Genomic DNA, 229,203 nt, shown 5'->3' with positions numbered 1-229,203 from the left:
CCACAACCGGGGCGGACATCCTGATCCTCTCCCTGCTGATGGTGCAGTGCGCGCTGGGCCTGCTGACCATTCCGTTCTCGGCGCAGCATATGGACGGCAGCGAAATGATGAAGCTGGTCGGCTGGGCGCAGTCCGTGGTGACCTTCCACGGCGGAGCATCTTCACACCTGGACGGCGTGGCGTTTATCTTCCGCGTTCACCTGGTGCTGGGGATGACGCTGTTCGTGCTGTTCCCGTTCTCTCGTCTGGTGCATATCTGGAGCGCGCCGGTGGAGTACCTGACGCGCAAGTACCAGATTGTACGCGCCCGTCGCTAATTTGCCGTTTTGATACCAACCCCGCACTCGCGGGGTTTTTTTTCGCCCCAGCCCAGGTTGTTGCCCGCTGCTGCAAACAGGATCAGCGCACCGCCCGCCAGCTGCGTCAGGTTCAGCGAGTGTCCGAATACCAGATTATCGACAATAATCGCCACCACCGGATAGATAAACGACAGCGAGCCGGTAATAGGCGTAGGCAGCTTTTGAATGGCGCTATAGAGCAGCTGATACATAATGCCGGTATGGACGATGCCCAGCGTCAGCAATATTGGCCAGGGAAAATCGCCGGAAAATGAGGGCATGCGGGCAAACGGCAGAAGCATCACTACGCCGGTCAGCACCTGAATAAAGGCAATATGCTGTGGCGCAATTGACTTGAGTTTGCGGGCGATGATGGCCGTCACCGCATAGAAGAAGGCTGCGGCCATTGCCAGACCGATTCCGGCGAGCCAGTCAGCGCCGTGTGCTCCGGTTAGCTCGCTGGAGAGCAAAATAACCACGCCGCCAAAGGCGAGGAACAGCCAGCCCCATTTTACCAGGCTGACGCGCTCGCCTAAAAACATCCCCATCAGTACCAGCATAAACGGCTGGGTGTTATATACCACGGTCGACAGACCAATCGAGATCCGTTCATAGGCAGCGAAGAGCAGCAGCCAGTTCACCACTAATGCCACACCGCCAAGAATAGCCAGCAGCAGCGTTGCTCGGGTGAGGGGGCTAAAAGGCTTTGGGCTTATCCGGATAAAAATAAAAAGCGCCATTGCCCCGATAAGGCAGCGCCAGAACACCACTTCCGTCACTGGCAGACCGGAAAGTAATACAAATGCGCCAATAGAGCCGGAAATTAACATCGCCAGGCTCATCTGCCAGACGCCTTTATGGAAATCACGCATCATCCACCTCCTGATTAATGACGCTATTGTCGAAAATTGCTGACGGGTTTTACAGGGGTGATATAAGGTTGAATACGTAAATGGCTTTTTAAAATTAGGTGAAAACGATGGAATACCTTCTTGATGATATCGACCGACAAATTTTGGCCTGTCTGGTCGAGGATGCGCGCATGTCCCTGAAGGTGCTCAGCGGGCGTATCGGTCTGACGTCACCCAGCACGGCAGAGCGCCTGAAAAGGCTGGAAGAGCGCGGCGTGATTCAGGGGTATGGCGCACGGGTGAATCTGGCGGCGTTAGGGTACACCCTTCAGGCGCTGGTGCGCGTACGGCCGCTGCCGGGGCTGTTGCATAAGGTTGATAAGTATATTCAGGCGATGCCGGAGTGTATTGAGAGCGACAAGGTGACCGGTGAAGATTGTTTTGTTATCCGGCTGGTGGTGCGGTCAATTGAGCAACTGGATGTGCTGCTGGACGGACTGGCGGAACATGCCCAGTGCAATACGTCGATTGTGAAGAGTTCACCCGTGACGCGACGCTTGCCGCCGATGTAGCAGTCTGTTGCCGGGTGACGGCTGCGCCTTACCCGGCCTACGAAGGTGGACTCGGTTCGATTTTGTTATGATTTTTAAAAGTGATGGTGGTGGGGGAAGGATTCGAACCTTCGAAGTCGATGACGGCAGATTTACAGTCTGCTCCCTTTGGCCGCTCGGGAACCCCACCACGGGGTAATGCTATTTACTGGCCTGCTTCCTGCTGGAAGCGGGGCGCATCATATCAAATGAGACGCCCCTGTAAAGCATTCCTTTAGCGAAATGAAGCTGTTTGCCTGCTTTTTATCCGTAAAGGTGCAAAGCTAATCAATTCATTTCTCTGGGATTAAAGAATAATGGTTCTGTTGCCGTAAACGAATACCCGCTGCGCCAGCACCTGATAGAGCGCGCGGCTGAGTACGTTCTTCTCGACGTCACGTCCGGCGCGCATCATATCTTCAGCGGTGTAGGTGTGATCAACATGAATGACGTCCTGCATGATGATAGGGCCTTCGTCCAGGTTGTCATTCACGTAGTGCGCGGTAGCACCGATGATCTTCACGCCGCGCTCGTATGCCTGATGGTATGGGCGAGCACCAATAAAGGCCGGCAGGAACGAGTGGTGAATGTTGATGATCTTGTTCGGGAAGCGGGCAACGAAGGATGGCGTCAGCACGCGCATATATTTCGCCAGAACAACGTAGTCCGGGTTATGTGCTTCAATAGCCTGCGCCATCAGATCGTCGTGTTCCTCACGGGTATGGCCTTCGTGGCTGACCAGCTCGAACGGAATATCAAAACGCTCGACCAGCGTGCGCAGCGTCTCGTGGTTGCCGATAACGGCAGCAATTTCGACGTCCAGACCACCGTAGTTTGCTTTCATCAGCAGGTCGCCAAGACAGTGTGCTTCTTTGGTCACCAGAATCACGACGCGGCGTCGGCCGGCGGGAGTCAGTTCGCGCACGGAACCTTCCGGCAGCGCGCTGTCCAGATCGGCAAGCAGGGTGTTGTCGTTGAAAATACCTTCCAGTTCGGTACGCATGAAGAAACGACCGGTACGGTGGTCAACGAACTCGTTGTTCTGCACGATATTCAGTTCATGTTTGTAGCAAATGTTGGTAATTCGTGCGATCAGTCCTTTTTGATCGGGACAGATGGTGCGCAGAACTTTACGTTGTAATGATTGCATCGCCGGGAAATCCTGTTTGTATTTGCGAAGTCTGGGTTGTCAGGCGTTACTGCCCGCAACACTTTTTAAATTTTTTACCTGAACCACAAGGACAGGGATCGTTACGACCAAACTGTGGACGCGTTCCGTCAATATAATACCATTGCCCGCTTTCCCGTAAGAACCGGGAACGTTCAATAATGGCTCCGGGCTTATTATTCTCGCTAAAGCGGGCAACAAAGCTGACATAGCCTTCATCTGCATGACTCCCGGTTGAGGATTCATAGACGGTAAGGCCAAGCCACTGCGTGTTCGCGAACCCGGCTTCGATGTCCCGTCTGAATTCGGCCATGTGGCAGGACGGGTGCCAGGTTTTGATCAGGTAGTCTGCGTCTTTGATCACAAAAGCAGTGTACCGTGAACGCATGAGGTGTGACGGGTCTGGTGCAACCTGATCGCCAGAAAGATATCGCTGGCAACATAGGCTATACTCCAGAGCGCTACCACAAGGGCAGAGTTGAGACACGATTCTCTTCCTGGAAAAAAAAATAAGGGCGTAAAACGCTTCGGGTAGCACTATGTTAACTGAGGCGTTGCGTTGACGCTATGTCAGGAATCCAGGGGACGTAAAACAGGGCTAATGAGAAAGGTTAAAATTGGACTGGCGCTGGGCTCAGGTGCAGCCCGGGGATGGTCACACATCGGCGTGATTAATGCTTTAAATCAGATGGGTGTTGACGTCGATATCGTTGCAGGGTGTTCAATAGGATCGCTTGTCGGCTCCGCTTACGCGTGCGGGAAGCTGCCGGACCTTGAAACCTGGGTGCGCTCCTTCAGTTACTGGGACGTGCTTCGTCTGATGGACCTCTCATGGCAGCGCGGCGGGCTGTTGCGCGGCGAGCGCGTCTTTAACCAGTTCCGCCAGGTTATGCCTCTTGAAGACTTCACGGATTGTCACATGCCTTTCGGCGCCGTTGCGACGAACCTCAGCACGGGTCGCGAACTTTGGCTAACCGAAGGGGATATCCATCTTGCCGTGCGTGCCTCCTGCAGTATGCCGGGGTTAATGGCGCCTGTCCCACACAACGGTTACTGGCTGGTTGATGGTGGCGTCGTGAACCCGGTGCCCATCTCGCTCACGCGTGCAATGGGGGCTGACATCGTCATTGCCGTGGACCTGCAGCACGACGCTCACCTGATGCAACAGGACCTCATGCCGGTCAACCTCCAGAGCGAAGACGCAGAGGGGGAGAAACTGGCCTGGCATGAGCGCCTGCGCGGAAGAATCGGGCGTATGGCCGCGCGACGCTCGGTTGCTGCCCCGACGGCGATAGAAATCATGACCACGTCAATCCAGGTCCTTGAGAATCGCCTCAAGCGCAATCGTATGGCAGGCGATCCGCCAGATATTCTTATTCAACCGTACTGTCCGCAAATCTCTACCCTTGATTTCCATCGGGCTGAGGCCGCCATCGCAGCGGGCTCGCTAGCCGTCGAAAAGAAAATGGACGAATTGTTGCCTTTTGTGCGAACAGCACGCTAAGCACTTTTTTTGATTACTTCAGCAAAATCTGACAGGCGATAGTGCCGATCGCATGCCACTATTTAGTTACTGTCAGCCAGGGGAGGAAACATGACGCAACCATTGGCCGGAAAACACATTTTGATTGTAGAAGACGAGCCCGTTTTCCGATCGCTACTGGATTCGTGGTTATCCTCACTGGGGGCAATCACTTCACTGGCTGAAGATGGCATCGACGCGCTGGAAAAAATGATCAGCATTACGCCCGATTTGATGATTTGCGACATTGCGATGCCGCGTATGAACGGACTGAAGCTGGTTGAACATCTGCGTAACGAAGGCAACCAGACGCCGATTCTGGTGATATCTGCCACAGAGAACATGGCCGATATCGCTAAAGCGTTACGTCTCGGGGTGCAGGATATTCTGCTTAAACCGGTCAAAGATCTGAACCGGTTGCGGGAAACGGTGTTAGCGTGCCTGTATCCGAATATGTTTAATTCCCGGGTAGAGGAAGAAGAGCGCCTTTTCCAGGACTGGGATGCCCTGGTAAGCGATCCGCCTGCCGCGGCGAAACTTTTGCAAGAGCTTCAGCCGCCCGTTCAGCAAACCATTTCGCATTGCCGAATAAATTATCGCCAGCTGGTGGCCGCAGACCAGCCTGGACTGGTGCTGGATATTGCACCCCTCTCTGATTCCGATCTTGCATTTTATTCCCTCGATGTCACCCGGGCGGGGGATAATGGTGTATTAGCGGCGTTACTCCTTCGTGCGCTATTTAATGGTTTATTGCAGGAACAGTTATCGCATCAGGGGCAACGGCTGCCAGAGTTAGGCAGTTTGCTCAAACAGGTAAACCAGCTTTTTCGTCAGGCGAATTTACCCGGACAGTTCCCGCTGCTTGTCGGTTATTACCACAGCGGTTTAAAGAATCTTATCCTCGTTTCCGCCGGCCTCAACGCTTCCCTGAATACCGGAGAACATCATATTGAGGTAAGTAACGGTGTGCCGCTTGGAACATTGGGGACGGCGTATCTTAATCAAATTAGCCATCGCTGTTCCTCCTGGCAGTGCCAAATTTGGGGGGCCGGGGGACGACTGCGCTTAATGTTGTCCACGGAATAAGCAAATGGATCGTAATTTTAAGATTGCTTTACCTGTGTTTTACGGGGAGTGCTACTATCGCTGCCCAGATTCATGCGTATTTATCCTAATTGATCGGCAACGCGTTCTTTTCAGACCCGGACTGTGGGGCGAGGCTGATATACTTAACGCGTTATTTATTGCATAAAAGTTCAAAACTTGAACAGCTCAGGAGAATTTGAATGGCTGCCCTAAATTCGAAAGTCAGAAAGGCCGTCATCCCGGTAGCGGGATTGGGGACCAGGATGTTACCAGCAACTAAGGCGATTCCGAAAGAAATGCTGCCTCTGGTTGATAAGCCATTAATCCAGTATGTCGTTAATGAATGTATCGCTGCCGGCATCACAGAAATTGTGCTGGTTACACATTCATCAAAAAACTCTATCGAAAACCATTTCGATACAAGCTTTGAACTTGAAGCCATGCTGGAAAAACGCGTTAAGCGTCAGCTGTTAGAAGAAGTTCAGTCTATTTGCCCTCCGCACGTTACCATTATGCAGGTTCGTCAGGGGCTGGCTAAAGGTCTGGGCCACGCTGTGCTTTGTGCACATCCTGTTGTGGGTGATGAGCCTGTGGCGGTAATTCTGCCTGACGTTATTCTGGACGAATACGAATCCGATCTTTCTCAGGATAATCTGGCTGAGATGATCAAACGTTTTGACGAAACAGGCAGCAGCCAGATCATGGTTGAGCCTGTAGAAGACGTGACGGCTTACGGTGTGGTTGACTGCAAAGGCGTTAACCTTAACCCGGGTGAAAGTGTCCCGATGATTGGCGTGGTAGAGAAGCCTAAAGCCGACGTAGCGCCTTCAAACCTGGCCGTAGTAGGTCGCTATGTCCTGAGCGCTGAAATCTGGCCTCTGCTGGCGAAAACGCCTCCAGGAGCAGGTGACGAGATCCAACTGACGGATGCCATCGATATGCTGATCGAGAAAGAGACCGTTGAGGCTTACCATATGAAAGGTAAGAGCCATGACTGCGGTAATAAGCTCGGTTATATGCAGGCATTTGTTGAATATGGCATTCGCCACAATACCCTTGGCGAAGAATTTAAAGCCTGGCTCAAAGAGAGCGCAGGTATTAAGAAATAAGCCACGACAGCAGATGTTAGAAACCGGTGAGGCGTTGCCCACCGGTTTTTTTATGCCCATAACACACCGGAAGCCTGCCTGAAAGTAAGCGCCCTGAAATAGCTGAATAACGCTTTATGACAGAGTGTAAGGGGATGTTTGCGATAAATTTTGGTTAAAAAAAATCCCGCATTATGCGGGATTTTTCTGAATGCGGCTTGATTAATCCTTGATCAGGAAGTCATCCAGCTGTTTACCTTGCTCATCCATGGCTTTCTTGATAACAGCAGGAGTACGACCCTGGCCAGTCCAGGTTTTAGTTTCGCCGTTCTCGTCAACGTAGCTATATTTAGCAGGACGGGCAGCACGCTTAGCTTTAGTACCAGTTTTAGCTGCAGCCATGCTGTTCAGCAATTCATTTGGATCGATACCATCAGCAATCAGCATTTCACGATATTGCTGCAGTTTACGAGTACGCTCTTCGATTTCAGCAGCAGCAGCGCTTTCTTCTTCGCGACGTTCATTAACTACAACTTCTAATTTTTCCAGCATTTCTTCAAGCGTTTCGAGGGTGCATTCTCTTGCCTGCGCACGAAGAGTACGGATGTTGTTCAGAATTTTAAGTGCTTCGCTCATTGTAGTAATCTCAAACTTATAATGGGGGGTGGTTTGTTGACCTAATAATAGAGCCATAAATTCAGTTGTGCAATAGCCAGGAATGTAAGGAATTCAAAAAATACTAAATAATGCCGCTATTATTAATTACGCTAACTTAAATTTCATCACCCGACAGTCTCGCTTGTTATCACGTAAACCTGCTTAACCCGGTCGCTTGCATCTTTTTTTTGTGACATTTACCGCAGGAATTATAGTTGCGGTGGAGAAATATCAGCCTTTCGTATTAGTTCCCATCAGTGATGTTAAGACAGAAATAGTTAATAAATAGTGAATTTTAATGAACGGTGATTCCACTATAAAAAGAAGTGTTATGTTTGGTGGAACTTATAACATATTGGCCTGGCAAAATGAGTTTACTTCCTGTTTTAACGGATTATTTTTGAAAACAGAAGGCCCGGATTTCAGCTGCGAACCGCATCGTGTGTGCGCTGTATCGCTGATGACCCGACAAAATATGGTACAATCAATCATTGGGAATATTACACATTGATTAGGGTTTTACGGCCAATGGCACAACTTTATTTCTACTATTCGGCAATGAATGCCGGGAAATCCACCGCATTGCTGCAGTCCTCGTACAATTACCAGGAACGAGGGATGCGTACCGTTGTTTATACGGCTGAGATAGACGATCGCTTTGGTGCAGGGAAGGTGAGTTCCAGAATAGGCCTCTCGTCGCCGGCCAGGCTGTTTAACCCGAAAACTGACCTGTATGAGGACATTCGTACAGCGCATGCCGCTCAGCCCATACACTGTGTCCTGGTGGATGAGAGCCAGTTCCTGACTCGTGAACAGGTGCATGCGCTGTCAGAGGTGGTCGATGAGCTCGATATCCCCGTTCTTTGTTACGGGCTGCGCACGGATTTTCGCGGTGAGCTCTTTGCCGGCAGTCAGTATTTGCTCGCCTGGTCAGATAAGCTTGTTGAACTGAAAACGATCTGTTTTTGCGGCCGCAAAGCCAGTATGGTGCTTCGTCTCGACCAGGCTGGAAAACCTTATGCAGATGGCGAGCAGGTGGTGATAGGCGGGAATGAACGCTATGTTTCGGTCTGTCGTAAGCATTATAAAGAGGCGTTGTCTGTAGGCTCACTGACGGCGATTCAGCACGACAACAGAAAGTAACGTCAGCTTTATTATTCGGATTATTCAGACATAAAAAAACCCGCCATACAGGCGGGTTTTTATTATTAGACTGTCAGTTAAGCGCTTTTCTTCGCTTTCTTGTCAGCTTTAATAACTGGAGCTTCTGTTTTCACAGCGGCAACGTCGTTTTCTTTGAACTCACGGCCGTAGAAGGTATCCAGCAGAATCTGTTTCAGCTCGGAGATCAGCGGGTAGCGCGGGTTAGCACCAGTACACTGGTCATCGAACGCATCTTCAGACAGCTTATCTACGTGAGCGAGGAAGTCAGCTTCCTGAACGCCTGCTTCGCGGATAGATTTAGGAATACCCAGCTCGGCTTTGAGGCTTTCCAGCCATGCCAGCAGTTTCTCAATCTTCGCAGCAGTACGGTCGCCCGGTGCGCTCAGACCAAGATGGTCAGCGATCTCAGCATAACGACGACGTGCTTGCGGACGGTCGTACTGGCTGAAAGCAGTCTGCTTGGTTGGGTTGTCGTTCGCGTTATAACGGATAACGTTGCTGATCAACAGGGCGTTCGCCAGACCGTGAGGAATGTGGAACTGTGAGCCCAGCTTGTGCGCCATTGAGTGGCAAACACCCAGGAAGGCGTTAGCAAACGCGATACCGGCGATAGTTGCTGCACTGTGAACGCGTTCACGAGCAACCGGGTTTTTAGAACCTTCGTTGTAAGATGCTGGCAGGTTTTCTTTCAGCAGCTTAAGCGCCTGCAGAGCCTGACCGTCAGAGAACTCAGACGCCAGGACAGAAACATATGCTTCCAGGGCGTGAGTCACGGCATCCAGACCACCGAACGCACAGAGTGACTTAGGCATCTCCATGACCAGGTTCGCATCAACGATAGCCATATCTGGCGTCAGTGCATAGTCAGCCAGTGGATATTTCTGACCCGTTGCATCATCCGTTACAACCGCAAACGGTGTAACTTCTGAACCGGTACCGGAAGTGGTCGTTACCGCGATCATCTTCGCTTTCACGCCCATTTTCGGGAACTTGTAGATACGTTTACGGATGTCCATAAAGCGCAGCGCCAGCTCTTCGAAGTGGGTTTCCGGATGTTCGTACATAACCCACATGATTTTCGCGGCATCCATTGGGGAACCACCACCCAGGGCGATAATCACATCAGGCTTGAAGGAGTTAGCCAGCTCAGCACCTTTACGCACAACGCTCAGGGTAGGGTCAGCTTCAACTTCAAAGAACACTTCAGTTTCAACGCCAGCCGCTTTCAGCACAGAGGTGATCTGGTCAGCGTAGCCGTTGTTGAACAGGAAACGGTCAGTCACGATGAGCGCACGTTTGTGGCCATCAGTAATCACTTCATCCAGCGCGATTGGCAGAGAGCCACGGCGGAAGTAGATAGATTTCGGAAGTTTGTGCCACAACATGTTTTCAGCTCGCTTAGCAACGGTTTTCTTGTTGATCAGGTGTTTTGGACCAACGTTTTCAGAGATGGAGTTACCACCCCAGGAACCACAACCCAGAGTCAGGGAAGGTGCGAGTTTGAAGTTGTAAAGGTCACCGATACCACCCTGGGAAGCAGGGGTGTTGATCAGGATACGCGCAGTTTTCATCATCTGACCGAAGTGAGCGACGCGTTCTGGCTGGTTATCCTGGTCGGTGTACAGGCAAGACGTGTGACCGATACCGCCCATGGCAACCAGTTTCTCGGCTTTTTCTACCGCGTCTTCGAAATCTTTCGCACGGTACATTGCCAGCGTAGGAGACAGTTTTTCGTGTGCAAACGGCTCGCTTTCGTCGACAACTTTCACTTCACCGATCAGGATTTTGGTTGTTGCCGGAACGGTAAAGCCTGCAAGTTCTGCAATTTTGTATGCTGGCTGACCTACGATAGCGGCGTTCAGCGCGCCATTTTTCAGGATGATGTCCTGAACCGCTTTCAGCTCTTTGCCCTGCAGCAGGTAGCCGCCGTGGCTGGCGAAACGTTCACGAACGGCGTCGTAAACGGAGTCTACGACAACAACAGACTGTTCGGATGCACAGATAACGCCGTTATCGAAGGTTTTAGACATCAGTACGGAAGCAACAGCGCGTTTGATGTCAGCAGTTTCATCGATCACAACAGGTGTGTTACCTGCACCCACACCGATAGCAGGTTTACCGGAGCTGTATGCTGCCTTAACCATGCCAGGACCGCCGGTCGCCAGGATCAGGTTAATGTCCGGGTGATGCATCAGCGCGTTGGACAGCTCTACAGAAGGTTGGTCGATCCAGCCAATCAGGTCTTTTGGTGCGCCGGCAGCGATAGCGGCCTGCAGGACGATATCCGCAGCTTTGTTGGTCGCGTCTTTCGCACGTGGGTGTGGAGAGAAGATGATTGCGTTACGGGTCTTCAGGCTAATCAGCGATTTGAAGATAGCAGTAGAGGTTGGGTTAGTTGTCGGAACAATACCGCAGATAATGCCGATAGGTTCAGCGATGGTGATAGTACCGAAGGTGTCGTCTTCAGACAGCACGCCACAGGTTTTCTCATCTTTATAGGCGTTGTAGATATACTCTGAAGCAAAGTGGTTTTTGATCACTTTATCTTCAACGATACCCATGCCGGATTCGGCAACGGCCATTTTAGCGAGAGGAATTCGAGCATCTGCAGCAGCCAGTGCGGCCGCGCGGAAGATTTTATCAACCTGTTCTTGGGTGAAATTGGCATATTCACGCTGGGCTTTTTTAACGCGCTCGACGAGGGCGTTCAGTTCAGCGATATTAGTAACAGCCATAATGCTCTCCTGATAATGTTTAAACTCTTTTAGTAAACCAGCGCTCGATACGTCACTCAGTATAGTCAGAGCCGATACCACTTGCGTAACACAAAGTAAAACAAAGAGTTACTTTCTGCTTCAGCACACTAATTTACTAAAAGAGCCTTACCTTAGCATCATCCATTTTTGTCAGGCGATCTCCCTGGGGGCGTAACCAAGATTACTCACTTCTGAGTACCGAAATCATGATCTGCGTCAATTTTTCACCAAGCTGATACCTTTCAGCAGGGTTATTTTGTTGTGATTTTTCCAGTGTTAAATAATTACGTAAGTATTGGAAGTGGCGCTATCATTGATTATACATATGTTTAACATCCTGAAATGATAACGTTTTGGCACAGATTTCAAGTGAAGTATGCTGATAAAAAGGGTATCTTCAGCGCGATTTCTCATGACACATTCTCAGTCCCGGGCATATGTATAAGCGGAGCAAAACGTGATCCAAACGCTCTTTGATTTTCCAACGTACTTTAAATTTTTTATTGGTTTGTTTGCCCTGGTCAACCCGGTGGGGATCATTCCTGTCTTCATTAGTATGACGAGTTACCAGACGGCAGCGGCCAGGAATAAGACCAACCTCACCGCTAACCTGTCTGTGGCTATCATATTGCTGACCTCCCTTTTTCTGGGGGATGCCATTCTTCAGCTCTTCGGGATTTCGATCGATTCTTTCCGCATCGCGGGTGGGATCCTGGTGGTGACTATCGCCATGTCCATGATCAGCGGGAAGCTGGGTGAAGATAAACAGAACAAGCAGGAGAAATCAGAAACCGCCATCCGGGAAAGCATCGGCGTGGTGCCTCTGGCATTACCGCTCATGGCCGGTCCTGGCGCTATCAGTTCAACCATTGTCTGGGGCACGCGTTACCATAGCCTGATGCATCTGATTGGTTTTTCAGTCGCCATCGCTCTTTTCGCGCTCTGTTGTTGGGGCGTATTCCGTATGGCGCCGTGGCTGGTGCGCTTGCTGGGGCAGACGGGCATTAACGTCATTACGCGTATCATGGGCCTGCTGTTGATGGCGTTAGGGATAGAATTTATTGTCACGGGGATTAAAAGCATTTTCCCCGGCTTGTTACACTAATATTTCATATGAAAGAACGGAGCGTCGGCTCCGTTTTTTTTTACGTGATTATCAGCAAATCATATAACTAAAGTTGAAATGCTCACATATCATAATAAATTCTACTAATAATGTTCATCTCTTGTATTTCAACAAGTTATTAATTCCGCCTCAACCCGCCTGCACATAAAACCTTCGATCGCTCTGTTATTTTACTCACATGATACTCTGGGGCTTGCTGAGAGATAACCGAAATGATATTAGTAATTTCAACATTCCCTTAGATGAATGTGCTAAATAATAACCAGTTGTTAAATTTTTGTACAAAATCACCCGATGATGGCGCAGCGACGCGCTTATAGAGAAAATTCTCTCTATCATATTGAATATCATATGTTTTTGATGGTGTTTGATGTCTGGCAGGGCTGCCCCCAAAGATACGGTGTTCACCGTAAAAGAGAATTGCTTAACAAATTTGCAAAATGTATTGGCGCGCGTTTACGCCATTTGATACTTTCCGGCCTAATATTTTGCAGCATAAAACAATCAGATGAGAATTATTTTCATATAGTTCTCTTCTCAGATATCCAGCACGGGTCTCAGACAGGGGAGGCCGGTGAAGAATCGACGCAAGACGGCCATACGAGCGGTCAGTAATAAAAAAAGTCGGTGATAGCAAGCAGTAAAAGAAGAACCTGACAGCAGCAAAAAAAACTCCTGCGCTGTACAGGCCCCAACAGGGGATTACACAGCTGGCGAAGGCCAGTAATTATAATGAGTGGAGTACCAACACAATGTCCATCATCACAAAAAAAAATCTGGTAGCGGCGGGGATTTTAACTGCGCTAATCGCGGGCAACGCTGCAATGGCTGCGGACGTTCCTGCAGGAGTTCAACTGGCCGAGAAGCAGACGCTGGTTCGTAATAACGGTGCGGAAGTTCAGTCTCTTGATCCGCACAAAATTGAAGGTGTTCCTGAGTCTAACGTTAACCGCGACCTGTTCGAAGGCCTACTGGTGACGGACGTAGACGGCCACCCGGCACCGGGTGTGGCAGAGAAATGGGAAAACAAAGATTTCAAAGTCTGGACCTTCCATCTGCGTAAAGATGCGAAATGGTCCGACGGTACCCCGGTTACGGCCGAAGATTTCGTTTATAGCTGGCAGCGCCTGGCGAACCCAAACACCGCCTCCCCGTATGCGAGCTACCTGCAATATGGCCACATCGCCAATATTGATGACATCATCGCGGGCAAAAAGCCGGTTACCGACCTGGGCGTCAAAGCGATTGATGCGAACACCTTTGAAGTGACGTTGAGCGAACCTGTTCCGTACTTCTATAAGCTGCTGGTTCACCCGTCCGTCTCTCCGGTACCAAAATCCGCCGTGGAGAAATTTGGTGAAAAATGGACGCAGCCTGCCAACATCGTGACCAACGGCGCCTATAAGCTGAAAGACTGGGTGGTCAACGAACGCATGGTTCTCGATCGTAACCCGCAGTATTGGGACAACGCGAAAACCGTGATTAACCAGGTGACCTACCTGCCAATTTCTTCCGAAGTGACTGACGTTAACCGCTACCGCAGCGGTGAAATCGACATGACCTATAACAACATGCCGATTGAACTGTTCCAGAAACTGAAAAAAGAGATCCCGAAAGAAGTTCACGTCGATCCGTACCTGTGCACCTATTACTACGAAATTAACAACCAGAAAGCACCGTTCACCGACGTGCGTGTACGTACTGCGCTGAAGCTGGCACTGGATCGCGATATTATCGTGAACAAAGTGAAAAACCAGGGCGATCTGCCGGCGTACAGCTATACCCCCCCATACACCGATGGTGCAAAACTGACTGCGCCAGAATGGTTCAAAGAAACGCAGGAACAGCGTAACGCAGAAGCGAAGAAACTGCTGGCCGAAGCGGGCTACACCGCTGACAAGCCGCTGACCTTCAGCCTGCTGTACAACACCTCCGATCTGCACAAAAAACTGGCTATCGCCGTTGCCTCAATCTGGAAAAAGAACCTGGGCGCAAACGTGAAGCTGGAAAACCAGGAGTGGAAGACCTTCCTCGACAGCCGTCATCAGGGCACCTTTGATGTGGCGCGTGCAGGCTGGTGTGCGGACTATAACGAACCGACCTCCTTCCTGAACACCATGCTGAGCGACAGCTCAAACAACACCGCGCACTATAAGAGCCCGGCGTTTGACAAGCTGATTGCTGACACGCTGAAAACCACTGACGAAGCACAGCGTACCGAACTGTACTCTAAAGCTGAGCAGCAGCTGGATAAAGATTCCGCGATCGTTCCGGTTTACTACTACGTTAACGCCCGTCTGGTGAAACCGTGGGTAGGTGGGTATACCGGTAAAGACCCGATGGATAATATCTACGTTAAAAACTTGTATATTATCAAGCATTAATGGCAATGAGTGGGGCGAGCATGCTCGCCCCACGGTGTCTAACCAACGTCACATTATATAGGCACACGCCAGAAGGTACGGGCAATGTTGAAATTTATCCTGCGTCGCTGTCTTGAAGCGATTCCAACGCTTTTTATTCTAATTACGATTTCCTTCTTCATGATGCGTCTTGCACCGGGAAGTCCATTTACCGGTGAGCGTACGCTGCCGCCAGAAGTTATGGCGAATATCGAAGCGAAATACCATTTAAACGATCCTATCTCCACCCAGTACTTCAATTATCTGAAGCAGTTGGCCCACGGTGATTTTGGACCGTCATTTAAATATAAAGACTATTCCGTTAATGACCTGGTGGCGTCCAGCTTCCCAGTTTCGGCGAAATTGGGTGCTGCGGCATTCATTCTGGCCGTCGTTTTCGGGGTCGCCGCTGGCGTTATCGCCGCGCTCAGACAAAATACCAAATGGGATTATGCCGTAATGGGGGTGGCGATGACCGGGGTAGTTATACCCAGCTTCGTTGTCGCGCCATTACTGGTAATGATATTTGCCATCACGCTGAAGTGGCTGCCTGGCGGCGGCTGGAACGGCGGGGCATTAAAGTTCATGATTTTACCGATGGTGGCATTATCCCTGGCGTACATCGCCAGTATCGCGCGTATCACCCGTGGTTCAATGATTGAGGTGCTGCACTCGAACTTCATTCGTACCGCGCGCGCAAAAGGGCTGCCGATGCGCCGGATTATTTTCCGCCACGCGCTCAAGCCGGCGCTGTTGCCCGTGCTCTCCTACATGGGGCCTGCCTTCGTCGGGATCATCACCGGTTCAATGGTTATCGAAACGATCTACGGTCTGCCGGGCATTGGCCAGCTGTTCGTTAACGGCGCGCTCAACCGCGACTATTCGCTGGTGCTGAGTCTGACCATCCTCGTCGGTGCGCTGACCATTCTCTTTAACGCGATCGTCGATGTGCTGTATGCCGTCATCGATCCGAAAATCCGTTACTAACGCTGGAGCACGCCATGATGTTGAGTAAGAAAAACAGCGAGGCGCTGGAAAACTTCAGTGAAAAACTGGAAGTAGAAGGCCGTAGCCTCTGGCAGGACGCGCGCCGTCGCTTTATGCACAACCGTGCAGCGGTCGCCAGTCTGGTTGTTCTGGTAATTATCGCGCTGTTTGTGACCCTGGCGCCGATGCTGTCGCAATTTACCTATTTCGACACCGACTGGGGCATGATGTCCAGCGCGCCGGATATGGAATCCGGCCACTATTTTGGCACGGACTCTTCCGGACGCGATCTGCTGGTGCGCGTCGCTATCGGTGGCCGTATCTCGCTGATGGTGGGTATCGCAGCCGCGCTGGTGGCGGTGATCCTGGGCACGCTTTACGGCTCACTTTCCGGCTATCTTGGCGGCAAAGTGGACTCGGTAATGATGCGTCTGTTGGAAATCCTGAACTCCTTCCCGTTTATGTTCTTCGTCATCCTGCTGGTGACCTTCTTCGGCCAGAACATCCTGCTGATCTTTGTGGCCATCGGGATGGTTTCCTGGCTGGACATGGCGCGTATTGTTCGCGGCCAGACGCTGAGCCTTAAACGTAAAGAGTTTATCGAGGCCGCGCAGGTAGGGGGCGTCTCTACCGGAAATATCGTGGTTCGTCATATCGTTCCCAACGTGCTGGGCGTGGTGGTGGTGTACGCCTCACTGCTGGTACCAAGCATGATTCTGTTTGAATCCTTCCTGAGCTTCCTTGGGCTGGGTACGCAAGAACCACTGAGCAGCTGGGGCGCGCTGCTGAGCGATGGCGCAAACTCAATGGAAGTCTCACCGTGGCTGCTGCTTTACCCGGCGGGTTTCCTGGTCGTCACCCTGTTTTGTTTTAACTTTATCGGCGATGGCCTGCGTGATGCCCTCGACCCGAAAGACCGTTAAGGAGCGCCGTCATGACAATTATTGAAACGGCCACTGCGCCACAGGCGCAACAGCAGAGCAATCTTCTGCTGGATGTGAAAGACCTCCGCGTGACCTTTAAAACGCCGGACGGGGATGTTACCGCCGTCAACGATCTCAACTTCAACCTGCGTGCGGGCGAAACGTTGGGGATCGTGGGTGAATCCGGATCGGGTAAATCCCAGACCGCCTTTGCGTTGATGGGGCTGCTGGCATCGAACGGTGTGATTGGCGGTTCCGCAAAATTCAACGGCCGTGAAATCCTCAACCTGCCGGAGCACGCGCTGAACAAGCTCCGCGCCGAACAGATCTCGATGATTTTCCAGGATCCGATGACCTCGCTTAACCCGTATATGCGCGTTGGCGAGCAGCTGATGGAAGTGCTGATGCTGCATAAAGGCCTGGGCAAAGCAGAAGCCTTTGAAGAGTCCGTTAAAATGCTGGATGCGGTGAAAATGCCGGAAGCGCGTAAGCGTATGCGCATGTTCCCGCACGAGTTCTCCGGCGGTATGCGTCAGCGCGTGATGATTGCGATGGCGCTGCTGTGCCGGCCAAAACTGCTGATTGCCGATGAGCCCACCACCGCGCTGGACGTCACCGTTCAGGCGCAGATCATGACCCTGTTGAACGAGCTTAAGCGTGAGTTCAACACGGCGATTATCATGATCACCCACGATCTGGGCGTGGTTGCGGGCATTTGTGACAAAGTGCTGGTGATGTATGCCGGTCGAACCATGGAATACGGAAACGCGCGCGATGTGTTCTATCAGCCTGCGCATCCGTATTCAATCGGCCTGCTGAATGCGGTTCCGCGTCTCGATGCGGAAGGGGAAGCGCTGCTTACTATTCCGGGCAACCCGCCAAACCTGCTGCGCCTGCCGAAAGGCTGCCCGTTCCAGCCGCGCTGTCCGCACGCGATGGAAATCTGCAACAGCGCGCCGCCGCTGGAAGAGTTTGCACCAGGCCGTCTGCGCGCCTGCTTTAAGCCGCAGGAGGAGCTGGTATGAACGCATTAGATGAAAAACGCAACGTGCTGCTCGAAATCGCAGACCTTAAAGTGCATTTCGACATCAAAGACGGCAAACAGTGGTTCTGGCAACCGCCAAAGACGCTGAAAGCGGTGGATGGCGTGACGCTGCGCCTGTACGAAGGGGAAACCCTGGGCGTGGTGGGCGAATCCGGCTGCGGTAAATCGACATTTGCGCGAGCGATTATCGGTCTGGTAAAAGCCACCGGCGGCAAGGTGGCCTGGCTGGGTAGAGATCTGCTGGGCATGAAGCCGGACGAGTGGCGCGATGTGCGCAGCGATATCCAGATGATTTTCCAGGATCCGCTGGCGTCACTGAACCCGCGTATGACCATCGGTGAGATTATCGCCGAGCCGCTGCGTACCTATCATCCGAAGATGCCGCGTCAGGAAGTTCGCGATCGTGTTAAGGCGATGATGATGAAAGTGGGCCTGCTGCCTAACCTCATCAACCGCTATCCGCACGAATTCTCCGGTGGCCAGTGCCAGCGTATTGGTATTGCGCGCGCGCTGATCCTGGAGCCGAAGCTGATCATCTGTGATGAGCCAGTTTCCGCCCTGGACGTGTCCATTCAGGCTCAGGTCGTAAACCTGCTGCAAAAGCTGCAGCGTGAAATGGGGCTGTCGCTGATCTTCATTGCGCATGACCTGGCCGTGGTGAAACACATCTCCGACCGCGTGCTGGTGATGTACCTGGGCCATGCCGTGGAGCTGGGCACCTACGATGAGGTGTACCACAACCCGCTGCACCCTTACACCAAAGCGCTGATGTCTGCGGTGCCGATTCCCGACCCCGATCTGGAAAAGAATAAAACGATTCAGCTTCTGGAAGGGGAATTGCCCTCGCCGATTAACCCGCCGTCGGGCTGCGTCTTCCGTACGCGATGCCCTATGGCCGGGCCGGAGTGTGCGAAAACGCGACCGGTTCTGGAAGGCAGTTTCCGACATGCGGTTTCCTGCCTGAAAGTAGACCCGTTATAATCGCAAGGGCTGACATGATGTCAGCCCTTATTTTTTGCGAGGTTACTGTGTCGCGTTTATTCACGTCAGCCCGTCGGCGGCTTTATCATTTATTATTCGATCCTGAAACGGTATCCGGACGACGCTTCGAAGGTCTTTGTGGTTTATTTGCGCTCCTCAGCGTGGTTGTCATCTTTATTGAATCGGGTGCCGGGACGCAATATCACCTGACGTTTGACGAATGGCATATCTTTGTCTGGCTTGAGCTGGCGATAACCCTGGTCTTTACCGCTGAATACATCCTCAGAGTGGTTACCTGGCCTAACCCGGCCCGATATGTTTTCAGCTTTTGGGGGATTATTGATTTAGCCACCATCCTGCCGCTCTATGTGATGTGGCTGTGGCCGGAAATCAGCCTGAGCTATGTCTTTGCCTGGCGCGCGATGCGCGTTATTCGGGTATTACGTATTCTGAAATTACTGCGGTTTATGCCGTCATTGCGCATATTCTGGAGTGCGATCGTTAGCGCGCGACATCAGCTTATTCTGTTCTATTCTTTTATTGCCATCGTCATGATTGTTTTCGGCGCGCTGATGTATTTAATAGAAGGGCCGAAATATGGCTTTACGACGCTCAATGCGTCGGTGTACTGGGCGATTGTGACCGTCACGACCGTGGGCTACGGCGATATCACGCCCCATACGCCACTGGGCCGCATTGTGGCGTCAGTGCTGATCTTGATTGGATATTCGGTGATTGCGATCCCGACGGGACTCATTACTACGCACATGAGCAACGCATTTCAGAGTCGCAAGCAGCAGCGTAAATGCCCGAGCTGCCATCAGGGCGAACATGAACACAGCGCGCGGTTTTGTAACCGTTGCGGAAGTGAATTGCCGGAGTAAATAAAAAAGGCTGCAATCGCAGCCTTTTTTATTATTCGCGCCAGAGAATATGGCACAGCTTGTGGTCTTTCTCGCGACACAGCAGGACGCGGGCGAAGATGTCGTTAATTTCACCGCCATCTTCATCGGCCAGCCCAATCACCACTTCGGCAAAGAAGTCAGGATTAAGGTCAAAATCCACGTGCTCAGCCCAGTCTTCTGACGGGTCGAACAGTTCAGCGCCGCCGCGCTCTTCGAACTGCAAATTAAAGAGGATCACGTCTGCGGGATCGAGGTTATCAACCGCCAGTTCGAGAAAAATGTCATAGGCCTGCTCGAGCGTTTCGTCTTCGGTCAGGCGATTGTTCAGATCCATTTCCATGATGACTACCTGTTTAACATCGTTGGGCACGTTTTACAGCAACGGACTAAAGAAGTAAAACAGTCGTTCGGCAATTCTCTGCCACAGCGGACGTTTTACCCACAGTCTGGCATCCAGCAGCCGCGAGCGGGAGATATAATCATCCTGCACCGCCGCGAGATCGCCGCCAAAGCCGGCATCATCAATGACCAGCGTGATTTCAAAGTTTAGCCACAGGCTGCGCATATCCAGGTTGACCGTCCCCACCAGGCTCAGCTCACCGTCGACGAGAACGCTCTTGGTGTGGAGCAAGCCGCCCTCAAACTGGTAAATCTTCACCCCCGCGGCCAGCAGTTCGCTAAAGAATGCGCGGCTGGCCCAGCCCACCAGAAGGGAGTCATTTTTGCGTGGCAAAATGATGCTTACATCGACGCCGCGCTGCGCGGCGGTGCAGATTGCGTGCAGAAGATCGTCGCTCGGGACAAAGTAGGGCGTCGTCATGATCAGATATTCACGCGCCGAGTACGTTGCCGTCAGCAGTGCCTGATGGATCAAATCCTCCGGGAAGCCCGGCCCGGAGGCAATGGTATGAATAGTGTGACCGCTGGCCTCCTCAAACGGCATAATATTGCCGTCCGGCGGCGGCGGCAGAATACGCTTGCCGGTCTCTATCTCCCAATCGCAGGAGTAGACGATGCCCATGGAGGTGGCAATCGGCCCCTCCATGCGCGCCATCAAATCCACCCACTGGCCAACGCCCGAGTCCTGCTTGAAGAAGCGCGGGTCAACCATGTTCATGCTGCCGGTGTAGGCAATATAGTTATCGATCATGACCATCTTACGATGCTGGCGGAGATCCATCCTGCGCAGAAATACGCGCAGGAGATTCACCTTCAGCGCCTCTACCACTTCGATACCGGCATTGCGCATCATGCCCGCCCACGGGCTGCGGAAGAACGCCACGCTGCCCGCGGAGTCAAGCATCAGGCGGCAATGAATGCCGCGCCGCGCGGCCGCCATCAGCGACTCAGCGACCTGGTCGGCCATGCCGCCGGGCTGCCAGATGTAGAAGACCATCTCGATATTATGGCGAGCCAGCTGGATATCACGGATTAACGCCTGCATAACGTCGTCGGACGAGGTCAGGAGCTGGAGCTGATTGCCTTTTACGCCGCCAATCCCCTGGCGCAGCTCGCAGAGCTTAAACAATGAGGAGGCGACGCTGCTGTTCTCCTCAGCAAAGATATGTTTGCAGGCTTTAAGATCGTGGAGCCACTTCGCGGTCGAGGGCCACATGGCGCGGGCCCGCTCGGCGCGGCGTTTACCCAGATGAAGCTCACCGAAAGAGAGATAGGCAATAATTCCCACCAGCGGCAGGATATAGATTATCAGAAGCCAGGCCATGGCAGAGGGTACGGCTCTGCGCTTCATCAGGATGCGTAACGTCACACCCGCGATTAACAGCCAGTATCCCAAAATGACCAGCCAACTCACCACGGTGTAGAAGGTTGTCATAGGTAAAAAAATCCTTTTGAAAGCGTATTGTTAAGAGTGTACGCATCAGGATTCATCTGGCAAATAAAAACGCCAGGTAAAAGCGCTGGTTTGCTGCCGGGTTGGGTTTATAATGGCCTTTCTTTAAGAGAAAAAGTGTTAGAGAAAGAGTTGTAAACATGAAGCGCAGTAGAACAGAAGTAGGGCGCTGGCGCATGTTGCGACAGGTGAGTCGTCGCAAGGCTCGTTGGCTGGAGGCACAATCCCGCCGCAATATGCGTATTCACGCCATCAGAAAATGTGGAATCACCAGACACCGTAACGCGTTGCTGTTCGCAGTCCAGGATATCTGAGAACCATGAGGGCACCGTAATGGTGCCCACTGTTTTTATAGCATCTGATTTTTGGGAATAGCGTATTTGCAGCGATATTCCCGTTGTGTTTAGCAAAAGGAGGGAGAAGTGTTTGCGGAGTTTGGTGTACTGAATTTCTGGACGTACGTCGTCGGCGCATTTTTTATCGTGCTGGTGCCGGGGCCAAATACCCTGTTTGTGCTGAAAACCGGGATCGGTCACGGCGTTAAAAAAGGCTATCTCGCCGCGACAGGGGTATTTATCGGCGATGCGGTACTGATGTTTCTGGCCTGGGCGGGCGTGGCTGCGTTAATCCAGACCACTCCGGTGCTGTTTAATATCGTGCGCTATCTCGGCGCTTTCTATCTGCTGTGGCTGGGCGGTAAAATGCTCTGGTCGGTGATCACCCGGCAGAATCATGCTCACGAGAGCGGAACCGAGCCTGCCAGTGCGATCATGAAACGCTCGCTGGTATTAAGCCTGACGAATCCAAAAGCGATTCTATTCTACGTATCGTTCTTCGTTCAGTTTATTGACGTGAATGCTGAGAACACAGGTACCTCTTTCCTGATCCTCGCCACCACGCTTGAATTGATTAGCTTTATGTATATGAGCTTCCTGATCTTCTCCGGCGCGTTTGTGACGCGTTATCTGAAAACCAAAAAGAAACTGGCAAAGCTGGGGAACGGGCTGATAGGGCTGCTGTTTGTCGGGTTTGCGGCGAGGCTAGCGTCGCTACATTGATTGAATGAAAGTCTCCTGAGGGAGCCTTTTTAATTCTGTTTGACAGCTCCTCACTATTTAGTTGTATAGTACAACTAAATAGTGAGGGCATAATATGCACACCGAAAATCCTGTAGTCAGCGTTATCCGTAGTTCCTCGCGTCTGATGGTGCGAGAGTTAGGCTTTATGGCTTCCACTCTGGCCTCAACCCATTATTCACCCTCGGCCGTGCACACCCTCGTCGAAATCGCATTGCGCAAGGAAATGACGGCGGGTCAACTGGTGCAGCTGCTGGGTCTGGAAAAGTCCAGCGTCAGCCGAATGCTGGCTCGCCTGATTGCCGCGGGTGAACTGGAAGAGGTGGTCTCCGCTGAAGATGCCAGAGCAAAATGTCTCCGGTTGACTGCGAAAGGCCATGAGACGGTCAAAAAAATTAATACCTACAGCAACGAGCGAGTTGTCTCAGCGATAAAGTCCCTGAAGCCCGCTCAGCAGCAAACCATCTCTCAGGGATTATCCCTTTACGCCAACGCGCTGCTGGCGTGTCGTGAGACGACTGTCGATACCCGCCCCGACGAGCTTAAGATTGTGCAGGGCTATCTACCCGGCATGATTGGCCGCATTGCCGAAATGCACGAGTGCTATTACGCCCGAGAGCATAATTTTGGTCGCTTCTTTGAGGCCAAAGTGGCCGCAGGTCTGGCTGAGTTTAGTGGTCGGCTGGACAAACCCTGTAACCAGGTCTGGCTGGCGGTGATGAACGACAGGATCGTGGGGTCGGTGGCAATTGATGGCGAGGACTTAGAACAAGGCGAAGCCCACCTGCGCTGGTTTATTATCGACGACGGCTGTCGGGGCCATGGCGCGGGAAGAAAATTACTTACCGAAGCCATGCGTTTTTGCGACAGCATCGGGTTTTCAGCCGTGCATCTCTGGACGTTTAACAAGCTGACCGCCGCCCGGCGGCTGTACGAATCGTTTGGGTTTACGCTGATGAAAGAGTGGGAAGGCGACCAGTGGGGAAGCCTTATGACGGAGCAGCAGTTTACCCGGCACAGAGACGCGTAGCCGCCGCCATAAAAAAGGCTCCTTTCGGAGCCGCTTGGTATCAGAACACTTTCTTATACGGTCGAACCGTCACCTTCGCATACACGCCCGCAGCAACGTACGGGTCAGCGTCAGCCCAGGCCTGAGCGGCTTCCTGGGATTCAAACTCGGCAATGACCGTGGAGCCCGAAAAACCAGCGGCACCCGGATCATTGCTGTCAACCGCAGGCATTGGGCCAGCGGTCAGTAACCGGCCTTCATCCTGGAGCAACTGCAAACGCGCGAGGTGGGCAGGGCGAACAGACTGGCGTTTTGCGAGTGAATCAGCAACATCTTCAGAGTAAATCACGTAAAACACGGCGAAGCTCCTTAACCGGTAAAAGTGTCAGTTACGTTATGTGAAAGGGCAAACGACTGCAATGTAAAATAAAAACAATGTTAATGTCCTGATCTGAATGCGCCTTTTTTGGCCTCTTATGCGCTAAAGTTGCGCCAGAGCAAAGTGTCTTATTGAATATGATTGCTATTTGCATTTAAAATCAGTGTTCGGTTTTTTAACGTTGATGATTATGACTTCGATGACCCTTGATTTACCTCGCCGCTTTCCCTGGCCGACGCTGCTTTCCGTCGTGATTCACGGTGCCGTTGTGGCGGGTTTGCTGTATACCTCGGTTCATCAGGTTATTGAAATGCCAGCACCCGCGCAGCCGATTTCGGTGACGATGGTATCGCCAGCGGATCTCGAACCGCCGCAGGTTGCACCTCCGCCGCCACAGCCGGTTGCTGAGCCGGAGCCAGAACCCGAGCCCGTTCCGGAGCCGCCGAAGGAAGCCCCGGTGGTTATCCATAAGCCTGAACCGAAGCCAAAACCTAAGCCGAAGCCAAAGCCGGTGAAGAAGGTCGAAGAGCGTCCGAAACGCGAGGAGCGCCCGGTTGAACCGCGCGCGACCCAGCCGGTTGAAAATGCAGCACCTTCACGTCCGGTAATGAACAATACCGCAACGACCGCAAAGCCGACGGTAACCGCGCCAGCGGGTCCGCGTGCCCTGAGCCGCAATCAGCCTCAGTATCCGCCTCGCGCTCAGTCCTTACGTATTGAAGGCCGCGTGCGGGTGAAATTTGACGTCACGGCGGAGGGGCGCGTTGATAACGTGGAAATCTTGTCGGCTCAACCGTCTAATATGTTTGAGCGAGAAGTGAAAACGGCTATGCGCAGATGGCGTTATGAGCCCGGCAAGCCTGGTAATGGGCTGATAGTGAACATTGTTTTCCGCCTGAACGGCGGGGCGCAGATGGAATGAAAAAAGCCTCCTGATGGAGGCTTTTTTTTGCCTGTCGATCAGGCCTGCGGAAGCTGACGAGGTTTACCCTCGCTGTCCACTGCGACGTAAATAAACAGCGCTTCGGTGGCCTTGTAGCGCTGCCCAATCGGCTCAGATGAGACTTTTTTGACCCATACTTCAATGTTGATTGAAATAGAGGTGTTGCCGCGCTTGACGCAGCGCGCGTAGCAGCAAACCACATCACCCACCGCAACCGGGCGCAGGAAGGTCATGCCATCCACCCTCACGGTGACCACACGCCCATGGGCGATCTCTTTTGCCAGAATTGCGCCGCCCATATCCATCTGCGACATCAGCCAGCCGCCAAAAATATCGCCATTGGCATTGGTGTCAGCGGGCATTGCCAGTGTGCGTAAAACCAGTTCGCCCTGAGGGGCGTTAGTTGTTGTCATTGTTTTAACTCGTAACGGAAGACTTCAGGCGGGATGCTACTATGATTTTGAGGCGGAGAGAATAGACCAGAACGCCTGTCGTTAACGTCCTGGTCAGTCATTAATCAGTGCTTGTCGTCCTGCGGCATGTGGCGATAGATATAGACGCCGCTTAACAGCGTGAAGATAAGCGTCAGCGCGGTCAGGCCGAAGACCTTAAAGTTGACCCAGATATTCTGCGGCAGCCAGAAGGCGATATAGATGTTGGCGAGGCCGCAGAGAATAAAGAAGACCGCCCAGGCGATATTCAGACGCGACCAGACTTCCTGAGGCAGGGTCAGCTCCTTGCCCAGCATGCGCTGGATCAGCGGCTTTTTCATTACCCACTGGCTGATTAGCAATGCACCCGCAAACAGCGCGTAAATCACGGTCACTTTCCACTTAATAAATTCATCGTTGTGGAAGAACAGAGTAAGCCCGCCGAACACGGCGACCAGGACGAACGTTATCAGCGCCATTTTTTCGACTTTACGATAGCGAACCCAGCTGTAGATCAGTACAACAGCGGTCGCAACGATCAGCGCAGTGGTCGCGGCATAAATGTCATACAGCTTATAAAAAGCAAAAAAGACCACGAGCGGTAAAAAATCAAGAAACTGCTTCATTCTGTGATTCCATCTTCTGAGCGGGGCGGGAGACAGCGATGTCCCCGCCGCAGGATTACTGACGAATTAACATATACAGGCGGAACAGGTAGACCAGCAGTACCGCTGAAATCAGATTGCTCAGCGTATTCGCCACCACTGCGCCAACGTTTGGCGTCAATACCGCAAAATTCGGTGCAAACAGTAACAGGAGCGTTTTGGCGAGCAGCCAGCCGATCACGGCGGGAGCCACCAGACGCATATTAGCCCATGCCAGTCTGATGCTGCTGCGCATCGCGGTAAAAATACCCATTTTGTCCTGCACAACCATGACCGGGGCAAAGGAGAGCACGATAGCCAGTAACACACCCGGCACCACGACCAGCATAATCCCCATTTGCACCAGCAGGGTGGTTAAAAAGATCAGGATAAACAGCTTAGGCAAGACCGGTGCGCTGGCACCAATCGCCCGTAAGGCGCTGACCCGGTGACCCGCCGATACCAGCTGAATCATCAGTAAAACGCCGCCCGCCAGAACCGCATTACCAATAAGTCCTGAGAACGTGGATGCAGCAGAGGCCCGCAGCAGAATTTGTTGCTGCTCCGGCGTCATGTTTTGCACCAGCTCAAACAAACCCACGCTTCCCGCAAGATGGTCGCCCTGGCTCAGGCTGGCAATCTGTTCTTCACTCGGTGAGAACGCATGACCCAGCACCACCGTGATAAAGGCGCAAAGCAACGCGATCAGTAAAAAGGTTATGAACTGATTGCGGAAAAAGTTTCCCGTGTCACGGTAGACAGACTTCGCCGTGATAGACATGCACTCTCCTTGAGTATTGCAGGTGTTAATTAGCCGGCAATTGTACACCGGATGCGCCTGCTGTGGCAGCATCAAGGCTTGTATGGAAAAGCATATCTTTGTAAAGCGGCGGTAATCCAACGCGCGCCCGGGCGCGATTGCAGGATTCATTGACCTGCCCATCTTCTCCCGACATGGCAAATTCCCGGCACGGGCTGGGACGATCCTCATAGATAGAACACCGGGTAGAAACCCCGGGCTCACCCTGTAGTGCCGCACAGCGGACCTGTTTTTGGTTCGTGCCGCTCATGCAGCGCAGAAACGGCGTTAGCGGCTCTGTGAGATGAACCGGAACGGTACCGCCGCCATCGCTGGCTTCGGCCCAGTAGAAAGAGACTCGAAAATACGCACAACAGGCTCCGCACGTCATGCACGGGTTTTTATCACTCATGGCACACCTGCAAATGAAGAACGCATCAAATCAACTTGTGAGAGCGCTAAATTATCCAGCCGCCAGAGGAAGAGCAAGAGGGTGAAATGAGATAATTTTGTAACTGTGGAATGCCAAAAATTGACATGGAAACAACTTATTGCTTTGCGATGCGCCACAAAAAATTAACCCAGATCAATGAATGTTAACTTACTGGTTTTAATGTGATCTGTGGCAGATCACTTATTACTCATTTGTGAGTATATTCTCACCCGCGATTAAAACCACAACGATGGAGCGGATATGAAAAAATTAGCGGTGGCAGCCCTTGTATTAAGCAGTCTCTCTGGCGGCGCGTATGCGCATGAAGCAGGCGAATTCTTTATTCGTGCCGGTTCGGCTACGGTTCGTCCAACTGAAGGTTCTGATAACGTGCTGGGGATGGGCGGTTTTAACGTCAGTAATAACACCCAGTTAGGGTTAACCTTTACCTATATGGCGACGGATAACATTGGTGTTGAGCTTCTGGCCGCAACGCCTTTCCGTCATCGCGTAGGTCTTGGACCAACCGGTGATATCGCCACGGTGCATCATCTGCCGCCAACGCTGATGGCGCAGTGGTACTTTGGTGATTCAAGCAGCAAGGTGCGTCCTTATATTGGCGCGGGCGTGAACTACACCACCTTCTTTGATGAGAAGTTTAACGATACCGGGAAAGAGGCCGGTCTGACCGATCTCAGCCTGAAAGATTCGTGGGGGATGGCAGGGCAGGTCGGGCTGGATTATCTGATTAACCGCGACTGGTTAATCAACGCCTCCGTCTGGTATATGGATATTGATACCGACGTACGCTTCAAAGCGGGCGGTCAGCAGCAAAGCATCAGCACTCGCCTCGACCCGTGGGTATTTATGTTCTCTGCGGGTTATCGTTTCTGATCTCCCGTCAAACTGGCCACGCGGTGGCCAGTTTGTTTTGCACGCTTCAAAACGACGGATACACCGGTCGCTCATCAAGTTTTACGCAATGCCTCAGGACCTTTTCCCCATCATATAAATAGCTGAAAGCGTCGCTGGACGTGGAATGGAAAAGAATATCGCCATTCGCAAACGGGATAATTTCGGTATCTCCCGCGCGCTTGTGTCCCGCACCGGTTTCGAAATGACCGCGCCACCTTTCCTGCGTATGGTCGTAAACGTGCAGAATAATCTCGACGAGCCCTCTTTCCGGACAATTAAGGCGCAGGAAGGTAGATGAGAAATTCAGGGAGAGTGCGTGAAAGGGAATCAATAGGGTGAAAACCAGTAAAGCTCGTAAATACATCAAACCGCTAAAACCTCCTTTAAAAGGGATATAAGATTTTACTTAAGTCGAAGGTTTGGGTTTTGCCGTGGATCAACACGCCTTACAATTCAAAGCGATAAAGGCCCCTTACGAGGCCTTCAGCGATCATTTTTGAATCAAATAGCGAATGGTCGGGCCATCCTGCTGGATGTCCAGCACGGTGTAGCCGTGATTTTTGGCATCCAGCGGAATGTTGTTAATGGACTGCGGGCAGTCGCTCACCACTTCCAGAATTTCACCTTTTTTAAGCTGCGGGAGCGCTTCAAGCGTAGCGACGGCCGGGTAAGGGCAAGGTTCACCGACCATATCCAGGCGGTAGTCAGGCACGATATCTTTCATGCAGCATTCTCCTGCGTTTCAGTTTTGACGGTGGCACGACGAAAGAACCGTTTCTCCTGCGCGACGACCAGTAAAAAAGCGACAAGCAGCAGGCCATAGGTGACCAGCAGGCCGCCGAGCGGACCGAAAGTGCTTAGCAGGTTGACCTTATCCCAGCTAGTAGCCAGAGCCGGGGAGAGATCGTCCCAGAAGTACGCCAGGATCGTTGAGCCAATAACATTCCCCAGGCCCACCCACCAGTAGTGCACCTGACCTTCAACAGCGCGGTACATCCAGCCAGTTTCACACCCGCCGGCCAGCACAATTCCGAAGCCAAACAGCAGACCGCCAATAACCGCGTTAGGACCGGCCCACATGATTTTGGGTTCGACGCCTAGCTGAACATAGCTGAAAATCCCGATGGCGCTGACCGCCATCCCGGCGATAATCGCCTTCGCCATCATCGTGCGGCCGGTGATCCACATATCGCGAAACGCTGAGGTGAAGCAGATCTGCGCGCGTTCAATGAGCAGGCCAAAACCCACGCCGAACAGCATTGCCAGACCGAGTTTGGGCTGGTTCATGGCCGTACACAGCGCCCACGCCACCATAGCCAAAAACACCAATATACCGAGGCGGAAACGGCGACGCGCCTGAGAGGGCTTTTGCGTCAGCGGCGACGCGGCGCTCACTTTGACCATTTTGACGGGAATACGAAACAGCGGCAGAAGGGTAAATTTAGCGCCAAAGTAAGAGCCGATGGTCGTAGCGACAGCAAAGAACCAGGCATGCAGCGAAAACTGAGGGATCCCGGTAAAGAAGGCGGCAAGGTTACACCCCATCGCCAGGCGCGCGCCGAATCCGGCAATGATACCGCCGGCAATCGCCTGCAAAATGCGGATCCGGCTTTTGGGCATCCTGAGCTTGACGTTATTTGCCCACAGCGCAGCAGCAAAACAGCCGCCGAACATGCCGATGATCATCATGCCGTCGATGCGGGTTAGCGGCGTGCCGTCCAGATGAATGAGTTTAAAGTATCCCCACTCTTCGGTATGCACGCCAGCCAGTTGCAGCAGTTGCCCACCCCAGCGGGTGAACTCGCCGGTAACTGCCCAGAAGGTGCCTGTAATGCCGAAGTAGTAAGTAGAGAGAATGCCCGCCGCAATGACGGCCGGGACAGGTGACCAGAACTTAACCAGGTAAGTCTGTTTGAAGTATTGCCATGACATGAATAAGCCTCTGAACTCAGAAGGTGTATGTTGTTTTAACGGACTGGAATATATAACTTTTTTCCTTACGCTAAAACCTCGCTGATGTCTTTCTCTAAAATACCTGTCTTTTTAATGACCTCAGTCATTAAACTTTGCAGTTCCCTATACATGAGCATAGTCCCGCAATTCATACAGCAAGCATGCCCCATTGCTCATCATGATCTTTCATTGTAGATGTCAGTCGTAGCATAATCATTGGTTGTTATGTGCCTATACTTCGAACGGGGATAACGCCAGAGACGGGAGATAGGTTCTCACATTTAAAGGTGAAAGTAGTAATAAATATTTTCTAGGAGGGGGGTATATATAAATGAAACTTTTTTTCATTATAAAAAACCAGGGAAAGCTGAACTTCCGGCGCTCAGGCGCCGGAGATGATTACTTACTATAAGCTTTTTTATTAATGCTGCTGAAATTCATTTTCTTTATGAAAGGTCTTTCAATAAAGTGATAAGTAAATGCAGAGAGAAGGCATATTGCTATGTACGATAAGACCAAGGTAACAAAAATACGTGTACTTAATTCTAACTTACCGTTTGTTTGTAAGTGAAGGATTACAGGAAATAAAATTAACCCTTGCGTTAAATATAAACTGTAACTTATTGCGCCAAGGCGAATAGCTGCTCTTGTAATTAAAAAGCCAAAAAGATTTGCACCTGAAACCACAGAAAAGAATATAATGCAGAGGAATAGTTTCTCGGGTGGGCCGTAAAGTGTAGGTTGCGCTAATATGGTGATAATTATCATGAATGCCAATATAGCGTTAGCGGATTTTTTTGTAATGACTACTCTATCCTTGACTTCACTGCATAACATCCCAGCGAAAAAATATGACCATAGATATGCATCGTTAGTAAAGCCGGGAAGGAAATATACGGAGAAAGCAAAAAGAGAAATGGTTAACTCGAATGACCATTTTTTAAACATAAATAACAGTGGGAGAGAAAAGTAAAAAATCCACTCCCACCGAAGAGTCCACGTCACCCCAGCCAGGGCCATAAAAGGATACTGGAATGATGTGACAGGCGGTTTGTCATTCCAGAGTCCGATATCAAACCAAGAGAGCGCATTTGTTACTACACCGACAGAAAACTCCTTCCGTTCGGTTAACAATAAAAGTAAACATAAAGCAACTAAAGAACAAAATATTGATAAAGGAGCAATTCTATATATTCGTTTTTTATACAGATCAACCCAGTCCACATCATTTACTCTTTTGACTTTCCCCCAGAACAAGAAAGCCGTAATCATGAAAAATAAGGCAACCCCATATTTCCCTATATAAAGCAATAAGTCTGAGGTGGGAGCCCAATTGCCTTTTGTTATATATGTATAAGCACAGTCCATATGATGAAATATTACAAATGAAGCAAGCACGTATCTTATTCCATCTATGCTGTTTGACCTTGCTGGATCAGTATCTTCATCTATAAATTTGAATAGCGGTAGGCTAAAAATCACAATTGCCGATGCTAAGCATGTTAAAACCAGGCAAATCGAAAAATATAAATCCATCATCAAACCTTACGGATATTAATATAGAAAAAATAGTTGGGCTTTACCTGACCCAACACTATTCTATCATTGCTTTATGTAATCGTCGAGACAACATAATTTATTAAATTTTATCCAAAATTTGTGGTTTATTTAACCTTAGGCTTTAACATACCCAAGAGCGCATGCAACAATACGCTAAATGAATTTGTCAGAAGTTATTGCACCGCAGGGACCTATCTCATCAGGTTCTTTCGGGACTTCTTCCTAAGACAACCATTTCCGTGCAGGGTCAGATGACGGTACTAACGAGCGCAGGCTATGATTATTGGCCAGCCCTTTATCAGTTGCAGACGTCAAAATGATAAAACCTTATACTTGATCTATTCTTCGAACGGAGTGCTATTGATAGCTGTGAAGAAAGTTTGTGTACCGACTAATCAGTGAATGAAGTAAGACTTTTTTCTGGTTACCTGCTTTTTCCGCCCTTCCTAAACCAGCCGGGGCGCCGGTCAGGGATGCAGGCTCAAGATATAGTTGCTCTTCGTGTTCAACCTCTGAAGTCGACAGCACAGGCGTTGAATAAATATTTAAATAGTTAATGTTATGTTAAAGTATAGTAGAACTCGATGCAGGCGTTTTCAATGGCGAAAACTGACTCTATAACCACTGATGAATTCATGATCATTCATCAGAAGTTGTACCGGATTTCAAAGACGTGGGGTGATTTATGGTTAACATTATTTTTTTACGCGCTGAAAGTTGTCGGGTTGTCAGCATAAATACAGTGATATCAACGATGATTTATTGCATCTCGCGGCAACACCAAAATTTGAGTCGCGGACAGTAAGGCTGTGCAAGATACTGCGGCAATTATTTAATAAAAGAAAGCTGGCTAATCTCCTAGATATCTATGTTTTTCAGAGTAAATCAAATCGCGTAAAAGGAGTTGCAAAACCAGTAACAACGGTGGCGATGAATATAGCTCTTAAAGAGGCTGCCAGAGAAATTGCAAACAAAAATGTCACTATGAAAAGTGCTCAGCAGATAAGGGGCTAAGGAATTTGCAAAGTTCCTGGTGGTCGTACGATTATTTTTTATAAGACGTGTAGGTAAGGTACGTCATGAAATATCATTAAAATACACATCTCAAAGGAACAATGTTACACCACTGTTTTTTATACTCCATCCCGGTGAAGTATTTTCCCAATGAAAATATGATTTGTTTGTCATTTTGCTCACACAGTTCTCGGGCTCGATTGTAATTTTCCCAAAGCAAGATGCTCCCCGCACCAATGTCATTATATTGGGGAGCATATCCACCATTGATATCATCGAAATAGATCCATTCGGGGCATTCAATTTTGAATATTAAATCAATTGCTATGATTTTCTTATTGAATGCGAGCGCAGAGCCAAAAACCATATGCCTCAGATTTTAAATAGCATCAAGCAGGTTCTCACTTGGATAGGGCGATATCTTGCCGCGCCAGCGCGCATTAAATAAGTTTATGTAACTGTCACAAATGTCTTCGACAGAAAGATTATTTACATCCAGTATTTCCCCGCCAAGTTTGAGGAAACGATTCCTTTCGCCATTTCTTTTCTTAGTCGTCTTTGTAGAAAATACAGGTTTCATATGACATATCTCATCGTTCAGCATTTTACTGCTGAACGAATTGATGAACGCGTGTTTCTGTAATGGCGAAAGTTTTTTTGTCCTGATCGGAAGGAAAGATTTTGAATGAGGGGCTCTGGGTAATAATTATACCCTCAAAAACAAACGGGTGTGATTTTGAATAGAGATTCAGAGAACCACTGATGGAGTAAGTTGATGAGACAATCACCCCATCTTTTTTTCTACAGAAAAAAGAATGTCTTTTTTTCGTTTTTTTGCCAGATAGGTAACACATCCGGGTGTGTGCATACACTTCCGCCACAAACTGAATAAGCTTGGCGGTAAATGCTCAGGTCACACTCTTCACATCCACAAATAAAACTTCTCAACATGTTGTCCAGAGATTTTTGCAATTACAAATATACGCATACTTTATACATTCCTTACAGTATGTAAATCGACAAAGAGATATTGTTGACTACTTGTTTAGTGAAGGGGGGATTAAGTACTGGTGTGCTATTTATTGCAATTGATATTAATGCTGAAAATGAAGAAAGTGTGTAATAAAAGAAGAGAACCGTCTGACTGGGATGCCAGACGGTCGAAAGATTAGGCTTTACGCGTCGCTGCTTTCATTGCAGCCACGAAAGCTTTTAACTCAGCCAGCATCTGCTCTGGCTTGTCCACGTTCTTCTCAATGATTTTGACGATAGCAGAGCCGGAGATCGCACCTGCCGCTTTCGCCTCAATCGCCGCGGTGACCTGATCGGGAGATGAAATACCGAAGCCCTGCAGCGGAGGTGCAGCGTGGTATTCAGCCAGCTTTTCCACCAGATGATGCAGCGGCAGCGCCGCCTTGTTCTCAGCACCGGTCACGCCCGCGCGGGAGAGCAAGTAGGTATACCCGCGTCCGTAAGAGGCAATCTGGCGCAGCAGCTCGTCATCAGCGTTAGGTGGGCAGATGAAAATCGGGGCGACGTTATGGCGCATCGCCGCCTGGCGGAATGGCGCAGATTCTTCAACCGGCACGTCGGCTACCAGCACCGAGTCAACGCCCACCCGCGCGCACTCGGCATAAAATTCGTCGATGCCGCGGTTAAACACCAGGTTAGCGTACATCAGCAGACCAATAGGAATGGTCGGGTGCTTCTGGCGGATCGCGGCCAGCATCTCGAAACACTGGGTTGGCGTCACGCCCGAAGCAAATGCGCGCAGCGTCGCGTTCTGAATGGTTGGGCCATCCGCCAGCGGGTCAGAGAACGGAATACCCAGCTCGAGTGCATCAGCGCCGGCTTCAATCAGGGTGTCAATAATCTTCAGCGACTGTTCCGGGCCCGGATCGCCCAGAGTGACGAAGGGAACGAACGCGCCTTCCTGGCGGGATTTTAGCTCTGCAAATACGTTATCGTAGCGTTCCATCAGATTTCCCCTCGTGCTTTCAGAATATCGTGAACGGTGAAGATATCTTTGTCACCGCGGCCGGAAAGGTTCACCACCAGCAGCTGTTCTTTTTCCGGGTTTTCTTTAATCATTTTTAGCGCATGTGCCAGCGCGTGCGAAGATTCCAGCGCCGGGATGATCCCTTCGCTGCGACACAGCGTTTTGAACGCCTCCAGGGCTTCGTCATCGGTAATGGAAACGTAATCCGCACGACCGGTGCTGTTCAGGAAGGCATGCTGTGGCCCAACAGAGGGGAAATCGAGACCGGCAGAAATAGAGTAAGACTCTTCAATTTGGCCTTCATCGGTCTGCATCATTGGCGCTTTCATACCGAAGTAGATCCCCACGCGGCCATGCTTCAGCGGCGCGCCGTGTTCGCCCGTTTCAATTCCGTGGCCGGCGGGTTCAACGCCGATCAGGCCCACGCTGGTGTCGTCAATGAAATCGGCAAACATGCCGATGGCGTTAGACCCGCCGCCAACGCAGGCGATAACGGCATCCGGCAGGCGACCCTCTTTTTCGAGGATCTGTGCTTTGGTTTCTTCACCGATCATGCGCTGGAATTCGCGCACGATGGTCGGGAACGGATGCGGACCCGCAGCGGTACCCAGCATATAGTGCGCGGTCTCATAGCTGCCAGACCAGTCGCGCAGCGCTTCGTTACAGGCATCCTTCAGCGTGGCGGAGCCGCTGTGCACCGGGATCACTTCGGCGCCCATCAGACGCATGCGGAACACGTTTGGCGACTGACGCTCAACGTCTTTCGCGCCCATGTAGATGCGACACTTCAGGCCGAGCAGGGCGCTGGCGAGCGCGGAGGCGACACCGTGCTGGCCCGCGCCGGTTTCAGCGATGATTTCGGTTTTGCCCATACGCTTTGCGAGCAGCGCCTGGCCAAGAACCTGGTTGGTTTTATGGGCACCGCCGTGCAGCAGATCTTCACGCTTCAGATACAGCGTGGTTTTCGTGCCTTCCGTCAGGTTACGGCATTTTGTCAGCGCCGTTGGGCGGCCTGCGTAATTTTTCAGCAGGTCGGTAAATTCAGCCTGAAACGCCGGATCTTTCTGCGCGCTGACAAAGGCTTCTTCCAGCTGGCGCAGCGCGGGCATCAGGATTTGCGGGACGTACATCCCACCAAACTCACCAAAGTACGGGTTAAGTAATGTCGTCATCTTCTCTTCCTTAATATGCACGCAGAGTTTTAAACACTGAGGCCAGTTTGCTGGCATCTTTTATGCCGGGTTGGGTCTCTACGCCTGAATTGAAATCAAGGCCTGCGCAGCCGGTTTTGGCGGCTTCAACACAGTTATCCGGGCTTAATCCACCCGCCAGCAGGACGTTGTCCAGCTTTTCGCCGTTCAGCAGCGACCAGTCAAATCGCTGGCCCGTGCCGCCCTGGCCGTTATCGAGGACGTATTTGTCCACATGGCTCAGGTTTCGCGCGGGCAAGGTATCGCCGACGCTTTGTGCTTTCCAGATCTGCACCTGAGGCGCGAGAGCGGTTCGCAGGGCATCGATATACGCCTGATCTTCGCCACCGTGGAGCTGCACCGCGCTCAGAGATAACGCCTCGGCTTTTGCCACGACCTCTGCGATATCCGCATTGCGGAACACGCCGACATAGCTGAGAGGGGCCGCGGCGATCACCTTACGCGCCTGCTCTTCGCTCATCGCCCGAGGGGAGGTATCCACGAAAATCAGTCCGCCGTAAATGGCACCTGCTTCATACGCGGCCTGAGCATCCTGTTCGCGGGTTAAGCCGCAGACTTTGTTTTCACCCAGCAGCACGCGGCGCACGGCAGCATTGAGATCGTCATGCTCCATCATGGCGGAGCCAATCAGAAAACCGTTGGCAAAGTGGCTCAGCTCTCGCACCTGGGCGTAGCTGTTAATCCCGGACTCGCTGATAACGGTTACGCCGGCGCCCAGGCGCGGCGCCAGCTGGCGCGTGCGGTTGAGGTCAATCGACAGATCGCGCAGATCGCGGTTGTTGATCCCGACAACTTTGGCCCCGAGTTGGATGGCGCGTTCGAGCTCCTCTTCGTTGCTTACTTCGGTCAGCACGCCCATATTCAGGCTGTGCGCGACGGCAGCGAGCTGGCGATACTGTTCGTCATCAAGCACCGAAAGCATCAGCAGGCAGGCATCAGCCTGGTAGAAACGCGCCAGCCAGATCTGATACGGGTCAATAATAAAGTCTTTGCACAGGATCGGCTGCGGCGCGATGCCGCTGACGATCGGCAGAAAATCGAAGCTGCCCTGAAAATATTTTTCGTCCGTCAGCACCGAGATAGCTGACGCATGATGCTTATAAATGCCGGCAATACGCGCCGGGTCGAAATCGTCACGAATAACGCCTTTAGACGGGGACGCCTTTTTGCACTCAAGAATAAACGCGGTGCGCGCCCCCTGCAGGGCGTCATAGAAACGACGGCTGCTCGGGACGACGTCGTTCTGGAAACTGGCAAGCGGCTGCTGTTGCTTGCGGGCTTCCACCCAGATGGCCTTGTCGGCAACGATTTTCGCTAAAACGGTCTGCATTCTTTACCCTCTTGCCGCAAGTGCGGTAACGCGATCGTAAGCTGCACCGGAGCGCAGTACATCCAGAACTTTTTGAACGTTGGCCTTCAGGTCTTCCTCACCGTGCAAACGCATCAGCATGGCGACGTTGGCAGCAACGGCGGCCTCATGGGCGACCTCACCCTTACCTTGTAATAAGCGCGTCAGAATGTCACGGTTTTCTTCCGGCGTACCGCCTGCCAGCGCTTCCTGATGATACGGCGCAAGGCCGAAGTCGGCAGCGTCCAGCTGGTAGCTCAGAATCTCACCGTCGCGCAGTTCGGCCACCAGCGTCGGGGCATGCAGCGACACTTCATCCATACCGCCGCTGTGCACCACGGCGGCACGCTGGTAGCCCAGGACGCGCAGCGTTTCTGCAATCGGCAGGACCAGCTCCGGGCTATAGACGCCAATCAGCGCCAGCGGCGGGTGAGCCGGGTTTATCAGCGGCCCCAGGACGTTAAACAGCGTGCGGGTTTTAAGCTGCTGACGAACCGGCATCGCGTGGCGGAAACCGGTGTGATACTTCGGCGCAAACAGGAAGCAGACGCCCAGATCATCCAGCGCTTCACGGGAACGCTCGGCGTTCATATCGAGATTAATACCGAATGCGGCGAGCAAATCAGACGAGCCTGACCGGCTGGAAACGCTGCGGTTACCGTGTTTCGCGACCTTCAAACCACACGCTGCCGCCACGAAGGCGCTGGCGGTGGAGATATTGATGCTGTTACTGCCGTCACCGCCGGTGCCGACAATATCGGCAAACTGATAGTCCGGGCGCGGGAACGGCGCGGCATTTTCCAGCAGGGCCGTGGCGGCGCCGGCGATCTCCTGTGGGCTTTCGCCGCGCACTTTCATGCTCACCAGCGCGGCAGCCAGCTGCTCAGGCTTCAGCTCGCCGCGAACCACCGCGGAGAAGAGCTGGTGGCTCTCCTGCTGGCTCAGGGTCTGCGCCTGGTACAGTTTTTCCAGAATTGGCTGCAGGGTGTTGGTCTGCTCCAGCTTCTGTAACGCCCAGTCCAGGGTCTGTTCCAGCAGACGGGCACCGTGGGAGGTCAGGATCGATTCCGGGTGGAACTGCATGCCGCAGACGCGGTCAGCGTCGTGACGTACCGCCATCACCATTCCTTCAAACGAGGCGTTAATGGTCAGTCCGGCGGGAATGTTGCTTCCGACCAGCGAGTGGTAGCGCGCAACCGGAAGCGGATTCGGCAGCCCGGCAAACATCGCCTGGCCGTCATGTTCGATGCTGGACGCTTTACCGTGCAGGATCTCACCCGCCTGGCCGACGTAGCCGCCGTAGGCTTCAACGATGGCCTGATGGCCCAGGCAGATGCCGATAATCGGCAGCTTGCCGCGCATGCGGGTCAGCAGCTCGGGCATACAGCCCGCTTCGCTCGGTGCGCCGGGACCCGGGGAGAGCATCAGCACCGGGTTTGGCATGGTTGCCAGACGGTCAATCAGGGTCTGCGCCGGTACATGGTTGCGATAGATAACGACGTTATGACCATTCGCACGCAGCTGATCTGCCAGGTTATAGGTAAAGGAGTCGATATTGTCGAGCAGCAGAATATCAGCCATCAGAATATCTCCTGTGCATGGTGTGCGGTTGCAATGGCGCGAAGGACCGCACGCGCTTTACTGCGCGTTTCGTCAGCTTCAGACTGCGGAACAGAATCAAGAACAATCCCGGCTCCCGCCTGTACGGTAGCAATACCGTCTTCGACATAGGCGGAGCGGATCACGATGCAGGTATCGAGGTCACCGTGGGCCGTGAAGTAGCCCACCGCGCCGCCATAGCTTCCGCGACGGCGCCCTTCGGCCGCGGCAATCAGCTGCATGGCGCGCACTTTCGGCGCACCGCTCAGGGTGCCCATGTTCATGCAGGCGCGATAGGCGTGCAGCGCGTCGAGATCGTGGCGCAGCTCGCCGACCACGCGGGAGACCAGGTGCATCACGAACGAATAACGGTCAACTTTGGTCAGGTCCGCCACGTAGCGGCTGCCCGGGGTGCAAATGCGGGCCAGATCGTTACGCGCAAGGTCAACCAGCATCAGGTGCTCGGAGAGCTCTTTGTGGTCGGTACGCATTTCAAGTTCGATGCGGCTGTCCAGATCGCGATCCAGGGAGCCGTCGGCACGACGCCCGCGTGGACGGGTTCCGGCAATCGGGTAGATCTCAATCTGGCGGCTGGTGGCGTCATATTTCAGCGAGCTTTCCGGCGACGCGCCAAACAGCGTGAATTCGTTGTCCTGCATAAAGAACATGTACGGGCTTGGGTTACTCTTCTTCAGCACGTCATAGGCCGCCAGCGGGGACGGGCAGGGCAGTGAGAAGCGACGGGAAGGCACCACCTGGAAAATTTCCCCGGCGCGAATCGCCTTTTGCATCTGGCGAACCACGGCACCGAACCGATCGTCCGTCTGGTTTACATCGCATGTCATTTTTTCCACGCGCTGCACCGGCAGCGCAGGTGGCGCTTCGCGCATCTGCTGTTCCAGTTGTGCGATACGGTGTTCGAGGCGTTCTTTCTCCGCGCTGGACGGCGTGAACAGGCTAGCCTGAATGCGGGTGTACTTTTTCTGATGGTCGATCACCAGCAGGGTTTCAGCCAGATAGAAGCAGTAATCCGGGCAGCGGTTGCCCTGTTCCGTTTCCGGCAAATCTTCGAAACCGGCAACCAGGTCGTAAGCAAACAGCCCGCCAAAGAACATCGCTTCACGTTCCTCTGCCGGCACGGTGACCAGATTCTGCAGCAGGCGGAAGGCATCGAAAACGGAAAGAGAGCAGAGCCGCGCGTCTTCGTCCAGCAGCTGGCTGACCGCCGGGAAATGCAGAATGCGCATTTCCGGGTGGCGTTCATTTTCAATACCTGAAGGCAGAGCGGCATCCAGCAGCGGCAGAAGCGATGCGCCATTGTCCGACAGCGCCTTGATCGTGACGGTATCACCTAACGCGGTAATGCGCAGTGCGCTATCAACCAGCAGCAGACTCTTGAGATCGTCCTTGCTGTCGATATCCGCAGATTCCAGCAGCAAGGTCGCCGGACGGGCACCGCACACCTGATGAAACAGGGCAGTAGGGTTGTGACGATAGGCCGCCTCGCAGGTCAGCAATTCGAGGTGTGGTTTGGCTGTTTGCATTATGTTGTTCTCATTTTCTGTTCAAAAAAAAGCCCGCTTGGTAGCGGGCTGGGTATCTGTTTGCATTTCGCAGACGTGTGACACTGCCCGAAGATCAGGAAGTACGCCACCAACCGTGCAGAGTGAAATGTGCTGTCATTTTCAGATACCTTTCTCGTGTGAACTTGCGTACTAGTTAACTAGTTCGGTGGCGTATTGTCAACCCTTGATTTCAGAATTTCGCGTTAAGTCGGTATCATGGTGGTTTCGGATGTATCCAACCTGTGATGGGAAGTGCTTTGAGCGATACTACCTACGCCATTATTTATGATTTACACAGCCATACTCAGGCCTCTGATGGCCTGCTGACACCCGAAGCCCTGGTTCATCGTGCCGTTGAAATGCGCGTTGGCACGCTGGCGATAACCGATCACGATACGACAGATGCCATTCCGGCGGCGCGCGCCGAGATTGCCCGCAGCGGGCTGGCGCTGAACCTGGTCTCCGGCGTCGAGATATCCACGCTCTGGGAAAACCACGAAATTCATATTGTTGGCCTGAACATCGACATAGAACATCCGGCACTTCGTACGTTTTTGCAAGAACAAAAAACGCGCCGCAACCAGCGTGCAGAGATGATCGGCGAGCGTCTGGAAAAGGCGCATATTCCGGGCGCGCTGGAAGGCGCGCAGAAGATGGCGAACGGCGGGGCGGTGACTCGCGGCCATTTCGCCCGTTTTCTGGTTGAGGCAGGCAAAGCAACGACCATGGCGGATGTCTTTAAAAAGTATCTGGCACGGGGGAAAACCGGATACGTTCCGCCACAGTGGTGTACAATAAAACAAGCTATTGATGTGATTCATCATTCTGGCGGTAAGGCCGTGCTGGCCCATCCGGGACGGTATAATCTTTCTGCTAAATGGCTGAAAAGACTGCTGGTACACTTTGCCGAAAGCGGCGGTGAGGCGATGGAAGTCGCCCAGTGTCAGCAGGCGCCCAACGAGCGTGCGCAGCTCGCGACCTATGCCCGCCAGTTTGGCCTGCTTGGGTCACAAGGGTCTGATTTTCATCAGCCCTGCGCCTGGATCGAACTGGGGCGCAAGCTCTGGTTGCCCGCTGGCGTTGAACCTGTCTGGCAGCTCTGGGAACAGCCGCAGCAAATTGAAGAGAGGGAAGTATGAGTCAGTTTTTCTATATCCATCCGGATAACCCGCAGCCGCGCCTGATTAACCAGGCCGTGGAGATCGTCCGCAAAGGCGGCGTGATCGTCTACCCGACCGATTCAGGCTACGCGCTGGGCTGCAAAATTGAAGATAAAGGGGCAATGGAGCGCATTTGCCGTATTCGCCAGCTGCCGGACGGCCATAACTTTACCCTGATGTGCCGCGACCTTTCTGAGCTGTCGACCTACGCCTATGTCGATAACGTGGCGTTTCGCCTGATTAAGAACAACACGCCGGGTAATTACACCTTCATCCTGAAAGGGACAAAGGAAGTGCCGCGTCGTCTGTTGCAGGAAAAACGTAAAACCATCGGCATGCGCGTGCCGTCGAACCCGATTGCGCAGGCGCTGCTGGAAACCCTCGGTGAACCGATGCTCTCTACCTCGCTGATGCTGCCGGGAAGTGAGTTTACCGAGTCCGATCCGGAAGAGATCAAAGATCGTCTGGAGAAGGTAGTCGAGCTGATTATCCACGGCGGCTATCTCGGCCAGCAGCCGACCACCGTCGTCGACTTAACCGAAGATGCCCCGGAAGTGATTCGTGAAGGCGTGGGCGACGTAAAGCCTTTCTTGTAAAGGTATAAGCAGATATACTACGCGGCCATCAAAGCAGGGCGCGGCCCTGTTTTGACCTGATTCGACGCCTGTGAAGGCGACACCTGAGGAAGCTCAATGAGCGAGAAGTTACAGAAAGTGCTGGCGCGCGCCGGCCACGGTTCACGCCGTGAAATCGAAGCCATTATTGAAGCGGGCCGCGTGAGTGTGGACGGTAAAATCGCCACGCTGGGCGACCGCGTAGAAATCGTACCGGGGCTGAAGATCCGCATCGACGGTCATCTTATCTCCGTAAAAGAATCCGCTGAGCAGATCTGCCGCGTGCTGGCTTACTACAAGCCGGAAGGCGAGCTGTGCACCCGCAACGACCCGGAAGGTCGCCCGACGGTGTTTGACCGTCTGCCAAAACTGCGTGGCGCTCGCTGGATTGCCGTCGGTCGTCTGGACGTGAACACCTGCGGTCTGCTGCTGTTTACCACCGATGGTGAACTGGCGAACCGTCTGATGCACCCGAGCCGTGAAGTGGAACGCGAATACGCCGTGCGTGTATTTGGCCAGGTTGATGAAAATAAACTGCGCGATCTGTCGCGCGGCGTTCAGCTGGAAGACGGTCCTGCGGCGTTCAAAACCATCAAATTTACCGGTGGGGAAGGCATTAACCAGTGGTACAACGTGACGCTGACCGAGGGCCGTAACCGCGAGGTGCGTCGTCTTTGGGAAGCGGTGGGCGTCCAGGTTAGCCGTCTGATCCGCGTCCGCTACGGCGACATTCTGCTGCCAAAAGGTCTGCCGCGTGGTGGCTATACCGAATTGGATCTGACGCAAACCAACTACCTGCGCGAGCTGGTTGGCCTGACGCCAGAAACCACATCTAAAGTGGCGGTAGAGAAAGATCGTCGTCGCATGAAGGCGAATCAGATTCGCCGTGCGGTGAAGCGCCACAGCCAGGTGAGCAGCAACCGCCGCTCCGGCAGCCGTAACAACAACGGTTAAAAACGAAAGCCCGGTCAGTGACCGGGCTTTTTTTTAATAATCAATCCCGATTTGCGCTTTGATGCCCGCATCGAAGGCGTGTTTCACCGGACGCAGTTCGCTGACGGTATCTGCCAGCTCCAGAATATCCCGATGACACCCGCGCCCCGTGACGATAACCGTCTGATGCGCTGGGCGGTTTTTCAGGGCTGTCAGCACGGCCTCCAGCGGCAGATAGTCGTAGGCGACCATGTACGTTATCTCATCCAGCAGAACCATATTCAGCGTGGGGTCAGTCAGCATTCTTTTGGCGTGCTCCCAGACGGCGAGACAGGCTGCGGTATCGGTTTCCCGGTTCTGCGTGTCCCACGTAAACCCGGTCGCCATCACCTGAAACTCTACGCCGTGAGGCTCAAGTAAATTTCGTTCGCCGTTGGGCCATTCGCCTTTGATAAACTGGATAACGCCGACTTTCTGCCCATGGCCAACCGCGCGGGTGGCAGTACCAAACGCGGCAGTGGTTTTCCCTTTGCCGTTGCCGGTAAACACGATGACGATCCCACGCTCGTCCTGCGCTGCCGCGACGCGTGCGTCGACCTGTTCTTTCAGACGCTGCTGGCGCTGCTGATGACGTTCTTCACTCATTGCGAAATTCCCGGTTTACGGCCCGGCTGGGCGTCAAAGGTCATCCCGGTCTTGCGGCGGCTGTCGTCGCCCATCAGCCAGAGATAGAGCGGCATAATATCGGCCGGGGTTTTCAGCTTCTGCGGATCTTCGCTCGGGAACGCGCTGGCGCGCATTTTGGTGCGCGTACCGCCCGGGTTAATGCAGTTCACGCGAAGATGACGGCTCTGATACTCCTCCGCCAGCACCTGCATCATGCCTTCGGTGGCGAATTTTGATACGGCATAAGCACCCCAGTTTGCGCGCCCTTCGCGGCCTACGCTGGAGGAGGTAAAGACCAGGGAGCCTGACTCGGATTTGAGTAATAAAGGAAGCAATGCCTGGGTGAGGAAAAACGTGCCGTTGACGTTAACCTGCATCACCTGTTGCCAGATATCCGGATCCTGTTCATCCATTGGCCGCACCTCTCCAAGCAGGCCGGCGTTATGCAGCACGCCGTCGAGCCGTGGATAGTGGGTGCTGATGCGTCGGGCTAATTCCTGACACTCCGCGGGCGTACAGGTAAGTAAATCGAGCGTATACCACGGAACCGGAGTGCCGTATGCGGCCTCAATCTCCTGAGCGACGCTTTTCAGTTTTTCTTCGTTGCGCCCTATCAGAATAACGTTCGCGCCGTACTCGGCGTAGGTCAGGGCTGCCTCGCGGCCAATCCCATCGCTGGCACCGGTGACAAGAATGATCCGGTTCTGCAGCAGATTTTTTTGCGGTTGATAATGCACGGTGGCTCCTCAGGTGCCCGGTGATTCAGTGGCACCTTCATAATGACTTTTCGGCTTTATGCCCGAATTAGCATGAGAATTCAATCAGTCTACAGGACGCATTACTGTAAAATTAACAATTTGCAAATATTTAAACTACATGCCGGGGATTCCTGAAGGCGGCTCGCAGAGGTAATGTCACGAGCGAGACGCATGGGCAGGGCTGTTGTACACTGCCGTGAAAGATTCGTGGTTAAATCAAGGTGGAACGCGTGGAATTACTTTCTCAATATGGGTTGTTTTTGGCCAAAATCGCAACGGTGGTGATTGCCATTGCGGTGATTGCCGTTCTGATTGTCAACCTGACGCAGCGTAAGCGTCAGCGTGGGGAGTTACGCATCACCCGCCTGAGCGAGCAGTATAAAGAGATGCAAGAAGAGATGTCTCTCGCGCTGCTTGATAGTCATCAACAGAAACTGTGGCTGAAGGCACAGAAGAAAAAGCATAAACAGGATGCCAAAGCGGCAAAGGCAAAAGCGAAGCTCAACGTGCCGCAGGATAAGGCCGCGCCACGCGTTTACGTGCTCGATTTTAAGGGCAGTATGGATGCACATGAAGTTTCCTCTTTGCGGGAAGAGGTCACCGCCGTTCTGGCCGTGGTGACCCCGCAGGATCAGGTTGTTGTGCGTCTTGAAAGCCCGGGCGGTGTAGTTCATGGCTATGGGCTGGCAGCCTCGCAGCTGCAGCGCCTGCGTGAAAAACAGATCCCGTTGACCGTTGCCGTGGATAAAGTGGCGGCGAGCGGGGGGTATATGATGGCCTGCGTGGCGGACAAAATTGTTGCCGCGCCGTTCTCCATTATTGGTTCAATCGGCGTGGTTGCACAAATACCGAACTTTAACCGCTTCCTGAAAAATAAAGAGATTGATATCGAACTTCACACGGCGGGCCAGTACAAACGCACCCTGACGCTGCTGGGGGAAAATACGGAAGAAGGGCGTCAAAAATTCCGTGAAGATCTCAACGAAACGCATCACCTCTTTAAAGACTTTGTGCACCGGATGCGCCCAGCGCTTGATATCGAACAGGTGGCGACGGGTGAGCACTGGTACGGGATCCAGGCGCAGGAGAAGGGGCTGGTGGATGAAGTCGGGACCAGCGACGACCTGCTGCTCAACCTGATGGAAGGCCGGGAGCTGGTTGGTGTGCGCTTTACCCAGCGTAAGCGACTGCTGGATCGCTTTACCAACAGTGCGGCAGAGAGTGCGGACCGCCTGCTGCTCCGCTGGCTGCAGCGCGGACAAAAACCGCTGCTGTAAACAAAACGCGAGGCATATGCCTCGCGTTTTGCATTAATCGATCAGGTGATATTTCTCTGAAAGCGTATGCGCCAGGTATTTAAACATGTTAAACACGGCGGTGCTTTTCGGGGTTGGTAACCCCTGTTCGTCAAGGAAGTATTCGCCGCTGAAAATCAGCACCCCATTACGCTGCTCTACGCCGGTGGCTTCAATGCCCGCCAGCGTATCTTCATGGTCACGGATAAGCTTGTTTGCTTCGATAAGCAGAGAGGCTCGGTCAATAGGTTGGGTCGTATTCTGCATAATCCACTCCTTAAACAGTGACAATAGTCTACGCCGAGGGCGCTTTGGGGGCAAATTTTCCCTGTAATGTGAGGGGATAAGGTACCGGGACCTGGCTGGCAGGATTTGCTTTTGCATGCTAATAAAGTTGCGTAACGAATTTTATCAGGTAGAGTGTGCGCTTTCGTCATTCTGGCAACAGAATTGCTTGACATTCAACCTGGAATTCGTCACGAATTACACGAGATGTGAGAAAAATACCCGAAAACTCAATCACCTGGGCGTTTTTTGTTTGACGCTCAGTAAGTCAAAGGGGTTGATATCTCCTGACGCAGTCGCAATATCATTGGCTCGTCGTCAGCGGAAGGGAAATCAACGTGCGGCGTATTCCTGGAAGAATTAAATTAGGTAAAGGTGAATATGGGTAAAGCTCTCGTCATCGTTGAGTCCCCGGCAAAAGCCAAAACGATCAATAAGTATCTGGGTAATGACTACGTGGTTAAGTCCAGCGTCGGTCATATCCGCGATTTGCCGACCAGTGGCTCAGCCAGCAAAAAGAGCGCAGACTCTACCTCCACCAAAGGGGCTAAAAAGCCTAAAAAGGATGAACGTAGCGCGCTTGTCAACCGCATGGGTGTTAACCCATGGCACAACTGGGATGCACAATATGAAGTGCTGCCCGGGAAAGAAAAAGTCGTTAACGAGCTGAAGCAGCTTGCTGAAAAAGCAGACCACATCTATCTCGCAACCGACCTTGACCGCGAAGGGGAAGCCATTGCGTGGCACCTGCGGGAAGTGATCGGTGGTGATGACAAACGCTACAGCCGTGTAGTGTTTAATGAAATTACGAAGAATGCGATTCGTCAGGCTTTTGAAAAGCCGGGCGAGCTGAATATCGACCGTGTAAACGCACAGCAGGCACGTCGCTTTATGGACCGTGTAGTGGGTTACATGGTTTCTCCATTGCTGTGGAAAAAGATTGCCCGTGGGCTGTCCGCAGGTCGTGTGCAATCGGTCGCAGTGCGTCTGGTCGTTGAGCGTGAACGCGAAATTAAAGCCTTCGTGCCGGAAGAGTTCTGGGAAGTCGATGCCAATGTGACCACGCCGGGCGGCGACGCTCTGCCGCTGCAGGTAAGCCACCAGAACGACAAGCCTTTCCGTCCTGAAAACCGCGACCAGACCATGGCCGCCGTAGCGCTGCTGGAAAAAGCGCGCTATCAGGTGCTGGAACGAGAAGACAAACCGACCAGCAGTAAGCCTGGTGCGCCGTTTATTACCTCGACGCTGCAGCAGGCTGCAAGCACGCGTCTGGGCTATGGCGTGAAGAAAACCATGATGATGGCCCAGCGCCTGTATGAAGCGGGTTACATCACCTATATGCGTACCGACTCAACCAACCTGAGCCAGGACGCGGTGAACATGGTGCGCGGTTACATTGGTGACAACTTCGGTAAGAAATACCTGCCGGAAACTGCTAACCAGTTCGCCAGCAAAGAGAACTCTCAGGAAGCGCACGAAGCGATTCGTCCTTCCGATGTCTCTGTGTTAGCCGAATCGCTGAAAGACATGGAAGCCGACGCCCAGAAGCTGTATCAGCTGATCTGGCGCCAGTTCGTTGCGTGTCAGATGACGCCAGCGCAGTACGACTCCACCACGCTGACCGTCGGTGCGGGTGATTTCCGCCTCAAGGCGCGCGGTCGTATCCTGCGTTTCGACGGCTGGACGAAAGTCATGCCAGCGCTGCGTAAAGGTGATGAAGACAGAACGCTGCCGGCGGTTAACAAAGGTGACGAACTGTCTCTGGTTGAACTGATCCCGGCTCAGCATTTCACTAAGCCGCCTGCGCGCTTCAGCGAAGCCTCTCTGGTAAAAGAGCTGGAGAAACGCGGTATCGGTCGTCCGTCAACCTACGCATCCATCATCTCGACGATTCAGGACCGTGGCTACGTACGTGTTGAAAACCGTCGTTTCTACGCGGAAAAAATGGGTGAGATCGTCACTGACCGTCTGGAAGCCAACTTCCGCGAGTTGATGAACTACGATTTCACCGCGCAAATGGAAGACAGCCTCGACCAGGTCGCCAGCCATCAGGCGGAATGGAAAAAGGTGCTCGATAGCTTCTTCAGCGACTTTACCGACCAGCTTGAAAAAGCGGAGAAAGATCCTGAAGAGGGCGGCATGCTGCCTAACCAGATGGTACTGACCAGCATCGACTGCCCAACCTGTGGCCGTAAGATGGGGATCCGTACTGCCACGACGGGCGTTTTCCTCGGATGCTCCGGCTACGCGCTGTCGCCAAAAGAGCGCTGCAAAACCACCATCAACCTGGTGCCTGAGAATGAAGTTCTCAACGTGCTGGAAGGTGACGATGCGGAAACGAACGCTCTGCGTGCCAAACGCCGCTGCAAAAAATGCGGCACGGCAATGGACAGCTACCTGATCGATCCAAAACGTAAACTGCACGTGTGCGGTAATAACCCAACGTGTGATGGATATGAGATCGAAGAGGGTGAGTTCCGCATTAAAGGCTATGACGGCCCGATTGTGGAGTGCGAGAAGTGTGGTTCTGAAATGCACCTGAAAATGGGGCGTTTCGGTAAGTACATGGCGTGCACCAACGACGAGTGTAAAAACACGCGTAAAATTCTGCGTAACGGTGAAGTGGCGCCGCCGAAGGAAGATCCGGTTCCGCTGCCTGAGTTGCCGTGTGAGAAATCCGACGCGTACTTCGTGCTGCGTGACGGCGCTGCGGGTGTCTTCCTGGCCGCCAACACCTTCCCAAAATCGCGTGAAACGCGCGCGCCGCTGGTTGAAGAGTTGCATCGTTTCCGCGATCGTCTGCCTGAGAAACTGCGCTATCTGGCCGACGCGCCTCAGCAGGATCCGGAAGGCAACAAAACCGTGGTGCGCTTTAGCCGTAAAACCAAGCAGCAGTATGTTGCGGCGGAAAAAGAGGGTAAAGCGACCGGATGGTCAGCCTTCTTTGTCGATGGCAAATGGGTTGAAGGCAAGAAATAATCTTCCCTTACCGTAACTTACCTGTAAAAGGGCCGGACTTCCGGCCCTTTTTTATTGCCTTGTTATTATTTTTTGTTCCGTACTATACAGTCAGGCTATAAATGATATAGTGGTTATAGTTAACCTGTTTTTTATTATTAAATCGTCTTAAGCGATTGACCGCGTGCGCTAAATCGGATGGTCTGGCATGAAATTACAGCAGCTTCGTTATATCGTTGAGGTGGTGAATCACAACCTTAACGTCTCTTCCACCGCCGAGGGGTTATATACCTCTCAGCCGGGCATCAGCAAACAAGTTCGTATGCTGGAGGATGAGTTAGGTATCCAGATATTTGCCCGCAGCGGGAAACACCTCACCCAGGTGACGCCAGCAGGGCAGGAAATCATCCGCATCGCGCGGGAAGTCCTCTCTAAAGTCGATGCGATTAAGTCTGTCGCAGGGGAGCATACCTGGCCGGATAAAGGCTCGCTGTATATTGCCACCACGCATACTCAGGCGCGCTATGCGCTGCCGGGTGTTATTAAGGGCTTTATCGAGCGCTATCCCCGCGTCTCTTTGCATATGCATCAGGGCTCGCCAACGCAAATTGCGGAGGCGGTATCGAAGGGCAACGCGGACTTTGCTATCGCGACGGAAGCCCTTCACCTGTATGACGATCTGGTAATGCTCCCGTGCTACCACTGGAACCGTTCGATTGTCGTGACGCCCGATCACCCGCTGGCAGGCAAGGGGTCGGTGACTATCGAAGAGCTGGCACAGTATCCTTTAGTGACCTATACGTTTGGCTTCACCGGGCGGTCTGAGCTTGATACGGCTTTTAACCGGGCAGGATTAACGCCGCGTATTGTCTTTACCGCTACCGATGCCGACGTTATTAAGACCTATGTTCGGCTTGGTTTGGGGGTGGGCGTTATTGCCAGCATGGCGGTCGACCCGGTGTCAGACCCTGACCTGGTGCGCCTTGACGCGCATGATATTTTCAGCCATAGCACCACAAAAATTGGGTTCCGCCGCAGCACCTTCCTGCGTAGCTATATGTATGATTTTATTCAGCGCTTTGCCCCTCATTTAACACGTGACGTGGTTGATACCGCCGTTGCATTACGTTCAAATGAAGATATCGAAGAGATGTTTAAAGATATCAAACTCCCTGCAAAATAATCACACCCGGTATCTTTCCCTCACGGAAAGATACCGAAATAACCCCTCAAAGCTAAATTAGAATTATCTTCATCTACGCTTCCTGTCATATAATGTCAGTATCCTTTTAATTGGTGTGGTTATAATGTCGTGAATTGGCGACAAAAGTAGAAACTAATTAACGGCTACGCAAATTTTTCTTTTCAATTATTTATTTCTGGTCAAAAGAATGAATATTTCCTGGGTGCCGGTGCGTAAATTCACTGGCTTTTCGGCTAAAGTTTCTTTAGGATTTATCTCAACAGATGATTAATTGTACCAATTGTTTGGTCCTAAATGATAAGCGATATCGATTGTATGAGGTTAGCAATGCCTTCAGGAAGTGAAGAACCGCAAAGGGATCCTGCGCTCAAGCGTAAAGCCTGGCTGGCGGTCTTTCTCGTTTCCGCCCTGTTTTGGGTGGCAGTTGCTCTCCTGGCCTGGAAATATTGGGGTTAAATATGGCAGTGACGGTTCGTACAGCAACGGTAAAACAGATGTGTCAGCATCGTGACAATGGTCACAGAGGGCGTAAAGCACCTGCGACTGTTGTACCCGCGTCCTGGAAACTGACGCCGCAGCAGCAAGCGTTTATTGATGTGTTCGCAGAAGACGAACCCAAAAAACAATAATTTAGTTTATTGCCTAATGGTGCAAATAGTGTGAATAACGACTCTGCACTTTTGTACTCTTTAATAAATACACATCAGCAATACAGCACTGAGGTCTAACCTCGGAACTTTTTATAAATAATGCCTGGTGTCCCTATGATGAATAACATGACGTCTCACAAATACTGGTCATGGATCGGCGTTTTTACCGTGTCGATTCTGTTCTGGAGTCAGCTCATCTGGTTGGCCCTCCACTAAATTGTAAAACCTCGCTACGGCGGGGTTTTTTGTTTCTCCCCCTCTGGACCAATCCGAAATTTATCAATTTGGGTTGTTATCAAAACGTTACGACATCTTTGTGTTATCTTTAATTACGGCCCTGATAATTGTCAGGGCATCTCTGTGATTAAGGAGGAGCTTATGTCGTTAACCCTACGCGAAGCCAGTAAGGACACATTACAGGCAGAAAATAAAACCTGGCATTACTACAGCCTGCCGCTGGCTGCCAGAACGCTTGGGGACATTTCGCGTTTACCCAAGTCATTGAAGGTTTTACTGGAAAATCTGTTACGCTGGCAGGACGGTGACTCCGTTACCCTCGACGATATCCAGGCGCTGGCCGGGTGGCTTGAGAATGCCCATGCCGACAGAGAAATTGCCTACCGCCCGGCGAGGGTCCTGATGCAGGACTTTACTGGCGTTCCTGCCGTGGTTGATTTAGCCGCGATGCGCGAGGCCGTTAAGCGTCTCGGCGGTGATACGGCAAAAGTGAATCCACTTTCCCCTGTTGACCTCGTCATTGACCACTCCGTCACCGTTGACCACTTCGGCGACGATGATGCCTTTGGTGAGAACGTGCGTCTGGAGATGGAGCGTAACCACGAGCGCTACGTATTTCTGAAGTGGGGGCAACAGGCGTTCAGCCGCTTTAGCGTGGTTCCACCGGGTACCGGTATTTGTCACCAGGTTAACCTTGAATATCTGGGCAAAGCCGTCTGGAGCGAACTGCAGGATAAAGAGTGGGTGGCCTATCCGGACACGCTGGTGGGCACGGACTCCCATACCACCATGATCAACGGTCTGGGTGTGCTGGGCTGGGGTGTCGGCGGTATTGAAGCGGAAGCCGCCATGCTCGGCCAGCCGGTTTCCATGCTCATCCCGGATGTGGTGGGCTTCAAGCTTACCGGTAAACTGTCTGAAGGCATTACCGCTACCGATCTGGTGCTCACCGTCACCCAGATGCTGCGCAAGCATGGTGTGGTAGGCAAGTTTGTTGAATTCTACGGCGACGGCCTGGATTCGCTGCCGCTGGCCGACCGCGCCACCATCGCCAATATGGCGCCGGAATATGGTGCAACCTGCGGCTTTTTCCCTATCGATGACGTTACGCTGGAGTACATGCGCCTTAGCGGTCGTAGCGAAGAGCAGGTGGCGCTGGTGGAGGCGTATACCAAAGCGCAGGGCATGTGGCGAAATCCGGGCGATGAACCGGTCTTCACCAGTTCGCTTGAGCTCGATATGGGCAGCGTCGAGGCGAGCCTCGCCGGGCCTAAACGTCCTCAGGATCGGGTTGCGCTAACTGACGTGCCGAAAGCGTTCGCTGCCAGCAATGAGCTGGAAGTGAACGTGGCGAAGAAAGACCATCGTCCAATCGACTATGTTCTGAACGGTCATCAGTATCAGCTTCCGGACGGGGCGGTGGTTATCGCAGCCATTACCTCCTGCACCAATACCTCGAACCCCAGCGTGTTAATGGCGGCCGGTTTACTGGCTAAAAAAGCGGTAGAGCTTGGGCTAAAACCTCAGCCGTGGGTCAAGGCCTCGCTGGCACCGGGCTCCAAGGTGGTGTCGGATTACCTGGCCCAGGCCAGGCTGACGCCGTACCTCGACGAACTGGGCTTTAATCTCGTCGGCTACGGCTGTACGACCTGTATCGGTAACTCCGGTCCGCTGCCTGAACCCATTGAAACTGCAATCAAGCAGGGCGATCTGACGGTTGGCGCAGTCCTTTCCGGTAACCGAAACTTTGAAGGGCGAATTCATCCGCTGGTAAAAACCAACTGGCTCGCCTCGCCGCCACTGGTGGTGGCTTACGCCCTGGCAGGGAACATGAATATCAACCTGGTGACCGATCCGATTGGTCACGATCGCAAGAATGACCCTGTCTACCTGAAAGATATCTGGCCGTCATCGCGTGAAATCGCCCTGGCCGTTGAAAAGGTCTCGACCGAAATGTTCCGCAAAGAGTATGCGGAAGTCTTTGAAGGTACGCCGGAATGGAAAGCCATTAACGTCGCAGGTTCGGATACCTATGACTGGCAGGATGACTCGACCTATATCCGTCTGTCGCCGTTCTTTGATGAGATGCTGGCCGAGCCGGCACCGCTTAAGGATATCCACGGCGCGCGCATCCTGGCGATGCTGGGGGATTCGGTCACGACCGACCATATCTCTCCGGCGGGGAGCATCAAAGCCGATAGCCCGGCAGGCCGCTATCTGCAAAGCAGGGGGGTGGAACGCCGTGATTTTAACTCCTACGGTTCGCGCCGCGGTAACCATGAAATCATGATGCGCGGCACGTTTGCCAACATCCGCATTCGTAACGAAATGGTACCGGGTATTGAAGGAGGCATGACGCGCCATCTGCCGGGGACGGAAGTCGTGTCGATTTATGATGCGGCCGTGAAATATCAGCAGGAAGGAACGCCGCTGGCGGTGATCGCTGGCAAGGAGTACGGTTCCGGCTCAAGCCGTGACTGGGCAGCGAAAGGTCCGCGCCTGCTGGGTGTTCGTGTGGTTATCGCCGAATCGTTCGAACGTATTCACCGCTCGAATCTGATCGGTATGGGGATCCTGCCGCTTGAGTTCCCGCAGGGCGTGACGCGCAAAACGCTGGGCCTGACCGGAGAAGAGCAGATTGATATCAGCGATCTGCAAAACCTGAAGCCGGGTAAAACGGTGCCGGTGAAGTTAACGCGGGCTGACGGGAAAACCGAGGTGCTGGAATGCCGGTGTCGTATCGATACGGCAACCGAGCTGACCTATTACCAGAACGACGGCATTTTACATTATGTGATTCGCAAGATGCTGGATTGATGAAGCGAGCCCGGCACCCGTGCCGGGCTTTTAACGTTTACTCGTTCAGGAGATGGCCCATTTTGGCCGCTTTGGTATCTAAATAATGGGCGTTTTTCGGGTTACGGCCGACAATCAGCGGGACACGCTCAACGATATTGATCCCGGCTTCGGTCAGGATCTCCACTTTTTTCGGGTTATTGGTCAGCAGGCGAACTTCATCCACGCCCAGCAGCTTGAACATATCGGCACACAGGGTGAAGTCACGTTCGTCAGCGGCAAAGCCGAGTTGGTGGTTCGCTTCAACGGTATCGTAGCCCTGATCCTGAAGCGCGTAAGCGCGGATTTTATTCAGCAGGCCAATATTACGGCCTTCCTGACGGTGATAAAGCAGTACGCCGTGACCTTCTTCAGCAATATGAGAAAGGGCCGCTTCCAGCTGGAAACCGCAATCACAGCGCAGGCTGAACAACGCATCGCCGGTAAGACACTCTGAGTGTACGCGGGACAGCACCGGCGTCTGTCCTGAAATGTCGCCGTACACCAGCGCGACATGATCCTGTCCGGTTGCCAGTTCTTCAAATCCGACCATCAGGAAATCGCCCCATGGGGTTGGCAGTTTGGCTTCTGCCACACGTTTAAGCTGCATGTGATTCTCCAGAGTAGGCTGACACGTTTCGCGTCTTTGCCCTGTTTTGCTTTCTGTATCAGTTCATTTTGCCACAAGCTCAGCATGTTCGCCTAATGGGCGCCACGCTATATGAACGTTAAACGCACGATCCGACATCTCCACCCAGCGAATAAATTTCAGTTATGATTGTGGCGCTTAGCGAAAAAGGAGAAGACATGCTTTCGATCGCCAGACGTACGGCAGCAGGTGCGGCCATTTTATTGATTATGCCTCTGGCCGTATGGGCCTCAGGGTGGATGTGGCAGCCCGGGCAGAACGCCACGTGGCTGAAATCGTTATACTGGATAACGGAAACGGTCACCCAGCCGTGGGGGATCATTACCCACGTGCTTCTCTGCGCCTGGTTCCTGTGGTGTTTGCGCTTTCGTCTGCGCGCGGCGCTAATGCTTTTTGCGATCCTCGGTGCTGCCATTGTTATTGGCCAGGGCGTAAAGTCCTGGGTGAAGGATCGCGTTCAGGAGCCGCGTCCTTTTGTCGTCTGGCTGGAAAAAGCGCATCATGTTCCGGTAGATGAGTTCTACAATTTAAAGCGTAAAGATCGCGGTGCATTGGTAAAAGAACAGCTTTCGGAACAGCAGGATATCCCGAAGTTTTTGCGTAAGCACTGGCAAAAAGAGACGGGGTTCGCGTTTCCTTCCGGTCATACCATGTTCGCGGCCAGTTGGGCGTTGCTGGGGGTTGGGCTGTTATGGCCAAGACGTCGAACGGTCACTATCGCGATTTTGCTGGTCTGGGCTACGGGGGTGATGGGCAGCCGCTTGCTGCTGGGTATGCACTGGCCGCGGGACCTGGTTGTCGCTACGCTTATTTCATGGCTGCTGGTGACGCTGGCGACCTGGCTTGCTGAACGATTCTGCGGCCCGCTAACACCACCGCCAGAAGAGAAAGAAGAAATAGCCGAAAGGGAGCAAAGCGACGCCTGACGGTTGATATTCCGTGTTTCGCCCATAAATCCATGGCTGGCGCGTTACTTTTTCCGTTTCGCGCCCGTCACTAAAATGGTAGTTTATAAGGCTGATTGCGGTGAGTTGAACACACTTTATTCGCTTGAACCACATAACGGGAAGTAATGTGAAATATTTACTCATTTTCTTACTGGTATTGGCGATTTTTGTCATTTCAGTCACATTGGGTGCACAGAACGATCAACAGGTGACGTTTAACTATCTGCTGGCCCAGGGCGAGTATCGCGTGTCGAGCCTGCTGGCGGTCTTATTTGCTGCGGGCTTTGCCATTGGCTGGCTGGTTTGCGGTCTGTTCTGGTTAAAAGTCCGTGTCTCTCTTGCGCGCGCTGAACGTAAAATTAAACGACTCGAAAATAACATTGCGCCTGCGTCCGACATTCCGGAAAGCTCCGGTGTGCCGGTCGTGAAGGAATAATCGACTATGCTGGAGTTGTTGTTTCTGCTTTTGCCTGTCGCCGCAGCCTATGGCTGGTACATGGGCCGCAGAAGTGCGCAACAAACAAAACAGGATGAGGCCAATCGTCTCTCCCGCGACTACGTTGCGGGGGTGAACTTCCTCCTGAGCAATCAGCAGGACAAAGCGGTAGATCTGTTCCTCGACATGCTGAAAGAGGATACCGGTACTGTTGAAGCGCATCTCACCCTGGGTAACCTGTTCCGCTCGCGCGGTGAAGTCGATCGCGCCATCCGTATCCACCAGACCCTGATGGAAAGCGCCTCACTGACCTACGATCAGCGTCTCCTTGCGGTGCAGCAGTTGGGGCGTGATTACATGGCTGCGGGGCTGTACGACCGCGCTGAAGATATGTTCTCGCAGCTGGTGGATGAAACGGATTTCCGTATCGGTGCGTTGCAGCAACTGCTGCAAATTTATCAGGCTACCAGCGACTGGCAGAAAGCCATTGATACGGCTGAACGACTGGTGAAGCTGGGTAAAGATAAGCAGCGCGTTGAGATAGCTCATTTCTACTGCGAGCTTGCCCTTCAGCAGATGGGCAATGACGACATGGACAAAGCCATGGCATTGCTGAAGAAAGGAGCCGCCGCAGACCGCAACAGCGCGCGTATTTCCATCATGATGGGGCGTGTCTTTATGGCGAGTGGCGATTACGCCAAAGCCGTTGAGAGCCTGCTGCGCGTCATTGATCAGGACAAAGAGCTGGTCAGTGAAACGCTGGAAATGCTGCAAACCTGCTACCAACAGCTTGGCAAGCAGGAAGAGTGGGTGGCATTCCTGCGTCGCTGCGTGGAAGAGAATACCGGTGCGACCGCGGAACTGATGCTCTCAGACGTGGTGGAGCAGTATGAGGGAAGCGACACCGCGCAGGTTTATATTACCCGACAGCTGCAACGCCATCCGACCATGCGGGTCTTCCATAAGCTAATGGATTACCACCTGAACGACGCTGAAGAAGGGCGCGCCAAAGAAAGCCTGATGGTGCTGCGCGACATGGTTGGCGAGCAGGTGCGAAGCAAACCGCGCTATCGTTGCCAGAAGTGTGGTTTTACCGCCTATACGCTCTACTGGCATTGTCCTTCCTGCCGCGCATGGTCCACCATTAAGCCAATTCGTGGCCTGGACGGGCAGTAATTTTTTAAAACCCCTCACTTTAGTTACAACATACTGTTTCTTCTCTCACATCTTCAGGCTCCGTGCGCTTTGCCGGCCTGGCAGGAAAGCAAATGGGTTCTGTCAATTTGCGGCGACGGCAGGTAGAATGCTCGCCGTTTATCTGTTCCGCGCCGCTGCGCGCCCATAGACGAAAAGGGCTGGTCATGACGTCTGTTACATCCTCCACTTCCCGCATAATTACGGATTCTCCTGTTGTTGTTGCGCTTGATTACAATAAGCGTGACGCTGCACTGGCGTTTGTCGACGGTATCGACCCTCGCGATTGCCGTCTGAAAGTTGGCAAAGAGATGTTCACGCTGTTTGGACCGCAAATCGTTCGCGATCTGCAGCAGCGCGGCTTTGACGTTTTCCTCGACCTCAAATTCCATGATATCCCGAATACTACAGCGCACGCCGTGGCTGCAGCCGCCGATCTGGGCGTATGGATGGTTAACGTCCATGCATCGGGTGGGGCGAGAATGATGACGGCTGCCCGTGAAGCGCTCCTGCCGTTCGGCAAAGATGCGCCACTGCTGATTGCGGTCACCGTGCTGACCAGTATGGACGAAAGCGACTTACGCGACCTCGGCGTGACGTTGTCACCTGCCGAGCATGCCGAGCGTCTCGCGCGTCTGACGCAGCATTGCGGGCTCGATGGCGTCGTCTGCTCCGCGCAGGAAGCGGTGCGTTTTAAATCAGTGCTGGGTCAGGATTTTAAGCTGGTCACCCCGGGGATCCGTCCTGCTGGCAGTGAAGTTGGCGATCAGCGCCGTATTATGACGCCTGAGCAGGCGCTGGCTGCTGGCGTTGACTACATGGTCATCGGGCGCCCGGTGACGCAGTCTGCAAACCCGGCAGAGACGCTTAAGGCTATCAACGCGTCGCTGAGAAAGGGGGCATAATGACCGATTCCAACAGTCGTCTGGTCTACTCAACCGACAGCGGGCGTATCGACGAACCGAAAGCGAAAGCCGAGCGTCCGAAGGGAGACGGAATCGTTCGCATCCAGCGTCAAACCAGCGGGCGAAAAGGAAAAGGGGTCTGCCTTATCTCCGGAATTGACCTGGATGATGCGGAGCTGACAAAGCTGGCGGCCGAACTGAAAAAGAAATGCGGCTGCGGCGGTGCCGTGAAAGACGGCATTATCGAAATCCAGGGTGATAAACGCGATTTAATAAAATCGCTGCTGGAAGCCAAAGGCATGAAGGTCAAACTGGCGGGCGGCTAAAATAAGTAAGCCACGGCAAATGCCGTGGCTCGTGTTATATACGTGCGTATGTCAGACCTGAAATGCGTTCAAATATCACAATACCGCGGAAGGCTTATAGAATAATTATTTGCCGACCTGGTGACCGATAATACCACCGACAGCAGCGCCACCTAATGTACCCAGCGTACTACCATCCGTTAATACTGCACCACCGAGAGCACCGGCACCGGCACCAATGGCGGTGTTACGGTCACGTTTAGACCAGTTAGAGCATGCGCTCAGGGACATAGCTACAGTGATTGCCAGAACAGCGGCGGCTAATTTTTTGCTGGTTAAGGTCATAATACTTTCTCCTGAATTATCGATTCACGGAAAGATGTACACGTTAAGTATAGACGATTCGAATACTTAATTCTGTTCTCCGTGAAAGCTGGTCGCGCAGGCGTTACGTAATCACGCAGGTGATAGTCACTTCCTGTTATATCGCTAACATTAATTTTACGACTTTAGGGCGAGTTAAACAGGTAAAAACTCTTAAAGAAGTACCAGGAATCATCTCAGAGAAAGAAGGGCGAGAGCGCCCGAAATTCGGGCGCACAGAGGGCTCAGGCGGTTGTTTTAATAATATTGACGATGAGACCGTCATCTTCCAGTTTATTACGGTGCTCTTCGCGTAAACGTTCGTCAGTAATAACGCGGCTAAAGCGAGAAAGAGGCCCCATCGTATACGGATGGACGGCGCCGAATTTAGAGCTATCGGTGAGCACAATGGCTTCACACTCTTTTTCCAGTACGGCATTCACGACGTCAGAGCGCATCATATCCCGGCCGGTGAACCCCGTCTCAGGCTGCCAGCCGTCAATCCCGATAAAGGCCTTACTGAAATGAACCTGCTGGACGTACTGGCGGGTCAGCGGGCCGACCATGCTTTCACTTTTTTTCTGGTAAATACCGCCCAGCAGAATGACCTCGCAGCGCGTCTCTTTGAGCAAATGCGCGATATAGCTACTGACGGTGATGATGGTAACGTCTTTTTGATCGGCAAGCGTGCGCGCCAGAAGGGCATTGCTGCTGCCGTTTTCAATAAAGACCGTTTCACCATTGTTCACTAACGACGCGGCAAATTCCGCCAGTTCACGTTTGAGCGCGTAGTTGTTCATCATGCGCGTCTCAACGTCATCGCTGTCCAGCGGGACGGCATAGCCGTGCGCGCGACGCAGGTAGCTCTGTTTTTCCAGCAGATTAAGATCCTGGCGGATTGTGACTTCAGACACGCCGGTCGTTTTAGCGAGATCGACTACGCTGACGCGTCCCTGATCGATGACCATCTGCAAAATGAGTTGTTGTCGGGAATTCATAGCATCCATTTAATAAAGCGAAACGAGGTCGGAAACGGTGGGGTTAAACTTCCCACGGCGCTTTGGGCTGTCTGTTTTCAGGTGGCACGTCAGCGCCGTTCTGAGCAAGGAGTTCAGACTTCAGGATCTCAAGATTACGGATAGCAGAGTGATAATCGCCTGCCACCAGGATATCCAGCACGGTATCAATACGTTGTGCTACAGCTTGTGCATCAATAGTCGACATAATCTCACCCCCAGGCGCGAAAAGTTAATATTTTCAATGATGCAGAAATTAGGATCAAAAGAGAAGGGAAAAAATACAATAACTAAATTACTTAAACGGAAGTGATAAATTTATTCCCCCTCATGTAGCGGGCTTATTGAGTGGATTAGTCTAAAACTGCGCGCAACGCGCTTTTTATAAGAGGAATGAGACTATGACCGTTATCAATCAGCCTACCTGCACACTGTTTACCGATACTGAACGGTTCACTCAGCTGTCAGGGTATTACGAGGCGGAGCGACGCACAGTCTGGATGATGCTGCGGGCCCAGCCGCGTCCTTGCTTCAACCACGCGTTAATCGAGGAGATCATGAACTTTTCATGGCTGGTTCGCCAGTCTGGTTTTGCGGTTGATTTTTGGGTAACCGGTTCGCTGGTTCCCGAGATGTACAACGTGGGCGGTGATTTGCAGTTCTTCGTCGAGTGCATTCAGAACGGACGTCGGGAAGCGCTGCGGGCGTACGCACGCGCCTGCGTTGATTGCGTCCACGCGGCATCCCGCGGGTTTGATACGGGAGCCGTCTCTCTGGCAATGGTCGAAGGCAGTGCGTTAGGGGGCGGGTTTGAGGCCGCGCTGGCGCACCATTTCGTTCTGGGTCAGCGCGATGCCCGTTTAGGTTTCCCGGAGATTGCCTTCAATCTCTTCCCCGGCATGGGGGGATATTCTCTGGTCGCACGCCGTTCAGGCATGAAGCTGGCGGAGGAACTCATCTACAAAGGGGAATCCCATACGGCGGAATGGTACGAACAGCACGGGCTGGTGGATGTCCTGTTTGAGCCCGGACAAAGCTATGTTTCCACCAGAACCTTCATCGATACGCTGCGGCCAAAACTGAATGGCGTAAGGGCGATGCTGCGCGCCCGTACGCGCGTCCTGCAATTGCCTCGCAGTGAACTGATGGACATCACGGAAGACTGGGTTGATGCTGCGTTCTGCCTGGAGCCGAAGGATATCGCCTACATGGAGCGTCTGGTGATGCTGCAAAACCGCCATCATGCGGCGGGTTTGCGGAAAGCCAGTTAACGCTGTTTACGCGCTTGATATCGTTTTAGCCATCGCTCAAATGCGGCAGCGGGCATCGGCTTAGCAAACAGAAAACCCTGCCGTTCGTTGACGCCGTTCTTGGTCAGAAAGGCGTCTTCTTTTGCACTTTCGACCCCTTCGGCAATCACCTGCAGGTTCAGCGCCTGCGCCACCGCAACGATGGCGCGCACCAGAGACTGGGAAATTGACTGCTTATGAATATCCCTGACAAAGGATTGATCGAGCTTGATGGCGTCGATGGGGAAACGGGCCAGCTGGGAGAGGGAAGAGTAGCCGGTACCAAAATCGTCCAGGTGAATTTGCGCCCCGAGCCGGCTGAACTGCTGGATGACGGAGAGCGCCAGCTCTTCGTTCTCAATAAGACAGCTTTCGGTTAATTCAACGTCGACGGGGCAGTATTCAAAGTTAAGATCTTTTAGCGCCTGCTTTAAATCACTGAAAATCGTCTGGTCGGCCAGCTGTCGCGCTGAGACGTTCACGGCCACGCGCAGGTTTATCCCCTTATCGCGCCATTTCGCCACCTGTCGAACCACGTCGAGCATGACCCAGCGCCCCAGCGGCACAATCAGGCCCGATTCCTCGGCATAAGAGATAAACTCCAGCGGCGGAATCAAGCCGCGTTCCGGCGATTGCCAGCGGACCAGTGCCTCAAGGCTTCTGATCTCCCCGCGCCAGGTTATTTTAGGCTGGTAGTGGATCAGGAGCTGATCGTTATCCAGCGCTTTACGCAGGTTGGTATCCAGCCAGAGATACTCAAACACGCGCTGGTTCATCTCGGGCGAGAAGACGCAGAACTTGCCGCGACCGTTCTCTTTGGCGGTATACATGGCGGTATCGGCGTTACGAATGACGCTTTCCCGGTCGTTTCCGTGCTGCGGAGCGAGGGCGATGCCCAGAGAGCAACCGGTGTAAATCTCGATCAGACCGATTCTGAAGGGCTGGCGCAGGCGGGTCAAAATGCGCGACGCCATCGCTTCCAGTGAACCCTGAGAGGTATTGGTGGCCATGACGATAAACTCATCGCCGCCAAGTCGCGCCAGCACCTGTCCCTCATCCAGACAGCTCAAAATGGCGAGAGCGACGGCCTGTAGCAGCTGATCGCCAAACATATGCCCGTAGGCGTCGTTGACCTTTTTAAAGTTATCCAGATCGAGATACACCACGCCAACCTGCGTATCGCCGCGGCTGGCGATGGCGTCGGAAATCAGTTCATGGATGGCATTGCGGTTTGGCAAGCCGGTGATGGTATCGGTATTGGCCAGCACGCGCAGCCGCTCCTGCGCGCGGCGCTCCTCGGTAATATCGGTACCGGAACAGATAAGGAAAATTTCATTTTTACCGCTGCCGCTGTGAACGAATTTGTTTCTGAACAGAAACAACCGCTGCCCTTTACGCGTTTTAATCCAGCGTTCGACCTCGTAGGAGCTGCCGTTACGGAAGAAACCGGCGATATTACGCTTTGAGGCTGCCGCTTCGCTGCGGCTCATAAACAGCTTAAACACGTTCTGACCAATCACTTCGTGTTCTTTCAGACCGGTATATTCTTCGCTCAGCCGGTTAAAACGCTGAATATTGCCGTTTTGATCGAGGATAACAATAACGGAGTTGGCCTCTGAGACAACCTGTTCCGCGAAAGAGAGACCCTGAGCCAGATCGCGCGCGACGGAGGGCGTATCGTTCCAGGCGGACGCGGTGCCGGCCCACTCGTTGCGGGTAATTTTGCGCCCCACGAGGTGCACCGGGACATCTTCTCCGTACAAAGAGAGCGACATGGAGATACTGGAGGTAATCACGGTTAACTGACGGATGAGATCGGCCTGTTCATCGTCCAGAGACACCACCTGCGTGACATCGGCGTTTTCGCTGGTGGCAAGGTGCAGAGCATTACTGTCAGCTGACAGGCGCCACCAGGGGCTGTGCGTCCCCATGTAACGAAACAGCAAATTCTGCTCCAGATCGTCCATCATATCTTCTCCCGCCGCTGTTCATTAGCGCACAAATTATTCATTTGCAGTCGACTTTTCCGTTGCGAAACAGCGGCAAAACCGAAGTGAACTTATTGTTTTTTCCCTGTTTTCTTATCTTAAGACGAGTCGGGTAAAAAAGGATACTCAGCGTATAAAAATTCACGTAACCGAATATAACAACACTCTTTTACTGTAGATAATTATGGCGAGTTTGGGCGGCGGTAAAGGGAAAATAGTGAGAAAAAATGATGATTTTGTGGCGGGGATAAAAAGAAAAATTGTCGGCCCCTCCGGAAAGGAAACGGCCGACAATTTAACAGGTTATCAGGCGACAGGGCGCGCGATAATACTGCGGGTTTCCATGCGGACTTCGGCGATGTTTACGTCAATCACGTCTGTGACTTTGTAAACTGTTTCACCTTTAATTTGCACCGTCCCGTTATCCTGACTGCAGACCATTTCATCGCGCACGGCATGCAGGAACGGAGCAGGGATAAAGGCGACAGCGCCGTTATCGACCAGGCGGACGCGCATACCGCCGCGGCTGATATCAATGATCTCAGCCGCGAAACGGGTATCCGTACCGGCTTTATCCTGCAGGAAGCGCGCGTACAGCCAGTCTCCCACATCACGCTCCGCCATGCGGTTCAGGCGACGGCGTTCGGCCATCTGCAGCGTGGTATCGTCCTGAGGACGCGCGATCGTTTCGCCTTTGATAATCGCTTTCAGCAGACGGTGGTTAACCATATCGCCATACTTACGGATTGGAGAGGTCCAGGTAGCGTAAGCTTCAAGGCCAAGACCAAAGTGCGGGCCCGGCTCCGTGCTGATTTCCGCGAAGGACTGGAAGCGACGAATGCGGCTGTCCAGGAAACCGGACGGCTGCGCGTCCAGCTCACGACGAAGTTTGCAGAAGCCCGGCAGCGTCAGTACCTCTTCCGGAACAACATGCACATCGTGATTCTTCAGCAGGGCCGCCAGCGCTTCGGTGTTCGCAGGATCAAAACCGGTGTGGACGTTGTAAATGCCGAAGCCCAGCTTGTCGCGCAGCACGCGTGCGGCACAAATGTTGGCAGAAATCATCGCTTCTTCAACAATGCGGTTCGCAATGCGCCGCGGCTCGGCCACGATGTCCAGCACTTCGCCTTTTTCACCCAGAACAAAGCGGTAATCCGGACGGTCTTTGAACACCAGCGCGTGGGTTTTACGCCACTCGCCGCGGTTCAGGCAGATACGCTGCAGCAGACGAATCTGCGCGGCAATAGCGTCTGATTCAGGGTTCCAGCTGCCGGTATTTTCAAGCCAGTCGGACACGTTATCGTAGGCCAGCTTGGCTTTCGATTCGATGGTAGCGGCAAAGAACTCGATATCGTCTTCAATCGCGCCATCCGCTGCGATGGTCATGCGGCAGGCAAGGACCGGGCGCACTTCATTGGGGCGCAGCGAGCAGAGATCGTCTGACAGCTCGCGCGGCAGCATCGGAATGTTGAAGCCCGGCAGGTAGTTGGTGAAGGCACGGATTTTCGCCGCGTCATCCAGCTTGCTGCCTTCGGCAATCCAGGCGGTGGGATCGGCAATGGCAACCGTCAAATGCAGTTTGCCATCGGCGCTCTCTTCAGCGTAGAGCGCGTCATCCATATCCTCTGTGCTGGCGCTGTCGATAGTGACAAACTCCAGGGCAGTGAGATCGCGACGCGTCAGACCTTCGTCCTGCATCTCCGTCGCTACGCCGTTAGGTGCTTCTTTTTCAAGATTGTGGCGTGCGAGCGTGACCCACCACGGCACGAAATGGTCGGCACCAAAGGTGATGAACTGGGTCAATTCAGCATAAAAACCGCGATCGCCTTTCAGAGGATGACGGCGCATTTCTGCTACGGCCCAGTCACCTTCTTTAAAATCATGCTCAACACCGCGGGCGGCGCGGCAGGGGATGGCATCTTTCAGCAGGGGATGATCCGGCACGATAGACAGACGATCGTCTTTTCTCTGCACCTTACCCACAAAGCGGGTCAGGAACGGTTCGATCAGTTCTTCCGGCTCGGCGGATTCTCGTTCCTTTTCGGTATGAATGACGGCCATGACGCGGTCGCCATGCATCACTTTCTTCATCTGCGGTGGCGGAATGAAGTAGCTTTTCTGCGCGTCAACTTCAAGGAAGCCAAAGCCCTTTTCCGTGGCTTTTACGACCCCTTCTGCACGCGGCGTCTGGGAATGCAGTTGCTGTTTAAGCTGCGCTAGCAGCGGGTTGTCCTGAAACATAATGTTCTATTTTCGTAGCCATTGAGCGGCTGACAGTTTTACGCGATTCTCACTGTCTCAGCAAGCGGTCTTTGGGTAATTAGTATGGTTATTCCTCTTTGCCAAACGCGACTTTCAGACGCGTAAGCCAGCCATCAAACGCGCTTTGGGTAAGCAGCGAGATCGCCTGTTCGGCAGAGAGTCCTTGATCCGTGAGCGGGGTAAACTGTGCGGCACTGAAGCGGTCCGGAGAGCGCGTCAGCAGTTCGACCGCTGCCGAAAGTGCAGGAGAAGTCAGAGAAATCTCTTCGCGACTGTTGATCAGGATTTCTCCCGTCAGGTCGAGCAGCGACGGCTCATGGCAAAGAACCGGCGTCAGCGCCTCAAGCGCGGGCTCTGCCTGCCAGCGGGACAGCGACTCAAGCTGATGCGCACTCGCATAGCGCAGCTCGACAACCGGCAAAAGCGGCGCCCAGGCCTCGTGGCTCGCGGGCAGGGTGTGTGGCTGAATATGATGGCCCGGCAACCAGCGAACGGGCTGGCCTAACAGCCCCTGAAACACCGCGACCACGCGCGCCTGAAAACCTATAAAGCCGATAATCTGGTTAATCACCACAATGTCATATAGTGACAGGCCAACCTCATCAAGCTGGTTCTGCGCTTTATCATCAATGACATCAGGGGAGCTGGAAAGCTGGCGGGCATACTGCGTGATTTGCGCCAGGCGTTGGTTGCTTTCGCGCGAGGAGTCCGGGCCGGGTAGTGGGGCGAGCAGGGCGGCGTAATGGTTACAAAGCCGCTGAACGCCACAGGCCTGTGCGACCGTCAACGCAGTACTGAGCCGATCGTAGGCGCTGAGCGTATGCAGGCGGTTCACGGGAATCGAGAGCGGAAACAGCTGGTGGCATAAGGCTCTGGCAGGGGCAAGCCAGCCAGTACAGGCGGCGACAATCTCATCAGGCAAAGCTAAATCGAGCAAAAAACGATCGTCGACGTTAGCGGCTTCGGGCACCAGAGGCAGAACATCCGTCTGCGCGTGGTTTGACTGGGTTTCGTGGTACCAGTGGCCTTTGCCGGAAAAACGGCGTTGTTCCATGTGCGTTCCTTGATCTCAAAATGGCGATCAATATCCTGGCGTAACGCAGATAAAGGGAAAAATATTGTTAGGTGATAACAAATAGCAGAACGGAATAACGGAGGTGTGGTGCGGGGAAAACTCTCTTCCCGTGGGGGAAGAGAGTCACAGCTTATTTAATTTCCAGCTCGTTCATTGCAGCGATGTTGAAGCCGCCGTCAACGTGAACCACTTCGCCGGAGATACCCGCGGAAAGGTCAGAGCACAGGAAGGCTGCAGAGTTACCCACATCTTCAATGGTAACAGTACGACGAATCGGGGTAACCGCTTCGCAGTGTGCCAGCATTTTACGGAAATCTTTGATGCCGGAAGCTGCCAGGGTGCGGATAGGACCAGCAGAGATGGCGTTAACGCGCACGCCTTCAGGACCCATTGCGTTCGCCATGTAGCGTACGTTTGCTTCCAGAGACGCTTTAGCCAGACCCATGACGTTGTAGTTAGGGATAGCACGTTCTGCACCCAGGTAAGACAGGGTCAGCAGGGCTGCGCCCGGGTTCAGCATCGCGCGGCAAGATTTAGCCATCGCAACGAAGCTGTAGGAGCTGATGTCGTGAGCGATTTTGAAGCCATCACGGGTTACCGCGTTCACGTAGTCGCCGTCCAGCTGGTCGCCAGGAGCGAAGCCGATGGAGTGAACGAAGCCGTCGAATTTCGGCCATGATTTTGCCAGTTCAGCAAACATGCCATCGATGCTTTCGTCTTGTGCAACGTCACATTCCAGAACAATGCTGGAACCCAGCTGTGCGGCAAACTCTTCAACACGGCCTTTCAGCTTGTCGTTCTGGTAGGTGAACGCCAGCTCAGCGCCTTCGCGATGCATTGCCTGCGCGATGCCGTATGCGATGGACAGTTTGCTGGCAACGCCAGTCACCAGAATGCGCTTACCGGAAAGAAAACCCATAGCTTTAATCCTTATATTCATTGCTTATTTTGCCTTGTAATTCATAGCGTTACAGGCAGTATTTCAAAATCATTCGAAATTAGCTCGAAATTATAGCCCACTCACAGCCCCTTGTGTCACGATTTTTCTCGCTCTTCTCCGAAGACGCATGCCCTACGTTATGGGGCGCGGACGCGCGGGGGCGCAAAATTTCAGCATCCGTCCAGTATATCACCCGGCAACGGCTTCACCTCATCCAACCAGCGAGGAAGCGCAATCCATCAACGGATTCACGCTTTTCTGATTCTGTCGGTGAAACGCGCGATGACGATAAAGAAAACCGGTACGAAGAAAATGGTGAGAAGCGTACCGCTAATCATGCCGCCAAATACGCCGGTGCCGATAGCGTGCTGAGTACTGTCGCTTGCCCCCGTGGCCAGCATCAAAGGAACTACTCCCAGGGTGAAGGCTAACGAGGTCATCAGAATAGGGCGCAGCCGCTGGCTTGCAGCATGCACCGTTGCCGCCAGGACCGGTTGCCCTTCGCGATGAAGCTGCCTTGCAAACTCAACAATCAGAATGGCGTTCTTGGCGGACAGGCCGATCAGGGTGATAAGACCAACCTTGAAGAAAACGTCATTCGTCATGCCGGCAACAGAAACGGCTATCATCGCGCCGAAAAGACCCAATGGCACAACAAGCATTACCGCAAACGGAATGGACCAGCTTTCATAGAGGGCCGCGAGCACCATAAACACGACCAGTATCGACAGAACGATAAGACCTGGAAGCTGAGATTCCGATTTTCGCTCCTGCAATGAACTCCCGGCCCACTCGCCCGCCATGCCCTGGGGTAAATTTCTCGATAAACTCTCCATAACCTTCATGGCGGTACCGCTGGATTCACCCGATGCCGCACTTCCGGTAATGCGTAGTGCAGGGTATCCCTGATAACGGGTCAATTGCTGCGGGACAACGTTCCAGGAGAGTGTGGCAAACGTTGATACAGGCACCATCTGGCCCATCCGGTTTTTCACTGGTAATTTCAGTAGCTGCTCAGGCTGCATTCGATAAGGCGCATCGGCCTGAACGATTACCTGCTGAACGCGACCGTTATTCGTATAGTCGTTGACGTAATTTGAGCCCATTGTGACGGAGAGCGTCTGGTTGATTTCATCAAATGAGACGCCCAGCGCTTCCGCTTTTTCTCTGTCAACCTGGAGCGCAAGGCTGGCTCCTTCCGGCAGGCCATCTATGTAGACATCACTGAGTTCAGGGCGCTGGTTGGCCTGCTGAACCAGTAAATCGGCCGCCTTCTTTAAAGCCTGATAGCCCAGGCCGGTTCTGTCCTGCACGTACCAGGTGAATCCGGATGAGGTTCCCATGTCGGAAATCGCAGGAGGAAGCAGGCTCATCGTGACGGCATCAGAAACGTTCGCCATGCTTTCTTGTATATGGTCGGCTTCATCTTGCGCTGTCGAACCCTGCCGATTTTTCCAGTCCTTCAGCGTGGTGAAGGCCATGGCCGAATTCGGTCCTGAACCTGAAAACCCAAACCCCAGGATCGTAATGTTGCTTTCGATATCCGGTCGGGTCGCAATTTCCTCTTCAAATTTTTTAACCACTTTCAGGGTTCGCTGCGTTGTGGCGTCAGACGGCAGCTGTATTGAGGACATAAAATAGCCCTGATCTTCATCCGGCAGAAAGGACGTTGGCAAAGACGACAATCCAAAAAACAGCGCAGCGCACAGCGCAACGTACAGGAGCAGCATACGCCCGGTGCGTTTCAAAACGTCACCCAGTCCGGCCTCATAACGGGCTGTGAGCGAACGAAAGCGCGCGTTAAACCCTTGCGCGAACCTTCCACCTCCGCGCTTATCTGCCCTATGCGGCTTGAGTAAGGTTGCACACAGGGCGGGCGTCAGCGTCAGGGCAAGAAACGCCGATAGCAGTATGGAGACCGCCATTGAAATGCAAAATTGTCGGTAGATAATCCCGACGGAGCCTTCTGCAAATCCCATGGGTATAAAGACGGCGGTAAGCACCAGCGTGATCCCTATAATCGCCGGTGTAATTTCCTGCATGGCTTGCCGCGTGGCTTCCCGTGGGGAGAGGTTTTTTTCTTCCATCAGTCGTTCGACGTTCTCCACGACCACAATGGCATCATCAACGATAATCCCTATCGCCAGCACCATGCCGAACATCGTCAGAATATTGATGGAGTATCCGCTCAGTAACATCACAGTGAAGGTGCCAAGAAGCGCGACGGGCGCAACAATCGCCGGAATAAGCGTGCAGCGTAACTTATGCAGAAACAGCAGCATAACAAGGAAGACCAGGACCATCGCTTCCACAAATGTTTGTACGACTTTCATGATAGAAAATTTTACAAACGGGGCCGTATCGAAGGGTACCGTAAATGCCATTCCTTCGGGCAAAACCTGCGAAAGCGCGTCGATGCGATCCCGTACGCCAGAAGCCGTGCTCATCGCATTTGCGCCTGGTGACAGCTGTATTGCGGCAGCTGTTGCATGAACCCCATTTTCGCGTATACCAAAGGCATAACTTTGCAGGCCAGATTCAACACGTGCAATATCGGACAATTTCAGCCGGGCGCCGGACGCGTCAGATTTAAGGGTGATATTCCTGAACGCCTCTACTGAAGAGAATTGCCCCTCCACGGTGATAGGATAGGTTACCCCTTGGCCTTCCGTCGTCGGTTCATCTCCCGTTCGGCCTGGCGAAACAAGGGCATTTTGCTGGCTGACCGCGGTAAGTACATCGCTTACTGAAAGCCCGTAAGCGTGGAGCTTCATCGGATCCAGCCAGATGCGCAGCGCTTTTTCGCCGCCAAACAGCTGAACTTTCCCTACGCCGGGCACGCGGCGAAGCTCATCGCTGACGTTTCGGGCGAAATAATCGCTTAAATCGGCTTCCTCAAATTTACCTGCCGTGGACTTCAGCCCCACCATCATTAAAAAACCTGAATTTGCGGCCTCGACGTTAATGCCGTTTTGTCTTACCGCCTGAGGTAAGCGCGGCTCCACAATCTTAATCTGGTTCTGAAGGTCCATCTGCGCCAGCTTGATGTCCGTGCCGGGCTTAAACGTCACGGTAATCGATGCGGAACCGGTTGTGTCGCTGGATGACTCGAAATAGAGCAAATTATCTACCCCGGATATTTCGCGCTCAATCAATGACACCACTGACGTATTCATGACATCGGGGCTGGCGCCAGGGTAGCTGACGGAAATAATGATCCCCGGCGGAGCCACCGCCGGATACTGGGCTACCGGTAAACGAGGAATTGAGAGTACGCCCGTCAGGACGATAAAAAGCGCCACTACCCAGGCGAAAACGGGGCGTTCAATAAAAAAATGAGGCATTAAATTAACGTCCAGATACGTGGATTTCGTCATCGGTTGATACGCGTTTACCGATGTCCCTGAGCTGCGAAAATTTCTCAAGAAGCTGCGGTGCATCATCGAGGCTCGTGGCGAACATCCACATGTATGTCATCACGGAATAAATATGTCCGGCGTTGATCCCGGTCGAGCGCGTCATCCAGATGATAGTCAGCGTAAAAAGCACGGCAACGAGTATGCCCACCCATAAATAGCCCCACGCCTCGCGGTCTGATAATGCGATACGTAAACGTGCAAGCGTGGCGTAATGCCGGTGAAGGGTGGCGGAGCCAGCTTTATGAACATAATCCACTTCTTTTTCCAGACGGTTATTGAGCCGCATGAATAGCCATTCATTTTTACGTGTATACCCACAGACAAATCCCATCAGGATAAATACGATCGCAAAGCACAGGACGCCGGCCCAAAACTCAATAAACAGCAACATGATCGCGGCACCAAAAAGTGAACTTAGCGATGTAATAAGCAGGGGGAGGTGCATTTCAAAGAAATCCACATACTCTCGCGAGAGCGTGACCCTGGCGGCGATGGCCGAATGGTTAAGCTGGTATTTGCGCTGTGCAAGAACCACGGATACCGCAAGTCCGGCGTAAATGCGCGCAAACGTGCGAGTATCAACGCTCCGTCTTGCCGCGCCGATGAACCACATACAGAGCACCATCAGGCCATACAGCGCGGCGTGAAGCGTCTCACCCGCGAGAATGGCATTTATCGCAATACCCGCCAGAACGGGATAGAGCAAAAAAGTCACGTTTTCCGCCACAACCAGGAGAAAGGTGACAACCAACTTTTTCCGGTGTCGTATCGCGAGTTTTTTTAGAGCGTGCATGACGCCGGCGGTTTCAGAAGAGCGAAGATTACGATTGCGGTTCATCATTATGGGCAACAAGTATCAGACTATTTAAGTGAATTATTTTTTGTACAAAAATACGTAGAAAAGAGTCTACGGCGCGCCTGTTAAGCGGCAATGTGCGGTTTATGGAGGATGTGTGGAGCGAAACAACGCGATGGCTTAAATCATCCTCATCATGAGGTACAGCGGTGAACCGCCAAAAAAGATGATCAAATAGCATTCGTAGTAAAAGACCAGATCGTCGATATCAGGCATCGCGTTTAACAGCACGGTAAACGTGATGATGAGATAAACGAAAATCACCATCAGCCAGAAGGCAATGACAAGTAACTCTGTGAGCGCACCGGCTTTCTGTTGTATTACCAGGGTGACAACCGACAATGCGATGCAGCCATAGATAATGGGTGAAGAAGGCAGCGTCGAGGCGACTTGTTCATCCATTTTGTGTATTAGCACCAGCCAGGCATAAAGTAATCCCCACGACAGCAGCAGGAACAGAGAATATACGCCGATTTTTTTAGGGGAGAGATATTTAGAAAGTTCCATGTTCATTATTTCAGCAAAATTCATAAAGTCTTAATGAGTTAGGGTTAATTGGCAGCATTCAATGAAAAGGTTTAGGCCTGAATAGTTATTTTGAACGGGTATTGTCGAGTCTTTATTGCCGGAATGTGTAGCCTGTGTGGAGAAATAGCCGGGCATTTAAATCAACCTCAAAATTTTCGCGTCAATGGCACTTTTTCCCGGAGGCTGTGTCTTATTGTGCTGAAGATATTTGATAGCGTGCTAAAAGGGATTTCACCCGCGGAGTAAAAATGAACAAAAATGCGCTGATCCTTGTTGTTGAAGATGAAGACGAAATCGCCGATATACTCATGAGCTACCTGGAGCGTTCCGGAATGAAAACGCTCAGGGCCAGGCAGGGCGAGCAGGCAATAACGCTAAACCGCCTCCATAAGCCGGATCTCATATTGCTGGATATTCATTTGCCCGTATGTGATGGCTGGAGCGTACTCACCACGCTTCGTCAGGAAAGTTCCGTGCCCGTCATTATGGTGTCCGCCCTCGATCAGGATGTCGATAAGCTCATGGGGCTGAGGCTGGGCGCGGATGATTACGTGATCAAGCCCTTCAACCCTTCCGAGGTTGTCGCACGGGTTGAAGCGGTGCTGCGCAGAACAAAACCCGCGGTTCAGCAGGTAGGTTCGATGCCTCTCAGAACGCCATTTATTACGGTCTATCCGGATGATTTTTACGTGGAGGTCACAGTGGGTGCAGAGGTTATCTCCCCGGTATTAACGACGACTGAATTTAAATTACTGACCTGGCTGGTGAGATATCCGCGAAAGGTGTGTTCCCGCGAAGAGTTACTCAACGCGTGTCTGCCTGAGGGCGATACCCTCGACAGAACGGTCGACAGCCATATGAGCAAGCTGCGTAAAAAACTTGAGCTTGCCGGCCTGTATGGCGTTCCCGAGAGCATCAGGGGAATGGGCTACCGGCTTGGGGAAAAGAAATGAACAAAGAGCCAGTTCTGAGTCGCCAGATCTTAACGTACATGCTGTTGTTGACGTTCACGATAATTGCCATCGCCATACTGGGCTCCTGGTTTTTTTACTCTTTTATTCTGGATCACCTTCCCGGCGGCGCAGCTGCGGGAGATGACGAGCAGATGACGATGTGGGACTGGGTGTGGATCGGGACAGCGACAATCATCAGTCTGATCATTGCCGTATTTTTTACGGTAAAACTCTCGTCGCGAATACTCACCCCGCTAAACGCGGTCGCGTCCAGCCTGAAAAAAATCTCGCAGGGCGATCTGGACGCCCGGGCGTTTTGTGCCAGTTCCCGGCTTGGCGAGGTCAACCACCTCGTCACGGATTTCAATGAAATGGCGGAAAAACTCCAGACGCTGGATATCCAGCGGAAATCCTGGAATGCCGCTATTGCGCATGAGCTGAGAACGCCGGTCACCATTTTGCGCGGACGGCTTCAGGGACTGGTTGACGGCGTTTTTGCCCCGGAACCGGTGCTGTTTAATAACCTTCTCAAGCAGACGGAAGGGTTAACGCGTCTGATTGAAGACCTTCGGGTGATCAGTTCGGACGGTGGAGCGGGTTACACGCTATATCAATCCAGAACCGATCTAAAAGGGACGTTACAGGATGCTCTCGACACTTTTATGCCCGAGTTCAACCGTAAAGCGTTCATCATCAATACAGAACTGAGGGAGCAGCAATGTGTCTTCGATCCGTTGCGTATCAATCAGTGTCTGACCGTTTTGTTTGACAATGCATTGCACTATTCAACCTCGCGCAAACTGATCGTGAAAAATGGGGTTTCAGATAAAGGAAATTATATTCTTATTCAGGACGGGGGACCGGGCATTCCCCGTGAGTTTCATGATTTCTTGTTTCATCCCTTCCAGCGCGATAATGGCGCCAGACAGGTGAACCCGGAGGGCTGTGGGTTAGGCTTATCGGTGGTAAAAGCCATCATGCTTGCTCATGGTGGCGATGTTACCTATACCTTATCGACGCAAAATCACTCGATTTTTAAACTCACCTGGCCCAGTACCTGAGCTTCAGCGGCAGGTCAAACGTGCCTGCCCGTGGAGAGCGGTAAATGCCATATTTTCCCTAACCTTGCATCCCATTCCCGTGGGGTAATAGTCAGCTTACCGCGTCTCGGGCTCAGGGTTATTTCACTGAAATAGATTTCATGCTTTTTTAGCATCAGATCAACGCGGCAGTAGTCAATGCCATCCGCCAGCTCCTGGGATGCCAGCAATGCCTGTCTGAACAAGACCGGTTCGCCTGGCTCAACCGAAGTATTGGGATATTCCATCTGGAAAGGCTGTAAATTCCACTGCCTGTCGTAAACGTTGATAAAGCCGTGGCCATTACTATCCGTAAAATCCGCTTCTACGTAGTGGGCAACGCCATGAAAGCAGTGAATTCTCAGCATTTCCGGCGTGGTGTTTCTGTCTGCCTCATCAAAGAGATCGACAAACGGTTCGCAAAGTATCATCGGGGTAATGTTTTTGTACTGCCATTCACGTGTGGTGTAGTACAAATTCTTCCTTAATGCGAAATCCAGCTTTTTACACGCTTCCCTGTAATTAAATTGCGCTTTGTTTTTGCACACTATTGTGCTGCCGCTATCATGATTGCACTTAAGGACGAATTTGTCCGGGAGTGTTGTGAAATCAATTTGCGACGCCTTGTTATAAACGCCAATTAACGGCACCGTTTTCACCCGTTTGGTTCTTGATGTCACGTATTCCCGAACGGCGAGTTTATCGGCAAGCATTGTGTAGAGGTCATTGCGATCGTACACCAGGCGATGACATATCTTTTCACTCAACGTAGTGGGCGATTTAATGTCAGGGTCTTTCCCTGAAATTTTTTTGAGTCTGCTGGTATGGAAATTCAGGTCCGTCATTAAAAAAGAACGGCATTTTCTGATGAGATACTCGATGTATTTGAGTAAGTAAGTTGCGTTATTCATTTCTTCTCCTCCGTAATGTTCGGGTATTCTGGAGAAGAACTGTTGATTGATATTGATTAGAATATGGAGCAGAGGTGGAGACGCAAATTTAAAGGATTAAATAGCCTGAACGGACTATTTAATCCTTATATTAGCAAAGTAATCTTTGTTTACCGTCGTGCCTAGCGGTCTTTTCGCCACGCGTCAGCTGTCAATGCTTCACCGAAATGACCGGCAATCAGTCGTTTTGTCAGTTCGTGGAGCGGGGAGGCCATTACATCCGCCGTGCTGCCGCGCTCGACGACTTCCCCCTGGTGCATGACCATCACCTGATCGCTGATGTGCTTCATCATCCCCAGATGCTGGGTGACGTAGATATAAGAGATACCCTGTTTTTCCTGTAGCTCCAGCATCAGGTTAATCAGCTGCGAACGCATCGACATATCCAGCGAGGCAAGCGCTTCGTCAGCGATGATTACTTTCGGGCGCAAAATCAGCGCGCGCGCCAGACCCAGACGCTGTTTCTGACCAGGGGCCAGCATATGCGGGTAGTAGCTTTCGTGATCCGGTAACAGCCCAACCATGCGCAGGGTTTCAAAGACGCGCTTACGGCGCGCCTCCGGCTCCAGGTCGGTGTTCAGGCGCAGCGGAAAATCGAGGATCTGCGAAATACGCTGGCGTGGATTAAGCGAGGTAGACGGATCCTGGAAGATCATGCGGATGCGCTGGCTGCGGAAAGAATAATCCCCGAACGCCAGAGGATGGTCGTCAATCAACACTTCGCCTGCGGTAGGTTCAACCATGCCGGCGAGCATTTTCGCCAGGGTCGATTTCCCTGAACCGTTCTCGCCGATGATCGCCAGGGTCTGTTTTTCACGCAGGGTAAAGCTCAAGGGTTTTACCGCTTCGACGGTTTGACGGTGAAACAGCCCCGTACGGTAGCGAAAGGTCTTACTCAGATTGCGGACTTCCAGCAAGGTTTCGACCATTTCACTCTCTCTCCATGTTCAGCGGGAAATGACAGGCGTAAAGATGATTTTTGGCTCCGGTCAGGCGAGGCGTCTCGATACATTTACGCTGAGCATAGGGGCACCGTGGCCCAAGACGGCAGCCAATCGGCAAGGATTCCAGCAGCGGAATCGCCCCTGGCAGAGTATTCAGGCGGCTCTTGTGTGGCATGGCGCTGCCAAAATCCGGAATGGCGCGGATAAGCGCCTGCGTATACGGATGATGCGGGGCGTTGATAAGATCTTCACTCGGCGCGGTTTCGACCGTTTGCCCGCAGTACATTACATCGATTTTGTCCGCCCATTTGCTGAGCATTTGCAGGTCATGGCTGATCAGCAAAATAGTGGTGTTGTTATTCTGGTTGAGACGCGACAGCAGGCGGAAAATTTGCGCCTGCGTGGTGGGCTCCATCGCGTTTGTGGGTTCATCCGCAATCAGCAAACGCGGCTGATTGGCCAGGGCGATGGCAATCATCACTTTCTGACACTCGCCGTCGGTCAGCTCATACGGGAAGCTGCGCATCGCGTCTTTGTGATCTTTGATCCCGACGCGGTGCAGGAGCTCAATCGCGCGACGCTTGCGCCAGCCCACGCGCTGCCACCAGCGGCCTTTAAAGGTCCAGCCGGGAATGTTCTGCATCAGCTGTTTGCCCACCCGTTCGGACGGGTCGAGACAGGACTGCGGCTCCTGAAAAATCATCGAGACGTTATGCCCGACCAGCTTGCGCCGCTCGCGAGGGGAGAGGCGCAGCAGGTCGATATCATCAAAGCGCATTCGGTCGGCGGTCACGCGCCAGTTGTCTTTCGCCACGCCGCAGATGGCTTTGGCAATCAGGCTTTTTCCGGAGCCGGATTCTCCCACCAGCCCGCGAATTTCACCCTCAGCGAGGGTGATGCTGATGCGATCGACGGCTTTAACCCAGCCTTCACCGGTTCTGAATTCAATGGTGAGGTTACGAATATCAAGAAGCGGCATTATTGCACCCCCGCGTTAATTGCACGGCGAATACCGTCGCCCAGCAGGTTGATCAGCAATACGCTCACCATAATCGCCGCGCCTGGCAGCATGACCGTCCACGGCGCAACGTAGATTAACTCCAGCGCGTCACCGAGCATCGCGCCCCATTCAGGCGACGGCAGCTGTGCGCCGAGGTCGAGGAAGCCGAGCGCAGCGATATCCAGAATCGCCATCGACAGGGCGCGGGTGATTTCGGTGACCAGCCCGGCGGCGATGTTTGGCAAAACGGCAAACCACAGAATGTTGAAGGTCGTCGCACCGTCCAGACGGGCCGCGACAACATACTCTTTCTCCAGCTCGTCGTGCACCATGCTGTAAACCGATCGCACGATGCGGGGCAGAATAGCCAGCCAGACCGCGAACATGGCATGCGACAGATGCGGACCGGCAAAAGCAACGACAATGATCGCCAGCAGCAGAGAGGGAATGGAGAGCAGCGTATCAAGAATGTGGTTAAGCACTGCCGAGCGCAGGCCGTGCGTGGAGCCCGCAAAAATGCCCAGCGCCAGTCCGCAGACAGTGGCCGCAAGCGTCACCACAAATGCGCCGCCTACCGTCGGGGCGGCACCGCTCAGCAGGCGGCTTAGCACGTCGCGTCCCAGATCGTCCGTCCCCAGGAAGAAAGAGACTTCGCCGTAGCGGGACCAGGAAGGCGGCAGCAGCTGATAGCCAAGGAACTGCTGGTCAATGCCATACGGCGCAAACCACGAGCCAAAGACGCACAGCAACACCAGCCCGGCGCAGCCGTAAAGGCCGATCATTGCCGTGGTGTCACCATAGAATTTACGCCACACGGTACGCAGCACGCCGGGCGTGCGCTTTTCACTGTATACGCTATCGTAAGGCATACCATTCCTTATGCTTCAATGGGTTAGCCATGGCACCCAGAATATCGGACAACACGTTAACAATAATCACCAGCGAACCAATTACCATCACACCCGCGGAAATGGCCGCATAGTCCTGCTGGCGTATAGCGTTAATCAGCCACCGGCCCAGTCCGGGCCAGCTAAAGACCATTTCGGTGATCATGGCCAGCGTGAGCATGGTGGAAAACTGTAATCCCAGACGCGGAATAACCGGCGGTAGCGCGTTGTGCAGGACATTGCGGCGAAGTATGGTCAGGCGCGATAGCCCGCGCGTGGCGGCGGCTTTGACGTAGTTTTGATCAAACACTTCGATGGTGCTCAGGCGCATCAGGCGGATCACTTCAGTCGTTGGGGCCACTGCCAGCGTCAGCACCGGCAATACCATATGGCGCAGGGCGCTGACGATCATCTCATGGCGCCACACGGAATCGGACAGCCACGCGTCGATGATGGCAAACCCCGTCACCGTTTTCACCGTGTAGAGCAGGTCAAAGCGGCCGGAGACCGGGAGCCAGCCCATCGTCAGCGAGAAGAAAAGCGTCAGCAGCAGCGCCAGCCAAAAGACTGGGATGGAGAAGCCGAGCAGGGCGAGAGCGCTGATAAACTTATCCTGCCATTTATTGCGATAAATCCCGGCCAGCATACCCACGGGGATCCCGATCATCAGGGCAAAGCCGAAGGCCAGAATGCACAGCTCCATTGTGGCCGGGAAAACCTCTTTCAACTGCTCGGAAATCAGCTGCCCGTTAATGCTGGACACGCCAAAATCCCAGTGCAGCAGTCCGTTGAACCAGAAGAGCCAGGCATCCCATAGCGACGATCCCTGGAGCGGGGCGTGCGGCGTGAAATAGCTCAGGCTGAAGCCGACAAAGTTCAGGATAAAGAGCGTCACCAGCAGCAACAGGAGCCGACGTAAGGTAAAAATAATCATGGTTTTTTCACCTCTTGTTCTTTTTCACGCGACACGCCGGCGAACGAGGCGTTACCGAACGGGCTCAGCACCAGGCCTTTAATATCATAGCGATAGGCCTGGAGACGCAGGGAAGAGGCCAGAGGCAGCACCGGCAGTTCCTGGGCCAGGATCTTCTGCGCCTCGTCATAGGCGTCGATGCGTGAGGCCAGCTGTTGGGAAGCGAGCGCTTTTTGCAGCACGGCGTCAAACTCCCTGTTACACCAGTGGGCGTAGTTAGTCTGCGAGTTTATTGCCGCGCAGCTCAGCAGCGGCCGGAAGAAGCTGTCCGGATCGTTACTGTCGGTTGCCCAGCCGGTCAGGGTTAAATCATGATTCATGTCCATCAGGCGCGCCTCCTGGAAACGGCCTTCAACCGGTACGATGATCACTTTTACGCCCACCTGCGCCATATCCGCCTGCAGCAGTTCGGCGGTCTTGAGCGGGCTCGGGTTCCACGCCTGGGAACTGGTCGGCACCCAAAGCTGCAGCGTAAGGTTTTCCGCCCCCAGCGCCTTCAACTGTTCACGCGCTTTTGCCGGGTTGTATTCCGTAATTTTAGCCTCACCGTCATAGGCCCACGAGGCGCGCGGTAAAATTGAGGCGGCGGTTTCCGCCGTGCCGTAGTAGATCGACTGCATCAGGCGCTGGTTGTTAATCGCCAGCGCCAGGGCATGACGAACGGCAGGGTTATTCAACGGTGGCTTATCGGTGTTAAAGGCCAGATAAGCGATGTTCATGCCGGGACGTAACGTCAGGCGCAGGCGCGGGTCGTCGCGCAAAATGGTGAGCTGGCTGGCAGCAGGCCAGGCGAGCACGTCACATTCCCCGGTGAGAAGTTTCGACAGACGTCCTGTTCCGCCAGAACCCAAATCAACCACCACCTGAGGCATCAGCGGGGTACCGCGCCAGAAATGTTCATGGCGCTGCAGACGAATATATTGCCCGGCGCGGTATTCGGCCAGCTGGAACGGACCGGTGCCGACCGGCTGGCGATCGAGCTGCTCCTGACGATCTTTCTTCGTCAGCTTCGCCGCGTATTCGGCAGACATGACGGACGCATAGTGGGTAGCCAGGTGCCAGAGGAAGGAGGCATCCGGGCGCGTCAGGCTGAATTCAACCGTCCGGTTATCCAGCTTGCGCACGCTTTTAACCGTATCGGCAAACTGCAGGCTGTCGAAATAGGGGAAGTTGCTGCCGTTAACGTTATGCCACGGGTGATTGCGGTTAAAAATGCGCTGGAAGGTAAAGACCACGTCGTCCGCATTCAGCTTGCGCGTGGGGGTAAACCACGGGGTGCGCTGGAACGTGACGTCATCGCGCAGATGAAAACGGTAGGTAGCGCCGTTATCCAGTACTTCCCAGCTTTCCGCAAGCTCGGGTACCAGACGGTAGGTGTAAGGGTCGACATCAAGCAGACGATCGTAAAGCTGTGCGGCAAGGGTATCCACAATCAGGCCGCTGCCCGCTTTCTGCGGGTTAAAGGTATCCACCTGGCCGCTCACGCAATAGACGAAGCCGCTGTCACGAATGTCGGGCTGCGGCGTTTGCCCGGGCGCAGCTAAGGCCAGGCTACTGAACAGACCGAGTGCAAAAAAGGACGATAAAACCAGACGCATAATTTTTAAGGTATTTTATATGAAGTGGCTATCTTACTAATTTTAAACGACATTATCCAGTGTCGTTTATCCCTGAGGGCATCCTGGGGCAGGAGCGTTTGCAGTCGCTCATTCAGCATGCCTGCCTGATCGGCGTTCATACCAACTATCCACTTTGAATATACCTCATACACCATCTTAGCATTTTCACGGCCCATCTGACTCGCTATAAACGAAGGTTTCGCCCCGGCAGACGCCATCCAGTCAGTCACCGTATGGCTTAGCTGAAAAAAATAACTAAAGATTTCTTCCTGTAATCTTATGACTGACATTAATATTGGCGAATTGTCTTAAAATCCACTCATTGATATTAATTTCGACATGAAATTTCATAATAATGTGCACGGTGTTTATATCGCGCAAGCAACACGCGAGTATGCGAATTTTTATAGTGGATGCGTATTGTCATAAGAAATATTCAGTAAAAGCATGTTTGCCCAAGTAATTGTTGCCGTCATGATAATGATGGTTTATATACTGGCTCTCTGAGCCAGCAATTTGACTGAGCGAAAGGGGTGTCAGAGAAAAATGAAACTCTACAACGTTTAGGAAAATTACATATTTCATGTAATCGACCCGAATGTCGATTGCCTGTTAATTTGTTGGGTTTCGATATTCATCGTGATGTGGTTTCAATAATGACGTCTAAAAGTCACTTTAAAATGTGACAATGGCTAAGATATCAAAGGCTTATGGATGAGTAAACCCTTGCAGGTATTTAAGAATTTTACACATGCGCGCTTGCGGTTGTTTGTGATTATTGCTTTTTTCTCTTCAGTAATAAATGTGCTGATGCTTACGCCTTCAATTTATATGCTGCAGGTCTACGATCGCGCGCTGTCATCCGGGAATACGACAACCCTCTTTATGTTGACCTTGTTGGTGTTATTTATGTTCACCATCATGGCACTCATGGATTATGCCCGGGGCATCATCATTATCAGATTAGGTAATCAGTTTGATAATGCTCTTTCGCCTGTACTGTATACCGCAGCATGTGAAAGCAATCTCATTAAGCGTAGCCCTAATGCCGGGCAGGCTATCAGCGACCTCGCCGTCATACGCCAGTTTGTTACCGGTCCAGCGTTATTCGCCGTTTTTGATTCGATCTGGTTTCCAGTCTACATAGGCGTCATTTTTCTTTTTAATACCTGGCTCGGATTGTTCTCTCTTTCAGGCGCGTTTGTGCTGCTGGCTCTGGCTTTTATTAATGAAAAAATAACGCGTCAGCTTTTAAATGAAGCGGGTGGTTATGCCCTGGTGTCTAATCATCAAGCTAACAGCACCTTGCAATGTGCTGAGACGCTGCAGGCGCTGGGGATGACTGAAAACGTCAAGGCGCGCTGGTGGCGAGCACATCGACAGTTCCTTTACTGCCAGAGTGCGGCCAGTGAACGTGCTGTTTTTATGTCTGCCATCACCAAAACGGTACGTATGGCTCTCCAGTCGCTCATGCTGGGGCTTGGCTGCTGGCTGGCGATTCTGGGGGATATCTCGCCGGGCATGATGATCGCAGGCTCTATTTTGCTTGGAAGAGCGTTGGCACCGGTTGAACAACTCATCAGCGTGGCGAAAGGGTACCGGTCAGCTCGCCAGGCATGGGGGCGCATGGTTCATTTGACAAGCGAGTTTCCACCGGCGCTGGAGAGCATTCGTCTGCCGGAGCCACAAGGGCTGCTCACGGTGGAGAATGTCACCGTTTTCCCGCCGGGAAACTCCCGGCAGCCCATACTGCACAATATCAATCTGCGGGTAGAACCGGGTGAGGTGCTGGGAATTGTGGGGGCCAGTGCATCGGGAAAATCCTGTCTCGCTAGAGTGTTATGCGGTGTCTGGCCCGCCGGAGAAGGGGATGTCAGGCTGGATGGGGCAGATATTTATCAATGGCAGAAGCAGAAGCTAGGTCCCGGAATCGGTTACCTGCCGCAGGATGTTGCGCTCTTCACGGGAACCATCGCTGAGAATATTGCGCATTTTGGTGAGATCGATTCAACGCAACTGATCGCCACTGCAAAGATGGCCGGCATTCATGAAATGATTTTGCGCATGCCTGAAGGCTATAACACCCTGACCGGCGAGCAGGGTACGGCCCTTTCGGGCGGACAAAAACAACGCATTGGTCTGGCTCGTGCGCTGTACGGCAACCCGGCGCTGGTGATCCTTGATGAGCCCAACGCTAACCTGGATGAATCGGGCGAAAAGGCCTTACAGCAGGTCATCCGGCAGCTTAAACAGCAGAAGAAAAGCGTCGTCATCATTTCTCATCGTCCGGGTATTTTGCCGCTGACCAGTCACCTGCTCGTTCTGGAGGGCGGGAAATCAAAGCTTTATGGCCCGACAGAACAACTCTTACAGCAGTCAACTCGCCCGGTGAATCAGACCAAAAGCGTCCCCGTAGAACAAGGAAAAGTCCATGCATGATACCGATGCGCTGAAGACGCCTCTTGTTGACGTCATTCCATTTGTCCGCTTTGGCTGGATCGTGCTGCTGGCAGGCCTGGGCTCTTTTTTGTTCTGGGCTGCCCTGGCTCCTCTGGATAAAGGTGTTGTGTCATCCGGAACAGTGGTGGTCGACGGATACCGTAAGGCCATACAGGCTCCCATCGGCGGCGTGGTGACAAAAATCGCGGTCAAAGAGGGTCAGACTGTACATAAGGGCGACCTGCTCGTGATGCTCAGCCAGCAAACCTCACTCGCCCAGCTCTCCGCTGCGCGCCAGCATTATCTGACTTCGCTTATTGCTGAAAGCCGTCTTCGATCGGAGTTGGCTGGCATGCAAACGCTGACGTTGCCCCCTGAGGCAGAGGAAGAGGCTCTGCAGGATGCCATGAAGCCAATTGTCTTACAGCAAAGCCAGCTTATGCATGCCCGGCAGGAGGCGCTGAAAAACGCCCAGCAAAACGACGCTCAGGCCACCGCGGGGCTGGCGCGCCAGCGTGATTCTCTTGCCAGAACCTGCGAGACGAAAGAGCGAGGTCTCGCGCTGGTAAATCGTCAACTTAAAGACCTCAAGCCGCTGATGGAGGAAGGCTATTTTCCCCGTAACCGCTTTCTTGATATCCAGGTGCAATCTGCGTCACTGGCGGGCGAGGTGGGGGAAACTCGCAGCAAAATAGTGGAATTAGGTAATCAGATTGAGCAGCTTAAGCGCAGCATGCAACAGCGGTTGATTGACAACCGGAAAGATATTGAAACGCAGATCGATCAGCTTCGCCTGCAGGTAAGTGAGAGTAAAAAACAGCTGACGCTCTCCGATGTCGATCTCTCGTTGACCCGAGTCGTGGCACCACAGGACGGTGTGGTAATGAACCTCGCGCTTGCCAGCGATAGCGCGGTAGTGAGTGCGGGAGAGCAGCTTTTGGAGCTTGTCCCGCAGACATCCCCCCTGACTATAGACTCACATATCGATGTGGCCTTGATCGATAAAGTTCATAAAGGCATGCCTGTCACCCTGATGTTCACTGCCTTTAACCAGCAAAGCACGCCAAGGATCCCGGCCCAGGTATCACTGGTTTCGGCGGATCGCCAGACAGATCCCACTACCCAGCAGCCTTACTACAAGATTCAGATCGCCGTTTCGCCAGAGGGCATGAAAAAGCTGGAAAGTGAAGATATTAAACCCGGTATGCCGGTAGAGGTCTTTATTAAAGCCGGAGAGCGCTCGCTGTTGAGCTATCTGTTGAAACCGATTGTGGATCGAGCGACGCGGTCGTTCATCGAGGAATAATGATGCTGAGTGCACACTTTACACGCGTTTTATATTTTCTCGCACTGATGGCGCCGTTTTCAGCAGATGCCTTGACACTTGCACAGGGCTGGTTTATGGCGCTGGATAACGATCCCCATTACCGTGCTGCCGTTAAGGATCAGCTTGCCGGGGAAGAATACATTCCCATTGGCCGAGCCGGGTTGCTGCCAAAAGTCAGCGTCAGCTATCAGCGCGCACCGCGTAACTGGCAGCGGCAGCAGTACCAGCAGTCAAATGTGCTGGGTGAGCGTTCTGAGGTGGTGCAGCATCAACAATATGACAGCCATTCGGGATCGCTTACCGTCGTTCAGCCGCTGTTTGATTACGACGCCTATGCGGGCTATCGCATCGGCATCATCAAAAAATTGCAGTCTGATGAACGCTACCGAAGCAGCCTGATTGACCTGCAAAACCGCTTCATTACCGCATGGCTGGATGTTGCTGAGGCACACCAGCGGCTTCAGCTTGCAGCCCTGCATCGCCAGGGTCTGGAAGAGCAGAAAAAGCAGACTCAGCGACAGTTTGAATCCGGAGAGGGGTCAATAACGGATGTCACGGAAACCGCGTCTGCGCTCAGCCTTGCTGTTGCTGATGAGGTAGAAGCGCGGGATACGCTTGATACGGCAAACGTTGCGCTTTCAGCGATAGTGGGCATGGTTCTGTCGGATACTTCAGCGCTGCCGATGCTCGGTGAAAAGCCCCTTAAGCTTCCGCTGGCATCGAGAGACTATCAATACTGGGAACGAAAAGCGTCCTCGCATAACCCCGATATTCTGTCTGCCGGGCACAGCGTGGAAGAAAAGCGCTATGAAATTGAACGCAGCCGCGCTGGCGCGCTTCCCCGAATACAGCTTTACGCAATGCATTCTGAGAACGACTCCAGCAACGATAACACCATCAATCAGAAATATCGTACCGACAGCATAGGAATGCGCGTCAGCATGGATTTGTTCTCCGGCGGAGGCGTGTCCGCTTCCGTGCGCCAGGCGGCGGCCCGCTATGAACAGGCAAAATATCTTCACGACGCGCAGCGGCTGGTTACCTATAGCGAAATCAAAAAATCATTAAATAAATGCCTTCATGCGCCAGAGCGCATTGCAGCCTATGCCTCCGCGGTGGAAGCCGCCAGGCGACAGGTTGAAGCGACCCAAAAAAGTATTCAGGCTGGCCAGCGTATGAATATTGATTTATTAAATGCGGAACAATCTTTCTATAAAACCAAAGTTGAGCTTACTGCTGAAAAACATGCTGTCATTAAAGCATGGGTCAGTTTGCTCGCGCAGACGGGTGAAATAAATAATGACAACGTTATGTTGCTTAATTCTTATTTCGCTCATTAATTGTCAATGTTAAACAGAGGGACAGACTATGCCTGTATTTGATTATCAGGGCGAGAAAAACACGCAGCTTATTAAGGAAGCGCTGACTATTGAAAGTATCAATTTTGGTGCGGCGACCTATGCTGATTATATCTATACGGAAGAAAATGGCTGGAAAGTACTAGACGGTGCGACGCTCAACTATAGTGGTTGTACTAATCCCTATGGTGCTTTTTATGGCGAAAGCCTTCTTGAGTCGAGCGCCGAATGCAACGTCATGGGGAAATATGATGCTAATGGTAAGCTGGTGAACATAGGAATTAGCTTCTGGGGGACGGGCACTTACGCGGCCGCGCCTTCACTTCAGCATACCGTTAACACAGCGATGGATACCGTCAGCGATGTATTCTCTGCGCTAATCGACGGCTATGCAGATAACTATGTTCTCAATGCTTATAAAAACCTCATGAGTTCAGTGGCTGCGTTTGCCACCGCAAACGGCCTCACCGGTAATGACGTCATCGTCACCGGGCATAGTCTCGGTGGACTGGCTGTTAACAGCATGGCGACCCTTTCCGCGCAGGGCCAATGGGATAGTTTTTTTGAGGACGCGAGCTATGTCGCTTTTGCCTCTCCGACTCAGAACCTTGCCGATGATAAGGTTCTTAACATTGGTTATGAAAACGACCCCGTGTTTCGTGTTTTAACTGGCCATAGCCTGTCTCTGGACAGTTTATTTAATCATGACACTCCGCTTGAGACCTGTACCAACAACCTTGTCTCTTTTAATGATTACTATGCAGGCCTGACCAGCGATTGTCAGTTCTTTTCGATCGCGAATATGGCGTCGTGGGCCGGGCATTCAGGCCAGGGATATACGGACGGCGCGTTGCGAATTATGGATTCTGAAATCTATGATTTCACGCATCAAAACTCCAATATTATTGTTTCCAACCTTTCTGAGGCGTATCGCTCGACAACCTGGGTTTCTGATCTTAATAAATCCGTAACCCATGTTGGTTCGACGTTTATTATTGGTACAGAGTCGAATGATTTATTACAGGGTGGAAAGGGCAACGATTATCTTTGCGGGGGTGGGGGCGATGATAGTTTCAAAGACCACAGCGGCTATAACGTTATTTATGGCGGCGCGGGAAGCAATACCTACGTAACGGAATGTAATATCGCCGATTTTACCTTCAGCCACGACACCGAGGGAACGCTGTACTTTAAGTATTCCACCGGGGATGTTACTCGGGCAGAAGATATCCATTACGTTAATGCTGACCACACGTTGTTCAGCCTGTTTGGCATTAACTTCAACCAGAACGCTACATGGCAGGTCACCGGTTATGGGTTAGAAGGCGATAGCGGCTCAATCGCCTATGCGAAAAGCTATTATGCTGATACATCTAACAGTTTCACTATCTCGACCGCCAGTAATGACAGCTGGTTCTATTCAGGGGCAAATGACAGCGATATCAACATTGCCGGTAACAATAATAATGTTGTTTCCGGGTTTGCAGACGACGCCATTCACCTCAACGGCAGCGAAAACACGCTTCTCTTCTATGGTGATTTTGGTCACGACACTGTCTATAACCTCTCAACCAGCGACAGCCTGATCTTTATGGCTAACCAGAGTATTGCAGACAATGACAGTTATCTTAACCATCTGTCGTTTGACGGTGATAATGCGTTACTGACCTATGGTGAGAGCAGTGTCACGCTAGTGGGTGTTAATACCGATATGCTTTCACAAATGCACATAGCGGTAGCATGAGTCTTATCCCCGCGGGATGCTCCGCGGGGATAAGTTCCGTCTAAACTTTTCCAACTTCATAGCGCTGTCGTCCGCTTCCGGCTGTCAGCGCATGTGATGTTTTTTGAGCAATGCCCTTAATTGATGGTAGGTCAGACCCAGCAGTTCAGCCGCGCGTTTCTGGTTATATTTCGCTGCCTTCAGGCTTTGTTCAAGCAGCCGTTGCTCCTGATCGTGCTGGAACTGACGCAGATCGAGAGGAAGTGAGGGCGCATCGCCCGCGGTCGCCGGTGCGGCAGCGGGTGACGTACTACGCTGAAAAGGATCGATAATGATGTTGTCCAGCTCTGTCTCGCTGCTCCCGTGGCGGTACACTGATCGCTCCACGACGTTTTTCAGCTCGCGGATATTTCCCGGCCAGCGGTAAGCAAGCAGCGTCTCCTGCGCATAATCGCTGAAGCCGGGGAACAGCGGCAGGCCAAGTTCACGGCACATCTGAATTGCAAACTGTTCCGCCAGCAGCATAATGTCGCTTTGACGCTCGCGCAGCGGAGGAAGCTGAACGACGTCAAAGGCCAGCCGGTCAAGCAGATCGGCACGGAATTTTTCCTCCGCCACCATCTCCGGCAGGTTGGCGTTAGTGGCGCAGACCAGGCGCACATTGACCTGCAGCGGCTGGCTACCGCCGACGCGTTCCAGCTCGCCGTACTCAATCACGCGCAGCAGTTTTTCCTGCACCAGCATGGGGGCGGTGGCCAGTTCATCAAGAAACAGCGTGCCGCCGTCGGCGCGCTCAAAGCGTCCGGGATGGCGTTTCTGGGCGCCGGTAAACGCGCCCGCTTCGTGGCCGAAAAGCTCGGTGTCGAGCAGGTTTTCATTCAGCGCCGCACAGTTAAGAGAAATGAAGGGGCCATCCCAGCGCCCGGATAAATAGTGCAGACGGTTGGCTATCAGCTCCTTACCTGTTCCACGTTCACCGATGATGAGCACCGGTTTATTGAGCGGTGCAAGGCGGGAGACCTGTTCCAGCACTTCCAGAAAGCTGTTTGCTTCGCCGAGTAAATTGTCTTTGTATCCAGGCATGATGAAATTAACCACTCCTTAGTGTTATTCACCAGGTAAGAATAGTCAGTCGCTGCCTGAAAATCAATCAGGATGAGTAAAATCAATAAGATAAAAAGTTGGCATGGGATTTGTATTATCTGTACAGCAGGGCATCGCCCGATAACAGAACTATGAGGATTAGATTATGGGTATTTTTTCTCGTTTTGCCGACATCGTGAACGCCAACATCAACTCTCTGCTCGAGAAAGCGGAAGATCCGCAGAAGCTGGTACGTCTGATGATTCAGGAGATGGAAGACACGTTGGTCGAAGTGCGCTCTACCTCCGCCCGCGCGCTGGCTGAAAAAAAGCAGCTGACGCGTCGTATTGAGCAGGCTACCGCTCAGCTGAACGAATGGCAGGAAAAAGCGGAGCTCGCGCTGCGCAAAGATAAAGAAGATCTGGCCCGTGCGGCGCTGATTGAAAAGCAGAAGCTGGCGGATATGGTTGCTACGCTTGAGCATGAAGTGACGCTGGTGGATGACACGCTCGCCCGTATGAAGAAAGAGATTGGTGAGCTTGAAAACAAGTTGAGCGAAACGCGCGCGCGTCAGCAGGCGCTGACCCTGCGTCACCAGGCGGCAAGCTCTTCCCGCGACGTGCGACGTCAGCTGGACAGCGGCAAGCTGGATGAAGCAATGGCGCGTTTTGAATCGTTCGAGCGTCGTATCGACCAGATGGAAGCGGAAGCCGAAAGCCACGGCATCGGTAAGCAGAAGTCACTGGATCAGCAGTTCGCCGACCTGAAGGCCGACGATGAAATCAGCGAGCAGCTGGCGGCTCTGAAAGCCAAAATGAAGCAAGATAACCAATAATAATGCCTGCGGCACCTGAGCGTGCCGCATCATAAGACAAGGAGTACACATGAGCGCGCTTTTTCTGGCCATTCCCCTGACTATTTTCGTGCTGTTCGTATTGCCGATTTGGCTATGGCTGCACTACAGCAACCGTTCTTCACGAGGCGAACTGTCCCAGAGTGAACAACAGCGTCTGGCACAGCTCTCCGACGAGGCGAACAGAATGCGCGAACGCATTCAGGCGCTGGAGTCTATTCTGGATGCCGAACATCCAAACTGGAGGGACCGTTAATGTCTGGACTGAATCTGAACAAAAAGTTGTGGCGTATTCCGCAGCAGGGCATGGTGCGCGGCGTCTGTGCCGGGCTGGCCCACTATCTTGATGTCCCGGTAAAGCTGGTGCGCGTGGTGACGGTGCTTTCGATCTTCTTCGGTCTGGCATTTATTACCCTGGTGGCGTACATCGTGCTGTCGTTTGTCCTTGACCCGATGCCGGAAGGGGAGCTGGCTGCAGAAGGGGCTCCAACCAGCAGCGATCTCCTCAATGCCGTTGATGAGCAACTCGCAGCCGGTGAGAAGCGGCTACGGGAAATGGAACGCTATGTCACGTCGGATACCTTTACGCTGAGAAGTCGTTTTCGTCAGCTTTAAGAGAGAAATGAGATGAAACAACACTGGCAACAGGCCGGTCAGAAGGTAAAACCCGGCCTGAAAATCGCAGGTAAACTGGTTCTGCTGACCGCGTTACGCTACGGTCCGGCGGGTGTGGCAGGCTGGGCGATAAAATCCATTGCCCGCAAGCCGGTCAGAATGGTGCTTGCCGTGGCGCTCGAACCGCTGTTGCAAAAAGTGGCAAAACGGCTTTCACGCCGCTATTTATCCTGAAAATTCTCACTCGCGCCAACCCCTTCTTTTCCCAAAGAAGGGCCTGGGACGAATAACCGCATTTCCGCTTTTCCCCCTTCTTTCTTTGCGGCAGCTCACAATACTACGCTGAGCTGCTTTGCAATCGCGTTTTTCTGCCTCCCGGTCCGTTGACAGATATTTTTCATGGGAGTAGATTGCGTTCCGTGGGACCGCTACCATGGAAAATAAAAGTGAACGCAAAAATTAAAGAACTCATTAATCTTATTTACGGGGAATCGTTTTCTGAAGCACAGCGTAATGTGCTACTGGAAAATATTGGAAAGGCCGCTTCTGTTATTACTGAAAAGCGTAAGGCGGGGTGGGATGAAAAAGACGTTGTTCTGATTACCTATGCCGATCAATTTTCGGCGAAAGGGGAGAAGTCACTGCCTGTTTTTACACGTTTTTATAACAAGTGGCTTTCTCACTCTTTTTCTCACGTCCATCTTTTACCATTTTATCCATGGTCTTCTGACGACGGATTTTCTGTCATTGATTATCATGAAGTTGCACCTGAAACCGGAACGTGGCGAGACGTTGCCGAATTAAAACAGTCAACCAGCTTGATGTTTGATTTCGTCTGCAACCATATGTCTGCCAAAAGCAAATGGTTTGCGAATTACCTTAAGCAAATACCCGGGTACGAAGATTTCTTCATTTCTGTCGATCCCAAAACAGACTTATCCGCGGTGACACGCCCGCGCGCATTACCTCTTCTTACGCCTTTCACGCTTCATGATGGCAGCGTGCGTCACCTGTGGACCACCTTCAGCGATGACCAGGTCGATCTCAATTTCGCTTCTCCGCTGGTGCTGATTGCGATGGTAGACGTCCTGCTGCATTACCTGATTGAAGGTGCGCGTTACATTCGTCTGGATGCCGTTGGGTTTATGTGGAAAATACCCGGAACATGCTGCATCCATCTTGAGCAAACCCACCAGCTCATCCAGCTTTTCCGCGCCATTACCGAGGCTGTGGCCCCCGGAACGGTGATTATCACTGAGACGAACGTTCCGCATAAAGATAACGTTGCTTACTTCGGTGACGGTGAAAATGAAGCACAGATGGTTTATCAGTTCTCTCTGCCCCCGCTTGTTTTGCATGCGGTGCATTGCCAGAATGTGCGTGCTCTCAATCAGTGGGCAGCGTCGCTAAAGCTGCCCTCAACGAAAACCACCTGGTTCAACTTCCTGGCCTCGCATGACGGCATTGGCCTTAATCCGTTACGTGGAATTTTACCTGAGTCAGAGATTCTTTCACTTGTGGAAAAACTGCAGGCCGAAGGGGCGCTGGTTAACTGGAAAAATAACCCGGATGGGACACGTAGCCCGTATGAAATTAATGTCACCTATCTGGATGCATTAAGCCCAGGTGACAGCAATGATGATCATCGTATCGCACGGTTTATTCTGGCTCACGCCGTGCTTTTAAGCTTCCCGGGTGTACCTGCTGTCTATATTCAAAGTATTCTTGGTTCCCGTAATGATTATGCTGGCGTTGAACGCCTGGGATACAACCGTGCGATAAACCGTGAGAAATACATCGCAGGACAAATTGATAGCGTGCTTGAGGATAAAACCAGCCTGCGTTATCAGGTCTATTCCAGATTAAGTCATTTAATTGCGCTGCGCCGGAAAGAAAAAGCATTCCATCCTGACGGTGATGCTTATTTTAGCGCGTCGGGGGAGCATGTTTTAAAAATTATTCGTGTTGCGGATTCTGGCGAGAAGATAACGGCAATATTTAATTTCAGCGATCGCACTCAAAGGATTGAATCCGATATTCAATCCGGAAGGGAGTTGATCGCCGGAAAGGATATTACAGATACGGCTCTGACCCTTACTCCATGGCAGGTGTTGTGGATTAAAGAAAACTAAAAAAGGACCTTAAACATGAGAATGCCCAGAATTGTGCTGATATCAGCACTGGTTTCGTGCGCCTTGTTATCAGGCTGCAAGGATGACAAACCGTCTGCTGTCACGATTGAGTTTATGCACTCGTCAGTAGAACAGGAGCGTCAGGCGGTTATTACGAAACTGATCGAAAAGTTCGAGAAAGAGAATCCTGGTATTACCGTAAAACAGGTGCCGGTGGAAGAAGATGCCTACAACACCAAGGTGATTACGCTGGCCAGAACGGGGGCATTGCCCGAAGTGATCGAAGTCAGCCATGACTACGCAAAAGTCATGGACAAGGAGCAGCTGCTGGATCGCAAGGCTATCGGCGAAGCCATTAAGGCGGTAGGGGAAGACACCTTCTATGACGGTATCCTGCGCGTCGTGCGTACGGAAGACGGCTCTGCCTGGACTGGCGTCCCCGTCAGTGCCTGGCTGTCCGGCGTCTGGTATCACAAGGATGTGCTTGCCGCAGCGGGTATTGAAGAGCCGCGTAACTGGGAACAGCTGTTGAAGGCCTGCCAGAGTCTTAACGACCCGGCTAAAAAACATTACGGCATTGCGCTGCCAACCGCAGAAAGCGTGATGACCGAACAGGCATTCTCCCAGTTTGCCCTGTCCGGCGGTGCGAACGTTTTTGATGCTAACGGGAATGTCGACATCGATACCCCTGAAATGGCGAAAGCCCTGGCATTTTACAAAGCCCTGGCCGCAACCACCATGCCTGGCTCCAACGATGTCATGGAGATCAAAGACGCCTTCATGAACGGTTCTGCGCCAATGGCCGTTTACTCCACCTACATCCTGCCGGCGGTCTTTAAAGACGGAAATCCGTCCAATCTGGGCTTTGTCGTCCCCACAGAAAAAACGTCTGCAGTCTACGGCATGGTCACATCTCTGACGATCACCACCGGCCAAACCGAAGATGAAACGAAAGCGGCAGAGAAGTTTGTCACCTGGATGGAACAGGCTCAACACGCCACTGACTGGGTAATGATGTCCCCGGGTGCGGCATTGCCAGTGAACAAGCTTGTGGTCGGCACGGATACCTGGAAAAACAACGATGTGATTAAAGCGTTTGGGCAACTGCCTTACGAACTGATCGCACAGTTCCCTAATGTGCAGGTGTTTGGTGCGGTGGGAGATAAAAACTTCACCCGCATGGGGGATGTGACGGGGTCCGGCATTATCAGTTCCATGGTGCATAACGTTACGGTGGGGCAACAAGCTCTCAGCGCGACCTTAAGCAACAGCCAGAAGCGACTGACTGACCTGATTTCACAACGATAGGAGCGCTTTGCGGAAGGAAATTATGAAGACGTTGTTTTCTGGTCGTTCAGATATGCCTTTCGCCATGCTGCTGTTGGCCCCCAGCCTGATTTTACTGGGGGGCCTGGTGGCCTGGCCGATGATTTCCAATATTGAAATCAGTTTTTTACGCTTGCCGCTTAACCCGCGCATTAACGCTGTGTTTGTCGGGCTCGACAATTACATTCGCATTCTCAGTGATGCGGCATTCTGGCATTCGCTGTGGATGACGTTCTGGTACACGGCACTGGTCGTGATGGGGAGCACGGTGCTGGGGCTGGCCGTAGCCATCTTCTTTAACCGGGAGTTTCGTCTGCGAAAAACGGCGCGTTCGCTGGTGATTTTGTCCTATGTCACCCCGTCCATTTCGCTGGTATTTGCCTGGAAATACATGTTCAACAACGGCTACGGCATCGTGAACTATCTGGGCGTTGACGTGCTGCATCTGTATGAGCAGGCCCCGCTGTGGTTTGACAATCCTGGCAGCAGCTTTGTGCTGGTGGTGCTGTTCGCCATCTGGCGTTACTTCCCGTACGCGTTCATTTCGTTCCTGGCAATTTTGCAGACCATTGATAAATCGCTGTATGAAGCCGCTGAAATGGACGGAGCAAATGCCTGGCAGCGTTTTCGCATCGTCACGCTGCCCGCGATTATGCCGGTGCTGGCAACGGTGGTCACGCTGCGCACTATCTGGATGTTCTACATGTTTGCGGATGTCTACCTGCTGACGACCAAGGTCGATATTTTAGGCGTCTATCTTTACAAAACTGCCTTCGCTTTCAACGATTTGGGTAAGGCAGCGGCTATCTCCGTCGTGCTGTTCGTGATCATCTTCGCGGTGATTCTGCTGACCAGAAAAAGGGTTAACCTCAATGGCAACAAATAAACGCGTGCTGGGTCGTATTGGTTTTTATCTGGGGCTGGCGGTGTTTCTGGTCATCACGCTGTTCCCGTTCTTCGTGATGTTAATGACGTCCTTAAAGAGCGCGAAAGAGGCGATATCGCTTCACCCGACCATACTGCCGCAGGAGTGGACGCTGCAGCATTACGTCGACATTTTTAACCCGCTGATTTTTCCGTTCGTGGACTATTTCAGAAACAGCATGGTGGTGTCATTGACCTCATCGGTGATTGCCGTGTTTCTCGGCACGCTGGGGGCTTACGCCTTATCCAGGCTGCGTTTTAAGGGCCGCACGACGATCAATGCGAGTTTTTACACCGTCTACATGTTCTCCGGGATATTGCTGGTGGTACCGCTGTTCAAAATCATCACTGCTCTGGGGATCTACGACACCGAGCTGGCGCTGATTATCACCATGGTGACCCAGACGTTACCGACAGCGGTGTTCATGCTGCGCAGTTATTTCGACACCATTCCGGACGAGATTGAAGAAGCCGCGATGATGGACGGCCTCAACCGTCTGCAAATCATCTTTCGCATCACCGTGCCGCTGGCGATTTCCGGCCTCGTATCGGTGTTCGTCTACTGCTTTATGGTGGCGTGGAACGACTACCTGTTTGCGTCCATTTTCCTGTCCAGCGCCAGCAATTTCACGCTGCCGGTTGGGCTGAATACGCTCTTTAGCACGCCAGATTATATCTGGGGTCGCATGATGGCGGCATCGCTGGTGACGGCGCTTCCGGTGGTCATCATGTACGCCCTGTCTGAACGTTTTATTAAAAGTGGTTTGACCGCCGGCGGCGTTAAGGGCTGAGGCGGCCAATATTTTTAACCAGGAGCAAGTCATGAAAAAGTTAGTTGCAACAGCGCCTCGTGTGGCGGCGCTGGTGGAATATGAAGATCGTCCGGTTGCCGTACATGAAGTGAAAGTTCGTGCACGCTTTGGCGCACCAAAACATGGAACTGAAGTGGTGGATTTCCGTGCGGCAAGTCCGTTTATCGATGAAGAGTTCAACGCGGAGTGGCAGATGTTTACCCCGCGTGAAGAGGGTTCGGCGCGCGGGATCGAATTCGGTAAGTTCCAACTGGGCAATATGATTGTAGGTGACATCATCGAATGCGGTGATGACGTCACTGAATACCAGACAGGCGATCGCGTCTGCTGCTACGCACCGCTGCAGGAGACGGTTATCGTGAATGCCGTTAACAACTACAAGCTGCGCAAAATGCCGCAGGGCGCCTCCTGGAAAAACGCCGTTTGTTACGATCCAGCGCAGTTTGCGATGAGCGGCGTGCGCGATGCCAACGTGCGGGTGGGTGATTTTGTGGTGGTGGTGGGGCTTGGGGCGATTGGACAGATCGCGATCCAACTGGCGAAAAAAGCCGGCGCGTCAATCGTCATCGGCGTCGATCCTATCGCACATCGTTGCGAAATTGCCCGTCGTCACGGGGCAGACCACTGCCTTAATCCGATCGGTACTGATGTCGGTCTTGAAATTAAAACGCTGACCGGAAAGCAGGGTGCGGACGTTATCATCGAAACCAGCGGCTTTGCAGATGCCCTACAGTCCGCGCTGCGAGGACTCGCCTACGGCGGCACCATCTCCTACGTCGCCTTCGCGAAGCCGTTCGCAGAAGGCTTCAATCTCGGTCGCGAAGCGCATTTCAATAACGCGAAGATTGTCTTCTCGCGCGCCTGCAGCGAACCCAATCCGGATTATCCACGCTGGAACCGCAAACGTATTGAAGAGACCTGCTGGGAACTGCTGATGAACGGTTATCTCAACTGCGAGGACCTGATCGACCCTGTGGTCACCTTTGCCTCCAGCGCTGAAAGCTACATGCAGTATGTCGATCGGCATCCTGAACTGAGCATCAAAATGGGCGTCACTTTTTAAGCTAAGGAGAGCAACAATGAAAATCGCAACCCAAAACCAGGCCTTTTTCCCAACCTCGATTCTGGAGAAGTTCCAGTACATCAAAGCGATGGGTTTTGATGGCTTTGAAATTGACGGCAAACTGCTGGTTGAGAACCTCGATGAGGTGAAAGCGGCTATCCACGCCACGGGGCTGCCGGTGACAACGGCCTGCGGCGGATATGATGGCTGGATTGGCGACTTTATTGAAGAACGTCGTCTGAACGGTTTAACTCAGATTGAACGCATTCTGGAAGCCCTGGCGGAAGTGGGCGGAAAGGGCATTATCGTGCCTGCCGCGTGGGGGATGTTTACCTTCCGCCTGCCACCGATGACCTCTCCACGCAGCCTTGAAGGCGACCGCAAAGCGGTGAGCGCTTCGCTACGCTGGCTGGATGAGGTGGCGGCGCGCACCGGAACGACCGTCTATCTTGAACCGCTGAACCGCTACCAGGATCACATGATCAACACCCTGGCGGACGCGCGTCGCTATATCGAAGAGAATGCGTTGAAGCACGTACAGATCATCGGCGACTTCTACCATATGAATATCGAAGAAGATTCGCTGACGGAGGCGCTGCATCGCAACCGGGATCTGCTTGGCCACGTCCACATTGCCGATAATCATCGCTATCAGCCGGGAAGCGGTAGCCTGGATTTTGCCAGCCTGTTCGATCAGCTGCGCGCGGATCGTTACCAGGGCTATGTGGTTTACGAGTGCCGTGTTCGCGCCGACGATCCGGCTCAGGCTTACCAGGATTCACTGACTTATTTGCGTGAATGCTAAGGATGGCGAGCGCGATGAGTCCTTCAACACCTTCGCTACTGCGCGTCGCCATAATTGGCGCCGGGCAGGTCGCGGAAAAAGTACATGCCTCGTACTACGCCACGCGCGGTGATGTTCAGATGGTGGCTGTCATGGATAGCCACCCCGAACAGGCACAGGCATTTGCGGAACGTCATGCCATCCCTTCTGCATGGCATGACGTGCGAGAGATGCTCGGGGCGGTTAAGCCGGATGTGGTGAGCGTTTGTTCACCTAACCGGTTTCATTTTGAACACGTTATGGCAGCGCTGGAAGCAGGCTGCCACGTGATGTGCGAAAAACCGCCGGCAATGACCCCGCAAGAGGCCGAACGGATGCGTAACGCCGCGCGCAAGGCGGGAAAAGTGCTGGCGTATGATTTTCACCATCGTTTCGCACTTGATACGCAATTGCTGCGTGAGGCCGTGATGAACGGTGCGCTGGGTGAAATTTATTTCACCACGGCCCAGGCGCTTCGGCGCTGCGGAGTGCCGGGCTGGGGCGTCTTCACCAACAAATCGTTACAGGGCGGAGGACCTCTGATTGATATCGGCATTCATATGCTTGATGCCGCGATGTACGTCCTGGGGTTCCCGGCGGTAAAAAGGGTGACGGCGCATAGCTTCCAGAGGCTGGGAAACCGCAAAAGCAGCGGCCAGTTTGGCGCGTGGGATCCCGCTCAGTTTACCGTTGAAGATGCCCTGTTTGGCACCATTGAATTTTGCAACGGCGGCATTCTGCGTCTGGATACGTCGTTTGCGCTCAATATTCGTGAGCAATCGATCATGAACGTCGCATTCTGCGGTGAAAAGGCGGGGGCCACGCTGTTCCCGGCGCACATCTACAACGACGAGGCCGGTCTTTTAGTCACCCTCACGCAGCGTGAGGAAGCTGATGACCAGCGCCATCTGCGCAGTATGGATGCCTTTGTACGGCATGTGCAGGGAGAGCCCGTCATGATTGCTGATGCAGAGCAGGGGCTGGTTATCCAGCAGCTTGTCGCCGCGCTGTATGAATCAGCAGAAACAGGGGAAAGCGTGACGTTATGCTAAACGTGTCTGTCTTAACCGATCCGGGCTTTTGTCCACACAGCCTGAATAAATACGCCTCCATCATGGCCTGCGGTAATGGCTACATGGGGATCCGCGCTACGCACGAAGAAGATTACACCCGGCAAACCCGAGGCATGTATCTGGCGGGCCTTTATCATCAGGCGGGTCGTAACGAGACCACTGAACTGATTAACCTGCCAGACATTACCGGTATTGATGTTGAGCTGGATGGCGTCAATTTCACCCTGCTTTCAGGAGATATCCTTGAGTGGCAGCGCGAGCTGGCGTTTGCCAATGGCGAACTCCGTCGCAGCGTCCTCTGGCGCTCACCCGACGGGAAACGCTATCGGCTGGAGAGTCGTCGTTTTGTATCGCTGGACCAGCTGCCGTTAGCGGCAATGCAGCTTTCGATCACGCCCCTTGATGCAGCCTCGCAGGTGGTACTGAAAACCGGCATTGACGCAACGCAAACCAATAGCGGCAGACAGCATCTGGATGAAATGTCGGTCAGAGTGTTCGACCAGCATTACATGCAGGGCGTGTATGAAACGCAGGACCGAGTCTCAGATGTTGTTGTGTCGGCGTTTTGCCAGCTCTCAACAAAGAGCGACAGCTGTTTCACCGCTAAAAATCGTCGTCTCAGCGTTCATCATTCGCTGACGATTGCGCGGGGTGACACTGTCACGCTCGAGAAAATCGTCTGGGTTACGCATCGCAGTGATAAAACCCTGTTGCAGGAGTCTTTCGCTCGCGACGCGCTGGCCGATCTCAAAGTCTGTGCGGCAAGGGGCTACGATGCGTTGCTTGAGAGCTCATCGTATGCCTGGAAAGAGGTCTGGCTTGACGCTCGGGTGGAAGTGACGTCAGCGGAACGCCAGGATCAGATCGCGCTGGATTATGCCGTCTGGCATCTGACCACCATGACGCCAGCCCATGATGAGCGAAGCAGTATCGCCGCCAAAGGGCTGACGGGAGAGGGGTATAAAGGCCACGTCTTCTGGGATACCGAAATTTTTCTGCTGCCTTTCCATCTCTTCACGCGTCCCCAGGTCGCCCGTAGCCTGCTGCGTTATCGCTGGATCAACCTGCCCGGGGCGCGGGAAAAAGCCCGTCGCAACGGCTGGCCTGGTGCGCTATTCCCGTGGGAAAGTGCTGCGAGCGGTCAGGAGGAGACGCCGGAGTTTGCCGCCATTAACATCCGAACGGGCACGCGCCAGAAGGTGGCCTCCGCGCTGGCGGAACACCACATCGTGGCGGACATCGCCTGGGCCGTCGTCGCGTACTGGCAGGCAACGCACGATGATGCCTTTATGCGCAATGAAGGTCTGACGTTGCTGATGGAAACCGCCGCCTTCTGGATGGGGCGCGTAACGGATATCAATGGTCGTCTGGAAATCCATGACGTGATTGGACCGGACGAATACACCGAGCACGTGAACAATAACGCCTATACCAACTATCTGGCCTGGCATAACGTTGCCTGCGCGTGCCGGTTTATGGCGATGTTTGGGCACGATGATGAAGGTTTTACGCAGAATGCCACACGGTTCCTGACGCGCTTATGGCTGCCGGAGGCCAATTCAGACGGTGTGATCCCACAGGATGACACCTTCATGGCGAAACCTGCTATCGATTTGAGTCGCTATAAAGAGAAAGCGGGTAAGCAGACCATTTTGCTCGACTATTCCCGCGCGGAAGTGAACGAGATGCAGATCCTAAAGCAGGCTGATGTGGTGATGCTTAACTACCTGTTGCCAGAGCGGTTTACGTCGCAGCAATGTGTCGCCAACCTGGCGTTCTACGAGCCCCGTACGATCCATGACTCTTCGTTGAGCAAGGCCATTCACGGCATTGTGACTGCCCGCTGTGGTGATACCGAAGGAGCCTATGCCTTCTGGCGTGATGGTGTCGCTATCGATCTGGGGGACGATCCGCACAGCAGTGATGACGGTATTCATGCCGCAGCCACCGGCGCGATCTGGTCCGGCGTAATTCAGGGATTTGCCGGTATGCAGATTATGGAAGGGGAGTTGCATCTTGCGCCGAAATTACCAGTCCACTGGCGAAGACTTGCTTTTCCGTTGCGCTGGCGGAACGCACGGCTGCGCTTCACGTTTGAAAATGACGTTTTAACCATCGATACCACCGCGCCCGTCACGTTAACCCTGTGGGGTAAAACGGTGTGCATATCGGCGCGGCAGACACTGACGCGTAGGGAATTTCTTGCATCTTTTAATGGGACCGCTACCACGGAGGCCAGCCATGAAGCCTGAAGCCGTTGTATTCGATCTTGATGGTGTTATCACCGATACCGCGCATCTGCACTTTCTTGCCTGGCGTGCCGTGGCGCAGGAGATTGGCATTTCCATCGATGAGGCCTTCAACGAGGAGCTGAAGGGAATTAGCCGCATGGAATCTTTGCAGCGGATCCTGCGACAGGGTGCAAAAGAGGGGGCGTTTAGCGACAAACAGTGTCTGGCGCTTGCGAGTAAAAAAAATGCGCTTTATGTCCAGTCTCTGGCGTCGTTGACGCAGGACTCTCTGCTTCCCGGCATCCGCGACGTACTGGCGGAAATACGTGCGGCGAAGGTCAAAATCGGGCTCGCCTCCGTTTCCCTGAATGCGCCTGGAATATTGCATGCGCTGGGTATTCAGAACGCTTTTGATTTTTGCGCCGATGCCTCACTTATTGTCTGTTCGAAACCAGACCCGGAGATCTTCCTCGCAGCCTGCGCAGGTCTGAATGTCCGTCCTGAAGCGGCCATGGGGATTGAAGATGCCCCCGCCGGCGTTGAGGCGATCAACGCCGCGGGAATGCTATCAGTTGGGATTGGCTCTGGCCTGATCCATGCGGGTTTACAGCTTCATTCAACGCGGGAACTGACCTGGAAATGCCTGACCGATTTCTGGGCATCCCGGACGTATTGATAAGGAATTAACAATGGCCCAACTGTCACTGAAACATATTCAGAAAATATACGATAACCAGGTCCACGTGGTTAAGGATTTCAATCTCGACATTGAGGACAAAGAGTTTATCGTTTTCGTCGGTCCGTCAGGCTGCGGCAAATCGACGACGCTGCGCATGATTGCGGGGCTGGAAGAGATCTCCGCGGGTGAACTGGTCATTGACGGCGTTTGCATGAACGACGTGCCAGCCAAGTCTCGCGACATTGCCATGGTATTCCAGAACTATGCGCTTTATCCGCACATGACGGTCTACGACAACATGGCGTTTGGCCTGAAAATGCAAAAAATTGCGCCCGCGGTGATTGAGGAGCGCGTTAACTGGGCGGCCCAGATCCTCGGTTTACGGGAATATCTCAAGCGTAAGCCGGGTGCGTTGTCGGGCGGCCAGCGCCAGCGCGTGGCGTTAGGCCGGGCAATCGTGCGCGAAGCGGGCGTCTTCCTGATGGATGAGCCGTTATCCAACCTTGATGCCAAGCTTCGCGTGCAGATGCGGGCTGAAATCAGCAAGCTGCATCAGAAGCTCAATACCACGATGATTTACGTGACCCACGATCAGACGGAAGCGATGACGATGGCTACCCGCATCGTTATCCTGAAGGATGGCATTATTCAGCAGGTGGGGGCACCGAAGCAGGTTTATAACGAACCGGCGAATATGTTTGTCGCAGGGTTCATCGGCTCACCTGCCATGAACTTTATTCGCGGCGCGCTGGACGATCGTTATTTCGTGACGGAAACCCTGCGCCTGGCGATCCCGGAAGAGACGCTCGCGGCGCTCAATAACGCGGGATATCAGCGTAAAGCCGTGGTCTTTGGGATCCGCCCGGAAGATATTCTGACGCTTCAGAACCGTGATGACGACATTGCTGCGAAAGTCAGCGTAGCCGAATTGACGGGGGCGGAGTTCATGCTCTATGCCACCGTTGGCGGGCATGAGCTGGTTGTTCGCGCTGGAGCCGCGAATGATTATGCCGCAGGGGATAATATCGGCATTCAGTTCGATATGAATAAGTGCCATTTCTTCGACGCTGAAACCGAAGCGGCTATTAGATAAGAAAGGTGTTCGCCGGAAATGAAAATTTCCGGTTTTTTTATTTGTTACTTATAAAGGGAATATTTAATGAGTACTCTACTAAAAAGTGCTGCGCTCGTTCTGTGCGCAGGGGTTAGCTACGCACAAGCATCAGAAACAGCTAAGCAGTGGGAATTTAATATTGGTGCAATGTATGAAATTGAAAACGTCGAAGGTCAGGGCGACGATAAAGATGGATTATATGAACCTTCCGTGTGGTTTAATGCAACCTGGGATGCGTGGACGCTTTCGCTGGCAATGTATCAGGAAGGACCGGTTGATTACAGCAGTATGACCCGCGGCACCTATTTTGATCGTCCTGAATTTGAATTACGCTATCGCTTTATCGGCACCGAAGATTTCACACTCGGCCTGACCGGCGGTTTCCGTAATTATGGCTATCACTTCAAAGATGAACACGGCGCGAAGGACGGCAGTGCAAATATGCAGCGCTATAAGGTTCAGCCTGACTGGGATATTAAATTAACCGACGACTGGCGTTTTGGCGGCTGGTTTGCCATGTATCAGTTCGCCAACGATCTGGAGAAAACCGGCTATGCTGACAGCCGCGTCGAAACCGAAACGGGCTTCACCTGGACCATTAACGAAACCTTTGCAGCAAAAGTGAATTACTATTTAGAACGTGGATTTAATATGGACAGCTCTCGTAATAACGGCGAATTTTCGACGCAGGAAATTCGTGCGTATCTGCCCATTTCGTTAGGCCAGACCACGCTCACGCCTTATACCCGCCTGGGGCTTGACCGCTGGTCTAACTGGGACTGGCAGGACGATCCCGAGCGTGAAGGACATGATTTCAACCGGCTCGGTCTCCTCTACGCCTATGATTTCAACAATGGTTTATCCATGACGCTGGAATATGCCTACGAGTGGGAAAACCATGATGAAGGCGAAAGCGACCGCTTCCACTATGCGGGTGTTGGCGTAAACTACGCGTTCTGACCAACGGCGCGCCAGGGGCATTAAGCCCCTGGTTTTAGCGAAGTGAGGCAGCCAACAAAAAATGGGTATCAACAAGCACTTTTTGCGGGGCGGGATGGCCGGCAATACGCCTGAAAAGAAGATCGCAACTCTCTTCACCCAGCTTACGGGTGGGAATATCAAAGCCGCCCGGCGCTGGCGTTAAAATGAGAGACAGCATCGGGTCACTGTATCCGGCTATCACTACCTGCTCTGGGATCATCAGATTTAACTCATCCGCCGCGCGATAGAGGCTGAGTAACTTCATGCTGTCGGTAGCAAAAACCGCATCAGGCGGAGTGGGTGAGGATAATAATTCAAGCGCCGCCGCAAGCGCGCTCTCATGGGTATATCCTCCATCCATGATCCAGCCCGGTGTAAGGGCAATGTTATGCTTTTCCAGGCTGGCTTTATAGCCTGCAAGACGATCAATCGAAACATGATAATCAAGTGGCGCATGCAGACAGGCAATTTTACGGCGACCATTTTTAATAAAGGTTTCCGTCAGCGTTGCGCTGTCATGAAAATTATCCGTATCGACGGAATATATATTCCGATAATCACCTTCTACTTTACCGATGACCACTACCGGTACGCCATAGGGATCCAGCGTGCTGAAAAAGGATTCATTTGCCGGTGAACTTAGCATAATGATCCCTTTGATCATCTTCTGTTTTATTTTACTTACACATTTCAGCAGATCGTCTTCACTGCTTTTTGACGTTTGCAAAATAACATCAAAACCTTCCTCTTCCGCTTTTGCCGTAATGGCATGAAGGACATCGGAGAAAAAAGGGTTACCGGCGGTGGTTTTGGTTGAGCGGGTCGAAATAACCATAATGGCGTCGAAACCCGAAGAGGTCAGGGCACGGGCCAGTTTGTTGGGTTGATAATTTAATTCGTCAATCGCCTTCAGCACTTTTTCACGCGCTTCGGGAGAAATATTGGTTTGTTTATTCAGAACGCGGGAAACGGTTGATTTCGATACGCCCGCAACCCGTGCGATATCATAAATGGTGGGTGACATACACCTTACTCACTCCGGACTGACAGCAATGCCGTTCATCTTACTGGAGAGAAAACGGCAATAGCAATAAATAAGAATTGATAATCAACGATCTGCCCCCATTTATTGTATTCTGAAGCAATGCATTCAAGGCTTCCGGGCAACGAAGGACGGCGATGAAGCGACTTAAAAACGAACTCAATTCACTGATGAACCGCGGCGTTGACCGTCATCTGCGTCTGGCGGTAACAGGGCTGAGCCGCAGCGGTAAGACGGCGTTTATCACCGCGATGGTGAACCAGCTACTGAACCTGCACGCAGGTGCGCGCCTGCCGCTGCTGGGCGCGGTGCGGGAAGAGCGTCTGCTGGGCGTTAAGCGCGTCCCCCAGCGCGATTTTGGCATTCCACGTTTTACCTATGACGAAGGGCTGGCGCAGCTTTATGGCGATCCGCCTACGTGGCCGACGCCGACGCGAGGGGTCAGTGAAATTCGCCTTGCGCTGCGTTTCCGCTCCAATGAATCCCTGATGCGCCATTTTAAGGATACTTCCACCCTGTACCTTGAAATCGTCGATTACCCCGGCGAATGGCTACTCGATCTGCCGATGCTGGCGCAGGACTACCTTAGCTGGTCCCGGCAGATGACCGGGTTATTGCAGGGGCAGCGCGCCGGGTGGTCGGCCAAATGGCGTCAGCTGTGCGCAGGCTTAGACCCGCTTGCCCCGGCAGATGAAAACCGCCTGGCGGCCATTGCCGAAGCCTGGACGGCGTATCTGCATCAATGTAAGCAGGAAGGGCTGCACTTCATTCAGCCGGGGCGTTTTGTTCTGCCGGGTGATTTAGCGGGCGCGCCGGCGCTTCAGTTCTTCCCGTGGCCGGATGTGGATGGGGCTGGCGAGTCGAAGCTGGCGCAGGCCGACAGGCACACCAACGCCGGAATGCTGCGCGAGCGTTACAATTACTACTGTGAGAAAGTGGTCAAGGGATTCTATAAAAACCACTTTCTGCGTTTTGACCGCCAGATTGTGCTGGTGGATTGCCTGCAGCCGCTTAACAGTGGGCCACAGGCATTCAACGATATGCGCCTCGCGCTGACGCAGCTGATGCAAAGTTTTCACTACGGGCAGCGGACGCTGTTCCGTCGTCTGTTCTCACCGGTGATCGACAAACTGCTCTTTGCGGCCACCAAAGCCGATCACGTTACGGTCGACCAGCATGCCAATATGGTGTCGCTGCTGCAGCAGCTGGTGCAGGACGCCTGGCAAAACGCCGCCTTCGAAGGGATCAGCATGGATTGCCTGGGGCTCGCGTCCGTGCAGGCGACGCAAAGCGGCCTGATTGACCTCAACGGCGAGAAAATACCCGCATTACGCGGAAATCGACTCAGCGACGGCGAAGCGCTTACCGTATATCCGGGCGAAGTGCCCGCGCGGCTGCCGGGCCCGGCCTTCTGGCAGAGCCAGGGCTTCCAGTTTGAAGCCTTCCGTCCGCAGGTCATGAGCGTCGACCGGCCGTTACCGCACATCCGTCTGGATGCGGCGCTGGAGTTTTTGATTGGAGATAAATTGCGATGACGGAACCGTTAAAACCGCGTATAGACTTTACCGGAACGCTTGAGCATGAGCAGCAGGAGGCGTTTAAAATGGCGCAGACGTTCAGCGGCACGCAGGCTGATAACTTTGCCCCGGCGCTGACGGAGGAGCCTGACGTTGAGGAAGGTCCCGCGGAGGCGGCCGTGGAAGCTGCGTTGCGTCCGAAACGCAGCCTGTGGCGTAGAATGGTGACCGCGGGTCTGGCGCTGTTTGGCGCAAGCGTGATTGGGCAGGGCGTACAGTGGACCATGAATGCCTGGCAAACCCAGGACTGGGTCGCGCTGGGCGGGTGTGCCGCGGGTGCGCTGATTGTGGGGGCGGGCGTCGGGTCGGTTGCCACCGAGTGGCGTCGGCTCTGGCGTCTGCGACAGCGCGCGCATGAGCGTGACGTCGCCCGGGATCTGCTCCACAGTCACGGCACCGGCAAAGGCCGTGCGTTCTGTGAAAAGCTGGCCAGCCAGGCCGGGATCGATCAGTCGCACCCGGCGCTTCAGCGCTGGTATGCCGCCATTCATGAAACCCAGAACGATCGGGAAGTGGTGACGCTCTATTCACATATGGTTCAGCCGGTGCTGGATGCTCAGGCGCGACGCGAGATTGGCCGTTCTGCGGCGGAATCAACGCTGATGATCGCCGTCAGCCCGCTGGCGCTGGTCGATATGGCCTTTATCGCCTGGCGTAACCTGCGCCTGATCAACCGTATCGCTAACCTTTACGGCATAGAGCTGGGTTACTACAGCCGGCTCAGACTGTTTAAACTGGTTCTGCTCAATATCGCGTTTGCCGGCGCGAGTGAGCTGGTGCGCGAAGTGGGAATGGACTGGATGTCGCAGGATCTTGCGGCGCGTCTTTCTACCCGTGCCGCCCAGGGTATCGGTGCCGGATTATTAACCGCACGTCTGGGAATTAAAGCGATGGAAGTCTGTCGTCCGCTGCCCTGGATCGATGGCGATAAGCCCCGGCTGGGGGATTTCAGGCGTGAACTGATCGGCCAGCTCAAAGAAACGCTCAATAAAAAACCTGCCCCGTGAGGTTTTGTTCACTAATCGTGCTGGCTGTCAATATTTCTTGACAGCCATCTTCCTGATCGCCGTGTTCTGACATATCATTTTACTGTTATTGGCTTAAAACGGTGAATTTCCCATGCGTCTTGAAGTCTTCTGTGAAGACCGTCTCGGTCTGACCCGCGAATTACTCGATCTTCTTGTTTTGCGTAGCATTGATTTACGTGGCATTGAGATCGATCCTGTCGGGCGAATTTACCTCAATTTTGCCGAAATTGAATTTAATACATTCAGTAGCCTGATGGCGGAAATCCGCCGTATCGCTGGCGTTACGGATGTACGCACCATTCCCTGGATGCCGTCTGAGCGTGAGCACCTGGCGCTGAGCGCGCTGCTGGAAGCCATGCCGGAGCCGTTCCTCTCCCTGGATTTGAAAAGTAAAGTGGAGCGCGTTAACCACGCGAGCTGCCAGCTTTTCGCACAGAGCCAGGAGAAGCTCAGCAACCACAACGCCGCGCAGCTGATCCCGGGTTTCAACTTCCAGCGCTGGCTGGACAGCAATCCGCAGAACACCCATAGCGAGCATGTAGTGATTAACGGGCAGAATTTCCTGATGGAGATCACGCCGGTCTATCTGAAAGGGGAAGGGAATACCCGCGTGTTGACCGGGGCGGTGATCATGCTGCGGTCGACGTTACGCATGGGCCGTCAGCTGCAGAATATTTCCAGCCAGGATGTGGGCGCCTTTAGCCAGATTATTGCCGTCAGCTCGAAAATGCGCCATGTCGTTGACCAGGCACGCAAGCTCGCAAGCCTGACCGCGCCGCTGCTGATTACCGGCGATACCGGCACCGGGAAAGACCTGCTGGCGCACGCCGTGCACCTGGCGAGCCCGCGTGCGGCAAAACCGTATCTGGCGCTTAACTGCGCCTCAATCCCGGAAGATGCCGTCGAAAGCGAGCTGTTTGGTCATGCTCCGGAAGGCAAGAAAGGGTTCTTCGAGCAGGCGAACGGTGGCTCTGTGCTGCTGGACGAGATCGGCGAAATGTCGCCGCGCATGCAGGCTAAGCTGCTGCGTTTTCTGAACGACGGAACGTTCCGCCGCGTCGGTGAGGATCACGAAGTGCATGTGGACGTGCGCGTCATTTGCGCCACCCAGAAAAACCTGGTCGAACTGGTGCAAAAGGGGATCTTCCGCGAGGATCTCTATTACCGCCTCAACGTCCTGACGCTGAATATTCCCCCGCTGCGCGATTGTCCGCAGGACATCATGCCGTTAACGGAGCTGTTTGTGGCCCGCTTTGCCGACGAGCAGGGAGTTCCGCGTCCGAAGCTTTCTGCCGATCTCGGTACGGTGCTAATGCGCTACGGCTGGCCGGGCAACATTCGTCAGCTTAAGAACGCCGTCTATCGTGCGCTGACCCAGCTCGAAGGCTATGAGTTGCGTCCGCAGGATATTCTATTGCCTGATTACGACGCCGGAACGGTATCGGTAGGCGAAGAGGCGATGGAAGGTTCGCTGGACGACATCACCAGCCGTTTCGAACGCTCGGTGCTGACGCAGCTGTATCGCAGCTATCCCAGCACCCGCAAGCTGGCAAAACGTCTTGGCGTCTCGCACACCGCGATTGCGAATAAGCTCCGCGAGTACGGTTTGAATCACAAGAAGGGTGACGAATAACAAAAAGCCTCTGTAAAGAGGCTTTTTTATTTTGCGCTTATTCCTTCGCCAGAGGCGTGGTCACGATTTCGGTTTTTGTCTCTCCCTGAATCGACGCAATCCGGCTTTCGACGTCTTTTACCTGCTGCGGGCTGTGAAGCAGGGTATAGGTCAGGTCAAACTGCGCGCTGGCGCCAGGCTGCAGTTGCTTAACGCGCTTCTGCTCGCGTTCAATGGTGACGGGATAGGCGTAGCTGGTACCCGGCTCAATGCCCGTGACATACCCTTGCTTCAGCGTGTCGGTATTTTTCCATAAGGTCAGAACGGGCAGCTGACGGGTGTCAAACTGGATTGACGCGCCTTTATCGCCGGCTTTATTGACCACTGCCGCGAGCGTTTCATGCTTATTGTCCGCAAGTGGTTTGATGTTAAAGACCATCTCATCAAAGCCTTTTGTCGGCCCGGCATAGGTTTGCCAGTCGTTAACGCCCGCTTTTGCGTAATCATTGAACGGGCTCACGCTTACCGCTGGCGCAAGGAAACGTGCGCCTTCTTCGAGGATCGGCGTCCCGAAGTTGCTGTGATAGATGATCTGGTAATCATGAGGATAATCTGCATGGTTTGTCAGCACGTCGTGCAGGCTGAACTGGTTGGTTCCAGGAACGTAACGCAGCTCGGTCATGGTTTGCAGATCCGCTTTTTTAAACGTGCTCTCCTTGATCAACCCCCGAACGCGGATCTCATGCGGAGCGGCATCCGCAACCTCGACTTCTACCTGCGATACTGGAGTATTACCGGCCTTGCCGTGAAGGGTATAAATCTGTCCGTCAGCGGTGACCGGGTGTCCTGTCCACTCATAGCCACAGCGCACCATCATCTCGTTGAAACCATCCAGCCAGCCGAGACCGTTTCGGCTTTCCAGATTGATATACGCCGGGTTCACAACTTCTTTAACGGGCGAATTCCACCCCAGCCGGGTGCCAAACCCTTCAACGTGCAGAAGGTTCATCCCGCGCGTCGGGCTCAGGGCAATGGTCAGGCCGTCTTTACTGCTAATAACGATGATTTTACTGCCTTCCTGTTTACCGCCGTGTAAGACTTTTTGCTCAATGCTGAACGTTTGATCTTTAACGTTCAGCTCATCACTGGAAATCTTCCAGTTTCCTTTTTCTACGCTGCTTTCAGCGCTTGTCAGCACCCAGGTTTTAGCCGCTGCATGGCCAGAAATCAGTACCGCAAGGAGCGAAAAAGCGAGTTTGATCTTCATATTTTATCCCTTTTGCTGAAACGATTATTTTCTTTCGTAAGCAAATCTAATGTTTAGACAGAAAGGGAAATGTGATGAGCCTCACTGGAGGAAAAAACAGGCAATTTTAACGATAGCAGTGTGTTGATGGTCACGTTAATGTTGGATGTATGAGTTTTTGTTGCATAATTAATGTGAATTTCGAGTGCTAATGCTTTAACGATTCAGCTTAACGGTAATAAAAAACCCCGCCGTGGCGAGGTTGATAATTAATTGTATAGAATGCTCAGTACTTATTATGCTTTCAGCACGTCCAGCGCGGCAGCGTAGTCCGGCTCGGTGGTGATTTCGTTAACCAGTTCACTGAAGACGACAGTGTCGTTTTCATCAAGAACCAGTACGGCACGAGCTGCCAGACCTTTCAGAGGGCCTTCCGCAATGCTGACGCCGTATTTCTCGAGGAAATCCGCGCTGCGCAGGGTGGAGAGGGTAATGACGTTGCTCAGGCCTTCGGCACCGCAGAAACGGGACTGGGCAAACGGCAGGTCAGCGGAAATGCACAGCACAACGGTGTTGTCCATTTCAGTCGCCAGCTGGTTGAATTTACGCACGGATGCGGCACAAACGCCGGTATCAATGCTTGGGAAAATGTTCAGCACTTTGCGTTTACCCGCAAACTGAGCCAGTGTGACGTCAGACAGATCTTTAGCCACCAGAGTAAAAGCCTGCGCTTTGCTGCCAGCCTGCGGAATGGAACCTGCAACAGCAACCGGGTTGCCCTGGAAATGAACGAGTTGTGACATAGATATCTTCCTGTTTACATATAGTTAACGTCGGGGCTAGTGTATGCCATCAGCGGATAACACGGCAAACCAAATTTTTCGCCTTTCCGGGCCGCAAGGAGTCAGTGATGAGAAGCGTTAAGGTCTACGAAGAAGCCTGGCCATTGCATACCCCGTTTGTGATCTCCCGCGGCAGCCGAAGTGAAGCCAGCGTGGTCGTGGTTGAAATCGAAGAAGAGGGTTTTAAAGGCGTCGGGGAATGTACGCCTTACCCGCGCTATGGGGAAAGTCTTGCCTCAGTGATGGCGCAGATCATGACCCTGGTCCCTGACCTGCAAAAAGGGCTGACGCGCGAGGCGCTACAGCAGCGTTTACCCGCCGGCGCGGCGCGCAACGCTATCGACTGCGCGCTCTGGTATCTTGAGGCCGCTAAGCAGCAAAAATCGCTGACGTCATTGCTGAGCGTGGCGCTGCCGCAATCGGTCGTGACCGCGCAAACGGTCGTGATTGGTGAACCGGAACAGATGGCAGCCAGCGCAAAAGCGCTGTATGACGCCGGGGCTACGCTGTTAAAAGTGAAGCTCGACGATCGCCTGATCAGCGAGCGGATGGTCGCCATTCGCTCGGCGGTTCCCTCAGCCACGCTGATTGTTGACGCCAACGAGTCATGGCATCCCGAAGGGCTTGCCGCGCGGTGTCAGCTGCTGGCTGACCTCGGCGTGGCCATGCTGGAGCAGCCTCTGCCGGCGAAGGACGATGGGACGCTGAAGAATTTTATCCACCCGCTGCCCGTCTGCGCGGATGAAAGCTGCCATACCCGCGCGAATTTGAGCGAGCTTAAGGGCAGCTATGACATGGTCAACATTAAGCTCGACAAGACCGGAGGGCTGACGGAAGCGCTGGCCCTGGCGGCGGAAGCTCAGGCGCAGGGGTTTTCACTGATGCTGGGATGTATGCTCTGCACGTCCCGGGCGATCGGCGCGGCGCTGCCGCTGGTCAATCAGGTCCGCTTTGCCGATTTGGATGGCCCGACGTGGCTGGCGGTTGACGTTTCACCGGCGCTCAATTTCACCAGCGGCGTGCTTCATCTCTGAGGCTGCCAGCGCAGAAGCTCCATCATGGCTTTCAGGTATTTTTCGCTGGCTTCGTCGGAGGAGATCGGCGGGAATTCAGCGGTGATGCAGGGCAAGCTCAAATCGGCGCACCAGCTGCCGAATGAACCGGGTGTTTCATAGCCCACGCTGGTGACGAGCGGCAGGGCGAACGCCTGTGCCAGCCAGGCGCCCAGCTCGGAGTGGCGCGGATCTTCAATACACGCCAGCGGATCGTGGAAGGAGACAACCCAGGCAGGGTGGATCTTATGGATAAGCTGGCACAGCGCCTGCGTTTCCGGCTCCGAGCCGGGTTTGTCTCCCGTCAGCAGGACCACGTCCCGCTCCTCGGCGGAACTGTTCCAGCGATATACCGTTTCCCCGGCGCGCCAGTTTGCTGCCGGAAAATTACGGTTCAGGTCGACTCCTCTCGCATTAGCCCGTAACCCAAGCTGACAGCCGTCCGGATTCACGGCAAGAATGACGTGATGACGTCGCAGAGCTGGGGTGAGCGTGCGCAGCGCGCACGAGAGCGTGACGACGGACGAGTTCTCATCCCCGTGCGTGCCGGCAATGATCAAACCGCTGTCGCGATCGGCATCGGGTGCCGGGAACCAGATCAGCGATGCGCCTAAGAATGAGCGGCCATATTGCTCAGCGCCCGGTGGAAAGGCGCCGCGTTCCGCTCGTGGTCGGGTGGTTGCCATACGAAATCCTGATAAAGAAGTCTCTACTGGCAGTGTTGTGCAAAACCCGCGGTTAATCAAATAGTTTCCATAACGGCTGAGAATTGCCTTAAATCACTATTCAGGAGTAAGTTATTTGCAATTCTCTTTGTCGAAACAAATAATTACGCATCTGCTTGTTACCTGAATTCATTAAAGGGGATCTTATGAAGCATCCTGTTTCGCGTCTTTTCGCCGCACTGTGCCTGTGCGGACTCTCTACACTCTCGTACGCTGCTGATGTGCCACAGGGCACGGTACTGGCGCAAAAACAGGAGCTGGTCAGACATATTAAAGACGAACCAGCTTCGCTCGATCCGGCGAAAGCGGTGGGGCTGCCGGAGATTCAGGTGATTCGGGATCTTTTCGAAGGGCTGGTGAATCAGAACGAGAAAGGGGAACTGACCCCGGGCGTGGCGACGCGCTGGCAGAGCAACGATAACCGTATCTGGACGTTCACCCTGCGCGATAACGCGAAATGGTCTGACGGTACGCCGGTTACCGCGCAGGATTTTGTCTACAGCTGGCAGCGTCTGGTTGACCCGAAAACGACCTCTCCGTTTGCCTGGTTTGCGGCGCTGGCGGGTATCAACAACGCGCAGGCCATCATAGACGGTAAAGCGGCGCCTGATACCCTGGGCGTGACGGCGGTGGATGCCAGAACGTTACGCGTCCAGCTGGACAAACCGTTGCCGTGGTTTAGCAACCTGACGGCAAACTTTGCCTTCTATCCGGTGCAAAAAGCGAACGTTGAAAGCGGTAAAGAGTGGACGCGTCCGGGAGCGTTGGTCGGTAATGGGGCATACGTTCTGAACGACCGCGTGGTGAATGAAAAGCTGGTTGTCGTGCCGAATACTCACTACTGGGACAATGCGAAAACCGTCCTGCAAAAAGTGACCTTCATTCCGATTAATCAGGAATCGTCCGCCACGAAACGCTATCTGGCAGGGGATATTGATATTACCGAATCGTTCCCTAAAAACATGTATCAGAAGCTCCTGAAGGAGATCCCGGGACAGGTCTATACGCCGCCTCAGCTCGGCACTTACTACTATGCGTTTAACACGCAAAAGGGCCCGACGGCCGATTCACGGGTCCGTCTTGCGCTGAGTATGACTATCGATCGCCGTATTATGGCGGAAAAGGTCTTAGGTACAGGTGAGAAGCCGGCCTGGCATTTTACCCCTGACGTGACGGCGGGCTTTACGCCTGAACCTTCACCGTTCGAACAGATGTCTCAGCAGGAGCTGAATGCGCAGGCGAAAACCTTGCTGCAGGCCGCAGGCTACGGTCCTCAGCGCCCGCTGAAGCTGACCCTGCTGTACAATACCTCGGAGAACCACCAGAAAATTGCGATTGCGGTGGCGTCCATGTGGAAGAAAAACCTCGGTGTGGATGTCAAACTGCAAAACCAGGAGTGGAAAACCTACATCGACAGCCGCAACACCGGCAATTTTGATGTAATCCGCGCGTCATGGGTGGGGGATTACAACGAGCCCTCTACCTTCCTGTCCCTGCTGACCTCCACCCACAGCGGCAATATCTCGCGTTTCAATGACCCGGCTTACGATAAGATCATCCACCAGGCGACGCTGGAAAGCACGGCGAAAGCGCGTAATACGGACTACAACATGGCGGAGAAAATCCTCATGGAGAAAGCGCCTATCGCGCCCATTTACCAGTACACCAACGGTCGCCTGATTAAGCCCTGGGTGAAAGGTTATCCTATCAATAACCCGGAAGACGTGGCGTATAGCCGGACGATGTATATTGAGAAGCACTGACGAGGCCGGTTTCTACGGTAACTATCGTTAATAAGAGTAACATCGAGAACTGGCGCATCTGGCGCCAGTTGTTTTTTTATTCCCGAAAAGTGTCTATTTCAAAAATAATCGCATGGATAAATTATGATGGATGAAAAGAAAGACAAACCCTCATTTCCGGCAGGCTTAGGTATTATGGATAAAATCTGGGAATGGCAGTGGATCATACGCTTCATCTATATTGTCCTTTTCGCCGATCTGGCGCTGCTGGCTTACAGCGGACAGGGGATTTTGACCTGGCCCGTGCAGGCCATTAGCTGGACCGAACATCTTGGCTTCTTCTGCGTCGCGCTGGCAGCCCTGGGGCTGATAGCCACAACCCTTATGCCCGTTGCCGCCAATGTTTTCAGGCAAGTGCTGAATGCGATCATATACAGCAGCATCTTCCCGGATATTCTTCGCCCGCAGAGCGATTACCAGAGACACCCCGGTGAGGTGCCTTCAAGGGAAGTGCTTGATTTAGCGTTGCAAGAGAATAATCAGTTTTTACTTAATTACTATGAAAAACATGATTCCGCCTGGCGCAGTAAATTCAGTGAAAGATTCAAAGTTGGCGATTTACTTTTTGGGCTGCTGTTTTTCATGATACTTGATTACCATCCGCACTGGTTCAGTCACGCTCAGCATTCCTTAGCCAGGGATCTTTTCAATCTGGGCGGTGATGAGGGCTTTATTATCTTCTCTATCATCCTCATCACTGTATTTAGCGCCCTGATGAATATCTGGTTCGGCAAGTGGGACTGGGGGCACATTTATTATCCGCCGCTGTACCGTAAGAAAGAAGAAGCGCGAAGAAAACAGCGCGAGATGGAGGCGGAATGGCGTCGGCAGGATCGATGAATATTGTTTTGTGAATCTGCGCCCGCTCAGGTTGAGCTGGCGGGAGCAGGTATTGCTATTCTAACAGCGCATTAAACTTCGCCAGCCACTGCGGATGCGCGGGCCAGGCGGGGGCGGTCACCAGATTGCCGTCAACGTGGGCCTGATCGATGCCGATACTGGCGTAGTGGCCGCCGCTGAGCCGGACTTCAGGAGCACAGGCCGGGTAGGCGCTACAGGTTCGTCCTTTCAGTATGCCAGCGGCAGCGAGCAGCTGTGGGCCGTGGCAAACCGCAGCAATCGGTTTACGCGCGGCGTCAAATGCCTGTACCAGCTTTAACACCTCCTCATTTAACCGCAGATATTCGGGCGCACGTCCGCCGGGGATGAGCAGCGCGTCGTAGTCCTGCTCCTTAACAGTGGAAAAGTCGGCGTTGAGGATAAAACGGTGGCCGGGTTTTTCGCTGTAGGTCTGGGCGCCGTCAAAGTCATGGATCGCCGTCATGATGTAGTCGCCCTTTGGTTTGTCGGGGCAGACCGCATCAACCTGGTGGCCAACCATCTGTAACGCCTGAAAGGGCACCATGGTTTCGTAATCTTCGGCGTAATCGCCAACCAGCATCAGGATCTTCTTGCTCATCATTCCTCACCTTTATCAATAACGATGATTAAGATATAGCCTGGCGTGGCAGAATTGCGGAAATAAAAAAGCCCGTCAGAGAACGGGCAACATAAGCAAGTGAATAAGTGATTCGTTATCAACGTTGTTGGAGGATAACGCCGCGTATCTTACGCGGCGACCGGTAATACCGGAACCTGACAAATTCGGTAGGTGAAACAAGAAATTAAACGTGCGTTACGGTGCGTCGAAGGTGGGGTAAAGGCTATTTTCAAGAAATTCGACGAGATACCAGATTTCACCGCTAAAGATAAACCAGAAGCCAAATATAATAAGGGATAAAATAATTATGGTGAGTATTATTTCTGTTTTTCCCATTGGAGATTTTACCCACCTGACGTCATTTTATTCGAGGTGGCATTGTAGCGGGGCTTTTCCGGATACACCAGTTTCATGCAGCAAGGACTTTATTGCGTCCGTCATTTTTAGCACGATACAGCGCATCGTCGACGCGCTTAAACAGCTCATCAATACTCTCCCCCTGATTGTGCCGCGCCACGCCAATGCTGACGGTAAACCGAGGCAATCCCGGGATCGTGATACGGGCAACAGCCGCTCGGATCGACTCGGCAATCTGTAGCGCGGCGTCGAGAGAGGTATGCGGCAGCAGGATGACGAACTCTTCGCCACCCCAGCGGAACACCATGTCGTCTTTCCGGCTGCAGGCTTCAAGCGTTCGGGAGAGGGCGATAAGCACCTCATCGCCTTTCAGATGACCGAACAGATCGTTGATGTTCTTGAAATGATCGGTGTCCACCAGCAGCAGGCTAAACTGCTGTTGCGCAGGAAGTTGATTCAGGTTGCTTTGATCGGTAATGGTGTAGAACTGGCGACGATTGAGTAATCCCGTCATGGAGTCGCGTAAAGCAGCATGTTCCAGCTCCTGCTCCAGTCTTTTTTGCTCGGTGATATCGTGGATGATGCACAGCATCAGCTTGTCACCGTAGATCTCAATGGGTCCTGCATAGGTCTGAACATGGCGCGTGGAGCCGTCGGCAAGACGATGAACAAAGTTGAGCGGCTTATGACCGCCGGGCAGCGCGGCAATTTCAGTCATTATGGGCATCACATCCCGCCCCAGGGTATTTATTTCCCAGGTATGTTTACTGCACATACCCTCGTGTGAATAACCGTAAAAATTGAGCGCGGCCAGGTTAGCATCGACGATTTGGCCGTCGCGGGCAGGATCGATTAACAGCATCGGTGCGCTGTTGGTGAGAAAAAAACGCGCGTAAAACCCCTGTTTTTTGCGCTGATAGGTGGCGGAGCGGCTGGCCTTCAATCCTGAGACGATTTGCGGGAAGATCCCCTCAAAGACAATCACATCACCCCAGGGCGCGTAGTGGGCAACGGAGAGACGACAGCTTAACGGCGCGTCGTGTCCATCCCGGCTGATTGTCCAGATTTCAATGATTTCCTGCTCTGTTTTCAGTTCAGGAACATACATCGACAGCAGGGTTTGCGCATTTGCGGAATAGGTCCCTTTGCGCAGCAGGTCGAGAGTTTTATCTCCCATGAGCTGCGTTGCGGCCATATTCGCAAAAATAATCTGTTCCGACACGGGTGAAATGAGCCACACGGGTGTTTTAATTACATTCAACGCATCAAAACAAGGTTGCGACATAGGCGTTTCCTGTTCATCGGCACAATGTGCCTGACAGTCATGGCAGAATGAATTCGCGTGCACTCCTCTGAAACATACTCTACTTAACCCCGTCAGGCATGATTTTTTTGTGAAATAAATGCGGGGTCCGTTTGAATTTTATTAATGGGTATAATTTGCTTATCTGAGTTTTTCTGCAGCAGCAGCCACGGCACCTGTTCGGCAGGTAATGGTCGTGAGAAAAGGTAACCCTGCAGGTAGTCGCAGCCGAGACGGGTGAGAACCGCCTGCTGCTCTTCCGTTTCGATCCCTTCTGCCACCACATTCATCTCCATGGTTCGGGCAATACTCATAATGGTTTCGACCAGCTTGTAGCTTTTTTCATTTTCCAGCATCGACGTGACAAAGCTTCGGTCGATTTTAAGCTCTTTTGCCGGAAGCACGCTCAGCATCAGCAGGTTGGAATAGCCCGTGCCAAAATCATCAATCGAGACGACGATCCCTGCACGATTAAACGCATCCAGCAGCTCAATGCTGCGGTCGAGGTTTTTAAGCGCGGTGCTTTCCGTCACCTCGAGGATCAGCCTGGCGGGCGACAGGCTGTATTTTTCCAGCATCGACGAGACGATATGGAAGATGTCCGGCTGTTCGAACTGGACGGGGGACAGGTTGAGCGACAGCGTCCACTGGCTGAAACCTTGCTCAGTCCAGAAATGAAGCTGTCGGCACGCCGCTTCAATAGCCCAGTTCCCCACCGGAATGATTAAGCCTGTTTGTTCCAGCGAAGGGATAAACAGGTTAGGCAGTAAAACGCCTTGCTCAGGATGCCGCCAGCGCAGAAGGGCCTCAAAACCATGAATAGTCTTATCTTCCGCATGCCAGGTTGGCTGGTACCACAGTTCAAACTGATCGCGCTCAAGCGCCTGAGAGAGTTCCTGTAAAAAACCGGGCTTTGCCGGGACCGCGGTTGACATCTCGGTTCTGTAAATTGCCCAGCCGTTGCGGCCCTCTTCTTTGACGTGGTGTAAGGCTGCATCCGCCTTGAGTTTCAGCTCATGCAGCGTTTCGCCATCCTGAGGATAGAGGCTGACCCCCGCGCTGATTGTCGTGCTCAGCGTGTGTCCGCAGAGCGAAAGCGGACGACGCATATCGTCGAGCAGCGCGGTGAGCAGGCCGTTGAGCTTTTCGTCGTCACATTCAGGCACCAGCAGGATAAAGGCGTCTCCGCCAAGCCTCGCCAGGGTCATCTCACGCGTGAGCCGGGCCGTGATGCGCTGGGCAACGGTGATTAACAACTCATCGCCAACGCTGTGCCCCCAGGTGTCGTTAACGCGCTTGAAGTGGTCGACGTTCAGGAAAATGACGGCAAATGGCTTCTTACTCAGCAGCGCGCTGCGCAGACAATCCTGCATGCGGATATCCATCTGGTGGCGGTTTGCGAGCCCTGTAAGCGCGTCAAAGCGCGCCTGTAGCTCAAGCTGGCGGTTGAGCTGCCGCAGGTTATCCGTCAGCCGGCCGGTGCGCCAGTGAGAATCGATAAGCGAAATAATAAGCATCACGCCGAGCAGGCAGAGGGTGGTGACCGACACCCAGATGGATAACCCCAGCTCGCCGATCCCGCCGGGGAGGGTATGCGACGTTTCCTGAAACTGCGCGGCACTCATGCCGGTATAGTGCATCGCGCAAATGGCCGCGCCCATGACGAAGGCCGCGAGAAGGCGATCGATAAAGACCCCTTTGTGTTTATCCCGCAGACGGAAAGCCAGCCACAGCGCCGCGCCGGAGGCAATAACGGCAATGACCACGGACAATGCCACAAGGCGTCGATCCCAGATGATACTCTCGTCCAGCATCAGGGCAGCCATACCGGTGTAGTGCATAGAGACCACGCCCGCGCTCAGGAGCGTAGTGGCAAGGATCAGTCGTCCAGGAGAGAGTTTTTTACCCGTAACGGCGATATTAATGGCAGTGGTTGAGGCAGCCACCGCGACGCCCAGAGACGTAAGGGTTAACCAGAGGTCGTAGCTCATCATCATTGGCATTTGCATGGACAGCATGCCGATGAAATGCATCGACCAAATCCCGATGCCCAGCGTTACCCCACCAGCAATGCGCCAGAACAGGGCAGCCTTACGGCTGGAAAGCGGTATTTTTCCGGCACTGTCCAGCGCCACAAAGGAGGCAATAAAAGCCACCAGATAAGAGATAGCGATCAACACAGGGTCCCACGATATATTGAGCATTATGCAATCCCACGCCTCAGAGGGTTACCGATTTCGCCTGCCGGCACATCTTAATCTGGCAGCAAACATGCGCATTCAAACAATATGAGTTATTTATCGTGAAAAATGACCGGTCATATTAATACTCTACAGCTCATTAAGAATATAAAATATATTCTCTTTGTTAACGTATTAAGCATTGCTAAACAAAAACGAATAACAGTAGCAAAGCGCCTTAAATATGAGGGCGATCGTATCGTCTCACCGCAGAGAATGGTATCGCTTCACATGGCCGGAGACCAGTATCGCAGCATGCCGGGAATAACATTTTCACTAATACGCTCTTTTTGTCTGACTTAAGCAAAATCTCAGGTTGCTAACGGCGAAACAAAAAACAAGCGTCGTTTGCGAGGAAAAACCGCTGCGCCAATGCTATAAGTCTAAATGCCGACCAAAATATAAAACGTGGATATCATCATGCTAAAAAATATTAGTGTCAGGACCTTTATTATTGGGTTCCTTTTATCTCTATTTTTGGTAAATGCAGGTGTCGTTGTTCTATTTTCCAGCAATTCCTCTCTCTTTATTTCCCTTAACGTAATCAACTTCGTTGCGCTATTTTTGCTCTGGCTCTATATGACGAAGTATCTTGTGACGCCGATCAATACGGTGAAGAAAAGCATCGAAGAGGTGACTGCGGGCAACCTGGGCGTGTCTATTCCCGAGTTTGGCAACAACTGTGCGGGTCGACTCATCCCGGGGATCAATAGCCTTTCCGGCAACATTGCTACGCTGGTGCGCGAGATCAGGGCGTCATCGCAAACCGCCATGACCTTATCGGACCAACTCTCGCAACGTAGCGCGCAGCTTTCGGTTAAAACCGAGCAGCAGTCCGCATCTTTAGTGCAAACCGCAGCCAGCATGGAACAAATGGCGGCGAGCACCAAAAACAATGCTGATAACACCCGCCTGGCGAGCGAGCAGGCCAATGTCGCGACGCTGCAGGCGCGCAAGGGCGGGGAGCTGATGGGGCAGGTCGCAACCAATATGCAGTCCATTACTGAATGCGCACAGCAGATGACGGAGATTATTTCGCTGATCGACGGCATTGCATTCCAGACGAATATCCTGGCACTCAACGCGGCCGTTGAGGCGGCGAGGGCGGGAGATCATGGAAAGGGTTTTTCTGTGGTCGCGGAAGAGGTCAGAAACCTGGCGCACCGCAGCGCAGAGGCGGCGAAGAATATCAAAACGCTGATTGAAGTGACCAGCAATAACGTTACGCAGGGCGTTACCGTGGTGTCACAGGCGGAGAAGAATATGCATGAAATCGTGACGGGCTCCGGGAACGTCAGCCGGCTGATGGACGACATCTCCGCGTCAACCTCAGAGCAGGAGAAAGGCATTTCTCAGATCACGCTGGCGCTCTCGGAGCTGGAGCGGGTCACGCAAAGTAACGTGGCGATGGCAGAAGAGCTCAACGGTTCCTCTGATGTATTGCGTAATCAGGTGCTTGAGCTGCAGGCCCGAACGCGTAATTTCAGGCTTGACCAGGGCTCCCTTTCGTCATCGCCGGCCGGCTCGCCATCTTTCCTTCCTCGGCCAGAACACTCTCTCTGATTGAACCTCAAAGCCTGGCATGCCGGGCTTTTTTCTCGCCTCTCGTCAGCATGTACAATTCCTGAGCGATTTCAGCGCGATGGGAAACATAGTTGTTGCTTAAGCCCTGATGGAGGCTAGACTGACACCGAAAGAGCTAAAAAGGTGGAGGTGCTGTGGAAAGCATTAAAGGATCTGAACTTAACGTTCCTGACGCAGTTTTTGCGTGGGTGCTGGATGGTCGCGGCGGTGCACGTCCGCTGGAAGACAATGATGTGATCGACAATGCGCATCCCTGCTGGCTACATCTGAACTACACCCATACGGACAGCGCTGACTGGCTGGCCTCGACCCCGCTCTTGCCTAATAACGTGCGCGATGCGCTGGCGGGTGAGAGCCTGCGTCCCCGCGTGAGCCGAATGGGGGACGGTACGCTGATCACCCTGCGATGCATTAACGGCAGCACGGATGAACGTCCGGATCAGCTGGTTGCGATGCGTGTCTATATGGACGACGGGCTGATTGTCTCCACCCGGCAGCGTAAAGTCCTGGCGCTGGATGACATCGTCAACGATCTGAAAGAGGGCACCGGGCCAACCGACTGCGGCAGCTGGCTGGTGGACGTGTGTGACGCGCTTACCGATCACGCGAGTGAGTTCATCGAAGAACTGCACGACAAAATCATCGACCTGGAAGATAACCTGCTCGATCAGCAGATCCCGCCCCGCGGTTTTCTGGCCTTACTGCGTAAGCAACTGATCGTGATGCGCCGCTATATGACGCCGCAGCGCGACGTGTACGCGCGTCTGGCCAGCGAAAGGCTCGCCTGGATGAATGACGATCAGCGACGCAGAATGCAGGATATCGCCGACAGGCTGGGCCGCGGGCTGGATGAGATTGATTCCTGTATTGCCAGGACGGCGGTGATGGCGGACGAAATCGCGCAGGTCATGCAGGAGTCGCTGGCGAGAAGAACCTATACGATGTCTCTGATGGCGATGGTATTTTTGCCGAGCACGTTTCTTACCGGGCTGTTTGGCGTGAACCTGGGCGGCATTCCAGGCGGCGCGTATCGCTACGGCTTTACCGCGTTTTGCGTCATGTTAGTTGTTTTGATTGGTGGTGTTGCATGGTGGTTGCATCGTAGTAAATGGCTGTAAATTTACGCTTTTTTCACCTTTCACAGAGATCAAAACGCTCTTTTAATTGAGCGAAGTCAATAAAACTCTACCCCGTAAGGTGCAATATTACTCCCGCAGGTGAATGCAACGTCAAGCGATGGGCGTTGCGCTCCATATTGTCTTACTTCCTTTTTTGAATTACTGCATAGCACAATTGATTCGTACGACGCCGACTTCATAGTCGGCTTTTTTTTGCCTCCTGATTCTCAGCGTCTACCCTAAAAGGGATGACAGCAAATTCTGGAGGGAATGATGAGCATCCTTAGCGCTCTGCTACTGCCACAATGGCGTCAATCCGATCCCATCCCCACCGATCCGGTGCCGATGCCCGATCCCATCCCGCGTCCTCAGCCGATGCCCGACCCGCCGCCAGATGAAGAACCGATTAAATTGTCGCATCGGACCGCGAGATCTGCGAGGATACGCGCCATCTGACCGCAAAGATGACCACGAGAGACTACTGTGACCGCTTTTTCTACCCTGAATGCTCTGCCCGCCGCCCAACTCGATAACCTCAACGAGTTGGGTTACCTCACGATGACGCCCGTCCAGGCGGCCGCCTTGCCCGCTATCCTTGAAGGCCGTGATGTGCGCGTGCAGGCGAAAACGGGCAGTGGGAAAACGGCGGCATTTGGCCTTGGTCTGTTGCAGCATATCGATGCGGCGCTTTTTCAGACCCAGTCTCTGGTGCTGTGCCCGACCCGCGAGCTGGCGGATCAGGTCGCGGGCGAACTGCGTCGCCTGGCGCGCTTCCTGCCAAACACCAAAATTTTAACTCTGTGCGGCGGGCAGCCGTTCGGCGCGCAGCGTGATTCACTCCAGCATGCGCCGCACATTATCGTCGCGACGCCGGGCCGCCTGCTGGATCACCTGCAAAAAGGCACCGTCTCGCTGGATGCGTTACAAACGCTGGTGATGGATGAGGCAGACCGGATGCTGGATATGGGCTTCAGCGATGCGATTGACGAGGTGATCCGTTTCGCACCGGCCGATCGCCAGACGCTGCTGTTCTCTGCGACCTGGCCGGAAGCTATCGCCGCCATCAGCGGGCGCGTGCAGAAAAACCCGCTCACCATTGAAATCGACAGCGTAGATGCGCTGCCCGCCATCGAACAGCAGTTCTTTGAAACCTCGCAGCAGGGAAAAATTGCGCTCCTGCAGAAGTTGCTGAGCCAGCATCAGCCCGCGTCCTGCGTGGTGTTCTGTAACACGAAGAAAGACTGTCAGTCGGTTTGTGATGCCCTGAATGCCGCCGGACAGAGCGCATTGTCGCTGCACGGCGATCTGGAACAGCGCGATCGCGATCAGACGCTGGTCCGTTTCGCCAACGGCAGCGCCCGCGTTCTGGTTGCAACCGACGTTGCCGCGCGTGGCCTGGATATTAAATCGCTTGAGCTGGTCGTGAACTATGAGCTGGCGTGGGATCCAGAAGTCCACGTCCACCGTATTGGCCGTACCGCGCGCGCGGGAAACAGCGGCCTGGCCATCAGCTTCTGCGCACCGGAAGAGGCGCAGCGCGCCAACATTCTCTCTGAGATGCTGCAGATTAAGCTGAACTGGATGAACGCCCCTGCCAGCGTCAGCCTGGTGGCGCTGGAGGCCGAAATGGCGACGCTGTGTATCGATGGCGGTAAAAAAGCCAAGATGCGTCCTGGTGATGTATTAGGTGCGCTGACCGGGGATGTCGGTCTGGACGGGGCGGATATCGGTAAGATTGCGGTCCACCCGGCGCATGTCTATGTGGCGGTTCGCCAGAGTGTTGCCCACAAGGCATGGAAGCAGCTGCAAAACGGGAAAATTAAAGGTAAAACCTGCCGCGTACGTCTGCTGAAATAAGGAATGGCGCGTCTCAGAAGGTCCTTCTGAGACGCTAATCGCTTACTTCACTTCAAGCACGTTCAGACGCAACTCTTCAAACTGATTGTCATCGTCTTCCGGCTGCCAGCCTGCAGGCTGCATGGGGATATCTTCCCGGTCAAACGCCAGATCGCCGCCATTCACCACGTCTGAATCGTGGTTGATGCCTTTGAAGTCGAACAGCTCAACGTCCGCGAGATGTGAAGGGACGACGTTCTGCATCGCGCTGAACATGGTTTCGATACGTCCCGGATAACGCTTATCCCAGTCGCGCAGCATGTCACCAATCACCTGACGCTGCAGGTTCGGCTGAGAGCCGCAGAGGTTACATGGAATGATCGGGAACCCTTTAGCCTGAGAGAAACGCTCAATATCTTTTTCGCGGCAGTAGGCAAGAGGGCGGATCACAATGTGTTTGCCGTCATCGCTCATCAGCTTAGGCGGCATGCCTTTCATCTTGCCGCCGTAGAACATATTAAGGAACAGCGTTTGCAGGATATCGTCGCGATGGTGGCCCAGCGCAATTTTGGTCGCGCCCAGCTCCGTCGCGGTACGATACAAAATGCCGCGGCGCAGACGGGAGCAAAGAGAGCAGGTGGTTTTCCCTTCCGGGATTTTCTCTTTCACAATACCGTAGGTATTTTCTTCGACAATTTTGTATTCAACGCCCAGGTTTTCGAGGTATTCCGGCAGAATGTGCTCCGGAAAGCCCGGCTGTTTCTGGTCAAGGTTGACCGCCACCAGGGAAAAATTCACCGGCGCGCTTTGCTGAAGATTACGCAGGATCTCCAGCATGGTGTAGCTGTCTTTACCCCCTGACAGGCAAACCATGATGCGGTCGCCTTCTTCAATCATGTTGAAGTCTGCAATGGCTTCGCCCACATTACGGCGCAGTCGCTTTTGCAGTTTATTCAGGTTGTATTGTTCTTTCTTTGTATTTGATTGATTTTCTTGCATTTATTACTACCTTCGGAGCCAATAGGGGCATAATAGGGGCAAAAATTTTTCAGCGTGCCAGTTTATCGTTAAGCATCAGCACCTGTTCGCCATTCATTTCTTCAATCCACGCACCGTAGACTTCATAAACCATTTGCGCGTTTTCATGCCCCATCTGGCTGGCTATGAAAGACGGGTTAGCGCCGGCAGATTACAGCCAGCAGGCAAAAGTATGCCGCGTATGGTACGGATTCCGGCGACGAATACCAGCACGTTTTACAGCGGCGTTGAATCTGGAACTGATACTCGATAAAGCGTACTCGGCTTTCCTCCCACTTTCGTGCACAGGCAGGCAGGAATACAAAGGGTTGCACGTATTGGTTTTGTAAATATATTCTTATGGGGTTATCTGTATGGTGAATCTCCCCATGCATTTTCTGTAACTTTTATCCCATTGGAAGGGGTTAACGTGTTCAAGCTTAATTTATCTCTCCTGGCGGTTTTGCTCCTGTCAGGCTGTAGCTCCGATCTGGTTCTCAATCCACCTAAGCAACCAGAATACAAGTCGATGCCTGAAATAACGCAGTCTGTGACGCCATCACAACAGCGCGCAATCATGGCTGGCGAGCGGCCTGACTGGTCAGAAAGAACGCCGCCCAATACAATAAAACGGTATTAATAAACACTTATCCTTCAGGGCTGCCGTTCGGCGGCCTTTTGTTTTCCTTCAATCTGGTGTGCAAGGAAATTTCTGACGCCTGACGTGGTATTTCTTTCTTTATCAACCATGCTTAAGACGATGACAATTCAAACACTTCAGCATTATTGAAGCGGCAACTTTACTCTAATCGAGAACTCTAAATGCGCCACGCATCTATCCCCTTAGCTGCAGCCACGACAATTTTTATGCTGGGCGTTTTTATCATCAATTTACAGGTTTGGTATTCGGCACGTGCTGACAGTCTTGCAGGGGCACACTTTGTTGTAAGAAACCTGAACGTCATGCTTAAAGAAGCCCAGCATGCTACCCAGTTAGCGATGCAGCTTGCTGATAATGAGTGTGATACTGAAGGACAATATCGGCTGGGTACCGAAGCGGCATTACAGCCACACCTGAGAACCATCGTTATTCTCAAAAGATATGCGGTCTGGTGCTCTTCGTTGCCGGGTAATCGCGTATTGTTGGTCAACAGCTCTGCGCTACCGGAATCATCATTGTTGCTTGTCCCTTCGGGAAGTACGGTAAACGGGCTGCCGGTTCTCTTATACCAGACAAACTATGCCGGAAGCCGAATCATAGTAAGTATTAGCGACAGCCATATCCGGGATGCTCTGGACGTACCATTAAATGGCGTTAAGTACTCACTCAGAGTAGGCGATCGTATTTTAAGCCTGTCAGGCGATGTGGTAACGGGAGTCGATTCAAGCAAAAAGGTATTAACGGTTAAAGCCCCTGATTATCCTTTCGCAATTCAATTTAACTCTCCACCCCTTTTTAGCCTGACGAGATTATTTAACCGTGCCGGAGGCCTGTTGTTATTCCTGCTTATCATTTCTTCGCTTCCTGCGTATATTCTTCAGAGATATCTTTCCAGGGATATTTCGCCGGAAGAGTCGCTGCGCACCGCCATTTACAGAAATGACATTATTCCCTATTACCAACCCGTAGTGAGCGGTAAAGAGGGATCGTTGCGCGGGGTAGAAGTTCTGGCCAGATGGAAGCATCCACAGTCAGGGTTTATCTCCCCCGCGTCGTTCATTCCTCTCGCTGAGAAATCCGGCTTAATCATTCCATTAACCCAGAGCTTAATGCGTCAGGTTGCGGCGCATATGAATTCTATCTCTACGTTGCTGCCAGAAGGGTTCCACGTCGGCATTAACTTCAGCGCGTCCCATATCGATGCCTCCACCTTTGTTGAAGAGTGTCTCCGCTACAAGCGCAGTTTTATTCGACAGGATCTTAACCTTGTTATTGAGGTGACCGAGCGTGAACCCCTTCATATCGATGAACATCTCGTAAAGACGCTGAATGAGCTACATGAGATTGGCTTTGCCATTGCTCTGGATGATTTTGGAACGGGATATTCTGGTCTGTCCTACCTGCAGGCTTTGCACATTGATTACATCAAAATCGACCAAAGCTTTGTTGCCAGGGTTAATGCCAGTGAGGATTCAACCGTTATACTTGATTCGGTACTGGAACTGGCAAAAAAATTGTCAATCAGTATTGTGGCTGAAGGGGTTGAAACACAAGAGCAGCTTGATTATCTCACCAGCAACCACATCAAGTTTTTACAGGGTTTTTACTTCTACAAACCCACACCGTTTAAAGAACTGGTAAAAGTCCTTTTGTCGAAGCCAAAGATTAAAGTGAGGGTGGAGTAACGTTTATTCACTTTTCAACGTTTCAGCCTGATACATGCGTAAGATAGCGTATAATGCGTCTTCGAAAACCACTTAACAGCTTTGTGGCCTGAACGATGACTCTCAATCGCTTTTGTTATGTACTCCTGATTTTCGCCGCCGTCAGTAGCCTTCTGACCCAGAATCCGTTGATCGTCTGGTTTCTACTGGTCAACGTGCTGACGATGAGTATGTATGGCGTCGATAAAATGGCTGCGCGCAAAGGCCTGCGCAGGGTCCCGGAAGCCACGCTGCTGGTCTTCGGCGCGACGGGCGGCTGGCCTGGCGCCATTGTGGGCCAGCAACTCTTTCGCCATAAAACCCAAAAGCAGCCCTTCAAAACCTACTTTTTCATCAGCGTCGTCGTCAGCATCGCTGTGATGGCGGCAGTTTACGCTTTCTTGCCTGTTTCTCCTTTGTGAAGGCATCGCACATCGCTAATTAATCCGCCATCACTGCCAATAGTAGTAGGACTATTCTTAAGGGGTTGCTGTTTTTTGCACAATCTGAATAATACGTGCAACAACACGGACGACAACATCCCATGAAAATAGAATCTATTACACTGGCAGTGCTGGTGGTCTTTTCTGCGCCTTCCTGGTCCGCTTTTCAGGAGCGGGAATATAATACCTGGTATATAAAAAACGCCGTTCTTTATGATATGACGCAGACCTCCAAAGGGTTTCCTGTCATGGTAAGCGTCTCTCAGCCAGGAAAAAAATCCGCTAATTTGCTGGTGTCATATATTACGGAAGGCCGTTGTGGTGAGAATTACCTGCCGCTTAACGTGAACGGTAAAGTGCTGCCTGCCAAATATCACTGTGTACAGGTGGGGCAGAACAGAATTGAACATTTTTCGGTAATTGATGCGGACAGCGTGAATGACATGGTGACGCATTTGAAATCAGATTTTACTCTTCTTCTGCAAAACGATATCAAGATTTGGGCCGCAAATATTAAAACGCCAAAATACGGACTGTCGCCGCGATTCTAAATGTGGGATGTTTTTTTTGACAAGAATTTAAATGGCGTGATAATTATGTGGAAATTAATGGTTTCAGAGCATGACTAATCAAGTTGAGGAGTAAGTGGCCTCGTTTTTTTACGTATTTAAATAAACTGTATGCTAAACGGTACAATTCAGCCTAAGTAAACCTTTCTGTAATTATGGATAAAGCTCACTACCAGACTTACGCTTGCTAGCGACTTTTCGTTGTTCAGCACAACTTTATTGGTAAGGAGCAGAAAATGTCACAACGTAATAGCCTTGATTTACTAAGCCGTAAAGAAGGAATGTGTTTGCTAGAGCAAAGCATGGGGTTTGTCTGGCAGGCAGCACTTCGGGCGGTCGCGGTAATAGGCGTTGCAGATCTTCTGGTAGAAGGAAAAAAATCCGTTAAGCAGTTGGCGAAGGAGCTCAATGTCGATAGCGACTATCTTCATCGAATCATGCGCTTATTATCCTCGCGTGGTGTGTTCAACGAATTATCCGAAACGGAATACGGTCTTAGCCACTCAGCGCAATTCCTGCGTTCCGATCATGAATTTTCCTTACGTGCGGCGGTGATCATGCTGACAGACCAAACGTTCTGGCAGCCAGCGGCTAAATTGGATGAGTTATTGCAGGGCAAACCTGTTTTTAATGAGTTGTTCGGCAAGCCTTTTTACGACTACTGGCAGCATGACGAGAGTGTAGCTGATAGCAACATTTTTCATGCCGGTATGGCCTCTATGTCATCCGTGGAGAATGAAGTCATTGCAGAAACTTATTCGTTCCCTCAAAACGCTGTCGTTGCCGATATCGCTGGTGGGCTGGGTAATTTATTGCTGGCAGTTTTACGTCGAAACCCGACCATAACAGGGATCCTGTTTGATCAAAAAGACGTACTGGCGCGGAATCGGCTGCACCTTTTGAATGATAACCGTCGATGGAAGACTGTAGAGGGCAGCTTTTTTGAATCTTGTCCCGCAGCGGACATTTATCTACTTAAATATATTTTGATGGACTGGCCTGATGAGAAAGCAATCCAGATACTTCAATGTTGCAGAAATGCAATGAAAGAAAACGCCCGTTTATTAATTTTTGAACCGCTTATCAAGAAAGACAATAATGAGCAGGGAAGATTTGAAATTGACCTTCTTCTTTTAACAAGCTTTGATGGCGGGCGTGCTAGAACAGAGCTTGAGTATCAGATCTTGTTTGAACAGACCAAACTTAAGTTAAACAAAATAATAGACACCCGTTCGTATCTGTCGATTTTAGAGGTCGTACCTGTCTAAATGTGTCCGTCATTTCGTTTTAGCGTTTTCCTGCTACGCTTGTTTGTTGTACCAGGAGCATGAATATGAAAAACAAAGACGAACAAACAGGATTAGTGGGGCTGGCGATTGGGGCGGCCGTTATTGGGCTGGTTTCAGCGCAGAAACCGATCCATCGCAACAGTATTGTCGATGAACTGGTCAGGCTCGGTAGGCAAAAAGGCGATGGTGTAGAAGATGAGGTTTTCGTTAAAGCCGCCGAGCTGGTCAGAAAAGGGGTATAGCCAATGGTTAAAAGTCGTAATGCGAAGCTCTCTTTTCCAGAAAAAGGGGCGAGTCAGGCCTGATTACCGCCTGGCCACTCTTCAAACAGCCTGGCTATAGTGGAGAGTGGTTAACTGAAACAGGAGAAATTATGCTCTGTGTTGAAAAAGACGACCCGCGTGAGGCACCTGAATCAGGGGACAAAAAGCCTCAACCCGTGAAAAAATAACGTTACGTATACGTTTATCCGCCACCGGCACTGCTGGTGGCTTTTATTTCACAGTAACAAGGTTAACTGCCATCCAGATGGTTTAACAGAGTGCCGAGATGCCCGACAATATCAGCAAAATCAAAAATTAACGCCATCCAGATTAGCGCTAAAAGAGTAAGTACGGCAACGGATACACGACCAAACAACACTGTTATCCTTAGTGATGAAAAGGCTATCACCGCAGTTTAAACAGCTTTTTCTCAACTGACCCTCAACCACACGACTCCGGTACCTCTTTTTTGTGACAAGCTTCAAAAAAGTAAGTGAGCCCGCATCATAATGCGGGCTCTGACCATCAGAACTGGTAAACCAGACCTAACGCTACGACATCATCTGTGCTGATGCCGTTATCTTTGTAGAAGTTGTCATCTTCATCCAGCAGGTTGATTTTATAATCAACGTAGGTGGACATGTTTTTGTTGAAGTAGTAGGTAACGCCTACGTCAGCGTATTTAACCAGATCCTGATCGCCCTGACCGTTGCCCAGCTCTTTACCTTTTGACTGCAGGTAGGAAAGGGACGGACGCAGGCCAAAGTCGAACTGGTACTGCGCGGTCACTTCGAAGTTCTGGGTTTTGTTCGCTACGGCGTCGGTGTTATCGCCATACGGCGTCATATTGCGGGTTTCAGAATACATTGCCGCCAGATAGATGTTATTGGCGTCGTATTTCAGGCCCGCGGTCCATGCATCCGCTTTGTCACCGCCCGCGGTGGTGTTCATCACCTGCTCGTTGGTACGGTCAGAAGAGGTGTACGCGGCACCCGCAGTAATCCCCATGCCAAAGTCATAGGTGGTAGAAATACCGAAGCCGTCGCCGTTCTCGTGACGGGTGTCGCGACCGTTGTTGGTACCTTCCTGGTTGTTGCTGGCGTCTTCATTTTTGCCCTGATACTGCAGCGCAAAGTTCAGGCCCTGAACCAGACCATAGAAGTCGGTGTTACGGTAAGTAGCTACGCCGTTGGCACGACCGGTCATGAAGTTGTCGGCTTTGGTGTAGGAGTCGCCACCGAACTCAGGCAGCATATCGGTCCAGCCTTCCACGTCGTACAGAACGCCGTAGTTACGACCGTAATCGAAGGAGCCGTAGTCACCTACTTTTACGCCGGCGAAGGCCAGACGCGTCCAGGACTGATTGTCAGACCCTTCCGTGTTATTAGCCTGAATGTTGTATTCCCACTGCGCGTAGCCGGTCATCGTGTTGTTGATCTGGGTTTCACCCTTGAAACCCAGACGCATGTAGGTCTGATCGCCGTCAGCACCTTTGTCATCGGAGAAGTAGTGCAGACCATCTACTTTTCCGTACAGATCTAATTTGTTACCGTCTTTATTATAAATTTCTGCCGCATGCGCAGCACCAGCCATTAACAGAGCCGGAATCATCAGAGCCAGTACTTTTCTTTGCATTATGATATTCCTTTGCAGTTGTTTTTATTTAATTACCTGTTGAACTTTCCGAATGAGAAAGTTGTCTCATGCTAAATCACTCCCGTGTAAGAGTAATAAAATATAATTGTTACGAACTAAGTAAAATCTAAACTGAATAAATCAGTAGAAATGGTCATTAGTTTGATGAATGATTTAAAATTAAGTATATTAAATTAAAATTATTAATCAGGGTTTAATTACGTTAATCTCAGCGGCGTTATATGCCTTTAAGATTATTTATCCATAATCGCTATGAATGTTATTTGGGAAACTAAAGAGATATTCATTGATTATCTGGATTAGCCCGGTGTGAAGACTCCGGGCTTTTTTTATGGCAAAAAAAATGCCCGGGCAAGCCGGGCAGGGAAGTTAGTCGCTGGTCGATTTTTCGGCTTTACCCGCCATCTGCGCCAGGAAATCATAGCGTTTTTGCAGATCGGCCGCCGCGTCTTTCCACAGCTGCTCAGCCACTTCCGGCTGCTGCGCGTTAAGGCGACGGAAGCGCTGCTCCTGCATTAACGTCTCGGCCAGGGCATCAGACGGCGGACGCGAATCCAGCGCCAGCGGTAATTTACCCTCATCCGCACGGCGCGGATCGAACCGGTACAGCGGCCAGAAGCCGGTCGCCGTCAGCTGACGCATCTGATCGTGGCTGAGCGCCAGGTCGTAGCCATGCTCTTCGCAAGGGCTGTAGGCAATGATCAGCGACGGTCCAGGATAGGCTTCCGCTTCCTGAATTGCTTTCACCGTCTGGTTAAGCTGTGCCCCCAGCGAGATTTGCGCGACATATACGTGACCGTACATCATCATGCTGACACCGAGATCCTTGCGCGCCTTGCGTTTACCGTGTTCACCGAATTTGGTCACGGCGCCTAACGGCGTGGCTTTCGACGCCTGACCGCCGGTGTTCGAATAACATTGCGTATCCAGAACCAGGATGTTGACGTTTTCGGTCAGGCTCAACACGTGATCCAGACCGCCGAAGCCGATGTCGTAGGCCCAACCGTCGCCGCCAATCAGCCAGATCGATTTTTCGACCAGGGCGTCCGCGTCGGTCAGCAGCTGTTCAGCACCCGCCACGCCCTGAAGCGCCTTACGCAGCTCAGCAACCTGCTCACGACGTACTTCTGGCGTTGCGTCCGCGTGAAGGGCGTCATTGAGCTCGGCTGGGATCTGACCGGCAAACTGTTCCAGCAGGCGCATCACGCGCGCCCGGTGCTGGTCGACGGTCAGGCGGAAGCCGAGACCAAACTCGGCGTTATCCTCGAACAGCGAGTTTGCCCACGCCGGACCGCGGCCGTTGGCGTCGGTGGTATAGGGGGTAGAAGGCAGATTGCCGCCATAAATCGAGGAGCAGCCGGTTGCGTTGGCAATCAACATCCGGTCACCGTACAGCTGGGTAAGCAGCTTGATATACGGCGTTTCACCGCACCCGGAGCAGGCACCGGAGTACTCAAACAGCGGCGTGATCAGCTGTGAAGTTCGAATATCAATACGTTCCAGTTTACTGCGATCGATTTCCGGCAGATTCAGGAAGAAGTCATAGTTGACCTTCTCCTCTTCCACGTGCTCCAGACGCGACATCATATTGATGGCTTTGATCTCTGGATTCTGCCGATCTTTCGCCGGACAGACTTCGACGCACAGGTTACAGCCGGTGCAGTCCTCAGGCGCGACCTGCAGAACGTATTTCTGTCCGCGCATGTCACGGGACTTCACATCCAGCGAATGCAGGCTGGCCGGCGCGGCTTCCATCTCTTCTGGTGAAACCACTTTGGCACGTATGGCAGAGTGCGGGCAGGCCGCCACGCAGTGGTTGCACTGAGTACACAGATCTTCTTTCCAGATGGGGATCGCTTCGGCGATGTTGCGTTTTTCCCAGCGGGTGGTGCCCATCGGCCATGTCCCATCCGGCGGTAGCGCAGAGACGGGCAGGGCGTCACCCAGACCGGCCAGCATCGCCGCCGTCACGGTCTTCACGAAGTCAGGCGCCTCGTCGGAGACCACCGGAGGACGGTTCGGGCTTGCGCCATTGACCGGCTGCAGCGGCACCTCGAACAGCGACTCGCGCGCCAGCGCCAGCGCCTGCCAGTTGCGCTCGACCAGCTCCTGCCCCTTGCTACTGTAGCTTTTGGCAATCGCACCCTGCAGCTCCACCAGCGCGCTGTCGCCCGGCAGGATGTTGGTCAGGTGGAAGAAGGCCATTTGCATAACGGTGTTGATACGCGCCGCCAGGCCGCATTCACGGGCAATTTTCGCGGCGTTAACCACATAGAAACGGGCTTTTTTCTGGTTCAGCACCGCCTGAACTTCCTGCGGCAGGCGCGCCCAGACTTCATCAGCGCTGTACGGCGTATTGAGGAGGAAAATACCGCCGGGTTTCAGGCGCTCAGCCATCTGGTATTTATCGATAAACTGCAGCTGATGGCAGCCAACAAAATCAGCCTGAGAAATAAGATAGGCAGAGCGGATAGGCTGTTCGCTGACGCGCAGATGGGAAACGGTCAGGCCGCCTGCTTTTTTGGAGTCATAGACGAAGTAACCCTGGGCGTACCAAGGCGTTGAGTTGCCGATGATTTTGATGTTGTTCTTGGTCGCGGAGACGCTACCGTCGCTGCCCAGACCATAGAACAGCGCCTCAAGTTTAGCCGTCGACGGCAGGGTGTTTTCCGGCAAGGCCAGGGAGAGGTTGGTTACATCATCATAAATGCCGACGGTAAAGCGCGGCTTGGGCTTCGCCTCGCTTAGCTCGTTAAATACCGCCAGCACGCAGTCAGGGCCAAACTCCTTGGAGGACAAACCGTAGCGCCCCCCGATGGTGCGCGGCAGCGTTTCACGTTCACCGTTGTTAAAGGCTTCTGCCAGGGCGGTCATCACATCCAGATACAGCGGTTCCGCCTGCGCGCCCGGCTCTTTGGTACGGTCGAGCACCGCCACCGCGCGCGCGCTTTCAGGTAAAGCGGAAAGCAGATGTTTAGCCGAGAACGGACGATAGAGACGCACTTTAAGCACGCCGACCTTTTCTCCGCGCGTCAGCAACTCGTCAACCACCTCTTCGCAGGTGCCGATGGCTGAACCCATCAGCACAATCACCCGTTCTGCCTGCGGATGGCCGTAATATTCAAACGGCTTATATTCCCGGCCGGTCGCGGAGGCAAAGTCGTTCATCGCCTGTTCAACATGGTCGTAAACCGCGTTGTACCACGGGTTCGTGGCTTCGCGGGACTGGAAATAGGTATCCGGGTTCGCCGACGTTCCGCGAATAACCGGGTGTTCCGGGTTAAGGGCCCGGGCGCGATGGGCGTCGATCTCCGCCTGCGGCAGCAGGTTCAGGATAGTATCGTCAGCCAGCGGGACGATTTTATTGATTTCGTGAGAGGTGCGGAAACCATCAAAGAAGTGAATAAAAGGAACCCGGCTTTTGAGCGTGGCGATATGCGAAATTAAGGCAAAGTCCTGGGCTTCCTGAACGTTGCTGGCGCACAGCATTGCGCAGCCGGTCTGGCGCACGGCCATCACGTCAGAGTGATCGCCAAAAATCGAGAGCGCGTGGGTCGCTACGGTACGCGCGGCGACGTGCAGAACGAAGGGGGTCAACTGGCCCGCGAGTTTGTACAACGTAGGGATCATTAACAACAATCCCTGAGAAGAGGTAAACGACGTGGACAGCGCGCCTGTCTGAAGCGCACCGTGTACCGTGGCAATTGCACCGGCCTCGGACTGCATTTCAACCACTCGCGGGACATCGCCCCAGACGTTTTTTAACCCGTTACCCGCCCAGGCATCCGCCTGCTCAGCCATGGTGGAGCTCGGCGTAATCGGGTAGATGGCGATAACTTCACTGGTGCGAAACGCGACTGAGGCAACCGCACCATTACCGTCAATAGTTTGCATAGGACAACACCCTTACATTGCGCAAAAAATAGGGGTCTGTATTACGGCAACAAACCCTGAATATTATCTGTGTATTCTAGCAAACGGGTGATTTTTCGATTTTCGCTTTTGTGTCCTCGGTATTCTCGCCATCAATGAGTAGATCAAACTTTTGGCGAAAAAATTGCGAGAAATTGTTTCAGGAGCGCATAAATACGCACTTCCGCTCTCGACGACGCGGGATGTGATGCCTATTATGCATAGGTTTCGCATTATTCATGGGGGAGAGAGCATGCGCTCAGCATTTTTGGTAGGGTGTGCCGCATTATTGTTGTCGGCATGCAGCAATGAACCTGTCCAGCAGGCAACGGCAGCCCACGTGGCGCCGGGAATGAAGGCGGCGATGTCCAGTTCCGGTCAGGCTAACTGCGCGATGATTGGCGGTTCGCTGTCGGTTGCCCGCCAGCTTGATGGTTCTGCTATCGGGATGTGCGCCTTGCCAAACGGCAAACGCTGCAGTGAACAGTCGCTTGCCGTTGGAAGCTGCGGTAACTACTGATTAGTCTGCGCGCTTAAACATCAGCGTTTTATCAGCTGTCGCCAGCGTTAACTGGTCTTCTGTCAGGTCGACCTGCGCCCCGTTGCGCAGCATGTCGCCGATGGCCTGATCCAGCTCATTCAGCTGCGGTTCAGTACAGAGTTTGCGCGTCATGGCCAGCGTTTTCACCTTAAGCTCGCCTTCGGACAATTTCCCCTGTCCGTTAAAGCGGTTACACATCGCACCAGACACGCTGATGTTATTAACCAGGCTGATATCTGGCAGCGCGCTAAAGCTGATTTCAGGCTGCGCTGTCGCGGTCTTCACGGCCTTACCGTTCACATTTTCCAGCACAAAGCGGTGGTTTTTCAGTTGCTCCGGCTGTACGGAGGCTTTGCCCGGATTAACGCAGCCGGTAAGGACAAGACTAATAACGCTTATCGCAATGAGCTTTTTCATTTTTCATCTCAAACTATAAATACTGTGAATCTTTTTCCAGTGTAACGATACTCCGCGGTGCGTTAATGGGGTTTATCTGAAAGTGCGGGGGGAAGTGCCGGGCAACGCAGCGGATGCCCGGGTGACGTTAATGAGATTTAAACCCTGCCGCCGTCATCAGCATACGGAAGAGCATGCTGACAGCCGCCAGCGCCAGTACGCTGCCGCCCCAGATAATGGCCAGCCAGAGTAATCTTTTCCAGACCGGTTGTTGCATCAGTGATATCCCTCCCCATGCTGAACTTTGCCGCGAAATACGTAGTAGCTCCAGAAGGTGTAGACCAGAATAACGGGAATGATCAACAGCGCGCCCACCAGCATAAAGCCCTGGCTTTGTGTCGGCGCGGCGGCCTGCCACAGGGTGATCGACGGCGGAATAATGTGCGGCCAGATGCTGATCCCAAGCCCACTAAAGCCGAGGAATATCAGCCCCAGCGTCAGGATAAACGGTCGGCTATGGCTGTCGGGATTGTTCAGGCAGCGCCACTGATACAGGCTAAAAATCACCACCAGGGCCGGGACAGGCAGCAGATAAAACAGGTTCGGCAGCGTAAACCAGCGCGCAGCGATGGCCGGGTGCGCCAGCGGCGTCCAGAGGCTGAGCGCCGCCATAAACGCCAGCAGCACGAGTAACAACGTTTTCGAGACCTCACGCATCCGCTGCTGCAGCGCGTTTTCGCTTTTCATCACCAGCCACGTAGAGCCTAACAGCGCATAGGCCACCACCAGGCCCGCGCCGCAAAACAGGTTAAATGCGGTAAACCAGTCAAAGGGCCCGCCGGTATAGGCCCGGCCGGTGACGGTAAAGCCGTTAATGACGGCACCCACCGTCACGCCCTGGGTAAACGTCGCCAGAATGGAACCGCCAATAAACGCCTTATCCCAGAAGGGGCGGTGCGCCGGGGTGGCTTTAAAGCGAAACTCAAACGCCACGCCGCGGAAAATAAGTCCGATCAGCATTAACGTCAGCGGAATGGTCAGGGCATCAACGATCACCGCATAGGCTAGCGGGAATGCGCCGAAGAGGGCGGCTCCGCCAAGCACCAGCCAGGTTTCATTTCCGTCCCAGACCGGCGCAACGCTGTTGACCATCACGTCGCGATCGTCGGCGTTTTGCGTTGCCGGGAACAGAATCCCTATCCCCAGATCAAAACCGTCCATCACGATATACATCAGCGTGGCGAAGACGATGATCACAAACCAGATAATGGAAAGATCGATACCCATTATGGCAGCTCCTTATGTTCAGCGGTGACGGCAGAAAGCGGGCGCGCCGGACGTCCGTCGGACTCGGTGGCGAAAGATTCATGCGGCTGCGGGCCTTTTCGGATGAGGCGCACCATGTAGCTGTAACCCACGCCGAATACCGAGGTGTAAACGACGAAGAAGGCCAGCAGGCTCACGCTCATATGCAGATCGCCATGGGCAGAAACCGCATCCTTCGTTCGCTGGAGCCCGTAGACCACCCACGGCTGGCGGCCCACTTCGGTAGTGATCCATCCGGCCAGAATCGCAATCAACCCGGAGGGCCCCATCAGCAGCGCAAACCACAGGAAAGGGCGGGAAGAATAAACGCGCTTTTTATAGCGCAGCCAGAGTGCCGCCACGCCAAGCAGCAGCATCAGCATGCCCAGGCCCGCCATAATGCGGAAAGACCAGAAGACGATGGTGGAATTCGGACGGTCTTCCTTCGGAAACTCTTTGAGTGCCGGAACCTGCTTATCCAGGCTGTGCGTCAGGATGAGGCTCCCCAGCGCTGGGATCTCCAGCCCAAAGCGGGTGCGCTCCTGTTCCATATCCGGCCAGCCAAACAGCAGCAGCGGGGTAGGCTCGCCCGGCGGATTTTCCCAGTGCCCTTCGATGGCGGCAATTTTCGCGGGTTGGTGCTTTAAGGTGTTCAGCCCGTGCATATCGCCCACCATGGCCTGGATGGGCGCGACGATCAGCGTCATCCAAAGCGCCATTGAAAACATTGCGCGGATGGCGGGGGTATTATTGCCGCGCAGCAGGTGCCATGCCGCAGATGCGCCCACAAACAGGGCGCTGCTCAGGAACGCGGCTATCGACATATGCAGCAGGCGGTAAGGGAAGGAGGGGTTAAACACCACGGCGAACCAGTCCACCGGTACCACCTGACCGTTGACGATCTCATAGCCCTGCGGGGTCTGCATCCAGCTGTTCGATGAGAGGATCCAGAAGGTAGAGATAATGGTGCCCAGCGCCACCATGCAGGTGGAAAAGAAGTGCAGTCCCGGCCCGACTTTATTCCAGCCGAACAGCATCACGCCGAGGAACCCGGCTTCGAGGAAGAAGGCGGTAAGCACTTCATAGGTCAGCAGCGGGCCGGTAATGCTGCCGGCAAACTGCGAAAAACCACTCCAGTTGGTGCCAAACTGGTAGGCCATCACCAGCCCGGAGACCACGCCCATGCCAAAGTTGACGGCAAAAATCTTCGACCAGAAATGGTACAGCGAGCGCCAGACCGGATTTTTTGTTTTCAGCCACAGGCCTTCGAGCACGGCAAGATAGCTGGCGAGACCAATGGTGATGGCCGGGAAAATAATGTGAAAGGATACGGTAAACGCAAACTGTATCCGCGCAAGGTGAAAAGCATCTAAACCAAACATGCACAGCCTCAATGTCAAACGGTGTGCTGTTATGGTATAGGGGCTAAAATCAGACTATCAGACGCAGAAAAACGATTTTTAACCATAACAGTTGGAGTAAAAACCCTGCTTTAGGCATCTGATATACTTCGCGGTTAGGGAATAAAAACACTCTTTTTATGAATTTTCCGCACAATACTGCTTGCCTTGTCGTCAGCGCCGTGCGTTAATGGTCTTCTGGTTTTGAGTCCAAATAAATATCTGACGTAGTTTTATAAAGCAGTTCTCATCACGTTGTGCCTCTCCGCAGCCTCTCTTGGGTCTTTATCTACTTTCCGATTAGTTTTGTTTAAAACCATTATTGCCCAATCGGCCCATTAGTAATTTACGTTTTACGTTTCAGGAGAATCCTATGACTTCTTATATCCATTTTCGCTGCCCGTGCTGTCATGGCTCGCAGTACCGTACCTCAGTCTTTGATGTGTCTGAGAAAAACCCGCTCGGTGCGAAATGCATCTTTTGCAAATCGTCGATGATCACGCTCGACCACCTGGCCGCTGCGCGTCAGGCGCAAAGCCACATCACCGAGTACCGTAAGTAATTCATTTTCAAAACTATAACAGTTAGCTAAATCTTCTCTTTTTCTCCTGCTGATATACACTGTCAGTCATAAGGAGAATCTGATGAAAAAATACCAGCGTCTGGCGCAACAAATTATCTCGCAGATTGAGCTTGGCGTATGGCTGCCGGGCGATAAGCTGCCTTCCCTGCGAGAGCAGGTGGCGAGCAGCGGCATGAGTTTTATGACCGTTGGCCACGCGTATCAGATGCTGGAAAGTCAGGGGCGCATCGTCGCCAGACCGCAGTCGGGCTATTACGTTGCCTCGCGCCCGACCGCACAACAGCCTGCGCCACCCGCTCAGGTGATGCGTGACGAAGCGGTGGATATCAACACCTACATCTTCGAGGTCTTACAGGCCAGCCGCGACCCCTCCGTTGTCCCTTTTGCTTCCGCGTTTCCCGACCCCCGGCTTTTCCCGCTTCAGCAGCTCAACCGCTCGCTGGCAAACGTCAGCAAAACCGCGACGGCGATGAGCGTGATTGAAAACCTGCCGCCGGGTAACGTCGATCTCCGCCACGCCATTGCCCGCCGCTACGCGCAGCAGGGAATGAACATCTCCCCCGAAGAGATCGTGATCACCGCCGGCGCGCTCGAAGCGCTCAATCTCAGCCTGCAGGCGGTAACCGAGCCCGGCGACTGGGTGATTGTCGAAAACCCCTGTTTTTACGGCGCGCTGCAGGCGCTGGAACGCCTGAAGCTCAAAGCCTTGTCGATTGCAACGGACGTCCGCGAGGGGATCGATCTCAACGCCCTGGAGCAGGCGCTGAATGACTACCCGGTTAAAGCCTGCTGGATCATGACCAACAGCCAAAACCCGCTTGGCTTCACGCTGAGCGCGGAGAAAAAAGCGCAGCTTGTCGCGCTGTTAACGCAGCACAACGTCCCGCTGATTGAAGATGATGTCTACAGCGAGCTCTATTTTGGGCGTGAAAAGCCGCTCCCGGCGAAAGCCTGGGATCGTCAGGACATGACGCTCCACTGCTCGTCCTTTTCAAAATGTCTGGTGGCCGGTTTTCGCATCGGGTGGGTCGCGGCGGGAAAACACGCGCGGCGCATTCAGCAGCTGCAGCTGATGAGCACGCTCTCAACCAGCTCTCCCATGCAGCTGGCGCTGGTGGATTACCTGGCGACCAAGCGCTATGACGCCCATCTTCGCCGCCTGCGACGAACCCTGGCCGAGCGAAAACAGCAGGCCTGGCAGTCACTCCTGCGCCATATGCCTGCCGGCGTCAAAATTCACCATAACGACAGCGGCTACTTTTTATGGCTGGAACTTCCGGCGCCGCTGGATGCGGGACTTCTGAGCGAAAAGGCCCTAATGCACCACATCAGCATTGCCCCCGGAAAGATGTTTTCCACCTCTGACGCGTGGACGCCGTTCTTTCGTTTTAATACCTCGTGGGCCTGGGGAGAGCGGGAAGAGCAGGCGGTGGTTCAGTTAGGCAAATTAATTAGCAGCATGCTGGAATAATTTTCCTCACCCGCAATTAAATAATCATTTCTTATCCTGATGACGGCACGGCGAATATTTCGCGGTGCCGTATCATAGGAAATCTGCATACCGTCTCTCGCGGCTAACTCCTTGTCTATAATCCAGTTAACGGGGAATGCGCCCTCGGTCACACCTTGATGAAATTTCCTTAAGCCGCACGGTGCGGCGCATTTGCGCGGTCTACGTTTAATAAGGGAGATATTTTTACGGCACGGCTGCCGCTAAATTTCATTGCGACAGGAGTAATTCTTATGAGCAAAAAATTTGCCCGCAGCAGCCTGTGCGCGCTCGGCATGACTATCATGACATCGCAAGCCGCAGAACCGCCGAAGGCCATTGGCGACGGGGAAGGACGGCTGGATATTATTGCCTGGCCGGGATACATCGAACGGGGGCAGACGGATAAAAACTATGACTGGGTCACCCAGTTTGAAAAAGAGACCGGTTGCGCGGTCAACGTCAAAACGGCGGCCACGTCGGATGAAATGGTCAGCCTGATGGCGAAAGGGGGATACGACCTGGTCACCGCGTCGGGTGATGCGTCGCTCCGCCTGATCATGGGTAAACGCGTTCAGCCGATTAACCCCGATCTCATCCCCAACTGGAAAACCCTCGATGCACGGATGGTGAAAGGAGAATGGTTTAACGTCGGCGGTAAAGTCTACGGCACGCCGTACCAGTGGGGGCCAAACCTGCTGATGTACAACACCAAAACCTTCCCGACGCCGCCGGACAGCTGGAGCGTGGTCTTTACCAAACAGGATCTGCCGGACGGTAAAACCAATCAGGGACGCGTTCAGGCCTATGACGGCCCGATTTACATCGCCGATGCGGCGCTCTTTGTCAAAGCCACTCAACCTCAGCTGGGGATCAAAGACCCGTATCAGCTCACTGAAGAACAGTATGCGGCCGTGCTCAAGGTGCTTCGCGATCAGCATGCCCTGATCCACCGCTACTGGCACGACACCACCGTTCAGATGAGCGACTTCAAAAATGAAGGCGTTGTGGCTTCCAGCGCCTGGCCGTATCAGGCAAATGCCCTGAAGGCCGAAAACCAGCCCGTAGCCACCGTCTTCCCGAAAGAGGGAGTAACCGGCTGGGCGGACACCACCATGCTGCACGCTCAGGCAAAACACCCGATGTGCGCCTACAAGTGGATGAACTGGTCGCTCACGCCAAAAGTGCAGGGCGATCTGGCCGCCTGGTTTGGCTCGCTGCCCGTCGTCCCGGAAGGGTGTAAGGCCAGCACGCTGCTGGGGGATAAAGGTTGCGAAACAAACGGCTATAACGAGTTCGACAAAATCATGTTCTGGAAAACCCCTATCGCAGAAGGCGGCAAATTTGTGCCTTACAGCCGCTGGACGCAGGATTACATCGCCATCATGGGTGGCCGTTAATCGCCGGGAGCAGAACATGACGTACGCGGTAGAGTTTAATAATGTTTCCCGCCTGTACGGCGACGTGCGGGCGGTGGACGGGGTCACCATTGCGATCCGTGACGGAGAGTTTTTCTCCATGCTGGGGCCTTCGGGCTCCGGCAAAACCACCTGCCTGCGCCTGATCGCCGGTTTTGAACAGCTGTCAGGCGGCACGATTTCTATCTTCGGCAAAGAGGCGAGCGAACTGCCGCCCTGGGAGCGGGACGTAAACACCGTGTTCCAGGACTACGCGCTATTTCCTCATATGTCGATCCTCGATAACGTCGCCTACGGGCTGATGGTAAAAGGCATCGATAAGAAAAAGCGCCATGCGCAGGCCCGTGACGCCCTGGAAAAAGTGGGCCTGAGTTTTGCCGTCGCCCGCAAACCGTCGCAACTTTCCGGCGGCCAGCGCCAGCGCGTCGCCATCGCCCGGGCGCTGGTCAATGAGCCGCGCGTCTTGCTGCTGGACGAGCCCTTAGGGGCGCTCGATCTCAAACTGCGTGAGCAGATGCAGTTCGAGCTGAAGAAACTTCAGCAGGAACTCGGCATCACCTTTATTTTCGTCACCCACGACCAGGGGGAAGCCCTTTCCATGTCCGACCGGGTGGCGGTATTCAATAACGGACGCATCGAGCAGGTGGATACCCCGCGCGATCTCTACATGCGGCCGCGCACGCCGTTTGTCGCCGGTTTTGTCGGCACGTCCAACGTTTTTGACGCGGCCCTTGCGCAGAAACTGTGCGGCATGGAAGGCGCTTATTCGCTGCGCCCGGAACATATTCGCCTTAACGAGAGCGGTGACGTTCAGGTTCAGGGATGCGTGCAGGCCGTTCAGTACCAGGGCGCCGCCACGCGTCTGGAGCTGAAACTTGCTGACGGCGCAAAACTGCTGGTGAGCCAGGCCAACCTCAGTGACGCCTCGCCGCTGAGCGGCGTTACGCCGGGGCAGGTCGTTATGGCGTCATGGTCGCGCGAGGCGATGATCCGCCTTCACGAGGAGAGGTGAAATGGATATGAGCGTTGCGCATCCTCCCGCCTCTCGCAGCGGCCTGAGCCGCCTGACGGCACTACTCTGGCGTAGGCCGTCGCTCGGGCTGTTCCTGCTTCTGCTTGCACCGCTGATGTGGTTCGGCATCGTCTATTTAGGATCGCTGCTGACCCTGCTGTGGCAGGGGTTTTACACCTTTGACGATTTCACCATGGCGGTCACGCCGGACCTGACCCTGGCGAACATTCAGGCGCTCTTTAACCCGGCAAACTACGACATCATCCTGCGCACGTTAACCATGGCGATTGCGGTGACCATCGCCAGCGCCATCCTGGCGTTCCCGATGGCCTGGTACATGGCGCGATACACCCGCGGCAAGTGGAAAGCGTTCTTCTATATCGCCGTGATGCTGCCGATGTGGGCGAGCTACATCGTCAAAGCCTATGCCTGGACGCTGCTGCTGGCGAAGGACGGCGTGGCGCAATGGTTTCTCAGCCACATGGGGCTGGAGCCGATCCTGACCTCGCTCCTTACGCTCCCGGCGATTGGCGGCAACACCTTGTCCACCTCCGGGCTGGGGCGGTTTCTGGTCTTCGTCTACATCTGGCTGCCGTTTATGATTCTGCCCGTCCAGGCGGCGCTGGAACGCCTGCCGGCTTCTTTACTGCAGGCCTCAGCCGACCTCGGCGCACGACCCCGACAGACCTTTCGCTACGTCGTTCTGCCGCTGGCGATCCCGGGTGTTGCGGCGGGCTCGATATTCACCTTTTCCCTGACGCTGGGGGATTTCATAGTTCCCCAGCTGGTGGGGCCGCCGGGCTACTTCATCGGCAATATGGTCTATTCCCAACAGGGGGCTATCGGCAATATGCCGATGGCCGCCGCGTTCACACTGGTTCCCATCGTGCTGATTTCTCTCTATCTGGCGTTCGTGAAGCGTCTGGGAGCATTCGATGCACTCTGAACGCGCACCGCTGTTCCTGAAAGTGGCAGCATGGGGAGGGGTTATCTTCCTGCACTTCCCGCTGCTGATTATCGCAACCTATGCCTTTAACACCGAAGACGCCGCCTTCAGCTTTCCGCCGCAGGGGCTGACGCTGAAGTGGTTTAGCGTGGCGGCGGGGCGTGGCGATATTATCGAATCCGTGACGTTGTCACTTCAAATTGCCGCGCTTTCCACCGCGATAGCCCTTGTGCTTGGCACGCTTGCTGCAGCGGCGCTGTGGCGAAGCGAGTTTTTTGGCAAGAATGCGGTCTCACTGCTGCTGCTGTTGCCGATTGCGTTACCGGGGATCATCACCGGCCTGGCGCTGCTGACCGCATTCAAAACCATCAACCTTGAGCCGGGCTTTTTCACCATCGTGGTGGGACACGCCACCTTTTGCGTGGTGGTGGTGTTTAACAACGTGATTGCCCGGTTCAGACGCACCTCCTGGAGCCTGGTGGAAGCGTCGATGGATCTCGGGGCCGACGGGTGGCAAACCTTCCGCTACGTCGTGCTGCCCAATCTGGGTTCAGCGCTGCTGGCCGGGGGAATGCTGGCGTTTGCCCTGTCGTTTGACGAAATAATCGTCACAACGTTTACGGCGGGACACGAGCGCACGTTACCGCTGTGGCTGCTTAACCAGCTCGGGCGTCCGCGCGACGTACCGGTCACTAACGTCGTTGCACTGCTGGTGATGCTGGTGACAACCATCCCCATTCTGGGAGCCTGGTGGCTAACCCGCGACGGCGAGAACATTGCCGGCAGCGGGAAATAACATTGATTTCAACAGGACAATGCTATGCAAACACATCTGCTGATTAAGGGTGAACTGGTTGCCGGAGAAGGCGAGAAACAGCCGGTTTATAATCCGGCCACCGGAGAGGTACTGCTGGAAATTGCCGAAGCCTCGCTGGCCCAGGTCAACGCGGCGGTTGAGGCCGCTGACCAGGCTTTTACCGACTGGGGGCAGACCACGCCCAAAGCGCGCGCTGAGTGCCTGCTGAAGCTGGCTGACGCCATCGAGGCGCAGGGTGAAGAGTTTGCCCGGCTTGAGTCTCTCAACTGCGGCAAGCCGCTGCACTGCGCCCTCGGGGACGAAATTCCGGCGGTGGTCGATGTTTTCCGCTTCTTTGCCGGGGCAGCCCGCTGCCTGAACGGGCTGGCCGCCGGAGAGTATCTTGATGGCCACACGTCAATGATCCGCCGTGATCCGGTGGGCGTGGTTGCTTCTATCGCGCCGTGGAACTACCCGCTGATGATGGCCGCGTGGAAGCTCGCACCCGCGCTGGCCGCCGGAAACTGCGTGGTGATCAAACCCTCCGAAATTACGCCGCTGACGGCGCTGAAGCTGGCGGAGCTGGCAAAGGATATCTTCCCGGCGGGCGTGCTTAACGTGCTGTTCGGTCGCGGTAAGACGGTAGGCGATCCGCTGACCGGGCATGAAAAGGTCCGCATGGTCTCGCTGACCGGTTCGATTGCGACCGGGGAACATATCATCGGCCATACGGCGTCCTCCATTAAACGCACCCACATGGAGCTGGGCGGAAAAGCGCCGGTTATCGTGTTTGATGATGCCGACCTGGATGCGGTTGTCGAAGGCGTGAGGACGTTTGGTTTCTACAATGCCGGGCAGGACTGTACGGCGGCCTGCCGTGTTTATGCCCAGAAGGGAATTTATGCCCAACTGGTGGAAAAACTGGGCGCAGCGGTAGCCAGCCTCAAAATGGGCGCCCCGGAGGATGGGAATACCGAACTGGGACCGCTCAGCTCGGCGGCCCATCTTTCACGCGTCTGTCAGGCTGTCGACCAGGCGAAAGCACTCGGCCATGTTCGGGTCGTCACGGGCGGGAGCAAAAAAGAGGGGGCGGGCTACTACTTCCAGCCAACCCTGCTGGCGGGAGCAAAGCAGGATGATGCCATCGTTCAGCGCGAGGTGTTTGGCCCGGTGGTGAGCGTCACCGAGTTTGACGACGAGGCGCAGGTGCTGGCCTGGGCGAACGATTCACAGTACGGGCTGGCGTCGTCGGTCTGGACGAAAGACGTGGGCCGCGCCCATCGTCTGAGCGCGCGCCTGCAGTACGGCTGCACCTGGGTGAATACTCATTTTATGCTGGTGAGCGAAATGCCGCACGGCGGCATGAAATTATCCGGCTACGGAAAGGATATGTCGGTATACGGGCTCGAGGATTATACGGTTGTCCGGCATGTGATGATAAAACACTAATAATCATGCCCGGCGGCCAGTATCGCCGGGCGTTTTCTTACCAGCCACAAACCTCGTGCTCATTTTCCGTGTCGTAAGCGCGAACGGTATTCACCAGATCCTTCACCACGTCTGCGGCGACGTCCGGAATGAGCAACTCCATTGGGGCGTCTGTTTCATAGTCCACCGAGACGCCGTTGCTGTTGTTGGTCACGGTCACGGTGTACGTTGCTTTACCCACGCTGTTACTCCTTATGTGTATTAACCACTTTTCCGATACCTGCGCCCTGAAGCGTAACCTCAGGGTCGGCAAAAAAGTCGATATTGAAATACGTATCGTCGGTCAACAACTCAATGCGGTGCCATTTTTGCGGCGGTGAGATGCCAAACGATCCGGCTTCTATCACCAGCTCCAGATCAGATTCTGTCGCGTCTGCATCCGGGAAGCCAAAATAGCGCACGGCGCCCTGCATCACGGACAAACGGCCGTAGACGCTGGCTTTCGTATTATGATGGGTGAAAAGGGCTTTTGGTGCCGTGTCTTTGTTCCAGAATGGCGTGGAGCGGGTATGAACAAAATTCTCAGGAATACGTAGCATAATGGTTTCCTCGTAAGTGCAAGCCACTTAAAGCGACCTCAGTACCTCGGGTTCGACGAAAAAGTCGATGTTGAACAGCGTGTCATCGGACATCACTTCGATGTGGTGCCATTTCTCAGGCGGAAAAACGCCGAAGTGGCCAGCCTTTATAATCAATGTGCTGTCAGGCTCGGGAGTCAATTCATCGGCATAGCCTAAGTAACGTACGGCACCCTGCATCACGGTCAGGCGAGGATAGACGCCCGGACGGGTACCCGTGTCGAGATGACGCTGAAAGATCCCGGCAGGCGCGGTGTTTTTATTCCAGAAAGGGGTGGAGCGGGTATGAATACAACTCGGCGGAATGCGCAGCATATTGCCTCCCATGAATGTCTGCCTTTATTAGACGCCTTTTCAGAATTCAAAATTTATCAAAAAGTGCATTTAATATACATGTTATCAATAAAGGTTATTGTTCACTCTCCCGGCTTGTTACGCAGAATACTCAGTTGTTATTAGCCTTAATATTTAAGTGGTTATCGTGTAACGAAAAAACTTGATCTGTATCAACATATGACGCATATTGCGTGCGGTTATTTTTTCGGCTCTGGTATCAAGAATGACGTTGTATCAAAAGATGTTGGTTTTTTACGCAATCATGGCTTCCATCTGCGCATTAATTACCTGGTTCCTCTCCAAAGACCGCAAACGTATCCGCCTGCTCAGCGCTTTTCTGGTGGGATCAACCTGGCCAATGAGCTTTCCCGTTGCGCTGCTGATCTCGCTTTTCTGAAGCATGCTTCCCGTTATAAAAGATGAACGTAGCATTCCGGATGTGATGACTGTATAAATACACAGTGAGTCATAAAAGGAGTGCTTATGAACAGTTTTTACTCGCAGCAGGCCGGCTGCACCGTGCGCTGGCATGATTTGCCTGGCACAGGCGATCCCGTGGTGTTCATTCACGGGCTGGGCTGCGCCGCTTCCTATGAATATCCCCGTGTCGTTTGTGACCCTTTTTTTGGCGCGCGCAGAGCCATTCTCATCGATCTGCCCGGCAGTGGTTACAGCGACAAACCTCTGCACTACTCCTACCGAACAACTGACCAGGCCCGTGTCGTCGTGGAGCTGATTAACCATCTCAAGCTTGATGCCTTATGGCTTTATGGTCACAGCATGGGCGGCAGTATTGCTATCGAAACGGCGGGGCTGCTGGGCACCCGCGTTAAGGGACTGATGGTGTCAGAACCTAATTTTCACGCGGGCGGGGGCATGTTCAGCCGGTCTATTGCGGCACAAACCGAGCAACAGTTTCTGGATCAGGGCTATGACGCCATGCTGCGGGCAGAAACCACGGCGTGGGCGGGGTGCCTGCAGAGCAATGCCCCTTATGCAGTCTGGCGCGGTGCATCGAGCCTGGTGGAAGGCGTTGAGCCAGACTGGGAGGCGCAATTCCTGTCACTCCCGTGCCCGGTGACGTTGATTTTCGGCGAGCTGTCGCTCCCTGATGACGACGTGGATAATCTGAAGCAGAAGGGCGTTGCGGTGAAAATTATCCCTGCGGCGGGGCACTCAATGTCGTGGGAAAACCCCTCAGCGCTGGCGCAGACGCTAGCGGACTGTATGGCCCGCACTGCTGCGGGCCAAAAAATCAGAATGTAGGCCGGGTAAGCGCAGCGCCACCCGGCAAGAAAAGGCGGCTATATTGCTAATCAGCGCAATAACGCGTGCAACGCCTGACGCGCACCAGGCTGGACATCATGCGGGTGCTGGTAATCAATGTTCTCTATCGCGCGGCTATAGAGCGCAACCAGCCAGTCGTAAACGTACGCGGTAGCCGCATGCACGGGCTGTTCCCCCAGGCGCGTCAGGCGGGGCTCAGCGCTGCTGACCACTGGCGTAATGAAGATTGCCTGACCCTTGCGGATGCGGCTTGCCGGACGCGTCGCCGCGGGCGTCTGGTCGTAACCCAGCCAGCCAATGAAGTTACCCATTACGGCATGCAGCTGCGCAGCGCTGCTTTTGTCCGCTTCGACAATACGCTGAAGCTGCTGAGGCAGATCCAGCCGGTAGCTGGTGATAACCAGAACATCCGCGATTTGCTGTAACACCGCGGGTTCCAGCCCAAGACGGGCGGCCGTGGCCTCATTGCGGCTCCACTGACGCAGATGATTAATCCACACCCTGTGCGCCAGACGCGCTTTGTCTTTTGTCTGGAGCAGTCCGGCGCTTTCCTGGGCGCTATCGGCAAACAGGTCAATGCTATCCGTAAACAGCCCGTTAACCTGCTCCTCGCGCGGCTGCTGAACGGCCAGCAGCGTTTCAAAGGCTTTTAGCGGCGGCAGCAGGCCATCAAGCAGCTCGCCGTGGCGGGCGGCGCTGCTTTGCAGCGTGCGCACCATGTTTTCTGCCTGAGCGCGTCGGGTACCGGGCTCTTCAACCAGCGGAGTCAGGTAGCTTTGCATCAGCGACGAGAGCTCCTGGCGCAGCGCGTTTTTCAGCGTGCTGAGACGCTTTTGTCGCTGCGCGGGCAGCGTGGCCTGAGACAGCCACTCGATGACGCGCTGCATGCTGTGGCTGTCCAGCGCCTGCAGCGTGCCCCAGCGTAAGCCCGGTTTCCCGAGCAGATGCTGTACGGCTTCATCAAGATTCTGCCGGGTGGTAAAGCGAGCGTCGTGCGGGGTAATGGCCCATACCAGGCCCGGCAGGGCAGAGTCTTCAGCGGGCTGCGTCTCTTTGACCCAGTTCATCAACACTTTTGCTTTTTTGGCCGTCTGTTCGTGGTGCGCCGTCGCATTGCAAATGACCAGCACATCCGGCTGCAGCTGTTGACGGTAGTGCTCGAGCAGCCACTGGGATTTTGCCTGGCGCAGCGGGTCGGCACGGTTATCTTCGAAAACCGGGATATCAACGATATCGACGTTATCCAGCGCGCCGTTCTCAACCGGCAGCACCAGCTCGCGGGTCAGGAAGGCAAGCACATCGACGGGAACGCTGATGGCGTTGAGCATCTCACCGTTATTCAGCGGATGAAGCAGCGTCTCCTGCGCATCCTGAAGGGCCGGCGTGCCGTCGTGCGTCAGGAACCCTTCACCCGGCAGACCAAAGCTGTCCACCAGCAGGCTGAGCGGGGCGGCAAGCTCGCTCGCGTGGCTGGTCTGATGCAGCACGTGAGCCAGGTTTAACCACTGCTGGGTCAGCTCCTGCTGCTCGCCCCACAGCAGCGACCAGACGCTGGCCCGGGTGCTGAGATCGAGCGAAGGCACCAGCTGTGCAAACGCATGCCACAGGGCATCGTCAATTTGCTGTTTGGCGGCGGGCACCGTGCTCTGCCAGAAGCGGGCAATCGCGCCCACTTCCTGAGCCGTGATGCCGGGTACGCCCTGCGGCTGGCGCAGGCCGCGCCATTTTTCCAGACGCGTCTCAATGACCGCCTTATCCACCGCGCGCATCTGCGGATGCAGCGTCGTGCGGGCAATAAACAGCTGTACCAGCTCGGCCTCGGTGACCAGACTCAGGCGCAGCGGGAACGCCTCATCGGATACCGCCGGGGTTTCCCGGGTGAAGCGGACGGCCATATTGGTCAGGGCATGACCCGGATTGATATGCGAAAAATAGTCAAAGGTGCGCTGACCCGGCGTCACGTTCAGGCGTCCATTGCCGCTGCCGCACAGAGACAACAGCAGGTGCGCTTTCGCACTCTGCGAATGGCCGTAAAGCCCGATGCTGCTCTGGCGCGTCATGGCGCGTTCAATGGCCTGCTCCCGCGCCTGCGCCGCGTTGATGCGGGCAAGCAGGGCGTCGGCATCGTTATCCAGCACAGGGGCGTTCAGCCGCGTCTCATTAATCCACCCGATTAAGGCCTGAGTGGTGGTCGTCGTCGCTGTCATTTCAGGTATACGCTCCCGCTGTCGATCCAGTAGTGGCTGCCGCTGTGTCGGCGATCGGCCAGAGTATTCAGTTTGAAGGTTAATGCGTCAGGTGCCACCGGCGTGCCGTCCTGCAGCCAGGCATCGCTCAGCTCGAAGGCCTCCGGACCCTCCTGCTTGCTGCCGCCGCAGAGCTTGAGTCGCACGTTCAGCACGCCGTCGCCGGCAATCGCTTTCGCCAGTTCAGCCGAGTTAATGCTGAGCGTGTAGAGCGGCGTGGCGGGCCAGCGCGCGTTCGCCAGCTGGCGGAAGCCGAGGGTGACGTTACCGCGCAGCGGGAAGTGCAGACGTGCGTCGAGCTTCGCGCCCGGCTTATCGAGATCGATATCCTGATACCAGACGTTTTCCTCGCGCAGGGTGTTGACGGTGTTATCCAGCACGCCCAGATAGCGCACGGTTGAATACGCGCCAATGTCCGCGGCTTTAAAGTTGAAGCGCGGCAGGCGCAGGTCGAGCGCCAGGCTGCAGAGCATGGCCCCCACGGCGGCCGTCGATTTCGGGTTGCCAATGCGCCCCTGCTGGCTGAACGGATACCACTCGTGCACCTGGTATTTATCCAGCCAGACGATGCGGTTGACCGGCACTGGCTGCAGATGGCGAATGAGCGCCTGAACGCCGGGCAGGCAGCCAGGGCGACCGGTGATCAGCAGAATATCGCAGCTGTAATGCGAAATTGCCTCACACACCGCGTGGAGCGGTGAGGCCAGCGTAAACTGCCCGGCCAGCATCGCATCCTGCATTTCGCGGAAATTGACGTGCAGCGGCACGGCGAAGAGGTCAAAAGCGTCTGAACCCGCAGGCAGGGCATGATCGATCGCCTGCTGCAGGTAATTCATTACGTTGCGGGTCGGTTTCTGCGCCAGGAGATCGCCAAAGGTGGCATGCAGACCGGCCAGCGGATCGTCAACGTCGCTCGACTCCCATGCGGCAAGAATGGCATGGCCAATCGGCATAAAGAGCTGAAGTGCCGTTTGCTGGCGGAGTACGGCCTGGGTATCAATGCGCCCGGAGTCGCCGAACAGTGAAGCCATCAGCAGCGAGGCGTCCGCAATACCGGATTTCTGCAGCTGCGTTTGCAGGGCGGGCAGCACGTAGCGTTGGATCACGTCGAGAAGCGTGTCGTCGCCCGCCACCTTAAAGCCTTCGCGGAACAGCAGCTGCGGGGTAATTTTGACGTTATTGCCGGAGCCGTCGTCCAGCTGATAGTGGGTGATCGCCATATCCGTTGTGCCGCCGCCGATGTCGATGGAGGCAACGCGCAATGCGCGACCCGGCTGAATACCCGGCTCAGGGGCGCGGTCCGGACGGGCAAGGGAGGCGAAGAAGGCTTCCGTCTGGCCGCCAAAACGAGAGATTGCTTCGTTATACAGCCAGACCAGCTGGCCGCAGCTGGCTTCATCCCACTCCATCTGAATTTCAGGCACCGGCACCACGCTCTTATCCTGCTGTTTGCGGGTGACAAAATCCTCATCCTGCGGGTGCCAGCCCATCGCTTTCCAGACGATAGCGATGGCTTCGAACATGCGGCGACGGAAAATCTCGCGCTCCTGCTTGGGCATGGCGGAGGGCAGCGTCAGGATCAGGGTGCGCAGCTGGCGTGGAGACGCCGGGAAGCCCAGACGCAGGCGCGTGGCGACGCTGTTGATCTGCCCCAGAGCCTGAGCCAGCAGCTCGCACAGCATGTGCGTCATCAGCGTGCTGCGGCTGTACTGCGGCGAGAAGACCGGCAGCCGCTCGTCCTGCGGCAGCGTGAAGAGCGGCTCTCCGTCATCGTTCATCAGGTTCATCAGCGGAAACGCGGTGGCAAGCGGCTCACGCTGGGTTTTGCTGTTCATCTGGCTAAAGCGCCAGTCCTGCACCACCGGCGTTTCATCCCACAGGTAGCGACGCGGGCTGGAGATGCCGCTGTTGCCTTCGGTACCCAGACGCTGCATCGCCAGCTTGCGGGCTTCATCGCCGACGCGGACAATCGACGGCCAGACAAACGCATCTTCGCGACCACTTTCAACCGAGAAGTGCTGCTTGCCAAAACGCGCTTCGGAAAACTCGAGGCGGCTGGTGAACAGTGGCTCGTTCAGGAACTGCGGCTCGCTTAACGAGCGCACCTGCAGCTCGGCGGTCTGGCGCAGCCCATCGTTCGCATCGCCGTGGTCTTCGATAATGACGCCGCAGGTGTGGGTATTGCCCACGTCGAGGATCAGGTCGACCGGAATGGCAGGCGTGCTGAGCGTATGGGTAACAAATTTCACTTCCGGCACGGTGAGCTGCTCGCCGAGCATGGTCAGCACGTTGAGCCAGTGGGCCTGATACTCAAAACCGCGCATCGCCTGCTGGAGATCGCGTTCCGAGCGGTTCTCAACGCCGTCGGCGTACTGGGTAAAGGCCTCGCGCAGCCAGCCATCAATCCAGGTCTGGTCGAGGAAGCTTTCAACCTCATTGTCTCGCCAGGCCAGCGCGAAGCGGGTGCCGTTCAGAATATCGTTTTCGACCGGGGACAGAGCGGACGTGGCATGTTCGGCAATCTGGCTGTCAAGCGCGAGGGTCACGCGGTGCGTATTGCCAGCCGTGTCGGGGGTATCCAGCTTGCGCACCTGGACGCGGGCCCAGTTATCCGGCCCTTCAACAAAGGTCCGCGGCGGGTTGAAGCGCAGGAACGGAACCGGAAGCCAGACGCCATCGAGCACCGCCAGCGACTGATGCAGCGGGATAGTGGTTTCCGGTTTGACCACTTCAGGCTGCCCGCCGTTCGTTCCCGGCAGGGTGTAGCGCCCGTTGACCAGGTCGAAATCGAGTCGCAAAAGCGGGCCGTTCGCGGTTTTACGTACGAAGCGCCCGTGGCTGGCGGTGTCCTGCGGCGTCAGGCCGAAATCAAGGAACTGCACGCCGCTGTTAGCGATAAGCGTGACGCTTTGTTTATAGTCGCAAAGATTTACCAGCATAGGATCAGGCACCTGCTTTCTTGAACGTCAGAGGGACGACGGTATTTGCGTCATAACGGGCGCGACATTCTGCGATATCGCTGGCGCCGGCTTTACAGGCAACCTCCGGCATCGGGTAGCGGGAACCGTCGGTGCAGCGGGCATGACCGCGACTCTTAATCATCAGCTCGCCGTTGCTGTGCAGCCCGGAGAACACTTCCGCGCGGCAGACAACGTTATCGCCGTGGACAACGCGGGCGAAGCCTTTATTGTTCTGGATCTGATAGCGCAGCGACGGCGGCTTGCCGGTCACCGGATCTTTCACATCGAGCATGGCGCGCCAGGTTCCGTTCAGGAAACGCGTGGATCCGGCTTTCACCTGGTTCGCTTCCATCACCATGGCATCTTTCGGGATGGCGACAATCACCACCGGAGCGGGCTGTGGCGCAGGAACTGGAGCCGGTTCTTTTTCTTTGCTCGCCACGACTTCAGCCTGATGCAGCGGTAAGTTCATGGCCAGCGGCTCAACCGCCTTAATCGGCTTTGGCGCAATCTCTACGGGCTGAGGGGCGGGCGCGGGCGCGGGCTCGGCGGAAGGCGCCTGTTTTGGCCACAGCAGCGGCGCGGCGATGGCGGCAACAATCACGGCGGCAACCGGCAGCGTCCACAGGGGGATACGGCGCTTTTCCGCGACAATTGCCGGGGCCGGTTCCTGAACGGGTTGCGCAACAGCCGGAGCTGGCTCGGGTTCATACAGCTCCTCTGGCGTAATGCGCACCACCGTGGAAGGGGCGATCAGCGGTTCGTCAGCGTGCTCAAAGGTCATCACCGGTTCGGGTTCTGGCTCGGGTTCAGGATCTTCAATGACAACGGGGGCAGGCTCAGGGATCAGCGATTCACGCAGGCAGTCGAGGACATCGTCGCGCGCATTTTCATTCAGGTTTACAAACCCCCAGAAGCTGATGACCGGCTTTCCGTCCACCAGGAACAGGAAATTTTCCCCCGGGAACTGGAACGCCTTCGACAGCAGAGAGCCAAAAAGCTGCTGCGCGGTTTTGGGCGACTGGAGGCATTTCTTGCTTAACGACTCGACGCTGGCAAGCGTGTTTTCCAGATAGCGCAGGGCGCGGTAGCGGTCATCTTCATCGGCCGCTTTCCAGCTGGTCACGCTCCCTTCGACAGGGGAGTACCAGTCCACGCGATCGCCACTGTCGTTGACCTGAGGAATAGCCAGACAGTCGACGATGGCCTGTTGTTTGCGCAACCGGAGCGCTTCCCGGATTTGTAACGCTGATTCAAAAACGGCTTGTCCGCCGCCGCCAACGGCCTGAAAATCATCCAGGTTACCGCTGCGTAAAAGAGTTTTTGCCACGATTTGATCCCATATACTTCTTCACACCGTTACTTTAACGAAACGACGAAGCAAACAAACGGAGGAAGAGACGCCAAAAGGGCCGATTTCTTGCGGCATAGAAAGTGACGGTTGTGCTTGACGAATAATGGCACTTAAGGCAAATCATTTTTTTGGGCGCTGGCTGTAAAACCAGCGAAAAACGCGGCTTTAGAATAACCTGATAGTGTTTCGTTATTTGCCAGGTCATAACGCCTGTGCTGTTATTACTGTCCTATATAATAAAACTGTCAGGGTTATAACCATGTCTACAGGGAAAACACTGCTCGCCCTTGCGCTGAGCGCTTTTTTACCAGCCGGTGCCGCGTGGGCGGCAAACAACGACACCCTTATTTACTGTTCTGAAGCGTCCCCCGAGTCGTTCAACCCGCAAATTGCCAGCTCTGGTCCGTCTTTTGTGGCCAGCTCTCAGGTGCTGTATAACCGCCTGATCAATTTCGACCCGGTGAAAAATACCCCGGTTCCGTCGCTGGCAGAATCCTGGACGATTTCACCGGACGGCAAGACCTACACCTTTACCCTGCGCAAAGGGGTGAAGTTCAACAGCAATAAATACTTCAAACCAACGCGCGACTTTAACGCCGATGACGTTATTTTCTCGGTCATGCGTCAGAAAGACCCTAAGCACCCGTACCACAACGTGTCGCAGGGCAACTACGAATACTTCAACGATGTGGGTCTCGATAAGCTGATCCAGGACGTTAAAAAGGTCGACGATTACCACGTTCAGTTTACCCTCAGCGAGCCTAATGCCGCGTTCCTGGCCGACTGGGGGATGGATTTCGCCTCTATTCTTTCCGCTGAATACGCCGACGCGATGCTGAAAAAAGGCACGCCTGAGTACGTTGACACCTGGCCGATTGGGACCGGGCCTTATGTCCTCCAGCAGTACAAGGTGGATTCGCTGATCCGCTATGTTGCTAACCCGAACTACTGGGACGGCGAGGTTCCAACGAAGCATCTCATCTTCTCCATTACGCCAAACGTGGAAACCCGTCTGGCGAAGCTGCAGACCAACGAGTGCCAGATCGTTCCTGCGCCGTCCCCGGTGCAGTTCGATGTTATCAAGAACAACAAGGACCTGACGCTGCACGCCGTCGATGCGCTGAACGTCGGCTACCTGGCGTTCAACACCGAGAAAAAACCGTTTGATAACGTGCTGGTGCGTCAGGCGCTGAACTACGCGACCGACAAGAAAGCTATCGTTAACGCGGTCTTTATGGGATCGGGCACGGTGGCAAAATCGCCGATCCCGCCAAACATGCTGGGCTTTAATAAAGACCTGAAGGACTACAGCTACGATCCTGAAAAAGCGAAAGCGCTGCTGAAGCAGGCCGGGCTGGAGAAGGGCGCGGAAGTCACGCTGTGGTCAATGCCGGTTCAGCGTCCGTACAACCCTAACTCGCGCCGTATCGCGGAGATGATCCAGAGCGACTGGGCCAAAGTCGGCGTGAAGGCCAAAATCGTCTCCTACGAGTGGGGCGAATACCTCTCCGGAATGCGCAAAGGCGAACATGACTCCGCGCTGTTTGGCTGGATGTCCGATAACGGCGATCCGGACAACTTTGCCGACGTTCTGCTGGGCTGCAACAGCATCAAAACCGGTTCAAACGCCGCGCGCTGGTGCGATAAGGGGTATGATGGTCTGGTGCAAAAAGCGAAGCTGACCAGCAACCTGGCCGAGCGTGCGAAACTCTACGGCCAGGCGCAGGAGATTTTCTACCAGCAGGCGCCGTGGATTGCGCTGGCAAACGGCAAAACGTTCTATGCGACCCGCAGCAACGTGACGGGATACAGCGTGAGCCTGATGGGCAGCGACTTCTCGAAAGCGAAGCTGAACTAAGCGTTTTATTGCCGGGTGGCGGCTACGCCTTACCCGGCCTACATTTGGCACCCGTAGGCCCGGTAAGCGTAGCGCCACCGGGCTCGTGAAAAGGAGTGACAATGTCACATTTAAGCGAAGTTATCGCCCGCGTCGATGCCGCGATTGAAGAGAGCGTCATCACCCACATGAATGAACTGCTGATTGAACTGAGCGATGACGCTGAGCTGGGCCGCGATGAACGCTACGTCCAGCAGCAGCGCCTGCGTACCGCGATTTCGCATCACGGCAAGCAGCATAAGGAAGAGCAGGAGGCGCGCCAGGAACAGCTCACCAAGGGCGGCGTCATTCTGTAACGCTTAAAACTGGCGTCGCGCCACCAGCCAGGCCCCCACGACCAGCATCACCGCGCCGCACACCGGGCCTATCAGGGCGCGCAGCGGAATGCCGTTGCTTCTCAGCACGTCCATCACCAGCCCGCCGATGAGCTGGCTTGCTACCAGTACGGCGATAGTCGTCGCCGCGCCAACGCTCTGATACCCGCTTATGCTGGCAAACACGAAGAACGACCCCAGCAGCCCCGGAATGAGCGTCCACCAGCGTACCGTTGCGGCCAGCTCGCTAAACCCGGCGACGCCCTGTTTCAGCAGCAGAATGCTGACAAACAGCACAATGCCCACCAGGGAATTCAGCAGCATCGCGATAAGTATGGTGGAAGAGGACTGGGTGATTCGCACCATTAAGGTGTTTTGCACCACCAGACCAATGCCCGCCGCCACCAGAAACGCCAGCGTCAGTGACTGATTCATGGGATGGCGTCCGGGTCGCTGCGCTCGTCCAGCTGCAGCTGCATAAAGGTTAAGTCCAGCCAGCGGCCAAACTTGGTGCCCACCTGTGGCATCTGTCCCGTCGTCACAAATCCCAGCGTTTCGTGCAGATGAATCGAGGCGTGGTTCTGCGCTTCAATTCCCGCCACCATGACGTGTTTGCCGATCTGACGAGCCTCAATTATCAACGCCTTCATCAGCGTGCGGCCAATGCCTTTGCCCTGATGCCCCGGGTGGACATAAACCGAGTGCTCAACCGTATGGCGAAAACCGTCAAACGCGCGCCAGTCGCCAAAAGAGGCGTAGCCGGTGATAACGCCGTCTTCTTCGCTTACGAGAACCGGGTAACCCGCGAGCGTGCGCGCCTCAAACCAGGCGATTCGGTTATCGGTATCGACGGTTTTATCGTTCCAGATTGCGGCGGTATGCAGCACCGCGTGGTTGTAGATCTCTCCTATCGCAGCGCAGTCTTCTTTGCAGGCGTGACGAACGATCATGATTAAACCTCTGTGTGTTGTTCACTATAGTATTACGTTGTTGCTACGATATTACACAACCGTATAGCCTGAACGCTACGGCATAAGCCATATTTTTTTGTTATCAAAAGCCCATTGAAATGCCGTTCATACACTATAGTATGACGTCATGAACACCATAACAGACACGATGAATCAACGGATTAGCGCAAGAATTCGCCTCGAGCGCGAGTCTCGCGGATGGTCCCTGAGCGAGCTTGCCGACCGGGCAGGCGTCTCCCGCGCCATGATCCATAAGATAGAGCGCGGGGACAGTAGCCCGACGGCCACCTTGCTTGCCCGCCTGTCAGGCGCGTTTGGCATCAGCATGTCCACGCTGATTGCCCGGGCCGAGATGCAGGAGGGCAAGCTGCTCCGCCTGGCAAACCAGCCCGTCTGGCGCGACCCGCAGACGCACTATCTCCGCCGCCACGTTTCTCCCCGCACCGATCTGCCCATCGACCTTGTTCAGGTTGAACTGCCCGCGGGCAGCGATGTTCCGATGCCTGCATCTTCATACGCGCTGGCACGCCAGCTTATCTGGCTGCAGTCCGGCGAGCTGGTGTTTCAGGAGGGCGATACGCGCCACGAGATGCACGCCGGAGACTGTCTGGAGCTGGGGCCGCCAAATGACTGCCGGTTCATCAACGAAACGAATGAAACCTGTATCTATCTGGTTGTACGGCTTAATCAGTCTGGCTCGTAATGCTAATGCGGTAACGCCGATCGTGAGCCAGGCTGTAATGACATTTGTACCAGAAGGAGATCCCGATGAATCAACCTGTTTCGCAAAACCGCCGCTGGGTACTGGCCTCTCGTCCACAGGGCGCGCCGGTCGCGGAAAATTTTCGTCTGGAAACGCAGCCTGTTCCAGCGCCTGCTGAGGGGCAGCTTTTGCTCCGTACCGTCTGGCTGTCGCTGGACCCATACATGCGCGGCCGCATGAGCGATGCGCCATCCTATTCGCCTCCGGTAGAGCTGGGTGCGGTGATGGTGGGGGGCACGGTCAGCCGCGTTGAGCAATCCCGTCACCCCGATTTCAAACCCGGTGAGTGGGTGCTGGGCTACAGCGGCTGGCAGGAGTATGAACTTTCAGACGGCAGCGGCCTGGTGAAGCTCGGCGAAAATCCGACTCATCCTTCCTGGGCGCTGGGTATTCTGGGCATGCCGGGCTTTACCGCCTATATGGGGCTGCTGGATATCGGGCAACCCAAAGCGGGCGAAACGCTGGTGGTTGCCGCGGCGACGGGCCCGGTGGGCGCGACCGTCGGGCAGATCGGCAAAATCAAAGGTTGCCGGGTGGTCGGCGTTGCCGGTGGGGCTGAAAAATGCCGCCATGCCGTAGAAGTCCTCGGGTTTGATCTGTGCCTTGACCACCATGCGGCGGATTTTGCCGAACAGCTGAAGCACGCCTGCCCGAAAGGGATTGACGTTTATTATGAAAACGTCGGCGGAAAAGTGTTTGATGCCGTTCTGCCGCTGCTGAATACCTCCGCCCGCGTGCCGGTTTGTGGCCTGGTGAGCGGCTACAATGCGACGGGTCTGCCTGAAGGACCGGATCGCCTGCCGCTCCTGATGGCGACCATTCTGAAGAAACGCATTCGTATGCAGGGCTTTATCATCGGCCAGGACTACGGGCACCGCATTAAGGAGTTCCAGGAAGAGATGGGGCGCTGGGTGCAGGAGGGTAAAATTCACTATCGTGAACAGGTCACGGACGGGCTGGAGAACGCCCCCGAAACGCTGATTGGCCTTCTTGAAGGGCGCAACTTCGGCAAAGTCGTGATTCGCGTCGCGGGTGACAATAAATAAACAGCTTTATGGCGGGGTTTCCCGCCATATTTATTTGTGAAGATACGATATATTGTCTTTAATTAATGGACATGGCATTTCGCGCCTTCATCCCGGATGAGCCCGAAACCGATAAAAAAATGACGTTTGCTTTTTTTGTTGTTTTTACGTACTTCCCACCACCAGGCATGACGATACAGGATATATCGGACCAGCGTCGTTTTATTAAAACTGGCGTTTAAAAATAGCATTAAGTTTTAGCTACAGGAATTGAACATGCTTGATTTGGATCACTTAGAAAAAGCCCAAAGGATCAGTCTTACCATGCAAGTTGAACTCAGTTTGAAAGGCGCGTTAATTACGGGCTCACTCAAACCTGGGGCACGACTGATTACGAAAGAGATCGCCGATAAATTAGGTACCAGTATTACACCGGTTCGCGAGGCGCTTTTGCGCCTGGTGTCATCAGGGGCGTTACACGCCACGCCGGCGCAGGCATTTCTGGTTCCGGAGGTGTCGCTGGAGCGGTACAACGAGATTAACGCCATCAGAAAACAGCTTGAGCCAATGGCGGTTGCTGCCGCATGCCAGAATATGTCAGACGGTAAGCTGGAGACGTTGCGCAAAATGTCAGAGGTATTCCATGAGGCCATGCGCAACGGAAACGTTCAGCAGGCATTGCATGCGAACCGCGTCTTCCGATTTACGCTGTATCAGTATGCGGAAATGCCCACGCTTAACGCGTTAATTGAACAGCTCTGGGTGCGCATCGGGCCATGTATGAACTATCTTCACCAGGAGCTTAACGACATTAAAGCGTCGACCTATCACTATGATGAACTCCTTTCCGCCCTTGAGCGAAGAGATGTTGTCGCCAGCCAGAAGGCGATCGTTAAGGTGATTGATGAGGCGAATTCTCTTTTACAGCGACAATATTTTAACTAAGCGATTATTTAACAGAGCGACTATATACCGCACCTAATTATTTATCTGGTGAATAACTCCTGATGGCTTATTGCCATCAGGAGCGTTATTTTATTTATAAAATAAACTTTTCTTTTTGCTTACTCGAAGCGATAAGAGACCGACAGGCCGACACCGTAGTTACGGCCTGGTGCAGGCTCGTAATAACGCCCGTTGGATTCGTTGACAATAACTGAGCCGACGTACTCTTTATCGAACAGATTATCGACGCGACCAAAGACGTCCATGCCCCAGTTGCCGTAGTTGAATTTATACCCGGTATTCAGTCCGACCACGGTATACGACGGCGCTTTCGCCGTGTTCTCATCATCGGCCATGATATCGCTCATGTAGCGCACGTCAGAACCCGCGTACCAGCCCTCTTCAGGCTGCCAGCCAAACGAGGCGTAACCCATGTTGCGGGCGATGCCCGGCATGCGGTTACCGTTGCAGTCTGCGTCGCCGCATACGTTGGTGCGGTAGGTGGCATCCAGATACGTCCACGCCAGCTTCAGCTTCCAGTTCTCAGCAAGCTGCTGATCGAGCGAAACTTCCACACCCTGACGACGGGTTTTACCGGCATTTTTATAGCTGGTACGTCCGCCAGAGCTGGCGTCCACCACGATCTCATCATCCGTATCGGTGCGGAACAGGGCAGCGGTCAGCAGGCCATTGCCGATGCGGGTTTTGCTGCCCACTTCATAGGTGTTGTTGGTGGACGGCTTCAGGCCAATGTTCAGACCGCCCTGATTATCGGCGCGGTAGGAGAGTTCGTTGATGGTCGGCGTTTCAAAGCCACGCCCTGCAGCGGCGTATAGATTCCACGCGTCCGTCACGGCATACTTCACGGAACCGGCCGGGAGCCATTTGTGATAGCTTGCGTCGCCGCTGTCATCGCCATTGCCCGGCGTAACGTAATGATCGTTAGAGTCGAACCAGACCGAGCTGTAGCGCACCCCCGCATCCACTGACAGCTTCTGCGTCAGCTGCCAGCTCGTTTGCAGATAAGGATCGACGTTCCACATCAGGTTACGTTCGTTACGACGTTTGTCACCCTTCACGCCGTAATCCGGCACGCCGTTGTTCATCACGAAGTTTTCGTATCCGCGACGATCTTCGCTCAGGTTTTCGTAGTTCAGACCGGTGGTAAAGGTGACCGGAACCAGCAGCTCGCCACGGTGCGTCCAGCGGGTATCAATGCCCTGATAGTGGCGCTGCATATCAATCACCCCGCCGGAGTGGGAAGGTTTGAGCTGCGGCTGATAGGGAATCGACTGGTACTGCGTCATTTCACGCTCGCCGGCGTACATCATTACGCTGAGGTCGTCCTGCGCGCTGAGCTGGCGGTCGTAACGCAGGCCTGCCTGGGTCTGCTTAATGGTCTTACGCGTGTTGTACTGATCGCCGCGCGGAGACTGTCGCGGGTTGTCCCGCCACTCCTGATAGTTCAGGCCGCCCGGATCGTTGGCCTTCATGTCCACGCTGTTGAAGATAAGCGTCAGCTTGCTGACGTCATCAATCCGCACGCCCAGCTTAGCGTTGGCGAGGTTCTTCCGCGCGCCGCTGTGGTCGCGAAACCCTTTGGTGGTGAAGCGGGTGGTGGAAACGGTGTAATCCACATCGCCCGCGTGGGTGCCATCACCCATCGCGCCGGTGGCTTTCATGCCGTAGCGCCAGGTCCCGTAGCTGCCGTAATAGCTGCTGGCTTCAATGGTCGGCGGCTGCTGCCCGGTCTGGGTATTGATGTTAATCACGCCGCCGGAGGCGTTGCCGTACAGGGCAGAGAAGGGGCCGCGCAGCACTTCAACGCTCTCCACGCTGGAGAGATCGATGTTGGAGGTCTGGCCCTGTCCGTCCGGCATGGTGGCAGGAATACCGTCGACGTACATACGGATACCGCGCACGCCGAAGGTTGAGCGGGCGCCGAACCCGCGCATCGAAAGCTGGAGATCCTGGGCATAGTTCTGACGGTTCTGAATTTGCAGCCCCGGGACGCTGCCGAGGGACTCAGACAGGTTGATACGAGGCGCGGCCTGGCGCATATCGTCGCCATTAACGACGCTGACCGCCGCCGGGGTATCGAGTTCCGATACGGTTTGCGGCGTGGCGCTGACGATCATGGTTTGTTCATCCGCGCTCATTGCGCTAAGCGGCGCCAAAATAACGGGAACCAGCAGCAGCGGGAGAGAAGCCTTACGGGCAGAAATGATTTTCATGAATAAAACCGGTTGTGGTGTATAAACGAACCAAATGGAACATGTCCATACATGTTAAATGTTTTGTAAATGTTTTGAAAACTATAACCGCACATTGCGTTAATGAAAGGCGAAACGGGAAAGAAAAACTCCACATTCGTTTGATTAATGATTACTATTCTCATTATCAAAAGGCAATGCCACGACGTTGCCTGCCGGAAGTGATGTCAGCAGAAAACCCTCTTTTCAGAAAAGGAATTGTTATGTCTTTACGTCATCTGAGCTCGCCGCGTCTGAGCGTGTCGCTGCTGTCTGCCGCTTTACTGTTTGCCGGAACGTTCCAGGCGCATGCTGCCGAAGAGGTGCTGCGCAAAGCGGTGGGCAAAGGGGCGTATGAAATGGCGGTGAGCCAGCAGGAGAACGCGCTGTGGGTGGCAACGGCGCAAAGCCGTAAAACCGACAAGGGCGGCGTTGTCTATCGTCTCGATCCGGTCACGCTGGACGTCACGCAGGCCATTCATAGCGATCTCAAGCCCTTTGGCGCCACCCTTGACGGCGCGAGCCAGACGCTGTGGTTCGGCAACACCCTCAACGGCGCGGTAACGGCCATTGACGCCAAAACGGGCGACGTAAAAGGGCGTGTGGTTCTGGACGGGAGTCAGCGTAGTGACACCGTTAAACCGCTGCAGCCGCGCCAGCTGGTGGCAGACGACAGCACCCACACCGTTTACATCACGGGCGTGGGGAAAGAGAGCGTGGTTTGGGTAGTGGATGGCACAACGCTGAAGCTGAAAGAGACCATTGCCAACACCGGTACGTACGGCACCGGCCTGGCCCTGGACGCGCAGGCGAAACGTCTCTATACCACGAATGCGGACGGCGAACTGGTGACGATTGATACGGCCAGCAACAAAATTATCAGCCGTAAAAAGGTGCAGGATGACGGGAAAGAGCACTTCTACCTGAATCTGAGCCTCGACGCTGCCGGTCAGCGCGCGTTCCTGACCGATTCAAAACAGCCGGAAGTGCTGGTAGTGAGCCTGAAAGACGGCAGCGTGATCGAGAAAATCGCCGCGCCGGAATCGCTGGCCGTCCTGTTTAACCCGGCCCGCAACGAGGCCTACGTGACGCACCGTGAAGCCGGTAAGGTGAGCGTGATCGACGCGAAATCCTATAAGGTCACCAAAACCTTCGATACGCCGGTCTACCCGAACAGCCTGGCGCTCTCAGCGGATGGCAAAACCCTGTACGTGACGGTGAAACAAAAATCCACCCGCCAGCAGGAAGCCACCCAGCCTGACGATGTGATTCGTATCGCTCTGTAAGATGGGATTGCCCGGTGGCGCTGCCGCTTACCGGGCCTACAAAACCATGAAATGTAGGCCGGGTAAGGCGAAGCCGCCACCCGGCTTTTTTATTAACGCGAGGTTTCTTCTACCAGCGGCGCGTCGTGTTTTTCATCGTCAGGATGAACCGGCGCGGTGCTGTGGATTTCGTGAACGCGTTTACGCACGCCAAACCAGCCGGCAATCAGCAGCACGGCCAGCAGCGGAATGGTCGCGATGGTGTAGGTGCCGTTCGGGTAGTCGAACGCCATCAGCACCAGCACGCTGAACAGGAAGAGCAGGGTGAGCCAGGAGGTCACCGGTGCGCCAGGCAGCTTAAAGCTGACGTCAGCCGCTTTCCCTTCTTTAATGGCTTTACGCAGACGCATCTGGCAGACCACGATAAAGGCCCAGGACGCGATAATACCCAGCGCGGCCACGTTCAGAACGATTTCGAAGACCTGAGACGGGACCAGGTAGTTCAGGAACACGCCGAAGACGTAGACCACCAGCGTCGCGAGAATACCGGCGTACGGCACGTGCTGCTTGCTCATTTTTGACATGAACTTCGGCGCAGAACCGCCCATGGACATGGAGCGCAGGATGCGACCGGTAGAGTAAAGGCCGGAGTTCAGGCTGGAGAGCGCCGCCGTCAGCACCACGATGTTCATGATGCTGCCTACGTAAGGCACGCCCAGCTTAGAGAAGAAGGTCACGAACGGGCTCTGACCTGCCTGATAGGCGTTCCACGGCAGCAGCAGAACCAGCAGCACCACGGAACCCACGTAAAACAGACCGATACGCCAGATCACGCTGTTGATGGCCTTTGGCACCATCGTCTGCGGATCTTTACATTCCCCTGCCGCGGTACCCACCAGCTCGATGGAGGCAAAGGCGAACACGACGCCCTGAACCAGCACCAGCGCAGGCAGCAGGCCGTGCGGGAAGAAACCGCCGTTATCGGTTATCAGATGGAAGCCGGTGGCATTGCCGTCCAGCGGCTTACCGCTGCCGAGGAAGACGGTACCGACGACCAGGAACACCACGATGGCCAGCACTTTTACCAGCGCAAACCAGAACTCCATCTCCGCGAACCACTTCACGCCGATCATGTTCATGGTGCCGACAATCGCCAGCGCGCCAAGCGCAAAGACCCACTGCGGCACATCGCCAAACGCGCCCCAGTAGTGCATATACAGCGCAACGGCGGTGATATCGACGATACCGGTCATCGCCCAGTTAACGAAGTACATCCAGCCCGCCACGTAGGCCGCTTTTTCACCGAGGAATTCACGGGCGTAAGAGACGAAGCTTCCGCTGGAAGGGCGATGCAGTACCAGTTCGCCCAGCGCGCGTAGAATGAAGAAAGAGAAGATCCCGCACACCAGATAGACCAGGGCGAGAGCCGGGCCAGCCATCTGCAGACGTGCACCCGCACCTAAAAACAGACCCGTTCCGATAGCGCCGCCGATGGCGATCATTTGAACCTGACGGTTGCCCATCGCTTTGTGGTAGCCCTCTTCGTGGGAGTTCAACCAGCGACGTTTAGCAGCATGATGATCGGCTGCGCTTTTATTGCTTGTTTTCATTGAGTTACCTGTTTGCCTGTCTGAACCATTATCGTGATAGTCCTGCCTGGCAGAAAGCAATACAAACGATTGCTTCTGCGCAAACACATGTCGCCTTCCCAGTCATTCTGCGTATGGATAAGGCGAAACATGGCGAGGCATCCTACCTGCAATTCATAAGCGACGCAAAATATAACCGTGCCGAAAGTGATGCACGTCGAAGGAAATCGTGTGGTCAGAGCAGACGGCGATCGCAACACGCTGAATCGTGGCGTATTTTTAGACAAAACAGTTGCGAGGTTGATTATTTAATCATCAGATTCGCTTAATAATTACCAGATGGTAAAGTTTATGGCTGCCGCAGGGCATCCAGCAATAATCTGAAAGCGGTAGTGTGCTGGCGACGGCTGGGATAATAAAGATGGTACCCTTCAAAAGATGGGCACCACGGCTCAAGGACGCTGACTAACCGCCCGTCATTCAGCGCCGCCAGAACAGACGCTTCCGGCACGTAGGCGAGTCCGAGACCATTCTCAGCGGCGTCGATGCGCTGGGACAGGCTGTTCAGCGTAAGCTGCCCCTCAACCCGCACGCGCAGCTCGCGCCCGTCGCGTTCAAATTCCCACTGATACAGCCCCCCACGCGTGGGCAGGCGCATGTTGATGCAGCGGTGGTCAGCGAGCTGCTCCGGCGTGTGCGGAACGCCAAAGCGTGCCAGATAATCCGCGGAGCCGACGACGGCCATGCGCATGTCCGGGGCGATACGCACCGCAATCATATCTTTTGCCACCTGTTCACCCAGGCGTACTCCCGCGTCGAAACGGCCGTCCACGATATCCGTCAGGCCGTTATCGACCGTCACCTCGACGCTAATCTCCGGATACTGCAGCATAAACCTCTTCAGTACCGGCCAGAGCACGGCGTCCATCGCGTGCTCGCCGGCGACGATGCGGACAGCGCCTGCGGGTTTGTCGCGGGCGCTACGAAGCGCCGCAAGCTCCTGCTCGATCTCGCGCAAGTGCGGGCTTAAGCGCGCAAAGAGCTGCTCACCCGCCTGGGTGGGCACTACGCTGCGGGTTGTGCGGGTTAACAGGCGCACGTCCAACCGCGCTTCAAGCTTGCGCATGGCATGGCTAAGGGCCGATTGCGAAACGCCCAGCTGCGCCGCTGCGCGCGTAAAGCTGCGCTCGCGGGCAACCACCATAAAAGAGAGCAGGTCGTTGAAGTTATCTTTTAGCATCGCGGTTGCCTCTATTTATGAATTTCAATCATATTTCCTATCTGATTATGCACGCTAATCGTTCGGAATGCTTTGCGCTACTGTTAACGCAACAGACAACGAGGAGCACAAGATGAAAATTATCCGCAGCGGTTCATTACCTTCAGCACAGGGGCCGGAAGCCTGGTTCACTGGCAACGTCCGCATTGACGCGCCCTTTCAGGCGGCCGAACCTGCCCGCGTCGGCGGGGCAACCGTGACCTTTGAGCCTGGCGCGAGAACGGCGTGGCATACGCATCCCCTGGGGCAAACGCTGATTGTGACGCAGGGGCGCGGCTGGCTACAGGAGTGGGGCAAAGCGGCGGAAGTGCTGAACCAGGGCGATATCGCCTGGATCCCACCCGGCGTGAAGCACTGGCACGGGGCAAGCGCGCAAACGGCGATGACGCACATCGCCATCGCCGAATCGGAAAACGGCAGCCCGGTAGCGTGGCTGGAAAAAGTCACCGACGAGCAGTACCCGAACGACTAACCGCCAAACACGGCAATCGCCTGCTTAAGGCGCGTCGCGCGCTGCGTCAGGTGATTCGCGGCGTGGGTGACGTTATCCACCATCCCCGTATTGGTGTGGGTCATGGCGCCGATACGGGAGATGGACGCGTTGATGAGCGTTAGCGCCTGGGTTTGCTCCTGCGTGGCGTGGCCGATCTCCTTAATAAGGGAGGAGACCTGCAGAACGTTTTCGATCATCACCGTTAGCTGCGTTTCGGTCTGTTCCACTTTCTCCACGCCCGCGTTGACGCTGGCAACGTTTTTCTCAATCAGCGCTTTGATCTCTTTCGCCGCGGTCGCCGAGTGCTGCGCAAGATTGCGCACCTCAGCCGCCACCACGGCAAACCCGCGGCCGGCCTCACCGGCGCGCGCCGCTTCAACGGCAGCATTCAGCGCAAGAATATTGGTCTGGAAGGCAATACGATCGATAACGCCGATAATATCGACAATCTGGCCGTTATCCTGCGAGACGGACTGCATCATACCGATGGTTTCTTTCATCATCGCTTCACCGCAGCGGGCGCTGGCGCGGGTGCGATCCGCCATCTCCGTGGCCTCTTTCGCGGTTTCCGCCGTCTGCTTCACCGCGCTGGCGATCTCTTCCACCGCAGAAGCGGTTTGCTGCAGAAAGTCTGCGCTCTCTTCGGAGCGCGTCTGCAGCGCTGCACCTTCTTTCGCGACCTGCTGGCTGATGGTGCCAATCCCGCTGATTTGCGCCCCGACGTCGTCGACCAGAGAATTCAGGTTTAAACCGGACTGATTCACCAGGCGCATCATCAGCCCGATGTCATCGATCCTGTCAAAATGGTAATACGCCGTTTTACGCCCTGAAACCACGCTCTGCATCTGTTGCACGATGGATTTTACCGGCCGGGCGATCTGCGCATGTAGATAACAGGCGAGGGCAATAAACAGCAGCACCAGACTTCCGGCCTGAACGCGACTATCCGAGAATAAATATATCGCCAGGCAGGAGAGTAATGCTGTTGCTGCAATACCAAGGTGGATTCGTTTGCCGGTGCTGAGACGTTTAAAGAGTGACATAAAGGAAAATAAACCGCGCCGGATTAACAGCCCTTTATAAAAACGATGATGTTTTAATTCATTATTACGTACTTTCTCATACAGTTTTTCACTGGCCGCGATCTCTTCCCGGGAGGGAATATTCCGCACGGAAATATAGCCCGTGAGGATTTCATCCTGCCAGACCGGCGTCACGTTAGCCCGCACCCAGTAATGGTCGCCATTCTGACGACGATTTTTCACCATCCCCGTCCAGGTCTCGCCCTGCTGCAGGGTAAACCACATATCGCCAAACGCCCCGGCAGGCATGTCGGGATGGCGGATGAGGTTATGCGGTTCACCCAGCAGATGTTCTTCTTTATATCCACTGGCTTCAATAAAAGCGGAATTGGCATAGGTAATATGACTTTCTGTATCGGTGGTCGACATTAGCGTCGAACCATCGTTAAGCAAATACTCGTTTTGTGTAACGGGAGTGTTACGCCTCATCAGTAACTCCATAATAATGTGCAAGAATAAAAACACCCGGAAAACGCTCAGGTAAAATTTATATGATTATTTTTATAGCTGTCTAGGGCTATTCTCTCTGAAATTAATATTATTCGAAATAGCTCCGTTAATTATTTTTATAGGTTTAATTACGTCGGATGTAATAAAAATGAAAATATTTCCAGACGCGCTTTTTTGAACCGCTTTAAATAAATGACCTAAGCCAAACTGAAAGAGAGAGATCGCCTCCCAGGGAAAATTACCCTGCTGAAATAGCGTTTCGTTAACAGGATGAAAACGTTATTATTTAGTCAGTTTTCGTTAACGGGGTGAGGCTTAAGTGAAAATTAACGTCATCGGAACCAGCGGGAGTGGAAAAAGCACCCTGGCGAAGCAGATTGCGGCCGAACTGGCGATTCCCTATATCGAGATGGACAGGCTCTACTGGCGCCCCGAGTGGCAGGGTACTCCGGACGATCTCTTTGAGGAAAAGCTGGAGCAGGCGCTACGGGCGTCGCCAGACTGGGTGCTTGACGGTAACTATAACCGCACGCGACCCATTAAATGGCGTAACGTCGACGTTGTGGTGTGGGTAGATTATGGGTTTGTCCGCACACTCTGGCAGGCCGTCATCAGGGCCATCAAACGGGCCTGGCACAAGCACGAGCTCTGGCCCGGCACGGGGAACAAAGAGAGTTTTCGGCGCGCGTTCTTCAGCAGAGAGTCCATTATCATCTGGACAATCAAAACCTGGCGCAATAACCGCACGCGTTATGCAGCCGATCTGCAAGATCCGCGCTACGCGCATATCCGCTTTGTCCGCATAACCCGCCGCGAGCAGGCGGAAACGCTGCTTGCCTCCCTAAAGTCTTATTCTTAGCATGGTTTTATATATCTGATTTCCGGCAAACCAAATGTAAATTAATTGTTTCTCAGTGGTGAAATGCGCCTTTAATAATGTCGACATGTTAAGTCAAACGAGAACGCAACATGTCATGGCGAATCAGCATTCTGGATAAAAGCCCCATCGCTGAAAATGAAACGGCTGCCGATGCACTGGCGCGTACCCTTGCGCTGGCGCAGCAGGCAGAAAATCTGGGCTATCACCGCTTCTGGATTGCCGAACACCACAATACCCCACAGCTTGCCAGCCCCTCGCCGGAGCTGCTGATTGCCTGGATCCTCGGGCAAACCACGCGGATTCGCGTCGGCTCCGGCGGCGTGATGCTCCAGCATTACAGCCCATATAAAGTTGCCGAGAATTTCAACGTCCTGGCCGCGCTGGCGCCGGGCCGCGTGGATCTCGGCGTCGGAAAAGCCCCCGGCGGCCTGCCGCTCTCGACCCGCGCGCTGCAGCAGGGTCTGAATCAACAGGAAAAGGGCAGCTTTGCCGAACAGCTGGCCCAGCTCGATCGCTGGATCCGTCCTGAACATCAGTCAACAGAAGAAGCTGTGCTTGCCACGCCGCTGCCGCCGTCACCCGCGCAGGGTTTCCTGCTGGGAGCGAGCACTGAAAGCGCGCTGCTGGCCGCCCGGCTTGACTGGCACTTTGTCTTCGCCGCGCACCTGAACGGCGATCCGGACCTGCTGCGTGAGGTAATCGCCACCTGGCGTGAAAACAGCACCCGCGAGGCGATTGTGGCGGTGCAGGCGATTGTCGCGCCGACGCAGGCCGAAGCGGAATCGCTGGCGCAGAAGGTGGAAGTGTGGGGCGTTGAGCTGGCCAACGGACAGCGCGTCACCGTCGCCAGCGAAGAGCAGGCTTACGCGTTTGCGCGCCAGGCGGGAAGTGAACCGGTGCGCATTGCGCGTCGGGCGCAATCTCTGCTGGCGGGCACGGCGGAATTCGTGCTCGAACACCTGAACGCCCTCCATGAAACGTGGGGCATTGACGAATTTATTATTGATACACCGATTGCGAATGGCGCCACGCGCGTGGCGTCCCTGCGGCTGCTGGCCGAGGCGCGTCTTAACAGGGAGGTTACCGTATGAGCTTTGGCGAACAGCTGATTGCCTGGCGGCGCGAGCTGCACCAGAACCCGGAGCTGTCGGGTCAGGAAGTGGAAACCACCGCGCGCCTGCGCCAGTGGCTGACAAACGCGGGCATTGCGCCGCTGCCTTATGAGCTTTCGACCGGGCTGGTGGCGGAAATCGGCACCGGCAGCAGGCTGATTGCGCTGCGCGCAGACATTGATGCTCTGCCGATAGAGGAGCGCAGCGGCGTGCCGTTTAGCTCGCAACGTGCGGGGGTCATGCACGCCTGCGGACACGACATCCACACCAGCGTGATCCTCGGCGCGGCGCTGAAGCTGAAAGAGCGTGAAGCGTCGCTCGACGGGCGAGTGCGGATCCTGTTCCAGCCTGCGGAAGAGAACTTTGGCGGCGCGAAGAGCATGGTGCGGGCCGGTGCCCTGCGCGACGTGAGCGCGATTTTCGGTATGCATAACGAACCCGGCCTGCCGGTCGGCGAGTTCGCCACCCGCGGCGGGCCGTTCTATGCCAACGTCGACCGTTTCGTGATCCGCATTACCGGCAAGGGCGCGCACGCCGCACGTCCGCACGAAGGCAACGACGCCATCGTGCTGGCGAGCCAGCTGGTGACGGCGCTGCAGAGCGTTGCCAGCCGCAACGTCAATACGCTGGATTCGGTGGTGCTGAGCGTGACGCGCATTGCCGGCGGCAACACCTGGAACGTGCTGCCGGAAAGCGTCGAGCTGGAGGGCACGCTGCGAACCCATCGCACGGAAGTGCAGCAGAACGTGAAGGCCCGCGTGGGCGAAATTGCCGCCGGGTTTGCCAGCGCCTTTAGCGCGCAGATCGATATCACCTGGTATGCCGGGCCCACCGCGCTGGTGAATGACGAACGCTGGGCCGATTTTGCCACCTCGGTTGCCCGGGAAGCCGGTTACGAAACCCGGCACGCGGAGCTGCACATGGGCGGGGAAGATTTCGCGGTCTATTTGCAGTCCATTCCCGGCGCGTTTGTCAGCATTGGCAGCAACAGCCCGTTTGGTTTACACCACCCGGCGTTTAACCCGGATGAAGCATTAATTGAGCCCGCTGCCCGCTATTTTGCACAGCTTGCGGAAAAAGCCCTGCAACACGTTTAATTCTGAAGAGGTGAATATGTCTGCACATCGTCAACTGCGGCTGGGGACCATTTTGCATGGTGCATCCGGGAATATGTCCGCCTGGCGTCACCCTGCGGCCGTCGCCGATGCCAGCATCAATTTTGATTTCGTTAAGGCGACGGCGTTAAAGGCGGAAGAGGGCAAACTCGATTTCTTATTCGTTGCCGACGGCCTTTATATTAACGAAAAGTCGATCCCGCATTTTTTAAACCGGTTTGAACCGCTGACGGTGTTATCCGCGCTCGCCAGCATCACCTCGCGCCTGGGGCTGGTGGGAACCTTATCCACCTCCTACAGCGAGCCCTTTACCACGGCGCGTCAGTTCGCCAGCCTCGACCATCTGAGCAACGGCCGCGCGGGCTGGAACGTGGTGACCTCACCGCTGGAAGGGTCGGCGAAGAACTTTTCCCGCGAAAAACACCCGGAACACGCGCTGCGCTACCGGATCGCCGATGAGTATCTCGACGTGGTGAAAGGGCTGTGGGATTCCTGGGAAGGCGATGCGTTCGTACGTAATAAAGAGAGCGGGCAATTCTTTGACGCGTCAAAGCTTCACGCTCTGGATCACCACGGTGATTTCTTCCAGGTCGCCGGGCCGCTGAATATTGGCCGCACCCCGCAAGGGCGTCCGATTGTATTCCAGGCCGGCGCGTCGGATGACGGGAAAAAGCTGGCGGCGAAACACGCCGATGCCATTTTTACCCATCACGAAACCGTCGAGGAAGCAAAGGCGTTTTATCGCGACGTGAAGCAGCAGCTGGAAACGCACGGCCGCCGCGCCTCTGATTTACATATTTTCCAGGGCGTCAGCGTGATTGTGGGTAAAGACGCCGACGACGTGGAAAACCAGTATCAAACCACGGCGGCGCTGGTGTCGATTAACGATGCCCTTAATTACCTCGGGCGTTATTTCGAACATCATGATTTCAGCCAGTATCCGCTCGACGAACCGTTCCCGGATATCGGCGACTTAGGCAAAAACAGCTTCCGCAGCACCACCGATGAAATCAAGCGTAACGCCCGCGAGCGCAGCCTGACCCTGCGTCAGGTGGCGCTGGAAGCCGCTTCGCCGCGCCCGCGCTTTTCCGGTACGCCGGAGGAGGTTGCGGACGGCCTGCAGGCCTGGTTCGAAGGCTATGCCGCAGACGGCTTCATCATTCAGGGCGGTACGCCGGACACCTTCCCGCGCTTTGTTGACCAGGTGGTGCCCGTGTTACAGGCTCGCGGCCTGTTCCGCACCGACTACCCGGGCACCACGCTGCGCGAGAGCTTAGGCCTGGACGAGCCGAAAAACGCCTTCACACAACAATAAAAGAGAACACCGCTATGCAGAAAACATCGCTTATTCTGGCGCTTGCGCTGGCCTTTACCCCTGCCGTCTGGGCAGAGAATGTGAATATTAACGGCACCGGCGTGAGCATTGAGGCTAATAAAACGCCGATCAACACCGCCAAAAACGGTGATGCCATCGCCCAGTTGCCGAAAGACTACCGCTTCGCCGTGCCGGGCAAATTCACCGTGGCGGTGGCCGCGCTTAATTCGCCGCCGCTGACGGTCTTCTCCGATGACAACAAAACGCTGTTGGGAAGCGAGGTCGACGTTGCGCGTCTGGTGGCGGACAGCCTCGGGCTGGAGCTGAACGTGGTGCCGACCTCCTGGGAAGACTGGCCGCTGGGCGTGGCCTCCGGGAAATACGATGCGGCTATCAGCAACATCACCGTCACCAAAGAACGCAAACAGAAGTTTGATTTTGCCACCTACCGGAAGGACTCCCTCGGTTTCTACGTGAAATCCACCAGCCCGATTACGTCCATTGAGAAAGCGGAGGATATCGCCGGGCTGCGCATTATCGTGGGCTCCGGTACCAATCAGGAAGCCATCCTGCTGGCATGGAATGCTGAAAACCTGAAGAAGGGGCTGAAACCTTTTACCCCGATCTACACCAAAGACGATGCGGCACAAACCCTGGCGATCCAGTCCGGGCGCGCGGACGCCTTCTTTGGCCCGAACGTGATTGGCGCGTGGAAAGCCGCGCTGACGGGTAAAACCAAGCTGGTTGGCAGCGTCGACGGCGGCTGGCCGAAGGCGGCGCACATCGCGGTAACGCTGAAAAAAGGCAGCGGCCTGGTCGAGCCGGTACAAACCGCGCTGAACGGCGCTATCAAAAGCGGCGATTACGACAAGGTGCTGAACCGCTGGGGTGAGGGCGTTGAGCGCATCCCGAGTTCAGAGGTGAACCCGGCTGGCCTGGGTGATTAAGGAGGCGCGATGAGCGAACAATTTCGTGATGTTTCGCCGGAAGATGCCGAACTCCAGCCCATTATCGAGGGGTTGTTCGGTGAATACGCGGCCCGTTACGGGGACTACTTCTCTAAGGACGCAGAAGTCGAGCTGACGGAATGGTATCTGGCGCCGCAGGGGCTGTTTATCGTTCTGGAGCGCGATGGTGAAATCATCGCCACCGGCGCCTACAAACCCTTTGACGAGCGGACCGCAGAGATTAAACGTATCTGGACCAACAAATCCCTGCGTCAGCAGGGACTTGCCGGGCGCGTGGTGCAGGAGCTGGAGCGCAGGGCGGTGCTGGCAGGGTATAGCCAGATCTACCTGACAACCGGTTTTCGCCAGCCGGAGGCGGTCAGGCTCTATCTCAGTCAGGGCTACGAGCCGCAGTTCGATCTGAACCGGGATCCGGAAGAGTATAGCCAGCCGCCGTTTGACGGCCGGCTGCGCTTCACCAAAACGCTGGTACGCGAAGCGTTCAGTCAAACCGCATGAGGAACGACGATGAGCAACGTTGAAACCATTAAGGTGGTCCCGGCGCGATATCCGCTGCGGGCCGTCGGCGCCGCGGTGGCGCTGTTTGTCCTGGCGGTCGTCATACAGTCCGTGGCCTTTAACCCGCGCTGGGAGTGGGGGGTATTCGCCCGCTGGTTCTTTGACCCGGTGATCCTCGAAGGCGTCGGCCAGACCCTGCTGCTGACGCTGATCGGCACCGCGCTGAGCGTGGTCATTGGCGGCATGCTGGCCCTGGCGAGACTCTCTTCGTCCTGGCTGCTGAGCAGCCTGGCGTGGGCCTACATCTGGCTGTTCCGCTCTCTGCCGCTGATCGTGGTGCTGATCATTCTCTACAACTTTTCCTATCTCTACGACACGCTCTCTCTCGGCGTGCCGTTCACTGGCATCACCTGGGGCAGTTTTGAAACCATTAACGTGCTGGGACAGTCCTCCACCGCCGTGGTAGGGCTCACCCTGGTGCAGAGCGCCTACACCGCCGAGATCATTCGCGGCGGATTCCTCGGCGTCGACCACGGGCAATATGAAGCGGCCGCCGCGCTCGGCCTGCCGGCCTGGCGCCGCACGGTGCGCATTATTTTGCCGCAGGCGCTGCGCACCATTCTGCCTTCGGGCTTCAATGAGATCATCAGCCTCGCCAAGGGCACAGCGATGGTCTACGTCCTGGCGATGCCGGAGCTGTTTTATACCATCCAGATGATTTACAACCGCACGCAGGAGGTGATCCCGCTGTTGATGGTCGGAGCCGCCTGGTACCTGGTGATTACCACCGTCTTGTCCGCTATCCAGTACGGTGTTGAACGCGCGCTCGCCCGCAGCGAACGCCGCTCTGCCGTTAATCAGAACCGCGCCACCCGTCGTAGCCGTTCTGTCACCACCGCACCAGCACAGGAGCCCGTCCATGCAAGCCTCTCCTGAAGGACACATTTCGATTACCGGCGTCAGCAAGTACTTTGGTCGCCATAAGGCGCTCGACAACGTCACGCTTGAGATCCCGCCCGGATCCGTGACGGTGATCCTCGGGCCGTCCGGCTCGGGCAAATCGACGCTGCTGCGCACCATTAACCACCTGGAGCGCGTCGACGAAGGCTTTATCCAGATAGACGGCGATTACATTGGCTATCGCCGTCAGGGCGACAGGCTCTACGAGCTGAAAGAGAAGGAGATCCTCAAGCAGCGCATCAACGTGGGCTATGTGTTCCAGAACTTCAACCTCTTTCCGCACCTCACGGTGCTGGAAAACCTGATAGAGGCGCCGGTCGCGCATAAAAAGCTCAGCAAAAAAGAGGCGGTGGAAAGGGCGTTCAGCCTGCTGGACGTGGTTGGGCTGCGGGATAAAGCGAACGCCTGGTCCCGCCATCTTTCTGGCGGCCAGCAGCAGCGCATTGCCATTGCCCGCGCGCTGGCGCTGCGCCCGCGCGTGATGCTGTTTGATGAACCCACCTCGGCGCTGGATCCGGAGCTGGTGGGGGAAGTGCTGGACGTGATCAAAAAGCTGGCCCGGTCCGGCACCACGCTGGTGGTGGTCACCCACGAGATCGGCTTTGCCCGGGAGGTGGCGGATCAGGTGGTGTTTATGGTCGACGGAAAAATCGTGGAGCAGGGCAGCAGTGACGAGGTGCTGAATCATCCATCGCATCCGCGAACGCGCCAGTTTCTCTCCAAAGTCTTATAAGGAGCACCAATGAAATACGGACTTCTGGCGGGGCTGATTTTTTCAGCCGCCAGCCACGCCAGCATTGATTTAAAAGCCAACGAGCAGCCGCTGCCGGTGACGGTCGATCCGCAGGCGGTGGCGAAGATCCCCGCGAATTACCGGTTCGTTGAACCGGGGACGCTGACGGTCGCCATTTCGGCGCTGAACTCCCCGCCGCTGGCGCTGCTGGCCAGCGATAACCGAACGCGGATTGGCAGCGACCCGGATATCGCTCGCCTGCTGGCGGGCAGCCTGGGGCTGAAGCTGAAGCTGGTGCCGACGGCGTGGGAAGACTGGCCGCTGGGGATCGCCTCCGGACGCTACGACGTGGCGCTGGTGAACATTGCGGTGACCGAACAGCGTAAAGAGAAGTTCGATTTTGCAACCTACCGCGTCGATTCGCTGGCGTTTTCGGTGAAATCCACCAGCGAGGTGCAGTCCATTAAAAACGCGGAAGATCTGGCGGGGAAAAAGGTGATTGTCGGCTCTGGTACTAATCAGGAACGTATCCTGCTGGGCTGGAACGAAGAGAACCAAAAGGCAGGGCGGGCGCCTGCGCTGCCGGTTTATCTCCACGACGATGCCTCGGGCAACCTCTATATTCAGTCCGGCAGGGCGGACGTGTTCTTCGGGCCGCAGTCGGTCTCGGCCTATAAAGCCGCGCTCACCGGCAAGACCCGCGTGGTCGGTTTAGGGCCGAAAAAAGCCTATGTCGCGACCACCACCAAAAAAGGCAACGAGCTGGTGTACGCCCTGCAGGCCGCGCTGAACGGTGCGATTACGCGCGGAGATTACCAGAAGGTGCTGGCGCGCTGGGGTGAGCAGGGCGAAGCGGTGGCGCAATCGGAGGTCAACCCGCCTGGGATAACCTACTAATGGTGCTCTACACTTAGGGTTTTCATCCCTCACCCTCAGGGGGCAACATGATTAAACTCTATGGCGTACCCGGCTGGGGCTCGGCAATCAGTGAAGTAATGCTAACCCTGGCTGATATCCCTTATCAATTTATCAACGTGGACGGGTTTGATCAGCCCGGTCCGCAGCGTGAGCTGCTGCACAAGCTGAACCCGCTGTGCCAGGTGCCGACGCTGGAGCTGGAAAATGGCGCCATCATGACCGAAACGGCGGCGATTGCCCTGATGGTGCTCGACAGGTGTCCCGATCTCGCCCCGCCCGTAGGTCAGGCTGAACGCCAGCAGTTTCAGCGTTTGCTCATCTGGTTTGTGGCGAACGTCTATCCCACGTTTACGTATGCCGACTATCCCGAACGCTGGGCGCCGGACGCGCCGGAGCAGCTGCAGAAAAACTGCATCGAGTACCGGAAATCCCTCTATTTGTGGTTCGAAGAACAGCTCAGCGCGGACCCGTTTGCGCTGGGTGAACGGCTGACGCTGCTGGACGTGTATATCGCGGTGGCGCGCACCTGGGGGCCCCGACACGCCTGGTTTGCGGCCAATACGCCGAAACTAACGGCCGTCGCGGATACCGTATGCCAGCTGCCGGAACTGCACAAGGTGTTAAAGGCCAACGATATTATCTGATAACGTGGAGTCCTGACTCACAACTGGAAGCCTGCATATGCCACACGTAGATATCAAATGTTTTCCCCGTGATTTGAACGACGAACAAAAAAACGCCCTGGCGGCGGATATTGCCGAGGTGATTATTCGCCATTTCAACAGCAAAGACAGTTCCGTGTCGGTGGCGTTGAACCAGGTGAATCAGGAGGACTGGAAAGCGCAGGTCTGGGATACCGAAATAGGACCGAAGCTGGACGAGCTGATTAAGAAGCCCGGCTACTCAATGTAGGATCTTTATGCCGGGGAGCGGATCCGTTCTTCCCCGGCTTTCCCCGCCTGTCATCCCGCTTTTCGCAAAAATCGATAAAAATGCGTTTTGTCTTTTCCGCTACACTTTACGTTTCTGACTGACATTTCATAAATCCTTAGGAAAGATCTTCAACAGAATCAGTTAAGGACAGACACGTTAAAGGATAATTTTCTGATGACAAAATTACCGCGGTTTTCCCTCGCCTTTCTTCACCCCCGCTACTGGCTCAGCTGGGCCGGCATTGCCGCGCTGTGGCTCATCATGCTGCTGCCTTATCCGCTGTTGTTTCGAATCGGTCACGGCCTGGGGCGGCTGGCGATGCGCCTGCTCCCCCGGCGCGTCGAGATTGCCCGCCGCAACCTTGAGCTTTGCTTTCCTGAGATGAATGAGAATGAACGCGAGACGTTGCTGCAGCGTAATTTTGAATCGGTAGGCATGGGGGTGATCGAAACCGGGATGGCATGGTTCTGGCCAGCGTGGCGGGTGCAGAAATGCTATACCGTGGTGGGCTATGAGCACATGGAAAAGGCGCGGGCGAAAGGCAATGGCGTGGTGCTCGTGGGCATGCATTTCCTCACCCTTGAGCTGGGCGCGCGGATCTTTGGCATGCTTAACCCCGGCATTGGGGTGTATCGTCCTAACAATAACGCGCTGCTGGACTGGCTGCAGACGCGCGGGCGCCTGCGTTCCAATAAAACCATGCTCGACCGCCATGATTTAAAAGGCATGATCCGCTCGCTGAAGCAGAATGAAATTTTGTGGTACGCCCCGGATCACGACTATGGCAAAACCAATAGCGTCTTCGTGCCGTTTTTTGCGGTGCCGGATGCCGCCACGACGGCAGGCAGCTATATGCTGGTCAAAAGCGCGCGGCCTGCCGTCATCCCCTTCGTGCCGCGGCGCAGGGCGGACGGCTCAGGTTACGAACTGATTATTCTGGAGGATATCGGTGAAGCGCTGCAGGGGGGAGATAAAGAATCCGTTGCGACGCAGATGAACAGGGCAATTGAGCGCGCGGTACGGATGGCACCAGAGCAGTATATGTGGCTGCACCGTCGCTTCAAAACGCGTCCTGAAGGCCAGCCTGACCGGTATGCCCGCCGCAAAACGGCGGCACCGCGGGCTGATATTCTGTCCGTCGACGATTTTTCTGACCGCTCGGGCGTACAACATTAAAACAGCACCAGGGCCCTCACCGCGCGGTGAGGGCATGACCGATCCTACAGCGCGGAGCGGCGGTAAGGCGCATAGTCCGCCTGCCACCATGTCTTCTCGATGCGCGCCATCAACGTCTCATCATCTATCGCCGGGGCAATGCCCTGGGCAATTGCGGCCCGTGCCACGGCGACGGCTATCTGGCGTGACACCGCTTCAATACAGTCAACCGGCGGCAGCAATCCCCCTTTTTCCGCGGTGACCAGCGGAGACTGCGCCGCCAGGCTGCGGCTTGCTGCCATCAGCATCTCTTCGGTTACCCGGCGCGCGTTGCTGGCCAGAACCCCTAATCCCAGCCCCGGGAAAATATAGGCGTTGTTACACTGGTCGATGTCGTACTGCGTGTCCTGCCAGAAGACCGGGGCAAACGGGCTGCCGGTAGCCACCAGCGCGGCGCCCTGAGTCCAGGCGATAAGATCCTGCGGCTGAGCTTCTGCCCGTGACGTCGGGTTCGAAAGCGGCATGATAATCGGGCGCGGGCAGTGGCGATGCATCTCTTTGACAATCTCTTCGCTAAACAGCCCCGGCTGGCCCGAAACGCCAATCATCACCGTTGGGTGTGCGTTCTTCACTACGTCCAGCAGGGAAATATTCTTCGTCTCTACCTGCCAGCGGCTAATGGCGTCGCGCGCGCTGAGCAGGTTTTTCTGGAAATCGAGCAGGTTGGTCATGTCGTCGGTCAGCAGGCCGAAGCGATCGACCATGAAGATCCGGCTGCGGGCTTCGGACTCGGTCAGGCCGTCATCCACCATTAGCGCCACAATTTTTTCTGCTATCCCGCATCCGGCGGAACCGCTGCCCAGGAAGACCACGCGCTGGTCGCGAATGCGCGTGCCCGCGGCGTGGGCCGCCGCAATCAGCGTACCTGCGGTAACGGCTGCCGTTCCCTGAATGTCATCATTAAAGCAGCACAGCTGGTCGCGGTAGCGCTGGAGCAGTCTGGTGGCGTTTTTCTGGGCAAAGTCTTCAAATTGCAGAAGAACGTTGGGCCAGCGCGCCTTGACGGTGCTGACAAACATATCCATAAACTCGGCGTATTGATCGTCGCTAATGCGTGGATGACGCCAGCCCATGTACATCGGGTCGTCCAGATGCTGCTGATTGTTGGTGCCGACGTCCAGCATGATCGGGAGGGTAGAGGCCGGATGGATCCCCCCGCAGGCGGTATACAGCGACAGCTTGCCAATCGGGATGCCCATTCCGCCGATACCCTGATCGCCAAGCCCTAAAATACGCTCCCCGTCCGTCACTACAATTACGCGGATGTCGTTGCGCGAGAAGCTTTGCAGCATCTCATCAATGCGATGGCGGTTAGGCCATGAAATAAATAACCCGCGCGCGCGGCGATAAATCGTCGAGAAATGCTCGCAGGCTTCACCCACGGTCGGGGTATAGATAATTGGCAGCGTCTCTTTCAGATGCAAACGCAGGAGATTATAAAAGAGGGTTTCATTAGTATCCTGAATATTGCGCAGATAAACATGACGGGAAATATCACTTTTAAAATGGCAGAACTGCACCCAGGCACGTTCGGTTTGTTCTTCAATGGTTTCAACGTTGTGCGGCAATAGCCCATGCAGGTTAAAATTATCCCGCTCTTCTTTAATGAAAGCGAGCCCTTTATTTAATAACGGGTTCTCCAGCAGTACGGCTCCGTTATAGGGCGTATACAGCACTTCTTTGCGAGACATGGTTAACTCCTGACTATTTAAAAGGCGAGTAAAAACAGCGGCTTTAATGGTTTTAAAGACACGGTATTTGTGTGATTGATTGGGGGGTAATTTAGCGCCTGGCTAGCGGAGCAGGAGTGATAAAGTTCACATTCTTTCTGGTTTTATTAATTTCAAAAAGGAATGCATTGATCGCCACGAATAACTTTAGTTACATAATGATGAATTAAATTATTTAAAAGGAAAGCGTTGTTGTGTTCACATTTCTCTTCGGGGGCGCATGTTAATTTCACCCTGAGCCTGATTTTAGAAAAGGCCGCATAATTCATTATTTATATTTAAAAGTATTTATTTTATCAGGAATAGTTTCCAGCCTATTCCTTTATCTGTATATCCGAACACAATTTTCAGGTGATTATATGAAAGATAATCCTGTACCGACTTCTGCGCTGCCGACCTCGCGTTTCGCCTTTGGGCTCAATACCGAGGTTGGCGCTGTCCCACTGATGCTGTTTGTCGGGATTGCCGCCATTGTGGCGACATCCGCCTGGGCAGGGCTACTGCCGAAAAATATGATTGGCGGACTCGCGGTCATCATGACCCTCGGCTTCGCGTTTGCCAAAGTAGGGCGTCAAATCCCCCTGCTGAAAGACATCGGCGGCCCGGCGATCCTGTGCCTGATGGTGCCCTCCGTGCTGGTCTACTTTGGCGCATTCGGCCAACAGACCCTTGATACGGTGCATCTGCTGATGAAAGAGGCGAATCTGCTCTATTTCGTCATCGCCTGCCTGGTGGTCGGCAGCATTCTGGGGATGAACCGGGTACTGCTGATCCAGGGGATGATGCGCATGTTTGTTCCGCTGGTGGCAGGGACATTCATGGCCGTGCTGAGCGGGATCATTGTAGGATCGCTGTTTGGCTATACGCCTTACCACACGTTCTTCTTTATCATCGTTCCGATTATTGGCGGCGGGATTGGCGAGGGGATTTTGCCCCTGTCCCTGGCCTATTCGGCAATACTGGGACACACGCCGGACGTCTACGTTGCGCAGCTGGCACCCGCTGCGGTCGTTGGGAACATCTTCGCCATTATTTGTGCAGGCTCGCTGGCGCGTCTCGGGGCAAAACGTCCCGCGCTTACGGGTAACGGCATGCTGACCCGAAGCAAAGAGGACGCCAGTCTGTTTACCGGGGCGCAAAGTGCTCAACAGACGGATTTTCATCTGATGGGCGGCGGGTTGCTGATGGTGTGCGCGTTTTTCATCGTCGGTGGATTGTTTGAAAAACTGGTCCACATTCCCGGCCCGGTGCTGATGATCCTGATTGCCGTCCTGTGTAAGTACTTCAGGGTAATCCCGGCCTCCATGGAGCAGGGGGCGCACAGCTGCTATAAATTCGTCTCGGCCGCGCTTGTCTGGCCGCTGATGATCGGCCTCGGGATGTTATACGTTCCGCTTGAGAGCGTGGTGTCGGTCTTCTCGGTGGGATACGTGGTGGTATGCGGCTCGGTCGTGATTGCGATGGCGCTGAGCGGCTACTTTATTGCGTCGCATCTGAATATGTATCCCGTGGAAGCGGCCATTGTGACCTGCTGCCACAGCGGTCTGGGCGGAACGGGGGACGTGGCTATTTTATCGGCCTCTAACCGGATGTCGCTCATGCCGTTTGCGCAGATTGCCACCCGCATCGGCGGCGCGTCGACGGTGATTTTCGCCACGCTGCTGATGGGATGGATTATGGCGCACTGATCTGAAACGTCAGGATGCTGAATCGCAACGACATTTTCAGAATGCCGCTGCGGTTCAGTCCTTTATAAATATCACCGCGCTGTATAGAATTACCGCATCCACAGCGACGGGATACCACACGATGACCGGAAGAGTTGATTATCAGATTGAAAAATATCTCCTTACCGAAGCCGCCGAGCCGGAGCGCCTGACGCGCCAGTGGGCAGAGGTGATGGAGGAGTGTCGTGAGCAACAGTCCGGTGCAGAGGAGCGGCTGCGTCTCGCGTTGCTTAATGTGGATTACGTCACCAGCTTCGAGCTGCCCTTCAGGCTACTCCTTACCCGTGCACCCCAGCTGATAGACGTTGTCAGAAAAGAGCTTCAGCTCAGTCAGAAAAATGTTCTGTTCAACGGCAAGCGCTTTGGCTGCGTCTATAGCCTCAAAAGGGATCTCGACGGAATACCTGACGAATTTACCTATCAACTTAAAACGCGTATCCAGCGCAGTGACGCGACAGGATGCAGTGAAGTGCCTTACCGGCAAATTGCCCAGCAGGTTAAAGCCCCGAAGGAACGCCTCAAACTGGCGCTGGAAAACGGACTGTCGGTGACGGCACTCGACGGGCTTTTCTGGTTTGGCATCCAGCGTATCGCGGCCGATGTGCAAAGATTACGCAAGACAGGGATGAGGATCGTGACGTCCGACGCCGAGGTGTTTGATACGCTCACCAAAACCACCCGGCGGATCCCGGTCTATCGCCTGGAAGGGACTGAAATTATTTAACCTGCAGCAGTATCTTCATCAGCCCGGGAAAACGGGCATCCAGATCCACTCTGCGCAACGAAATCATATTTTCTCGTCCCTGCGGACGCTGCCAGATGACGCCGCTGTCGCGCAACACGCGCCAGTGGTGTGTCATTGTCGATTTCACTACATCCTCCGGGCGCAGCGCGTTGCAGCTGAGTTCGCTGCCGTCGGCCAGCCGGCGAATAATCGACAGCCGGAGCGGGTTGCCGAGGGCAAACAGCACATTTTCCAGCAGTATTTGTTCAGTTTCGGGATGGTTAGGGATCATCGTTTTCCTGCGTGTGGTGTCAGATTGAGCTATATCAACAATAGGTCAACCATTAAAAAATAGTTCGATAATACTCGTACAATAGGACTATTATAGCAAACGAACGAATACACGACCATACCGGTCGTCACACACAGGTCATAGAGACTTAAGGAAATATCATGCCCCGACCCATCCCCCTCGAACGTTATCGCAACATCGGTATCTCCGCGCATATCGATGCCGGTAAAACAACCACCACCGAGCGCATCCTGTTTTACACCGGGATGAGCCACAAGCTGGGTGAAGTACACGATGGCGCGGCAACAACCGACTGGATGGCGCAGGAGCAAGAGCGCGGGATCACCATTACGTCCGCGGCCGTCAGCTGCTTCTGGCCGGGTATGGACAGAGGGTTTGAACCGCACCGGATCAATATCATCGACACCCCGGGGCACGTGGATTTCACCATTGAGGTGGAACGCTCCATGCGTGTTCTCGACGGAGCCGTGATGGTGTATGACTCAGTGGGCGGCGTGCAGCCTCAGTCCGAAACCGTCTGGCGTCAGGCGAATAAGTATCACGTGCCACGTCTGGCCTTCGTCAACAAGATGGACCGTCCGGGCGCCGATTTCTTCCGCGTGGTGCGGATGATGCAGGAGCGCCTGAAGGCGAATCCGGTACCGATTGTGATTCCGGTTGGCGCGGAAGAGCATTTCACCGGCGTGGTGGATCTCATCAAGATGCGCACCATTCTGTGGGACGATGCCACCCAGGGCATGGTGTTCACCTATGCGCCCGTGCCGGATGACCTGGTGAAAACCGCTCAGGAATGGCGGGAAAAAATGGTCTCTGCGGCGGCGGAAGCCAGCGACGATCTGATGGATAAATACCTGGAAACGGGCGATCTGGACGAAGCGGAAATCATCAGGGGGCTGCGTATTCGCACCATCTCGGGTGAAATCCAGCCGATGCTGTGCGGCAGCGCGTTCAAAAACAAGGGCGTGCAGCGCATGCTCGATGCGGTCATTGAGCTGATGCCGTCGCCGCTGGACGTGCCAGCGATTGACGGCGTGGATGAAAAAGGGCAGCACGCGGAACGTCACCCCAGCGATGACGAACCGTTTTCGGCGCTGGCGTTTAAGCTGATGAGCGACCCGTACGTTGGGCAACTGACCTTTATTCGCGTTTACTCTGGCGTGTTGCGCAAAGGCGATGCGGTGTATAACCCGGTGAAAGGGAAGAAAGAGCGTATCGGGCGTATCGTGCTGATGCAAGCCAACGATCGCCACGAGGTGGACGAACTGCGCGCCGGGGATATCGCTGCCTGCGTTGGGCTGAAAGATGTGACCACGGGTGACACCTTAACCGACCCGAACGCGGTGATCACGCTTGAGCGGATGGAGTTCCCGGATCCGGTTATCTCGCTGGCGATCGAACCGAAAACGAAAGGCGATCAGGAGAAAATGGGGATCGCGCTGCAGCGTCTGGCGGCGGAAGATCCGTCTTTCCGCCTGCACACTGACGAAGAGTCCGGCCAGACCATTATCTCCGGGATGGGTGAGTTACACCTGGAGATTATCGTTGACCGCATGAAGCGTGAGTTTGGCGTCGAGGCGAACATTGGTCGTCCGCAGGTAACCTACCGCGAAACCTTGCGTAAAGCGGTGAAGGATATCGAAGGCAAATTTGTCCGTCAGTCCGGCGGCAAAGGGCAGTACGGTCACGTAGTGCTGAGCCTTGAGCCGACCGACCCCGGCAGCGGCTTTACGTTTGAAGATGCCACCAAGGGCGGCGTGGTGCCGCGCGAGTATATCCCGTCTGTTGAGAAAGGGCTGCGTGAAGCCATGAACAGCGGCGTTCTGGCGGGGTATCCGGTTGTCGATGTCAAAGCGACGCTGACGTTTGGTTCGTATCACGAAGTCGACTCCTCGGAGATGGCGTTCCGCATGGCGGCGATCCTCGGCTTTAAAGATGGCGCTCGCAGGGCGGATCCGGCGATCCTTGAGCCAATCATGCACGTGGAGGTGGAAACACCAGAGGAGTACGCCGGTAACATTATGGGCGATCTCTCCTCCCGCCGTGGCATGGTGCAGGGGATGGAAGAGCAGTACGGAAGCCAGATTATTCGTGCTGATGTGCCGCTGGCCGAGATGTTTGGTTACGCCACGACTTTGCGCTCGATGTCCCAGGGACGCGCGACGTACACGATGGAGTTCCATCATTTTGCGGAAGCCCCGCGGAATGTTGCGGATGAGATTATTGCGCGGCGTGCGAAGTAGTACGTTTACCCTCTCCCTTATAGGGGGAGGGTTTTCTCAATCCGGCGCCTTCACCATCTTCCCACTCGCCACAAACGTCCCGGCCCCAAGGTGATGCAGCGTATTCAGCTTATCGCCGTCAAACTGCCAGCGTCCGGCGACAAACGCGCGTTCATCTGCCGCCGCCGATACTACTTCGCCAAACAGCGTATCGTACTTTTCTGCCGCCGATGTGGCGGGTAATAATCGACACTCCATCCACGCCAGACATTTTTCTTCAATGACCGGCAGGCCGAGTTCGGGGCCGTTTACGACCGGGATCCCGTAGCAGTTGAATTTGTCTTCATCGCGCCCGCTGACGCTGCCCACCGCGTAAGTCCAGTTGGCCGCCGCCACGCCGGGGATGACGATGCCAAACTTCCCGCTGCGTTCGATCAGCTCGCGCGACCAGGCGCTTTTATCCACCACAATGGCAATACGCGGCGGTTCAAATTCGACGGGCATTGACCATGCGGCGGCCATCACGTTGCGTCTGTCCAGGGTTTCATCCCGGCTGGTAATCAGCACGGTAGGGCCGTGGTTCAGCAGGCGGCTGGCATGACGTAATTCAACAGGGCGAAAGGGGCTCATAGATTCTCCTCGTAAACAATCGAGTATGCAGAAAAAGCACGGAAATCAAAGTGAACGCGTAAAATTAGTTTATAAACAAAACATCACTTTTAAAGGAAACTGATGCATGTCTCCCTTTCTGACTGCCTATTTTGCTCGCATCGGCTGGAAGCAACCGGCTTCTGCGGATATCGACACCCTGCGCGCGCTGCACTTACATCACAACTGCGCGATCCCGTTTGAGAATATCGATGTCGTCCTGCCGCGCGAAATTCATCTTGAAGACCCGTGTCTGGTCGACAAACTGGTGACCGCCCGTCGCGGGGGATACTGCTTTGAGCAAAACGGCCTGTTCGAGCGCGTCTTGCGCGAAGTCGGGTTTACGGTGCGCAGCGTGCTTGGGCGCGTGGTATTGGCTAATCCACCACTAATGCCGCCGCGCACGCACCGCCTGCTGCTGGTGGAGCTGAACGGCGAGCGCTGGATTGCCGACGTTGGGTTTGGCGGCCAGACGCTGACGGCGCCGATTCGCCTGCTGGCCAACGAAGAACAGGAGACGCCGCACGGGCTTTATCGTCTGCTGAGCGAGGGGAATGACTGGGTGCTGCAGTTCCGTCATCACGAGCACTGGCAGTCGATGTACCACTTTGACCTGACGACGCAGTATTTCAGCGATTACGTGATGGGGAATTTCTGGTCGGCGCACTGGCCGCAGTCGCATTTCCGCCATCATCTGCTGATGTGCCGCCATCTGCCGGACGGCGGCAAGCTGACGCTGACCAACTTTAACTTTACCCACTGGCAGAATGGCCATGTAGAGGAGCAGATCCATCTTCCCGACGCTGCGGCGCTGTATCAGCTGATGCAGGAACGCTTTGGGCTGGGCGTTGACGATCCGAAGCACGGTTTTTCACTGGCAGAACTGACGGCGGTCATGGCGGGGTTTGATACTCACGGGAAATAACCTGGACCGCTATCGCCCGCGAAATTCGCGTCGATAGCGGGAAGGCGACGTATTCAGCAGATTGTTAAAGTGACGTCGCAAGGACGTTGTCGAGGGAAAACCGACTCGCTCAGCAATGTCATCCACCGGCTGGTCAGTTTTTTCGAGATAGCGTTGCGCGACGATAATGCGTTGATTAATCAGCCAGCGCGAAAAACTCTCCCCGGTTGTTTGCTGAAAACGGCGGGTGAAGCTGCGTCGGCTCATGCAGGCCTTTTCCGCCACGCAGTCCAGTGTGAGTGCGAGCTGAAGATTCTCCGTTGCCCACGCCAGCGCATCGGTGAAATAGTCCCCGCGACGCGTATTCTGAACCGGCAGCTCTACATACTGCCGCTGCCCACCCTGGCGGTGGGGGGGAACAACCAGCAAGCGCGCTACGCTGTTTGCCACTTCTGCTCCCCATGCCTGACGCACCAGATGCAGGCAGCAGTCAATGCTGGCCGCCGTTCCCGCAGATGTGACAACGTCACCATCATCAATATAAAGCACATCTTTGTCCATTTGCACGGAGGGATAGAGGCGCTGAAAGTCAGCCGCCCATCGCCAGTGCGTTGTCGCAGGGCGATGTTCCAGTAACCCCGAGGCGGCAACCACAAACGCACCCATGCATAAGCCCACAATGCGTGCACCCGCAGCATGGGCCTTTTTCAGCGCCAGCAAGAGCTCGGAATCTGGGTCACGATCGGGAAAATCCCAGCTTGGGACGATCACCATATCCATTCCTGCCAGAGCATCAAGCCCACGCTCAACAACGATCGAAAATCCGGCATTTGTCTTCAGTACGCCGGGCGTTGTGGCGCAAACGACCAGCTGACAAAGGGGCTCGCCTTGTGGCGTGAGCGCTTTCTCAAACACGGCATACGGCACCGAAAGGTGAAAAGGGATGATCCCATCAAATACCACAATACCAATTTTCAACGTCATAAAAGCCTCCATGTGCCAGCCAGTATAGAAGTCTGGCTGGCGACAGGGATCAAGTCCGGTCTTATTTTGTGACCGGCAATGCCATAACGTCTTTGGCGGTCATTACCTCAGCGAATACATCGGCCACACCGGCTAATGCCGCTCGTTGCAGTGTTTTGTGATCCACCACGCCGCCCTGGCCATCGTCCAGATCGCGTGTTGCCGTTGCATCTTCAGGAATAATCACGCTGTAACCCAGCGGTACAGCGTCACGTGCGGTTGACGAAATACACATGTGCGTCATCAGGCCAATTACGATGACCTTTTTAATTCCTTTTTTCTTTAATTGCGCATCCAGATCGGTGCCAACAAAAGAGCTTGGGGTCGCTTTGGTGATAATGGTGTCTTGCGCAGAAGGTTGCAGATATTTATGGAATTGCGCATAGATGGACCCTTCGGCGAAGATCGGGCTATCCTTCGGCCCTATATGACGCACGAAGTAAACTGGCAGCCCTTTTTGATGGGCATAGTCGACCAGTTTCTGGCTGTTCTTCAGTACCTTTTCACCATCCGGGATAACCATCTGACCACGAAAATCTTTTGATGCGTAATATTCGTTTTGAATATCCACCACGATTAACGCGGTTTCAGAAGCCGATAAGGATGGGGTTGCCGCTGCGCCCGTCATCGCGCGAATGGTTTTGCTATTCATGCTGGTTGTCTCCTGTGCGATAGCATAAGTTGAAAATGCGCTCATCATGCCGATCATCAATGCCGTACGAAAAAATGGTTTCATCACGATAACTCCCTCTATGTTGTGTTCGGGAGTCATTATTTCGCATAGTCGCCAACGGCAGGAGTCACCTGGAGAACAAATAAGGGTACTTTTGGGCCAATATGAGACGGCTACAGCTGAGTAAACTTGCCTATCCACGGGCTGCTGTTTTCGCCAGACCACAGATGTAAAATCAGCTCGCGGAATTTTTCCGCCGCCGGGCTAAGGGGTGTTTCCCGGCGTTGCACAAGCCCCAGCGTTCGGCGTATGACGGGTTCAATCAGCGGGCGACTGACAAGGACGTGATGTTCATCGGTCGGCATCGCCAGACTTGGAACCACAGACACGCCGAGACCCGCTTCCACCATCCCCAGTGACGTTGACAGATGACGCACTTCATAAAACCAGTTCGGTTTCCAGGCCATTTTCTCGAAAGCCTGATCGATAAGCGAACGGTTCCCGCTGGAACGTCTTACCCCAATCAGCTTCATTCCGGCCAGATCGTCCCATGTGACCAGCGGTTTTTTCGCCAGTTCATTGTCGCGCCGGCATGCCAGAACAAAGGGTTCATTCACCAGCGGCGCAAAATCGATATTAGGATGTGTGATGTTTATCATATTTATGCCGAAATCTGCGTCGCCATTTAAAACCGCTTCGAGACAATCGCTGGCACTGTGCTCAAGTATGCGGATCCGGATGTTTGGGTAGTCATTGTTATAATCTCGTATCACAGATGGCAGAAAATAGAAGGCCGCGGTAGGGATACAGGAAACCGTAATCACGCCTGCCTGATGCGTCGCCATTTCTTTAATGCTCAGGATTGAGCTTTCATAAAAATCGATTAAATTCCTTGCTTTAGGTAAAAACTCTCTTCCCACCGTCGTAAGCTTCACGCTGCGCGTCGAACGCTCAAACAGCGTGGTTCCCAGGCTCTCTTCCAGTTTCTGAATTCTGCGTGTTAACGCCGGTTGTGAAATATGAAGAAATTGCGACGCTTTTGTAAAACATCCGATTTCTGCAATTTTTACAAACGCTTGTATTCCCTGTAATTCATGTTGCATATCCGCATCCCGCTCTCGCTTTTCTTTAACCACGATAACGCAGTGGTTATTAATGTGCAAAACGTATTAATTCTGCTTTTTTTGACATTAGAGTTATCAACTTGAGTGTGAAAACCTTATTGCGTTCCTGATAAAACGAAATGAGAAAAACACATGTTAAAGATCCCTTGCGTATTAATGCGTGGCGGTACGTCAAAAGGCCCCGTTATTCTGGCCAGCGACCTGCCTGAGGAAACCGAAGAGCGCGACGCGGTGCTACTCAGCTTGATGGGCGCAGGCCATGAACTTGAAATTGACGGCATTGGCGGTGGAAGCCCGCAAACCAGTAAGGTGGCCATCGTCAGTCCTTCCGACAGTCCGGATGCAGATGTGGATTATTTATTCGCACAGGTGATGGTGAACGAACGTCGCGTCGATACCACGCCAAACTGCGGCAATATGCTCTGTGCGGTGGGACCCTTTGCGATAGAAAAAGGGCTGGTGAAGGCGCAAAGCCCGGTGACAACGGTGCGGATCCGTAATCTTAATACCGGAACGCTGGTTGATGCGGAAGTGCAAACGCCTGATTATCGGGTCACCTATGAAGGCGATACCCAGATTGACGGTGTTCCGGGTACGGCCGCACCCGTTGGCTTAACCTTCCTGAATTCAGCGGGTTCCAAAACAGGAAAATTACTCCCGACTGACAGCGTCACAAACGTATTCGACGGGATTGACGTTACCTGCATTGATATGGCAATGCCGATGGTATTGATTGAGGCATCGGCCCTGGGGAAAACAGGAGGAGAGTCACCCGCGGAACTGGATGCCGATACGGCGTTTAAAGCAAGGCTGGAGAGCCTGCGCCGTCAGGCGGGCGAGGCGATGGGCTTAGGGGATGTGTCAAACAAAGTGATCCCTAAACCGGTTCTCCTCAGCCGGGCGCGCAACGGCGGAACGCTTCAGGTGCGGTATTTCATGCCACACACCTGCCATAAATCACTGGCCATTACCGGCTCGATTGGTATTTCGACCGCGACGCTTATAGAAGGCTCCGTCGCCGCTAAAATTGTCGCCGATCGCCCAAAAGAGCGCTTTACCAATATTATTGATATTGAACACCCAAGTGGAAAAATATCCGTGTCATTGTTGAGGGACGGGAACAATATTGAAAATACCCGAGCCGCGGTAATTCGTACCTCCCGTAAGCTATTTGAAGGTGTCGTCTGCGTGCCTGAAAAAATGCTCTCTGAAGTTGATTAAGTAAAAGCCAAACTAAGAAATAGTTCTACCTTAAACAATTATACTCTGTACCTTAACTATAAAACTGAGGTTATTATGGCGTTAACGCATGCTAACAATACCCTGAAAGCGCCCGTTCCTGTAAAAGCCAGCGCGCATATTCGCGTAATTCTGGCACTCGCATTATCCGGGCTAGCAGAACTTGCTTCTCTGTTTTTTATTCAGCCACTGCTTCCGACGCTGGCCGTTGAATATAATGTTCCGGTCAGCCAGGTGAGTATTATCTTATCTGCAGAAACGGCCTTGCTGGCAATTGGGTTGCTGTTTACCGGGACCTTATCCGACCAATATGGCAGGAAGCGCTTAATTATCGTCTCCCTCCTGTTGGGCGGCATTCTGACGCTGCTCTGCCCGCTGGTAGAATCCTGGGCGATGCTGGTGGCGCTGCGTGCGGTGATTGGTCTGGCGCTAAGCGGTATCGCTGCGGCGGCCACCGCCTACATCAGTGAAGAGGTCGCACCGGTGGCGGCTGGCATCGTGACGGGCTATTTTGTCTTCGGCAACTCGATGGGCGGTATGTCCGGCCGTATTGTTGCCAGCCAGCTTATCGATCACGTTTCAATCAATGTCATCTTTTACGGATTTGCTGTCAGCCTGATAGCGGTTGCCGTTCTGGTGAAGTTCCTGCTGCCTGAATCTAAAAACTTCAAGCCTACGCAGAGCCTTAACGCCATGCGTATGGTGAAAGGGGCGGCATCGCACTTCAAAAATAAAAATCTGGCGCTGGCGTTTGTCATCAGCTTTATTATCTTCGGCGCATTTACCTCACTGTATAACTATCTGGCCTTCTTCCTGAAAGGTGAACCGTTCCATATTTCACCGGCAAATGCAGGCCTGCTCTCCTTTAGCTTCGCCCTGAGTTTCTTTACGGCTCCGCAGGCAGGCCGCTTATCGGCAAAATATGGCGCAATGAAGGTCCTGCGCGTGTTGTTCCTGATCATGGCGTTCGGCATGCTGCTGACGCTCACGTCGAACGTTGTCACCTTTATTGTTGGCGCCGTAATTTTTACCGGCTGTTTCTTCGGCTGTCACTCTATCGGCTTAAGCTGGGTCAGTAAAAATGCAACCCATGCAAGAGGCCAGGCCGTCGCGCTCTATTTATTCTTCTACTACATGGGCGGTTCGGTGATTGGTTTTATTAACGGTTTTGTTTTCCATTCGATGGGCTGGCAGGGGATGACCGGATTTATTCTGGCATTGCTCGGGGTTGGCGTTGTGGTGGCGACGTATCTGGCATCCGGTAATAAACCGGTACTGGTACCCGCCCAGTCCGCAGAATAAAAGTCAGGCAATGTGTTCACGCCCTGGGGCGTGAACACAGAAAGAACACGTATATCAATCGGGTATTATCATGAAATTAGCAAGCTATATTCATCAGGGCCGTAAAAGCTACGGGATTTATACACCATCCGGCTTTATCGATTTGGGTAATAAAATCGGCCATCAATATGCGACATTGAAAGACCTTCTTCACTGGGATGCGGTAGACGTCGCCAGACAATATCTCGATTGCCCGGTGGATATTAGGCCTGAAGAAATCACCTTTTTGCCCGTTATAGAAGAGCCCGGAAAGATTTTCTGCGTGGGGATGAATTACGCTGAAAAAAGAAAAGAGTTTGCTGAGACGAATAATGCCCCCACGCTGTTTATCCGTTTTCCTGATTCGCAAACCGGGCATGCGCGGCCGGTGATAAAACCGGTTCTCTCCAGCGAGTTCGATTACGAAGGCGAGCTGGCCGTGATCGTCGGTAAACCCGGTAGCCGAATTGACGTTAATAACGCGCTCAGCCACGTCGCGGGATACAGCTGCTATATGGACGGCTCCGTGCGCGACTGGCAGCACGCCTGGTTCACCGCCGGTAAAAACTGGACGCAAACTGGCGCCTTCGGCCCGTATATGACCACGGCGGACGAGATCCCCGACCCTCACGCATTGACCATTCACACCTGGCTGAACGGCATGCTGGTTCAGAATGACTCCACCGGCAGCATGATCCACAAAGTGGCGGATCTTATCGCCTACATCAGCACGTTTACCTCTCTCAGCGCCGGCGACGTCATTATTACCGGTTCGCCGGGCGGCGTCGGCAAAAAGCGTAATCCACCTCTGTTTATGCACGACGGCGATCGCGTTGAAGTGGAGATCGAAAACGTTGGCCGACTGGTCAATACCATTGTGGAAGCTCAACCGCAGCCGCAAGCGTTAGCTGTCTAAACGCTCAGGAGAGAGAAGATGTACACCGCCAGAACACCCGAATTTGAGGTTATTAACGCCGGTAACGCCCAGTCCCGGGAAGAGGTCGTCCGCTTCCTGGCCCGCAACGGTTTAGGCATTGATGATGATATTGAGCAATTTATTGTTGCGCGCTATCAACGCCATCTGGTCGCCTGCACCGGCATTGCGGGTAACACGCTGAAGTGCATCGCGGTGGATCCCGCGTGGCGGGGCACGTCGCTAAGCCTGACGTTAATCCATGAAGCCGAGCTTCAGGCGGCGCAGAACGGCGAACATCAGCTCTTTCTTTTTACCTGTTCGGATAACGTGAAGTCGTTTCGCGGATGCGGATTTTATCCGCTGGTGACGGTCGAGAACCGTGCGTCATTAATGGAGAATACGCCGGTAGGTATTCATCGTTATTGCAGCCAGCTGCGCCACCGTCATTTCGCGCCGGGGAAAAATATTGGCGCAATTGTGATGAACGCCAATCCGTTCACCCTCGGCCATCAATATCTTATTGAGCATGCGGCAAGCCGGTGCGACGCGTTACATGTTTTCGTGGTCCAGGAAGATGTCTCGGCATTTTCGTTTAAAGAACGGTTCGCGATGGTCAGGGACGGATCGCGGCACCTGCCGAATGTCATCGTCCATCCGGGGTCGGCGTATATTATTTCGCGCGGGACATTCCCGGGCTATTTCCTGAAAGATAAGCAGGTCATTGATAAAACCTACGCGGCAATTGACCTCATGCTGTTCAGAAATTACATCGCCCCCGCGTTGAATATTAATCATCGTTTCGTGGGGACCGAGCCATTTTGTCCGTTAACCGCCGAATATAACCGGGCGATGCACCGCTGGCTGGAAGAAGAGACGAGCGCAGCGGCTCGTATTAGCGTACACGAAATAGAAAGAAGAACGGACGGTAATAATGTGCCGGTATCGGCTTCAGCCGTACGTCGTTTATTAAAAGAAAACAACATTGCTGCCGCCAGTCGCATGGTGCCTGCCACTACGCGCGCGTTTCTGAATAACGGAATACAGCATCAGCCCTGTTTATCCGAGCCGCTGACGGCAGCGGTTTAAGCGCATTATCACAGGAAAAAGAATATGAAAATTGTGCAAGCCGCGATGGCGGGAACGCTGGAGTCCAGCGACCTGATGGTCAAGGTCAGTCCCGTCGAGAGCGGGCTGGATGTGGTCATTCAGAGCGAAGTGTATAAGCAGTTCGGCGACCGAATTGCAGAGGTGGTCAATGAAACCCTTGCGGCCTTCAATATCAAGCAGGGGCTGATCGTTGTCGATGATAAAGGCGCGCTGGACTGCGTGATCCGCGCCCGCGTGCAGGCTGCACTGCTCAGAGGTACAGCCCGGGAAGACATTGCATGGGAAACGTTATAATGAAAAAGTTACGCCGCAGTATGTTATTTATTCCCGGTTCAAGTGCAGCCATGCTGTCGACGGCATTTATCTATAAACCAGACTCAATTATGTTTGACCTGGAAGATGCCGTTGCGCTGAAAGAAAAAGACAGCGCGCGTCTTCTTGTATTTCACGCGCTGCAACACCCAATGTAGAACGATATTGAAACCGTTGTCAGAATTAACCCGCTTAATACCCCTTTTGGTTTAAAGGATCTGGAAGCCGCCGTCAGGGCAGGGGTAGATGTTATTCGTCTGCCCAAAACCGACACACCGGAAGATATTTATCAGCTTGAACGTGAAATCGTCCGCATTGAAGAAAGCTGCGGGCGTCCTGTTGGCTCAACGAAATTAATGGCGGCAATCGAATCCGCCGTCGGCGTCATTAATGCCGTTGCCATTGCGAAATCCTCCGACCGTTTAATGGGGATTGCGCTCGCCGCCTTTGACTACGTGATGGATATGCAAACCGAGCGGGGCGACGGGACCGAACTGTTCTATGCCCGCTGCGCCGTACTGCATGCCGCTCGCGGGGCAGGGATCGACGCTTTCGACGTGGTATACGCCGACGTGAATGACGAGGCCGGTTTCCTGAAAGAAGTGGATCTCATCCGCCGGATGGGCTTCAACGGAAAATCGCTGATTAATCCGCGACAAATTGAAATTCTTCACAACGCCTACGCGCCTACGCAGGAAGAAGTGGATTACGCCCAGCGCGTGATTGCTGCCGCAGAAGAGGGAGAACGCAACGGACTGGGGGTGATTTCGCTTAACGGAAAAATGATCGACGCGCCAATCATTAACCATGCCCGCGTGGTTATCGAACGTAAAAATGCCTCGGGCATTCGTCAGTAATCCCTTATACCGCAAGCGACAGGATGAATAATGAAAAGTCTCACTGAAAACCTGCACCACATTCCTGGCTCTCGCCGTGAGTACGTCGCCTTCAGCGGCGCTAACGCGACGACGCCATATCTTGCTGACGCTCAGCAAAAGTCTCAGCGCAAACTTTTTGCCAGCGTGGACGACGTGCTGTCCCGTTGCGATCTGCATGACGGCATGACCGTATCCTTTCATCACGCGTTCCGCGAGGGCGATAAGGTCATCAATTACGTGATGGATAAGCTGGCTCAGCGCGGTCTGAAAGGGATCACGCTCGCGTCCAGTTCGTTGATGTCGTGCAATACCCCACTTATTGAACACATTCGCAGTGGCGTGATTGGCAAAATCTACACCTCCGGCATGCGTGGCGAGCTGGCGGATGCGATTTCACATGGGCTGATGGACGAGCCGGTACAGATCCACTCCCACGGCGGGCGGGTGAACCTGATTCAGAAGGGTGAAATTGCCATTGATGTCGCTTTTCTGGCGGTGTCCTGCTGCGATGAATATGGCAATGCCAGCGGCAACGGCGGCACATCGCAGTGCGGCTCGCTCGGTTACGCCATGGTCGACGCGCAATATGCCAAAAAGGTGGTCTTGCTCACCGAAACCCTGAAGCCGTTCCCCAACCTGCCGGCCAGTATCGTTCAGGACCGGGTTGACTATGTGGTGCAGATTGAGAGCGTCGGCGACCCGGCAAAGATCAGCGTAGGCGCCGCCAGGGTCACCAGCAATCCACGTGAGCTGATGATTGCCCGTTCTGCCGCCGACGTTATCGAACACTCTGGCTATTTCCGCAACGGCTTTTCCATTCAGACCGGTTCAGGTGCGGCGTCTACCGCCTGTACGCGGTTTATGGAAGCCCGTATGCGCAAACACAACATTGTCGCCCGTTTCGCGCTCGGCGGGATCACTGGCAGCATTGTCGATCTGCATCAAAAAGGGCTCATTGAAAAGATCCTCGATACGCAAAGCTTTGACGGCGCCGCGGCCGCGTCCATGACCGTCAATCCCGGCCATGTAGAAATCTCCACCAACGTCTATGCGAACCCGGCTGCAAAAGCCGCCTGCTGCGACAGGGTGGACGTGGTCATCCTCAGCGCGCTGGAGGTGGACACGCAGTTCAACGTCAACGTGCTGACCGGTTCCGACGGCGTGATGCGCGGCGCGTCGGGCGGGCATTGCGACGTCGCCGCGGCGGCAAATCTCACCATCGTGGTTGCCCCGCTGATCCGCAGCCGAATTCCTACCGTTGTCAGGCAGGTCACCACCCTGGTGACGCCGGGCGATAGCATTGACGTTCTGGTTACCGATCACGGTATTGCCGTGAACCCGGCGCGTCCGGAGATCCGCGAACGTCTGATTAACGCCGGGCTTGCCGTCGTCGATATCGATGCGCTGTATCACAAGGCGCTGCTCATCTCAGGGCAGCCTAAGCCTGTGGAGTTTACTGACCGGATCGTGGGTGTGGTGCGCTACCGCGACGGCAGCGTGATTGACGTGGTTCGCCAGGTTAAGGAGTAATTCCCATGACGGATAAAGCCTCGAACGTGAAGGTTTCTCTGGAACAGGTGCTGAACGCCAGAGAACAGCGAGCCCGCCGCCAGCAGGCGTGGCTGTTTCAGTCGGATCATACGGTGGTGTCCGTCACGCTGGTCTGGCCGGGGGAGGTGAAGGATACCGCGCTGGCCAGACGGGTGATGGCCGCTGTGAATGACGCACTCGGTGACCTGTTCCGGACCCATCAGTGGACGGTCTGCCGCCAGCAGATCCTGCTGCCGGTCACGGGGCCGGAAGCGCTCTGGTCGGTGGCGGCACCCGCGTGGATGATCAAACACGTGACGGCGCATCTGGAAGATAACCATCCGCTGGGGCGCCTATGGGATATCGACGTGCTGTGTCCAAAGGCGGGCCTGCTGAAAAGAGACGCCATCCAGCAACCTATGCGCAAATGTTTTATCTGTCATGAACCTGCTCACGCTTGCTCCCGCATGCGACGTCATTCGCAGGCCGAGCTCACGCGCGTAATTGAGGCGTTAACCGATGACTACTTCGCTTGCCAGATGTAATGCGCCAGACGTTCAGCAACCCTTCGCGGAGCTGGCGGCCGAGGCCCTGTACCGGGAAATTCGCTTGACCCCGAAACCGGGTCTGGTGGATCGCATCAACAGCGGGGCGCATAAGGATATGGATTTCGCCCTGTTCATGAGCAGTATCGCGGCGATTGCCCCCTGGTTCTCGACGTTCTTTAACGTTGGCAGAGAGACGGCTCGTCTTGCTGGTCCGCAAACGCTGCGGGCGATAAGGCCAACCGGTCTGGCCTGCGAACAGGCGATGTTTAACGCCACCGGCGGGGTGAATACCCATAAAGGTGGGATTTTCTCTCTGGGGCTGCTGTGTGCCGCGGCGGGGCGTCTGACGCAAAAGCAAGAAAACCTCACGCAGCGCAGCCTGTGCGAGGAGTGCAGCGCAATCTGCACGGGCATCGTTGAGCGGGAGCTGAATAATCGCGGCGTGGCGAAAACGAAGGGCGAGCAGCAGTTCAAAGCGTACGGCTTCACCGGTGCCAGAGGCGAAGCGGAAAGCGGTTTCGCCACCGTCCGCCACGCTGGCCTTCCTCACTTTGAAACCGCACTGCGCCGGGGAGCCTCAGAGGATGAGGCGCTGCTGAGGATGTTGCTCGGGCTGATGGCGTCGAATCCGGACACCAACCTTGTTTCACGTGGTGGAACGAAAGGGCTGAATTATGCCAGACGCTATGCCAGACGAATATTAACCGTGCAGCATCTGACGCCGGAAAAATTAATTAACGCCTTATCCAGCATGGACGTTCAGTTTATTCGCCGGAACTTAAGCCCGGGAGGGAGCGCAGATCTTATCGCCGTCGGATGGTTATTGTCGCAGTTTCCGTCCGAATAATCGAAAAAGGAAAACGTCATGATTGAACAACGCCTGAAGCAGCTCGGTAACGTTTATACCCCTATTCTGGTTCCGGGGCTGAGAGACAGCGATGAACATCACTGGCAAAGCTGCTGGGGGCGGCGTTTTCCTTTCTGGAAACGGATCCAGCAGAAAAACTGGTTCGAGCCCGATATTGAAAACTGGGTCTCCGCCATTTCCCGCGAGCTGGCAGCGTGTCAGCTGCCCGCCATCCTCGTCGGCCATAGCTTTGGCGCGCTGGCGTCATGCCGGCTGCTGCAAACGCGGCGGGTAAACGTCGCCGGGGTGGTGATGGTCGCGCCAGCAGAGCCCGCCTTTTTCGGCCTGGAAGAGTCCATTCAGCCAGCCTTATTACCGGTTCCCTGCCTGATGTTTGCCAGCAGAAACGACCCCCTGATGCCTTTCGCGCGCGCTCAGTTCTGGGCGGCATGCTGGGAGGGGCAATTAATCGATATCGGGGAGGCCGGGCATATTAATGCCGAATCCGGATTTGGTGAATGGCCTTACGGGCTCGAACGACTAACGGAATTTTGTGAACAACTTTAGCTTTAACAGGAGAACCTATGTTAGATGATTATAATCAGCACCTGAACGCGCGCGCTGAATCGGGTATTCCGGCAAAACCCTTAACGGCGGAACAGACCGAGGCGCTTATTCATCGCTTAATTCACGATGCACCCACGCATCATCCGCGATTAATCGATTTATTAACCCACTGCGTTCCCCCGGGCGTCGATCCCGCGGCAAAGTTAAAAGCCGAATTTTTATTTAAGCTGGCACTGCAGGAATACCGTATTGACGGTCTCTCTCCCGAAGCGGCCACGACGCTGCTGGGTTCCATGCAGGGCGGCTATAACGTTCAGCCGCTGATCGATCTTCTGGACCACCCGAGCCTGGCACCGCTGGCCGCACAGCAGCTTTGTTCGACTATCCTGATCTTCGAAAAATTCAGCCAGGTTGAAGCCAAAGCGCTGAACGGTAACGTCCGGGCAAAAGAGGTGCTTCAGTCCTGGGCAAATGCCGAGTGGTTTACCCGCCGTCCGGCGATGCCTGAAAAAATCACCCTGACGGTGTTCAAGGTTCCCGGCGAAACCAATACCGATGATTTGTCTCCGGCACCGGAGGCGTGGTCACGCCCGGATATTCCGCTGCACGCGCTCTCCATGCTCAGTAACGCCAGGGAAGGGGTTGAGCCGGATGAGCCCGGCGTGCGCGGGCCTTTGCGCCAGCTGGCAGCCTTAAAAGAGGCAGGCTGGCCGCTGGCGTACGTCGGCGACGTCGTGGGAACCGGGTCATCGCGCAAATCCGCCACCAACTCGATCTTATGGCACATCGGGAATGATATTCCGTTCGTGCCGAATAAGCGTAACGGCGGGTTTGTGTTTGGCGGCAAAATTGCCCCCATTTTCTTCAACACGCTGGAAGATTCCGGTGCCTTGCCGGTAGAGATGGACGTCTCCGCGCTGACGACCGGGATGCTGATCGATCTGTATCCCTACAAAGGTGAAATTCGCGAAACGGAAAGCCAGCGTCTGGTGACGCGCTTTACGCTTAAAACCGACGTGCTGCTGGACGAAGTGCGCGCCGGCGGGCGGATCCCGCTGATTATCGGACGCAGTCTGACCGCGAAAGCGCGGGAATCGCTGAAGCTTGCGCCTTCAGATGTCTTCCGCAAGCCCGCCGCCCCTGCGCCATCCGCAGCCGGTTTTACGCTGGCACAAAAAATGGTGGGTAAAGCCTGCGGCGTTGCGGGGATCCGTCCCGGACAGTACTGCGAGCCGAAAATCACGACCGTGGGCTCTCAGGACACCACCGGCGGGATGACGCGCGACGAGTTGACCGATCTTGCCTGCCTGACGTTTTCAGCCGATCTGGTGATGCAGTCTTTCTGCCACACCTCGGCGTACCCTAAGCCCGTCGACGTTCAGCTGCATGAAACCCTGCCGCAGTTTATCACCCGTCGTAACGGGGTTGCGCTGAAACCGGGGGACGGCATTATCCACTCCTGGCTTAACCGCATGCTGCTGCCGGATACGGTGGGCACCGGAGCCGACTCCCATACCCGCTTCCCGCTGGGGATCTCGTTCCCGGGCGGCTCCGGGCTGGTGGCGTTTGCCGCCGCGACGGGTATTATGCCGCTGGATATGCCGGAATCGGTGCTGGTGCGCTTTACGGGCGTGATGCTGAAAGGGATCACCCTGCGCGATCTGGTTCACGCCATTCCGCTCTACGCCAGAAAGCAGGGTCTGTTGACGGTCGAGAAAAAGAATAAGCGCAATATTTTCTCGGGCCGGATCCTCGAAATTGAGGGGCTGGAAACACTGAGTGCAGAGCAGGCGTTTGAGCTGGCTGACGCCTCCGCTGAACGGTCCGCTGCCGCCTGCGTGATGCGCCTGGCGGAGGACAAGGTCGCGCAATACCTGCGTTCCAACGCGGCCCTGCTGCGCTGGATGGTAAAGCAAGGATATGAGAACGCCGACACGCTTGAACGACGCATCGCTGAAATCGAGGCGTGGCTGACTAACCCGTCGCTGCTCCGCGCCGATCCTGACGCGGAATATGCCGCAGTCATTGAGATTGATCTCAATGAAATCACCGAACCGGTGGTCTGCGCGCCAAACGATCCGGATGACGCCCGCTTACTTTCTGAGGTGGCCAGCACGCCGATAGAGGAGGTCTTTATTGGCTCCTGCATGACCAACATCGGTCATTTCCGCGCTGCGGGTGAAATCCTGGCCGATGCCGGTGAAAGCCAGGCGCGGATGTGGATCGCGCCTCCGACCAAAATGGACGCCCGGCAGCTTTCCCGTGAGGGCTATTTTAGCCAGTTTATAAAGTCGGGGGCGCGAATCGAGCCCGCGGGTTGTTCCCTCTGCATGGGGAACCAGGCGAGGGTGCGCGAAGGGAGTCACGTGGTATCGACGTCCACCCGAAATTTCCCGCATCGTCTGGGAACGAATGCCAGCGTGTTCCTTGCCTCGGCGGAATTAAGCAGCGTCGCGGCCATACTGGGTAAAATGCCAACCGTTGAAGAATATTTACGCTATACGGATAAACTTCATGGTGCGCGTGAAAATATCTATCGCTATCTCAGTTTTGACACCCTGGCCGAATATCAAATCACAGAAGGTGATAATATCCCGGTTGTTAGTGTGTAGTTTCTTATTATTTATTTAGCAAATGTATTTATCCGGCAGAGGCGTCTCTCAGGAGAATCCTCTGCCATTCAGGGACCCTTTTCTCATGGGTGAGATATGCTTAAATCCAATGTTTTAAAAACAATCTTACTTGCCGTAATAATATTATTATCAATATTTATTCCTCCGCCTGATGGATTAAGCAAAGAGGCGTGGATACTGGCAGGGATATATTTATCCGCTATCGTTGGCCTGGTCATTAAACCTTATCCCGAACCCGTTATCATGCTCGTCGCGGTCGCTTTAACCTGTTTTACCGTAACAAAATTTCCGGATTCACCTGTCAAATCAATGGATGTGCTGAGCGGATACGCCTCCGGCACGACCTGGCTGGTGTTCAGCGCCTTTACGCTTAGCGCGGCGTTCGTTACGACCGGTCTGGGAAAGCGGCTTGCTTACTGGTTTATCCTCAAATTTGGCAGTACGACGCTAAGGCTGGGGTATGTCACCGCCTTGCTGGACCTGGTGCTCGCACCCGCCACGCCCTCCAATACCGCGCGGGCAGGTGGGGTGGTTTTCCCGATTATTAATAGCATCGCGACCGTACTAGGCTCAACGCCAAAAGAGACACCGTGCAAGGCTGGCCGTTATTTAATGGTCAATGTCTATATGGTCACTAAAACAACCAGCTATATGTTTTTAACGGGCTTTGCCGGGAACGCGTTAGCGCTTCAGCTCATTTCAGATATTTTCCATATCCATATTAGCTGGATCGGCTGGATGCTGGCGGGCGCCCCGTTGGGATTATTGATGCTGTGTATTATTCCCTATATTTGCTACCGAATTGCCTCGCCGGAAATTAAGCATATTGATAATGTCGCGATTGCGACCAACGGGCTGGAAAGCCTCGGGGCAATGAGCCTCAAAGAGAAGGGGCTGGTGGTTATTTTTATCGCCGCACTATTGGGCTGGATCTTCTCACGTCATCTTGGTCTCACTGAATCCGCCGTCGCTATTATCGCGATGGGGGCGGCGCTGCTGTTTAATATTATCGGCTGGAACGATGTCCAAAAAAATAAAGGCGGCTGGAATACCCTGATGTGGTACGGGGGCATCATCGGTCTGAGCGCCACCCTGAGCAAAGAGGGCTTTTTCCGCTGGCTGGCGGATTTCCTCTCTGCGCATCTGGATTTTCTCAGCGCCGGTAATATGACCATCGTGATTATCGTGTTTCTCAGCGTGCTGGTTCGCTATTTCTTCGCCTCTGGCGGGGCATACGTCGCGGCCATGGTGCCGGTGTTTGCCACCGTGGGTCTGGTCACCGGAACGGCGCCCGTCCTGTTGGCGCTTGCGATTCTGTTTTCCAATTCCTACGGTGGGTGTATCACGCACTATGGGGGCGCGGCAGGACCCATTATCTTCGCCTCAGGGTATAACGACATTAAGTCATGGTGGACGATTGGCACCATCGTGGCGCTGTGCACGTTTTTAGTCCACATGCTCGTCGGCATTCCCTGGTGGGGTTTCCTCATGCAGCATGGGATGCTGCAGTCTTAATCGCCCGGTAGCGGCTACGCCTTACCGGGCCTGCATGATTTTGAACGTAGGTCGGGTAAGGCGTAGCCGCCACCCGACAAAATCAACGGCGCGATCTCACCACCTGATACCGACGGGTAAAATACTCAAACGGCGCGCTCCATACGTGCACCAGACGGGTGAACGGGAAGATAAGGAAGATCGTCATCCCCAGCACCAGATGGATGCGGAAGATCGGCGCCACGCCGCTCAGCATTTCTGATGAACCTCCCTTAAACGTCACGATCCCCTGCGCCCAGCCGACCAGCTTCATCATTTCACTCCCGTCAGGATACTGCGCGGAGAAGGGAATGGTGGTCAGCCCCAGGATGCACTGGATCAGCAAAATGCTCATGATGATGATATCCGGCGTGGTGGACGTGGCGCGCACGCGCTGATTGAACAGGCGGCGGTAAAGCAGCATAGACCCGCCAATCAGCGTCAACACGCCACAAACCCCACCCGCCATCATCGCCAGCTGCTGCTTAACCGCGACGGGTAAAAACCAGGCGTACATCCAGTGCGGGGTTAACATGCCGAACAGGTGTCCGAAGAAAATCCCCAGGATCCCGATATGAAACAGGTTTGAGCCCCAGTTCATACCGCGTTTGCTGAGCATCTGGCTTGACGAGGCGCGCCAGGTGTACTGCCCGTAGTCGTAGCGCAACCAGCTGCCGAGGAAAAAGACGGTGGCGCAGATGTAGGGATAAATGTCATAGAAAAACACGTTCAGGTAGTGTGTCATTTTGGGCCTCCGGCGCTGACGTCTACGTACTGCGGCGCGACGTCCTGGCTAAAGCGTCGTTGATATTGCTGCATCGGCGAGCTGTCGCACGATGTGGCGTTGTCTTCGATAAACTTGACCTGTTCCTCTTCCCAGACTGCGTCCAGCGCCTGACGGGTATCATCCCGTTTTTCACCGGACACCTGTTTTGCCACGCTGTCGCTGGAAAGCCGCGTTTCCGCCAGCGCCAGCAGGGCGTCAAATAGCTGGTAATGCGCCACGCCGCGCTGCTTCAGGCGTCCCCCAATCAGCGCCAGGATCGGCGCGACGTTTTGCAATCCTTCGCGCGCTTCGTCGTCGGTGACGATGCTGAGGTATTCCAGGTAGAGCGGCAGGTAGTCCGGCAGCTCGCGGCAGTCCAGTTGGAGCCCGGCTTTCTCGTACTGGCTCATCAGGTCGACCATCGCCTGACCGCGATCGCGGGACTCAGCGTGAACGTGCTCGAACAGCAGCAGCGACGTCGCGCGACCGCGCTCAAAAACCTCGCACCACTCGGCCTGTTTATCCAGCAGCGGGGCGTTCAGGTGCTGCCGGGTAAACGGCAGCAGCGCGGGCGCGTTCTGCTCAATCAGCGAAAGCGCTTCGTCACGGCTTTCCCACAGGGTCTCATCGGGATATTCGATCAGCAGCGCGATGATTTTGAGGATTTGCATTATTCTCCCTCCCCGTGTTCGCGCACCTCGGTGATGTTGATCGCATCAATGCGGCTGCTGTTGAAGAGGTTGAATTTGGTGTCGGAGCCGTGGCAGCCGTCGCCAAAGGTGAAGCCGCAGCCGTTTTTCTCCGGGAAGGCGTCGCGCGCCATTTCGCGGTGGCTGGTCGGGATCACGAAGCGGTCTTCGTAGTTAGCAATCGCCAGATAGCGGTACATCTCTTCAACCTGCGCTTCGGTCAGGCCGACCTCTTCGATGGCCCGGGTATCGGTCACGCCTTCCACGGTCTGGGAACGTTTGTAGTGGCGCATCGCCATCATGCGCTTCAGGGCGCGCAGCACCGGCCCGGTATCGCCCGCGCTGAGCATGTTCGCCAGATACTGCACCGGAATGCGCAGGCTTTCTACGGCAGGCAGGACGCCGTCGCTCTGCGGCAGGCCGCCGGCGTCCGCGTAGGACTGGATCGGCGACAGCGGCGGCACGTACCAGACCATCGGCAGGGTGCGGTATTCCGGATGCAGCGGCAGGGCAAGCTTCCAGTCCATCGCCATTTTATAGACCGGCGAGCGCTGGGCGGCGTCAATCACGTTCTGCGGAATACCCTGCTTCAGCGCTTCTTCAATAACCGCCGGGTCGTTCGGGTTCAGGAACACGTCGCACTGGCGCTCGTACAGATCGGTTTCATGCTCGGTGCTGGCCGCCTCTTCAATGCGGTCCGCGTCATACAGCAGCACGCCGAGGTAGCGGATGCGCCCGACGCAGGTTTCCGAGCAGACGGTCGGCTGGCCGGACTCAATGCGCGGGTAGCAGAAGATGCATTTTTCTGACTTGCCGCTCTTCCAGTTGAAGTAGATTTTCTTGTACGGACAGCCGCTGATGCACAGACGCCAGCCGCGACATTTGTCCTGGTCGATCAGCACGATGCCGTCTTCTTCGCGCTTGTAGATGGCGCCGCTCGGGCAGGTGGCGACGCAGCTCGGGTTGAGACAGTGCTCGCACAGGCGCGGCAGGTACATCATGAAGGTGTTTTCAAACTGGCCATACATCTCTTTCTGGATCTTCTGGAAGTTGCGGTCGCGGGCGCGCTTTTCGAACTCGCCGCCCAGCAGCTCCTCCCAGTTGGGCCCCCAGACGATTTTATCCATTCGCTTGCCGTCAATCAGCGAGCGCGGCCGGGCGGTAGGGAGGTGATCGCCCTCCGGGGCGCGGTGCAGATCCTGATAGTCAAAGGTAAAGGGCTCATAGTAATCGTCTATCTGCGGCAGGACGGGGTTAGCGAAAATTTTCGACAGTACGCCCATCTTGCCGCCGAGGCGTGGAGTCAGCTTGCCGGTAATGCCGCGGATCCAGCCGCCTTGCCACTCCTCCTGATCTTCCCAGTTTTTCGGGTAGCCGATGCCCGGTTTGGTTTCGACGTTGTTAAACCACGCATATTCCATCCCTTCACGCCCGGTCCAGACGTTCTTACAGGTGACCGAGCAGGTGTGGCAGCCGATGCATTTATCGAGGTTCAGAACCATGCCAACCTGTGAGCGTATTTTCATTTTTTCGCCTCCTGTACCTTATCCCGACCTTCGCCATCCAGCCAGTTAATGTTTTTCATTTTGCGGATCATGATGAACTCGTCGCGGTTAGAGCCGACGGTGCCGTAATAGTTAAAGCTGTACGCCAGCTGGGCGTAGCCGCCGATCATGTGCGTCGGTTTCGGGCAGACGCGGGTCACCGAGTTGTGGATCCCACCGCGCCGTCCGGTCACCTCTGAGCCCGGGATGTTCAGGATGCGCTCCTGGGCGTGATACATCATGGTCATGCCCGGCGGCACGCGCTGGCTGACCACCGCGCGGGCGGTGAGGGCGCCGTTGGCGTTGAAGGCTTCGATCCAGTCGTTGTCCTCAATACCCAGCTCGCGGGCGTCGGTTTCGCTGATCCAGACAATCGGCCCGCCGCGCGACAGGGTCTGCATCAGCAGGTTTTCGCTGTAGGTGGAGTGGATGCCCCATTTCTGGTGCGGCGTCAGGAAGTTGAGCGCTTTTTCCGGGAAGCCGTTCGGCGGGATCTCGCGCATATGGCTGACGCTGCGGGTATCAATCGGCGGACGGTAGGCTACCAGGCTTTCCCCGAAGGCGCGCATCCACGGATGATCCTGATACAGCTGCTGGCGACCCGAAAGGGTACGCCACGGAATCAGCTCGTGGACGTTGGTATAGCCCGCGTTGTAGGAAACGTGCTCGCTCTCAAGACCGGACCAGGTCGGGCTGGAGATGATTTTGCGCGGCTGCGCCTGAATATCGCGGAAGCGGATCTTCTCGTCTTCTTTATTCAGCGCCAGGTGGGTGTGGTCGCGCCCGGTCAGTTCGCCGAGCGCTTCCCAGGCCTTCACCGCCACCTGACCGTTGGTTTCCGGCGCCAGGGCGAGGATCACCTCGGAGGCGTCGATCGCCGTTTCAATCAGCGGGCGACCTTTCGCCGGGCCGTCGGGCTTGACGTAGTTCAGCTTGCCGAGGAAATCGACCTCGTTCTGCGTGTTCCACGATATGCCTTTTCCGCCGTTGCCGAGCTTGTCCATCAGCGGACCGAGAGAGGTGAAGCGTTCGTAGGTTTCCGGGTAGTTACGCTCGACCACCGCAATGTTCGGCGAGGTTTTGCCGGGGATCAGATCGCATTCGCCTTTGCGCCAGTCCTGAATATCAAACGGCTGGGAGAGCTCCGCTGGCGAGTCGTGCTGCAGCGGCTGCAGCACCACGTCGGTTTCGGTGCCCAGATGCCCGACGCAGACCTCGGAGAAGACTTTGGCGATGCCTTTATAGATCTCCCAGTCGCTGCGGGACTCCCACGCCGGGTCGACGGCGGCGGAGAGCGGATGAATAAACGGATGCATATCCGAGGTATTCATATCGTCTTTTTCATACCAGGTGGCGGTGGGCAGGACGATATCCGAGAACAGACAGGTGCTGGACATGCGGAAGTCGAGCGTCACCAGCAGGTCGAGCTTGCCCTCGATGGCGGCGGTCTGCCACTCCACCTCTTCAGGCTTCACGTCATCGGTCGAGCCGAGATCCTCGCCCTGAATGCCGCTCTCGGTGCCGAGCAGGTATTTCAGCATGTACTCGTGGCCTTTTCCGGACGAGCCGAGGAGGTTAGAGCGCCAGACGAACAGGTTGCGGGGATGGTTTTTACCGTTGTCAGGCTGCTCGCAGGCGAAACGCACGTCACCCGATTTCAGCCCCTGCACGGTGTACTCCTGCGGCGTCATGCCTGCCGCCTCCGCACGGGCTTTAACGTGCAGCGGGTTAAGGTTGAGCTGCGGGGCCGACGGCAGCCAGCCCATACGCTCGGCGCGGACGTTGAAGTCGATCAGGTGGCCAGTGAATTTCGAGGCGTCCGCCAGAGGGGAGAGCAGCTCCTGCGCGGTCAGCTTCTCATAGCGCCACTGGCTGGCATGATTGTAAAAGAAGGAGGTACTGTTCATCTGGCGCGGCGGGCGGTTCCAGTCCAGTGCGAAGGCCAGCGGCAGCCAGCCGGTCTGCGGCCGCAGCTTCTCCTGGCCCACGTAGTGTGACCAGCCGCCGCCGCTCTGCCCGACGCAGCCGCAGAAGACCAGCATGTTGATCATCCCGCGGTAGTTCATGTCCATGTGGTACCAGTGGTTCACCCCGGCACCCAGAATGATCATCGAACGACCGTGCGTTTTGTGCGCCGTATCGGCAAACTCGCGGGCGATTTTTTCTATCAGATAAGCGGGCACGCCGGTAATCTGCTCGCCCCAGGCGGGCGTATAGGCCTTAATCTGGTCATAGCTTTCTGCGGCGTTGCTGTCTTCCAGACCGCGATCGAGACCGTAGTTAGCCAGCACCAGATCGTAAACGCTGACCACCCGTTTCTGGCTGCCGTCGGCGAGCGTCAGGGTTTTGCTCGGCACGCGACGCGTCAGCACCGGCTCCTGCTTCACGCTGCGGAAATGCGGGTTTTCGTTGCCGCCAAAGTAGGGGAACGCCACATCGGCAACGCTATCGTGGGTAATCAGCAGGGAGAGGGTCAGCTCGGTTTCATGGCCCGCGGCCTGCGGCTCCAGGTTCCATTTGCCTTTTTCTCCCCAGCGGAAGCCAATCGATCCGTTTGGCACCACCAGGTTCCCGGCAATATCAAAGGCGACGGTCTTCCATTCCGGGTTATTGGCTTCCCCCAGCCCGTCAACCAGGTCCGAGGCGCGCAGCATGCGGCCCGGCACGACGCGGCCGTCCGCCTGCTCGTCCAGCAGCACCAGCATCGGCATGTCGGTATAGCGGCGACAGTAGTTGAGGAAGTAGTCGCTGGGGTTATCGAGGTGAAACTCTTTGAGGATCACGTGGCCCATCGCCATCGCGAGGGCGCTGTCGGTGCCCTGTTTGGGCGCCAGCCACTGATCGCTGAGCTTCGCGACCTCCGAGAAGTCCGGTGTGATGGCGACGGTCTTCGTCCCTTTGTAGCGGACTTCGGTGAAGAAGTGGGCATCTGGCGTGCGGGTCTGCGGCACGTTGGAGCCCCAGGCGATGATATAGCTGGAGTTGTACCAGTCGGCGGACTCCGGCACGTCGGTCTGTTCGCCCCAGGTCATGGGGGAGGCAGGGGGGAGATCGCAGTACCAGTCATAGAAGCTCAGGCAGGTCCCGCCCAGCAGGGAAAGATAGCGCGTGCCGGCGGCGTAGGAGACCATCGACATCGCCGGGATAGGGGAAAAACCCGCCACGCGGTCCGGGCCATAATTTTTGATGGTCCAGACGTTGGCGGCGGCGATCAGCTGGTTCAGCTCTTTCCAGTTCGAGCGGATAAACCCGCCGTGACCGCGCGCGCGCCTGTAGCTCTGCGCCTTTTGCGGATCGCTCTGGATGGCGTCCCAGGCCAGCACCGGATCGGTATGCTGCGCCAGCGCCTCGCGCCAGAGCTCAATTAACTTGCGGCGCACCAGCGGGTATTTGAGACGGTTGGCGCTGTAGAGATACCAGGAGTAGCTCGCCCCGCGCGGGCAGCCGCGCGGTTCATGGTTGGGCAGGTCGGGGCGGGTGCGGGGATAGTCGGTTTGCTGCGTCTCCCAGGTCACCAGACCGTTTTTGACGTAAATTTTCCAGCTACAGGAGCCGGTACAGTTCACGCCGTGGGTCGAGCGCACAATCTTGTCGTACTGCCAGCGCTGGCGGTAGCTGTCCTCCCAGTCGCGGTTGGTGTGATACACCTGCCCGTGCCCATCGGCGAAACTGTCGCCTTTTGTTTTGAAGTAGCGGAAGCGGTCCAACAGTTTGCTCATGACATTTCTCCTGCTTCGATAGCATTGCCGGAGGGTGCTGCATCACGCTCCGGCTAAGAGGTCGTTATTATTTTTGTGCGGATTTGCGGCCATACACCAGCCAGGTAACGAGCACGCAGACGATGTAAAACACGAGGAACACCTTCATGGCGCCGACCGGCGATCCGGTCATCGCCAGGGAGGTGCCAAAGGCTTTGGGGATGAAGAACCCGCCCACGGCACCGATGGCGGAGATAAAGCCCAGCGCGGCAGCGGTTTCGGTCACCGCTTCATGCTGCGCCTGTTCGTCCGTTCCGCCCTGCTGCTTCACGCGGGTAAGGGTGATCTGGCGAAAGATAATGGCAATCATCTGGAAGGTGGAGCCGCTGCCGAGCCCGGCGGTGAGGAACAGCCCCATAAAGACCAGGTAGAAGGCGATAAAGCTGCCGGAACCCGTACCGGGCAGGGTCAGGAAGATCAGGGCGCTGAACGCTGCCATAAAGATGAAGTTGACGAGCGTGACGCGTACCCCGCCCAGTTTGTCAGAGATCATCCCGCCCGCAGAACGCGCCAGCGCGCCAATCAGGGGACCAAAGAAGGCGAGGTGAAGGATATTCACGTCGGGAAACTGGGTTTTTGACAGCATGGCAAAGCCTGCCGAGAAACCGATAAACGAGCCGAAGGTAGCGAGATAAAGCAGGCTCAGCAGCCACAGGTGAAAGCGTTTTAGCACCGGGAGCTGGCTGGCGATAGAGGCCTTAGAGCTGGCGATATCGTTCATGCCAAAAAAGGCGGCAATAGTTGCCAGCAGCAGCAGCGGTGCCCAGATCCAGGCGGCATTCGCCAGCCACATCGTGGAGCCGTCATCCTGCGGTACCCCCTGCACGCCCAGGAAGGTAAACATCGGCAGGAAGATCACCAGCGGCGCGATCAGCTGCATCACGCTGACGCCCAGGTTGCCCAGCCCGCCGTTAATACCGAGCGCGCTACCCTGTTTTGCCTTGGGGAAAAAGAAGCTGATGTTGCCCATGCTGGAGGCGAAGTTAGCGCCTGCAAAGCCGCAGAGCAGGGCAATCACGATAAAGACCCAGTAAGGCGTCGTGGTGTTCTGAACGGCAATCCCCAGCCAGACGCAGGGAATAATCAGGATGACGGTGCTCAAAACCGTCCAGTATCGTCCGCCAAATATCGGCACCATAAACGAGTAGGGGACGCGCAATATCGCACCGGAGAGAGAAGGCAATGCCGTTAGCATAAAAAGCTGGTCAGTAGAGAAAGTAAATCCGATTTTATTCAGGTTGACGGCAATCGCGCTAAATAACATCCATACGCAGAACGCTAACAGCAAACAAGCGACTGAAATCCACAGGTTTCGCCGCGCGATATGTTTTCCTTTATTCTCCCAAAATTGCGTATTTTCCGGTTTCCAGTTATTCAACAGATGCGGATTACTCTTCTCACTTTGTTGTGACATATCACCCTCTTGCTTGCCAAGATGAAGATAAAAAACAAATGAAAACAAATGGATAGTTGTAGGTGTGTTGACTGGTTTATTAGATGTTTTTGGATACAACTGAAAGGATAGATAAAAAAACGAACCCTTGAGTTTAGAAAGGAAATAAGGGTTCGCTTAATATGTTACTAATTGTAAGCGCAGCGGTAAATAATACTCCGTCAGGAGTATTAACCCAATTCGAGGGAAATCAGCTTGTCGAGATGCTTATTAAGCGCCGCATCGTCCATCCCGGGCATATTTAATATGGTGATCCCGTCAAGCCCGCAAACCAGCCCGATCAAACGCCAGGCGATATTTTCCGCACGGTCGTTAAGCGTAAAGGCACTGGACTCCGCCCCGGCGCGGATAATCGCCACGGTCTCCTGATGCCACATCTCCATGGTCAGGACATACGCCGCTTTGATTTCGGGGTCCCGGCTGGCGAGAATCTGCGCTTCCCGCCACAGGCGAATGTAGGGCTCAAACCCGCCGTCATCGCTGCCGAGCATGGCGTGAAGCCGCTCGCGCCAGGTAGCGTTTTCACCCAGCATGTCGGCATCCAGCAGCTCGCGGATCAGACGCACAAAGGCCAGCGATTTTAGCTCGCCGCCGGAGGTGAAGTGGTGGTGAACCTGACCGGTCGCGACGCCGGCTTCAGCGGCAATGCGTCGCACCGTCATGGCCGCCAGCCCTTCGGCCAGCGCCACGCGCATGGCGGCCTGTAGGATAGCTTCCCGCCGTTCATCCTTGCTCAGATATGGCATGTTTACTCACTCTCAATGGGAACGAAACGAGTGTAACAAAAAGCTGGACACTCGTTCAACTTTACGTAGGATCGCATTCTGGACATGTGTCCATGTTTAAAAAGAAAAGGAAATTTATGTTTCGTCAGTGGTTAGCGTTAGTGATTATCGTGCTGGTGTATATCCCGGTGGCGATCGACGCGACGGTGCTGCACGTGGCGGCGCCGACATTGAGCATGACGCTGGGTGCCAGCGGTAATGAATTGCTGTGGATCATCGATATTTACTCGCTGGTGATGGCGGGTATGGTGCTGCCGATGGGCGCCCTGGGTGACCGCATTGGTTTTAAACGACTGCTCATGATTGGCAGTACGCTGTTTGGCCTGTCGTCCCTGGCGGCGGCGTTTGCCCCGTCGGCCGGGTGGCTGATTGCGGCGCGCGCCTCGCTGGCAATCGGTGCGGCGATGATTATTCCGGCTACGCTTGCTGGGATCCGTACGTTGTTTGTCGACGCGCGTGACCGTAATATCGCGCTTGGCGTCTGGGCGGCGGTGGGGTCCGGCGGGGCGGCGTTTGGTCCGCTGATCGGCGGTATGCTGCTTGAGCACTTCTACTGGGGGTCGGTGTTTTTGATTAACGTGCCGATCGTGCTGGTCGTCGTTTCGCTGGCCGCGCGTTTTGTGCCGCGTCAGCAGGGCCGACCGGAGCAGCCGCTGAATATCAGCCATGCCATCATGCTGATTGTGGCGATTTTGCTGCTGGTCTACAGCGCCAAAACAGCGCTCAAAGGCGTGCTGTCGCCGTGGCTGGTCGCCGCCGCGCTGGTGACCGGCTCGGTGCTTCTGTTTGCCTTCGTGCGTATTCAGCTTCGCGCTCGCGTACCGATGATCGACATGCGCCTGTTCTGCCACCGCATCATCTTGAGCGGCGTGGTGATGGCGATGACCGCGATGATTGCCCTGGTCGGCTTTGAGCTGCTGATGGCCCAGGAGCTGCAGTTCGTTCACGGCTTTACGCCGTTTGAAGCAGGCATGTTCATGCTGCCAGTGATGGTCGCCAGCGGGTTCAGCGGACCGATCGCGGGCGTGCTGGTTGGGCGTTTGGGGCTTCGCATCGTCGCGGCCGGCGGAATGGGGCTCAGCGCCGTCAGCTTTATCGGCCTGTCGATGCTCGACTTCAGCACGCAGCAGTGGCAGGCGTGGGGGCTGATGGTGCTGCTCGGCTTCAGCGCCGCCAGCGCGCTGCTGGCCTCGACCTCCGCCATTATGGCCGCTGCGCCGAAAGAGAAAGCCGCCGCCGCAGGGGCGATTGAAACCATGTCCTATGAGCTGGGGGCCGGGCTGGGGATCGCCATTTTTGGCCTGCTGTTGACCCGCAGCTTCTCGGCGTCGATTGCGCTGCCGCAGGGGCTGAATGCTTCTCTCGTCGACAAAGCGTCGTCATCCATCGGCGAGGCGATGAAGGTGGCGCAGGATCTGACCCCGACCCTGTCGGAGTCGGTCATTGAGGCGGCGAAAAGCGCGTTTATTACCTCGCACAGCGTGGCGCTGGGCAGCGCGGGCGGTATGCTCCTCCTGCTGGCCGTTGGGATCTGGTTCAGCCTGGCGAAGGTCAACCCTCGGTAAATAGCGCAGCAAAACCGGACTGGCGGTTGGCGCGGGCGGGGCAGATGGGCTATGTTTTTTAAAGGATTATCTGAATCTTGCTGGAAAATATGAGCCCGCGCCACAGCAGTGAACCGTCTCAACCCTTCTCCCGGTTAACCCTGCTTGCAGGCGGTGCGCTGGGCGTCGTTTTTGGCGATATCGGCACCAGCCCGCTTTACACCTTCAGAACGGTGCTTTCGCTCTCTGAGCATGACCCGACGCCCGGCGTCATACTGGGCCTGCTCTCCCTGATTACCTGGACGCTCATCCTGGTGACATCCATAAAATATGCCGCCTTCGCCATGCGAATTGATAATCATGGCGAGGGCGGCATCATGGCCCTGATGTCGCTTCTGGTGGAAAAAGGGAAAGGCGGGCGCTGGGTTATTTTTGCCGCCCTTATCGGCGCAGCGTTGATTTACGGTGACGGTGCGATAACCCCGGCAATCTCGGTGCTTTCCGCGCTGGAAGGGCTGGAGATGGTCATTCCTGAATCGCAGCCGTACATATTGCCTCTCACGGTCGCGGTTCTGCTGGCGCTGTTCCTGATCCAGCCTTTTGGTACCGCCCGCATAGGGAAGATATTTGGCCCGGTGATGGCGCTGTGGTTTCTGGCGATTGCCGCGCTGGGCGTCTGGGGCATCATTCAACACCCTTCGGTACTGTTGGCCTTGAATCCGGCTTACGGCATCGCGTTTTTGTTCTCAAACGGGTACACCAGCTTCCTGGTCCTGGGCGGCGTTTTTCTCTGCGTAACGGGGGCCGAGGCTCTTTATGCCGACATGGGGCATTTCGGTAAAAAGCCGATCTGGCTTGCCTGGTACGGCGTCGTTTTTCCGTCCCTGCTGCTTAACTATGCCGGCCAGTCGGCGCTGATTCTGGCGGGTGCCGACAGCAAACAAAATCTCTTTTACCTGCTGTGCCCGCCGGTGCTGCAGGTTCCGCTTATCGTGCTTGCCGCGCTGGCAACGATCATCGCCAGTCAGGCAATTATTACCGGCGCCTTTTCCATGACCCGCCAGGCCATTCAGCTTGGCTGGCTACCGCGATTACGCATTAAACAGACGGCGGCAGAGAGCTACGGTCAGATCTATATCGGGACAATAAACTGGCTGCTGATGGTGGTGACCATCGGTCTGGTCGTGTTCTTCAAATCCTCCGATAAGCTTGCCGCCGCGTACGGCATTGCCGTGTCGTTAACCATGCTGATGACGACGGGGCTGCTGTTTGTCGCCATGCGGGAAATATGGCGCTGGAGCCTGCTCAGCAGCGCGGTCATCGCCCTCTGTTTCTTCGTGGTTGATGCCACCTTCTTATTCGCCAACCTGATTAAGGTCCTGGAAGGCGGCTACATTCCGCTCCTGATGGCGGCCGCCATTTGTACGGTGATGTTAATCTGGCACCGCGGCGTTCGGGCGGTCTCCGCGTCGGTGGGTGAGAAGGGCGTCAGCGTGGATGCGTTCTTTGCCCAGCTTCAGCATAAGACGGTGCCCAGAGTGGCGGGCGCCGCCGTATTTTTGACCCGTACCCGGAACAATATCCCGCCGGTGATGCGCTGGCACGTCGCGCGAAACCGGGCGCTCCAGCAGGATGTGCTGTCGCTGACCATTGATATTCTCAACGTGCCCTACGTCGGAGAAGAACAGCGCATCAGCGTGGAGCAGCGCGCGCCGGGCTACTGGCACGGCGTGGCGCAGTACGGCTTTATGGAACACCCGGACATTCCGCGCTTGCTGCAGGGCGTCAGCGAGATTAACGCGCTGTTTGCCACGGATGACGCCACCTGGTATGTCGGGCATGAAACCATTGTGGCAGGCGAAGGCGGGGCCGGAATGGCGGCGTGGCAACGGCACATTTTTGCCTTCATGAAGCGCAACTGCACGCACGTCATCAACCATTACCACCTTCCCAGCGATCGGGTTGTCGAAATCAGCCGGCGCGTTGCCGTCTAGCGCCGCGTCTATTTCTCCTGGGCCGCGGCGAGGACGCTGTGTAACAACACGTTCGCCCCTTTCTCCGACCATTCCGGGAGGATCCTCTCCGCTTCGTTATGGCTTATGCCTTTCACGCAGGGGATAAATATCATGCTGGCAGGCGCAATCTTGCTGACGTAGCAGGTGTCGTGTCCCGCACCGGAGACCATCGGCTTCGACGAATAGCCCAGCTCCGCCACGGCCTTCTCCGTGCGGGCCAGGCATTCGGCATCAAACGCGATGGGCGCATAGTCAAAAATGCGTTCAACGGCAGCGGCCACGCCGCGCAGGCTCAGGCTTTCAGCTACCTTATGCAGCGCCGCTTCCATGGCTATCAGCGCCTCCTGCGAAGGATGGCGAAACTCCACGCTGCATACCACGCGAGACGGCACGACGTTGCGCGAGTTCGGCGTAACCTGCGTCATGCCGATCGTCGCGCGTCCGTCTGGGGCATGCCGATAGCCAATCTCTTCCACCTTCAGCGCCAGCTCGGCGAAGGCGGTCAGCGCGTCGCGGCGGCTGTGCATCGGGGTCGTTCCGGCGTGGGCGGCGAAACCGTCCAGCGTCAGGGTAAACCAGCGCTGGCCCATTGCTGCGCGGACGAGCCCGATATCCAGACCTTCATCTTCCAGAATCGGGCCCTGTTCGATGTGCAGCTCGTAGCAGGCGTGAACCGGAAACGCGCGGGCCGGGATGTCTCCGCGATAGCCTATTGCTTCAAGCGCCTCGCGGACCGTGACGCGCTTGCTGTCCATCCGGGCGTAAGCAAACGCCTCGGTAAGCTGGCCTGCCCAGACGCCAGAGGCGAGCATGGCTGGCGCGAAGCGCGCGCCTTCTTCGTTGGTCCAGTTCACCAGCACAACGTCACGTTCCGTCTCAACGCGGTGGTCATTGAGGGTGCGCAGCAGCTCCAGCCCGGCCAGCACGCCGTAAACGCCGTCGTAGTTGCCGCCCAGCGGCTGGGTATCCACGTGCGAGCCGGTCATGACCGGCGCAAGCGCCGGGTTTTTCCCCGCGCGACGGATAAACATGTTGCCCATGCTGTCGACGTCGCAGGTAAAACCCACCTCCTGCGCCCAGCCGCGCAGCAGGTTACGCGCAATACGATCTTCCTCGCTCAGCGCCAGGCGAGTCACGCCTCCGGCGGGCGTGCCGCCGATCTGCGCCATCATCTCAAGCGTTGACCAGAGCCGTTCGGCGTTGACGCGGATCATGGCTTGTCCTTAGTGCTGCGGTAGCGGAAATCACAGCACGCGCCGCCCTGCATGATGGTGGTGGTGCGGGTCAGCTTCACGTCCGGCGCATAGCCAACGATGAATTTTTCATCGCGCGCGCAGGAGAGCAGGTGGCCAATTTCCCCCAGCCCCATCTCGTGGTACATCTCCGCGTAGCGGCAGCGGGTGACGTTGTAGTTGTACTGCTGGTCGTCGGCGTCGATCACCTTCACGTCGAGGGCATTATCTTTCTCCCACAGATACTGCAGGGCGATAAAGCTTTTGACGTCCGCGCCGTTGGGCTCTTTGCTGGCAAAGGCTTTGCCAGCGTCAATCGCGGCCTGCTCAATGGCCTCGCCAATCACCGCCTGGGCGCGGGTTTTCCCTATCTCGCGCACCAGGATTTCATAAATTGGCTTAATAATTTCTGCTTCAATTTTGCGGCGGGCGAGAATGCCCAGCTCGTTATTATCACTCATCACATTGCCTCGCTACGTTACTTCGCTTTTGCGCCGCCCAGCACGGTCTGCGGCTGCCATTTGCCGTCGACAACCTTGTAGACCGTGAACGACGGTGATTTCAGGTTGCCCTCTTTATCAAACGCGATCTCTCCTGTAACGCCGGAGTAGCTGATGGCGCGCAGGGCGGGCAGGTAGCCGGACGGCTCCACGGTGTCTGCTTTTTCCATTGCCGCCACCAGCACGCGGGTGGCGTCATAGGCGAACGGGGCGTGCAGTTCGATATGGGTGTGGTAGCGGGCCTGATAGGCCTGTTCAAACGCTTTGCCGCCCGGCATCTGGTCAACCGGCAGGCCTGGCTCCAGGGCGACAACGCCTTCACCCTCTTTTTGCGCCAGCTGCAGGAACGTCTGGCTGACGAATCCGCCTGCGCCCATCAGCGTGGCATTCATGCCCAGCTGTTTGATGCGGCGCGCCAGCGGTGCGGCCTGGCTGTCGACGCCGCCGAAGAAGATCAGATCGGCATTTTTACTGCGAATCGCGGTCAGCACGGCGCTGAAATCGACCGTTTTGTCATCCACGTACTGACGATCGACAATCTTCACGCCCTGTGCTTCAAGCGACTTAATAAACTGGTCCGCCAGACCCTGACCAAAGGCGGTACGGTCGTCGATCACCGCAATGCGTTTGGCCTTCAGGGTATTCACCGCGTACTGGCCGGCGAGCTGGCCGCCGTCATCGTCGTGGCCCATTACGCGGAAGCTGGTGTCAAAACCCTGTTTGGTATACGCGTGACCGGTCGCGACCGGTGCCACCTGTGCGATGCCCGCATCGTGATAAACGCGGGCCGCAGGAATGCTGGTACCGGTGTTCCAGTGACCCACCACGCCCGCCGCGCCGCTGTCGACCAGACGCTGCGCAACGGCCACGGCGGTGCGCGGGTCGGACTGATCGTCTTCGGACTGCAGCCTGAAGGTCACCGCCTTGCCGCCGATGATCGGGTGCTGCTTGTTGATGTCATCGATAGCCAGCTGCGCGCCGTTTTCCAGATCTTTACCGATACGGGCAGACGGGCCGGTGAGCGGGCCCGCCAGGCCGATAACCACGGTTTCGCTGTCAGCGGCCCACGAGGACGTTGAGGCAAAACCACCGAGCAGAATAGCGGCGCTGAGCGCACTGATTTTTACTGTTTTCATTGTATTTCCCTGATGTTGGCTGGTGTTGTTAAACGGGCATTTCGCCCAAATAAATCTGTGCAATCTGGTCGTCATCGAGCATCGCTTTCGACTGACCGTGATGAACGATGCTGCCGCTGTCCATTACCCACGCGCTGTCGGTTACCTCCAGCGCCAGGCGGGCGTTTTGTTCAATAAGCAGCAGGGCGACGCCGCGCTCGCGCAGGCCGGCGATAACGGCAAAAATGTTTTCGACCATCTTCGGGGCGAGGCCCATCGACGGTTCGTCGAGGATCAGCAGGCGCGGCTGGCTGAGCAGGGCGCGGTTAAGGGCCAGCAACTGCTGCTCACCGCCGGACAGCAGACCGGCAAGCTGGTGCTGTCGCTCGCCCAGACGCGGGAAGCGCTCGAAAATGGCATTCATTTCGCGCTTAACCGTGACGGTGTCACGCCTGAGCCAGGCGCCCATCTGCAGGTTTTCCAGTACCGTCATGCGGGAGAAGATCCCGCGGCCCTCCGGAACCATGACCAACCCGTCGCGAAGCAGGGCGTCGGGGCCGTGTTTGCCTACCGCTTTACCGTTAAATTCAATATTGCCGCTGAAGCTTTCCAGCCCGGTGATGGCGCGCACGGTGGAGCTTTTTCCCGCGCCGTTAGCGCCGATCAGCGTAGCCTGTTCGCCCTCGTGCAGGGTAAAGGAGACGTCGCGTACTGCCTGAATGCCGCCGTAATGCACGTCCAGACGTTGGACCTTAAGTAATTCAGACATGGGCGTTGCCTCCAAGCCAGGCGGCGATCACTAAAGGGTCTCGACGCACGCTTTCCGGCGTGCCGCAGGCGAGCGTTTTGCCGTAATCCAGCACCGTCAGGCGATCGCAGATGCCCATCACCAGCTTGACGTCATGTTCAATCATCAGCAGGGTTTTGCCGTCATCGCGGATGCGGATGAGCAGATCGCCGAGCGCCACCTTTTCCGCCGCGTTCATCCCGGCGGCGGGCTCGTCCAGCGCCAGCAGGAGCGGATCCGTTGCCAGCGCGCGGGCGATTTCAAGGCGACGCTGGTGACCATAGGCCAGATCGCAGGCGCGATAGTGGGCGAACTGCGCAATGCCGGTATAGTCCAGCCAGTGCCAGGCCAGCTCGCGGGTCTGCTGCTCTTCCGCGCGGGCGCGTTTGTGACGGCTCAGCGCGGCCCACAGGCCGTTGCGAGTGCGCACGTGGCGGCCGACCATCACGTTTTCCAGCACCGACATGTCGTTAAAGAGGCGCACGTTCTGGAAGGTGCGGGCAATCCCGGCGGCGGTGACTTTCTCTATCTGCTTCGGGAAATAGGGCTTATCGGCAATCGAAAACTCGCCGCTGTCCGCCGGATAAAGCCCGGTGATCAGGTTAAAGCAGGTGGTTTTTCCCGCCCCGTTGGGGCCTATCAGCCCGTAGATCTCGCCCTTGTTTACGGTAATCGACACATCATCCACGGCAGTCAGCCCGCCGAAGCGTTTTGACATATGGCGTACGGTTAACAGACTCATGCCTTCACCTCCTTGTGGCGTACCGGCCAGATGCCGGAAGGACGTACCAGCATCACCAGCACCAGCGCCAGGCCGTAGAACAGCTGACGTAACACTTCCGGGTCAATCAGCACCGAACCGAACAGCGCCTGCTGAACCGGGGCCGCCTGGCTGCGCAGCAGCTCCGGCAGGGCGGTGAGCAGTACCGCGCCGAGGATCACGCCCGGAATGTGCCCCATGCCGCCCAGCACCACCATCGCCAGCACGGCGATGGATTCCTGTAACGTGAAGGATTCCGGGGAGACAAAGCCCTGAAACGCGCCGAAAAGTGCACCCGCCACGCCGCCAAAGGAGGCGCCCATCGCGAAGGCCAGCAGCTTATAGTTACGCACGTTGATGCCCATCGCGCGGGCCACATCCTCATCTTCACGGATGGCGTGCCAGGCGCGGCCAATACGGGAATGCTGCAGGCGCAGGCAGACGAAAACGATCGCGATAATCACCACCATCAGCAGGTAGTACCACAGCCACAGGGCGGGCACTTTCACGCCGAACCAGTGGTATACGCCGCTGAACTTCAGGCCGAACAGGTTGAGCGTATCTACCCCGGTAATGCCCTTGGCACCGTTGGTGATGTTCACCGGACGATCGAGGTTACGCATCAGGATGCGGATAATCTCCCCAAAGCCGAGGGTCACTATCGCCAGATAATCTCCGCGCAGCTTAAGCGTGGGGGCACCCAGCAAGATGCCGCAGACGGCCGCCACGAGCGCGGCCAGCGGAATGATGAGCAGATAAGAGGTGTGCAGTCCGTCCGGGAACCAGACGCCGAGGATCGGGAATACCTCCAGCAGGTGTGGCGACGCCATCAGCGCCGCGAGGTAAGCCCCGACCGCGTAAAAGGCGATAAAGCCCATGTCCAGAAGGCCGGTATAGCCGACCACAATGTTGAGCCCCAGCGCCAGCATGATGTAGAGCAGGGCGAAGTCGATAACGCGCACCCAGTAGTTGCCGCCAAGCTGCGTGGCCACCACGGGCGCAACCAGCAGCGCAAGACAGAATAACGTCATGCCGGACCAGAACTTGCGCGTCGTTGCCGGAGCCTGGAGTTGAAGAGTTGTCATAGTGTCCCTTACGCTCTGTTTGCCACGCGCTCGCCCAGCAGTCCTGCCGGACGGAAGACCAGCACCAGAATCAGCACGATGAAGGCAAAGACATCCTGATAATTGCTGCCGAACACGCCGTGGGTCAGTTCACCCAGGTAGCCCGCGCCCAGCGCTTCGATAATGCCGAGCAGGATCCCGCCAATCATGGCGCCACGAATGTTACCAATGCCCCCCAGCACGGCGGCGGTGAAGGCTTTGATTCCGGGCAAAAAGCCCATCGAGAAGCTGGCGTTGCCGTAGTTGCTGGCCATCATGACGCCTGCCAGCGCGGCAAACGCTCCGCCAATGGCAAACGTCAGGGTAATGATGGCGTTCGGGTTAACCCCCATCAGCGTGGCCACGCGCGGATTTTCCGCAACGGCGCGCATACCGCGACCCAGGCGAGTGTATTCCACCAGCAGCCACAGCCCGGTCATCACCGCAAGCGCCAGCGCCACGGTGACAATGCCGGTGACGGTCACGATGGCGGGCGGGTGCATTTCACTTCCCGACGTAACGGCAATCGGATCCATGGGCAGGATCTGCGGGAACATCAGCGGGTTGCGCGTCCAGATAATCATCGCCACGGTTTGCAGCAGGACCGAAACGCCGATACCGGAGATCAGCGGCGCCAGGCGCGGGGCGTTGCGCAGGCGGCGGTAGGCAAAGCGCTCGACGGCCATGGCCAGCAGGGCGCAAACGGCCATCGACACCGCCAGGGCAACGCCGAGCTGCAACAGCAGCGGCATGAGCGGGAAGGCGGAATTCAGGGCGTTAATGACGGAGAGCGTGGTGAGCGCGCCGACCATCAAAATATCGCCGTGAGCAAAGTTAATAATGCGCAAAATGCCATACACCATGGTATAGCCCAGCGCGATCAGCGCGTAGATGCTTCCCAGCATCACGCCGTTGATCAGTTGTTGTATGAGTGTATCCAACGTTTGTACCCGCAAAGTGCTCTTTCTGCGGCTACCATCTAATAAATGAATTAAATTGTAAAATACGCATCTATTATTTCTTATGATAAATAAATATTGTTTTATCTTTATGATTTATATAAAGATAATGAAAACCTGTTTTTGGGTAAAAAGCCTAAAGAAATCAACATATGAATAAAACAGAACAATCAGTTGGCCTGTCTGCGTATGCAGAAAGTCGCCTGGCAAACGATCCGCCGCTTCGCGCCGTGCGTGCCTTTGAGGCCATCGCCCGGCTGGGTAGCGTCACGCTGGCCGCGCAGGAGCTGGCTATCTCTCCGTCGGCCGTCAGCCATCAGCTCAAGGTGCTCGAAGGGTATCTGCAAATGCCGCTGACGGAGCGTCAGGGGCGCAGGCTGGTTCTGAGCCAGCACGGGCGTGAATACTACCGCTCGATCCGCGCGGCGTTTAACGTGCTGCGCCAGGCGACGGAGCATCTGGCGGAGCAGGCGCAAACGCGCCAGGTCACCATCAGCCTGATCCCGCTTTTTGGCATGGGGTGGTTTATCCCGCGTTTGCCTGCATTTATGCGCGCCAATCCGCAAACCGAGATCAACGTGGTGTATGCCAACCACCGTAACTATCTGAGCGACGCGTCGGACATGTCGATTCGTTTTGGTAACGGACAGTGGGCGGGCTATCAGAGTGAAAAGCTGATTTCCGGGCAGATGGTGCCGGTATGTAGCCGCGCGTTTTTGCGCGTGCATGGCCATATCGACACCCCTGAGCAGCTGCTGCAAATGCCGCTGCTCCACGATGAGGAGCGTACCAGCTGGCCGCAGTGGTTTCAGCTGCAGGGGGTAAAACGTTCTCTACGGCGCAGCGGTCCCCTGTTTGAAGACGGGCTGTTGACGCTGGCGGGCGTGCAGGCTGGTCTGGGCTGCGCGCTGATGCGTGAGCCGCTGATTGCGCCTTATCTCGAAAGCGGCGAGCTGGTAAAGATATTCGACTCACCCATTGACGACGGACGCGACTATTACCTCTGCGTGCGTGCCGATTCAGAGATGACCGAGGACGGTAAGCTGCTGCAAAACTGGCTTCGTCGGGCGGCAGGCGTTGAATCGCTTACGGCGTAAGCAGGCACTGTTTATCCAGCGCTTCAATTTCCGAACCGCTGTACCGCGCGTATTGCCCGGTCAGGCCAAAAAACGCAGGTTGGGTTTCGGTGTAAATTTCCGCGGCGAGCACCAGCCGGCGTCGCTCATCTTCGCCCATCTCAAGCAGCGTCCAGGGAATGAAATAGCGCGACGTTGCGGTCAGTTTGAACCACAGCGGGCAGCCGCAGCCGGGACAGAACCAGCGCTCGCCGCGAGCCGATGACGCGAAATGAGAAGGGGCGATGGAGTCTTGCTCAAGAAGCGGTTCGCCCTGCGGCTCAAGATACATGGCAATGCCGCCCGACCACTTCTGGCATTGCGTACAGTGGCATGCGTACACGTCAAAATTGTTGAGGCTCACGCTGAACTGACTCATTCCGCACAAGCAGCGTCCTTTGAATATGTGCATGGCGTACTCCTTTTTGACGCCAGAAATCCGTATAAAAAAAGCCAGCCGCATGGGCTGGCCTTTTATCGTGACAAATCTTAGAACTGGTAGGTCAGGCCTACAGCTACGATGTTGTCGGTAGCAACGCCAGTTGCTTTGGTGAAGCTGTTGTCGTCAACCAGGTTGATTTTGTAATCAACATAGGTAGACATGTTTTTGTTGAAGTAGTAGCTCGCGCCAACGTCAACGTATTCAACCAGATCCTGGTCGCCGTATGAACCCAGGTCTTTACCTTTGGATTTCAGGTAAGCGATGGATGGACGCAGGCCGAAGTCGAACTGGTACTGAGCAACAACTTCAAAGTTCTGAGCTTTGTTCGCGATATAACCGTCACCGAAGTTGGTCATGTTGCGGGTTTCAGAGTAGGTAGTTGCCAGGTAGATGTTGTTCGCATCGTATTTCAGGCCAGCAGCCCATACTTCTGCGTTCTCACCGCCAGCGTTAACGGTGTTAGCGACGCGACCTGCAGCAACCTGACGGTCAGTACGGTCAGATTTCGCGTAGGTTGCACCAACGCCGAAGCCGTCCATTTCATAGGTAGAAGACAGACCCCAGCCGTCACCGTTCGCTTCGGTGATGTCATTACGGTCGTTTTTACCCTGGTACTGAGCGGCAACGTTCAGACCGTCAACCAGACCGAAGAAGTCGGTGTTACGGTAGGTTGCAACGCCAGTCGTACGGCCAGTCATAAAGCCATCAGTCTGGGTCCAGGTATCGCCACCGAACTCTGGCAGAACGTCAGTCCACGCGCCGATGTCGTAAGCAACACCGTAGTTACGACCGTAGTCGAATGAACCGAATTCGTTGAATTTCAGACCCGCGAATGCCAGACGGGTTTTGTTGCCGTCAGCGCCCTGGGATTCAGAACGGTTGCCTTTGAACTCATATTCCCACTGGCCGTAACCGGTCAGTTGATCGTTGATCTGAGTTTCGCCTTTGAAGCCCAGACGAACATAAGTTTTGTCGCCGTCGTTATCAGTATCATCAGAGAAATAGTGCAGACCTGTTACTTTACCGTACAGATCCAGCTTGTTACCGTCTTTGTTATAAACTTCAGCCGCGTTTACAACGCCTGCTGCCAACATGGAAGTCACTGCCACTGCAACTAATTTAAGTTTCATCTTAAATATTCCTTATAATTTTCTTAGGTATTTCCTGAGCCACTTTGAACAATTTCTAAACGAGGCTAATCGTCAATGGCATGCTATTTTTAAAAATCTTGTAGTCCTATTTCAATAATAAGTTTCAAATTATTAGTAATAATTTCAGTTAGTGTGATCGAGATCGGGTAAATGACGGTGAAATGGCGTGAATTGATGAATATTCATTCAATTTTTTGCGTGATTGATTGCCGGTAATATAGTTACGTGGTGGTTTTATAAAAAATGGTAATTATCGGTATTTTCGTTCTTTTGGTGGAGTTTGAGTGGCTATTTAAGCCGTAATGCCTTGTTTTAAACCTTTAATGTACGGAATTTCCGTTCTATTAAATGAAATAAACAGAAACACACTATTGCACTTTGTGCTATTAAGAGCGTGAGTATTCGCAAGTAACTAATCACGCAGTGGTGTCAATTTATGTCAATGGAAGTGAATGGAAATTTACGAAAGGACGCTAATAAAACAGAATCTAAACACGCGCTCTACTGGCCTGACGAATATTTTGGCGTGCGCTCACATATTAAATTTATGTTAATTTTTTGCTGTCGGGATAAATATTACCCGACAGCAAAACTGGCATTATTTTCTGGTGGCGTACCAGCAGAGCAACGACCCGACGCAGACCATCAGCGCGCCTTGCCAGAACGAGAAGGAGAGCGGGGAATTCAGCACTGCGGCAGCAAGCGCGGCTGAGAGAACCGGGGTGAAATAGGATACGGCAGCCAGAATCGTGACGTTACCGTGAAGGATGCCAATATTCCATGCGGCGTAACCAAACCCAAGGGCGATTCCGCACATCACGAGTTTTACCACCACCGGAAGCGTGAACACCATATCGGGCTGATCGCTAAAAGCATATTTCACCCACAGACTCAGCGCTGTCAGCAAAACAAACAGGGTGATACCGTTTTGCCCTTTCGCAAATTTACTGGTTACGGTGCAGTAGGCCGCCCAAATAAATGCCCCTGCGAATGCCAGCGCATAGCTCAGCGGACTGGACACGATATTGCGGGTGATTTCATCAAGATGTAACCCCTGTTCGCCCCCTAATACCCAGCAGACGCCCAGCAGCGAGATGGCTAATCCGGGGATCACCCACAGGGTAGATTTTTGACCATTGAACAAAATGGCAAACACAATCGTCAGGCTTGGCCAGAGGTAATTCACCATACCGACTTCAATGGCCTGAGCGCGCGTTGCGGCATAGCCCAGCGACAGCGCCAGGCATATTTCGTAGCTGACAAATAAAACGCTGCCAGCAATAAGATACCGGGGCGAAAACCGCCTGATATCAGGAAATCCTACTGTTACCAGACACAGTAATCCGCTGAGGGTGTATATCATCGCCGCGCCGCCTACCGGACCCAGCCCTTCGCTCACGCTGCGAATAAGGCCGACCATGGTGCTCCATAACAGTATTGCCGCCAGCCCAATAAGCGTTGCTCTCTTTCTGTCCATGACGTTGCCATTGCAATAAAAATCAGAGGGAAAATGTAGCGCATTCATCCTGACGCTGTCGCGAATTATTCTCTTAAGCCGTTAATCAAAAAGGGGTATTTAACCGTACCGGAGGTGACTATTAAGGGGGGGAAGGGAGATGACCTTGATTTGACGCAAAAAAAACAGGGGCATTGCTGTTAGTTTGCGCCACGAAGTCTTATCAGATAACGAGGACAACAATGGACGTCAGCCGCAGACAATTTTTCAAAATCTGCGCGGGCGGTATGGCCGGAACAACAGCCGCTATGCTGGGATTTGCGCCCAAAATGGCACTGGCTCAGGCACGCAACTTTAAGCTGCTGCGCGCGAAAGAGATCCGTAACACCTGCACATACTGCTCCGTGGGTTGTGGGCTTTTAATGTATAGCCTGGGCGATGGCGCGAAGAACGCCAGAGAAGCGATTTACCACATTGAAGGGGACCCGGATCATCCGGTGAGCCGCGGCGCACTTTGCCCGAAAGGGGCGGGCCTGCTGGACTACGTGCACAGCGAAAACCGCCTGCGCTACCCGGAATACCGCGCGCCGGGCTCCGACAAATGGCAGCGTATCTCCTGGGATGAAGCCTTCTCCCGTATTGCAAAATTAATGAAGGCCGACCGCGACGCCAACTTTATTGAAAAGAACGCGCAGGGCGTGACGGTCAACCGCTGGCTCTCCACCGGGATGCTATGTGCCTCAGCGGCAAGTAATGAAACCGGCATGCTGACGCAAAAATTTGTGCGCTCTCTCGGCATGCTGGCGGTAGATAACCAGGCGCGCGTCTGACACGGACCAACGGTAGCAAGTCTTGCTCCAACATTTGGTCGCGGTGCGATGACCAACCACTGGGTTGATATCAAAAACGCGAACGTCGTGGTGGTGATGGGCGGTAACGCCGCTGAAGCCCATCCGGTGGGGTTCCGCTGGGCGATGGAAGCGAAAAACAACAACGATGCGAC

The 229,203-nt window shown here is 54.6% G+C and carries 209 protein-coding genes, 1 tRNA gene, 4 pseudogenes and 1 other annotated feature (2 of these 215 cut by a window edge); of the genes and pseudogenes, 120 read left to right on the top strand and 94 right to left on the bottom strand.

Features of this window, described 5'->3' with window-relative positions:
* Nucleotides 1-317: the end of a respiratory nitrate reductase subunit gamma gene (gene narI / locus AC3WOK_RS06755; protein ID WP_047348232.1), read on the top strand. 361 nt of this gene lie to the left of the window's left edge; 317 of the gene's 678 nt are visible here — the last part of the coding sequence; the start codon falls outside the window, past its left edge; its stop codon occupies nt 315-317.
* Here the strand turns inward: narI (AC3WOK_RS06755) and AC3WOK_RS06750 are convergent.
* A complete protein-coding gene (locus tag AC3WOK_RS06750) occupies nt 314-1,210 on the bottom strand; it encodes a DMT family transporter (RefSeq protein WP_447856680.1) in 897 nt (298 codons plus the stop codon). The two genes, narI (AC3WOK_RS06755) and AC3WOK_RS06750, sit on opposite strands and share 4 nt — an antisense overlap.
* A 107-nt stretch (nt 1,211-1,317) precedes the next feature.
* On the opposite strand from AC3WOK_RS06750, the gene AC3WOK_RS06745 reads away from it, so the two are divergent.
* Entirely contained in the window at nt 1,318-1,761 is a 444-nt protein-coding gene (locus AC3WOK_RS06745) for an Lrp/AsnC family transcriptional regulator (protein ID WP_063429616.1), read from the top strand.
* A gap of 84 nt (nt 1,762-1,845) precedes the next feature.
* Here the strand turns inward: AC3WOK_RS06745 and AC3WOK_RS06740 are convergent.
* The 3 genes from AC3WOK_RS06740 to AC3WOK_RS06730 all read right to left on the bottom strand — a co-directional run bounded on the left by AC3WOK_RS06740 (nt 1,846) and on the right by AC3WOK_RS06730 (nt 3,434).
* Nucleotides 1,846-1,930: transfer RNA gene (locus AC3WOK_RS06740), tRNA-Tyr, on the bottom strand.
* A gap of 156 nt (nt 1,931-2,086) precedes the next feature.
* Nucleotides 2,087-2,929 (bottom strand): formyltetrahydrofolate deformylase, encoded by an 843-nt coding sequence (purU, locus tag AC3WOK_RS06735; RefSeq protein WP_059311611.1) that lies wholly within the window; start codon nt 2,927-2,929, stop codon nt 2,087-2,089.
* Between the two features lie 46 nt (nt 2,930-2,975).
* On the bottom strand, nt 2,976-3,434 hold the full coding sequence (locus AC3WOK_RS06730) for a YchJ family protein (protein WP_059311610.1): 459 nt from the start codon (nt 3,432-3,434) through the stop codon (nt 2,976-2,978).
* A gap of 114 nt (nt 3,435-3,548) precedes the next feature.
* Between AC3WOK_RS06730 and rssA the strand changes: the two genes are divergently transcribed.
* From rssA to galU, 3 genes are all read left to right on the top strand, one after another.
* Complete coding sequence (rssA, locus tag AC3WOK_RS06725; protein ID WP_047348237.1) at nt 3,549-4,451, top strand: patatin-like phospholipase RssA; 903 nt, start codon at nt 3,549-3,551, stop codon at nt 4,449-4,451.
* A gap of 90 nt (nt 4,452-4,541) precedes the next feature.
* Nucleotides 4,542-5,555, top strand: coding sequence for a two-component system response regulator RssB (rssB, locus tag AC3WOK_RS06720; RefSeq protein WP_047348238.1), 1,014 nt, complete (start codon nt 4,542-4,544; stop codon nt 5,553-5,555).
* Between the two features lie 200 nt (nt 5,556-5,755).
* The gene (gene galU, locus AC3WOK_RS06715) at nt 5,756-6,664 is read left to right on the top strand and encodes a UTP--glucose-1-phosphate uridylyltransferase GalU (protein WP_047348239.1); all 909 of its coding nucleotides are present in this window, start codon (nt 5,756-5,758) and stop codon (nt 6,662-6,664) included.
* Nucleotides 6,665-6,865: 201 nt separating this feature from the next.
* Here the strand turns inward: galU and hns are convergent, their stop codons facing one another.
* A complete protein-coding gene (gene hns / locus AC3WOK_RS06710) occupies nt 6,866-7,279 on the bottom strand; it encodes a histone-like nucleoid-structuring protein H-NS (RefSeq protein ID WP_008502781.1) in 414 nt (137 codons plus the stop codon).
* A gap of 549 nt (nt 7,280-7,828) precedes the next feature.
* Between hns and tdk the strand changes: the two genes are divergently transcribed.
* Nucleotides 7,829-8,443, top strand: coding sequence for a thymidine kinase (gene tdk, locus AC3WOK_RS06705; protein ID WP_059311608.1), 615 nt, complete (start codon nt 7,829-7,831; stop codon nt 8,441-8,443).
* Between the two features lie 77 nt (nt 8,444-8,520).
* Here the strand turns inward: tdk and adhE are convergent, their stop codons facing one another.
* Entirely contained in the window at nt 8,521-11,199 is a 2,679-nt protein-coding gene (adhE, locus tag AC3WOK_RS06700) for a bifunctional acetaldehyde-CoA/alcohol dehydrogenase (RefSeq protein ID WP_047348241.1), read from the bottom strand.
* Nucleotides 11,200-11,677: 478 nt separating this feature from the next.
* On the opposite strand from adhE, the gene AC3WOK_RS06695 reads away from it, so the two are divergent.
* From AC3WOK_RS06695 to AC3WOK_RS06665, 7 genes are all read left to right on the top strand, one after another.
* On the top strand, nt 11,678-12,325 hold the full coding sequence (locus AC3WOK_RS06695; protein ID WP_023312098.1) for a YchE family NAAT transporter: 648 nt from the start codon (nt 11,678-11,680) through the stop codon (nt 12,323-12,325).
* Between the two features lie 773 nt (nt 12,326-13,098).
* Entirely contained in the window at nt 13,099-14,730 is a 1,632-nt protein-coding gene (oppA, locus tag AC3WOK_RS06690) for an oligopeptide ABC transporter substrate-binding protein OppA (RefSeq protein ID WP_059311605.1), read from the top strand.
* A gap of 84 nt (nt 14,731-14,814) precedes the next feature.
* Nucleotides 14,815-15,735, top strand: coding sequence for an oligopeptide ABC transporter permease OppB (gene oppB / locus AC3WOK_RS06685; RefSeq protein ID WP_047348244.1), 921 nt, complete (start codon nt 14,815-14,817; stop codon nt 15,733-15,735).
* A 14-nt stretch (nt 15,736-15,749) separates the two neighbouring features.
* Nucleotides 15,750-16,658: an oligopeptide ABC transporter permease OppC gene (gene oppC, locus AC3WOK_RS06680; protein WP_047348245.1), complete on the top strand. Its 909-nt coding sequence runs from the start codon at nt 15,750-15,752 to the stop codon at nt 16,656-16,658.
* Nucleotides 16,659-16,669: 11 nt separating this feature from the next.
* The gene (locus AC3WOK_RS06675) at nt 16,670-17,683 is read left to right on the top strand and encodes an ABC transporter ATP-binding protein (RefSeq protein ID WP_047348246.1); all 1,014 of its coding nucleotides are present in this window, start codon (nt 16,670-16,672) and stop codon (nt 17,681-17,683) included.
* Nucleotides 17,680-18,684, top strand: a complete 1,005-nt coding sequence (gene oppF / locus AC3WOK_RS06670; protein WP_492354204.1) for a murein tripeptide/oligopeptide ABC transporter ATP-binding protein OppF — start codon at nt 17,680-17,682, stop codon at nt 18,682-18,684. Before AC3WOK_RS06675 ends, oppF begins: the two co-directional genes overlap by 4 nt.
* Before the next feature lie 14 nt (nt 18,685-18,698).
* Complete coding sequence (locus tag AC3WOK_RS06665; RefSeq protein ID WP_059311604.1) at nt 18,699-19,568, top strand: ion transporter; 870 nt, start codon at nt 18,699-18,701, stop codon at nt 19,566-19,568.
* Between the two features lie 31 nt (nt 19,569-19,599).
* On the opposite strand, the gene AC3WOK_RS06660 is transcribed toward AC3WOK_RS06665, so the two are convergent.
* Both AC3WOK_RS06660 and cls read right to left on the bottom strand, forming a co-directional pair.
* Nucleotides 19,600-19,929 (bottom strand): HI1450 family dsDNA-mimic protein, encoded by a 330-nt coding sequence (locus AC3WOK_RS06660; protein WP_006810881.1) that lies wholly within the window; start codon nt 19,927-19,929, stop codon nt 19,600-19,602.
* A 33-nt stretch (nt 19,930-19,962) separates the two neighbouring features.
* On the bottom strand, nt 19,963-21,423 hold the full coding sequence (gene cls / locus AC3WOK_RS06655) for a cardiolipin synthase (RefSeq protein WP_047348247.1): 1,461 nt from the start codon (nt 21,421-21,423) through the stop codon (nt 19,963-19,965).
* Nucleotides 21,424-21,581: 158 nt separating this feature from the next.
* On the opposite strand from cls, the gene AC3WOK_RS06650 reads away from it, so the two are divergent.
* The 3 genes from AC3WOK_RS06650 to AC3WOK_RS06640 all read left to right on the top strand — a co-directional run bounded on the left by AC3WOK_RS06650 (nt 21,582) and on the right by AC3WOK_RS06640 (nt 23,547).
* Nucleotides 21,582-21,755, top strand: a complete 174-nt coding sequence (locus AC3WOK_RS06650) for a YciY family protein (RefSeq protein ID WP_447855798.1) — start codon at nt 21,582-21,584, stop codon at nt 21,753-21,755.
* Nucleotides 21,756-21,863: 108 nt separating this feature from the next.
* Complete coding sequence (leuE, locus tag AC3WOK_RS06645; RefSeq protein ID WP_047348248.1) at nt 21,864-22,499, top strand: leucine efflux protein LeuE; 636 nt, start codon at nt 21,864-21,866, stop codon at nt 22,497-22,499.
* A 94-nt stretch (nt 22,500-22,593) separates the two neighbouring features.
* Nucleotides 22,594-23,547 carry a bifunctional helix-turn-helix transcriptional regulator/GNAT family N-acetyltransferase gene (locus AC3WOK_RS06640; protein WP_492354203.1) on the top strand — a complete coding sequence of 318 codons (954 nt, stop codon included), beginning with the start codon at nt 22,594-22,596 and terminating at the stop codon, nt 23,545-23,547.
* A gap of 40 nt (nt 23,548-23,587) precedes the next feature.
* Here the strand turns inward: AC3WOK_RS06640 and AC3WOK_RS06635 are convergent, their stop codons facing one another.
* The gene (locus AC3WOK_RS06635; RefSeq protein ID WP_047348250.1) at nt 23,588-23,884 is read right to left on the bottom strand and encodes a YciI family protein; all 297 of its coding nucleotides are present in this window, start codon (nt 23,882-23,884) and stop codon (nt 23,588-23,590) included.
* A 220-nt stretch (nt 23,885-24,104) separates the two neighbouring features.
* Here AC3WOK_RS06635 and tonB point away from each other — a divergent pair, with 220 nt between their 5' ends.
* Nucleotides 24,105-24,827: a TonB system transport protein TonB gene (tonB, locus tag AC3WOK_RS06630; RefSeq protein WP_429053093.1), complete on the top strand. Its 723-nt coding sequence runs from the start codon at nt 24,105-24,107 to the stop codon at nt 24,825-24,827.
* 38 nt (nt 24,828-24,865) lie between these two features.
* Here tonB and yciA read toward each other — a convergent pair whose 3' ends face one another.
* From yciA to AC3WOK_RS06610, 4 genes are all read right to left on the bottom strand, one after another.
* Nucleotides 24,866-25,261 (bottom strand): acyl-CoA thioester hydrolase YciA, encoded by a 396-nt coding sequence (gene yciA / locus AC3WOK_RS06625; RefSeq protein ID WP_008502796.1) that lies wholly within the window; start codon nt 25,259-25,261, stop codon nt 24,866-24,868.
* 104 nt (nt 25,262-25,365) lie between these two features.
* Nucleotides 25,366-25,905, bottom strand: a complete 540-nt coding sequence (locus AC3WOK_RS06620; protein WP_023312088.1) for a septation protein A — start codon at nt 25,903-25,905, stop codon at nt 25,366-25,368.
* A 55-nt stretch (nt 25,906-25,960) separates the two neighbouring features.
* A complete protein-coding gene (locus tag AC3WOK_RS06615; protein WP_033145752.1) occupies nt 25,961-26,704 on the bottom strand; it encodes a YciC family protein in 744 nt (247 codons plus the stop codon).
* Nucleotides 26,705-26,729: 25 nt separating this feature from the next.
* Nucleotides 26,730-27,134 carry a YkgJ family cysteine cluster protein gene (locus AC3WOK_RS06610; RefSeq protein WP_059309854.1) on the bottom strand — a complete coding sequence of 135 codons (405 nt, stop codon included), beginning with the start codon at nt 27,132-27,134 and terminating at the stop codon, nt 26,730-26,732.
* Between the two features lie 282 nt (nt 27,135-27,416).
* On the opposite strand from AC3WOK_RS06610, the gene ompW reads away from it, so the two are divergent.
* Nucleotides 27,417-28,049: an outer membrane protein OmpW gene (gene ompW / locus AC3WOK_RS06605; RefSeq protein WP_059309855.1), complete on the top strand. Its 633-nt coding sequence runs from the start codon at nt 27,417-27,419 to the stop codon at nt 28,047-28,049.
* Between the two features lie 145 nt (nt 28,050-28,194).
* On the top strand, nt 28,195-28,368 hold the full coding sequence (locus tag AC3WOK_RS06600; protein WP_165587294.1) for a hypothetical protein: 174 nt from the start codon (nt 28,195-28,197) through the stop codon (nt 28,366-28,368).
* Between the two features lie 192 nt (nt 28,369-28,560).
* Here the strand turns inward: AC3WOK_RS06600 and yedF are convergent, their stop codons facing one another.
* From yedF to trpL, 10 genes and pseudogenes are all read right to left on the bottom strand, one after another.
* Nucleotides 28,561-28,794, bottom strand: coding sequence for a sulfurtransferase-like selenium metabolism protein YedF (gene yedF, locus AC3WOK_RS06595; RefSeq protein ID WP_006175744.1), 234 nt, complete (start codon nt 28,792-28,794; stop codon nt 28,561-28,563).
* A complete protein-coding gene (yedE, locus tag AC3WOK_RS06590) occupies nt 28,791-30,002 on the bottom strand; it encodes a selenium metabolism membrane protein YedE/FdhT (protein WP_492354202.1) in 1,212 nt (403 codons plus the stop codon). The genes yedF and yedE overlap by 4 nt, the downstream gene beginning before the upstream one ends.
* A gap of 420 nt (nt 30,003-30,422) precedes the next feature.
* Nucleotides 30,423-31,562 (bottom strand): acyltransferase family protein, encoded by a 1,140-nt coding sequence (locus AC3WOK_RS06585; RefSeq protein ID WP_492354201.1) that lies wholly within the window; start codon nt 31,560-31,562, stop codon nt 30,423-30,425.
* A 1,111-nt stretch (nt 31,563-32,673) separates the two neighbouring features.
* A pseudogene (locus AC3WOK_RS06580) lies at nt 32,674-33,291 on the bottom strand (GNAT family protein); the annotation flags it as partial.
* A 474-nt stretch (nt 33,292-33,765) separates the two neighbouring features.
* A complete protein-coding gene (trpA, locus tag AC3WOK_RS06575; protein WP_492354200.1) occupies nt 33,766-34,575 on the bottom strand; it encodes a tryptophan synthase subunit alpha in 810 nt (269 codons plus the stop codon).
* Complete coding sequence (gene trpB / locus AC3WOK_RS06570) at nt 34,575-35,768, bottom strand: tryptophan synthase subunit beta (protein ID WP_047348255.1); 1,194 nt, start codon at nt 35,766-35,768, stop codon at nt 34,575-34,577. The genes trpA and trpB overlap by 1 nt, the downstream gene beginning before the upstream one ends.
* Nucleotides 35,769-35,778: 10 nt before the next feature.
* Nucleotides 35,779-37,137 (bottom strand): bifunctional indole-3-glycerol-phosphate synthase TrpC/phosphoribosylanthranilate isomerase TrpF, encoded by a 1,359-nt coding sequence (gene trpCF, locus AC3WOK_RS06565; RefSeq protein WP_492354199.1) that lies wholly within the window; start codon nt 37,135-37,137, stop codon nt 35,779-35,781.
* A gap of 3 nt (nt 37,138-37,140) precedes the next feature.
* Entirely contained in the window at nt 37,141-38,736 is a 1,596-nt protein-coding gene (trpD, locus tag AC3WOK_RS06560; protein WP_492354198.1) for a bifunctional anthranilate synthase glutamate amidotransferase component TrpG/anthranilate phosphoribosyltransferase TrpD, read from the bottom strand.
* Nucleotides 38,736-40,298: an anthranilate synthase component 1 gene (locus AC3WOK_RS06555; protein WP_063429637.1), complete on the bottom strand. Its 1,563-nt coding sequence runs from the start codon at nt 40,296-40,298 to the stop codon at nt 38,736-38,738. The genes trpD and AC3WOK_RS06555 overlap by 1 nt, the downstream gene beginning before the upstream one ends.
* Nucleotides 40,299-40,321: 23 nt before the next feature.
* Nucleotides 40,322-40,416: a sequence feature (Trp leader region), on the bottom strand.
* Nucleotides 40,393-40,437 (bottom strand): trp operon leader peptide, encoded by a 45-nt coding sequence (gene trpL / locus AC3WOK_RS06550; RefSeq protein WP_106993556.1) that lies wholly within the window; start codon nt 40,435-40,437, stop codon nt 40,393-40,395. Its footprint overlaps the feature before it by 24 nt.
* Before the next feature lie 127 nt (nt 40,438-40,564).
* Here trpL and rnm point away from each other — a divergent pair, with 127 nt between their 5' ends.
* The 3 genes from rnm to rluB all read left to right on the top strand — a co-directional run bounded on the left by rnm (nt 40,565) and on the right by rluB (nt 43,047).
* On the top strand, nt 40,565-41,458 hold the full coding sequence (gene rnm, locus AC3WOK_RS06545) for an RNase RNM (RefSeq protein ID WP_492354245.1): 894 nt from the start codon (nt 40,565-40,567) through the stop codon (nt 41,456-41,458).
* On the top strand, nt 41,455-42,075 hold the full coding sequence (locus AC3WOK_RS06540) for an L-threonylcarbamoyladenylate synthase (RefSeq protein ID WP_003856793.1): 621 nt from the start codon (nt 41,455-41,457) through the stop codon (nt 42,073-42,075). Before rnm ends, AC3WOK_RS06540 begins: the two co-directional genes overlap by 4 nt.
* A 96-nt stretch (nt 42,076-42,171) precedes the next feature.
* Entirely contained in the window at nt 42,172-43,047 is an 876-nt protein-coding gene (rluB, locus tag AC3WOK_RS06535; protein ID WP_008502809.1) for a 23S rRNA pseudouridine(2605) synthase RluB, read from the top strand.
* A 33-nt stretch (nt 43,048-43,080) separates the two neighbouring features.
* Here the strand turns inward: rluB and cobO are convergent, their stop codons facing one another.
* A complete protein-coding gene (cobO, locus tag AC3WOK_RS06530) occupies nt 43,081-43,671 on the bottom strand; it encodes a cob(I)yrinic acid a,c-diamide adenosyltransferase (RefSeq protein ID WP_059309861.1) in 591 nt (196 codons plus the stop codon).
* Complete coding sequence (locus AC3WOK_RS06525) at nt 43,668-44,429, bottom strand: YciK family oxidoreductase (RefSeq protein ID WP_063429643.1); 762 nt, start codon at nt 44,427-44,429, stop codon at nt 43,668-43,670. The genes cobO and AC3WOK_RS06525 overlap by 4 nt, the downstream gene beginning before the upstream one ends.
* Nucleotides 44,430-44,680: 251 nt before the next feature.
* Between AC3WOK_RS06525 and sohB the strand changes: the two genes are divergently transcribed.
* Nucleotides 44,681-45,727 carry a protease SohB gene (sohB, locus tag AC3WOK_RS06520; protein ID WP_447855788.1) on the top strand — a complete coding sequence of 349 codons (1,047 nt, stop codon included), beginning with the start codon at nt 44,681-44,683 and terminating at the stop codon, nt 45,725-45,727.
* A gap of 33 nt (nt 45,728-45,760) precedes the next feature.
* Here sohB and AC3WOK_RS06515 read toward each other — a convergent pair whose 3' ends face one another.
* Nucleotides 45,761-46,012, bottom strand: coding sequence for a YciN family protein (locus tag AC3WOK_RS06515; RefSeq protein WP_059309864.1), 252 nt, complete (start codon nt 46,010-46,012; stop codon nt 45,761-45,763).
* Nucleotides 46,013-46,411: 399 nt separating this feature from the next.
* On the opposite strand from AC3WOK_RS06515, the gene topA reads away from it, so the two are divergent.
* The 6 genes from topA (at nt 46,412) to acnA (ending at nt 53,896) form a co-directional block, all read left to right on the top strand.
* The gene (gene topA / locus AC3WOK_RS06510; protein WP_063429647.1) at nt 46,412-49,009 is read left to right on the top strand and encodes a type I DNA topoisomerase; all 2,598 of its coding nucleotides are present in this window, start codon (nt 46,412-46,414) and stop codon (nt 49,007-49,009) included.
* Between the two features lie 187 nt (nt 49,010-49,196).
* Nucleotides 49,197-50,171: an HTH-type transcriptional regulator CysB gene (gene cysB, locus AC3WOK_RS06505; protein ID WP_006175683.1), complete on the top strand. Its 975-nt coding sequence runs from the start codon at nt 49,197-49,199 to the stop codon at nt 50,169-50,171.
* A gap of 336 nt (nt 50,172-50,507) precedes the next feature.
* Complete coding sequence (locus AC3WOK_RS06500; protein WP_216689425.1) at nt 50,508-50,648, top strand: YmiA family putative membrane protein; 141 nt, start codon at nt 50,508-50,510, stop codon at nt 50,646-50,648.
* Nucleotides 50,649-50,650: 2 nt separating this feature from the next.
* The gene (locus tag AC3WOK_RS06495) at nt 50,651-50,821 is read left to right on the top strand and encodes a YciX family protein (RefSeq protein ID WP_048339061.1); all 171 of its coding nucleotides are present in this window, start codon (nt 50,651-50,653) and stop codon (nt 50,819-50,821) included.
* A gap of 138 nt (nt 50,822-50,959) precedes the next feature.
* A complete protein-coding gene (ymiC, locus tag AC3WOK_RS06490) occupies nt 50,960-51,058 on the top strand; it encodes a small membrane protein YmiC (protein ID WP_032623144.1) in 99 nt (32 codons plus the stop codon).
* 162 nt (nt 51,059-51,220) lie between these two features.
* Nucleotides 51,221-53,896, top strand: a complete 2,676-nt coding sequence (gene acnA / locus AC3WOK_RS06485) for an aconitate hydratase AcnA (protein WP_063429650.1) — start codon at nt 51,221-51,223, stop codon at nt 53,894-53,896.
* A gap of 37 nt (nt 53,897-53,933) precedes the next feature.
* Here acnA and ribA read toward each other — a convergent pair whose 3' ends face one another.
* Entirely contained in the window at nt 53,934-54,524 is a 591-nt protein-coding gene (gene ribA / locus AC3WOK_RS06480; RefSeq protein ID WP_492354197.1) for a GTP cyclohydrolase II, read from the bottom strand.
* A gap of 197 nt (nt 54,525-54,721) precedes the next feature.
* Between ribA and pgpB the strand changes: the two genes are divergently transcribed.
* From pgpB to yciH, 5 genes are all read left to right on the top strand, one after another.
* Nucleotides 54,722-55,489, top strand: a complete 768-nt coding sequence (gene pgpB, locus AC3WOK_RS06475; RefSeq protein WP_063429652.1) for a phosphatidylglycerophosphatase B — start codon at nt 54,722-54,724, stop codon at nt 55,487-55,489.
* Nucleotides 55,490-55,637: 148 nt separating this feature from the next.
* Complete coding sequence (locus AC3WOK_RS06470) at nt 55,638-55,946, top strand: LapA family protein (RefSeq protein WP_023312067.1); 309 nt, start codon at nt 55,638-55,640, stop codon at nt 55,944-55,946.
* Between the two features lie 6 nt (nt 55,947-55,952).
* A complete protein-coding gene (gene lapB / locus AC3WOK_RS06465; RefSeq protein ID WP_047348269.1) occupies nt 55,953-57,122 on the top strand; it encodes a lipopolysaccharide assembly protein LapB in 1,170 nt (389 codons plus the stop codon).
* 185 nt (nt 57,123-57,307) lie between these two features.
* Nucleotides 57,308-58,045, top strand: coding sequence for an orotidine-5'-phosphate decarboxylase (gene pyrF, locus AC3WOK_RS06460; protein WP_492354196.1), 738 nt, complete (start codon nt 57,308-57,310; stop codon nt 58,043-58,045).
* On the top strand, nt 58,045-58,371 hold the full coding sequence (yciH, locus tag AC3WOK_RS06455) for a stress response translation initiation inhibitor YciH (RefSeq protein WP_047348270.1): 327 nt from the start codon (nt 58,045-58,047) through the stop codon (nt 58,369-58,371). Before pyrF ends, yciH begins: the two co-directional genes overlap by 1 nt.
* 105 nt (nt 58,372-58,476) lie before the next feature.
* Here the strand turns inward: yciH and osmB are convergent, their stop codons facing one another.
* The 3 genes from osmB to AC3WOK_RS06440 form a co-directional block, all read right to left on the bottom strand.
* Complete coding sequence (osmB, locus tag AC3WOK_RS06450) at nt 58,477-58,695, bottom strand: osmotically-inducible lipoprotein OsmB (protein WP_008501216.1); 219 nt, start codon at nt 58,693-58,695, stop codon at nt 58,477-58,479.
* A 263-nt stretch (nt 58,696-58,958) separates the two neighbouring features.
* A complete protein-coding gene (yciT, locus tag AC3WOK_RS06445; RefSeq protein WP_047348271.1) occupies nt 58,959-59,711 on the bottom strand; it encodes a DNA-binding transcriptional regulator YciT in 753 nt (250 codons plus the stop codon).
* Nucleotides 59,712-59,754: 43 nt separating this feature from the next.
* Nucleotides 59,755-59,937 (bottom strand): YciZ family protein, encoded by a 183-nt coding sequence (locus tag AC3WOK_RS06440; protein ID WP_047348272.1) that lies wholly within the window; start codon nt 59,935-59,937, stop codon nt 59,755-59,757.
* 193 nt (nt 59,938-60,130) lie between these two features.
* On the opposite strand from AC3WOK_RS06440, the gene AC3WOK_RS06435 reads away from it, so the two are divergent.
* Nucleotides 60,131-61,000 carry a crotonase/enoyl-CoA hydratase family protein gene (locus AC3WOK_RS06435; protein ID WP_059309870.1) on the top strand — a complete coding sequence of 290 codons (870 nt, stop codon included), beginning with the start codon at nt 60,131-60,133 and terminating at the stop codon, nt 60,998-61,000.
* Here AC3WOK_RS06435 and pdeR read toward each other — a convergent pair.
* The 7 genes from pdeR to crrC form a co-directional block, all read right to left on the bottom strand.
* Nucleotides 60,997-62,988 carry a cyclic di-GMP phosphodiesterase gene (pdeR, locus tag AC3WOK_RS06430; RefSeq protein WP_063956620.1) on the bottom strand — a complete coding sequence of 664 codons (1,992 nt, stop codon included), beginning with the start codon at nt 62,986-62,988 and terminating at the stop codon, nt 60,997-60,999. The two genes, AC3WOK_RS06435 and pdeR, sit on opposite strands and share 4 nt — an antisense overlap.
* Nucleotides 62,989-63,312: 324 nt before the next feature.
* Complete coding sequence (locus AC3WOK_RS06425) at nt 63,313-65,247, bottom strand: exoribonuclease II (RefSeq protein ID WP_492354195.1); 1,935 nt, start codon at nt 65,245-65,247, stop codon at nt 63,313-63,315.
* A gap of 88 nt (nt 65,248-65,335) precedes the next feature.
* Complete coding sequence (locus tag AC3WOK_RS06420) at nt 65,336-66,322, bottom strand: CMD domain-containing protein (protein WP_492354194.1); 987 nt, start codon at nt 66,320-66,322, stop codon at nt 65,336-65,338.
* 151 nt (nt 66,323-66,473) lie between these two features.
* Entirely contained in the window at nt 66,474-67,262 is a 789-nt protein-coding gene (fabI, locus tag AC3WOK_RS06415) for an enoyl-ACP reductase FabI (RefSeq protein ID WP_025756597.1), read from the bottom strand.
* A 269-nt stretch (nt 67,263-67,531) separates the two neighbouring features.
* On the bottom strand, nt 67,532-70,627 hold the full coding sequence (locus AC3WOK_RS06410; RefSeq protein WP_492354244.1) for a multidrug efflux RND transporter permease subunit: 3,096 nt from the start codon (nt 70,625-70,627) through the stop codon (nt 67,532-67,534).
* 4 nt (nt 70,628-70,631) lie between these two features.
* Entirely contained in the window at nt 70,632-71,543 is a 912-nt protein-coding gene (locus tag AC3WOK_RS06405; RefSeq protein WP_492354193.1) for an ABC transporter six-transmembrane domain-containing protein, read from the bottom strand.
* Between the two features lie 135 nt (nt 71,544-71,678).
* Nucleotides 71,679-72,065 (bottom strand): colistin resistant protein CrrC, encoded by a 387-nt coding sequence (gene crrC, locus AC3WOK_RS06400; protein ID WP_059309875.1) that lies wholly within the window; start codon nt 72,063-72,065, stop codon nt 71,679-71,681.
* 269 nt (nt 72,066-72,334) lie between these two features.
* Here crrC and AC3WOK_RS06395 point away from each other — a divergent pair, with 269 nt between their 5' ends.
* Complete coding sequence (locus tag AC3WOK_RS06395) at nt 72,335-73,039, top strand: response regulator (protein ID WP_063431304.1); 705 nt, start codon at nt 72,335-72,337, stop codon at nt 73,037-73,039.
* Nucleotides 73,036-74,100, top strand: coding sequence for an ATP-binding protein (locus AC3WOK_RS06390; protein WP_492354192.1), 1,065 nt, complete (start codon nt 73,036-73,038; stop codon nt 74,098-74,100). Before AC3WOK_RS06395 ends, AC3WOK_RS06390 begins: the two co-directional genes overlap by 4 nt.
* Nucleotides 74,101-74,114: 14 nt before the next feature.
* Here the strand turns inward: AC3WOK_RS06390 and AC3WOK_RS06385 are convergent, their stop codons facing one another.
* From AC3WOK_RS06385 to sapA, 6 genes are all read right to left on the bottom strand, one after another.
* A complete protein-coding gene (locus AC3WOK_RS06385; protein WP_063431300.1) occupies nt 74,115-75,029 on the bottom strand; it encodes an ATP-grasp fold amidoligase family protein in 915 nt (304 codons plus the stop codon).
* 161 nt (nt 75,030-75,190) lie between these two features.
* A complete protein-coding gene (gene sapF, locus AC3WOK_RS06380; RefSeq protein ID WP_047348277.1) occupies nt 75,191-75,997 on the bottom strand; it encodes a putrescine export ABC transporter ATP-binding protein SapF in 807 nt (268 codons plus the stop codon).
* A 1-nt stretch (nt 75,998) separates the two neighbouring features.
* The gene (gene sapD / locus AC3WOK_RS06375; RefSeq protein WP_063956614.1) at nt 75,999-76,991 is read right to left on the bottom strand and encodes a putrescine export ABC transporter ATP-binding protein SapD; all 993 of its coding nucleotides are present in this window, start codon (nt 76,989-76,991) and stop codon (nt 75,999-76,001) included.
* Nucleotides 76,991-77,881 carry a putrescine export ABC transporter permease SapC gene (gene sapC, locus AC3WOK_RS06370; RefSeq protein WP_047174190.1) on the bottom strand — a complete coding sequence of 297 codons (891 nt, stop codon included), beginning with the start codon at nt 77,879-77,881 and terminating at the stop codon, nt 76,991-76,993. The genes sapD and sapC overlap by 1 nt, the downstream gene beginning before the upstream one ends.
* Complete coding sequence (gene sapB, locus AC3WOK_RS06365; protein WP_492354191.1) at nt 77,868-78,833, bottom strand: putrescine export ABC transporter permease SapB; 966 nt, start codon at nt 78,831-78,833, stop codon at nt 77,868-77,870. The genes sapC and sapB overlap by 14 nt, the downstream gene beginning before the upstream one ends.
* Nucleotides 78,830-80,470 (bottom strand): ABC transporter substrate-binding protein SapA, encoded by a 1,641-nt coding sequence (gene sapA / locus AC3WOK_RS06360; RefSeq protein ID WP_059309881.1) that lies wholly within the window; start codon nt 80,468-80,470, stop codon nt 78,830-78,832. The genes sapB and sapA overlap by 4 nt, the downstream gene beginning before the upstream one ends.
* A 735-nt stretch (nt 80,471-81,205) precedes the next feature.
* On the opposite strand from sapA, the gene AC3WOK_RS06355 reads away from it, so the two are divergent.
* The 4 genes from AC3WOK_RS06355 (at nt 81,206) to AC3WOK_RS06340 (ending at nt 87,359) form a co-directional block, all read left to right on the top strand.
* On the top strand, nt 81,206-82,930 hold the full coding sequence (locus AC3WOK_RS06355) for a type I secretion system permease/ATPase (RefSeq protein WP_492354190.1): 1,725 nt from the start codon (nt 81,206-81,208) through the stop codon (nt 82,928-82,930).
* On the top strand, nt 82,923-84,236 hold the full coding sequence (locus AC3WOK_RS06350) for an HlyD family type I secretion periplasmic adaptor subunit (RefSeq protein ID WP_492354189.1): 1,314 nt from the start codon (nt 82,923-82,925) through the stop codon (nt 84,234-84,236). The genes AC3WOK_RS06355 and AC3WOK_RS06350 overlap by 8 nt, the downstream gene beginning before the upstream one ends.
* 71 nt (nt 84,237-84,307) lie before the next feature.
* Nucleotides 84,308-85,597 carry a TolC family outer membrane protein gene (locus AC3WOK_RS06345; RefSeq protein WP_252000791.1) on the top strand — a complete coding sequence of 430 codons (1,290 nt, stop codon included), beginning with the start codon at nt 84,308-84,310 and terminating at the stop codon, nt 85,595-85,597.
* A gap of 28 nt (nt 85,598-85,625) precedes the next feature.
* Complete coding sequence (locus tag AC3WOK_RS06340) at nt 85,626-87,359, top strand: polyurethane esterase (protein ID WP_492354188.1); 1,734 nt, start codon at nt 85,626-85,628, stop codon at nt 87,357-87,359.
* A gap of 84 nt (nt 87,360-87,443) precedes the next feature.
* On the opposite strand, the gene pspF is transcribed toward AC3WOK_RS06340, so the two are convergent.
* Complete coding sequence (gene pspF, locus AC3WOK_RS06335; protein ID WP_063431298.1) at nt 87,444-88,421, bottom strand: phage shock protein operon transcriptional activator; 978 nt, start codon at nt 88,419-88,421, stop codon at nt 87,444-87,446.
* A 166-nt stretch (nt 88,422-88,587) separates the two neighbouring features.
* Here pspF and pspA point away from each other — a divergent pair, with 166 nt between their 5' ends.
* The 15 genes from pspA (at nt 88,588) to AC3WOK_RS06260 (ending at nt 103,026) form a co-directional block, all read left to right on the top strand.
* Nucleotides 88,588-89,256 (top strand): phage shock protein PspA, encoded by a 669-nt coding sequence (gene pspA, locus AC3WOK_RS06330; RefSeq protein ID WP_059309888.1) that lies wholly within the window; start codon nt 88,588-88,590, stop codon nt 89,254-89,256.
* A 49-nt stretch (nt 89,257-89,305) separates the two neighbouring features.
* Nucleotides 89,306-89,530, top strand: a complete 225-nt coding sequence (gene pspB, locus AC3WOK_RS06325) for an envelope stress response membrane protein PspB (RefSeq protein ID WP_047348287.1) — start codon at nt 89,306-89,308, stop codon at nt 89,528-89,530.
* Nucleotides 89,530-89,889: an envelope stress response membrane protein PspC gene (pspC, locus tag AC3WOK_RS06320; RefSeq protein ID WP_023617934.1), complete on the top strand. Its 360-nt coding sequence runs from the start codon at nt 89,530-89,532 to the stop codon at nt 89,887-89,889. Before pspB ends, pspC begins: the two co-directional genes overlap by 1 nt.
* A gap of 12 nt (nt 89,890-89,901) precedes the next feature.
* A complete protein-coding gene (gene pspD, locus AC3WOK_RS06315) occupies nt 89,902-90,123 on the top strand; it encodes a phage shock protein PspD (RefSeq protein WP_047348288.1) in 222 nt (73 codons plus the stop codon).
* Nucleotides 90,124-90,335: 212 nt separating this feature from the next.
* Nucleotides 90,336-92,021: a sugar phosphorylase gene (locus AC3WOK_RS06310; RefSeq protein WP_492354187.1), complete on the top strand. Its 1,686-nt coding sequence runs from the start codon at nt 90,336-90,338 to the stop codon at nt 92,019-92,021.
* A 15-nt stretch (nt 92,022-92,036) separates the two neighbouring features.
* Complete coding sequence (locus tag AC3WOK_RS06305; RefSeq protein WP_492354186.1) at nt 92,037-93,329, top strand: ABC transporter substrate-binding protein; 1,293 nt, start codon at nt 92,037-92,039, stop codon at nt 93,327-93,329.
* Between the two features lie 22 nt (nt 93,330-93,351).
* Entirely contained in the window at nt 93,352-94,233 is an 882-nt protein-coding gene (locus tag AC3WOK_RS06300) for a carbohydrate ABC transporter permease (protein ID WP_063431292.1), read from the top strand.
* The gene (locus AC3WOK_RS06295; protein WP_059309892.1) at nt 94,220-95,062 is read left to right on the top strand and encodes a carbohydrate ABC transporter permease; all 843 of its coding nucleotides are present in this window, start codon (nt 94,220-94,222) and stop codon (nt 95,060-95,062) included. Before AC3WOK_RS06300 ends, AC3WOK_RS06295 begins: the two co-directional genes overlap by 14 nt.
* A 31-nt stretch (nt 95,063-95,093) precedes the next feature.
* Complete coding sequence (gene ycjQ, locus AC3WOK_RS06290; RefSeq protein WP_492354185.1) at nt 95,094-96,146, top strand: D-guloside 3-dehydrogenase; 1,053 nt, start codon at nt 95,094-95,096, stop codon at nt 96,144-96,146.
* Nucleotides 96,147-96,162: 16 nt separating this feature from the next.
* Nucleotides 96,163-96,951: a 3-dehydro-D-guloside 4-epimerase gene (ycjR, locus tag AC3WOK_RS06285; protein WP_492354184.1), complete on the top strand. Its 789-nt coding sequence runs from the start codon at nt 96,163-96,165 to the stop codon at nt 96,949-96,951.
* 2 nt (nt 96,952-96,953) lie between these two features.
* Nucleotides 96,954-98,021: a D-glucoside 3-dehydrogenase gene (ycjS, locus tag AC3WOK_RS06280; protein WP_264437648.1), complete on the top strand. Its 1,068-nt coding sequence runs from the start codon at nt 96,954-96,956 to the stop codon at nt 98,019-98,021.
* Nucleotides 98,015-100,294: a glycoside hydrolase family 65 protein gene (locus AC3WOK_RS06275; RefSeq protein WP_492354183.1), complete on the top strand. Its 2,280-nt coding sequence runs from the start codon at nt 98,015-98,017 to the stop codon at nt 100,292-100,294. Before ycjS ends, AC3WOK_RS06275 begins: the two co-directional genes overlap by 7 nt.
* The gene (gene pgmB / locus AC3WOK_RS06270) at nt 100,284-100,949 is read left to right on the top strand and encodes a beta-phosphoglucomutase (RefSeq protein ID WP_492354182.1); all 666 of its coding nucleotides are present in this window, start codon (nt 100,284-100,286) and stop codon (nt 100,947-100,949) included. The genes AC3WOK_RS06275 and pgmB overlap by 11 nt, the downstream gene beginning before the upstream one ends.
* Nucleotides 100,950-100,962: 13 nt before the next feature.
* Entirely contained in the window at nt 100,963-102,045 is a 1,083-nt protein-coding gene (locus AC3WOK_RS06265; protein WP_063431280.1) for an ABC transporter ATP-binding protein, read from the top strand.
* A 66-nt stretch (nt 102,046-102,111) separates the two neighbouring features.
* The gene (locus tag AC3WOK_RS06260; RefSeq protein ID WP_063431278.1) at nt 102,112-103,026 is read left to right on the top strand and encodes an OmpG family monomeric porin; all 915 of its coding nucleotides are present in this window, start codon (nt 102,112-102,114) and stop codon (nt 103,024-103,026) included.
* Between the two features lie 34 nt (nt 103,027-103,060).
* Here AC3WOK_RS06260 and AC3WOK_RS06255 read toward each other — a convergent pair whose 3' ends face one another.
* Nucleotides 103,061-104,071, bottom strand: a complete 1,011-nt coding sequence (locus AC3WOK_RS06255; protein WP_063956583.1) for a LacI family DNA-binding transcriptional regulator — start codon at nt 104,069-104,071, stop codon at nt 103,061-103,063.
* 155 nt (nt 104,072-104,226) lie between these two features.
* Between AC3WOK_RS06255 and AC3WOK_RS06250 the strand changes: the two genes are divergently transcribed.
* The 3 genes from AC3WOK_RS06250 to tyrR all read left to right on the top strand — a co-directional run bounded on the left by AC3WOK_RS06250 (nt 104,227) and on the right by tyrR (nt 108,327).
* Complete coding sequence (locus tag AC3WOK_RS06250; protein WP_063956581.1) at nt 104,227-105,624, top strand: YcjX family GTP-binding protein; 1,398 nt, start codon at nt 104,227-104,229, stop codon at nt 105,622-105,624.
* Nucleotides 105,621-106,673, top strand: coding sequence for a TIGR01620 family protein (locus AC3WOK_RS06245; protein WP_492354181.1), 1,053 nt, complete (start codon nt 105,621-105,623; stop codon nt 106,671-106,673). Before AC3WOK_RS06250 ends, AC3WOK_RS06245 begins: the two co-directional genes overlap by 4 nt.
* A 112-nt stretch (nt 106,674-106,785) precedes the next feature.
* Nucleotides 106,786-108,327, top strand: coding sequence for a transcriptional regulator TyrR (tyrR, locus tag AC3WOK_RS06240; protein ID WP_492354180.1), 1,542 nt, complete (start codon nt 106,786-106,788; stop codon nt 108,325-108,327).
* A gap of 37 nt (nt 108,328-108,364) precedes the next feature.
* Here tyrR and AC3WOK_RS06235 read toward each other — a convergent pair whose 3' ends face one another.
* Together AC3WOK_RS06235 and tpx are read right to left on the bottom strand one after the other, a co-directional pair.
* The gene (locus AC3WOK_RS06235; RefSeq protein ID WP_492354179.1) at nt 108,365-109,573 is read right to left on the bottom strand and encodes an aldose 1-epimerase family protein; all 1,209 of its coding nucleotides are present in this window, start codon (nt 109,571-109,573) and stop codon (nt 108,365-108,367) included.
* 275 nt (nt 109,574-109,848) lie between these two features.
* Nucleotides 109,849-110,355, bottom strand: coding sequence for a thiol peroxidase (gene tpx / locus AC3WOK_RS06230; RefSeq protein ID WP_047348304.1), 507 nt, complete (start codon nt 110,353-110,355; stop codon nt 109,849-109,851).
* 107 nt (nt 110,356-110,462) lie between these two features.
* On the opposite strand from tpx, the gene ycjG reads away from it, so the two are divergent.
* Nucleotides 110,463-111,428 (top strand): L-Ala-D/L-Glu epimerase, encoded by a 966-nt coding sequence (gene ycjG, locus AC3WOK_RS06225; protein ID WP_063428388.1) that lies wholly within the window; start codon nt 110,463-110,465, stop codon nt 111,426-111,428.
* On the opposite strand, the gene mpaA is transcribed toward ycjG, so the two are convergent.
* A complete protein-coding gene (gene mpaA / locus AC3WOK_RS06220; RefSeq protein WP_063428386.1) occupies nt 111,419-112,132 on the bottom strand; it encodes a murein tripeptide amidase MpaA in 714 nt (237 codons plus the stop codon). The genes ycjG and mpaA overlap by 10 nt on opposite strands.
* A gap of 185 nt (nt 112,133-112,317) precedes the next feature.
* Between mpaA and AC3WOK_RS06215 the strand changes: the two genes are divergently transcribed.
* Nucleotides 112,318-113,934, top strand: coding sequence for a peptide ABC transporter substrate-binding protein (locus AC3WOK_RS06215; RefSeq protein WP_063428384.1), 1,617 nt, complete (start codon nt 112,318-112,320; stop codon nt 113,932-113,934).
* A gap of 123 nt (nt 113,935-114,057) precedes the next feature.
* Nucleotides 114,058-114,813 carry a hypothetical protein gene (locus AC3WOK_RS06210; protein ID WP_492354178.1) on the top strand — a complete coding sequence of 252 codons (756 nt, stop codon included), beginning with the start codon at nt 114,058-114,060 and terminating at the stop codon, nt 114,811-114,813.
* Between the two features lie 55 nt (nt 114,814-114,868).
* Here the strand turns inward: AC3WOK_RS06210 and AC3WOK_RS06205 are convergent, their stop codons facing one another.
* From AC3WOK_RS06205 to AC3WOK_RS06190, 4 genes are all read right to left on the bottom strand, one after another.
* Nucleotides 114,869-115,432, bottom strand: a complete 564-nt coding sequence (locus AC3WOK_RS06205) for a DJ-1/PfpI family protein (RefSeq protein WP_447855765.1) — start codon at nt 115,430-115,432, stop codon at nt 114,869-114,871.
* A 216-nt stretch (nt 115,433-115,648) separates the two neighbouring features.
* Nucleotides 115,649-115,789 (bottom strand): Ecr family regulatory small membrane protein, encoded by a 141-nt coding sequence (locus AC3WOK_RS06200; RefSeq protein WP_492354177.1) that lies wholly within the window; start codon nt 115,787-115,789, stop codon nt 115,649-115,651.
* 73 nt (nt 115,790-115,862) lie between these two features.
* Nucleotides 115,863-117,095, bottom strand: a complete 1,233-nt coding sequence (locus tag AC3WOK_RS06195; protein ID WP_492354176.1) for a sensor domain-containing diguanylate cyclase — start codon at nt 117,093-117,095, stop codon at nt 115,863-115,865.
* Between the two features lie 92 nt (nt 117,096-117,187).
* The gene (locus AC3WOK_RS06190) at nt 117,188-119,317 is read right to left on the bottom strand and encodes a putative bifunctional diguanylate cyclase/phosphodiesterase (protein WP_059309912.1); all 2,130 of its coding nucleotides are present in this window, start codon (nt 119,315-119,317) and stop codon (nt 117,188-117,190) included.
* A 456-nt stretch (nt 119,318-119,773) separates the two neighbouring features.
* Between AC3WOK_RS06190 and AC3WOK_RS06185 the strand changes: the two genes are divergently transcribed.
* The 4 genes from AC3WOK_RS06185 to dbpA all read left to right on the top strand — a co-directional run bounded on the left by AC3WOK_RS06185 (nt 119,774) and on the right by dbpA (nt 123,912).
* A complete protein-coding gene (locus AC3WOK_RS06185; RefSeq protein ID WP_447855762.1) occupies nt 119,774-120,916 on the top strand; it encodes a methyl-accepting chemotaxis protein in 1,143 nt (380 codons plus the stop codon).
* Nucleotides 120,917-121,071: 155 nt separating this feature from the next.
* The gene (gene zntB / locus AC3WOK_RS06180) at nt 121,072-122,055 is read left to right on the top strand and encodes a zinc transporter ZntB (RefSeq protein WP_047348324.1); all 984 of its coding nucleotides are present in this window, start codon (nt 121,072-121,074) and stop codon (nt 122,053-122,055) included.
* Nucleotides 122,056-122,328: 273 nt separating this feature from the next.
* Complete coding sequence (gene ynaL, locus AC3WOK_RS06175; RefSeq protein WP_072250527.1) at nt 122,329-122,511, top strand: proline-rich small protein YnaL; 183 nt, start codon at nt 122,329-122,331, stop codon at nt 122,509-122,511.
* 27 nt (nt 122,512-122,538) lie between these two features.
* Nucleotides 122,539-123,912 (top strand): ATP-dependent RNA helicase DbpA, encoded by a 1,374-nt coding sequence (gene dbpA, locus AC3WOK_RS06170; protein ID WP_063428374.1) that lies wholly within the window; start codon nt 122,539-122,541, stop codon nt 123,910-123,912.
* Nucleotides 123,913-123,954: 42 nt separating this feature from the next.
* Here dbpA and ttcA read toward each other — a convergent pair whose 3' ends face one another.
* A complete protein-coding gene (gene ttcA / locus AC3WOK_RS06165) occupies nt 123,955-124,890 on the bottom strand; it encodes a tRNA 2-thiocytidine(32) synthetase TtcA (RefSeq protein ID WP_063956569.1) in 936 nt (311 codons plus the stop codon).
* A 49-nt stretch (nt 124,891-124,939) separates the two neighbouring features.
* Nucleotides 124,940-125,188, bottom strand: a pseudogene (locus tag AC3WOK_RS06160) (tyrosine-type recombinase/integrase); the annotation flags it as partial.
* Nucleotides 125,189-125,730: 542 nt separating this feature from the next.
* Between AC3WOK_RS06160 and AC3WOK_RS06155 the strand changes: the two are divergent.
* From AC3WOK_RS06155 to AC3WOK_RS06130, 6 genes are all read left to right on the top strand, one after another.
* A complete protein-coding gene (locus AC3WOK_RS06155; RefSeq protein ID WP_492354175.1) occupies nt 125,731-127,254 on the top strand; it encodes a cyclic diguanylate phosphodiesterase in 1,524 nt (507 codons plus the stop codon).
* A 95-nt stretch (nt 127,255-127,349) separates the two neighbouring features.
* Nucleotides 127,350-127,694, top strand: a complete 345-nt coding sequence (locus AC3WOK_RS06150) for a DUF1294 domain-containing protein (RefSeq protein ID WP_063956565.1) — start codon at nt 127,350-127,352, stop codon at nt 127,692-127,694.
* 122 nt (nt 127,695-127,816) lie between these two features.
* Complete coding sequence (locus tag AC3WOK_RS06145; protein WP_492354174.1) at nt 127,817-128,266, top strand: hypothetical protein; 450 nt, start codon at nt 127,817-127,819, stop codon at nt 128,264-128,266.
* Nucleotides 128,267-128,520: 254 nt separating this feature from the next.
* Complete coding sequence (locus AC3WOK_RS06140; protein ID WP_059309920.1) at nt 128,521-129,552, top strand: methyltransferase; 1,032 nt, start codon at nt 128,521-128,523, stop codon at nt 129,550-129,552.
* Nucleotides 129,553-129,617: 65 nt separating this feature from the next.
* Nucleotides 129,618-129,815, top strand: a complete 198-nt coding sequence (locus tag AC3WOK_RS06135) for a hypothetical protein (RefSeq protein ID WP_023312007.1) — start codon at nt 129,618-129,620, stop codon at nt 129,813-129,815.
* 131 nt (nt 129,816-129,946) lie between these two features.
* Nucleotides 129,947-130,024 (top strand): hypothetical protein, encoded by a 78-nt coding sequence (locus AC3WOK_RS06130; RefSeq protein ID WP_223239581.1) that lies wholly within the window; start codon nt 129,947-129,949, stop codon nt 130,022-130,024.
* A 337-nt stretch (nt 130,025-130,361) separates the two neighbouring features.
* Here the strand turns inward: AC3WOK_RS06130 and ompC (AC3WOK_RS06125) are convergent, their stop codons facing one another.
* Entirely contained in the window at nt 130,362-131,471 is a 1,110-nt protein-coding gene (ompC, locus tag AC3WOK_RS06125; RefSeq protein ID WP_059309921.1) for a porin OmpC, read from the bottom strand.
* A gap of 390 nt (nt 131,472-131,861) precedes the next feature.
* A complete protein-coding gene (gene nifJ, locus AC3WOK_RS06120; protein WP_492354173.1) occupies nt 131,862-135,386 on the bottom strand; it encodes a pyruvate:ferredoxin (flavodoxin) oxidoreductase in 3,525 nt (1,174 codons plus the stop codon).
* Nucleotides 135,387-135,657: 271 nt separating this feature from the next.
* Here nifJ and AC3WOK_RS06115 point away from each other — a divergent pair, with 271 nt between their 5' ends.
* A complete protein-coding gene (locus tag AC3WOK_RS06115) occupies nt 135,658-135,924 on the top strand; it encodes a putative hemolysin (RefSeq protein ID WP_047349054.1) in 267 nt (88 codons plus the stop codon).
* Here AC3WOK_RS06115 and hslJ read toward each other — a convergent pair whose 3' ends face one another.
* The 4 genes from hslJ to AC3WOK_RS06095 all read right to left on the bottom strand — a co-directional run bounded on the left by hslJ (nt 135,925) and on the right by AC3WOK_RS06095 (nt 139,028).
* The gene (gene hslJ / locus AC3WOK_RS06110; RefSeq protein WP_059309923.1) at nt 135,925-136,362 is read right to left on the bottom strand and encodes a heat shock protein HslJ; all 438 of its coding nucleotides are present in this window, start codon (nt 136,360-136,362) and stop codon (nt 135,925-135,927) included.
* Between the two features lie 127 nt (nt 136,363-136,489).
* Nucleotides 136,490-136,618: a DUF2474 domain-containing protein gene (locus AC3WOK_RS06105; RefSeq protein ID WP_008501283.1), complete on the bottom strand. Its 129-nt coding sequence runs from the start codon at nt 136,616-136,618 to the stop codon at nt 136,490-136,492.
* Nucleotides 136,618-137,628, bottom strand: a complete 1,011-nt coding sequence (cydB, locus tag AC3WOK_RS06100) for a cytochrome d ubiquinol oxidase subunit II (RefSeq protein WP_447855759.1) — start codon at nt 137,626-137,628, stop codon at nt 136,618-136,620. The genes AC3WOK_RS06105 and cydB overlap by 1 nt, the downstream gene beginning before the upstream one ends.
* Nucleotides 137,628-139,028, bottom strand: a complete 1,401-nt coding sequence (locus AC3WOK_RS06095; RefSeq protein WP_059309925.1) for a cytochrome ubiquinol oxidase subunit I — start codon at nt 139,026-139,028, stop codon at nt 137,628-137,630. Before AC3WOK_RS06095 ends, cydB begins: the two co-directional genes overlap by 1 nt.
* A 391-nt stretch (nt 139,029-139,419) precedes the next feature.
* On the opposite strand from AC3WOK_RS06095, the gene ymcF reads away from it, so the two are divergent.
* From ymcF to patD, 7 genes are all read left to right on the top strand, one after another.
* On the top strand, nt 139,420-139,608 hold the full coding sequence (gene ymcF / locus AC3WOK_RS06090; protein WP_047348336.1) for a cold shock small protein YmcF: 189 nt from the start codon (nt 139,420-139,422) through the stop codon (nt 139,606-139,608).
* A gap of 82 nt (nt 139,609-139,690) precedes the next feature.
* Nucleotides 139,691-141,100: an aminotransferase-like domain-containing protein gene (locus AC3WOK_RS06085; RefSeq protein WP_063428355.1), complete on the top strand. Its 1,410-nt coding sequence runs from the start codon at nt 139,691-139,693 to the stop codon at nt 141,098-141,100.
* A gap of 272 nt (nt 141,101-141,372) precedes the next feature.
* The gene (ydcS, locus tag AC3WOK_RS06080) at nt 141,373-142,518 is read left to right on the top strand and encodes a putative ABC transporter substrate-binding protein YdcS (RefSeq protein ID WP_492354172.1); all 1,146 of its coding nucleotides are present in this window, start codon (nt 141,373-141,375) and stop codon (nt 142,516-142,518) included.
* Nucleotides 142,519-142,534: 16 nt separating this feature from the next.
* Nucleotides 142,535-143,548 (top strand): ABC transporter ATP-binding protein, encoded by a 1,014-nt coding sequence (locus AC3WOK_RS06075; protein WP_063428401.1) that lies wholly within the window; start codon nt 142,535-142,537, stop codon nt 143,546-143,548.
* Between the two features lie 7 nt (nt 143,549-143,555).
* Nucleotides 143,556-144,494: an ABC transporter permease gene (locus AC3WOK_RS06070; protein WP_492354243.1), complete on the top strand. Its 939-nt coding sequence runs from the start codon at nt 143,556-143,558 to the stop codon at nt 144,492-144,494.
* Nucleotides 144,484-145,290: an ABC transporter permease gene (locus tag AC3WOK_RS06065; protein ID WP_492354171.1), complete on the top strand. Its 807-nt coding sequence runs from the start codon at nt 144,484-144,486 to the stop codon at nt 145,288-145,290. The genes AC3WOK_RS06070 and AC3WOK_RS06065 overlap by 11 nt, the downstream gene beginning before the upstream one ends.
* Nucleotides 145,291-145,314: 24 nt before the next feature.
* Nucleotides 145,315-146,739, top strand: coding sequence for an aminobutyraldehyde dehydrogenase (gene patD / locus AC3WOK_RS06060; RefSeq protein WP_063428349.1), 1,425 nt, complete (start codon nt 145,315-145,317; stop codon nt 146,737-146,739).
* A gap of 37 nt (nt 146,740-146,776) precedes the next feature.
* On the opposite strand, the gene AC3WOK_RS06055 is transcribed toward patD, so the two are convergent.
* From AC3WOK_RS06055 to AC3WOK_RS06045, 3 genes are read right to left on the bottom strand one after another with little or no spacing between them, the layout of a single operon-like run.
* A complete protein-coding gene (locus AC3WOK_RS06055; RefSeq protein WP_047348342.1) occupies nt 146,777-146,959 on the bottom strand; it encodes a DUF1869 domain-containing protein in 183 nt (60 codons plus the stop codon).
* Between the two features lie 4 nt (nt 146,960-146,963).
* The gene (locus AC3WOK_RS06050) at nt 146,964-147,317 is read right to left on the bottom strand and encodes a TehB family protein (RefSeq protein WP_063956553.1); all 354 of its coding nucleotides are present in this window, start codon (nt 147,315-147,317) and stop codon (nt 146,964-146,966) included.
* 27 nt (nt 147,318-147,344) lie between these two features.
* A complete protein-coding gene (locus AC3WOK_RS06045; protein ID WP_063956740.1) occupies nt 147,345-147,671 on the bottom strand; it encodes a TehB family protein in 327 nt (108 codons plus the stop codon).
* A 244-nt stretch (nt 147,672-147,915) separates the two neighbouring features.
* Between AC3WOK_RS06045 and AC3WOK_RS06040 the strand changes: the two genes are divergently transcribed.
* Together AC3WOK_RS06040 and AC3WOK_RS06035 are read left to right on the top strand one after the other, a co-directional pair.
* Complete coding sequence (locus AC3WOK_RS06040; protein ID WP_003856960.1) at nt 147,916-148,089, top strand: GhoT/OrtT family toxin; 174 nt, start codon at nt 147,916-147,918, stop codon at nt 148,087-148,089.
* Nucleotides 148,090-148,175: 86 nt separating this feature from the next.
* Complete coding sequence (locus AC3WOK_RS06035; RefSeq protein ID WP_492354170.1) at nt 148,176-148,958, top strand: alpha/beta fold hydrolase; 783 nt, start codon at nt 148,176-148,178, stop codon at nt 148,956-148,958.
* 50 nt (nt 148,959-149,008) lie between these two features.
* Here AC3WOK_RS06035 and AC3WOK_RS06030 read toward each other — a convergent pair whose 3' ends face one another.
* The 3 genes from AC3WOK_RS06030 to AC3WOK_RS06020 are packed head-to-tail and all read right to left on the bottom strand — an operon-like array spanning nt 149,009 to nt 155,515.
* A complete protein-coding gene (locus AC3WOK_RS06030) occupies nt 149,009-151,186 on the bottom strand; it encodes a virulence factor SrfC family protein (protein ID WP_492354169.1) in 2,178 nt (725 codons plus the stop codon).
* Nucleotides 151,183-154,164 (bottom strand): virulence factor SrfB, encoded by a 2,982-nt coding sequence (locus AC3WOK_RS06025; RefSeq protein ID WP_063428340.1) that lies wholly within the window; start codon nt 154,162-154,164, stop codon nt 151,183-151,185. Before AC3WOK_RS06025 ends, AC3WOK_RS06030 begins: the two co-directional genes overlap by 4 nt.
* Before the next feature lie 4 nt (nt 154,165-154,168).
* On the bottom strand, nt 154,169-155,515 hold the full coding sequence (locus AC3WOK_RS06020) for an SrfA family protein (RefSeq protein WP_492354168.1): 1,347 nt from the start codon (nt 155,513-155,515) through the stop codon (nt 154,169-154,171).
* 283 nt (nt 155,516-155,798) lie between these two features.
* On the opposite strand from AC3WOK_RS06020, the gene AC3WOK_RS06015 reads away from it, so the two are divergent.
* Together AC3WOK_RS06015 and AC3WOK_RS06010 are read left to right on the top strand one after the other, a co-directional pair.
* Nucleotides 155,799-157,397: an ABC transporter substrate-binding protein gene (locus AC3WOK_RS06015; RefSeq protein WP_492354167.1), complete on the top strand. Its 1,599-nt coding sequence runs from the start codon at nt 155,799-155,801 to the stop codon at nt 157,395-157,397.
* A 101-nt stretch (nt 157,398-157,498) separates the two neighbouring features.
* On the top strand, nt 157,499-157,732 hold the full coding sequence (locus AC3WOK_RS06010; protein ID WP_063428333.1) for a YdcY family protein: 234 nt from the start codon (nt 157,499-157,501) through the stop codon (nt 157,730-157,732).
* A gap of 3 nt (nt 157,733-157,735) precedes the next feature.
* Here the strand turns inward: AC3WOK_RS06010 and AC3WOK_RS06005 are convergent, their stop codons facing one another.
* Nucleotides 157,736-158,185, bottom strand: a complete 450-nt coding sequence (locus AC3WOK_RS06005; RefSeq protein WP_492354166.1) for a DMT family transporter — start codon at nt 158,183-158,185, stop codon at nt 157,736-157,738.
* Complete coding sequence (locus AC3WOK_RS06000) at nt 158,182-158,700, bottom strand: GNAT family N-acetyltransferase (protein ID WP_047348350.1); 519 nt, start codon at nt 158,698-158,700, stop codon at nt 158,182-158,184. The genes AC3WOK_RS06005 and AC3WOK_RS06000 overlap by 4 nt, the downstream gene beginning before the upstream one ends.
* Nucleotides 158,701-158,848: 148 nt before the next feature.
* On the opposite strand from AC3WOK_RS06000, the gene AC3WOK_RS05995 reads away from it, so the two are divergent.
* From AC3WOK_RS05995 to AC3WOK_RS05985, 3 genes are all read left to right on the top strand, one after another.
* Nucleotides 158,849-159,424 (top strand): helix-turn-helix domain-containing protein, encoded by a 576-nt coding sequence (locus AC3WOK_RS05995; protein ID WP_008501301.1) that lies wholly within the window; start codon nt 158,849-158,851, stop codon nt 159,422-159,424.
* A 65-nt stretch (nt 159,425-159,489) separates the two neighbouring features.
* The gene (gene curA / locus AC3WOK_RS05990) at nt 159,490-160,530 is read left to right on the top strand and encodes an NADPH-dependent curcumin/dihydrocurcumin reductase (protein WP_492354165.1); all 1,041 of its coding nucleotides are present in this window, start codon (nt 159,490-159,492) and stop codon (nt 160,528-160,530) included.
* Nucleotides 160,531-160,785: 255 nt separating this feature from the next.
* Nucleotides 160,786-161,454: a GntR family transcriptional regulator gene (locus tag AC3WOK_RS05985; RefSeq protein ID WP_063428328.1), complete on the top strand. Its 669-nt coding sequence runs from the start codon at nt 160,786-160,788 to the stop codon at nt 161,452-161,454.
* 119 nt (nt 161,455-161,573) lie between these two features.
* Here AC3WOK_RS05985 and pqqU read toward each other — a convergent pair whose 3' ends face one another.
* The gene (pqqU, locus tag AC3WOK_RS05980) at nt 161,574-163,688 is read right to left on the bottom strand and encodes a TonB-dependent receptor PqqU (protein WP_492354164.1); all 2,115 of its coding nucleotides are present in this window, start codon (nt 163,686-163,688) and stop codon (nt 161,574-161,576) included.
* Nucleotides 163,689-163,930: 242 nt separating this feature from the next.
* On the opposite strand from pqqU, the gene yncE reads away from it, so the two are divergent.
* Nucleotides 163,931-164,992, top strand: coding sequence for a 7-bladed beta-propeller protein YncE (yncE, locus tag AC3WOK_RS05975; RefSeq protein WP_492354163.1), 1,062 nt, complete (start codon nt 163,931-163,933; stop codon nt 164,990-164,992).
* A gap of 92 nt (nt 164,993-165,084) precedes the next feature.
* On the opposite strand, the gene ansP is transcribed toward yncE, so the two are convergent.
* Both ansP and AC3WOK_RS05965 read right to left on the bottom strand, forming a co-directional pair.
* Nucleotides 165,085-166,581 carry an L-asparagine permease gene (gene ansP, locus AC3WOK_RS05970; protein WP_059309942.1) on the bottom strand — a complete coding sequence of 499 codons (1,497 nt, stop codon included), beginning with the start codon at nt 166,579-166,581 and terminating at the stop codon, nt 165,085-165,087.
* Between the two features lie 328 nt (nt 166,582-166,909).
* Nucleotides 166,910-167,800: a LysR family transcriptional regulator gene (locus AC3WOK_RS05965; protein WP_063956530.1), complete on the bottom strand. Its 891-nt coding sequence runs from the start codon at nt 167,798-167,800 to the stop codon at nt 166,910-166,912.
* Between the two features lie 112 nt (nt 167,801-167,912).
* Between AC3WOK_RS05965 and AC3WOK_RS05960 the strand changes: the two genes are divergently transcribed.
* Complete coding sequence (locus AC3WOK_RS05960) at nt 167,913-168,311, top strand: (R)-mandelonitrile lyase (protein WP_492354162.1); 399 nt, start codon at nt 167,913-167,915, stop codon at nt 168,309-168,311.
* On the opposite strand, the gene AC3WOK_RS05955 is transcribed toward AC3WOK_RS05960, so the two are convergent.
* On the bottom strand, nt 168,308-169,843 hold the full coding sequence (locus AC3WOK_RS05955) for a methyl-accepting chemotaxis protein (protein WP_492354161.1): 1,536 nt from the start codon (nt 169,841-169,843) through the stop codon (nt 168,308-168,310). The two genes, AC3WOK_RS05960 and AC3WOK_RS05955, sit on opposite strands and share 4 nt — an antisense overlap.
* Nucleotides 169,844-170,183: 340 nt before the next feature.
* Between AC3WOK_RS05955 and AC3WOK_RS05950 the strand changes: the two genes are divergently transcribed.
* The 11 genes and pseudogenes from AC3WOK_RS05950 to AC3WOK_RS05900 all read left to right on the top strand — a co-directional run bounded on the left by AC3WOK_RS05950 (nt 170,184) and on the right by AC3WOK_RS05900 (nt 180,472).
* Entirely contained in the window at nt 170,184-170,723 is a 540-nt protein-coding gene (locus tag AC3WOK_RS05950) for an AAA family ATPase (RefSeq protein WP_492354160.1), read from the top strand.
* A 110-nt stretch (nt 170,724-170,833) separates the two neighbouring features.
* Nucleotides 170,834-171,835 (top strand): LLM class flavin-dependent oxidoreductase, encoded by a 1,002-nt coding sequence (locus AC3WOK_RS05945; RefSeq protein ID WP_492354159.1) that lies wholly within the window; start codon nt 170,834-170,836, stop codon nt 171,833-171,835.
* A complete protein-coding gene (locus tag AC3WOK_RS05940; RefSeq protein ID WP_447855745.1) occupies nt 171,832-172,953 on the top strand; it encodes an amidohydrolase in 1,122 nt (373 codons plus the stop codon). Before AC3WOK_RS05945 ends, AC3WOK_RS05940 begins: the two co-directional genes overlap by 4 nt.
* A gap of 16 nt (nt 172,954-172,969) precedes the next feature.
* Nucleotides 172,970-175,233: pseudogene (locus AC3WOK_RS05935) on the top strand (NtaA/DmoA family FMN-dependent monooxygenase).
* Between the two features lie 9 nt (nt 175,234-175,242).
* Nucleotides 175,243-175,752 (top strand): GNAT family N-acetyltransferase, encoded by a 510-nt coding sequence (locus AC3WOK_RS05930; protein WP_492354158.1) that lies wholly within the window; start codon nt 175,243-175,245, stop codon nt 175,750-175,752.
* A gap of 9 nt (nt 175,753-175,761) precedes the next feature.
* Nucleotides 175,762-176,688 (top strand): amino acid ABC transporter permease, encoded by a 927-nt coding sequence (locus AC3WOK_RS05925; protein WP_492354157.1) that lies wholly within the window; start codon nt 175,762-175,764, stop codon nt 176,686-176,688.
* On the top strand, nt 176,672-177,445 hold the full coding sequence (locus AC3WOK_RS05920; RefSeq protein WP_492354156.1) for an amino acid ABC transporter ATP-binding protein: 774 nt from the start codon (nt 176,672-176,674) through the stop codon (nt 177,443-177,445). Before AC3WOK_RS05925 ends, AC3WOK_RS05920 begins: the two co-directional genes overlap by 17 nt.
* Nucleotides 177,446-177,454: 9 nt before the next feature.
* Nucleotides 177,455-178,342, top strand: a complete 888-nt coding sequence (locus AC3WOK_RS05915) for a transporter substrate-binding domain-containing protein (RefSeq protein ID WP_047348367.1) — start codon at nt 177,455-177,457, stop codon at nt 178,340-178,342.
* 47 nt (nt 178,343-178,389) lie between these two features.
* Nucleotides 178,390-179,007 (top strand): glutathione S-transferase family protein, encoded by a 618-nt coding sequence (locus tag AC3WOK_RS05910; RefSeq protein ID WP_492354155.1) that lies wholly within the window; start codon nt 178,390-178,392, stop codon nt 179,005-179,007.
* 37 nt (nt 179,008-179,044) lie between these two features.
* Entirely contained in the window at nt 179,045-179,275 is a 231-nt protein-coding gene (pptA, locus tag AC3WOK_RS05905; RefSeq protein WP_063956516.1) for a tautomerase PptA, read from the top strand.
* A gap of 195 nt (nt 179,276-179,470) precedes the next feature.
* Nucleotides 179,471-180,472 (top strand): Kdo(2)-lipid IV(A) acyltransferase, encoded by a 1,002-nt coding sequence (locus AC3WOK_RS05900; RefSeq protein ID WP_063956514.1) that lies wholly within the window; start codon nt 179,471-179,473, stop codon nt 180,470-180,472.
* Between the two features lie 44 nt (nt 180,473-180,516).
* Here AC3WOK_RS05900 and AC3WOK_RS05895 read toward each other — a convergent pair whose 3' ends face one another.
* A complete protein-coding gene (locus AC3WOK_RS05895; RefSeq protein ID WP_492354154.1) occupies nt 180,517-182,202 on the bottom strand; it encodes an NAD-dependent malic enzyme in 1,686 nt (561 codons plus the stop codon).
* 398 nt (nt 182,203-182,600) lie between these two features.
* Here AC3WOK_RS05895 and AC3WOK_RS05890 point away from each other — a divergent pair, with 398 nt between their 5' ends.
* Nucleotides 182,601-183,929, top strand: a complete 1,329-nt coding sequence (locus AC3WOK_RS05890; protein ID WP_492354153.1) for a 2-hydroxycarboxylate transporter family protein — start codon at nt 182,601-182,603, stop codon at nt 183,927-183,929.
* A 121-nt stretch (nt 183,930-184,050) separates the two neighbouring features.
* Nucleotides 184,051-184,692, top strand: coding sequence for an ECs1377 family protein (locus AC3WOK_RS05885; protein WP_047348373.1), 642 nt, complete (start codon nt 184,051-184,053; stop codon nt 184,690-184,692).
* On the opposite strand, the gene AC3WOK_RS05880 is transcribed toward AC3WOK_RS05885, so the two are convergent.
* Complete coding sequence (locus tag AC3WOK_RS05880; RefSeq protein WP_492354152.1) at nt 184,685-184,984, bottom strand: ArsR/SmtB family transcription factor; 300 nt, start codon at nt 184,982-184,984, stop codon at nt 184,685-184,687. The genes AC3WOK_RS05885 and AC3WOK_RS05880 overlap by 8 nt on opposite strands.
* Nucleotides 184,985-185,145: 161 nt before the next feature.
* On the opposite strand from AC3WOK_RS05880, the gene fusA reads away from it, so the two are divergent.
* Nucleotides 185,146-187,245 (top strand): elongation factor G, encoded by a 2,100-nt coding sequence (gene fusA / locus AC3WOK_RS05875; RefSeq protein ID WP_492354151.1) that lies wholly within the window; start codon nt 185,146-185,148, stop codon nt 187,243-187,245.
* 36 nt (nt 187,246-187,281) lie between these two features.
* On the opposite strand, the gene AC3WOK_RS05870 is transcribed toward fusA, so the two are convergent.
* Complete coding sequence (locus AC3WOK_RS05870; protein ID WP_492354150.1) at nt 187,282-187,854, bottom strand: flavin reductase family protein; 573 nt, start codon at nt 187,852-187,854, stop codon at nt 187,282-187,284.
* Nucleotides 187,855-187,960: 106 nt separating this feature from the next.
* Here AC3WOK_RS05870 and nhoA point away from each other — a divergent pair, with 106 nt between their 5' ends.
* Nucleotides 187,961-188,797, top strand: coding sequence for an N-hydroxyarylamine O-acetyltransferase (gene nhoA / locus AC3WOK_RS05865; RefSeq protein ID WP_492354149.1), 837 nt, complete (start codon nt 187,961-187,963; stop codon nt 188,795-188,797).
* Nucleotides 188,798-188,806: 9 nt separating this feature from the next.
* Here the strand turns inward: nhoA and AC3WOK_RS05860 are convergent, their stop codons facing one another.
* The 3 genes from AC3WOK_RS05860 to AC3WOK_RS05850 all read right to left on the bottom strand — a co-directional run bounded on the left by AC3WOK_RS05860 (nt 188,807) and on the right by AC3WOK_RS05850 (nt 191,575).
* On the bottom strand, nt 188,807-189,760 hold the full coding sequence (locus AC3WOK_RS05860) for a GlxA family transcriptional regulator (protein WP_063428294.1): 954 nt from the start codon (nt 189,758-189,760) through the stop codon (nt 188,807-188,809).
* A gap of 61 nt (nt 189,761-189,821) precedes the next feature.
* Nucleotides 189,822-190,535: an isochorismatase family protein gene (locus AC3WOK_RS05855; RefSeq protein WP_492354242.1), complete on the bottom strand. Its 714-nt coding sequence runs from the start codon at nt 190,533-190,535 to the stop codon at nt 189,822-189,824.
* Nucleotides 190,536-190,645: 110 nt separating this feature from the next.
* Complete coding sequence (locus tag AC3WOK_RS05850; protein ID WP_063428397.1) at nt 190,646-191,575, bottom strand: LysR family transcriptional regulator; 930 nt, start codon at nt 191,573-191,575, stop codon at nt 190,646-190,648.
* A 153-nt stretch (nt 191,576-191,728) separates the two neighbouring features.
* On the opposite strand from AC3WOK_RS05850, the gene AC3WOK_RS05845 reads away from it, so the two are divergent.
* From AC3WOK_RS05845 to AC3WOK_RS05790, 12 genes and pseudogenes are all read left to right on the top strand, one after another.
* On the top strand, nt 191,729-192,817 hold the full coding sequence (locus AC3WOK_RS05845) for a 4-oxalomesaconate tautomerase (RefSeq protein ID WP_447855735.1): 1,089 nt from the start codon (nt 191,729-191,731) through the stop codon (nt 192,815-192,817).
* 75 nt (nt 192,818-192,892) lie between these two features.
* A complete protein-coding gene (locus tag AC3WOK_RS05840; protein ID WP_492354148.1) occupies nt 192,893-194,137 on the top strand; it encodes an MFS transporter in 1,245 nt (414 codons plus the stop codon).
* A 70-nt stretch (nt 194,138-194,207) separates the two neighbouring features.
* Nucleotides 194,208-195,071, top strand: coding sequence for a fumarylacetoacetate hydrolase family protein (locus AC3WOK_RS05835; RefSeq protein WP_063428284.1), 864 nt, complete (start codon nt 194,208-194,210; stop codon nt 195,069-195,071).
* Between the two features lie 18 nt (nt 195,072-195,089).
* A complete protein-coding gene (citC, locus tag AC3WOK_RS05830) occupies nt 195,090-196,157 on the top strand; it encodes a [citrate (pro-3S)-lyase] ligase (protein WP_492354147.1) in 1,068 nt (355 codons plus the stop codon).
* Nucleotides 196,158-196,181: 24 nt separating this feature from the next.
* A complete protein-coding gene (gene citD, locus AC3WOK_RS05825; RefSeq protein WP_492354146.1) occupies nt 196,182-196,472 on the top strand; it encodes a citrate lyase acyl carrier protein in 291 nt (96 codons plus the stop codon).
* Nucleotides 196,472-197,347: pseudogene (gene citE, locus AC3WOK_RS05820) on the top strand (citrate (pro-3S)-lyase subunit beta). The gene citD and the pseudogene citE overlap by 1 nt, the downstream one beginning before the upstream one ends.
* Before the next feature lie 30 nt (nt 197,348-197,377).
* A complete protein-coding gene (gene citF / locus AC3WOK_RS05815; protein WP_492354145.1) occupies nt 197,378-198,898 on the top strand; it encodes a citrate lyase subunit alpha in 1,521 nt (506 codons plus the stop codon).
* A gap of 5 nt (nt 198,899-198,903) precedes the next feature.
* Nucleotides 198,904-199,443, top strand: coding sequence for a citrate lyase holo-[acyl-carrier protein] synthase (citX, locus tag AC3WOK_RS05810; RefSeq protein ID WP_492354144.1), 540 nt, complete (start codon nt 198,904-198,906; stop codon nt 199,441-199,443).
* Complete coding sequence (gene citG / locus AC3WOK_RS05805) at nt 199,418-200,293, top strand: triphosphoribosyl-dephospho-CoA synthase CitG (protein WP_492354143.1); 876 nt, start codon at nt 199,418-199,420, stop codon at nt 200,291-200,293. The genes citX and citG overlap by 26 nt, the downstream gene beginning before the upstream one ends.
* A gap of 18 nt (nt 200,294-200,311) precedes the next feature.
* On the top strand, nt 200,312-200,860 hold the full coding sequence (locus AC3WOK_RS05800) for an RBBP9/YdeN family alpha/beta hydrolase (RefSeq protein ID WP_492354142.1): 549 nt from the start codon (nt 200,312-200,314) through the stop codon (nt 200,858-200,860).
* 17 nt (nt 200,861-200,877) lie between these two features.
* On the top strand, nt 200,878-203,472 hold the full coding sequence (gene acnB / locus AC3WOK_RS05795; RefSeq protein WP_492354141.1) for a bifunctional aconitate hydratase 2/2-methylisocitrate dehydratase: 2,595 nt from the start codon (nt 200,878-200,880) through the stop codon (nt 203,470-203,472).
* 96 nt (nt 203,473-203,568) lie between these two features.
* Nucleotides 203,569-205,008: an anion permease gene (locus tag AC3WOK_RS05790; RefSeq protein WP_059309972.1), complete on the top strand. Its 1,440-nt coding sequence runs from the start codon at nt 203,569-203,571 to the stop codon at nt 205,006-205,008.
* A gap of 82 nt (nt 205,009-205,090) precedes the next feature.
* Here the strand turns inward: AC3WOK_RS05790 and narI (AC3WOK_RS05785) are convergent, their stop codons facing one another.
* The 6 genes from narI (AC3WOK_RS05785) to AC3WOK_RS05760 form a co-directional block, all read right to left on the bottom strand.
* Nucleotides 205,091-205,771: a respiratory nitrate reductase subunit gamma gene (gene narI / locus AC3WOK_RS05785; protein WP_047348394.1), complete on the bottom strand. Its 681-nt coding sequence runs from the start codon at nt 205,769-205,771 to the stop codon at nt 205,091-205,093.
* A complete protein-coding gene (gene narW / locus AC3WOK_RS05780; RefSeq protein WP_492354140.1) occupies nt 205,768-206,463 on the bottom strand; it encodes a nitrate reductase molybdenum cofactor assembly chaperone in 696 nt (231 codons plus the stop codon). Before narW ends, narI (AC3WOK_RS05785) begins: the two co-directional genes overlap by 4 nt.
* Nucleotides 206,463-208,007, bottom strand: a complete 1,545-nt coding sequence (narH, locus tag AC3WOK_RS05775) for a nitrate reductase subunit beta (protein WP_047348396.1) — start codon at nt 208,005-208,007, stop codon at nt 206,463-206,465. Before narH ends, narW begins: the two co-directional genes overlap by 1 nt.
* Nucleotides 208,004-211,744 carry a nitrate reductase subunit alpha gene (locus AC3WOK_RS05770; RefSeq protein ID WP_492354139.1) on the bottom strand — a complete coding sequence of 1,247 codons (3,741 nt, stop codon included), beginning with the start codon at nt 211,742-211,744 and terminating at the stop codon, nt 208,004-208,006. Before AC3WOK_RS05770 ends, narH begins: the two co-directional genes overlap by 4 nt.
* Nucleotides 211,745-211,811: 67 nt before the next feature.
* Nucleotides 211,812-213,197, bottom strand: coding sequence for a NarK family nitrate/nitrite MFS transporter (locus AC3WOK_RS05765; RefSeq protein WP_492354138.1), 1,386 nt, complete (start codon nt 213,195-213,197; stop codon nt 211,812-211,814).
* Between the two features lie 209 nt (nt 213,198-213,406).
* Nucleotides 213,407-213,982: a TetR family transcriptional regulator gene (locus AC3WOK_RS05760; RefSeq protein ID WP_063431939.1), complete on the bottom strand. Its 576-nt coding sequence runs from the start codon at nt 213,980-213,982 to the stop codon at nt 213,407-213,409.
* A 116-nt stretch (nt 213,983-214,098) separates the two neighbouring features.
* On the opposite strand from AC3WOK_RS05760, the gene AC3WOK_RS05755 reads away from it, so the two are divergent.
* Nucleotides 214,099-215,586, top strand: coding sequence for an MFS transporter (locus AC3WOK_RS05755; RefSeq protein ID WP_492354137.1), 1,488 nt, complete (start codon nt 214,099-214,101; stop codon nt 215,584-215,586).
* Nucleotides 215,587-215,675: 89 nt separating this feature from the next.
* Nucleotides 215,676-217,559, top strand: coding sequence for a potassium transporter Kup (locus AC3WOK_RS05750; RefSeq protein WP_492354241.1), 1,884 nt, complete (start codon nt 215,676-215,678; stop codon nt 217,557-217,559).
* 8 nt (nt 217,560-217,567) lie between these two features.
* On the opposite strand, the gene AC3WOK_RS05745 is transcribed toward AC3WOK_RS05750, so the two are convergent.
* Genes AC3WOK_RS05745 through AC3WOK_RS05715 form a run of 7 tightly spaced genes read right to left on the bottom strand, consistent with a single transcriptional unit; the run spans nt 217,568 to nt 224,018 of the window.
* On the bottom strand, nt 217,568-218,794 hold the full coding sequence (locus AC3WOK_RS05745) for a Zn-dependent hydrolase (protein WP_492354136.1): 1,227 nt from the start codon (nt 218,792-218,794) through the stop codon (nt 217,568-217,570).
* Nucleotides 218,791-219,273: an L-2-amino-thiazoline-4-carboxylic acid hydrolase gene (locus AC3WOK_RS05740; RefSeq protein ID WP_095449006.1), complete on the bottom strand. Its 483-nt coding sequence runs from the start codon at nt 219,271-219,273 to the stop codon at nt 218,791-218,793. Before AC3WOK_RS05740 ends, AC3WOK_RS05745 begins: the two co-directional genes overlap by 4 nt.
* A gap of 17 nt (nt 219,274-219,290) precedes the next feature.
* Nucleotides 219,291-220,448: a branched-chain amino acid ABC transporter substrate-binding protein gene (locus AC3WOK_RS05735; RefSeq protein WP_492354135.1), complete on the bottom strand. Its 1,158-nt coding sequence runs from the start codon at nt 220,446-220,448 to the stop codon at nt 219,291-219,293.
* 28 nt (nt 220,449-220,476) lie between these two features.
* Nucleotides 220,477-221,196 (bottom strand): ABC transporter ATP-binding protein, encoded by a 720-nt coding sequence (locus AC3WOK_RS05730; RefSeq protein ID WP_059309981.1) that lies wholly within the window; start codon nt 221,194-221,196, stop codon nt 220,477-220,479.
* On the bottom strand, nt 221,189-221,956 hold the full coding sequence (locus AC3WOK_RS05725; protein ID WP_059309982.1) for an ABC transporter ATP-binding protein: 768 nt from the start codon (nt 221,954-221,956) through the stop codon (nt 221,189-221,191). Before AC3WOK_RS05725 ends, AC3WOK_RS05730 begins: the two co-directional genes overlap by 8 nt.
* On the bottom strand, nt 221,953-223,059 hold the full coding sequence (locus AC3WOK_RS05720; RefSeq protein ID WP_059309983.1) for a branched-chain amino acid ABC transporter permease: 1,107 nt from the start codon (nt 223,057-223,059) through the stop codon (nt 221,953-221,955). The genes AC3WOK_RS05725 and AC3WOK_RS05720 overlap by 4 nt, the downstream gene beginning before the upstream one ends.
* 8 nt (nt 223,060-223,067) lie before the next feature.
* On the bottom strand, nt 223,068-224,018 hold the full coding sequence (locus AC3WOK_RS05715; RefSeq protein WP_059309984.1) for a branched-chain amino acid ABC transporter permease: 951 nt from the start codon (nt 224,016-224,018) through the stop codon (nt 223,068-223,070).
* Nucleotides 224,019-224,188: 170 nt separating this feature from the next.
* Here AC3WOK_RS05715 and AC3WOK_RS05710 point away from each other — a divergent pair, with 170 nt between their 5' ends.
* Complete coding sequence (locus AC3WOK_RS05710; RefSeq protein WP_059309985.1) at nt 224,189-225,133, top strand: LysR substrate-binding domain-containing protein; 945 nt, start codon at nt 224,189-224,191, stop codon at nt 225,131-225,133.
* Here AC3WOK_RS05710 and AC3WOK_RS05705 read toward each other — a convergent pair.
* The 3 genes from AC3WOK_RS05705 to yddG form a co-directional block, all read right to left on the bottom strand.
* A complete protein-coding gene (locus AC3WOK_RS05705; protein ID WP_059309986.1) occupies nt 225,123-225,563 on the bottom strand; it encodes a GFA family protein in 441 nt (146 codons plus the stop codon). The genes AC3WOK_RS05710 and AC3WOK_RS05705 overlap by 11 nt on opposite strands.
* A gap of 77 nt (nt 225,564-225,640) precedes the next feature.
* The gene (gene ompC / locus AC3WOK_RS05700; RefSeq protein WP_047348410.1) at nt 225,641-226,723 is read right to left on the bottom strand and encodes a porin OmpC; all 1,083 of its coding nucleotides are present in this window, start codon (nt 226,721-226,723) and stop codon (nt 225,641-225,643) included.
* 619 nt (nt 226,724-227,342) lie between these two features.
* Complete coding sequence (gene yddG / locus AC3WOK_RS05695) at nt 227,343-228,221, bottom strand: aromatic amino acid DMT transporter YddG (protein ID WP_059309987.1); 879 nt, start codon at nt 228,219-228,221, stop codon at nt 227,343-227,345.
* 221 nt (nt 228,222-228,442) lie between these two features.
* Between yddG and fdnG the strand changes: the two genes are divergently transcribed.
* Nucleotides 228,443-229,203, top strand: the beginning of a protein-coding gene (gene fdnG, locus AC3WOK_RS05690; protein WP_492354134.1) for a formate dehydrogenase-N subunit alpha. 2,287 nt of this gene lie beyond the right edge of the window; the window shows 761 of its 3,048 coding nt (coding positions 1-761); it begins with the start codon at nt 228,443-228,445; its stop codon lies beyond the right edge, outside the window.

Source organism: Enterobacter sp. FW301-JW81, assembly GCF_058788735.1.
Note: the sequence above shows the minus strand (reverse complement) of the source record. Positions and strands in the feature narration are given on the sequence as shown.

What these genes read in the sequence shown, in the direction of transcription:
- yciH (WP_047348270.1), top strand. Translation starts at nt 58,045, where the DNA reads ATGACCGATTCCAACAGTCGTCTGGTCTACTCAACCGACAGCGGGCGT.
- ompC (WP_059309921.1), bottom strand. Translation starts at nt 131,471, where the DNA reads ATGCAAAGAAAAGTACTGGCTCTGATGATTCCGGCTCTGTTAATGGCT.
- AC3WOK_RS05850 (WP_063428397.1), bottom strand. Translation starts at nt 191,575, where the DNA reads ATGCAACATGAATTACAGGGAATACAAGCGTTTGTAAAAATTGCAGAA.
- AC3WOK_RS06195 (WP_492354176.1), bottom strand. Translation starts at nt 117,095, where the DNA reads ATGTCGCAACCTTGTTTTGATGCGTTGAATGTAATTAAAACACCCGTG.
- citF (WP_492354145.1), top strand. Translation starts at nt 197,378, where the DNA reads ATGAAAAGTCTCACTGAAAACCTGCACCACATTCCTGGCTCTCGCCGT.
- AC3WOK_RS06140 (WP_059309920.1), top strand. Translation starts at nt 128,521, where the DNA reads ATGTCACAACGTAATAGCCTTGATTTACTAAGCCGTAAAGAAGGAATG.
- AC3WOK_RS05840 (WP_492354148.1), top strand. Translation starts at nt 192,893, where the DNA reads ATGGCGTTAACGCATGCTAACAATACCCTGAAAGCGCCCGTTCCTGTA.
- AC3WOK_RS05900 (WP_063956514.1), top strand. Translation starts at nt 179,471, where the DNA reads ATGACAAAATTACCGCGGTTTTCCCTCGCCTTTCTTCACCCCCGCTAC.
- pdeR (WP_063956620.1), bottom strand. Translation starts at nt 62,988, where the DNA reads ATGATGGACGATCTGGAGCAGAATTTGCTGTTTCGTTACATGGGGACG.
- AC3WOK_RS05855 (WP_492354242.1), bottom strand. Translation starts at nt 190,535, where the DNA reads ATGAAACCATTTTTTCGTACGGCATTGATGATCGGCATGATGAGCGCA.
- rnm (WP_492354245.1), top strand. Translation starts at nt 40,565, where the DNA reads ATGGGAAGTGCTTTGAGCGATACTACCTACGCCATTATTTATGATTTA.
- pyrF (WP_492354196.1), top strand. Translation starts at nt 57,308, where the DNA reads ATGACGTCTGTTACATCCTCCACTTCCCGCATAATTACGGATTCTCCT.
- crrC (WP_059309875.1), bottom strand. Translation starts at nt 72,065, where the DNA reads ATGGAACTTTCTAAATATCTCTCCCCTAAAAAAATCGGCGTATATTCT.
- AC3WOK_RS05760 (WP_063431939.1), bottom strand. Translation starts at nt 213,982, where the DNA reads ATGCCATATCTGAGCAAGGATGAACGGCGGGAAGCTATCCTACAGGCC.
- tpx (WP_047348304.1), bottom strand. Translation starts at nt 110,355, where the DNA reads ATGTCACAACTCGTTCATTTCCAGGGCAACCCGGTTGCTGTTGCAGGT.
- AC3WOK_RS06030 (WP_492354169.1), bottom strand. Translation starts at nt 151,186, where the DNA reads ATGACAGCGACGACGACCACCACTCAGGCCTTAATCGGGTGGATTAAT.
- AC3WOK_RS05710 (WP_059309985.1), top strand. Translation starts at nt 224,189, where the DNA reads ATGAATAAAACAGAACAATCAGTTGGCCTGTCTGCGTATGCAGAAAGT.
- AC3WOK_RS05705 (WP_059309986.1), bottom strand. Translation starts at nt 225,563, where the DNA reads ATGCACATATTCAAAGGACGCTGCTTGTGCGGAATGAGTCAGTTCAGC.
- AC3WOK_RS05725 (WP_059309982.1), bottom strand. Translation starts at nt 221,956, where the DNA reads ATGAGTCTGTTAACCGTACGCCATATGTCAAAACGCTTCGGCGGGCTG.
- oppB (WP_047348244.1), top strand. Translation starts at nt 14,815, where the DNA reads ATGTTGAAATTTATCCTGCGTCGCTGTCTTGAAGCGATTCCAACGCTT.
- fabI (WP_025756597.1), bottom strand. Translation starts at nt 67,262, where the DNA reads ATGGGTTTTCTTTCCGGTAAGCGCATTCTGGTGACTGGCGTTGCCAGC.
- galU (WP_047348239.1), top strand. Translation starts at nt 5,756, where the DNA reads ATGGCTGCCCTAAATTCGAAAGTCAGAAAGGCCGTCATCCCGGTAGCG.
- AC3WOK_RS05845 (WP_447855735.1), top strand. Translation starts at nt 191,729, where the DNA reads ATGTTAAAGATCCCTTGCGTATTAATGCGTGGCGGTACGTCAAAAGGC.
- ycjQ (WP_492354185.1), top strand. Translation starts at nt 95,094, where the DNA reads ATGAAAAAGTTAGTTGCAACAGCGCCTCGTGTGGCGGCGCTGGTGGAA.
- AC3WOK_RS06600 (WP_165587294.1), top strand. Translation starts at nt 28,195, where the DNA reads ATGGAAAAGAATATCGCCATTCGCAAACGGGATAATTTCGGTATCTCC.
- cls (WP_047348247.1), bottom strand. Translation starts at nt 21,423, where the DNA reads ATGACAACCTTCTACACCGTGGTGAGTTGGCTGGTCATTTTGGGATAC.
- ycjR (WP_492354184.1), top strand. Translation starts at nt 96,163, where the DNA reads ATGAAAATCGCAACCCAAAACCAGGCCTTTTTCCCAACCTCGATTCTG.
- AC3WOK_RS06660 (WP_006810881.1), bottom strand. Translation starts at nt 19,929, where the DNA reads ATGGAAATGGATCTGAACAATCGCCTGACCGAAGACGAAACGCTCGAG.
- AC3WOK_RS05745 (WP_492354136.1), bottom strand. Translation starts at nt 218,794, where the DNA reads ATGATCCGCGTCAACGCCGAACGGCTCTGGTCAACGCTTGAGATGATG.
- AC3WOK_RS06130 (WP_223239581.1), top strand. Translation starts at nt 129,947, where the DNA reads ATGCTCTGTGTTGAAAAAGACGACCCGCGTGAGGCACCTGAATCAGGG.
- AC3WOK_RS06500 (WP_216689425.1), top strand. Translation starts at nt 50,508, where the DNA reads ATGAGGTTAGCAATGCCTTCAGGAAGTGAAGAACCGCAAAGGGATCCT.
- patD (WP_063428349.1), top strand. Translation starts at nt 145,315, where the DNA reads ATGCAAACACATCTGCTGATTAAGGGTGAACTGGTTGCCGGAGAAGGC.
- yedF (WP_006175744.1), bottom strand. Translation starts at nt 28,794, where the DNA reads ATGAAAGATATCGTGCCTGACTACCGCCTGGATATGGTCGGTGAACCT.
- ansP (WP_059309942.1), bottom strand. Translation starts at nt 166,581, where the DNA reads ATGAAAACAAGCAATAAAAGCGCAGCCGATCATCATGCTGCTAAACGT.
- AC3WOK_RS05770 (WP_492354139.1), bottom strand. Translation starts at nt 211,744, where the DNA reads ATGAGCAAACTGTTGGACCGCTTCCGCTACTTCAAAACAAAAGGCGAC.
- rluB (WP_008502809.1), top strand. Translation starts at nt 42,172, where the DNA reads ATGAGCGAGAAGTTACAGAAAGTGCTGGCGCGCGCCGGCCACGGTTCA.
- AC3WOK_RS05910 (WP_492354155.1), top strand. Translation starts at nt 178,390, where the DNA reads ATGATTAAACTCTATGGCGTACCCGGCTGGGGCTCGGCAATCAGTGAA.
- AC3WOK_RS06745 (WP_063429616.1), top strand. Translation starts at nt 1,318, where the DNA reads ATGGAATACCTTCTTGATGATATCGACCGACAAATTTTGGCCTGTCTG.
- AC3WOK_RS06255 (WP_063956583.1), bottom strand. Translation starts at nt 104,071, where the DNA reads ATGTCACCCACCATTTATGATATCGCACGGGTTGCGGGCGTATCGAAA.
- AC3WOK_RS06105 (WP_008501283.1), bottom strand. Translation starts at nt 136,618, where the DNA reads ATGCAACAACCGGTCTGGAAAAGATTACTCTGGCTGGCCATTATCTGG.
- AC3WOK_RS05750 (WP_492354241.1), top strand. Translation starts at nt 215,676, where the DNA reads ATGAGCCCGCGCCACAGCAGTGAACCGTCTCAACCCTTCTCCCGGTTA.
- AC3WOK_RS05720 (WP_059309983.1), bottom strand. Translation starts at nt 223,059, where the DNA reads ATGACAACTCTTCAACTCCAGGCTCCGGCAACGACGCGCAAGTTCTGG.
- ribA (WP_492354197.1), bottom strand. Translation starts at nt 54,524, where the DNA reads ATGCAGCTTAAACGTGTGGCAGAAGCCAAACTGCCAACCCCATGGGGC.
- AC3WOK_RS06585 (WP_492354201.1), bottom strand. Translation starts at nt 31,562, where the DNA reads ATGATGGATTTATATTTTTCGATTTGCCTGGTTTTAACATGCTTAGCA.
- pspF (WP_063431298.1), bottom strand. Translation starts at nt 88,421, where the DNA reads ATGCCTGGATACAAAGACAATTTACTCGGCGAAGCAAACAGCTTTCTG.
- ycjG (WP_063428388.1), top strand. Translation starts at nt 110,463, where the DNA reads ATGAGAAGCGTTAAGGTCTACGAAGAAGCCTGGCCATTGCATACCCCG.
- AC3WOK_RS06010 (WP_063428333.1), top strand. Translation starts at nt 157,499, where the DNA reads ATGTCACATTTAAGCGAAGTTATCGCCCGCGTCGATGCCGCGATTGAA.
- AC3WOK_RS06620 (WP_023312088.1), bottom strand. Translation starts at nt 25,905, where the DNA reads ATGAAGCAGTTTCTTGATTTTTTACCGCTCGTGGTCTTTTTTGCTTTT.
- pspB (WP_047348287.1), top strand. Translation starts at nt 89,306, where the DNA reads ATGAGCGCGCTTTTTCTGGCCATTCCCCTGACTATTTTCGTGCTGTTC.
- pqqU (WP_492354164.1), bottom strand. Translation starts at nt 163,688, where the DNA reads ATGAAAATCATTTCTGCCCGTAAGGCTTCTCTCCCGCTGCTGCTGGTT.
- nifJ (WP_492354173.1), bottom strand. Translation starts at nt 135,386, where the DNA reads ATGCAAACTATTGACGGTAATGGTGCGGTTGCCTCAGTCGCGTTTCGC.
- AC3WOK_RS06210 (WP_492354178.1), top strand. Translation starts at nt 114,058, where the DNA reads ATGATGGATGAAAAGAAAGACAAACCCTCATTTCCGGCAGGCTTAGGT.
- AC3WOK_RS06275 (WP_492354183.1), top strand. Translation starts at nt 98,015, where the DNA reads ATGCTAAACGTGTCTGTCTTAACCGATCCGGGCTTTTGTCCACACAGC.
- yciT (WP_047348271.1), bottom strand. Translation starts at nt 59,711, where the DNA reads ATGAATTCCCGACAACAACTCATTTTGCAGATGGTCATCGATCAGGGA.
- AC3WOK_RS05965 (WP_063956530.1), bottom strand. Translation starts at nt 167,800, where the DNA reads ATGCTAAAAGATAACTTCAACGACCTGCTCTCTTTTATGGTGGTTGCC.
- osmB (WP_008501216.1), bottom strand. Translation starts at nt 58,695, where the DNA reads ATGACCTTAACCAGCAAAAAATTAGCCGCCGCTGTTCTGGCAATCACT.
- fusA (WP_492354151.1), top strand. Translation starts at nt 185,146, where the DNA reads ATGCCCCGACCCATCCCCCTCGAACGTTATCGCAACATCGGTATCTCC.
- AC3WOK_RS06065 (WP_492354171.1), top strand. Translation starts at nt 144,484, where the DNA reads ATGCACTCTGAACGCGCACCGCTGTTCCTGAAAGTGGCAGCATGGGGA.
- AC3WOK_RS06650 (WP_447855798.1), top strand. Translation starts at nt 21,582, where the DNA reads ATGAAGCGCAGTAGAACAGAAGTAGGGCGCTGGCGCATGTTGCGACAG.
- ydcS (WP_492354172.1), top strand. Translation starts at nt 141,373, where the DNA reads ATGAGCAAAAAATTTGCCCGCAGCAGCCTGTGCGCGCTCGGCATGACT.
- trpA (WP_492354200.1), bottom strand. Translation starts at nt 34,575, where the DNA reads ATGGAACGCTACGATAACGTATTTGCAGAGCTAAAATCCCGCCAGGAA.
- AC3WOK_RS05870 (WP_492354150.1), bottom strand. Translation starts at nt 187,854, where the DNA reads ATGAGCCCCTTTCGCCCTGTTGAATTACGTCATGCCAGCCGCCTGCTG.
- AC3WOK_RS06750 (WP_447856680.1), bottom strand. Translation starts at nt 1,210, where the DNA reads ATGCGTGATTTCCATAAAGGCGTCTGGCAGATGAGCCTGGCGATGTTA.
- citG (WP_492354143.1), top strand. Translation starts at nt 199,418, where the DNA reads ATGACTACTTCGCTTGCCAGATGTAATGCGCCAGACGTTCAGCAACCC.
- AC3WOK_RS06040 (WP_003856960.1), top strand. Translation starts at nt 147,916, where the DNA reads ATGACGTTGTATCAAAAGATGTTGGTTTTTTACGCAATCATGGCTTCC.
- AC3WOK_RS06015 (WP_492354167.1), top strand. Translation starts at nt 155,799, where the DNA reads ATGTCTACAGGGAAAACACTGCTCGCCCTTGCGCTGAGCGCTTTTTTA.
- AC3WOK_RS06640 (WP_492354203.1), top strand. Translation starts at nt 22,594, where the DNA reads ATGCACACCGAAAATCCTGTAGTCAGCGTTATCCGTAGTTCCTCGCGT.
- pptA (WP_063956516.1), top strand. Translation starts at nt 179,045, where the DNA reads ATGCCACACGTAGATATCAAATGTTTTCCCCGTGATTTGAACGACGAA.
- yncE (WP_492354163.1), top strand. Translation starts at nt 163,931, where the DNA reads ATGTCTTTACGTCATCTGAGCTCGCCGCGTCTGAGCGTGTCGCTGCTG.
- AC3WOK_RS05925 (WP_492354157.1), top strand. Translation starts at nt 175,762, where the DNA reads ATGAGCAACGTTGAAACCATTAAGGTGGTCCCGGCGCGATATCCGCTG.
- AC3WOK_RS05915 (WP_047348367.1), top strand. Translation starts at nt 177,455, where the DNA reads ATGAAATACGGACTTCTGGCGGGGCTGATTTTTTCAGCCGCCAGCCAC.
- rssB (WP_047348238.1), top strand. Translation starts at nt 4,542, where the DNA reads ATGACGCAACCATTGGCCGGAAAACACATTTTGATTGTAGAAGACGAG.
- AC3WOK_RS06355 (WP_492354190.1), top strand. Translation starts at nt 81,206, where the DNA reads ATGAGTAAACCCTTGCAGGTATTTAAGAATTTTACACATGCGCGCTTG.
- AC3WOK_RS06540 (WP_003856793.1), top strand. Translation starts at nt 41,455, where the DNA reads ATGAGTCAGTTTTTCTATATCCATCCGGATAACCCGCAGCCGCGCCTG.
- AC3WOK_RS06390 (WP_492354192.1), top strand. Translation starts at nt 73,036, where the DNA reads ATGAACAAAGAGCCAGTTCTGAGTCGCCAGATCTTAACGTACATGCTG.
- sapC (WP_047174190.1), bottom strand. Translation starts at nt 77,881, where the DNA reads ATGCCTTACGATAGCGTATACAGTGAAAAGCGCACGCCCGGCGTGCTG.
- cydB (WP_447855759.1), bottom strand. Translation starts at nt 137,628, where the DNA reads ATGGGTATCGATCTTTCCATTATCTGGTTTGTGATCATCGTCTTCGCC.
- curA (WP_492354165.1), top strand. Translation starts at nt 159,490, where the DNA reads ATGAATCAACCTGTTTCGCAAAACCGCCGCTGGGTACTGGCCTCTCGT.
- AC3WOK_RS06425 (WP_492354195.1), bottom strand. Translation starts at nt 65,247, where the DNA reads ATGTTTCAGGACAACCCGCTGCTAGCGCAGCTTAAACAGCAACTGCAT.
- pspA (WP_059309888.1), top strand. Translation starts at nt 88,588, where the DNA reads ATGGGTATTTTTTCTCGTTTTGCCGACATCGTGAACGCCAACATCAAC.
- hns (WP_008502781.1), bottom strand. Translation starts at nt 7,279, where the DNA reads ATGAGCGAAGCACTTAAAATTCTGAACAACATCCGTACTCTTCGTGCG.
- AC3WOK_RS06385 (WP_063431300.1), bottom strand. Translation starts at nt 75,029, where the DNA reads ATGAATAACGCAACTTACTTACTCAAATACATCGAGTATCTCATCAGA.
- AC3WOK_RS06420 (WP_492354194.1), bottom strand. Translation starts at nt 66,322, where the DNA reads ATGGAACAACGCCGTTTTTCCGGCAAAGGCCACTGGTACCACGAAACC.
- yciA (WP_008502796.1), bottom strand. Translation starts at nt 25,261, where the DNA reads ATGACAACAACTAACGCCCCTCAGGGCGAACTGGTTTTACGCACACTG.
- AC3WOK_RS06000 (WP_047348350.1), bottom strand. Translation starts at nt 158,700, where the DNA reads ATGATCGTTCGTCACGCCTGCAAAGAAGACTGCGCTGCGATAGGAGAG.
- AC3WOK_RS06435 (WP_059309870.1), top strand. Translation starts at nt 60,131, where the DNA reads ATGACCGTTATCAATCAGCCTACCTGCACACTGTTTACCGATACTGAA.
- AC3WOK_RS05930 (WP_492354158.1), top strand. Translation starts at nt 175,243, where the DNA reads ATGAGCGAACAATTTCGTGATGTTTCGCCGGAAGATGCCGAACTCCAG.
- oppC (WP_047348245.1), top strand. Translation starts at nt 15,750, where the DNA reads ATGATGTTGAGTAAGAAAAACAGCGAGGCGCTGGAAAACTTCAGTGAA.
- AC3WOK_RS06610 (WP_059309854.1), bottom strand. Translation starts at nt 27,134, where the DNA reads ATGAGTGATAAAAACCCGTGCATGACGTGCGGAGCCTGTTGTGCGTAT.
- pspD (WP_047348288.1), top strand. Translation starts at nt 89,902, where the DNA reads ATGAAACAACACTGGCAACAGGCCGGTCAGAAGGTAAAACCCGGCCTG.
- AC3WOK_RS06045 (WP_063956740.1), bottom strand. Translation starts at nt 147,671, where the DNA reads ATGCTGCGCATTCCGCCGAGTTGTATTCATACCCGCTCCACCCCTTTC.
- citD (WP_492354146.1), top strand. Translation starts at nt 196,182, where the DNA reads ATGAAAATTGTGCAAGCCGCGATGGCGGGAACGCTGGAGTCCAGCGAC.
- AC3WOK_RS06155 (WP_492354175.1), top strand. Translation starts at nt 125,731, where the DNA reads ATGCGCCACGCATCTATCCCCTTAGCTGCAGCCACGACAATTTTTATG.
- AC3WOK_RS05995 (WP_008501301.1), top strand. Translation starts at nt 158,849, where the DNA reads ATGAACACCATAACAGACACGATGAATCAACGGATTAGCGCAAGAATT.
- AC3WOK_RS06615 (WP_033145752.1), bottom strand. Translation starts at nt 26,704, where the DNA reads ATGTCTATCACGGCGAAGTCTGTCTACCGTGACACGGGAAACTTTTTC.
- pgpB (WP_063429652.1), top strand. Translation starts at nt 54,722, where the DNA reads ATGCTTTCGATCGCCAGACGTACGGCAGCAGGTGCGGCCATTTTATTG.
- AC3WOK_RS06025 (WP_063428340.1), bottom strand. Translation starts at nt 154,164, where the DNA reads ATGCTGGTAAATCTTTGCGACTATAAACAAAGCGTCACGCTTATCGCT.
- ynaL (WP_072250527.1), top strand. Translation starts at nt 122,329, where the DNA reads ATGAGCATCCTTAGCGCTCTGCTACTGCCACAATGGCGTCAATCCGAT.
- ttcA (WP_063956569.1), bottom strand. Translation starts at nt 124,890, where the DNA reads ATGCAAGAAAATCAATCAAATACAAAGAAAGAACAATACAACCTGAAT.
- AC3WOK_RS06495 (WP_048339061.1), top strand. Translation starts at nt 50,651, where the DNA reads ATGGCAGTGACGGTTCGTACAGCAACGGTAAAACAGATGTGTCAGCAT.
- AC3WOK_RS05755 (WP_492354137.1), top strand. Translation starts at nt 214,099, where the DNA reads ATGTTTCGTCAGTGGTTAGCGTTAGTGATTATCGTGCTGGTGTATATC.
- AC3WOK_RS06085 (WP_063428355.1), top strand. Translation starts at nt 139,691, where the DNA reads ATGAAAAAATACCAGCGTCTGGCGCAACAAATTATCTCGCAGATTGAG.
- citX (WP_492354144.1), top strand. Translation starts at nt 198,904, where the DNA reads ATGACGGATAAAGCCTCGAACGTGAAGGTTTCTCTGGAACAGGTGCTG.
- ompW (WP_059309855.1), top strand. Translation starts at nt 27,417, where the DNA reads ATGAAAAAATTAGCGGTGGCAGCCCTTGTATTAAGCAGTCTCTCTGGC.
- sapB (WP_492354191.1), bottom strand. Translation starts at nt 78,833, where the DNA reads ATGATTATTTTTACCTTACGTCGGCTCCTGTTGCTGCTGGTGACGCTC.
- AC3WOK_RS05790 (WP_059309972.1), top strand. Translation starts at nt 203,569, where the DNA reads ATGCTTAAATCCAATGTTTTAAAAACAATCTTACTTGCCGTAATAATA.
- narW (WP_492354140.1), bottom strand. Translation starts at nt 206,463, where the DNA reads ATGCAAATCCTCAAAATCATCGCGCTGCTGATCGAATATCCCGATGAG.
- AC3WOK_RS06410 (WP_492354244.1), bottom strand. Translation starts at nt 70,627, where the DNA reads ATGCCTCATTTTTTTATTGAACGCCCCGTTTTCGCCTGGGTAGTGGCG.
- acnA (WP_063429650.1), top strand. Translation starts at nt 51,221, where the DNA reads ATGTCGTTAACCCTACGCGAAGCCAGTAAGGACACATTACAGGCAGAA.
- AC3WOK_RS06190 (WP_059309912.1), bottom strand. Translation starts at nt 119,317, where the DNA reads ATGCTCAATATATCGTGGGACCCTGTGTTGATCGCTATCTCTTATCTG.
- topA (WP_063429647.1), top strand. Translation starts at nt 46,412, where the DNA reads ATGGGTAAAGCTCTCGTCATCGTTGAGTCCCCGGCAAAAGCCAAAACG.
- sapF (WP_047348277.1), bottom strand. Translation starts at nt 75,997, where the DNA reads ATGGTCGAAACCTTGCTGGAAGTCCGCAATCTGAGTAAGACCTTTCGC.
- AC3WOK_RS06135 (WP_023312007.1), top strand. Translation starts at nt 129,618, where the DNA reads ATGAAAAACAAAGACGAACAAACAGGATTAGTGGGGCTGGCGATTGGG.
- AC3WOK_RS05920 (WP_492354156.1), top strand. Translation starts at nt 176,672, where the DNA reads ATGCAAGCCTCTCCTGAAGGACACATTTCGATTACCGGCGTCAGCAAG.
- oppF (WP_492354204.1), top strand. Translation starts at nt 17,680, where the DNA reads ATGAACGCATTAGATGAAAAACGCAACGTGCTGCTCGAAATCGCAGAC.
- cysB (WP_006175683.1), top strand. Translation starts at nt 49,197, where the DNA reads ATGAAATTACAGCAGCTTCGTTATATCGTTGAGGTGGTGAATCACAAC.
- AC3WOK_RS05960 (WP_492354162.1), top strand. Translation starts at nt 167,913, where the DNA reads ATGAAAATTATCCGCAGCGGTTCATTACCTTCAGCACAGGGGCCGGAA.
- AC3WOK_RS06665 (WP_059311604.1), top strand. Translation starts at nt 18,699, where the DNA reads ATGATGTCAGCCCTTATTTTTTGCGAGGTTACTGTGTCGCGTTTATTC.
- AC3WOK_RS05765 (WP_492354138.1), bottom strand. Translation starts at nt 213,197, where the DNA reads ATGTCACAACAAAGTGAGAAGAGTAATCCGCATCTGTTGAATAACTGG.
- AC3WOK_RS05735 (WP_492354135.1), bottom strand. Translation starts at nt 220,448, where the DNA reads ATGAAAACAGTAAAAATCAGTGCGCTCAGCGCCGCTATTCTGCTCGGT.
- AC3WOK_RS06075 (WP_063428401.1), top strand. Translation starts at nt 142,535, where the DNA reads ATGACGTACGCGGTAGAGTTTAATAATGTTTCCCGCCTGTACGGCGAC.
- AC3WOK_RS06185 (WP_447855762.1), top strand. Translation starts at nt 119,774, where the DNA reads ATGCTAAAAAATATTAGTGTCAGGACCTTTATTATTGGGTTCCTTTTA.
- AC3WOK_RS06260 (WP_063431278.1), top strand. Translation starts at nt 102,112, where the DNA reads ATGAGTACTCTACTAAAAAGTGCTGCGCTCGTTCTGTGCGCAGGGGTT.
- AC3WOK_RS06200 (WP_492354177.1), bottom strand. Translation starts at nt 115,789, where the DNA reads ATGGGAAAAACAGAAATAATACTCACCATAATTATTTTATCCCTTATT.
- pgmB (WP_492354182.1), top strand. Translation starts at nt 100,284, where the DNA reads ATGAAGCCTGAAGCCGTTGTATTCGATCTTGATGGTGTTATCACCGAT.
- pspC (WP_023617934.1), top strand. Translation starts at nt 89,530, where the DNA reads ATGTCTGGACTGAATCTGAACAAAAAGTTGTGGCGTATTCCGCAGCAG.
- tdk (WP_059311608.1), top strand. Translation starts at nt 7,829, where the DNA reads ATGGCACAACTTTATTTCTACTATTCGGCAATGAATGCCGGGAAATCC.
- tyrR (WP_492354180.1), top strand. Translation starts at nt 106,786, where the DNA reads ATGCGTCTTGAAGTCTTCTGTGAAGACCGTCTCGGTCTGACCCGCGAA.
- AC3WOK_RS06005 (WP_492354166.1), bottom strand. Translation starts at nt 158,185, where the DNA reads ATGAATCAGTCACTGACGCTGGCGTTTCTGGTGGCGGCGGGCATTGGT.
- acnB (WP_492354141.1), top strand. Translation starts at nt 200,878, where the DNA reads ATGTTAGATGATTATAATCAGCACCTGAACGCGCGCGCTGAATCGGGT.
- AC3WOK_RS06555 (WP_063429637.1), bottom strand. Translation starts at nt 40,298, where the DNA reads ATGCAAACAGCCAAACCACACCTCGAATTGCTGACCTGCGAGGCGGCC.
- yedE (WP_492354202.1), bottom strand. Translation starts at nt 30,002, where the DNA reads ATGTCATGGCAATACTTCAAACAGACTTACCTGGTTAAGTTCTGGTCA.
- citC (WP_492354147.1), top strand. Translation starts at nt 195,090, where the DNA reads ATGTACACCGCCAGAACACCCGAATTTGAGGTTATTAACGCCGGTAAC.
- AC3WOK_RS06675 (WP_047348246.1), top strand. Translation starts at nt 16,670, where the DNA reads ATGACAATTATTGAAACGGCCACTGCGCCACAGGCGCAACAGCAGAGC.
- AC3WOK_RS06515 (WP_059309864.1), bottom strand. Translation starts at nt 46,012, where the DNA reads ATGCAGAATACGACCCAACCTATTGACCGAGCCTCTCTGCTTATCGAA.
- AC3WOK_RS06405 (WP_492354193.1), bottom strand. Translation starts at nt 71,543, where the DNA reads ATGATGAACCGCAATCGTAATCTTCGCTCTTCTGAAACCGCCGGCGTC.
- AC3WOK_RS05890 (WP_492354153.1), top strand. Translation starts at nt 182,601, where the DNA reads ATGAAAGATAATCCTGTACCGACTTCTGCGCTGCCGACCTCGCGTTTC.
- hslJ (WP_059309923.1), bottom strand. Translation starts at nt 136,362, where the DNA reads ATGAAAAAGCTCATTGCGATAAGCGTTATTAGTCTTGTCCTTACCGGC.
- mpaA (WP_063428386.1), bottom strand. Translation starts at nt 112,132, where the DNA reads ATGGCAACCACCCGACCACGAGCGGAACGCGGCGCCTTTCCACCGGGC.
- AC3WOK_RS06440 (WP_047348272.1), bottom strand. Translation starts at nt 59,937, where the DNA reads ATGTCGACTATTGATGCACAAGCTGTAGCACAACGTATTGATACCGTG.
- sapD (WP_063956614.1), bottom strand. Translation starts at nt 76,991, where the DNA reads ATGCCGCTTCTTGATATTCGTAACCTCACCATTGAATTCAGAACCGGT.
- AC3WOK_RS06250 (WP_063956581.1), top strand. Translation starts at nt 104,227, where the DNA reads ATGAAGCGACTTAAAAACGAACTCAATTCACTGATGAACCGCGGCGTT.
- AC3WOK_RS05835 (WP_063428284.1), top strand. Translation starts at nt 194,208, where the DNA reads ATGAAATTAGCAAGCTATATTCATCAGGGCCGTAAAAGCTACGGGATT.
- AC3WOK_RS05955 (WP_492354161.1), bottom strand. Translation starts at nt 169,843, where the DNA reads ATGAGGCGTAACACTCCCGTTACACAAAACGAGTATTTGCTTAACGAT.
- AC3WOK_RS05885 (WP_047348373.1), top strand. Translation starts at nt 184,051, where the DNA reads ATGACCGGAAGAGTTGATTATCAGATTGAAAAATATCTCCTTACCGAA.
- oppA (WP_059311605.1), top strand. Translation starts at nt 13,099, where the DNA reads ATGTCCATCATCACAAAAAAAAATCTGGTAGCGGCGGGGATTTTAACT.
- AC3WOK_RS06035 (WP_492354170.1), top strand. Translation starts at nt 148,176, where the DNA reads ATGAACAGTTTTTACTCGCAGCAGGCCGGCTGCACCGTGCGCTGGCAT.
- AC3WOK_RS06245 (WP_492354181.1), top strand. Translation starts at nt 105,621, where the DNA reads ATGACGGAACCGTTAAAACCGCGTATAGACTTTACCGGAACGCTTGAG.
- AC3WOK_RS06050 (WP_063956553.1), bottom strand. Translation starts at nt 147,317, where the DNA reads ATGCTACGTATTCCTGAGAATTTTGTTCATACCCGCTCCACGCCATTC.
- AC3WOK_RS05860 (WP_063428294.1), bottom strand. Translation starts at nt 189,760, where the DNA reads ATGACGTTGAAAATTGGTATTGTGGTATTTGATGGGATCATCCCTTTT.
- AC3WOK_RS06145 (WP_492354174.1), top strand. Translation starts at nt 127,817, where the DNA reads ATGAAAATAGAATCTATTACACTGGCAGTGCTGGTGGTCTTTTCTGCG.
- purU (WP_059311611.1), bottom strand. Translation starts at nt 2,929, where the DNA reads ATGCAATCATTACAACGTAAAGTTCTGCGCACCATCTGTCCCGATCAA.
- ymiC (WP_032623144.1), top strand. Translation starts at nt 50,960, where the DNA reads ATGAATAACATGACGTCTCACAAATACTGGTCATGGATCGGCGTTTTT.
- AC3WOK_RS06295 (WP_059309892.1), top strand. Translation starts at nt 94,220, where the DNA reads ATGGCAACAAATAAACGCGTGCTGGGTCGTATTGGTTTTTATCTGGGG.
- AC3WOK_RS06350 (WP_492354189.1), top strand. Translation starts at nt 82,923, where the DNA reads ATGCATGATACCGATGCGCTGAAGACGCCTCTTGTTGACGTCATTCCA.
- cobO (WP_059309861.1), bottom strand. Translation starts at nt 43,671, where the DNA reads ATGAGTGAAGAACGTCATCAGCAGCGCCAGCAGCGTCTGAAAGAACAG.
- AC3WOK_RS06305 (WP_492354186.1), top strand. Translation starts at nt 92,037, where the DNA reads ATGAGAATGCCCAGAATTGTGCTGATATCAGCACTGGTTTCGTGCGCC.
- tonB (WP_429053093.1), top strand. Translation starts at nt 24,105, where the DNA reads ATGACCCTTGATTTACCTCGCCGCTTTCCCTGGCCGACGCTGCTTTCC.
- AC3WOK_RS05740 (WP_095449006.1), bottom strand. Translation starts at nt 219,273, where the DNA reads ATGAGTGATAATAACGAGCTGGGCATTCTCGCCCGCCGCAAAATTGAA.
- adhE (WP_047348241.1), bottom strand. Translation starts at nt 11,199, where the DNA reads ATGGCTGTTACTAATATCGCTGAACTGAACGCCCTCGTCGAGCGCGTT.
- trpB (WP_047348255.1), bottom strand. Translation starts at nt 35,768, where the DNA reads ATGACGACATTACTTAACCCGTACTTTGGTGAGTTTGGTGGGATGTAC.
- AC3WOK_RS05730 (WP_059309981.1), bottom strand. Translation starts at nt 221,196, where the DNA reads ATGTCTGAATTACTTAAGGTCCAACGTCTGGACGTGCATTACGGCGGC.
- AC3WOK_RS05985 (WP_063428328.1), top strand. Translation starts at nt 160,786, where the DNA reads ATGCTTGATTTGGATCACTTAGAAAAAGCCCAAAGGATCAGTCTTACC.
- AC3WOK_RS06115 (WP_047349054.1), top strand. Translation starts at nt 135,658, where the DNA reads ATGCGCTCAGCATTTTTGGTAGGGTGTGCCGCATTATTGTTGTCGGCA.
- AC3WOK_RS06095 (WP_059309925.1), bottom strand. Translation starts at nt 139,028, where the DNA reads ATGTTTGGTTTAGATGCTTTTCACCTTGCGCGGATACAGTTTGCGTTT.
- narH (WP_047348396.1), bottom strand. Translation starts at nt 208,007, where the DNA reads ATGAAAATACGCTCACAGGTTGGCATGGTTCTGAACCTCGATAAATGC.
- AC3WOK_RS06205 (WP_447855765.1), bottom strand. Translation starts at nt 115,432, where the DNA reads ATGAGCAAGAAGATCCTGATGCTGGTTGGCGATTACGCCGAAGATTAC.
- AC3WOK_RS05940 (WP_447855745.1), top strand. Translation starts at nt 171,832, where the DNA reads ATGAGCTTTGGCGAACAGCTGATTGCCTGGCGGCGCGAGCTGCACCAG.
- AC3WOK_RS05800 (WP_492354142.1), top strand. Translation starts at nt 200,312, where the DNA reads ATGATTGAACAACGCCTGAAGCAGCTCGGTAACGTTTATACCCCTATT.
- AC3WOK_RS05895 (WP_492354154.1), bottom strand. Translation starts at nt 182,202, where the DNA reads ATGTCTCGCAAAGAAGTGCTGTATACGCCCTATAACGGAGCCGTACTG.
- ycjS (WP_264437648.1), top strand. Translation starts at nt 96,954, where the DNA reads ATGGCGAGCGCGATGAGTCCTTCAACACCTTCGCTACTGCGCGTCGCC.
- AC3WOK_RS06340 (WP_492354188.1), top strand. Translation starts at nt 85,626, where the DNA reads ATGCCTGTATTTGATTATCAGGGCGAGAAAAACACGCAGCTTATTAAG.
- AC3WOK_RS05945 (WP_492354159.1), top strand. Translation starts at nt 170,834, where the DNA reads ATGTCATGGCGAATCAGCATTCTGGATAAAAGCCCCATCGCTGAAAAT.
- narI (WP_047348394.1), bottom strand. Translation starts at nt 205,771, where the DNA reads ATGACACACTACCTGAACGTGTTTTTCTATGACATTTATCCCTACATC.
- trpCF (WP_492354199.1), bottom strand. Translation starts at nt 37,137, where the DNA reads ATGCAGACCGTTTTAGCGAAAATCGTTGCCGACAAGGCCATCTGGGTG.
- rssA (WP_047348237.1), top strand. Translation starts at nt 3,549, where the DNA reads ATGAGAAAGGTTAAAATTGGACTGGCGCTGGGCTCAGGTGCAGCCCGG.
- AC3WOK_RS06215 (WP_063428384.1), top strand. Translation starts at nt 112,318, where the DNA reads ATGAAGCATCCTGTTTCGCGTCTTTTCGCCGCACTGTGCCTGTGCGGA.
- nhoA (WP_492354149.1), top strand. Translation starts at nt 187,961, where the DNA reads ATGTCTCCCTTTCTGACTGCCTATTTTGCTCGCATCGGCTGGAAGCAA.
- AC3WOK_RS06265 (WP_063431280.1), top strand. Translation starts at nt 100,963, where the DNA reads ATGGCCCAACTGTCACTGAAACATATTCAGAAAATATACGATAACCAG.
- AC3WOK_RS06395 (WP_063431304.1), top strand. Translation starts at nt 72,335, where the DNA reads ATGAACAAAAATGCGCTGATCCTTGTTGTTGAAGATGAAGACGAAATC.
- lapB (WP_047348269.1), top strand. Translation starts at nt 55,953, where the DNA reads ATGCTGGAGTTGTTGTTTCTGCTTTTGCCTGTCGCCGCAGCCTATGGC.
- ompC (WP_047348410.1), bottom strand. Translation starts at nt 226,723, where the DNA reads ATGAAACTTAAATTAGTTGCAGTGGCAGTGACTTCCATGTTGGCAGCA.
- AC3WOK_RS06070 (WP_492354243.1), top strand. Translation starts at nt 143,556, where the DNA reads ATGAGCGTTGCGCATCCTCCCGCCTCTCGCAGCGGCCTGAGCCGCCTG.
- ymcF (WP_047348336.1), top strand. Translation starts at nt 139,420, where the DNA reads ATGACTTCTTATATCCATTTTCGCTGCCCGTGCTGTCATGGCTCGCAG.
- sapA (WP_059309881.1), bottom strand. Translation starts at nt 80,470, where the DNA reads ATGCGTCTGGTTTTATCGTCCTTTTTTGCACTCGGTCTGTTCAGTAGC.
- trpD (WP_492354198.1), bottom strand. Translation starts at nt 38,736, where the DNA reads ATGGCTGATATTCTGCTGCTCGACAATATCGACTCCTTTACCTATAAC.
- AC3WOK_RS06300 (WP_063431292.1), top strand. Translation starts at nt 93,352, where the DNA reads ATGAAGACGTTGTTTTCTGGTCGTTCAGATATGCCTTTCGCCATGCTG.
- AC3WOK_RS05880 (WP_492354152.1), bottom strand. Translation starts at nt 184,984, where the DNA reads ATGATCCCTAACCATCCCGAAACTGAACAAATACTGCTGGAAAATGTG.
- AC3WOK_RS06235 (WP_492354179.1), bottom strand. Translation starts at nt 109,573, where the DNA reads ATGAAGATCAAACTCGCTTTTTCGCTCCTTGCGGTACTGATTTCTGGC.
- AC3WOK_RS06150 (WP_063956565.1), top strand. Translation starts at nt 127,350, where the DNA reads ATGACTCTCAATCGCTTTTGTTATGTACTCCTGATTTTCGCCGCCGTC.
- yddG (WP_059309987.1), bottom strand. Translation starts at nt 228,221, where the DNA reads ATGGACAGAAAGAGAGCAACGCTTATTGGGCTGGCGGCAATACTGTTA.